The sequence below is a fragment of the Agrobacterium sp. CNPSo 3708 genome (assembly GCF_028674915.1).
GTDB lineage: Bacteria > Pseudomonadota > Alphaproteobacteria > Rhizobiales > Rhizobiaceae > Agrobacterium > Agrobacterium cavarae.
The window spans coordinates 57,363-288,048 of record NZ_JAQZSF010000005.1 but is presented as its reverse complement, the minus strand read 5'-3'; the positions used below and the strand labels follow the sequence as shown (position 1 = coordinate 288,048).

199 protein-coding genes and 2 pseudogenes (2 of these 201 only partly in view) are annotated in these 230,686 nt (G+C 57.7%); 98 read left to right on the top strand and 103 right to left on the bottom strand.

All coding sequences use genetic code 11. The features are described from left to right. Nucleotides 1–893: the 3' portion of a type VI secretion system-associated protein TagF gene (gene tagF, locus PVA19_RS13195; RefSeq protein ID WP_274102841.1), read on the top strand. The gene continues 529 nt to the left of window position 1, outside the view; 893 of the gene's 1,422 nt are visible here — the last part of the coding sequence; the start codon falls outside the window, past its left edge; its stop codon occupies nt 891–893. Beyond that, complete coding sequence (locus PVA19_RS13190; protein ID WP_274102840.1) at nt 868–1,776, top strand: protein kinase domain-containing protein; 909 nt, start codon at nt 868–870, stop codon at nt 1,774–1,776. The genes tagF and PVA19_RS13190 overlap by 26 nt, the downstream gene beginning before the upstream one ends. A gap of 41 nt (nt 1,777–1,817) precedes the next feature. Here the strand turns inward: PVA19_RS13190 and PVA19_RS13185 are convergent, their stop codons facing one another. Next, nucleotides 1,818–2,954 carry a polysaccharide biosynthesis/export family protein gene (locus tag PVA19_RS13185; RefSeq protein WP_113273353.1) on the bottom strand — a complete coding sequence of 379 codons (1,137 nt, stop codon included), beginning with the start codon at nt 2,952–2,954 and terminating at the stop codon, nt 1,818–1,820. Between the two features lie 418 nt (nt 2,955–3,372). Between PVA19_RS13185 and PVA19_RS22360 the strand changes: the two are divergent. Both PVA19_RS22360 and PVA19_RS13180 read left to right on the top strand, forming a co-directional pair. Beyond that, nucleotides 3,373–3,645, top strand: a pseudogene (locus PVA19_RS22360) (AAA family ATPase); the annotation flags it as partial. A gap of 87 nt (nt 3,646–3,732) precedes the next feature. Then, nucleotides 3,733–4,656, top strand: coding sequence for an AAA family ATPase (locus tag PVA19_RS13180; RefSeq protein WP_337993154.1), 924 nt, complete (start codon nt 3,733–3,735; stop codon nt 4,654–4,656). 301 nt (nt 4,657–4,957) lie between these two features. On the opposite strand, the gene PVA19_RS13175 is transcribed toward PVA19_RS13180, so the two are convergent. The 3 genes from PVA19_RS13175 to PVA19_RS13165 all read right to left on the bottom strand — a co-directional run bounded on the left by PVA19_RS13175 (nt 4,958) and on the right by PVA19_RS13165 (nt 8,258). Next, a complete protein-coding gene (locus PVA19_RS13175; protein WP_082447398.1) occupies nt 4,958–5,635 on the bottom strand; it encodes a YciE/YciF ferroxidase family protein in 678 nt (225 codons plus the stop codon). Nucleotides 5,636–5,890: 255 nt separating this feature from the next. Further along, the gene (locus PVA19_RS13170; RefSeq protein WP_062426842.1) at nt 5,891–6,709 is read right to left on the bottom strand and encodes an alpha/beta fold hydrolase; all 819 of its coding nucleotides are present in this window, start codon (nt 6,707–6,709) and stop codon (nt 5,891–5,893) included. A gap of 250 nt (nt 6,710–6,959) precedes the next feature. Beyond that, the gene (locus tag PVA19_RS13165; protein WP_274102839.1) at nt 6,960–8,258 is read right to left on the bottom strand and encodes an MFS transporter; all 1,299 of its coding nucleotides are present in this window, start codon (nt 8,256–8,258) and stop codon (nt 6,960–6,962) included. 266 nt (nt 8,259–8,524) lie between these two features. On the opposite strand from PVA19_RS13165, the gene PVA19_RS13160 reads away from it, so the two are divergent. From PVA19_RS13160 to PVA19_RS13150, 3 genes are all read left to right on the top strand, one after another. Then, on the top strand, nt 8,525–9,190 hold the full coding sequence (locus tag PVA19_RS13160) for a response regulator (protein ID WP_274102837.1): 666 nt from the start codon (nt 8,525–8,527) through the stop codon (nt 9,188–9,190). Beyond that, the gene (locus PVA19_RS13155) at nt 9,191–10,609 is read left to right on the top strand and encodes a sensor histidine kinase (RefSeq protein WP_274102836.1); all 1,419 of its coding nucleotides are present in this window, start codon (nt 9,191–9,193) and stop codon (nt 10,607–10,609) included. It abuts the gene before it with no gap. 216 nt (nt 10,610–10,825) lie between these two features. Next, nucleotides 10,826–11,725, top strand: coding sequence for a helix-turn-helix transcriptional regulator (locus tag PVA19_RS13150; RefSeq protein ID WP_274102835.1), 900 nt, complete (start codon nt 10,826–10,828; stop codon nt 11,723–11,725). Nucleotides 11,726–11,760: 35 nt separating this feature from the next. On the opposite strand, the gene PVA19_RS13145 is transcribed toward PVA19_RS13150, so the two are convergent. Then, entirely contained in the window at nt 11,761–13,887 is a 2,127-nt protein-coding gene (locus tag PVA19_RS13145; RefSeq protein WP_274102834.1) for a TonB-dependent siderophore receptor, read from the bottom strand. A 279-nt stretch (nt 13,888–14,166) separates the two neighbouring features. Here PVA19_RS13145 and PVA19_RS13140 point away from each other — a divergent pair, with 279 nt between their 5' ends. The 13 genes from PVA19_RS13140 (at nt 14,167) to PVA19_RS13080 (ending at nt 29,435) form a co-directional block, all read left to right on the top strand. Continuing rightward, nucleotides 14,167–15,162, top strand: a complete 996-nt coding sequence (locus tag PVA19_RS13140) for an iron-siderophore ABC transporter substrate-binding protein (RefSeq protein WP_113178952.1) — start codon at nt 14,167–14,169, stop codon at nt 15,160–15,162. An 11-nt stretch (nt 15,163–15,173) separates the two neighbouring features. Then, a complete protein-coding gene (locus PVA19_RS13135; RefSeq protein ID WP_274102945.1) occupies nt 15,174–16,202 on the top strand; it encodes a FecCD family ABC transporter permease in 1,029 nt (342 codons plus the stop codon). Further along, complete coding sequence (locus PVA19_RS13130) at nt 16,199–17,248, top strand: FecCD family ABC transporter permease (RefSeq protein ID WP_274102833.1); 1,050 nt, start codon at nt 16,199–16,201, stop codon at nt 17,246–17,248. The genes PVA19_RS13135 and PVA19_RS13130 overlap by 4 nt, the downstream gene beginning before the upstream one ends. Continuing rightward, on the top strand, nt 17,245–18,075 hold the full coding sequence (locus PVA19_RS13125) for an ABC transporter ATP-binding protein (RefSeq protein WP_062426834.1): 831 nt from the start codon (nt 17,245–17,247) through the stop codon (nt 18,073–18,075). The genes PVA19_RS13130 and PVA19_RS13125 overlap by 4 nt, the downstream gene beginning before the upstream one ends. Further along, the gene (locus PVA19_RS13120; RefSeq protein ID WP_062426833.1) at nt 18,072–19,133 is read left to right on the top strand and encodes a DUF2218 domain-containing protein; all 1,062 of its coding nucleotides are present in this window, start codon (nt 18,072–18,074) and stop codon (nt 19,131–19,133) included. Before PVA19_RS13125 ends, PVA19_RS13120 begins: the two co-directional genes overlap by 4 nt. Before the next feature lie 342 nt (nt 19,134–19,475). Continuing rightward, entirely contained in the window at nt 19,476–20,153 is a 678-nt protein-coding gene (locus PVA19_RS13115; RefSeq protein ID WP_274102832.1) for a response regulator transcription factor, read from the top strand. 61 nt (nt 20,154–20,214) lie between these two features. Continuing rightward, nucleotides 20,215–21,531 (top strand): sensor histidine kinase, encoded by a 1,317-nt coding sequence (locus PVA19_RS13110; RefSeq protein ID WP_274102831.1) that lies wholly within the window; start codon nt 20,215–20,217, stop codon nt 21,529–21,531. 287 nt (nt 21,532–21,818) lie between these two features. After that, a complete protein-coding gene (locus PVA19_RS13105) occupies nt 21,819–22,808 on the top strand; it encodes an AAA family ATPase (RefSeq protein ID WP_425532490.1) in 990 nt (329 codons plus the stop codon). 17 nt (nt 22,809–22,825) lie between these two features. Beyond that, nucleotides 22,826–23,746, top strand: coding sequence for a DUF58 domain-containing protein (locus tag PVA19_RS13100; RefSeq protein WP_274102830.1), 921 nt, complete (start codon nt 22,826–22,828; stop codon nt 23,744–23,746). Then, nucleotides 23,743–24,207, top strand: a complete 465-nt coding sequence (locus PVA19_RS13095; protein WP_274102829.1) for a DUF4381 domain-containing protein — start codon at nt 23,743–23,745, stop codon at nt 24,205–24,207. The genes PVA19_RS13100 and PVA19_RS13095 overlap by 4 nt, the downstream gene beginning before the upstream one ends. Continuing rightward, entirely contained in the window at nt 24,204–25,235 is a 1,032-nt protein-coding gene (locus PVA19_RS13090) for a vWA domain-containing protein (RefSeq protein WP_062426828.1), read from the top strand. The genes PVA19_RS13095 and PVA19_RS13090 overlap by 4 nt, the downstream gene beginning before the upstream one ends. 1 nt (nt 25,236) lies before the next feature. Continuing rightward, nucleotides 25,237–27,660 carry a VWA domain-containing protein gene (locus PVA19_RS13085; RefSeq protein WP_274102828.1) on the top strand — a complete coding sequence of 808 codons (2,424 nt, stop codon included), beginning with the start codon at nt 25,237–25,239 and terminating at the stop codon, nt 27,658–27,660. A 14-nt stretch (nt 27,661–27,674) separates the two neighbouring features. After that, on the top strand, nt 27,675–29,435 hold the full coding sequence (locus PVA19_RS13080; RefSeq protein WP_274102827.1) for a BatD family protein: 1,761 nt from the start codon (nt 27,675–27,677) through the stop codon (nt 29,433–29,435). A gap of 193 nt (nt 29,436–29,628) precedes the next feature. Here the strand turns inward: PVA19_RS13080 and PVA19_RS13075 are convergent, their stop codons facing one another. Both PVA19_RS13075 and PVA19_RS13070 read right to left on the bottom strand, forming a co-directional pair. Continuing rightward, on the bottom strand, nt 29,629–30,789 hold the full coding sequence (locus PVA19_RS13075; RefSeq protein ID WP_062426825.1) for a GGDEF domain-containing protein: 1,161 nt from the start codon (nt 30,787–30,789) through the stop codon (nt 29,629–29,631). A 315-nt stretch (nt 30,790–31,104) separates the two neighbouring features. Next, nucleotides 31,105–33,012 carry an AI-2E family transporter gene (locus PVA19_RS13070; RefSeq protein WP_443111642.1) on the bottom strand — a complete coding sequence of 636 codons (1,908 nt, stop codon included), beginning with the start codon at nt 33,010–33,012 and terminating at the stop codon, nt 31,105–31,107. Nucleotides 33,013–33,381: 369 nt separating this feature from the next. Between PVA19_RS13070 and PVA19_RS13065 the strand changes: the two genes are divergently transcribed. Beyond that, entirely contained in the window at nt 33,382–34,701 is a 1,320-nt protein-coding gene (locus tag PVA19_RS13065; protein ID WP_274102825.1) for an LLM class flavin-dependent oxidoreductase, read from the top strand. Between the two features lie 112 nt (nt 34,702–34,813). Here PVA19_RS13065 and PVA19_RS13060 read toward each other — a convergent pair whose 3' ends face one another. Then, nucleotides 34,814–35,206, bottom strand: a complete 393-nt coding sequence (locus tag PVA19_RS13060; RefSeq protein ID WP_082546489.1) for an ArsR/SmtB family transcription factor — start codon at nt 35,204–35,206, stop codon at nt 34,814–34,816. Nucleotides 35,207–35,415: 209 nt separating this feature from the next. On the opposite strand from PVA19_RS13060, the gene PVA19_RS13055 reads away from it, so the two are divergent. Genes PVA19_RS13055 through PVA19_RS13035 form a run of 5 tightly spaced genes read left to right on the top strand, consistent with a single transcriptional unit; the run spans nt 35,416 to nt 39,850 of the window. Next, nucleotides 35,416–36,186: an ABC transporter substrate-binding protein gene (locus PVA19_RS13055; RefSeq protein ID WP_274102823.1), complete on the top strand. Its 771-nt coding sequence runs from the start codon at nt 35,416–35,418 to the stop codon at nt 36,184–36,186. Between the two features lies 1 nt (nt 36,187). Beyond that, nucleotides 36,188–37,321: an LLM class flavin-dependent oxidoreductase gene (locus PVA19_RS13050; RefSeq protein WP_274102822.1), complete on the top strand. Its 1,134-nt coding sequence runs from the start codon at nt 36,188–36,190 to the stop codon at nt 37,319–37,321. Further along, nucleotides 37,314–38,150, top strand: coding sequence for an ABC transporter permease (locus tag PVA19_RS13045; RefSeq protein WP_274102821.1), 837 nt, complete (start codon nt 37,314–37,316; stop codon nt 38,148–38,150). The genes PVA19_RS13050 and PVA19_RS13045 overlap by 8 nt, the downstream gene beginning before the upstream one ends. Beyond that, nucleotides 38,147–38,851 carry an ABC transporter ATP-binding protein gene (locus tag PVA19_RS13040; protein ID WP_274102820.1) on the top strand — a complete coding sequence of 235 codons (705 nt, stop codon included), beginning with the start codon at nt 38,147–38,149 and terminating at the stop codon, nt 38,849–38,851. Before PVA19_RS13045 ends, PVA19_RS13040 begins: the two co-directional genes overlap by 4 nt. Nucleotides 38,852–38,896: 45 nt before the next feature. Continuing rightward, the gene (locus PVA19_RS13035; RefSeq protein WP_274102818.1) at nt 38,897–39,850 is read left to right on the top strand and encodes an aliphatic sulfonate ABC transporter substrate-binding protein; all 954 of its coding nucleotides are present in this window, start codon (nt 38,897–38,899) and stop codon (nt 39,848–39,850) included. An 84-nt stretch (nt 39,851–39,934) separates the two neighbouring features. On the opposite strand, the gene PVA19_RS13030 is transcribed toward PVA19_RS13035, so the two are convergent. The 4 genes from PVA19_RS13030 to PVA19_RS13015 all read right to left on the bottom strand — a co-directional run bounded on the left by PVA19_RS13030 (nt 39,935) and on the right by PVA19_RS13015 (nt 44,868). Continuing rightward, nucleotides 39,935–42,241, bottom strand: coding sequence for a xanthine dehydrogenase family protein molybdopterin-binding subunit (locus PVA19_RS13030; protein ID WP_274102817.1), 2,307 nt, complete (start codon nt 42,239–42,241; stop codon nt 39,935–39,937). Beyond that, complete coding sequence (locus PVA19_RS13025) at nt 42,238–43,227, bottom strand: FAD binding domain-containing protein (protein WP_116494393.1); 990 nt, start codon at nt 43,225–43,227, stop codon at nt 42,238–42,240. Before PVA19_RS13025 ends, PVA19_RS13030 begins: the two co-directional genes overlap by 4 nt. Beyond that, on the bottom strand, nt 43,224–43,772 hold the full coding sequence (locus PVA19_RS13020; RefSeq protein ID WP_236760379.1) for a 2Fe-2S iron-sulfur cluster-binding protein: 549 nt from the start codon (nt 43,770–43,772) through the stop codon (nt 43,224–43,226). Before PVA19_RS13020 ends, PVA19_RS13025 begins: the two co-directional genes overlap by 4 nt. A 106-nt stretch (nt 43,773–43,878) precedes the next feature. Then, a complete protein-coding gene (locus PVA19_RS13015) occupies nt 43,879–44,868 on the bottom strand; it encodes an XdhC family protein (RefSeq protein WP_274102815.1) in 990 nt (329 codons plus the stop codon). Nucleotides 44,869–45,086: 218 nt separating this feature from the next. Here PVA19_RS13015 and PVA19_RS13010 point away from each other — a divergent pair, with 218 nt between their 5' ends. Beyond that, nucleotides 45,087–45,668 carry a TetR/AcrR family transcriptional regulator gene (locus PVA19_RS13010; protein WP_274102814.1) on the top strand — a complete coding sequence of 194 codons (582 nt, stop codon included), beginning with the start codon at nt 45,087–45,089 and terminating at the stop codon, nt 45,666–45,668. A gap of 385 nt (nt 45,669–46,053) precedes the next feature. On the opposite strand, the gene PVA19_RS13005 is transcribed toward PVA19_RS13010, so the two are convergent. The 6 genes from PVA19_RS13005 to PVA19_RS12980 form a co-directional block, all read right to left on the bottom strand. Beyond that, a complete protein-coding gene (locus tag PVA19_RS13005; protein ID WP_274102813.1) occupies nt 46,054–46,602 on the bottom strand; it encodes a VOC family protein in 549 nt (182 codons plus the stop codon). Between the two features lie 52 nt (nt 46,603–46,654). Then, the gene (locus PVA19_RS13000) at nt 46,655–47,500 is read right to left on the bottom strand and encodes an ATP-binding cassette domain-containing protein (protein WP_274102811.1); all 846 of its coding nucleotides are present in this window, start codon (nt 47,498–47,500) and stop codon (nt 46,655–46,657) included. A 1-nt stretch (nt 47,501) separates the two neighbouring features. Then, nucleotides 47,502–48,374 carry an ABC transporter ATP-binding protein gene (locus PVA19_RS12995; RefSeq protein ID WP_274102810.1) on the bottom strand — a complete coding sequence of 291 codons (873 nt, stop codon included), beginning with the start codon at nt 48,372–48,374 and terminating at the stop codon, nt 47,502–47,504. Continuing rightward, nucleotides 48,371–49,216: an ABC transporter permease gene (locus PVA19_RS12990; RefSeq protein ID WP_274102808.1), complete on the bottom strand. Its 846-nt coding sequence runs from the start codon at nt 49,214–49,216 to the stop codon at nt 48,371–48,373. Before PVA19_RS12990 ends, PVA19_RS12995 begins: the two co-directional genes overlap by 4 nt. A 55-nt stretch (nt 49,217–49,271) precedes the next feature. Further along, nucleotides 49,272–50,282 (bottom strand): ABC transporter permease, encoded by a 1,011-nt coding sequence (locus PVA19_RS12985; RefSeq protein ID WP_274102807.1) that lies wholly within the window; start codon nt 50,280–50,282, stop codon nt 49,272–49,274. Nucleotides 50,283–50,390: 108 nt separating this feature from the next. Further along, complete coding sequence (locus PVA19_RS12980) at nt 50,391–51,926, bottom strand: ABC transporter substrate-binding protein (protein WP_274102806.1); 1,536 nt, start codon at nt 51,924–51,926, stop codon at nt 50,391–50,393. Between the two features lie 314 nt (nt 51,927–52,240). On the opposite strand from PVA19_RS12980, the gene PVA19_RS12975 reads away from it, so the two are divergent. Further along, nucleotides 52,241–53,851, top strand: coding sequence for a phytoene desaturase family protein (locus tag PVA19_RS12975; protein ID WP_274102805.1), 1,611 nt, complete (start codon nt 52,241–52,243; stop codon nt 53,849–53,851). Nucleotides 53,852–53,972: 121 nt separating this feature from the next. Here PVA19_RS12975 and PVA19_RS12970 read toward each other — a convergent pair whose 3' ends face one another. From PVA19_RS12970 to PVA19_RS12905, 14 genes are all read right to left on the bottom strand, one after another. Then, nucleotides 53,973–54,698 (bottom strand): nucleotidyltransferase family protein, encoded by a 726-nt coding sequence (locus PVA19_RS12970; RefSeq protein ID WP_274102804.1) that lies wholly within the window; start codon nt 54,696–54,698, stop codon nt 53,973–53,975. Then, a complete protein-coding gene (locus PVA19_RS12965; protein ID WP_274102803.1) occupies nt 54,661–55,587 on the bottom strand; it encodes an XdhC family protein in 927 nt (308 codons plus the stop codon). The genes PVA19_RS12970 and PVA19_RS12965 overlap by 38 nt, the downstream gene beginning before the upstream one ends. Nucleotides 55,588–55,635: 48 nt before the next feature. Then, nucleotides 55,636–57,834, bottom strand: a complete 2,199-nt coding sequence (gene paoC, locus PVA19_RS12960) for an aldehyde oxidoreductase molybdenum-binding subunit PaoC (protein ID WP_274102801.1) — start codon at nt 57,832–57,834, stop codon at nt 55,636–55,638. 3 nt (nt 57,835–57,837) lie between these two features. Next, entirely contained in the window at nt 57,838–58,788 is a 951-nt protein-coding gene (locus PVA19_RS12955) for an FAD binding domain-containing protein (protein WP_274102800.1), read from the bottom strand. After that, nucleotides 58,785–59,318: an aldehyde dehydrogenase iron-sulfur subunit PaoA gene (paoA, locus tag PVA19_RS12950; RefSeq protein WP_274102799.1), complete on the bottom strand. Its 534-nt coding sequence runs from the start codon at nt 59,316–59,318 to the stop codon at nt 58,785–58,787. The genes PVA19_RS12955 and paoA overlap by 4 nt, the downstream gene beginning before the upstream one ends. Before the next feature lie 70 nt (nt 59,319–59,388). Then, the gene (locus PVA19_RS12945; protein ID WP_274102798.1) at nt 59,389–59,619 is read right to left on the bottom strand and encodes a hypothetical protein; all 231 of its coding nucleotides are present in this window, start codon (nt 59,617–59,619) and stop codon (nt 59,389–59,391) included. Beyond that, nucleotides 59,609–60,931: a solute carrier family 23 protein gene (locus PVA19_RS12940; RefSeq protein WP_274102796.1), complete on the bottom strand. Its 1,323-nt coding sequence runs from the start codon at nt 60,929–60,931 to the stop codon at nt 59,609–59,611. The genes PVA19_RS12945 and PVA19_RS12940 overlap by 11 nt, the downstream gene beginning before the upstream one ends. Nucleotides 60,932–61,232: 301 nt before the next feature. Continuing rightward, a complete protein-coding gene (locus PVA19_RS12935) occupies nt 61,233–63,023 on the bottom strand; it encodes a methyl-accepting chemotaxis protein (protein WP_274102794.1) in 1,791 nt (596 codons plus the stop codon). A 217-nt stretch (nt 63,024–63,240) separates the two neighbouring features. After that, the gene (locus PVA19_RS12930; RefSeq protein WP_144622247.1) at nt 63,241–63,621 is read right to left on the bottom strand and encodes a hypothetical protein; all 381 of its coding nucleotides are present in this window, start codon (nt 63,619–63,621) and stop codon (nt 63,241–63,243) included. A 428-nt stretch (nt 63,622–64,049) separates the two neighbouring features. Next, nucleotides 64,050–64,781, bottom strand: coding sequence for a helix-turn-helix transcriptional regulator (locus PVA19_RS12925; RefSeq protein WP_274102793.1), 732 nt, complete (start codon nt 64,779–64,781; stop codon nt 64,050–64,052). Nucleotides 64,782–65,186: 405 nt separating this feature from the next. Continuing rightward, nucleotides 65,187–66,260, bottom strand: coding sequence for an ABC transporter ATP-binding protein (locus tag PVA19_RS12920; RefSeq protein ID WP_274102792.1), 1,074 nt, complete (start codon nt 66,258–66,260; stop codon nt 65,187–65,189). A 12-nt stretch (nt 66,261–66,272) separates the two neighbouring features. Further along, nucleotides 66,273–67,121, bottom strand: coding sequence for a carbohydrate ABC transporter permease (locus tag PVA19_RS12915; protein WP_113225737.1), 849 nt, complete (start codon nt 67,119–67,121; stop codon nt 66,273–66,275). Then, nucleotides 67,114–68,037 carry a carbohydrate ABC transporter permease gene (locus PVA19_RS12910; protein ID WP_274102943.1) on the bottom strand — a complete coding sequence of 308 codons (924 nt, stop codon included), beginning with the start codon at nt 68,035–68,037 and terminating at the stop codon, nt 67,114–67,116. The genes PVA19_RS12915 and PVA19_RS12910 overlap by 8 nt, the downstream gene beginning before the upstream one ends. Before the next feature lie 85 nt (nt 68,038–68,122). Further along, nucleotides 68,123–69,424 (bottom strand): ABC transporter substrate-binding protein, encoded by a 1,302-nt coding sequence (locus PVA19_RS12905; protein ID WP_274102791.1) that lies wholly within the window; start codon nt 69,422–69,424, stop codon nt 68,123–68,125. A gap of 204 nt (nt 69,425–69,628) precedes the next feature. Here PVA19_RS12905 and PVA19_RS12900 point away from each other — a divergent pair, with 204 nt between their 5' ends. From PVA19_RS12900 to PVA19_RS12890, 3 genes are read left to right on the top strand one after another with little or no spacing between them, the layout of a single operon-like run. Next, the gene (locus tag PVA19_RS12900; RefSeq protein WP_062442432.1) at nt 69,629–70,828 is read left to right on the top strand and encodes an ROK family transcriptional regulator; all 1,200 of its coding nucleotides are present in this window, start codon (nt 69,629–69,631) and stop codon (nt 70,826–70,828) included. Nucleotides 70,829–70,865: 37 nt separating this feature from the next. Continuing rightward, nucleotides 70,866–71,966: a Gfo/Idh/MocA family protein gene (locus PVA19_RS12895; protein WP_274102790.1), complete on the top strand. Its 1,101-nt coding sequence runs from the start codon at nt 70,866–70,868 to the stop codon at nt 71,964–71,966. A gap of 17 nt (nt 71,967–71,983) precedes the next feature. Beyond that, on the top strand, nt 71,984–72,625 hold the full coding sequence (locus PVA19_RS12890) for a ThuA domain-containing protein (protein ID WP_062442427.1): 642 nt from the start codon (nt 71,984–71,986) through the stop codon (nt 72,623–72,625). A 77-nt stretch (nt 72,626–72,702) separates the two neighbouring features. On the opposite strand, the gene PVA19_RS12885 is transcribed toward PVA19_RS12890, so the two are convergent. Both PVA19_RS12885 and PVA19_RS22425 read right to left on the bottom strand, forming a co-directional pair. After that, nucleotides 72,703–73,971: a GMC family oxidoreductase gene (locus PVA19_RS12885; RefSeq protein WP_274102789.1), complete on the bottom strand. Its 1,269-nt coding sequence runs from the start codon at nt 73,969–73,971 to the stop codon at nt 72,703–72,705. 231 nt (nt 73,972–74,202) lie between these two features. After that, nucleotides 74,203–74,325: pseudogene (locus PVA19_RS22425) on the bottom strand (FAD-dependent monooxygenase); the annotation flags it as partial. A 315-nt stretch (nt 74,326–74,640) separates the two neighbouring features. Between PVA19_RS22425 and PVA19_RS12880 the strand changes: the two are divergent. Next, a complete protein-coding gene (locus PVA19_RS12880; protein ID WP_274102788.1) occupies nt 74,641–75,540 on the top strand; it encodes a YiiG family protein in 900 nt (299 codons plus the stop codon). A 191-nt stretch (nt 75,541–75,731) separates the two neighbouring features. Here PVA19_RS12880 and PVA19_RS12875 read toward each other — a convergent pair whose 3' ends face one another. The 14 genes from PVA19_RS12875 to PVA19_RS12810 all read right to left on the bottom strand — a co-directional run bounded on the left by PVA19_RS12875 (nt 75,732) and on the right by PVA19_RS12810 (nt 89,846). Then, nucleotides 75,732–76,811: an ABC transporter ATP-binding protein gene (locus tag PVA19_RS12875; protein ID WP_274102787.1), complete on the bottom strand. Its 1,080-nt coding sequence runs from the start codon at nt 76,809–76,811 to the stop codon at nt 75,732–75,734. Between the two features lie 4 nt (nt 76,812–76,815). After that, nucleotides 76,816–77,646 carry a carbohydrate ABC transporter permease gene (locus tag PVA19_RS12870; protein WP_274102786.1) on the bottom strand — a complete coding sequence of 277 codons (831 nt, stop codon included), beginning with the start codon at nt 77,644–77,646 and terminating at the stop codon, nt 76,816–76,818. A 3-nt stretch (nt 77,647–77,649) separates the two neighbouring features. Beyond that, complete coding sequence (locus PVA19_RS12865) at nt 77,650–78,552, bottom strand: carbohydrate ABC transporter permease (protein WP_376752901.1); 903 nt, start codon at nt 78,550–78,552, stop codon at nt 77,650–77,652. 243 nt (nt 78,553–78,795) lie between these two features. Next, nucleotides 78,796–80,055: an ABC transporter substrate-binding protein gene (locus tag PVA19_RS12860; protein WP_274102785.1), complete on the bottom strand. Its 1,260-nt coding sequence runs from the start codon at nt 80,053–80,055 to the stop codon at nt 78,796–78,798. A gap of 33 nt (nt 80,056–80,088) precedes the next feature. Beyond that, nucleotides 80,089–81,264 (bottom strand): PLP-dependent transferase, encoded by a 1,176-nt coding sequence (locus PVA19_RS12855; protein WP_274102784.1) that lies wholly within the window; start codon nt 81,262–81,264, stop codon nt 80,089–80,091. Continuing rightward, nucleotides 81,261–81,953: a FadR/GntR family transcriptional regulator gene (locus tag PVA19_RS12850; RefSeq protein ID WP_274102941.1), complete on the bottom strand. Its 693-nt coding sequence runs from the start codon at nt 81,951–81,953 to the stop codon at nt 81,261–81,263. Before PVA19_RS12850 ends, PVA19_RS12855 begins: the two co-directional genes overlap by 4 nt. A 619-nt stretch (nt 81,954–82,572) precedes the next feature. After that, nucleotides 82,573–82,998, bottom strand: coding sequence for a GlcG/HbpS family heme-binding protein (locus tag PVA19_RS12845; protein WP_111851097.1), 426 nt, complete (start codon nt 82,996–82,998; stop codon nt 82,573–82,575). Between the two features lie 142 nt (nt 82,999–83,140). Beyond that, entirely contained in the window at nt 83,141–84,136 is a 996-nt protein-coding gene (locus PVA19_RS12840; protein ID WP_274102783.1) for a Gfo/Idh/MocA family protein, read from the bottom strand. Beyond that, on the bottom strand, nt 84,133–85,014 hold the full coding sequence (locus PVA19_RS12835; RefSeq protein WP_274102782.1) for a sugar phosphate isomerase/epimerase family protein: 882 nt from the start codon (nt 85,012–85,014) through the stop codon (nt 84,133–84,135). The genes PVA19_RS12840 and PVA19_RS12835 overlap by 4 nt, the downstream gene beginning before the upstream one ends. A 58-nt stretch (nt 85,015–85,072) precedes the next feature. After that, complete coding sequence (locus PVA19_RS12830; protein ID WP_113267229.1) at nt 85,073–85,906, bottom strand: carbohydrate ABC transporter permease; 834 nt, start codon at nt 85,904–85,906, stop codon at nt 85,073–85,075. Beyond that, the gene (locus tag PVA19_RS12825; protein WP_274102780.1) at nt 85,903–86,826 is read right to left on the bottom strand and encodes a carbohydrate ABC transporter permease; all 924 of its coding nucleotides are present in this window, start codon (nt 86,824–86,826) and stop codon (nt 85,903–85,905) included. The genes PVA19_RS12830 and PVA19_RS12825 overlap by 4 nt, the downstream gene beginning before the upstream one ends. Before the next feature lie 66 nt (nt 86,827–86,892). Next, complete coding sequence (locus tag PVA19_RS12820; RefSeq protein WP_274102779.1) at nt 86,893–88,092, bottom strand: ABC transporter substrate-binding protein; 1,200 nt, start codon at nt 88,090–88,092, stop codon at nt 86,893–86,895. 27 nt (nt 88,093–88,119) lie between these two features. Further along, nucleotides 88,120–88,929, bottom strand: a complete 810-nt coding sequence (locus PVA19_RS12815; protein ID WP_274102777.1) for an alpha/beta hydrolase — start codon at nt 88,927–88,929, stop codon at nt 88,120–88,122. A 167-nt stretch (nt 88,930–89,096) separates the two neighbouring features. Beyond that, nucleotides 89,097–89,846: a GntR family transcriptional regulator gene (locus PVA19_RS12810; RefSeq protein WP_274102775.1), complete on the bottom strand. Its 750-nt coding sequence runs from the start codon at nt 89,844–89,846 to the stop codon at nt 89,097–89,099. Between the two features lie 28 nt (nt 89,847–89,874). Here PVA19_RS12810 and PVA19_RS12805 point away from each other — a divergent pair, with 28 nt between their 5' ends. Both PVA19_RS12805 and PVA19_RS12800 read left to right on the top strand, forming a co-directional pair. Further along, nucleotides 89,875–90,948 (top strand): ABC transporter ATP-binding protein, encoded by a 1,074-nt coding sequence (locus PVA19_RS12805; RefSeq protein ID WP_274102939.1) that lies wholly within the window; start codon nt 89,875–89,877, stop codon nt 90,946–90,948. A gap of 443 nt (nt 90,949–91,391) precedes the next feature. After that, nucleotides 91,392–91,832: a hypothetical protein gene (locus PVA19_RS12800; protein ID WP_274102773.1), complete on the top strand. Its 441-nt coding sequence runs from the start codon at nt 91,392–91,394 to the stop codon at nt 91,830–91,832. A gap of 240 nt (nt 91,833–92,072) precedes the next feature. On the opposite strand, the gene PVA19_RS12795 is transcribed toward PVA19_RS12800, so the two are convergent. From PVA19_RS12795 to PVA19_RS12785, 3 genes are all read right to left on the bottom strand, one after another. Next, nucleotides 92,073–92,822 carry an SDR family NAD(P)-dependent oxidoreductase gene (locus tag PVA19_RS12795; RefSeq protein ID WP_274102772.1) on the bottom strand — a complete coding sequence of 250 codons (750 nt, stop codon included), beginning with the start codon at nt 92,820–92,822 and terminating at the stop codon, nt 92,073–92,075. Between the two features lie 161 nt (nt 92,823–92,983). Then, nucleotides 92,984–93,967, bottom strand: a complete 984-nt coding sequence (locus tag PVA19_RS12790) for a phosphotransferase enzyme family protein (protein WP_274102771.1) — start codon at nt 93,965–93,967, stop codon at nt 92,984–92,986. 627 nt (nt 93,968–94,594) lie between these two features. Then, nucleotides 94,595–96,448 carry an ABC transporter ATP-binding protein gene (locus tag PVA19_RS12785; RefSeq protein WP_274102770.1) on the bottom strand — a complete coding sequence of 618 codons (1,854 nt, stop codon included), beginning with the start codon at nt 96,446–96,448 and terminating at the stop codon, nt 94,595–94,597. 191 nt (nt 96,449–96,639) lie between these two features. Here PVA19_RS12785 and PVA19_RS12780 point away from each other — a divergent pair, with 191 nt between their 5' ends. Beyond that, entirely contained in the window at nt 96,640–97,482 is an 843-nt protein-coding gene (locus tag PVA19_RS12780; RefSeq protein ID WP_274102769.1) for an acyl-CoA thioester hydrolase/BAAT C-terminal domain-containing protein, read from the top strand. Between the two features lie 89 nt (nt 97,483–97,571). On the opposite strand, the gene PVA19_RS12775 is transcribed toward PVA19_RS12780, so the two are convergent. The 5 genes from PVA19_RS12775 to PVA19_RS12755 form a co-directional block, all read right to left on the bottom strand. Beyond that, a complete protein-coding gene (locus tag PVA19_RS12775; protein WP_274102768.1) occupies nt 97,572–98,774 on the bottom strand; it encodes an ABC transporter permease in 1,203 nt (400 codons plus the stop codon). Between the two features lie 4 nt (nt 98,775–98,778). Continuing rightward, nucleotides 98,779–99,921, bottom strand: coding sequence for an ABC transporter permease (locus tag PVA19_RS12770; protein WP_274102767.1), 1,143 nt, complete (start codon nt 99,919–99,921; stop codon nt 98,779–98,781). After that, nucleotides 99,921–100,628, bottom strand: a complete 708-nt coding sequence (locus tag PVA19_RS12765; RefSeq protein WP_274102765.1) for an ABC transporter ATP-binding protein — start codon at nt 100,626–100,628, stop codon at nt 99,921–99,923. The genes PVA19_RS12770 and PVA19_RS12765 overlap by 1 nt, the downstream gene beginning before the upstream one ends. Then, nucleotides 100,625–101,743, bottom strand: coding sequence for an efflux RND transporter periplasmic adaptor subunit (locus PVA19_RS12760; RefSeq protein WP_274102763.1), 1,119 nt, complete (start codon nt 101,741–101,743; stop codon nt 100,625–100,627). The genes PVA19_RS12765 and PVA19_RS12760 overlap by 4 nt, the downstream gene beginning before the upstream one ends. A 93-nt stretch (nt 101,744–101,836) precedes the next feature. Beyond that, nucleotides 101,837–102,862 carry a helix-turn-helix domain-containing protein gene (locus PVA19_RS12755; RefSeq protein WP_274102762.1) on the bottom strand — a complete coding sequence of 342 codons (1,026 nt, stop codon included), beginning with the start codon at nt 102,860–102,862 and terminating at the stop codon, nt 101,837–101,839. Between the two features lie 755 nt (nt 102,863–103,617). Here PVA19_RS12755 and PVA19_RS12750 point away from each other — a divergent pair. The 6 genes from PVA19_RS12750 (at nt 103,618) to PVA19_RS12725 (ending at nt 114,887) form a co-directional block, all read left to right on the top strand. Beyond that, nucleotides 103,618–105,432 carry a ShlB/FhaC/HecB family hemolysin secretion/activation protein gene (locus PVA19_RS12750; protein WP_274102761.1) on the top strand — a complete coding sequence of 605 codons (1,815 nt, stop codon included), beginning with the start codon at nt 103,618–103,620 and terminating at the stop codon, nt 105,430–105,432. Between the two features lie 50 nt (nt 105,433–105,482). Further along, nucleotides 105,483–105,902, top strand: a complete 420-nt coding sequence (locus tag PVA19_RS12745; RefSeq protein WP_443111641.1) for a hypothetical protein — start codon at nt 105,483–105,485, stop codon at nt 105,900–105,902. Between the two features lie 33 nt (nt 105,903–105,935). Further along, on the top strand, nt 105,936–113,036 hold the full coding sequence (locus tag PVA19_RS12740) for a hemagglutinin repeat-containing protein (RefSeq protein ID WP_274102758.1): 7,101 nt from the start codon (nt 105,936–105,938) through the stop codon (nt 113,034–113,036). Beyond that, nucleotides 113,033–113,446, top strand: a complete 414-nt coding sequence (locus PVA19_RS12735) for a hypothetical protein (RefSeq protein ID WP_274102757.1) — start codon at nt 113,033–113,035, stop codon at nt 113,444–113,446. The genes PVA19_RS12740 and PVA19_RS12735 overlap by 4 nt, the downstream gene beginning before the upstream one ends. Before the next feature lie 604 nt (nt 113,447–114,050). Next, nucleotides 114,051–114,410 carry a hypothetical protein gene (locus PVA19_RS12730; protein ID WP_274102756.1) on the top strand — a complete coding sequence of 120 codons (360 nt, stop codon included), beginning with the start codon at nt 114,051–114,053 and terminating at the stop codon, nt 114,408–114,410. A gap of 231 nt (nt 114,411–114,641) precedes the next feature. Beyond that, on the top strand, nt 114,642–114,887 hold the full coding sequence (locus PVA19_RS12725; protein WP_274102755.1) for a hypothetical protein: 246 nt from the start codon (nt 114,642–114,644) through the stop codon (nt 114,885–114,887). Nucleotides 114,888–115,855: 968 nt separating this feature from the next. Here the strand turns inward: PVA19_RS12725 and PVA19_RS12720 are convergent. The 5 genes from PVA19_RS12720 to PVA19_RS12700 all read right to left on the bottom strand — a co-directional run bounded on the left by PVA19_RS12720 (nt 115,856) and on the right by PVA19_RS12700 (nt 120,700). Further along, entirely contained in the window at nt 115,856–116,056 is a 201-nt protein-coding gene (locus PVA19_RS12720) for a hypothetical protein (RefSeq protein WP_274102753.1), read from the bottom strand. 191 nt (nt 116,057–116,247) lie between these two features. Further along, nucleotides 116,248–117,021, bottom strand: a complete 774-nt coding sequence (gene xth / locus PVA19_RS12715; RefSeq protein WP_274102752.1) for an exodeoxyribonuclease III — start codon at nt 117,019–117,021, stop codon at nt 116,248–116,250. A gap of 203 nt (nt 117,022–117,224) precedes the next feature. Beyond that, nucleotides 117,225–117,482 (bottom strand): hypothetical protein, encoded by a 258-nt coding sequence (locus PVA19_RS12710; RefSeq protein ID WP_274102751.1) that lies wholly within the window; start codon nt 117,480–117,482, stop codon nt 117,225–117,227. 110 nt (nt 117,483–117,592) lie between these two features. Next, nucleotides 117,593–119,434 carry an ABC transporter ATP-binding protein gene (locus PVA19_RS12705; RefSeq protein ID WP_274102937.1) on the bottom strand — a complete coding sequence of 614 codons (1,842 nt, stop codon included), beginning with the start codon at nt 119,432–119,434 and terminating at the stop codon, nt 117,593–117,595. 69 nt (nt 119,435–119,503) lie between these two features. Beyond that, a complete protein-coding gene (locus tag PVA19_RS12700; RefSeq protein ID WP_274102750.1) occupies nt 119,504–120,700 on the bottom strand; it encodes an aminotransferase class V-fold PLP-dependent enzyme in 1,197 nt (398 codons plus the stop codon). 112 nt (nt 120,701–120,812) lie between these two features. Between PVA19_RS12700 and PVA19_RS12695 the strand changes: the two genes are divergently transcribed. Then, nucleotides 120,813–121,631 (top strand): IclR family transcriptional regulator, encoded by an 819-nt coding sequence (locus tag PVA19_RS12695; RefSeq protein WP_274102749.1) that lies wholly within the window; start codon nt 120,813–120,815, stop codon nt 121,629–121,631. 15 nt (nt 121,632–121,646) lie between these two features. On the opposite strand, the gene PVA19_RS12690 is transcribed toward PVA19_RS12695, so the two are convergent. From PVA19_RS12690 to PVA19_RS12665, 6 genes are all read right to left on the bottom strand, one after another. Continuing rightward, nucleotides 121,647–122,159, bottom strand: a complete 513-nt coding sequence (locus PVA19_RS12690) for a RidA family protein (protein WP_274102747.1) — start codon at nt 122,157–122,159, stop codon at nt 121,647–121,649. A gap of 32 nt (nt 122,160–122,191) precedes the next feature. Continuing rightward, on the bottom strand, nt 122,192–123,394 hold the full coding sequence (locus tag PVA19_RS12685) for an amidohydrolase/deacetylase family metallohydrolase (RefSeq protein WP_274102746.1): 1,203 nt from the start codon (nt 123,392–123,394) through the stop codon (nt 122,192–122,194). Between the two features lies 1 nt (nt 123,395). Next, nucleotides 123,396–124,274 carry an ABC transporter permease gene (locus PVA19_RS12680; protein WP_274102745.1) on the bottom strand — a complete coding sequence of 293 codons (879 nt, stop codon included), beginning with the start codon at nt 124,272–124,274 and terminating at the stop codon, nt 123,396–123,398. 15 nt (nt 124,275–124,289) lie between these two features. Then, a complete protein-coding gene (locus tag PVA19_RS12675) occupies nt 124,290–125,231 on the bottom strand; it encodes an ABC transporter permease (protein ID WP_062442384.1) in 942 nt (313 codons plus the stop codon). Nucleotides 125,232–125,372: 141 nt separating this feature from the next. Then, complete coding sequence (locus PVA19_RS12670; RefSeq protein ID WP_113273475.1) at nt 125,373–126,902, bottom strand: ABC transporter substrate-binding protein; 1,530 nt, start codon at nt 126,900–126,902, stop codon at nt 125,373–125,375. Between the two features lie 431 nt (nt 126,903–127,333). Further along, complete coding sequence (locus tag PVA19_RS12665; RefSeq protein WP_274102743.1) at nt 127,334–128,017, bottom strand: AprI/Inh family metalloprotease inhibitor; 684 nt, start codon at nt 128,015–128,017, stop codon at nt 127,334–127,336. 209 nt (nt 128,018–128,226) lie between these two features. Here PVA19_RS12665 and PVA19_RS12660 point away from each other — a divergent pair, with 209 nt between their 5' ends. Then, nucleotides 128,227–128,844, top strand: a complete 618-nt coding sequence (locus tag PVA19_RS12660) for a hypothetical protein (protein ID WP_274102935.1) — start codon at nt 128,227–128,229, stop codon at nt 128,842–128,844. A 7-nt stretch (nt 128,845–128,851) separates the two neighbouring features. Here PVA19_RS12660 and PVA19_RS12655 read toward each other — a convergent pair whose 3' ends face one another. Both PVA19_RS12655 and recQ read right to left on the bottom strand, forming a co-directional pair. Beyond that, the gene (locus PVA19_RS12655; RefSeq protein ID WP_062426970.1) at nt 128,852–129,574 is read right to left on the bottom strand and encodes a L,D-transpeptidase; all 723 of its coding nucleotides are present in this window, start codon (nt 129,572–129,574) and stop codon (nt 128,852–128,854) included. A 123-nt stretch (nt 129,575–129,697) separates the two neighbouring features. Next, a complete protein-coding gene (recQ, locus tag PVA19_RS12650) occupies nt 129,698–131,557 on the bottom strand; it encodes a DNA helicase RecQ (RefSeq protein WP_274102742.1) in 1,860 nt (619 codons plus the stop codon). Between the two features lie 214 nt (nt 131,558–131,771). On the opposite strand from recQ, the gene PVA19_RS12645 reads away from it, so the two are divergent. Both PVA19_RS12645 and PVA19_RS12640 read left to right on the top strand, forming a co-directional pair. Next, nucleotides 131,772–132,845, top strand: a complete 1,074-nt coding sequence (locus PVA19_RS12645) for a catalase family protein (protein ID WP_274102740.1) — start codon at nt 131,772–131,774, stop codon at nt 132,843–132,845. 71 nt (nt 132,846–132,916) lie between these two features. Next, the gene (locus PVA19_RS12640; RefSeq protein WP_274102739.1) at nt 132,917–135,193 is read left to right on the top strand and encodes an FdhF/YdeP family oxidoreductase; all 2,277 of its coding nucleotides are present in this window, start codon (nt 132,917–132,919) and stop codon (nt 135,191–135,193) included. A 68-nt stretch (nt 135,194–135,261) separates the two neighbouring features. Here PVA19_RS12640 and PVA19_RS12635 read toward each other — a convergent pair whose 3' ends face one another. Further along, entirely contained in the window at nt 135,262–136,203 is a 942-nt protein-coding gene (locus PVA19_RS12635; RefSeq protein ID WP_274102738.1) for a LysR family transcriptional regulator, read from the bottom strand. A gap of 137 nt (nt 136,204–136,340) precedes the next feature. Between PVA19_RS12635 and PVA19_RS12630 the strand changes: the two genes are divergently transcribed. The 10 genes from PVA19_RS12630 to PVA19_RS12585 all read left to right on the top strand — a co-directional run bounded on the left by PVA19_RS12630 (nt 136,341) and on the right by PVA19_RS12585 (nt 146,732). Next, nucleotides 136,341–137,861, top strand: coding sequence for an MFS transporter (locus PVA19_RS12630; RefSeq protein ID WP_274102737.1), 1,521 nt, complete (start codon nt 136,341–136,343; stop codon nt 137,859–137,861). A gap of 123 nt (nt 137,862–137,984) precedes the next feature. Next, a complete protein-coding gene (locus PVA19_RS12625; protein WP_443111636.1) occupies nt 137,985–138,293 on the top strand; it encodes an acylphosphatase in 309 nt (102 codons plus the stop codon). 175 nt (nt 138,294–138,468) lie between these two features. Then, the gene (locus PVA19_RS12620) at nt 138,469–139,122 is read left to right on the top strand and encodes a Rieske (2Fe-2S) protein (RefSeq protein ID WP_274102736.1); all 654 of its coding nucleotides are present in this window, start codon (nt 138,469–138,471) and stop codon (nt 139,120–139,122) included. Then, nucleotides 139,119–139,964, top strand: a complete 846-nt coding sequence (locus PVA19_RS12615) for an aromatic ring-hydroxylating oxygenase subunit alpha (protein ID WP_274102735.1) — start codon at nt 139,119–139,121, stop codon at nt 139,962–139,964. Before PVA19_RS12620 ends, PVA19_RS12615 begins: the two co-directional genes overlap by 4 nt. Beyond that, nucleotides 139,961–140,635, top strand: a complete 675-nt coding sequence (locus tag PVA19_RS12610; protein WP_274102734.1) for a glutathione S-transferase family protein — start codon at nt 139,961–139,963, stop codon at nt 140,633–140,635. Before PVA19_RS12615 ends, PVA19_RS12610 begins: the two co-directional genes overlap by 4 nt. A gap of 5 nt (nt 140,636–140,640) precedes the next feature. Beyond that, the gene (locus tag PVA19_RS12605; protein ID WP_274102732.1) at nt 140,641–142,020 is read left to right on the top strand and encodes an amidohydrolase; all 1,380 of its coding nucleotides are present in this window, start codon (nt 140,641–140,643) and stop codon (nt 142,018–142,020) included. Nucleotides 142,021–142,051: 31 nt separating this feature from the next. Next, complete coding sequence (locus PVA19_RS12600; RefSeq protein ID WP_443111640.1) at nt 142,052–143,149, top strand: BMP family ABC transporter substrate-binding protein; 1,098 nt, start codon at nt 142,052–142,054, stop codon at nt 143,147–143,149. Nucleotides 143,150–143,155: 6 nt separating this feature from the next. Beyond that, entirely contained in the window at nt 143,156–144,742 is a 1,587-nt protein-coding gene (locus PVA19_RS12595; RefSeq protein WP_274102730.1) for an ABC transporter ATP-binding protein, read from the top strand. Further along, a complete protein-coding gene (locus PVA19_RS12590) occupies nt 144,739–145,824 on the top strand; it encodes an ABC transporter permease (RefSeq protein ID WP_274102729.1) in 1,086 nt (361 codons plus the stop codon). Before PVA19_RS12595 ends, PVA19_RS12590 begins: the two co-directional genes overlap by 4 nt. Next, nucleotides 145,821–146,732: an ABC transporter permease gene (locus PVA19_RS12585; RefSeq protein WP_274102728.1), complete on the top strand. Its 912-nt coding sequence runs from the start codon at nt 145,821–145,823 to the stop codon at nt 146,730–146,732. Before PVA19_RS12590 ends, PVA19_RS12585 begins: the two co-directional genes overlap by 4 nt. A gap of 14 nt (nt 146,733–146,746) precedes the next feature. On the opposite strand, the gene PVA19_RS12580 is transcribed toward PVA19_RS12585, so the two are convergent. From PVA19_RS12580 to PVA19_RS12565, 4 genes are all read right to left on the bottom strand, one after another. Then, on the bottom strand, nt 146,747–147,985 hold the full coding sequence (locus PVA19_RS12580) for a M24 family metallopeptidase (protein WP_274102727.1): 1,239 nt from the start codon (nt 147,983–147,985) through the stop codon (nt 146,747–146,749). A 76-nt stretch (nt 147,986–148,061) separates the two neighbouring features. Next, entirely contained in the window at nt 148,062–149,291 is a 1,230-nt protein-coding gene (locus PVA19_RS12575) for an amidohydrolase family protein (protein ID WP_274102932.1), read from the bottom strand. Nucleotides 149,292–149,298: 7 nt separating this feature from the next. Beyond that, complete coding sequence (locus PVA19_RS12570; protein WP_274102726.1) at nt 149,299–150,885, bottom strand: gamma-glutamyltransferase family protein; 1,587 nt, start codon at nt 150,883–150,885, stop codon at nt 149,299–149,301. Nucleotides 150,886–150,897: 12 nt separating this feature from the next. Beyond that, nucleotides 150,898–151,587 carry a GntR family transcriptional regulator gene (locus PVA19_RS12565; protein WP_062426748.1) on the bottom strand — a complete coding sequence of 230 codons (690 nt, stop codon included), beginning with the start codon at nt 151,585–151,587 and terminating at the stop codon, nt 150,898–150,900. Nucleotides 151,588–151,835: 248 nt separating this feature from the next. Between PVA19_RS12565 and PVA19_RS12560 the strand changes: the two genes are divergently transcribed. The 8 genes from PVA19_RS12560 (at nt 151,836) to PVA19_RS12525 (ending at nt 161,356) form a co-directional block, all read left to right on the top strand. Continuing rightward, complete coding sequence (locus PVA19_RS12560) at nt 151,836–153,395, top strand: ABC transporter substrate-binding protein (protein WP_274102725.1); 1,560 nt, start codon at nt 151,836–151,838, stop codon at nt 153,393–153,395. A gap of 73 nt (nt 153,396–153,468) precedes the next feature. Further along, nucleotides 153,469–154,434 (top strand): ABC transporter permease, encoded by a 966-nt coding sequence (locus PVA19_RS12555; RefSeq protein WP_274102724.1) that lies wholly within the window; start codon nt 153,469–153,471, stop codon nt 154,432–154,434. 13 nt (nt 154,435–154,447) lie between these two features. After that, entirely contained in the window at nt 154,448–155,395 is a 948-nt protein-coding gene (locus PVA19_RS12550; protein WP_062442335.1) for an ABC transporter permease, read from the top strand. A gap of 22 nt (nt 155,396–155,417) precedes the next feature. Next, the gene (locus PVA19_RS12545; RefSeq protein ID WP_274102722.1) at nt 155,418–156,611 is read left to right on the top strand and encodes an amidohydrolase family protein; all 1,194 of its coding nucleotides are present in this window, start codon (nt 155,418–155,420) and stop codon (nt 156,609–156,611) included. After that, on the top strand, nt 156,608–158,113 hold the full coding sequence (locus PVA19_RS12540; protein WP_274102720.1) for an amidohydrolase family protein: 1,506 nt from the start codon (nt 156,608–156,610) through the stop codon (nt 158,111–158,113). Before PVA19_RS12545 ends, PVA19_RS12540 begins: the two co-directional genes overlap by 4 nt. Further along, the gene (locus PVA19_RS12535; RefSeq protein WP_144622316.1) at nt 158,110–159,108 is read left to right on the top strand and encodes an ABC transporter ATP-binding protein; all 999 of its coding nucleotides are present in this window, start codon (nt 158,110–158,112) and stop codon (nt 159,106–159,108) included. Before PVA19_RS12540 ends, PVA19_RS12535 begins: the two co-directional genes overlap by 4 nt. After that, entirely contained in the window at nt 159,105–160,082 is a 978-nt protein-coding gene (locus tag PVA19_RS12530; RefSeq protein WP_274102718.1) for an ABC transporter ATP-binding protein, read from the top strand. The genes PVA19_RS12535 and PVA19_RS12530 overlap by 4 nt, the downstream gene beginning before the upstream one ends. A gap of 65 nt (nt 160,083–160,147) precedes the next feature. Further along, nucleotides 160,148–161,356: an amidohydrolase family protein gene (locus PVA19_RS12525; RefSeq protein ID WP_274102716.1), complete on the top strand. Its 1,209-nt coding sequence runs from the start codon at nt 160,148–160,150 to the stop codon at nt 161,354–161,356. Between the two features lie 52 nt (nt 161,357–161,408). Here PVA19_RS12525 and tet(30) read toward each other — a convergent pair whose 3' ends face one another. Continuing rightward, nucleotides 161,409–162,587 (bottom strand): tetracycline efflux MFS transporter Tet(30), encoded by a 1,179-nt coding sequence (tet(30), locus tag PVA19_RS12520; RefSeq protein WP_274102714.1) that lies wholly within the window; start codon nt 162,585–162,587, stop codon nt 161,409–161,411. A gap of 85 nt (nt 162,588–162,672) precedes the next feature. On the opposite strand from tet(30), the gene PVA19_RS12515 reads away from it, so the two are divergent. After that, nucleotides 162,673–163,320, top strand: a complete 648-nt coding sequence (locus PVA19_RS12515) for a TetR/AcrR family transcriptional regulator C-terminal domain-containing protein (RefSeq protein ID WP_274102712.1) — start codon at nt 162,673–162,675, stop codon at nt 163,318–163,320. A 106-nt stretch (nt 163,321–163,426) separates the two neighbouring features. Here the strand turns inward: PVA19_RS12515 and PVA19_RS12510 are convergent, their stop codons facing one another. After that, on the bottom strand, nt 163,427–163,933 hold the full coding sequence (locus PVA19_RS12510; RefSeq protein WP_274102710.1) for a hypothetical protein: 507 nt from the start codon (nt 163,931–163,933) through the stop codon (nt 163,427–163,429). A 135-nt stretch (nt 163,934–164,068) separates the two neighbouring features. Between PVA19_RS12510 and PVA19_RS12505 the strand changes: the two genes are divergently transcribed. From PVA19_RS12505 to PVA19_RS12480, 6 genes are all read left to right on the top strand, one after another. Beyond that, the gene (locus PVA19_RS12505) at nt 164,069–164,731 is read left to right on the top strand and encodes a response regulator transcription factor (RefSeq protein WP_062442305.1); all 663 of its coding nucleotides are present in this window, start codon (nt 164,069–164,071) and stop codon (nt 164,729–164,731) included. After that, on the top strand, nt 164,728–166,098 hold the full coding sequence (locus PVA19_RS12500) for a sensor histidine kinase (RefSeq protein ID WP_274102706.1): 1,371 nt from the start codon (nt 164,728–164,730) through the stop codon (nt 166,096–166,098). Before PVA19_RS12505 ends, PVA19_RS12500 begins: the two co-directional genes overlap by 4 nt. A 332-nt stretch (nt 166,099–166,430) precedes the next feature. After that, nucleotides 166,431–168,860, top strand: a complete 2,430-nt coding sequence (locus PVA19_RS12495; RefSeq protein WP_274102704.1) for a glucan 1,4-alpha-glucosidase — start codon at nt 166,431–166,433, stop codon at nt 168,858–168,860. A 1-nt stretch (nt 168,861) separates the two neighbouring features. Next, complete coding sequence (gene gnd, locus PVA19_RS12490; RefSeq protein ID WP_062597962.1) at nt 168,862–169,866, top strand: phosphogluconate dehydrogenase (NAD(+)-dependent, decarboxylating); 1,005 nt, start codon at nt 168,862–168,864, stop codon at nt 169,864–169,866. Between the two features lie 16 nt (nt 169,867–169,882). Beyond that, entirely contained in the window at nt 169,883–171,253 is a 1,371-nt protein-coding gene (zwf, locus tag PVA19_RS12485) for a glucose-6-phosphate dehydrogenase (RefSeq protein ID WP_274102701.1), read from the top strand. 18 nt (nt 171,254–171,271) lie between these two features. Next, nucleotides 171,272–171,967: an ROK family protein gene (locus PVA19_RS12480; RefSeq protein WP_112520375.1), complete on the top strand. Its 696-nt coding sequence runs from the start codon at nt 171,272–171,274 to the stop codon at nt 171,965–171,967. A gap of 18 nt (nt 171,968–171,985) precedes the next feature. On the opposite strand, the gene PVA19_RS12475 is transcribed toward PVA19_RS12480, so the two are convergent. The 8 genes from PVA19_RS12475 to PVA19_RS12440 form a co-directional block, all read right to left on the bottom strand. Further along, complete coding sequence (locus PVA19_RS12475) at nt 171,986–173,110, bottom strand: ABC transporter ATP-binding protein (RefSeq protein ID WP_062426730.1); 1,125 nt, start codon at nt 173,108–173,110, stop codon at nt 171,986–171,988. Continuing rightward, nucleotides 173,110–175,059 (bottom strand): glycoside hydrolase family 127 protein, encoded by a 1,950-nt coding sequence (locus tag PVA19_RS12470; protein WP_274102698.1) that lies wholly within the window; start codon nt 175,057–175,059, stop codon nt 173,110–173,112. Before PVA19_RS12470 ends, PVA19_RS12475 begins: the two co-directional genes overlap by 1 nt. A 31-nt stretch (nt 175,060–175,090) precedes the next feature. After that, entirely contained in the window at nt 175,091–175,951 is an 861-nt protein-coding gene (locus tag PVA19_RS12465) for a carbohydrate ABC transporter permease (RefSeq protein ID WP_062598052.1), read from the bottom strand. A gap of 14 nt (nt 175,952–175,965) precedes the next feature. Beyond that, nucleotides 175,966–176,898 (bottom strand): carbohydrate ABC transporter permease, encoded by a 933-nt coding sequence (locus tag PVA19_RS12460; RefSeq protein ID WP_274102697.1) that lies wholly within the window; start codon nt 176,896–176,898, stop codon nt 175,966–175,968. A gap of 65 nt (nt 176,899–176,963) precedes the next feature. Next, complete coding sequence (locus PVA19_RS12455) at nt 176,964–178,214, bottom strand: ABC transporter substrate-binding protein (RefSeq protein ID WP_112359797.1); 1,251 nt, start codon at nt 178,212–178,214, stop codon at nt 176,964–176,966. A gap of 45 nt (nt 178,215–178,259) precedes the next feature. Then, the gene (locus PVA19_RS12450; protein WP_111846418.1) at nt 178,260–179,339 is read right to left on the bottom strand and encodes a LacI family DNA-binding transcriptional regulator; all 1,080 of its coding nucleotides are present in this window, start codon (nt 179,337–179,339) and stop codon (nt 178,260–178,262) included. A 566-nt stretch (nt 179,340–179,905) separates the two neighbouring features. Beyond that, complete coding sequence (rhaI, locus tag PVA19_RS12445; RefSeq protein WP_274102696.1) at nt 179,906–181,198, bottom strand: L-rhamnose catabolism isomerase; 1,293 nt, start codon at nt 181,196–181,198, stop codon at nt 179,906–179,908. A gap of 157 nt (nt 181,199–181,355) precedes the next feature. Next, on the bottom strand, nt 181,356–183,449 hold the full coding sequence (locus PVA19_RS12440) for a bifunctional rhamnulose-1-phosphate aldolase/short-chain dehydrogenase (RefSeq protein WP_274102695.1): 2,094 nt from the start codon (nt 183,447–183,449) through the stop codon (nt 181,356–181,358). 199 nt (nt 183,450–183,648) lie between these two features. Between PVA19_RS12440 and PVA19_RS12435 the strand changes: the two genes are divergently transcribed. The 7 genes from PVA19_RS12435 to PVA19_RS12405 all read left to right on the top strand — a co-directional run bounded on the left by PVA19_RS12435 (nt 183,649) and on the right by PVA19_RS12405 (nt 190,984). Next, nucleotides 183,649–184,479, top strand: a complete 831-nt coding sequence (locus PVA19_RS12435; protein ID WP_062426724.1) for a DeoR/GlpR family DNA-binding transcription regulator — start codon at nt 183,649–183,651, stop codon at nt 184,477–184,479. A gap of 39 nt (nt 184,480–184,518) precedes the next feature. Next, entirely contained in the window at nt 184,519–185,529 is a 1,011-nt protein-coding gene (gene rhaS, locus PVA19_RS12430; protein WP_274102694.1) for a rhamnose ABC transporter substrate-binding protein, read from the top strand. A gap of 213 nt (nt 185,530–185,742) precedes the next feature. Continuing rightward, complete coding sequence (locus PVA19_RS12425; RefSeq protein ID WP_274102931.1) at nt 185,743–187,272, top strand: sugar ABC transporter ATP-binding protein; 1,530 nt, start codon at nt 185,743–185,745, stop codon at nt 187,270–187,272. A gap of 12 nt (nt 187,273–187,284) precedes the next feature. Beyond that, nucleotides 187,285–188,286 carry an ABC transporter permease gene (locus PVA19_RS12420; RefSeq protein WP_274102693.1) on the top strand — a complete coding sequence of 334 codons (1,002 nt, stop codon included), beginning with the start codon at nt 187,285–187,287 and terminating at the stop codon, nt 188,284–188,286. Between the two features lie 2 nt (nt 188,287–188,288). Further along, nucleotides 188,289–189,293, top strand: coding sequence for an ABC transporter permease (locus PVA19_RS12415; RefSeq protein ID WP_443111639.1), 1,005 nt, complete (start codon nt 188,289–188,291; stop codon nt 189,291–189,293). 3 nt (nt 189,294–189,296) lie between these two features. Next, entirely contained in the window at nt 189,297–189,620 is a 324-nt protein-coding gene (rhaM, locus tag PVA19_RS12410; RefSeq protein WP_274102692.1) for an L-rhamnose mutarotase, read from the top strand. Further along, nucleotides 189,617–190,984, top strand: coding sequence for an FGGY-family carbohydrate kinase (locus PVA19_RS12405; protein ID WP_274102691.1), 1,368 nt, complete (start codon nt 189,617–189,619; stop codon nt 190,982–190,984). Before rhaM ends, PVA19_RS12405 begins: the two co-directional genes overlap by 4 nt. A 30-nt stretch (nt 190,985–191,014) precedes the next feature. On the opposite strand, the gene PVA19_RS12400 is transcribed toward PVA19_RS12405, so the two are convergent. The 3 genes from PVA19_RS12400 to PVA19_RS12390 are packed head-to-tail and all read right to left on the bottom strand — an operon-like array spanning nt 191,015 to nt 194,186. Continuing rightward, nucleotides 191,015–192,241, bottom strand: coding sequence for a metal-dependent hydrolase family protein (locus tag PVA19_RS12400; RefSeq protein WP_274102690.1), 1,227 nt, complete (start codon nt 192,239–192,241; stop codon nt 191,015–191,017). Nucleotides 192,242–192,285: 44 nt separating this feature from the next. Then, nucleotides 192,286–192,762 carry a GAF domain-containing protein gene (locus PVA19_RS12395; RefSeq protein WP_274102689.1) on the bottom strand — a complete coding sequence of 159 codons (477 nt, stop codon included), beginning with the start codon at nt 192,760–192,762 and terminating at the stop codon, nt 192,286–192,288. 59 nt (nt 192,763–192,821) lie between these two features. Beyond that, nucleotides 192,822–194,186 (bottom strand): MFS transporter, encoded by a 1,365-nt coding sequence (locus PVA19_RS12390; protein ID WP_274102688.1) that lies wholly within the window; start codon nt 194,184–194,186, stop codon nt 192,822–192,824. Between the two features lie 99 nt (nt 194,187–194,285). Between PVA19_RS12390 and PVA19_RS12385 the strand changes: the two genes are divergently transcribed. Then, a complete protein-coding gene (locus PVA19_RS12385; protein WP_274102687.1) occupies nt 194,286–195,209 on the top strand; it encodes a MurR/RpiR family transcriptional regulator in 924 nt (307 codons plus the stop codon). An 83-nt stretch (nt 195,210–195,292) separates the two neighbouring features. Here PVA19_RS12385 and PVA19_RS12380 read toward each other — a convergent pair whose 3' ends face one another. The 4 genes from PVA19_RS12380 to PVA19_RS12365 form a co-directional block, all read right to left on the bottom strand. Further along, the gene (locus PVA19_RS12380; protein WP_274102686.1) at nt 195,293–195,781 is read right to left on the bottom strand and encodes an ureidoglycolate lyase; all 489 of its coding nucleotides are present in this window, start codon (nt 195,779–195,781) and stop codon (nt 195,293–195,295) included. Beyond that, nucleotides 195,778–196,824: an L-idonate 5-dehydrogenase gene (locus PVA19_RS12375; protein ID WP_274102685.1), complete on the bottom strand. Its 1,047-nt coding sequence runs from the start codon at nt 196,822–196,824 to the stop codon at nt 195,778–195,780. Before PVA19_RS12375 ends, PVA19_RS12380 begins: the two co-directional genes overlap by 4 nt. 134 nt (nt 196,825–196,958) lie before the next feature. After that, complete coding sequence (locus tag PVA19_RS12370; protein ID WP_113267293.1) at nt 196,959–197,729, bottom strand: SDR family oxidoreductase; 771 nt, start codon at nt 197,727–197,729, stop codon at nt 196,959–196,961. A 10-nt stretch (nt 197,730–197,739) separates the two neighbouring features. Then, complete coding sequence (locus PVA19_RS12365; protein ID WP_113273517.1) at nt 197,740–198,942, bottom strand: mandelate racemase/muconate lactonizing enzyme family protein; 1,203 nt, start codon at nt 198,940–198,942, stop codon at nt 197,740–197,742. 167 nt (nt 198,943–199,109) lie between these two features. On the opposite strand from PVA19_RS12365, the gene PVA19_RS12360 reads away from it, so the two are divergent. The 10 genes from PVA19_RS12360 to PVA19_RS12315 all read left to right on the top strand — a co-directional run bounded on the left by PVA19_RS12360 (nt 199,110) and on the right by PVA19_RS12315 (nt 208,370). Next, the gene (locus PVA19_RS12360; protein ID WP_274102684.1) at nt 199,110–199,865 is read left to right on the top strand and encodes a GntR family transcriptional regulator; all 756 of its coding nucleotides are present in this window, start codon (nt 199,110–199,112) and stop codon (nt 199,863–199,865) included. Nucleotides 199,866–200,004: 139 nt separating this feature from the next. After that, nucleotides 200,005–201,222 (top strand): ABC transporter substrate-binding protein, encoded by a 1,218-nt coding sequence (locus PVA19_RS12355; RefSeq protein ID WP_144622364.1) that lies wholly within the window; start codon nt 200,005–200,007, stop codon nt 201,220–201,222. 65 nt (nt 201,223–201,287) lie between these two features. Further along, nucleotides 201,288–202,205 (top strand): carbohydrate ABC transporter permease, encoded by a 918-nt coding sequence (locus PVA19_RS12350; RefSeq protein WP_274102682.1) that lies wholly within the window; start codon nt 201,288–201,290, stop codon nt 202,203–202,205. Beyond that, the gene (locus PVA19_RS12345; protein WP_113179055.1) at nt 202,205–203,035 is read left to right on the top strand and encodes a carbohydrate ABC transporter permease; all 831 of its coding nucleotides are present in this window, start codon (nt 202,205–202,207) and stop codon (nt 203,033–203,035) included. The genes PVA19_RS12350 and PVA19_RS12345 overlap by 1 nt, the downstream gene beginning before the upstream one ends. A gap of 12 nt (nt 203,036–203,047) precedes the next feature. Further along, on the top strand, nt 203,048–204,199 hold the full coding sequence (locus PVA19_RS12340) for an ABC transporter ATP-binding protein (protein WP_274102680.1): 1,152 nt from the start codon (nt 203,048–203,050) through the stop codon (nt 204,197–204,199). A 64-nt stretch (nt 204,200–204,263) separates the two neighbouring features. Beyond that, entirely contained in the window at nt 204,264–205,250 is a 987-nt protein-coding gene (locus tag PVA19_RS12335) for a 2-hydroxyacid dehydrogenase (RefSeq protein WP_274102678.1), read from the top strand. 67 nt (nt 205,251–205,317) lie between these two features. After that, complete coding sequence (locus PVA19_RS12330; RefSeq protein ID WP_113261275.1) at nt 205,318–206,121, top strand: transporter substrate-binding domain-containing protein; 804 nt, start codon at nt 205,318–205,320, stop codon at nt 206,119–206,121. Nucleotides 206,122–206,300: 179 nt separating this feature from the next. Further along, nucleotides 206,301–207,005 carry an amino acid ABC transporter permease gene (locus PVA19_RS12325; protein ID WP_274102675.1) on the top strand — a complete coding sequence of 235 codons (705 nt, stop codon included), beginning with the start codon at nt 206,301–206,303 and terminating at the stop codon, nt 207,003–207,005. After that, nucleotides 207,005–207,658: an amino acid ABC transporter permease gene (locus PVA19_RS12320; RefSeq protein ID WP_113179060.1), complete on the top strand. Its 654-nt coding sequence runs from the start codon at nt 207,005–207,007 to the stop codon at nt 207,656–207,658. The genes PVA19_RS12325 and PVA19_RS12320 overlap by 1 nt, the downstream gene beginning before the upstream one ends. Continuing rightward, nucleotides 207,639–208,370 carry an amino acid ABC transporter ATP-binding protein gene (locus tag PVA19_RS12315; RefSeq protein WP_113267302.1) on the top strand — a complete coding sequence of 244 codons (732 nt, stop codon included), beginning with the start codon at nt 207,639–207,641 and terminating at the stop codon, nt 208,368–208,370. The genes PVA19_RS12320 and PVA19_RS12315 overlap by 20 nt, the downstream gene beginning before the upstream one ends. Before the next feature lie 329 nt (nt 208,371–208,699). Here the strand turns inward: PVA19_RS12315 and PVA19_RS12310 are convergent, their stop codons facing one another. From PVA19_RS12310 to PVA19_RS12290, 5 genes are all read right to left on the bottom strand, one after another. Next, entirely contained in the window at nt 208,700–209,782 is a 1,083-nt protein-coding gene (locus PVA19_RS12310; RefSeq protein WP_274102672.1) for an ABC transporter ATP-binding protein, read from the bottom strand. Nucleotides 209,783–209,794: 12 nt separating this feature from the next. Further along, on the bottom strand, nt 209,795–210,640 hold the full coding sequence (locus PVA19_RS12305; RefSeq protein WP_274102671.1) for a carbohydrate ABC transporter permease: 846 nt from the start codon (nt 210,638–210,640) through the stop codon (nt 209,795–209,797). Nucleotides 210,641–210,643: 3 nt separating this feature from the next. Beyond that, nucleotides 210,644–211,561: a carbohydrate ABC transporter permease gene (locus tag PVA19_RS12300; protein ID WP_274102669.1), complete on the bottom strand. Its 918-nt coding sequence runs from the start codon at nt 211,559–211,561 to the stop codon at nt 210,644–210,646. 68 nt (nt 211,562–211,629) lie between these two features. Beyond that, complete coding sequence (locus tag PVA19_RS12295) at nt 211,630–212,868, bottom strand: ABC transporter substrate-binding protein (RefSeq protein ID WP_274102667.1); 1,239 nt, start codon at nt 212,866–212,868, stop codon at nt 211,630–211,632. Between the two features lie 114 nt (nt 212,869–212,982). Then, the gene (locus tag PVA19_RS12290) at nt 212,983–213,672 is read right to left on the bottom strand and encodes a GntR family transcriptional regulator (RefSeq protein ID WP_337993153.1); all 690 of its coding nucleotides are present in this window, start codon (nt 213,670–213,672) and stop codon (nt 212,983–212,985) included. A gap of 71 nt (nt 213,673–213,743) precedes the next feature. Here PVA19_RS12290 and PVA19_RS12285 point away from each other — a divergent pair, with 71 nt between their 5' ends. Both PVA19_RS12285 and PVA19_RS12280 read left to right on the top strand, forming a co-directional pair. Continuing rightward, nucleotides 213,744–214,895 (top strand): mandelate racemase/muconate lactonizing enzyme family protein, encoded by a 1,152-nt coding sequence (locus PVA19_RS12285; RefSeq protein WP_274102665.1) that lies wholly within the window; start codon nt 213,744–213,746, stop codon nt 214,893–214,895. A 194-nt stretch (nt 214,896–215,089) separates the two neighbouring features. After that, entirely contained in the window at nt 215,090–215,284 is a 195-nt protein-coding gene (locus PVA19_RS12280; RefSeq protein WP_274102664.1) for a hypothetical protein, read from the top strand. Nucleotides 215,285–215,296: 12 nt separating this feature from the next. Here the strand turns inward: PVA19_RS12280 and PVA19_RS12275 are convergent, their stop codons facing one another. Genes PVA19_RS12275 through PVA19_RS12265 form a run of 3 tightly spaced genes read right to left on the bottom strand, consistent with a single transcriptional unit; the run spans nt 215,297 to nt 217,871 of the window. Continuing rightward, nucleotides 215,297–215,824 carry a flavin reductase family protein gene (locus tag PVA19_RS12275; RefSeq protein WP_112956847.1) on the bottom strand — a complete coding sequence of 176 codons (528 nt, stop codon included), beginning with the start codon at nt 215,822–215,824 and terminating at the stop codon, nt 215,297–215,299. Next, nucleotides 215,824–216,714, bottom strand: a complete 891-nt coding sequence (locus PVA19_RS12270; protein ID WP_144622386.1) for an aldo/keto reductase — start codon at nt 216,712–216,714, stop codon at nt 215,824–215,826. Before PVA19_RS12270 ends, PVA19_RS12275 begins: the two co-directional genes overlap by 1 nt. Then, on the bottom strand, nt 216,714–217,871 hold the full coding sequence (locus PVA19_RS12265) for an LLM class flavin-dependent oxidoreductase (RefSeq protein ID WP_274102663.1): 1,158 nt from the start codon (nt 217,869–217,871) through the stop codon (nt 216,714–216,716). Before PVA19_RS12265 ends, PVA19_RS12270 begins: the two co-directional genes overlap by 1 nt. Before the next feature lie 103 nt (nt 217,872–217,974). On the opposite strand from PVA19_RS12265, the gene PVA19_RS12260 reads away from it, so the two are divergent. The 7 genes from PVA19_RS12260 (at nt 217,975) to PVA19_RS12230 (ending at nt 225,654) form a co-directional block, all read left to right on the top strand. Further along, complete coding sequence (locus PVA19_RS12260) at nt 217,975–218,679, top strand: GntR family transcriptional regulator (protein WP_274102930.1); 705 nt, start codon at nt 217,975–217,977, stop codon at nt 218,677–218,679. 186 nt (nt 218,680–218,865) lie between these two features. Further along, the gene (locus PVA19_RS12255; protein WP_274102662.1) at nt 218,866–219,942 is read left to right on the top strand and encodes an ABC transporter ATP-binding protein; all 1,077 of its coding nucleotides are present in this window, start codon (nt 218,866–218,868) and stop codon (nt 219,940–219,942) included. Between the two features lie 51 nt (nt 219,943–219,993). After that, nucleotides 219,994–221,220: an ABC transporter substrate-binding protein gene (locus PVA19_RS12250; protein WP_274102661.1), complete on the top strand. Its 1,227-nt coding sequence runs from the start codon at nt 219,994–219,996 to the stop codon at nt 221,218–221,220. A 76-nt stretch (nt 221,221–221,296) separates the two neighbouring features. Then, nucleotides 221,297–222,226, top strand: a complete 930-nt coding sequence (locus PVA19_RS12245) for a carbohydrate ABC transporter permease (protein ID WP_112520398.1) — start codon at nt 221,297–221,299, stop codon at nt 222,224–222,226. A gap of 3 nt (nt 222,227–222,229) precedes the next feature. Beyond that, nucleotides 222,230–223,084, top strand: a complete 855-nt coding sequence (locus PVA19_RS12240) for a carbohydrate ABC transporter permease (RefSeq protein ID WP_062597989.1) — start codon at nt 222,230–222,232, stop codon at nt 223,082–223,084. A gap of 79 nt (nt 223,085–223,163) precedes the next feature. Then, entirely contained in the window at nt 223,164–225,155 is a 1,992-nt protein-coding gene (locus PVA19_RS12235; RefSeq protein WP_274102660.1) for an alpha-glucosidase, read from the top strand. 211 nt (nt 225,156–225,366) lie between these two features. Then, on the top strand, nt 225,367–225,654 hold the full coding sequence (locus PVA19_RS12230) for a DUF2218 domain-containing protein (protein WP_062426696.1): 288 nt from the start codon (nt 225,367–225,369) through the stop codon (nt 225,652–225,654). A 63-nt stretch (nt 225,655–225,717) separates the two neighbouring features. Here PVA19_RS12230 and PVA19_RS12225 read toward each other — a convergent pair whose 3' ends face one another. The 4 genes from PVA19_RS12225 to PVA19_RS12210 form a co-directional block, all read right to left on the bottom strand. Beyond that, on the bottom strand, nt 225,718–226,848 hold the full coding sequence (locus tag PVA19_RS12225) for an NAD(P)/FAD-dependent oxidoreductase (protein ID WP_274102658.1): 1,131 nt from the start codon (nt 226,846–226,848) through the stop codon (nt 225,718–225,720). A gap of 45 nt (nt 226,849–226,893) precedes the next feature. Beyond that, on the bottom strand, nt 226,894–227,901 hold the full coding sequence (locus PVA19_RS12220) for a Gfo/Idh/MocA family protein (RefSeq protein ID WP_274102657.1): 1,008 nt from the start codon (nt 227,899–227,901) through the stop codon (nt 226,894–226,896). Between the two features lie 18 nt (nt 227,902–227,919). Beyond that, entirely contained in the window at nt 227,920–229,428 is a 1,509-nt protein-coding gene (locus PVA19_RS12215; RefSeq protein WP_130977951.1) for an amino acid ABC transporter permease/ATP-binding protein, read from the bottom strand. A 163-nt stretch (nt 229,429–229,591) separates the two neighbouring features. Beyond that, a complete protein-coding gene (locus tag PVA19_RS12210; RefSeq protein WP_274102656.1) occupies nt 229,592–230,419 on the bottom strand; it encodes an ABC transporter substrate-binding protein in 828 nt (275 codons plus the stop codon). A gap of 229 nt (nt 230,420–230,648) precedes the next feature. Between PVA19_RS12210 and PVA19_RS12205 the strand changes: the two genes are divergently transcribed. After that, nucleotides 230,649–230,686 carry the start of a LacI family DNA-binding transcriptional regulator gene (locus PVA19_RS12205; RefSeq protein WP_274102655.1) on the top strand. The gene runs 1,030 nt beyond the window's last position, so 38 of the gene's 1,068 nt are visible here — the first part of the coding sequence; it begins with the start codon at nt 230,649–230,651; the stop codon falls past the right edge of the window.

The window sequence follows — 230,686 nt, the reverse complement described above, 5'->3', positions numbered from 1 at the left end:
TCTGGTGGCAGATCGATGCGGAAACCCGCCGCCCGAAGGGCGTGAAACTGGACGGCAGGCCTGGCACGGCAGATTTCATCAAGCTTTTCCAGGATAACAAGCTTCCGCCAGAGCCTGCCCCTCACTCCGAAAAGCCGCAGCAAGTGGGCGCGGCCAAGTCCCCGACACTTGCGCCCAAAGCGCCGGTCGCTCTCCCGCTTGCAGCGAAACCTGTTACGTCGACCTCGATCATCTACAGCTATGCGACGCATTCCGGAACGAAACTGTCGGCCAACGCGGACTCACTCTTCGTATCCAGTCAACCTCCGCTCTTTGCCATCGCGGACGGCATAGGAGAAGGCCACGCGGCAGCCGAAGCAGCCCGGCTGACCGTAAACCTTCTTGCCGATGTGACAGCAGGCAGCGAGCATAGCGTCGATCCACAGACGATCAGAGGGAAACTCGGTACCGTCAACAGCCTCCTTCTGTCCCGACAGGTCGGCGAAGGCGCTTTGCGTCCGGGAGCAAGCGTAGTTGCGGCATCGATCTTCAATCAGACGATCACCGTCTTGTGGTCGGGCGATGCGCGAGCCTATCTTTTGAGGGATGGAACCATGCATCCGCTGACACGCGACCACGTGATTGTCGGAATGAAAAGAACTTTGGCGCAATATATCGGGCACTCGCAGCAATTCCGGCCCGACATGATTCGGGAAAACTGGGGGTGGAGCGACAGGTTACTGCTGTGCAGTTTTCCGCTCGTCCAGCAACTGAAGGAACGCGTGGTCGCTGAACTTCTCTCCGAAACGAAGATCGAGGACTGCGCCGAAGCGCTCATACAGGAAGCGCTGATCGAGACCGCAAGAGACAATATCAGCGCCATCGTGATTGGGCACGACCGTGTGCCGAGATAGCAGCAATGATCAGGGCCTGGTAGCGCAGCGTTATGCCGATCTCTGGCGCGCCATTCAGCAGGGGAACGAAGGCCTTCGCCCAACCCAGGACGCATTGGAATTGCTCGACCACGTCCGCAACGCGCTTGACCGAAACGCATCCACTCTCTACGCGCAAAACTTCGGCCGGATCGCAAACACCTTCCTTGTCGAGACGGTCACCTTCACGAGCGAACGCACAGAAGTCCTGCATTTGCGCCATATCGATCTCGGCACGTCGCACGCGCTCAAGACGCTGCGACCAACTTGTCGCGACGACATTGTTACTGCACAATCTCTGCGTCGAGAGGCAGAAATGGGACTGCGTTTCAGGCATCCCAACATTCTCGAGACATCAGCCTTGTTACGTCTAGAGGACGGCAGACCGGGATTGGTGATGCCATGGCGTCCGCTCACGCTTGCTTCTCTATCACAAGAGCAACTGCTCAATGAACAAGAAGCCTCGATGATCGTGAGAAGCGTTCTCCTTGCACTCGACACGATACATCGAGAGAGGCTTGTTCACTGCGACGTGACACCGAACAACATTTTCCTGCATGGAGAAGATTTCGAACAGTCGCTGCTTGGAGACTTCGGCATCGCCATTCCGATAGGATCCAGGCATCGAGATATCGGCATAAAGCGCGCGGGATCGCCAGAATTCTCCGCTCCCGAGCAGTTGCAAGGGGAGGAAGCCCATCCGTCTCACGATATCTATGCCATTGGAAAGCTGGCCGAAAAGCTCGCAAGCAAAATAAATGCGCCGAGGTCAATCTGGAGCGAATTGATAAAGCAATGCTGCCAGTTGCGTCCAGAAGACCGACCGCAAAGCGCTCGGGAGATTCTGGACATTATATCAGGCTAAAAGTCGGCGCTGTCGCCTTCCGGCTGGTTAGGCTAACGTGCTCAGTTAGCGCTTCCCGGCTGAGGCGCTGCTGCTGTCGGTACGCTCTTCTGGAACACCGTCAACAGCTTGGCGGCGTCAACAAGCGGCGCGTTGCTGGCATAGAGAACATCACCCTTCTGCATCTGGAACATCTGCATCAGCGCAATGCTGGAAGCGTCACGCATGTTCACACGGTAAATCACAGGGCGTTTCTGCGTTAGAATTTCGGCACGTTCCTTGGACGCGGTCGGACCGACCGAGCGGAGCGGCACCTCTTCAGTGCGGAAGACATAGACATTGCGCGAGTCGGCGCGATCATCAAGAAGACCACCTGCACGACCAACCGCCTGGGCAAGCGTCAACTTGCCGGTTTCAAATTGAAATTCGCCCGCACTCTTGAACGCGCCAAGTGCCGTAAAACTGGATGCGTCGCCGTCAATCATGATTTGATCGTCAGGCGACAAACGAACATTCTGTCGATCTTCACGCATCACCCGATCAAGGGTTGCGCTTGCTCTCTGCTGACCGCGAACGATCGTCACCGTCGCGGCCCCCGGCGCCACTGCCGGGCCACCCGCTTGGCTGATCGCATCGAGAACCCGTTCCTGTCGCGCCGTCAAAGCGATCTTGCCTGGTGTCTTGACCGCCCCGCTGACCATCACAGCACTTGTCGGCTTGTCGACGACTGTCACGACCGCCTGCGGATTAACGGCAGATCCCTTCAATCCTGCAACAACCTGGTTCTGCAGTCCCTCTGGCGTGGAGTCGATCACCCTCTGTCTACCCACGAATGGCAGATTGACGTTGCCACTTTGGTCTACGGTGAATCGACCAAGGTTGAGCGTCTTGCTCTGCGTGGACGAGAAAAGACCATCTTCGCCCGTATCGAGCACGGTGATATCGACGACGTCTCCGCGCCTCAGACGCTGAGCGTTATATCCTGTGTTCCGCAATGCTGCGAGACCGGGGCCAGCAGAGTAAGACATGATACTCGCGTTCGATGTCGAAGCAGGAGCATTCGCAAGATCGATGACCGCAATTTTCTCGTTGGTATTCGGGAGAGTTGCTGACCTAATGTTTCCTGCAGTGGGACCATCAGACGGTCTTGCACAAGCACTCAGCAAGGCCAAAAGAAGCACAGGAACGATCTTCTTCATCCATAATCCCCAACACAGAATCAGCTGCACGCAGGAATAGCATCAACGAATGAACCCGCAATAACTTTAAAGCCAAAAATTGAAAAATGCCGCTCAATCTCCGCTTTTATGTGTCGAACACGCAACCTCCGGGTCGTGCAATAACGGCGCCAGTTCTGCAAGCACTCTGTCCACGGCCCGCCCTTGTTCGTCCAGCCTCGCCAGTCATAATTTCCTTTGTCTTGCCGCTACCTGACCCGTTGCTCGATCGGCTTATCACCTTCGTGCCTTCGGGGACGCTGTTCTCCTGGGGCCGTATTTCCATCGCGCCAGGCCAGTCCGACAGATGACGATGATGCTATCATGAGCATTATGGAGAAGAGCAGCAAAGAAGCCCGTGGCATCGAGCACTCGACCTTCAGGCAGCGCGCTAAGCAAAATGGAGGCGACCAAGCCGATCGTAGGGCTACTTGTGTCCCGAAGCGTCCATGTTGATAGCGAAGTGAACGCCCATGCAACCAAGCCTCTTTTATGCTACAAATCATCCATGGCACTTATTACCCTTGCTGTATCCGGCTATCGTTCACTTCGCAGTCTTGTCCTTCCGCTCGAACGATTGAATGTGGTAACGGGCGCAAACGGAAGCGGAAAGTCGAGCCTATATCGTTCATTACGTCTGCTTGCGGACGTTGCTCAGGGTCAAGCAATTGCTTCCCTCGCCGCGGAGGGTGGTCTGCGATCGACCATGTGGGCAGGAGGATCAGGCTACTCAGTTGCAATGCGCTCAGAGCGGTCACCTATGCAAGGCAACATCGGCGGCGGTCCCGTTTCACTTCGTCTTGGCTTTGCGTCCGAGGACTACGGCTATGCGATCGATCTGGGTCTTCCTATCCCCGGTCCCGGCGCCAGCCGGGAGGAAGTGTCGCTGTTCGGGCACGATCCGGTCGTTAAGGCGGAAGCTGTCTGGGTCGGCGAGAGGCTGTCGAGGCACAATGCCATTGCCCGGAGAAGCAATGCCTCTGTTCTGGTGCAGGACAGAAATGGTCGCCTGCGACCTGTCGTCACTGACCTTGCGCCTTTTGAGAGCATGATGATGCGCGCCGCTGACCCGACGGATGCGGTCGAACTACTTCTTCTTCGCGAACGCATGCGGGCTTGGCGCTTTTACGACCACTTCCGGATTGATCGAGACGCTCCGGCGCGCAGTCCTCGGATCGGAACGCGCACGGTCGCGCTCGCGTCCGATGGTTCGGACCTGGCGCCAGCCATTCAGACCGTGCGGGAGATCGGCAATGGACCGGCGTTCGACGAAGCGATCGACGATGCCTTCGCTGGGTCGTCCGTCGAAATCGGTGCTGCCGACGGTCTGTTTCGTCTGTCTATGCGTCAACGGGGGCTTCTCCGCCCTCTCGATGCCTCAGAACTTTCGGACGGAACCTTGCGTTATATCGCACTGGCAACAGCCCTTCACACGCCGCGCCCTCCAGAACTGATGGTATTGAACGAGCCAGAAGGCAGCCTGCATCCGAGCTTGTTGGAACCACTTGCACGCATGATTGCATCGGCCAGCGAGCGCAGTCAGGTCATCGTCGTCAGCCATGCCAGGTCCCTGGTTGATGCGCTCTCCCACCATGGGGCGCAGATGCTGGCACTGGAGAAGGAAAACGGCGAAACGATCGTTGCGAACGTCGAGCCCCCAGCATGGACCTGGCCGGACCGTTGATCTGCGTGCACTTCTCCCACGGGCGAGAAAAATCAGAAGCAACCTTCACGTAACTTTTCAAAAAATCACTTTAAATTTCTGTCTTCGTTTGAGAAATTTTTGATATCGATTTTGGCGCACATATGCCCCTCCTCCATTCGAATGGCTGCAACCATTTCAATGGCGTCGTCTGGCGGAACAGGTGGCGAACAGAGGGCGAAAGACTGATTAATGCTGGGCCTTCTTGCTCATGTGTTGCAAGATGACGAAGAAGGCTGGTCGCACTGAATGCGGACCAGCCTTCGTTGTTGGAGTGACGAGATTACTCTTCGTCGTAGTCGCTTGCGGCGGCATTCACCGAGTCTTCAGCAAGTTCCGTGAGGCTCGCGTCAGCGGCTTTCTCCTGAGCGAGAATGTCATCAATGTGCTGCTTGGCCTCATCCATGCCAAGCGCGTCTGCGAAGGCGCGCATCGAACCATAACGGGTAATCTCGTAGTGCTCGATCGCCTGACAGCTGAAGATGATTGCTGCGTCTGCGGCAACACTCGAGCCAAAATCCTCCAAGAGGCTTTCACTCTCTTCCAGAATTCCGTCGATAGCGTCGCACTTTTCAGCCTTAGCGCGCTTGCCCAGGAGCTCAAAAATTGCCTCAAGCTTCTCAATCTGACCGGCAGTTTCTTCGCGATGAGACGTCAGTGCTTGCACCAGCTCAGGGTGATCCGCTGCCTTGATCATCTTTGGCAAAGACTTGTAGATCTTTTTCTCAGCGTAATAAATGTCGCCGAGCGCGTGCTCGAAAAGGTCAGAAAGACTTTTGTCGTCCTTCGCAGAAACGCTCGTCGCTTTCTTGGCGGCAGACTTGCTTGCCACAGCCTGTGCACGCTTCTTGCGCGCGTCGGAGCTCGCAGCAGCACTTTTGGTCCCAGAGGCGCGCGCGGTCTTTTTAGCGGCGGTTCTCGAAGACTTATTTTCCTTGCTAGATTTTTCGGCTGTCGCCATCTCGTTCTCTCCCTTTAGAGCCTTATAATAGGCGTGGGAGAACGAAAGCGATTGGGGGATGTTCCAGAGAACGACGAGGTTAATTTCTCACCATACGAAATCAATTTAGGGAGAATTTCACTGGCCGACAAACATGCGGCTCAACGCGTGTCGTCAGACCTCGCATGAGGGTATCAAAGTTTTCGTGTATCTGTCGGAATGAGGTCGGACGATAGATGAGGTGGGCAGATGATACCATCTGCCCACCTTGCGAAATCAGGCAAGAAACTCGATCAGGTCTTGGTTCAAGCGGTCAGGTACTGTCGCAAACAGGCCGTGGGGTTCTCCGTCATACTCGATGAGTTTTGCTCCGGCGATACCATTCGCAGCGGCCCGACCCGTTGGATCGATAGGAACTGTCTTGTCACCCGTACCGTGGATGACGAGCGTGGGGATTGTAAATGCTGCAAAATCGGGACGGAAGTCGGTCTTGGCAAAGGCGTCAACGCAATCGATTGTGGCCTTCGGGCTTGCCATCACTCCGAGAACGAAAGACCAGTCCAGGACTCCCTGGCTGACTGGGCTGGTCACCAGGCCGACACCATAAAAGGTCTTGGCAAAGCTTTGCAGGAAGTCGAACCTGTCTTTGCGAATGTCTTTTTTCATGCCTTCAAACACGCTGGCATCGACACCGTCAGGGTTGCTCTCGTCCTTTAGAAGATAGCCGGCAACGGACGCAACGAGGACGGCTTTCGACACTTTCGACGCGCCATGGCGAGAGAGATAACGGGCTATTTCGCCGCCACCCATGGAAAAGCCTACAAGGCTGACGTTTTGGAGTTCAAGGCCATCGATGACGGCGGCGAGGTCGTCGGCGAAGGTGTCGTATGTGTAGCCGCTCGCGGGATGTCCCGACTGGCCAAAACCACGACGATCATAGGTGATGACGCGAAAGCCCGATTCCAAAAGGGCAACGGTCTGGTACTCGAACATATCGCCGGTTAGCGGCCAACCGTGGATGAGGATTACCGGGCGACCTTGGCCCATATCCTTGACGTGCAGTTTAGTCCCATCTTTTGCTTCGATGAATGCCATTTGGTAACTCCCTTAATGGTGCACCGGTAAAGTCTGGCATGCCAATAGGGTTCCCTTGCTGCACCAGGTGAACACCATCTAACGGACGTTTAGGAATGATCCCCGCGGTTGCGTTTGCAGCCGCGCTGATCTGAAAGGCGAAGACGACGGCTCTCAAGCGTTTCTATCCAGACCCCCTGCTGAAACTTAATTTCAGCGAAAGGGACTGATAAAAACAAAGCGCGGACATGGCCTCTTGCGATTTCGCCCGTCACGCTTTGGCGGTCATGGCGCTGGGTCGTGCGCTGTCCGTCACCTTTCGGTAAACGAGAAGCGTCGCCACCAGACCGCAACCACCTGCGAAGGCCAGCCAATAGCCCGGTGCCGCCTTGTCGCCAGTCTCCTCAATGAGGTAGGTGGCGATGGCTGGCGTAAAGCCCCCAAAGATCGCGGTTGCCAGCGAATAGGCCAGCGAAAAGCCTGCTGTTCGCACGATTGGCGGCACGATTTCGGTCAGCGCAACCACCATAGCGCCGTTGTAGCTGGCATAAAGGAAGCTGAGCCAAAGTTCGGCGATCAGCATGCGTTCGAAGCTCGGTGCAGCAACGAGCCAGGCGATCACTGGATAAGCTGTCACCAGCGCGAGCGCCGAAAAGACCACGAGGACAGGCTTGCGTCCGATCCGATCGGAAACAGAGCCCATGACCGGCAGCCAGAAAAAATTCGACAAGGCGACGCAGAACGTCACGAGAAGACTGTCGGTTTCCGAGAGCTTGAGGACGGTCTTGCCGAAGGTCGGCGTGTAAACGGTAATGGCATAGAAGGACACTGTCGTCATGACGACCATCAGCATACCGAGCAGGACGATACCCCAGTTGGCCGCAAGCGTCTGGTATACCTGCGTCATTGTGGGGCGATGTTGACGGGCTGCAAACTCCTGCGTCTCTTCAAGCGAGCGCCGAACATAAAACAGGAACGGAACGATGCCGCAGCCAATGAAGAAGGGTATCCGCCAACCCCATTCCGACATTGTGCTCTGCGGCATCAAAGAGTTCAACGCGTAGCCCAGCAGGGCCGCGACCATGATGGCAACCTGCTGGCTGCCCGACTGCCAGGATACGTAGAAGCCCTTTTTGCCGGGCGTCGCCATCTCCGACAGATAGACTGAGACGCCTCCGAGTTCCACACCTGCCGAGAAGCCCTGCAACAGGCGGCCAATAAGAACGAGAAGCGGCGCGAAGAGACCGATGGTCTGCACACCGGGCACGAAGGCGATGAGTACCGTGCCCAGCGCCATGATGCACAGCGTGACGATAAGGCCCTGGCGGCGGCCGATCTTGTCGATATAGGCTCCAAGAAAGATCGCACCGAGCGGTCGCATCAGAAAGCCGGCGCCGAAGGTCATGAAGGTCAGCATCAGTGATGCGACTTCATTGTTCGACGGAAAAAAGGTCTTGGCAATATTGCTGGCATAGATGCCGACAAGGAAAAAGTCGAACATCTCAAGAAAATTGCCGCTCGTTACGCGCAATACGGTGCCGACGCGGGATGAGCGTGTACTTGCTGTCATATTCTTCTCCCTATGCATGAGACTCACCCCGTTTGGGGTCCTCCGGTCTTCATGCGAACGGTCGCGCGTCAGTCGTATCAGCCCCCGTCGCTTGGCGACAGCGGGGCCACGACCTGCAGCTCGACCAGACTGATTTCTAACCGCTTACATCGGAATTCCTGTCACCATCCTGTCACGGCGCCTGGGCGGGCAAGAAATTGTCTTGTCGCACACCCGTCCTCCATGCTTGATCTAGGCCGAAGCAGATTGTGACGAGGGAGGAAGGCATGCGGGTCCTCATTGTAGAGGATGACCCGTCATTGGCGCGCGGGATTGTTTCGGCGCTCGTGGCCGCCGGCTACGCGGTTGATCGTGTCGGCAATGGCCGAGACGGGCTCGCTGCCGCCCTTGAGGAAGACTACGCGCTCGTCGTGCTTGACCTCGGTTTGCCGGAAATGGACGGGCTCACGGTGCTGAAGGCACTGCGGCAGGCTGGTTCGTCAACGCCGGTGATGATCCTGACGGCGCGCGACGCTATCCCCGACCGGGTCGCCGGGCTTGATGTCGGAGCAGACGACTATCTCACCAAACCCTTCGCGCTCGAGGAATTTGAGGCGCGTGTGCGCTCGCTCGTCCGACGCGGCCAAAATCAGCCGAGCCCGATCCTCAGCTGCGGAGCGCTTTCTATCGATCGCAATTCCAGCACGGTAACGCTCGCTGGACGCACTCTCTTCCTGCGTCCACGAGAATATTCAGTCCTCGTCCTTCTTCTGAGCCGCGCGGGGCAGGTGGTGCAGAAGGAGCGCCTTGCCTCAGCGATTTCCAACTTCGACGATGCACTCACGCCTAATGCTGTGGAACTGCATCTCGGCCGCCTGCGCAAGAAGCTTGAGCCGCACGGCCCCAACATCCGTACAATCCGCGGGGTCGGCTATATTCTTGAGGTTGAGTGAATGAATGCGAGCGCGACGCCGTCCATTCGTCGGCGCCTTCTGCAAAACATGGTGCTGCCGGTTGCGGTGCTGGCGATCGTCTTTGGCATCGGTGGCGCCTTTTTGATCCACAGCGTTGTCAGCCTGACACAGGATCGGCTGCTCGATGCAGCACTCGTCTCGATCATCGACCGCGCGACCGCGCAGGGTCCTGCGCATCTCGACAACACGCTGGTACAGGGCGCTATCGAGATCTTGCGCGACGATGCGAATGATACATCTGCCTATTGTATTTCAGATGGCGCCAGCTTTCAGCGCGGCGATCGGGATCTTTGCGCACTGGACACGGGAACCGCACCACTCGACCGAATTGTACATGTGCCGGCCGATCTGGATAACAACCAAGTGCGCGTTGCGATGACGCGCCGCATCATTGAGGGCTTTGGGCAACCCCTTACCTTCAGAATGGCAGAGACCCTCAACAGCCGACTCAATATGGAAGCACGGATGCTGGTGGTCCTCGTTCTTTTCGAGGCCGTCCTCCTCAGTGCTGCTGCCATTCTCTCTTACATGGCCATTCTGCGCGGGCTTCTACCGCTCACCGAGATCAGTCAGGAGCTTTTGGGGCGGGCTTCCCCCGGCGCTGTTCCCTTTGCCCGCATCGATACCGCGCGGGTGCCGGAAGAGACTGTGGATCTTGTTTCAGCGATCAATACATTGATGGAGCGCCTGGATGAAACGATTGCCGGCGTGCGCGATTTTACTGCCGATGCCTCCCATCAGTTGCGCTCGCCACTAGGGGGCCTCAAGCTGCATTTGGAACTTCTGCAACGGCAGGCCGCGGGCCAGGACAATCTTCTCGCAACACTGAGCGAAGCACAGAACGGCGTCACCCGCCTGCAACGCATGCTTCAGCAATTGATCGTGCTAGCGCGCGTCGATTCCAAGAGCGACACGGTCGATCTCGATCAGCGCGTCGACCTCAGCCGACTTGCGGCCGACGTCCTGGCAGAGCAAGCGCCTGAAGCTCTCAACCGCAATATCGATATCGTGCTTGAGGCGCCCGACGATCCCGTCAACGTCACGGGAAATCCACTTCTTATCAAGGAAATCATTGCCAACCTTGTCGATAATGCGATTGCCCATAGTGCAGACGGCGATTGCGTCACTGTGCGCGCAAGAGCGGAGGCGGCCACAGGAATTATCGCAGTTGAGGATGAAGGGCCGGGTATTCCCGAGGAAGAGCGTAGTCGTGTCTTCCAACGCTTCTACCAGATTGCCCGTGGCAACGCGAAGCCGGGTTCAGGTCTCGGTCTTGCAATCGCGCGTCGGATCGCCGACCTCCACGGCGGCTTGATCACTCTCAGCGACACCGCTTCAGGCCGCGGCTTGAGCGCCCGGCTCAGCCTGCGGCTCTCTCAAACGAAGTCGCCGGACTGACCACGAGAGCCTATAGTGGCAAGGGATAGCGCATCGGCCATCTCGCCGGATCTAGAATGCCACCTCTGAGTATCCGGGCTGACACAACCTGCGTTCTGTCACCCAAGATATGTTGATAGTTCTCCTCATAATTTGTTGACGGGCCGGATTTTTGTGTCCAGAAGTGACGTCTTATCCAGTTCTTAGAATTTGGCGACAGGCTGAAAGGCGTGTGCGGTGACATATCTTCACGCAATGCAAACCGAAATCCAGGGCATCCATGCCGTTTCACCTCCAAGGTGGCGTTCACTGGATGGCATCGTCGGTGTGCACTGGGAGGCTGAAGGTCACGCGGGCGCAAGTGGATATTACCTTTCGCCAGACCCCCGCATCATGCTGTTCTTCAAGGAAGTCAGCAGCCATATCCGCGTTTCCGATCAATCGTCTCGCTTCGATCGTTTCGAACGGGGATTGGCGTCCGCGGTTTATGTACCTGCCGGCGTGCCGTTATGGACGAAGTTTACGCGGCGTCATCGTTTTTCGCACCTTGATTTACACCTGCACCAGGATCGCCTGATGCGTTACATCGCTCCAATCGTCGGGTCTTCTGCTGCTCGTGCCGTCTCAAAAAGACCGGTTGAGCTCAAAGAGGCCGGACCTTTGATCAGTCTCGCCAATCTGGTTGTCGATGAACTGGACGAGAGCGCCAGACACTCTGCTTTTGCAGAAAATTTGATCGGCAGCATCGTAACAGGCCTCCTTGATCTACATGCGGCTGACGAGGAAAAGACTGCTGCAAGCGGGCGCCTGACCCAAGCTCAACTGAACAGGCTTTCAACCTACTTTGCGAATTGCGGTGGTCGACGTCTAACCGTGCGAGAAATGGCGGACGTCGTCGGCCTGTCCGAAAGTTGGTTCGCCACCGTCTTCAAGCAAACCACTGAGATGACTCCGCTGCAGTGGCAGTTGTCACGGCGTATTGATCTTGCCAGACGCATGCTGAGCGACACCAGCGTGAGCATCGCCGATATCAGCGCGCAGCTTGGCTTCTCAGATCAGGCGCATCTGACCAAGGTCTTTCGCAGCCTCACTGGCGAAACACCGGCCGCGTGGCGACGTAAACACCCTTCAGAGTGAGAAGTCCCGGTGGCTTTCACCGGGACTATGACTGCCTACCAGGTCTGACGGAGCGTCGCGTAGATGGTGCGCCCGGGATTATAGTAGAGTGCACCGCCGTCGTTGTTGGCAATGTGCTTCTCATCGAAGACGTTGTTAACATTCAGCTGGAAGCTGGTATTCTCCCGAATGTTGTAAGAGAACGAAGCGTCGAAGACCACCGCTCCCTTTGATTTGCGCGTGTTGAGGTTGTCGAAGTAGTAGGCGCCGGTGAAACGCGCTCCAGCTCCAAAGGTCATGTCACCGCGCTCGCCACTTCCTTCCAAGGTGTAGGTGCTCCAAAGAGATGCCATATGCTCCGGCACCTGGGCAAACCTCTTGCCGTTATAAGTTGCGCCAGTGTCCACAATCTTCGAGTCGATGTAGGAGTAGGCACCGATCAAGTTGACGTTGGATGTGAGCTCGAGTTTTCCTTCGAGATCGAAGCCCCGGTGGCGGACTTCTTTCACGGTATTCGGCAGGTAAACAGGCGCCTCGTAGGTGGTGATGTTTTCCAGCGTCAGATCATAAATGGAAGCCGTAATGAGGGCCGGCATTGAATCCGGCCGATATTTGATGCCGGCCTCATATTGCTTGCCATAGGTCGGCTCGCTTCCCGCGCTCGGAGGCGCTACCGACTCTGCATAACTGACATATGTCGCAAGCTCATCTGTCAGCTTATAACTCAGGCCGATTCTTTTGCTCAACTCGCTGTACGAGCCACTCTCAGCTGTGCTGTTTGTGGGATCCACATCTTTCAGATCAAGCCAGTCATTGCGTAGCCCGAGGCTTGCAGTAACGCGGTCGCTGAAAATCAGGTCCTGCTGCAGGTAAATCCCGCCATTGACCTGATCCTTATTCGAGCTGCTAAACGGCGCCAGCGGACCGGGTCCGCCCGCAAAAACGGGATTTGCAAAATCAATCTGTGGTGCAGCAGTATAATAGTTGGCGCCTCGAGAATTGAAGTTGCTGTAATCGGCCCCGACCAAGGTGCGGCTTTCAACCTGCTCAAACTCGGTTTCGTAAAGGAGATGGGCATCTGTAATGAAATGCTCAGCCGAACCGTCGCTGCCGAAGTAGTCGCGCTTGACCATGGTATCTGCGGAATCGCCTGCACCCAAGGTGTCATAGATGTAGGTGTAGCCAAAGCCGTTTTTCGACTTGCTGTAGCGCGTGTTCGAGCCAAACGACAGACCATTGCCGAAATCGTGCTCCAACATGACGGAGTAGGTGTTCCGGTTCGTCGTATCGTAGTTGTAGGACGGCTCGCCGAAGAAGCGGTCGCGGTTGAAGTCTGTGGAGAGTGGGTGACCGCCGCTGCTTGGCGTGCCATCACGGTCCAGATGGTCGAACACGAAGGTCAGTGAGGTCGCATCGGTCGGCCGCCATGTCAGGCCACCTTGAACGAAGTTCTCATCATTGTTCGAGAAGTCGAACTCACCGTCCGAGCGCTCGAATTTCCCCGTCAGTCGGTAGGACAGCGTATCGTCTTCGGTCAGGTTGTCACCAAAATCGAAGCCCGCCTCCTTGTGTGCGTAGGAGCCCGTGGTGCCGTATATCTCGCCGAAGCGCTCGCTGCGCGGCTTCTTCGTCACATAATTGATTGCGCCACCCGGATCCGAAACGCCAAAGCCTGTGGAATTGGCACCCTTCAGCACTTCCACCCGCTCAAAGCCATAGGGTTCTTCCTTCACGCCGGTCCAGGTGCGACCCACCATCAGGCCATCGCGATAAGTGAAGGGCGTAAAGCCGCGAATCTTGACGTAGTCGTAGCGCTCGTCCGAGCCATAGTAGTCGGTGGTTACGCCAGCGGTATATTGCACCACCTGTTCGATGCTATCGGCCTTGCGCTGTTCGATTTCCTTGGAGGTGACTACCGACACAGTCGCAGACGTGGTGAAGATTTCGCCCGGCATCTTGCCGACGGCACTTGATCGTTCCGCGACAATTGACTTGGAGTCATTGTCCGACTGGCCACTTCCCTGGATGGTAATTGTCTCCAGCACTGTCGCATCGCCGTTCGTCTCCTGCGCCAATGCGAATGCCGGCAGCAATGCGATGACTGCCGTGCAGCCAAGAAGGGTTGCGGTGCGATACCGCAGGAGGGCTTGTGTCTTGCTGTGGGAGGGAATGGCGCTGATCATGCTTTCATCCAGTCATTGGCGTTCCGATACTCCGCCAATGACCTAGTCATCGTCTGGAGCCGACCGACATCGCGCCACCCGCACATGGGATGCGAAGGAAGGCTGGCGCCGGTCAAACGCCCTTTAACTGGATAAATTAAATCCAGTATTGTATATATCTCTCTTTTGTAAAATCCCCCGGAAAATCAAGCCTGGTGACGCAACTGGAGGCCCAAATTGCTTGACCTTCCGACTTTAAGCTGAGACTGACGGTCAACTTAATGAGAAAGGAACAGGACCATGCGGATCAAACTTCATCAACTCGCGCCGCTTGCAGCCCTGCTCCTCAGCATGAGCGCACTACAGACCGCGGCAGATGACGCGGCTGGCTTTCCGCTCGACATCAAACATGCGCTTGGCACGACGACGATCGCGAAAAAACCAATCCGCATCGCAACGGTTGCCTGGGCCAATCACGAAGTTCCGCTTGCGCTGGGGATTGTCCCCGTCGGCATGGCGGCGGCCAATTTCGGTGACGATGACGGTGACGGTCTGCTGCCATGGGTCTCGGAGCGCCTTAAAGAGCTTAATGGCAATCCGCCGCGCTTGTTCGATGAAGGTGACGGCATCGATTTCGAGGCGGTGGCCGAAACGCAACCAGATGTCATTCTCGCCGCCTATTCCGGCCTGAACAGAAACGACTACGCGACACTGAGCCAGATCGCGCCGGTGGTTGCCTATCCCCAGGCGCCGTGGTCTACCGATTGGCGCGAGACTATCCGTTTCGATAGCGCCGGCCTGGGGATGGCCACAGAAGGCGAGACACTTATCTCGGACATCGAGATGAAGATCGCAGCAGAGGTTGCAAAATATCCGGAGTTGAAGGGCAAGTCTGCGATGTTCGTGACACATCTCGACGCTACCGATCTCAGCATTGTCAACTTCTACACATCACAGGATACACGGGTTCGCTTCTTCAAGGATCTGGGTCTCTCCATGCCCAAAAGCGTGGCTCAGGCATCGTCCAATGGCAGCTTTGCTGGCTCAATCAGTGCAGAGCAGATCGACATGTTTGACGACGTCGATATCGTCGTCACCTACGGCAATCAACAACTTGTCGAGGCAATGAAGGCCAATCCCCTTCTCGCCCGCATGCCGGCTGTCAAACACGATGCCATCGTGACTTTGGGTCGCGATCCGGTCGGCACGGCAGCCAACCCAACGCCTCTTTCCATCACCTGGGTCCTGCCTGCCTATGTGGCCAAGCTGGCGGAAGCGGCGAGAAAAACGGAATGAATGCCCGCCGTATGCTGCATTTGATTCAGCAGCCGACGCTTACTCTACCAAGGCACACCAACCTCGTATGTCTCGTCGCGGTTCTCGTGGTCGCGACCATTGTGGCCATCCTTTCTCTTATGGTAGGGACGCGTGATGTAGCGCCGTTCGAGGTGTTGGCTGCGATTGCGGGGGACACGTCCACTCTGGATCGGGCAGCCGTGGCGACGCGAATACCGCGAACGGTGCTGGCGCTGATTGCGGGTGCCTCACTCGGATTGGCCGGAGCCGTGATGCAGGGCATCACCCGCAACCCCTTGGCCGATCCCGGTATTCTGGGAATCAACACGGGCGCTTCTCTTGCTGTTGTCGTCGGGGTGGCCTGGTTCGGTACAAGCTCCGCTCACAGTTTCATATGGTTGGCAATTTTCGGGGCGGCAGCAACCTCCGTCTTCGTTTATACGATCGGCTCAATGGGACGCGGAGGCGCCACGCCTTTGAAACTGGCTTTGGCGGGCACGGCAACAGCCATCGCCTTTTCTTCGCTCGTCATCGCCATCGTTCTGCCGCGGGCAGATATCGCAGGTGGAATCCGTTCCTGGCAAATCGGCGGCGTTGGCGGGGCGACTTTCGAGCGCATGGAACCGGTCTATGGCTTTCTGATCATTGGCTTCGCGCTTTGCCTGCTCTCCTCCAGAAAGCTGAACGTGCTCGCCCTCGGCGACGAACTCGCTGCCGGTCTCGGTGAAAACGTTGCCGTCGCGCGGATTATCGCGACAGTCGGCGCGGTGATACTATGCGGCGCAGCAACCGCCGTGTGCGGGCCCATAGGTTTTGTCGGTCTGGTGGTTCCACATGTCTGCCGGCTTCTGGTCGGTGTGGATTACCGCTGGCTCCTTCCATTCTCCGCACTTGGCGGCGCGATCCTTCTGACAGTGAGCGATATTGTCGGTCGCCTGGCCGCACGCCCGTCTGAACTGGAAGTGGGTGTTGTGACCGCTTTGGTTGGTGCGCCGTTCTTTATCTTCATCGTCCGTCGACAGAAGGTGAAGCAACTATGATTTACGCGTCCACCCACCCGACTGCTGGTGGATCGATCAGAGAGAGCCGGAACCGCCACCTTCGACGTCGCCACACGCTGCTGGCCATCATGGCGCTGACCGTCCTCGCCGGGTTTTGCTGCTCCCTCACCTTCGGCCAAACATATGTCCCTTTTTCGGATGTCATCCGCATCCTTGCGGGCGAAACCGTGCCGGGCGCGGGCTTCACTGTCGGCCAGCTGCGGCTGCCGCGCTCAGTGCTTGGTCTGGTCGCAGGTATGAGTTTCGGGTTGGGCGGAGCGGCATTTCAAACCCTCTTGCGTAATCCGCTCGCAAGCCCCGACATCATCGGCATCACGTCTGGCGCCAGTGCAGCGGCTGTCTTCTCCATCGTTATTCTCGGCATAGGCGGTCCTGCCGCCTCCGTCTTTGCTGTGGTGGCAGGCCTCGCAGTGGCACTGCTTGTCCATGGCCTTTCCTATCGCAACGGCGTCTCGGGGGCTCGGCTCATTCTTGTTGGCATCGGTGTTTCTGCCATGCTTGAGAGCATGATCGTCTATATCCTCTCACGCGCGCCTGCCTTCAGTCTTCAGGAGGCCATGCGATGGCTTACCGGAAGCCTGAATGGCGCAAAGCTCGAAATGGCAGGTCCCCTGCTTCTCGCCCTTCTCATTTTTGGCAGCGTTCTTCTGGTTAAGGCACGTGATCTTGAGGTGATGCGAACCGGTGAAGACACAGCCACCGCACTTGGCGTCAACGTCTCATCAACCCGCCTTCTGGTGATCGTTTCCGCCGTGGGACTGATTGCAACAGCCACTGCCATAACCGGACCGATCGCCTTTGTTGCCTTTCTGGCAGGTCCGATTGCCGCTGGCATATTTGGACGCCGCCATTCGACCCTCCTTCCCGCCGCACTGTTTGGCGCAGCGCTGGTTCTGGCAGGTGACTTTGTCGGGCAATTTCTTTTGCCCAGCCGATATCCTGTTGGTGTCGTGACTGGCGCACTCGGGGCGCCCTACCTCATCATCCTGATCATTCGAAGCAACCGCCAAGGAGCTGCCTCATGACTGATCCCCGCCTCGAGGCCGCAAACTTGTCCGCCGGCTATGGTGAGAAGCAGATATTGAAGGGTCTGGACCTGGCTATTCCTTCCCGCCAGATAACTGCCGTTGTTGGGGCAAACGCCTGCGGGAAGTCCACGCTGCTCAAGGCCCTTTCGCGCCTCATCGCGCCGCAACAGGGCGAGGTACTTCTCGACGGGCGTGCCATCCACCGGCTGCCAACGAAAGAGCTTGCACAGCGGCTAGGGCTTTTGCCGCAATCACCCATTACACCCGAAGGCATTACGGTCATGGATCTGGTCAGCCGGGGACGGCATCCCCATCATGGTCTTTTCGCGTCCTGGACCAAAGATGACGACCGCGCCGTCGCCGATGCGCTGGTGGCAACGCAAACCCTGGAACTGGCAGACCGACCCGTCGATGAATTGTCTGGCGGCCAAAGGCAGCGAGTCTGGATTGCGATGGCACTCGCGCAGCAGACCGAAGTGCTGCTGCTGGATGAGCCGACCACATTTCTGGATGTGAGCCATCAGATCGATGTCCTCGACCTCTTGACCGACCTGAACCGGACGCGCGGCACGACCATCGTGATGGTCCTTCACGATCTCAACCTCGCTGCGCGTTACGCGGACCACCTTGTCGCCATGCTGGAAGGGCGGCCTTTCGTGGCAGGCCCGCCCCAAACTGTGCTGACGCAGGATCTGGTTCGAAACGTCTTCGGACTGGAGAGCCAGATCCTTCTCGATCCGACATCAGGCCGGCCGATGATGCTCCCGATCGGTCGCCATCATATGCAAGCCCGTCACGTTCCATTTATGCAGGCAAGATCATGAACACACTACACCCCTCAACCCTTTCCGGTGTCGCCTACCCCGCTGACGTCAATGCAATGCTTGCTGAGATCTGCGAGCACTTCGTTGAGCACTCTGACGTTGTTGTATCGGAGCAAGGTGCATCGCTCAGATCTGAGGATTGGGCGATCGATGTAACCACCGCCGATGAGCGGTTGATGATCGAAATTCGAACAGAGAACGACCAAATGCTCGCGGCAACACGCACGATGTTTGCCGAGCACCTGTTCTATTTCGCCGGCGATGAACCGTTCACTCTTGAATGGTCAATACCAGCGCCAAAGGTTCGCCCACCCGGCTTTCACGAGGCAACGGTTGTCGGTTCCCAGATTGTTACGCCGCGCATGCGGAGGGTCATTCTGGCGGTAGACGATGTAACCCCGTTTGTCGGTGGCGACATGCATGTGCGTGTGCTCGTTCCGCCCGTCGGCCGGGTACCGGTTTGGCCAAAGCTGCAGGAAAACGGCCGCATTGGCTGGCCAGAAGGCGAAGACGAACTTCTTGTGCGCGTCTATACGATACGTTCGGTGGATCAAGAGGCCAACCACGTCAGCATCGACTTTCTCCAGCATCCGAAGCCTGGCGTTGCTACCCCCGGCGCCGACTTTGCGCGAGACGTAGAAGCTGGGCAACGGGTGGCGCTGATGGGTCCGGGAGGTGGCAGTTTGCCGGCAGCGAAGTCTATCCTCTTTTCTGGCGATGAAACCGCCTTGCCAGCAATCGCAAGGATGGTGGAGGAAGCACCGGTTGGTACCACGATAAAGGCGATCATCGAAGTCGAGGATGCCGGGGAAGAGCAAGCGATCAGCCACGGTGAACCAGTTTCAGTCGAATGGCTGCATCGGTCTACCTATCCGCAAGAAGGCAGCGGAAGCCTTGTCGAGCGATTGAAAGCGGAAATAGATCAAACCTCGCGGGAGACATTCGTTTGGTTTGCCGGCGAGAAATCGGATGTTCGCACTATCAAGCGCTATCTTGCTGAGAAGGACCGTGACCGGAAGCAGCAATACGTTGCGTGGTACTGGCGCAACGAGGATTGACGGCGATATCGAACGAAAAGATGCTGCGCCCGTCACGCTCACGCGTAAAGCCCGTTTGGGGCAACGCCACGGGCCTAACATCCAGGTCTGCTAAAACGTAAGAAATCCGCCGTGATATGATAGCCGTAATCCAGTGGCGATGTTACAAATGCCCGGAAAAGCATCGGAAATTGGACGCGTTATGCCCTGGCTTCTTCCTGAGGATGGTATCGACCCTTACCGGACGAGAGTGATTGTTTTTGGAGTGGCCAGACGCTTGAAAACCTATCGCTCCGGCACCCATGGCAAAACGCAATTGCTCGTCAGCAACAATGCGGGGTGTTCAAACCGAGAGTCCGGGCGATGAAGATTTTGGTTGCAGAAGACGATGAGACGATGGCGGGATATATCCGCAAAGGTCTCATCGAACAGGGGTTCTCGGTCGATTGGGTGAGCGACGGTCGCGAAGCGCTGACCTATTGCCTCTACAACAGCTGCGATCTTGCAATCGTCGACAGGATGATGCCTGGCCTCGACGGGCTTTCTGTGGTCAAGGCGCTCAGAGCGTCAAAAAGTTCGCTGCCGGTCATTTTTTTGACCGCAGTCTCCGACCTCGAAGACAAGGTAGAGGGGCTGATGGCAGGCGGTGACGACTACATCGTCAAACCGTTTCACTTTTCTGAGCTTCTCGCCCGCATTCATGCCCTGTCCCGGCGTCCGAAAGAGAACAGCCAGAAGACGGAGCTCATTTGCCACGATCTCAAGCTTGACCTTCTCAAACGCGTTGCGGTTCGCCAGGGGCAAGTCATCGATCTGCAGAACAAGGAATTCGCACTGCTCGAACTCCTGATGGAAGCGGAGGGCCGGGTCGTGAGCAAGACGATGGTCCTGGAAAAAATCTGGGATTTTTCCTTCGATCCGGGAACGACGGTCGTGGAGACCCATATCAGTAAGCTGCGCCAGAAGATCGACAAGCCCTTCGATACAGCGTTGATCCAAACCGTCCGCAACATGGGATACCGGATACGTGCGCCTCACTGATCTTATGTCCGGTAGTTCCTTTCGGACCTCAGCCAAGGTCGCGATAGGCGTTCTTGTTCTCATGAGCCTTGGCGGGACGCTCTTCATCGGATCGGTGACCAAGACCCTGCGGGATGCCACCGAGCAGCAGACCCTGGAGGAGGCTGTCCTTCTGAGCGACGTCTACTCCGCGGAGGGACGCGACGGCTTGGTGAAGGCAATCGGTACGCTGAGCAACCTTGTCAGCAGCCAGGACCGCATCTCCGCAGTCTATGATAAAAACGGGGTCAACCTGGCAGGTGCCGATCTCACCATGCCGGACTTCATCGGTGTCCGCGACACCACGCTGCAATCCCTCTCGACCCGAGGGAGCGAAGGCCATTTTGTGGTATCGGTCCAGAAGTTTAACGATGCAACGCTTGTGGTCGGCCGAAATCTCAAGGCCGTGGACGAGATGCGCGTTTACATGATTGCCGGCCTCGTGGTCATGACCTTGCTGTTGACCTTCGGAACATTGGTTCTGGGTCTGTTGGCAAGCAGTAAGAGTTTTTCGAAACTAAGGTTGATCGAAGGCGTTCTGGGGCGTGTTGCAAGCGGCGAATCGGATGCGCGCGTACCGATCGTAGAGAGAAAGGATCAGATCGACCGCATCTCCATTCAGATCAACGCCAACCTTGATGTGCTCTCCCGACTGATGGCGAGCATGCGCGCGACAACGACTGCGATCGCCCACGATCTGAAAACCCCGCTCGCCCGCGTCGGGCTTTTGCTGAACGATGCGCTCGACGCAATCGAGGCCGGCCGCGATCCGCACCCGCAAGTCGAGCGGGCACTCAACGAGACCGGGTCGCTTAACGAGATCATCGACACAATTCTCCGCATCACCCGCATCCGCGCCGGCTCGCCACGCAAGGACATGCAGTTGAACGACCTTCGCGGTCTCGTCGAGAATACGCTCGAATTCTTCGCACCGCTCGCACAGGAGAACGGGCAAACGCTCGAATTCCAGGTCGGGGAAACCGAAGAATACCTGCTTTTGTGCGACAAGAGCATGGTGCAGCAGATGCTCGCCAACATTGTTGGAAATGCCATCGTGCATGGAGGCTCCGGCATTTCGATCCGGGTTCGCCTTCAGGACAGGCCTGAGACGATCGACCTCATCGTTGAGGACACCGGCGGCGGCATCCCCGCCGGTCAACGCAACGAGGTCTTCGACCTGTTCAAACGGCTCGACAGCGCCCGCAGCAAGCCGGGCAGCGGTCTCGGCCTTGCGCTCGTCAAGGCGGTCGCCGATCACCATCAAGCCGTCATCACGCTTTCCGCGACCGATCCCACCTGCGCTGATAAACCGGGCTTGCGCGTCACCGTCTCGTTCCCCAAGCGCCAACTTCAACAATAATTATAGAACGCGGCAAGCTGCCTCAAACTGCGTCGCCTAGTGTCTTAGCTGTTCATCGACTTCGGGAAATGAACCGTGAAAGCAAGAGCCGACTCGGGCCGTCCATGCTGGAAGAACTGCTCCCTCTTCAGCATATCCCGCGGAGATTGCACTGCAAGTCTACGTCGCCAAAGTGGCGAACGGACGCCTTGTAGCTGCCCCTCGCCGGTTTCTTGCTTCCATCGACGTCTTGACCCTGAAACCGCGGCGCCTCGGCAAAAAGCCAGGCCCGATTGCGAGGCACTCTGATGACCATGAATACACTTCGAACCGCAGCCCGCTCGAACAACGCCCTTGTCGATGCGCTCCGCGACCAAATGAACAAACGTATTGTCGGCCAGGAGACGTTTATCGACAGTTTGCTTCTCGGCCTGTTCGGTGATGGACATATTCTGCTGGAAGGCGCACCGGGCCTTGCAAAGACAAAGGCCGTCAACACCTTGGCGGAGCTTATCGAAGGCGAGCCGTGCCGTGTCCAGTTTACCCCGGACCTGCTTCCCAGCGACCTGACGGGAACCGAGATATATCGCCCGGAAAAGGGAACCTTCGAATTCCATCCCGGTCCTCTGTTTCACAACCTGATCCTTGCCGACGAGATCAACCGCGCACCCGCCAAGGTGCAGTCGGCGCTCCTGGAAGCCATGGCCGAACGCCAGGTCACCGTTGCCGGTAAGACCTACCGTCTACCGCAACTCTTTATGGTGATGGCAACCCAGAACCCGATTGAACAGGAAGGCACTTATCCGCTACCGGAAGCTCAGCTCGACCGTTTCATGCTGCATGTCAAGATCGACTTTCCCTCTCCGGAAGCCGAGCGAGAGGTCCTGCGGATCGTACGCGGCGAGGCCATGGCCGAAACTGTGAAGTCTACCTTCCGGGTGTCTCAACGGGAAATCTTCGAGGCCCGGCAGGCGGCTCTGAAAACCCATGTCTCGGATGCGCTGACCGACTACATCATTCAGCTGATCCAGGCGACCCGTCGTCCCCAGATGTACGGCGCCGACCTTGCGCATCAGATTTCCTATGGCGCTTCGCCCCGCTCGACCATCGCTCTCGACCGTTGCGCTCGCGTGCACGCCTGGATGAACGGTCAGGATTTCGCCACTCCGTCCGACGTGCAGGCCGTCCTGCATGACGTACTGCGTCACCGCATCATCTTGAGCTTTGAGGCCGAAGCGGAAGGCAAAACCGCCGACGCCTTCATCGATGCCCTGATCGACAGGGTTCCTGTTGCTTGAACAGTCGGGAGACCGTCATGACAGACCAAGACCTCAAAGGCATTGTCGCGACCCTGCCCGAACTTGTTCGGGTGCGGCCACAGCGCGGCTTGACCGGCTTTGCACCATCCGGTCGCGTCGCGACCCATCAATGGGGTGCCAACCGCTCCGTTTATCGCGGCCGCGGTATGGAATTTGCCGAAAGCCGTCTGTACCAGCCGGGCGACGACGTAAAATCCATCGACTGGCGGGTCACTGCTCGCACGGGCCAAACCCACACAAAGCTCTTCCAGGAGGAGCGGGAGAGGCCAATCGTCATTCTGACCGACATGCGCGCGATGATGCAGTTCGGCACCAGAAACCGATTCAAATCCAATCTGGCAGCCGAAGTGGCTGCCATGATGGCCTGGACCGGACATGACGGCGGCGATCGTGTCGGCGGCCTTGTGATGACGCGCGACGGTCTGCGGGACTTTCCCGCGGCCAGAACGCGGCGCTCGGTGCTTGGACTTCTGGAAGCGTTGTCGGAAGAAACCCGACTCGAGCGGCCTTTGGGCACGGAGGCGACCATGGCGAACGCCCTGCGCCGTCTGCGTCACCGCAATCGGCCAGGAACTCTGGCTTTCGTTATCAGCGACTTCTCCGATTTTGGTGACGAAGCGGAGACCGAGCTCCGGCATCTGGCGGTGAATGCTCATGTGACCAACATCCACGTCAGCGATCCCTTCGATGCCGCTCTACCACCGCGCGGCGGACGCCTGACCGATGGCGAACATGCCTTGGCCGTCTCGGCGCTTGGCGGACGCAAACTCGAACGCTACGCGCATGAATTCGAGGCGCGCAAAGAGCGGCTGGAAACCGTCAGCCGGCACCACGGCATGGTGTGCCATTTCCTGCAGACACCGGATGATCCCTCCTGGATCCTCCATCCGCATCTCAACCGGAGTATGGCAGCATGAGCACGCAACTCACTCCACAAATGCAGGCTGAGCTTGCTCAGCTTCGCGACATTCATCTGCCTCAGCCAATCGGCTGGTGGCCGCTTGCGCCGGGTTGGTGGGCCCTCATCGCCCTTGTCTGCATCCTTAGCGTGGTCGCCCTCGTCTGGAGCCTGATGCGCCGCAAGAGCGCTCGTTTTCTGGCACTTCGCGAGCTTGAGGCGATCAAGCCTGACAAGCCGGACGAATTTCTTACGCAGATCTCTTCCCTGCTGCGACGGGTTGCCCGCCGCCACTCGGCCGGGGCCGATGTTTTGACCGGCGAGGCGTGGAGCGCGTTTTTGATGGAAGGCAAATACGGAATGAGCAGCAACAGTGCGACGCTTCTGGCCACCGGTCCCTACGGTCCGCCGGCCAATGAGAATTTCGAACCGGAGGCGCTGCGCGCCGAGACCGCCACCTGGATCAGGAGGAACGGATGATTACCTTTCTCTGGGCATTTGCCTTTCTACTGCTGCCGCTGCCCTTTGTGCTGCGCTATTTCCTCAAACCCGCTGACAAGGGATTGGGCGGTGCATTGAAAGTGCCGTTCTTTGCCAGCCTGTCGCGGGACCTGGGAGGTCGGGCAGACCGCACCTCGACATCGTGGTGGAAGCTCGCTGCTGCTTCGCTTGTCTGGTTGCTGATGGTGACGGCGCTCGCCCGTCCGGCCTATGTCGGACCGGAAGTGCCGCTACCTGCCGAAGGACGCGACATCATGATGGCTATCGACCTTTCCGGTTCCATGGCCGAGCAGGATTTCGCCGTGGGCGGCAGGCCCACCACCCGCCTCAACGTGGTCAAGGATGCGGCTGATGCTTTCATTAAAAGCCGCAAGGGTGACCGCGTTGGCCTGGTTCTCTTTTCGGATCGCGCCTATCTGCAAGCGCCTCTGACATTTGATCGGGAGGCCGTCCGCAAGCTTCTCGATGAGGCCCAGGTCGGGCTGACCGGTCAGCAGACGGCAATTGGTGACGCCATCGCGGTGTCCTTGAACCGTCTGAAGGACAGACCTGCCGAAGGACGTGTTCTCGTTCTCCTGACGGACGGCGCGAACAACAGAGGCGAAATGGACCCAATCCGGGCAGCCGAGCTCGCCAAGAAACTGGGAATCCGTATCTACACGATCGGCGTTGGCGGAGCTCCGATGGCCGTCGACACCGCGATGGGTCGCCAGATGGTCACATCTTCTGACCTTGACGAAGGCGCCCTGCGCAAGATCGCGGACCTGACCGGCGGCCAATATTTCCGGGCGACAGACGTCAACGGCCTGGCTCAGGTCTACCGGTCCATCGACAAGCTTGAGCCGATCGGCGCCGACCCGGTGCATGTGCGCCCCGAAATCGCCCTCTATTTCTGGCCGGCCGGTCTCGCTCTCCTCATCGCCGCCCTTTCCGTGCTGATCGCTACGGTTCCGGCCTTCATCACAAACCGCCCTTTGTACAAGGGTCCCGTAGACAAGGAAGCCTGACATGGAAACCAATCTGTTCCACTTCATGCGCCCGGAATGGTTCTGGGCATTGATCCCGGCGGGCCTTCTTCTGTGGCTCGTCATGCGGTCCCGCAAGAGCGCCACCGGCGGCAACTGGGGCAAATATGTCGATGCGCACCTGCTCCGTTACTTGGCCATGAGCGGCGCAACAGCCCGCGCATCGCGCTTCCTGCCATCGGTGGCAGCGGCCATGCTGGTTGTCCTGGTCACGGCGCTCGCAGGGCCGACCTGGCAGAAGGCTGAGGTTCCCTCCTTTACCGGTGGAGAGCCCGTGGTTGCGGTTCTCAGCCTGGCGCAATCAATGAATTCAGACGATTTGTCGCCGAGTCGTTTGCGCAGTGCGGTCCACAAGTTGCGCGACGTCCTCGCCCGTACAGAAGGCGATGAGCACGCACTGGTCATCTATTCGGACATCCCCTTCGTCGCCGCACCTCTGACAAGCGACAACAAAGTGATTTCTCAGATGATCCCCGACCTTTCCACCAAACTGATGCCCGTACTGGGCGACAGGCCGGATCTTGCTGTCTCGGAGGCGGTCTCCGTCTTGAAGGGAGCGAATGCAACGCGGGGTAAAATCGTGCTGCTCGCCGATAATGCCGGTGATGCGGCAGCAACTGAAAAGGCAGCAGCCGATGCACGCAAAGCCGGTTATACCGTCTCGGTTCTCGGCGTCGGCACAGAAAAGGGAGCCACGTTACAGACGGCAGGCGGTCAGGCCATTACCGATCGCTCCGGCGAAAAAGTAACGACGTCGCTTGATGCGGAAGCTCTTGGCACAGTCGCCAAGGCAGGTGGTGGTGTCTACTCTAGCGTGTCCGCAAACAGCACCGATTTGGACCGCATCCTGCCGAAGACCGAAAAGGCTGAAGCCGCGGGCAAAGCTCAGGACTTTAAAGCCGACAGCTGGGTCGACATGGGCTACTGGCTCCTGATCCTGCCGGTCCTGCTTCTGCCCTTTGCCTTCCGGCGCGGCCTGGTCTTCGCCATCGGACTGATCGTATGCCTGAATTTCGTGCCCGGCCTTTCGACACGGCAGGCCCATGCAGGGACTTGGCAGGACCTATGGTCGACCTCCGACCAGCAAGGCAAGAAGGCTTTCGCATCAGGAGATTTCAACACGGCATCTGGCAAGTTCGAGACACCCTCCTGGCGTGGCACTGCAGCCTACCGCGCGGGTGACTACGCGGCAGCGGCTCAGGACTTTTCCGAGAGTGCTTACAATCGCGGCAATGCGCTTGCGAAATCCGGCCAGCTGAAGGAGGCGCTTGGCGCATATGACCAGGCGCTGGCTGCCAACCCTCATGATGCGGACACGAAGCACAATCGTGATCTCGTCCAGAAGCTGATCGACGATCAGAAAAAGCAGGAACAGGAGAAAAACAAGCAGCAGCAGCAATCTGGCCAAGGCGACAAAAAGGACCAACAGCAACAGTCTGGTGGCAGTGGTCAAAAGCAGGATCAGCAGCAATCTCAGGGTCAGTCCGGCCAGCAGGATCAAAAAGATCAGCAGTCCGGTTCGCAAGGCCAGCAGCAGCAACAGAGCGCAGGTGGCCAACAGGACCAGAAGCAGGCTTCGGAGAATTCCCAGCAACAAAACGGCGGACAATCCGGCCAGAACAATAAAAAGGACCAACAGCAGCAGGCCCGTGGTTCCGGCAATAAGGACCAGCAACAGCAATCCGCTAGCAACGGTCAAAAGCAGGATCAGCAGCAATCTCAGGGTCAGTCCGGAAAGCAGGACCAGCAGCAGGCCTCTGAAAAGTCGCAGAAACAGAAAGACGGACAATCCGGCCAATCGGGCGATCAACAGCAGTCTGCCGCTCAGCCGGGTCAGGAAAACAGCTCGCAGGAAGGCGCCAACCAGCAAAGCGCGTCGAAAGGTGAACAACCCAAAGACCAGGCATCGGCCGATGCATCAAAACCCTCCGATCAGGCAAAAGCCGGCCAGTCTCCAAAGGCTGAAGCAGAAAAGGCCAAGGATCAAAACGCGGGTGCTGGCCAGCAACAAATGCAGGATGCCTCTGCGACCGAGCCGAAGGGTAAGGACAGTGGCAGCGAGCAGGCAGGCCAGCAGCAAGACAAGACCGGTCCCGAGGGGCTCGCCCAGGCGGATCAGGCCGCACAGGAGGCTGCCAAGGCCCGTCAGCAGGCAAGCGCTTCCGGCAACCAAAGCGGACAAGCCGGCAAGGAAAGTGAAAACCCTCTTTCGAAAATGCTGTCCAGTGTCCTGGAAGGCAATGGCACCGACAAGGGCGGCGAGCGGGTAAAGGCCTCCGTACCCGGGGCTCCGGTCGTCGATCAGGCAGTCGAGCAACAGTTGCGCGAAGTTCCTGACGATCCGTCCGGCCTGCTGCGTGCCCGTATTCGTCAACACTACGCCCAGCTTCGGTCTGGCTCCAACTAAGAGGAAGCAGAACTATGAATTTCAATAGCCTCAAGACCACAGTCAGCGCTGCTGCTCTTTCGATTGCGCTTGCCGTTCCTGCCTTCGCCGCAGGGCTATCCGCCCGCGTGGACAGCGGCACGGTGGCGCAAGGCGACACGTTTCAGCTGACGCTGACGACCAACGGCCAGGCGGATGCAAGCCCGGACCTTACGCCTCTGCAGAAGGATTTTGAAGTCCTGGGCACATCGCAGTCCTCGTCGACGCAAATCATCAACGGAAAGCGGTCCCAAAGCGAAAGCTGGATCGTGTCCCTGTCACCGAAGTCGATGGGCACACCGGAAATTCCCGCAATAACCGCGGGAAGCCTGAGCAGCTCACCGGTCGCTATCAAGGTGGTGGATGCGGGCTCCATGCCCAAAGCCACCGGCACCTCGGCGATCGACCTTTCCGCAAGCCTCAAGGACGGCAACCCCTTCCTGTTTCAGGAAACACCGCTGACCGTGCGGATCGAGACCAGCGCGCCGATAAAGAGCGCCGAACTCGTTGCACCGCAATCAAGCGCATTCGAACTCGTTCAACGCGGAGAAGACAGGGTGAGCCAGGCCACCCGGAATGGGCAGACGGTGAACGTCATCGAGCGCACCTATATGCTCAAGCCCCAGGAAAAGGGTGCAATCGAAATTCCCCCCTTCGTCCTGCGCGGCTCGGTCGCGGACCCTTCAGCGCGGGGCCGCGATCCCTTCGCAGACTTCCAGGGCTTCCCGGGCTTCCCCTCGTCCATGTTCAACGACATGTTCGACAGCGGAAAACCGTTTGCCGTTCGCTCCGAACCGATCAAACTGACGGTACGCGCAGATCCCAACGCCGCCTCCGGGCAGCACCAGTGGTTCCTGCCCGCCAAGAACGTCAAGCTAACCGCCAAATGGTCTCCCGAACACCCGGTCTTCAAGGAAGGAGAAGCGGTAACCCGGCGCGTGAGCCTGCTGGCGCTTGGTGCGAGCACAGTTCAGCTTCCCGACCTGTCCTTCGAAAACACGGATGGCGCGCGCATTTATCTTGATGACACGCAGACGGGCGAGGATCAAACGGCTGACGGCACCGTGGCCAGAAAGGATTTTCTCGTCTCCGTCGTCCCAACCCGTGGTGGTGAGATAACGCTACCGGAGATCAAGGTGAACTGGACCGACAGTGTCTCGGGAGAAGCAAAGACGGCCACTCTGCCAAGCGAGGTTATCAAGGCCGAGGGAACGATACCACCTGCCAACCAAACCGCGGCGGCGCAAAAAGCCGCACCTGCCTCTCCGGTCAAGCCGCAAGGACATCCGGAAAACACCGAGGTCTTGCCCGCCTATATGATTGCCGGTCTGGGGGGCGCCGCGGTTCTGGCCGCACTCGGCGGGGTTGCCCTTTATCTCAGACGAAAGCAGCAAGCCAATGAAAGCCTCCGAAAACCCGTCGCGGCAAATACATCCAAGCAGGAAGAGCGTCCGGACACCTCTTCCGACCGTCGCAAGCAACTGGCTTTGGCGATCAGCAAGGGGAAATCCGGCGATCTGCGCGGATCCTACGGCTGTGTTCTCGCCTGGCGCCGGCTGGCCGGTGGTGACCCTGCCATGACGGATGCAGCCAGAGAGGCAATTGCCGCTTTGGAAAAAGCCGCCTTCGCGCCTGTGGCAGAAGCAGCAGAGGCGAAAACCCACGATTGGCTTAACGTCCTTGCAAGGGAAGACCGCAAGATCGGCAATACGCAGGGCAAGACCTCGTCGAAGCTACCGTCGCTCTATCCGGCCTGAGGCATGACGACCGGGGCCCGCCGGGACCGGCGAGCCCCAGATGGTATGCGATAGCGGAGCATTGCATCCTATAGCATCGGCGCGGAAACCGAACTCGATCTTCGGATAGGCACGATGCGTAGGTTGAAAGAGTTGGAGCGCCGTGCGTCCAAAAGGATGCATGGCGCTCCAAGAGTTTAGAGAACAAGAGGCTTCAACCGAAGCTAGCTTGCTGGAGGGTATTGTGATCAGCATCACACACACGATTTCGTCCCCCGGTTTTAGCCAGGTACAGAGCCCGGTCGGCTTGACGACAAACTTCTGACAGCCCCGCCCGTTGACGAGATGCCCTAGCGATCCCGACGCTGATGGTCACTTTAATTTCCGAGGCAATCGCTGGAAAATGCAAGTCCGCAACCGTCTTTCGAATTCGCTCTGCGTGGAGTTTGGCGTCACCAACCTCTGCTGGAAGGAAAACAACAAACTCTTCGCCGCCCTGGCGTGCCAGCAAAGCTGAAGACGGCGTGGTCGACTGGATCGCTTGGGCCATCATGACGAGAACCTGATCACCGGCAGCATGCCCAAAATGATCGTTCAATTGCTTAAAGTGATCTATGTCGAGAAAGAGGATGGCGTCCCCTTCCTGAAGGCGGGTCGGCACGATCTCGCCAAATGCACGACGATTGTAGAGACCGGTCAGTGGATCGCGATTGGCCAACTGTCTGATCTCGGTCTGCTGACGCTCGCTAATAAAAATCACGATCGAAACTGCTAAGACGAATTTGGAAATGATCATCAGCGAAAATCCGTCGACCACTCCCAGTATTGGGAATGTGTTGAAGCAGAATTCGATGGCCATCGTTAACGAGAGAAGACTGGTAGCCGCAAGCGTCCCTGCAACCAACTTTCGGATAGGAAGCGGTTCACGACGAGCGTCGCGCATGACGACCACTGCTGTCGCAGCAAATGCCAGAAATCCCAAGGACGTAAAGGTTACGGCCCGGTAGGTATTATTCAGATGCAATTGCGTGACGAGACCTGCAAACAGGATCCCAAGCATAGGCACGAAGACAAGCCAGGGATGGAATTTCCGTTTCGGCTTGCTGACGAGAACAAAGGCTGCACTCAGCAGGCAATACCCGAGAACGGCACAGGCTATATTTATGAGGCTGAGAACGCCATAGAGAGCCGGATGAAGCTCAGCATATCCCGCAAGCGTAGAGCCTGCTGCCAGAATTAAAAAGCTTACAGCGAGCAGTCCAACGCCTCGTTCCCCAGAGAAGCTCAGTCGCAAGTATCCTAGGGTCACGGCACCCGCGATATAAGACGTCTTCTGGAGGAAAAGAACAGTCGGAAGATCTAGTTCGGTAGCCATTCAACACCACAATTTTTTCTTGCAGCACTCCTACTCAAGATTGCTTAATCTTTTGCGAAAGCCTTGAAGCGCGGGAATTCGACGCTTTCAGCGCGGCAGTGATGCTTGAAGCAGGTCGCGCAAAAGTGGTCACCGGCTTTGCAAAGAATAAGGCCTGAATCGAGAGGGGCTGATCTGGAAGATCGCGACGCGCATTCGACGAACCGGGAACGCTGTGCCAAGGGTCACCAGCAACACCAAAATATGGTAAGGGTCGGCGGTCCGCCCACGACGACCGTTTCAAGGCGGATCAAAACGAGCCGAGTGCATCGTTGCTCACGCGACGAGCGGATTGACTTTCCTTTCGCGCGCCCGCCCCACGCGTTTCGTGACGCGTATCGCAACAGCATCTCCGTCCGAAAGAGCGCCCCGGACAGCGTGAGTGATGCCGGTCGCAACGAAGTCGGCGTCGATGTCGTCTGCCGCTAGCGGACTTTCTCTGTCACCATCGGTCGCTGGCATGACGATCCCTACCCGCAAAGATGGCTTCTGACGCTTGAGACGGCGTACAGCTTGGCGGGCATGAGCCCTCGACCCTGCGTTCAAAAATGCGATGACGACCGTGTCGATCCCTGAGAGGGGGAGTAGGTTTACGGTCGTACCGCTGACCATGGAATGCTCGGCTTGGGAAACCGTCGCCCCCTGGATAGCAAGAGCTTGCGCAATCATCGAAGCGGCAGCGTCGTCCATCGCGCCCCTGCCGCCAATGCAGAGGACCGATTTCCTCTTGGTTTGCGTCGTTGCGGGATTCTCAGTTGCCTCGACCTGTGCAGCCTCGTCTGGCACTGACACATCGCGTTCGGCCTCTTCCTCGATGGCGATCTCTGCCAGATTGCCGATCAGTGTCTGGGTCGTGGACGCAAATAGGGCAATCTGCGCTTCCGTCATCACACCCCGCTGGCGATCCAACTCACCGAGTTTCAGAGCCGGAAATCCGACTTGCTCGTAGTAATCGAGGAGGTACTCGTCTTCGAGGAAATCTTCGGCGTTATCGGTCGCCTCGTTCGGGTCTCCCGCAAGAAGTCTCTGATAGAGCTTCTCCTGTGGCTGCAGGACGGGCTCGTTCCCCAGAAGAACGTCGAGGAAGCTGAACTGTGGGACATGGCGCCCGAGCACGACGAGGCAGACGGTAAGAGGGGTGGATAGCATCAACCCGACTGGTCCCCAGAGCCATGACCAGAAGATCGCTGAAACGATGATCGCGAGTGGGGAGAGACCAGTATGGCTACCATAAAGCCAAGGCTCGACGACGTTGTTGCTGACGAGTTCCGTTATGATGAAAAGTGCTGCCACCCATGCGACGAGAGACCATCCGGGCGCAATCGCCAGCGCCAGGAAAAGCGGGAGGATCATGCCGATCACCGGGCCGATATAGGGAACGAACCGCAGAACGAGCGTTAGCAGTCCCCAGAGAATAGCGTTCGGAATGCCGAGCACCCACAGTCCGATCGCGATGGGAAGGGCATAAAGCGCGTTTACGACAAGCTGCATCAGGAGGTATTTGCCAACCCGCTTTCCCGCATCCTGCAGCGCTGCCGTTGTCCGGTGCAGATCGCCGAGCCCGACGAGACGGATGAACCGATCGCGTAGCTCCTCACGCTCCAGCAGCATGAAGATGACGAGGACGATGACCAGACCAGCTGTCGCGAACGGGCTGATCAGCGGCAGGATGAAGTTGCCGAGCGTTTGCACCGGATTGGAGCGCGTAATGATTTCAACGGGCATCGGTTCGCGTTTGGACGTTTGTACCGCGGCGCCCTCCTTGCTCTCCTCGGCATTGTCCTGCATTTCCAAGCCGATGCGTTCAACGACCTTGCTGATATGTTCGAGCACGCCGCTGCCGGACCCAGCCTGGCTCAGTGCCTGTACCTTCGCGACGATATTGCGCTGATAGGTCGGAACGTTGTCCGCCAGATTGGCCACCTGTCCCGCGACGATGAAGCCGAAAGCCGCAATCACCAGGAAGGCGCTTGCCACCGCCATGAGGACGGCGGCGATCTTCGGGACGCGACGCTTGCGCAGAAAGCTAACGATCGGAGCAAGCGTGAAGGTCAGCAGCAGGGCAAGCGCGAGGGGAATGAACACATCCTGCCCGACATACAGAATGACCGCGACGCCGATCAGCACAACGATCGTCCGACCAGAAAGGGTTGGCACCTTGAGAGCACCCGATCCACTCGAGATTGCCCCTCCTGCGATTGCGTTTCTCTCGATACCGCTCACAAATCCCCCCACGCGCTGAAAGTATTGCCGTGATTTCCGGCCAGCAGGTAAATGCATCAGCGACGAAACTGATCGGGCGATGGAGAAATAAATTACAGCCAGAGTAAAACCACGTTTCCATATCGTTTCTAGAGCGGAGGTTGCTGGCATTCGCGACACCAGAGTTCACGTTGGTGAAGCCTTCGGGCGAGACGGCAGTCAGCCTGGCAAGTTTGATTTTTCGACTGAACGAACTGCCAGCGAACGCACCCTTGCGCAAAGACGGTCCCGTCTCGATATAAAGTTCGCCCCGCTCTCCGCGTCTCCTCCTCAGTCCACGGGATCGACTTCATGCAAAAATCGCTTCACCTGACCGCCTTCATGCGTCCCGTCAGCCTTCATACCGGCGCCTGGCGCTATCCTGGTGCTTGGGCGGATGCCAACTTCAACTTCAGCCATCTGAAATCCTTCGCGCAGGCATTGGAGCGAGCGAAGTTCGATGCTTTCTTCATGGCGGATCATCTGGCAGTGCTCAACATGCCTGTGGAAGCCTTGAGGCGTAGCCACACGGTAACGTCTTTCGAGCCGTTCACCCTCTTATCGGCATTGGCAGCCGTCACGGACAGGATCGGTCTTGCGGCAACCGCCTCGACGACCTTCGACGAGCCCTACCATGTTGCCCGCCGGTTCGCCTCTCTGGACCATATCAGCGGCGGGCGCGCCGCGTGGAACATCGTCACGACTTCCAACCCCGACGCCGCTCGCAATTTTGGCCTTTCCGATCATGTGGAGCATGGCGAACGATACAAGCGTGCCCGCGAATTTTTCGATGTTGTCACAGGACTGTGGGACAGTTTTGCCGACGACGCGATGATCCGCGATCAGGAAAGCGGCATCTTCTTCGATCCGGACAAGATGCATGTGCTGGATCACGAAGGAGAAGAATTCAGCGTGCGCGGCCCGCTCAACATTGCCCGACCGGTCCAGGGTTGGCCGGTCATCGTCCAGGCGGGCCAGTCGGAACCCGGCAAGCAACTAGCGGCGGAAACGGCCGAAGTCGTCTTCGCAGCACCCCGTGATTTTGAGACCGCCAAGGCGCTCTATGCCGACATCAAGGGCCGCATGCCGACCGTTGGTCGCGACCCCGCGCATTTGAAAATTCTTCCCGCCGCAATGATCGTGATCGGCGACAGCGTGGAAGACGCAAAAGCTAAACGTGCCAGGCTCGATAGCCTTGTGCATTACGAAAGCGCGATCGCCTCCCTCTCCATCGCGCTTGGCCACGATGCTTCCGGCTTCGATCCCGACGCCCCTCTGCCTGAAATCCCTGAAACCAATGCCAGTAAGAGCGGACGTGCGCAGGTGCTGCGGCTTGCCGAGCAGGAAAAACTGACAGTGCGGCAACTGGCACAACGCTACGGCGGCTATGCGGGACTGGCCTTCATCGGCACACCGAAGACGATTGCCGACGAGATGGAAACATGGCTTGCTGAAGAGGCGGCGGACGGTTTTACCTGCGTCTTCCCTTTTCTGCCGCAAGGCCTGCAGGATGTGACGGAGAAGTTGGTGCCGGAATTGCAACGGCGCGGTCTGTTCCGTACCGACTACGAAGGCACGACCTTGCGCGAGCACCTTGGCTTGCCACGACCAGCCAATCGCTTTTTTGCCTGATCTCCGGCCCGCGTTCGGACAGCCTTTTCGTGAGGGCTCCCTCGTGGAACAAGCGGGCAACGAAGACAGTCGGCTCATTCAATGTCGTGCTTGCCAGCGCGATGAAAGCCTGTCAACTCATGGGCGCTACGGTTGATGAGGTGAACTGTGTTCCCTTCCAGATCTTCGATGCATCGGCATCTGGAAAGAGCAGCCGCAGGTGACCGATGATTTGCCCAGCGCGCGGATCTGAAAGACGGTAGAGAACCGCTTTCGCCTGTCTCGCTCCCACGATAATACCAGCGTCCCTCAACTCGCCAATCTGCTGCGACAGGGTCGGTTGATGCACGTCAAGAATCTCTTCCAGTTCACCAACGGTGCGCGCGCCTTCCATCAAGACACATAGGATGGACAGGCGTACCGGGTTGGACATGGCTTTCAAAAAATCGGATGCCGCACCGATCGCGCGGCATTTCACCTTCGGTGGGTGCGGTCTACGTTCATTCCCGTTACCTGACGCTTGCATGCTCACTCTCCTCGCTCCCAATCTTAGAAAAATTTTCCGTTCGCCCCTCTGGGAAGAGGGTTGAATTCCTCGCGCCCTTCACTCTATCATTATATAAATTTGTATAAAGAAGATCAATAAGGGGACGCATTTTGGTTTTCAGGATCGGTCATCATCCGAATAACCTCCATCTCACCTTGGCCTCTCGCTGGCCGGGCGCATTTTCAACCATGAAACCGGAGTTTGTCGCCTATGATGAAGGCCGAGAGACCGGCGCGCGGCTGGCAAGGGGTGAGTTCGACATCAGCGGTACCGGGTCGACGCCGCCGATCCTCGCAAAAGCATCCGGGCTTCCTGTCGTCTATGCGGCTGCATCTGCGCCACGGCCGACGAATGGTGCGATCCTCATCTCGAAAACCAGCGACATCAATGCGGTCGCGGATTTGAAAGGCAAGCCGATCGCCCTCGTCGATGGCTCCTTCTTGAGCTATCTTCTGGCTAAGCAACTCGAAGAGATCGGACTGCGCCTGACGGACACCATTCGCCAGGATATGTCGCCCGGTGAATCTCTTGCGGCGTTGCGCGATAACGCCGTCGCGGCTTGGGTTGCGATGACCCCGCATCTGGAGCAGGTTCTCGTCAGCGGCGAATTTACCGTTCTTGCGCGATGCGGGACACTTATTCCCAATCGCTCAACCTTCTGGACGATCGAAAATCGCGGACTGACCGAGACAACCCTGGAGGACTTCACTGGCGAGTTGAAACGTCTCGGCAGAGAGATCGCCAACGATCCGGAAAAGGCCGCCGAGCTTCTGTCCCCCTCTGGCGAAGAGGCTGAACGGCGCGCATGGACCCGCGTGGTTTCCGAGCGGAACTGGCAGGTGGATGGAGCCGACCAGGCGCTGCTGCGCGAACAGCAGGAAGAGGCCGACACACTCTTTCACCACGGCGACCTTGATACGAAACTGACTATCTATCCGGTAGACAAGGGAGATCTCTGACATGAACGTGCTCTGGTACATGTGCGCGCCCGATGGCGCTTATCCCTGGAAGCCGGAAGGCTCCCGCACTATCGAGTATGGCTATTACAAGCAGCTCGCACAGGCCTATGACCATCTGGGCTTTACCGGTGCTCTATTCGCCACGGGTGCGCATGACGTTTGGCCGCTCGCCAGTGCCCTCCTGCCCTACACAGAGCGAATTAAGTTCCTCGTCGCATTTCATCCCGGCCTGATCGCGCCCACCCTTCTTGCAAAGATGGCTGCGACATTTCAGGAGTTTTCGAACGGCCGGTTGATGCTCAATGTCGTCTCCGGCGATGCCAAGATGCTGGGTGCCTATGGCATGATGCTGCCGCATGACGAGCGCTATGCGATGGCCGATGAGTATCTTGCCATCTGGCACCGGCTGATGGCGGGCGAGAGCGTCACTCACAAAGGCAAGTATTTCCAGACGGAAGGGGCCAAGCTGGCACTGCCAGCAGGCACCTCCATCCAGCCGCCGCCGCTCTGGTTTGGCGGGTCTTCGGACAGCGCCATGGACGTCGCAGCCAAGCACGTCGAAACCTATCTTTCCTGGGGCGAGACACCCGAGCAGATGGGGGAGAAGGTTCAACGGGTCAAGGCAAAGGCTGCCGAGTACGGACGAGAGCTCAACTACGGGATCCGCCTCTACGTCATCGTCCGCAAAACCGATGAAAAGGCCTGGGAGGCCGCGGCCGACCTCTACGATGAGATGGACGACGCGGCGATCGCGGCAAACCAACGTTTCGTCTCCAACACGGACTCGGTCGGCCAGCAGCGTATGAGCGCCATGCATGGCGGCATCAAGCCTGCCAATCTGCGCGATCTGGAGATTGCCCCCAACCTGTGGGCAGGTGTGGGCCTCGTTCGTCCAGGTCCAGGCACGGCCATTGTCGGTTCTCCCGACACAGTGATCCGCACGCTCGAAGCCTACCAAAAAATCGGCGTCGATACCTTCATTCTATCGGGCATGCCCCTGCTTGAAGAGGCCTATCGCTTCGGCGAACTGGTACTACCGCGCCTTCCCGTGGCGCGCGTGACACCGGAACGCAAGCATTTCACATGGTCCACCCTGTTCGACCGGGACCTCAGCGGAAAGCCTGCCAATGTCTGACACAGTGGCATCAGCGCAAGACAAGCGGCAACGGGCCGACCAATCCGCCAGGCCGAGGAATGCAGACGGTCGGCTATGGACGATCGGCGCCCGTATCGCATCTCCGATTGCGCTCATCGTCATATGGCAAGTTGCCAGCACCGTCGGTCTGTTGTCCCCGCGCATACTTGCAGCCCCGAGCGATATCGTCGCGACGGCGGTTCGTCTGATCGAGTCCGGAGAACTTATCACAGGGATTGCTGTTTCTTTTTTGCGCGTCGTGGCCGGGTTTTCGATCGCGGTCTTCGTCGGCATCACGCTTGCGCTTATTTCCGGCCTCTCACGGCTCGGTGAAGCTGTCATCGATCCGCCGATCCAGATGCTGAAAGCCATGCCTTTCCTCGGCCTTCTTCCGCTTTTCATTCTCTGGTTCGGTATCGGCGAAGCGCCCAAGATCGGTCTCGTTGCCTTCGGTGCAATCTTTCCGATCTATCTGACGCTGCATGGCGGCATCCGCGGCATCGACAGGAAGCTCATAGAAGCGGGCCAAACACTCGATCTGGGCACCCCTGGCATTATCCGCCACATCATCATTCCAGGCGCGCTGCCGTCGCTTCTGGTCGGCATCCGCTACGGGCTGAGCGTCGCCTGGCTCAGCCTTGTGGTCGGCGAGCAGATCAATGCCTCGAGCGGCCTCGGCTACATCATCACCTATGCACGCGATTTCCTGCAAACCGACGTCATCGTCGTCTGCCTGCTGGTTTACGCGATGATGGGTCTTTTGACGGATGGACTGGTGCGGATGATCGAAGCTTATGCACTACGCTGGCGCCCGCAGGTGATCGCATGAGCAATCTTGTCGACATCAGACAGCTTCATCGCTCCTTTGGCGGACCGGCCATCCTGGACGGCATCGACCTGACCATCGCGCCGGGTGAATTCGTTGCGCTTCTGGGTCGCAGTGGATCGGGAAAATCGACGCTGCTGCGGGTGCTATCAGGCCTTGACGCCGCTCCTGCAGAAAAACTGGAGATTCCCTTGAGGCGTTCGGTGGTGTTTCAGGAGCCTCGACTTCTTCCGTGGAAAAGCGTCATGGACAATGTCGCGCTCGGCGTGAAGACGCCGGACTCCCGTTCGCGCGCCAGCCAGGCATTGGCGGATGTCGCGCTGTCTCACCGGCAAGATGCATGGCCTCTGACCTTGTCGGGAGGCGAAGCACAGCGGGCAGCGCTGGCGCGTGCCCTGGTGCGCGAGCCCGCTCTTCTTCTTCTCGATGAACCCTTCGCGGCCCTTGATGCGCTGACCAGATTGCGCATGCACGATCTGGTTTTTGAATTGTGGCGCAAGCACAAGCCCGCCGTGTTGCTCGTCACCCATGATGTATGGGAAGCCGTCGCGCTCGCCGATCGCATTCTTGTTCTCGATCAGGGGCGTATCGCGCGCGAAATCCGCATCGATGCTCCCCATCCTCGGCGCCGAAGCGATCCTCAACTGACGCTTGTCGAAACCAAGCTCCTGCAAGAGCTAGGCGTCGAACCGTCCCATGCCTGAAGCCAAACCTCACTCCCTAGCCGAAGCGGCAGACTGGATATTATGATGTTTACCAAGCGAAAGTTGTTATCCGCCCTCGTTGTAGCGGCGTCGGTGACGTGCCTTATCCCTGCGGCTCAGGCAGCAGACCAAACGATCCGCATCGGCTGGCTTCGCGGGCCGAACGATATTACCTTGGCCAAGTCGCGCGGCACCTTGGAAAAAGCGCTCGCCGAAAAGGGCATTAAAGTAGAATGGGCTGGCCCCTTCCCCGCAGCAGCTCCCGCTTTCGAAGCGCTCAACGCTGGCAGCATCGACATCACGGCAGGCAGCTCGACATCGGCGATTGCTGCCTTGTCGGCTAAAATTCCGCTGGTCATTTTCGCCTACCAGAAAATGTCTCCGGGTGCTGAAGGCATCGTGGTGAAAAAGGACTCCGGCATCGCCTCGATCAAGGATCTTGCCGGCAAGAAGGTCGCCGTCAATCGGGGTGGTACCGGTGAATATCTCCTGATGCAGGGTCTGCAGACCAATGGTGTCGACCCGAAAAGCGTCGAGCGTGTGTACTTGAGCCCAAGCGATAGCGGGCCGAGCTTCACCCAGGGTCACGTCGATGCCTGGGCGACATGGGACCCATTCCTGACCATCGCGGAAACCGCCTATGATGGGAAGGTGGTTGCCGATGGGGCGGCGATCAAGTCGGACAATGCCGTCGTTCTGGTTGCCAGCAAGGAGTTTGCCACGTCGAAGGCAGACCAACTCCAACTCGTCTTCGATGTTATCAAGTCCGAGAACGCCTGGGCCGTCGCCAATAAGGAAGAAGCTGGCACGGTGTGGGTCAAGGAGATGAATGTCCCGAGCAATCTCGCGGCAAAAATTGGCGAGAACAACGCCGTGCCCACCACGTCCGTGACCGATGCGGACGTCAAACAGATTGGAGCCGTCGCTGAATGGTATGCCAAAAGCGGCATCATTCCAGCACTTCCGAATGTTAAGGACAGTGTCGTTTCTCTCAAATGACGGCCGGCGGTAAGTGAGCCGCGTCTGTCGCGGCTCTTTCCATGAAATCCCAAATTCCGGGCGACCACCTTTAGGCGTGACGCATCAGTCAGCAATACCAGTCATCAGCTTGTCCAAGGTGATGGGGAGATCGCGAACGCGAATCCCTGTAGCGTTGTAAACCGCATTCGCAACGGCCGCACCGACCCCGGTTATACCAATTTCACCGATACCGCGCGCGCCCATCGGCGCTTGCGGGTCGGGCTTGTTAGTGTAGAGGATTTCGATTGCCGGGACGTCCATCTGCACTGGCACGTGGTAATCCGCTAGCGATGCGTTCACGACGCGCCCGGTCCGCTCATCGAAGTTGGTTTCTTCGGTTAGCGCGAGACCAATGCCCATGATGATGCCACCCTTGAACTGGCTGGTTGCCATTTTGTGATTGAGGATCTGCCCTGCGTCGAACGAACCCAGGAAGCGGGACACGCGGGCCTCGCCTGTCACCTCACTCACACGCACCTCGCAAAACTGCGCGCCATAAGAGTGCATCGAAAAGGCCTGCATTTCTGCAGGCGCGGGTGCTTCCGCCTCGCAAACGACGTCTTCTCTCCCAGCTCTTTCAAGGATCGATCGATAGCTTTCGAACCGGCTGCTGTCACTGATATGCGCCAGCCCACCATCTCTGGTCTCGACATCCGCAAGCGAAAGGCCAGCAAGGGGAGAGTCGTTGCCGGCGAGTTTGATCAACTCTTCGACAAAGACTTCGGTTGCCGCGATGATGGCGCCGCCGATGGATGCAGTCTGCGTCGAGCCCCCGGCGATCACGCCCCTTGGCAGTCGGCTGTCGCCATATTCAAAAGTGACATGATCAAGTGGGAGACCCAAGCGGGCAGCAAGGTGCTGTACCTGAGCGGTGGCCGTTCCCATGCCCATGTCATGGACAGCAGTCGAAACCGTAACATGGCCGTCCGCCGTCAGCCTGATCCGCGCCGCACCACCAGGAAAACGATGGTAAGGATAGGTCGCAGTCGCGCATCCCATGCCGATGAGCCACTCGCCTTCGCGTCTTCGACGCGGCGTCTGGCTTCGCTTACTCCAACCGAACTGCTCCGCGCCCTTCTCATAGGCTCCAATGAGATAGCGGGAAGAGAATGGCTTTCCGGTCGTTGGATCCGTCTCCGGCTCGATCCGCCGACGCAATTCAATGGGATCAAGCCCCAGTTTTTCCGCGAGTTCATCAAGGGCACATTCAAGCGCGAAAGTGCCGACGGACTCTCCCGGCGCGCGCATGAACGTGTTCACCAGCATGTCCAGGTCTGCCACATCCTGTCCGATCCTGAAGTTTCTGGCGCCATAGAGATGGCGAGCAGGAAAAGTAAATTGCTCCGGACAGGAATTATGTGGCGTCATCGCAGCAGTACCGGTGTGGATCAGCGCATCAAGCGTCCCGTCGGTTCGTGCACCCAAGGCCACGCGCTGTTCAGTCACCGTGCGTCCGCCGATGATCCGGAACACACCCTCGCGCGACAGGACGATGCGCACAGGCCGCCCTGCAAGTTTCGCCGCCGCGCAAGCCAGGATCTGATGATCCCACAAGCACTTACCGCCAAAGCCCCCACCAACGTAAGGCGAGGTCACATGAACCTTGCTGATATCGAGGCCGAAAATATCCGCCATTTGTCCCGTGGTCAGGTCAAGCAACTGGCTGGCATCGTGGACGCGGAGTTCGTCATCGTTCCAGACAACCGTCGCCCCATGCAACTCAATGGCGTTGTGGTTATGACGTGGTGTTCGGTAGACGAGATCGACCTTGACGTCTGCATTCGCCAATGCAGCCTCGGCGTCGCCAATTTCAACCAGCGGGGGCTGACCGAGCAGGTTTTCGAGTTGCCTTGGCGATTTTTTTGCTTCTTCGAAGGACAGGACCGCGGGCATCAGTTCATACTTCGCCTCAATAAGCGATGCAGCGTAATCCGCCTGCTCCTGTGTGTCGGCAAGCACCAAAGCAATCGGCTGACCGTTCCAATGGATTTCGTCGTTTTGCATCACAGGAAGATCGCTCGCCCCGGCGGCTGTCGGAGATGACATCATCAGCGAGGGTGCCTTCATCCTCGGTGCATTCTTATAGGTCATGACGAGAATGACGCCGGGTGCGGCTTCTGCCGCACTGACATGCAATTCGATGATGCGACCGCGCGCAACAGTACTGAAAGCAAGGGCTGCATAGCAGATATTATCGTAGGGAAATTCCGCCGCAAAGCGCGTTTTTCCCTGGACCTTCATTGGGCCTTCGATGCGCGATACGGACTGCCCAAGCGATCCATGTTTTCGCAAAAGCGGGTCACTGGTAACCGCGGGTTGCCAGCGACCTTGTCTAGCTGCATCAGGTAGGATCTTGGTGTCGGAGCTCATGCGTTCTCTCCCTTCAATTCTTCAAGAACCGCAACGATGGTGCGCTTTGCCAACTCGATCTTGAAAGCGTTGTCTCGCAAGCCAATCGCGTCAGCGAGTTCCGCTTCGGCGGCGGCACGGAAGGTATCGGCGGTAGCGCTCTGACCTTTCAAAATCGCTTCGGCTTTAAGTGCCCGCCAAGGCTTGTGTGCCACGCCACCAAGAGCCAGCCTGACATCCTGCACTTCGCCAGCTCCATTGATATCGAGGGCAGCGGCAACGGAGACGAGAGCGAAAGCATAGCTCGCGCGATCCCTTACCTTTCGATAGGTGGATCGATAGCCAAAAGACAGCGGAGGAATTTCCACCGCGGTGATGAGTTCATCCGGATGCAACTCTGTTTCGATCTCCGGCGTCTCGCCGGGCAAACGGTGAAGATCCTGCAAACGCAGTTTGCGCGTGCCTTTCGGCCCTTGGAGATGGACCACCGCATCTAGGGCGACAAGTGCGACACACATATCCGAAGGATGCGTCGCGACGCAGCTTTTCGATGCGCCGAGGATCGCATGGTAGCGATTAAACCCTTCCAGGGCATCACAGCCGGAATTCGGTTGGCGCTTGTTACATGTGGCGGCATTGTCATAGAAATACCGGCACCGGGTGCGCTGAAGAATGTTGCCGCCCACCGTTGCGACATTTCGGATTTGCGCGCTTGCACCCGCCAAAATGGCGCGGGAAAGGGCCGGAAATTGCGACCGCACGACCGCGTGCGTGGCAAGCGCCGTGTTCTTTACTCCGGCGCCAACCAGAAGGCTGCCATCTGCCCGCAATTCGATCGTGTTCGAAAGCTGCGTAACATCAATCAGCGCTTCTGGTCTCTCGACCGTCTCACGCATGAGATCGACAAGGTTGGTACCGCCGCCCAAATATTTGGCTTTTGGGCCGACCTCTTTGAGCGCGACGGCCGATACACCGTCCGTTGGCTGGTGATAGGAGAAAATATTCATGCCGGTGCCCTCTCGCTGACTTTGACCGACCTCTGCTCGAGCAGCGTTTCCGAAATGGCTTCAACGATGCCGTTATAGGCGCCGCATCGACAGAGATTGCCGCTCATGCGCTCGCGAATTTCGGTTTCGTCGAGGATGATGTGGTCGCTTGCAAGATCGGCAGTGACGACGCTTGGGATATTTCGTTCAATTTCGCCCACCATGCCAACGGCGGAACAGAGCTGTCCGGGTGTGCAATATCCGCATTGAAACCCGTCATGCTCTATAAAGGCTTTTTGCAATGGATGAAGGCTGCCGTTCGCAGCAAGGCCCTCCACTGTCGTAATGTTTCGGCCTTGATACTGGACGGCCAACGCGAGACAGGAGTTTATCCGCTCACCGTCCACCAACACGGTGCATGCCCCGCACGCCCCCTGATCGCAGCCTTTCTTCGTGCCGGTCAAATGGAGATAGTTGCGCATGAGATCGAGCAGCGAGGTGCGGATGTCCGCCTCGACCTCCATTGCCGTTCCATTGATGTTAAATCGCATTGCAGATCTCCTCATCTTAAGGTCCGCGATGAACGCGTCTCCACGGCCTGTGTGAAACTTCTCATCCTGTTTCGTCGTGGCGTTCCGTCGAAACGATCGATGCGACGGTTTGTGCCTTGCTTTAGTTGTGCGTCGAAAAGGATTGCCGGGTGGCGGCGATGTCGGCGATGACAGAAAGGGCCAGAGACTGAGCGTCTCTTGCTCCAGCGAAAATGCCGATCGGGGCCTTGATCCGCGCGATGACCTCAGCCGAATGGCCACCTTGCAGCAATTGCTCTACTCGTTTCTGATGCGTGCGCGAACTGCCGAGAGCGCCTATGTAAAAGGGCGATGCAGCGAGCGCAGCCTCAAGGACAGGTATTTCTCGATCCAGGTCATGCTGCAGAAGTGCAACCGCACTGTGTGAATCAATCAGCGCGCGGTCGGGCGGAAGGCTGGCCGCATCGTCAAAGAAAATGACGTCGTATCCCGCGGCTTTTGCGACACTGGCCGCTGTTTCGACCTCGAGCGTATGCCCCGATAAAATCACGCGCACTGAAGGCCGGTAACAGGTGACAAAGGCATCCCCATCCCAACCGGTCCGACAGCGCTCTGTGGTGACCGAAAGTTGTTCATGGCGCGGTGCGTAGCGCAGCCATGCGGTTTGACGGCTGTCGACGAGGCTGATGGTGGAACGGAGCGGCTCGATGTCTTTGACAATGTGGATGGCAACCGTAATGCCGCCTCCGCAAGGAAAAACGATATCGAAGACGCGCGACCCCTCACCCAGCATAAAAAAGCGATCATGTCCGCTTCTTATGGTCTCCAGTGCCTCAGCGGCGATGGCAGCTTCCGTGCAGCCCCCTGAAACATAGCCGCAATAACGACCGTCTTCAGCGACCACCATGTGCGCGCCAAGCGCGCGCGAAGAGCCGCCGCGGATGTCCACCAAGGTACATAATGCGACCTGGAGCCCCGCCTCCTTGCTCTCAATGGCGAAAGCGAGGATGTCATAGGCCGCATCGGTTGAGAAAGCCTTCTGCGTCGGCGGCGATGCAGAAATGCCAGTGTTAAGAGGCAACCAACGACCCGCATCATCGTTGCTCCTCACGGTAATAGCCGATTGCGTCATGAGAGCCTCCGGAATCGTGACATGAAATGGATGGATGACAGCGAAGTTCCTATGGAACTCTTTGGGTGATAGTCGCACGCCATCGTCATTCTCGGCATGACATTCGTCTCTTGGTTAGTTTAAAGAAACGAAGGGCGCATCGCTAAACGGAGGCGCCTCCGTTTAAACTAGTGACTTGCGATCATTCGTCAAGCAATTTCTTATGGAAGGGCTTTTGCGTGCCCAAGGAACGAGCGACATCGGTTGAACCGTCGCCACTGCGTGCAGATGCGAAGCGGAACCGCGCAAAGCTGATCGAGACTGCAGCCCTGGCGTTTACGGAACAGGGCGCGGCTGCGTCGCTGGAAGATATAGCGAGGCGTGCGGGCGTCGGGATTGGCACTCTCTATCGACACTTCCCAAGCCGCGAGCATTTGGTGGAAAGCGTCTATCGCCGGGAACTGGAACTACTGGCAACATCCGCTCGCGCGTTGATGCAGGAAGAAGAGCCTGCAAAGGCGGTTGAAGAGTGGATGAACAGATTTGTCAGCTACATGGCGGCAAAAAGGGGCATGGCCAGCAGCCTGAAATTGCTGTTTACATCGAATTCCGCGCTGTTTGCCGACGGCACCAAGCTCTTACATACGGCATTTGGAGAACTGCTGGACAACGCCGTCAAGGCCGATGCCGTCAAGGAAGATATCGAGGCGGCAGACGTGCTCAACGCGCTCTTTGGTATCTACTCTATACCGGAAGGTCCGGATTGGCGTAATCGTGCGCACAGGATCGTCCGGCTGGTCATGGATGGGTTGCGGCGCTAGCTTCACCAAGCGCAACTTGGACCTGCTGTGATAGTTCGATAGTTGCAGTTCTAACGAGTGTCGCGCGGCACGCTCGAGTCGTCGCAATTTGCCAATTGATGTGGCGTTTCACAAAAGTTACTCTGCCCCCCGATATCTCTTGATTTTCTTCGACATCTTCAATCGCCATATTGGTCGCTGCTGGCGCCTTAAGGCGTTTCAGCCCTTCGCACCGGCAAGATCGGTGACCGGCACCGGATTGGCTAATCTGGCGTCCTTCATCGACGTACTCCGGGCATCGCCCACAGCGGCGCGAAGGTCTTAACGTCTGGGAAAAACCGGTGCAACGTGACTGAGCCGGCAGAATGTCTACAGCGGATGTTGGGCTTTGCACTGCTCGTTCAACTCAGGTGGCTGGCTGCTCCGGGTTCCACAACAGGACGGGGCTCGTGCTCTCATACGCCATACCGTTCGGATAACTGATCGCCTCGAACTGCAAGCCCCAGGGTGCCTGAAAATATAGGATTGATTGGCCGGCGATCGGGCCGTCTAGAATAGGGAGGGGCCCCAGCCGGGTTTCAACGCCCAACTCGTCCAGATAGGCCTTAGCAACGGCGATATCGCGCACATAGAAAGCGATATGAAAAGCGCCTATGTCGCTGTTCTTCAGCTTCAAATCCCGCTGGTCGGGTGCGGAGTATTCGAAGAGTTCGAGGTTTGAGCCGTTGCCACAGCGGATCATGGCGGCACGTTCGATACGAGCGCGCGGATGAACGCCGAGCGCCTCGGTCATGAAACTCCCTTCCGGATCGCCGATAGGGCCGAAGGTGAGCACATGGATGCACCCGAGCACCCGGTCAAAGAAGTCGATAGCCTCATCGAGATTCGGCACCGTAAGCCCGGTGTGGTCGTGGCCGACGAGGCCTGGAAGGCCTTTTGGGGTGGAAGCTGTCATGACACGTCTCCGATCAGGCTGCGGTCTTGTTCTGCGAGTTTAGATGCGGCTCTCACGCGGCTGGCTCAAGCACAGGTGGCGGCCGTGTCAGCCAGCCGTCATCGATCTCGGGAAGCGGGATGGCGTCAAGCAGCAGGCGCGTGTAGGGCGTTTTGGGGGCATCGAATACAGGTCCACACCTCCCCTCCTCCACCACTTCGCCGAAGCGCATCACGGTAACGCGGTCGCAGATCGCGCGGATGACCGACAGGTCATGGCTGATGAAGGCCATGGCGAGACCCATCTCCTGCGACAGCTCTTTCAGCAGATTCAACACCTGCGCCTGCGTCGAGACGTCAAGACCGGACACGACCTCATCGGCAAGCACGAAATCCGGTTTCATCAGCACGGCGCGCGCAATACCGACGCGCTGACGCTGACCACCGGACAACTCATGCGGTGCACGATTCAGCGTCACGGCAGGCAGTGACACGCGGTCGAGAATGCCACGCACCTGACGCTCGGCGTCGCGGCGGTCGCTCGCAAGACCATGAAGTAAGAGCGGCTCCGTGAGGATACGACGAATGGTATGACGCGGATTGAGAGATGCCATCGGATCCTGGAAGATCATCTGCATACGCCGGCGCAAAGGCCGCATGGCCTCAGGCGACAAGGGAGTGATGTCCTGCCCATCGAAACGAATGGTTCCGGCCGAGACAGGCACCAGCTTCAGAAGCGCACGGCCAAGCGTCGTCTTGCCCGAGCCAGACTCCCCGACAATTCCCACTGTCTCCCCACGCCTGATCGACACGTCGACGCCGTGCAGGACACGAACGCCGGTGCGGCCACGACCAAAAAGCCCCTTGCTCGCGCCATAAGTGACTTCGATGCCCTTTGCTTCAAAGAGAAGATCGCTCATTTCACACTCTCCTCTCGGCGATGCCGATTTCAGCGCGCAATTGGCGGAACACAGCTTCGGGCACGGGCTCAAGCCCTGCATCTGGTCTATCGTAGCGGGGGCCAGCAGCGATCAATGCGCTGGTGTAGGCATGCTTTGGTGCCATCAGCAGATCACGGGTCTTGCCATCTTCGATCACCTTGCCTGCGTAGAGAAGTGTCACGCTGTCACAGATCTTTGCCACGACGCCGAGGTCATGGGTCACGAAGATCACCGCGGTTCCATGAGCTTCCTGCATACGACGGATGAGGCGGAGAATTTCCTTTTGTACAGTGACGTCAAGCGCGGTTGTCGGCTCGTCGGCGACAACGAGCTTGGGATTCAACGCAAAGGCCGATGCGATCAGAATACGCTGGCGCATGCCCCCGGAGAGTTCATGCGGATAGGCGTTCAGCACCCGCTTTGGATCACGGATCTGTACTTCGTCGAGAAGTTGAAGTGCACGCTGATGGGCATCCGTCTTGCCCATACCAAGCCTCAGCCTTAGCCCGTCGGTCAATTGCGCCTCGATCCGCCGCGCCGGGTTGAGTGCCGTTTGCGGGTCTTGCGGGATCAGCGTGATGTCGCGACCCATGATATCAGCGAGTTCGCGGCGGGGCATGGAAAGGAGGTCACGCCCCTCGAAACGGATGAAGCCGCCGGTAATCTTGACGGTGGACGGCAAAATGCCGAGCAGCGCTTTGGCGATGGTGGATTTCCCAGCGCCCGATTCACCCACGAGACCGCGCACCTCCCCCTTTTCCAGGGTGAGCGAAACGTCGCGAAGGACCGGCGCGCCGGCGTCACGCGTGGAGATGGCACTGAGGCCTTGAATAGCAACAAACGACTGGGTCATCGGCGCATCACCGGGTCGAGCGCCGTGCGCAGACCGTTGCCCAGTTGATTGAAGGCGAGAGCGGTGACGAAGAGCGCGAGGAGAGGAAAGACGAACACCCACCATCCCTGGTGGATCATCTGGCGGCCTTGGGCGATCATACCGCCCCATGTCGGGATGTCCGAAGAAAGCGACAGGCCGACGAAAGAAAGGATCGCTTCGACGATGACGGCAATGCCCATTTCAAGGCTGACAAGAGCAATGAGGACGGGCGCCACGTTCGGCAAAATCTCACGCCATAAAATATGGCTGCGGGAAAAACCGATCGTCTGAGCGGCCATCACATAATCAAGGCGTGCCTGCGCCATCGTCTCGGCCCGCACGACACGACAAAAGCGTGTCCAGTCGATAATGACGATCGCGGCGATGACCGAGTGAAGGCCTGAGCCCATGACCGCCACCAGTAGTACCGAAAGAAGCACCGGCGGGAAGGCCATCCAGATATCGACAAGGCGTGAGATGACCCGATCCGCCCACCCGCCATACCAACCGGCGGCGAGGCCAAGCAGCGTTCCTATGATGGCAGACAGGCTGGCGGCAACGAATGCAACGGTCAGCGCTATCCGTGATCCGTAGAGCACACGGGAAAGAACGTCACGGCCAAGGTCATCGGTGCCCAGATAGTAGCCGGGCTCTGCCCCTGGATAGTTCACGGGTGGCATGTTGCCCAACATCAGATCCTGCTCGAGCGGGTCTTTCGGTGCGATGTAGGGCGCAAAAAGTGCGATGAGCAGCAGGATGAGGAGGAAGCCGCCGGCGATCACCACCCGCGGTTCACGCAAAAGCGGTTTGATGGTCTTCATCGGCAGACTCCGGAAACGGAAAGCTGTGTCCATGTTGGTTGCGGTCTTTGATATCTCACCCATGAGCGGCGCTCCTTGGGTTCAGCCATGCCGCGATGAGATCGACCAGGATATTCACCAGAATGAAGATCGCACCGAAGGTCAGCACGATGCCCTGGATCAGCGGCAGATCGCGGTTGATGACCGCGTCGATCGCCATGTTGCCAAGGCCAGGATAGGAAAAGATGCGCTCCACGATGACCGTGCCGCCAATCATGAAGGTGAACTGAACGCCTGTAAGCGTCAGCGTTGGCCCGACGGCATTGCGCAGTGCCTCCTGAAGCACCAGCCGAAGCGGCGACATCCCCTTCAGCCGCGCCAGCAGCACGTAATCCTGCACCATGGCTTCCGCGAGCGCTTCCTTCAGCGTGCGCACGACGATGGCTGCCAAGGGTAGGCCGAGCGCCAGCATGGGCATCACCATGTGGGCTAAAATGTCAGCGAAAGCCGCGAATTTGAACGTAACCAGGCTCTCGATCAGGTAGAAATCCGTGTGGAAGTCCGTCGTCAGCCCCGGATCGATACGCCCGGACAACGGGAAGACCGGCCAAAACACACCAAGTAAGAGGACAAGCGCCAGCGCCCAGACGAAATCTGGCACGGCTAGAAACAGCCCGTTGATAAAATCCAGCGCAGGATCGAGCTTTGTGCCGCGCGCGAGTGCGCCGAGAACCGCAATCATGCCACCGGTGAGAACCCCGAAAACAAGTGCTGCAAAGGCGAGTTCGAGTGTTGCCGGCAAGCGGCCACCGATCAGTTCCAGGACATCGCGGCGTTGCGAGATCGACGTGCCAAAATCACCCTTCAAGATATCGCCGAACCAGATGGCGAATTGCTGTGGCAGACCGAGATCGAGGCCGTAATGGGCGCGCAGTGCTGCAATGTCGGCGGGCGTCGCACTCGGCGAAATCATCATGGCGACCGGGTCGCCCGGCACGATGCGCAGCAGACAGAAAACGATGACGGCGACGCCCATGAGCGTCAGCACCGCCATTACGAGACGATTGAGAAGATCGGAAGCGGTCATGATCAAACCTTCCTGTTGCCGTCAGCGTCGGCGGCTGCCAGACGCGCGGTTCTGCGAACAGGGGCGAGCAGCGCCACGACGAACGCGACGCAACGCTGCTCTATCTCGTCAGGCCTTGGAGACCAGCGTCGGCTGAAGCGCGCTCGAAACATTCGGCGTCACCTTCAGCGCAGACTTGAAGACGATGGGCTGCACATATTGCAAAAGCGGAATGACGTAACCTTGCTCGGCAATATACGTGTCAGCTGCCTTCCAACCGGCGATACGCTTGGCCTCGTCCTTCTCGCCCCAAAGCGGGCCAATGAGGGCGTCGACATCGTCACTTTTCCAGGCCGAGTGCGGCGACTTGGAGAACATGGCGAAGCCGGTCGATGTCGTGGGGTCGCCGATCGCGTTGCCCCAATTGTAGAAAGCGGCAGGCGCGAGCTTGTGACCGGCGCGCAGCTCAAAGTGCTTCGCCACCTCATAGACTTCGATCTCGGCCTCGATGCCAACCCTGCGCCACATGCCGACGATCGCCTGGATCATTTCGTAATCCTTGGGCTTGAGACCACGTGTCGTCTGGATCTTGAACTTGACCGGTTTGTCCTTGGAATAACCGGAAGCCTTGAGAAGCTCGGCAGCCTTCTGCGGGTCGTAGCCAACCTTGATCGAAGCGTCATAGGCTTGGTATTCCGGAGCTTCCAATGTGTCGATCGGAACGCCGTAGCCACGTAGGAGCTTTTTGACAATACCGGCCTTGTCGATGGCGTGATGAGCCGCCAGTCGAACATTCTTGTCCAGCATGGGTTCGACATTGGTGATGAAGATCATGCCGATATCCGAGATCGGCGATGAGACGCCGGCAAGGCCCTTCTTCGCCTTCAGTCGGTCGAATTCCTCATAAGGAATTTCGAGCGTGACATCGGAGGAGCCGGATTCGATTTCGGCGACACGGCTCGTCGGATCGGTGACGAATTTGAAAATGACGGTTTCGAAGGCGGGCTTGCCGCCCCAGTAGTTTGGGTTGGCCTTGAGGCGCAGGAAGGAGTTGCCCTCATAGGCGTCGAACATGTAGGGGCCTGTGCCGACAGGCTTCTTTTCAAAGCCTTCCGAACCGACCTTTTCGTAATAGGCCTTGGGCAGCACATAGCCAGTCAGGAAGGCCATCCACTTGAAAATCGTCGGATCGAAGTTGAGAACGTCGGCGGTGATCCGCTTGCCTTCGACCTTGTAGTTGCCGATGCTGGCCCAGACGCTCGCGACAGGATTGCCGCTGTCTGGCTTGCCGGCGCGGGTCAGCGACCAGACGATATCTTCTGGGGTGAAGTCCGAGCCGTCGTGCCACTTCACGCCTTCGCGCACATCCATCCAGACCTTGGTCTTATCGTCGTTCCAGCCCCAGTCAGTCAGCAACCCAGGCTCAAAGGAAAGATCCGGCTTCTGGCCGATATATTGATCGTAAATTGAGCGATAGATCGCCTGGATTGCCGGGTTCACGCCTGATAACCCCACCGTCCCGTCGAAGGATGGCAGGTTGGAATTGAAGGCAATCGTCAGAGTATTCGTTTCTGCTGCGTGAACCGAAATTCGTCCGGCAAGAATGCCGGTCAGAACGGTAGCCGCACCTAGTCCCAGTACGCCACGACGCGTCATGTCAGTCATTTTGGACTCCTAAAGTTCCCCTTGAAGGACTTCCGGTGTTTCCCGGATTTGTTATTGTTTTAAACTTAAAATTAAAATCCCGATTTTGACAAGAGCCGGACCACCCATTTTCGAAAATAATATGAAAGAGAATATTTCTCTGAATTGTCCGACGGGTAGCATTCGTCGCGTTTTCGTTGGAATTTCTTGAGTTATCGTTCATCAAGGGCCCGGAAGATAGGATAATCAGCGGCAAAAACATCGATCCGATCAGGAGAGATCGAGACGTTCCAAACCCCGTTTATTTTAAGCTTGATGCATTATCGAGAAAATGTATGCATACAGAAATAAAATCAAAACACTGGTGGAACGAGATGGCTGAATTCGATGCGGTGGTTCTGGGCGCGGGTCACAACGGGCTGGCAGCAGCGGTTCATCTGGCCGCGAAAGGCTGGAAGGTCGCAGTGGTCGAGGCAAAAGCGAGTGCCGGTGGTGCGGTCAAGACCCAGGAATTGATTGAACCCGGCTTCCGTCACGATCTGGCAGCGATGAACCTTTCCATGTTCGCTGGTTCCGCTTTTCATCAAACCTATGCTCAAGAGCTTGCAGCGCACGGCCTGAAATTCGTCCCCGCGTCGAAGTGCTTTGCCAGCGTCTTTCCAGACGGAACCCATCTCGGTATCGGAACCGACCTTTCCATCAACAAGGCAGCGATCGCTGCCCTTTCGGAGAAAGATGCCGAGAGCTTTACCGCCATGTCGGATGATTTTGGTGCCAAGGTTCCCCATCTCTTCGGTCTATTGGGCGCTCCCATGCCATCGTTTCAAAGCGCCAAGACTGTCTGGAAGGCGTGGCGAGCCGGCGGCATTCCCCTCCTCACCGATCTTCTCCGCCTGCTCCTATCGTCTCCACGCGGTTTTCTCGATCGCCATTTTGACAATGAGAAACTGAAGGTAACCATGGCGACCTGGGGCCTGCATCTCGATTTTCCTCCTGACGCTTCCGGCGGCGCGCTCTTTCCCTATCTGGAGACCATGGCTGATCAGGCCTTCGGCATGGTGATTGGTGAAGGTGGCGCGGATACCATCATCAAGGCGATGGTGAGCCTGTTGCAAAGCAAGGGCGGCGAGGTTTTCCTCAATTCTCCCGCCACCTCCGTAGAAGTTTTCAGTGGCACTAAGAAAATCGTAACGCTGGCAGACGGACGCAGACTAACGGCAAAGCGCGCCATTATCTCCAACATTCACCCCAAGCTTCTCTTCGATGGTATCGTGAAGAACAGTCCGCTGCCCCCGAAATTTGTCGGAGGCATCAAGTCCTACCGCTCCGGACCCGGCGCAATGATGATCCATCTGACGCTGGACGGCTTGCCGGATTGGACAGCCTCTCCGGACCTTAAATCCTACGCCTATGTCCACATCGCGCCCACTCTCTCGATGATGACGAAAGTCTATGACGAAGCGATCTCCGGTCTCCTGCCTCAAGAGCCGGCGCTTGTCGTCGGTCAGCCAACAGCGCTTGATCCAACCCGTGCGCCCGATGGCAAGCATGTCCTCTGGGTGCAGGTGCGTGTGCTGCCGGCCGAGATCAAGGGCGATGCTGCAGGCGAGATCGCTGCTAGAGACTGGGCGTCGGTAAAAGACGCCTATGCCGAGCGTGTCATCTCGATCATAGAGAATTACGCACCGGGTTTCCGTTCAAAAATCCGCGGGAAGTCTGTCTGGTCGCCACTCGATCTGCAGGCGGAAAATCCCAATCTCATCGGCGGCGATAGCCTGTCCGGGTCGCATCATCTCGACCAGAACTTCCTGTTTCGCCCCGTTGCAGGCTATTCGCGCTACAAGAGCCCGATCGACGGCCTCTACATGTGTGGGGCCGCGACGTGGCCGGGTGCGGGAACGGGTGCCGGCTCTGGCTTTATGCTGGCGAAGATGCTTGCCGGATAACTGGTGACGCCGGCTGAAGCAGCAGTTCAAGTCCGCAGAACGCTCAACACTGGCGCCAATTTGCTAGACGAATAGCTTTTTTTTAGCGAGCATCTCCGCCGAGGCGGGATGCTGATCCTCGTCAATTCTTGAGGAGGCCACCCGCTGATCGAACGGCGTCTGGTGTGTCGACATCAATGAGCGCGGCATGACCAAGATCGACCAACTGTGTCTCCACTCCCGCATCCTGCAAAATCACCTTTGCCCCCTCATCGCCTTTCAGCTGCTTCAATCTTTCGAAGAGAGTAGCCGGGATCACTACCGGGTGCCCGGCTTTGCCTTTGTTTGCTCCGCGGACGACTTGACGAGCGTCCAACACACGGAAGGTGGCTATGAGCTGATTGATATGCTGCTCCGTCACCATCGGCATATCGGCAAGCATGATGAGGGCGCCCGCGCAGCCGTTCAAACTTTCATGTCTGAAACCGCAGGCAAGCGATGTTCCCATGCCGGATGAGAAACGGTCATTGAACACGACCGACAGAGGAAGGTCGTCAATCACGCGTTCGATTTCGGTCGATCGGTGTCCCGTCACGACAAGGACGGACGACAGCCCCGAGCGAAGCATCGTCTCGGCGGACCTGCGAACCAGCGGCACCCCATCAAACTCCGCCAGAAGCTTGTGATGGCCGCTCGTTATCCTGCTCGACTGACCCGCCGCGAGGAGGACTCCAGCAATCCTCATCACGCGTGAACTCTCCGATCCCATAATACCATCGCGAGGGCACCGGTCCCTGCCCCCCTCGATAAAGATGCATGGTTTCGGCTCTTCATGAAGGAAAAACTTCCAATCTTGCGGCAGCCACATCTGCCAACACAGAGAGTGCCAGCGACGCTGCATCGCGTGTTGGACCAAAAAGACCGATCGGAGCGCGGATACGATCGATGTTTTCTGAGGAGACGCCTGCTACCCTCAACAACTCGGTGCGCCGTCGGTGCGTGCGCGTGCTGCCCAGCGCACCGATGTAGAAGGCAGGAGACGTCAAGGCGCGCTCCAAGACAGCCGCCTCTAGATCAAGATCGTGATGAAGAAGCACCACAGCCGTGAATCTATCGATTTCAATCGCGTTGGGGTCCTTTGAAGAGGACAGCAGCTGCACTTGGTAGCCGGAGGCGTGTGCCAGACGCGAAACTGCATCGGCCTCCGCCGTCTGACCGGAAATCACCACACATGTCTGAGGACGATAGACCGATACAAATGACTCCTCGTACCAGCTGGAACGGGGTGGAACAGTTTTACTCTGTGTCAGCGCCTGTGATTTTGGGTCTTGGCTCAAGGCGACGGTTTGACGGTCTGCCAGCTGATCAAGAACTCTCTCCAGCGGCTCTGCGGCGCGAAGGACATGGATCGCGATCGTCACGCCGCCTCCACAAGGAAGAACAATGTCAAAAAATGGCGAGCCTTCGCCGTACTTTACAACGCGGTCGCGCCCCTCCTCCATGGCTTTCAAGGCTTCGGCCGTAACCGCAGCCTCGATGCAGCCACCAGACAGGTATCCGCAATAATGCCCGTCTGATGAAACGGCGAGATGCGCACCAAGGGAACGTGCCGCTCCGCCTCGGATTTCAACCAGCGTCGCGAGAGCGGCTCCACCGCCAGCGAGGGCGTTCAAAGCAAAGCGAATTATCTCCGCTGGATCGTCGGAGTTGTTCACCCTTACGGGCACTGGCAGTGCAGTGGAAACGGAAGTGCTCACATCATTCCCCCAAAATGGACCGGCGGCCTAGAGGCCACCGGTGTTCGATCACGCAAGTTCAGGCAACTTGTCGATGAGCTTGTCCAAGGTGACCGGGTAATTGCGAACTCGGATCCCTGTCGCGTTATAGATAGCGTTGGCGATAGCCGCGGAGACCCCGCAAAGACCGAGTTCGCCAATACCCTTTGCTTTCATCGGCGATGAATACGGGTCGGTTTCATCCATGAAGATCACCTCCTGATGCGGAATGTCGGCATGGACCGGCACCTCGTAACCGGCGAGATCGTGATTGACGAAGAAACCGTGCCGCGTGTCGACCGCAAGCTCCTCGGAAAGAGCGCCGCCAGCACCCATCGTCATCGCACCTATCACCTGGCTGCGTGCGGTAATGGGGTTCAAGATTCGCCCGGCGGCACAGACCGCCAACATGCGCCGAATCCGCGTCTCCCCAGTTGCAACATCAACGCCGACCTCGACGAAGTGGCCGCCGAATGTAGACTGCTGATGGGTCTTTGTCAGGTCGCCCCACTCCATCGAGTCTTCACCGACAAGCCCACCTTCGCCAGCGGCTTCTGCAAGCGCGACGGTGCGATTACCTGAACGCACCTTCCCGTCCTCAAAGACGACATCGGATGAATTGAAGCCCAGTTTACTCGCGACAGCTTCGCGGAGTTTGACGCAGGCCGCATAAACACCCGACGTTGCGGAATTCGCACCGAACTGTCCACCTGAGCCGGCCGAGATAGGGAAATTCGAATCCCCCAACCGGACGACGACATTGTCTATCGAAACACCCATCATCTCTGCCGCAGTTTGAGCGATGATCGTGTAGCTGCCGGTGCCGATATCGGTCATGTCGGTCTCGACGGTTACCACGCCATCGCTGCCGAGTTTCACCTTTGCACCGGACGGCATGACGAGATTGTTACGGAACGCTGCCGCAACACCCATCCCAACCATCCAGTTGCCTTCCCGGCGTTCTGCGGGACCGGTGCGCTTGTCCCACCCGAACGTCTCCGCGCCACGTTTCAGACACCCGATAAGGTCACGGTAAGAGAAGGGTCGATCAGGATTCTCCGGATCGACCTGGGTGTCGTTCTTGATCCGGAACTCGATCGGATCCATACCCAGCTTCTCTGCCATCTCATCGACCGCGATTTCCAACGCCATCAGGCCGGGGGCTTCGCCCGGTGCCCGCATCGCATTGCCTTCTGGCAAGTCGAGCGTTGCCAGCTTCATTGCGGTCATCCGGTTTGCTCCGCCATAGAGCAACCGCGTTTGCATGACTGCCACTTCCGGCTGGCCATCTGGCAGATCGCCGGACCAGCTTTCATGCGCGATTGCTGTTATCTTGCCGTCTCGTTCAGTGCCGATCCGGATACGCTGAATTGTGGCGGGCCGATGGGTGGTGTTGTTCGGCATCATCGGTCGAGGAAGGGTGACCTTGACCGGACGCCCCACGGACTTTGCCGCGATGGCTGCGAGAACGGCGTCCGCTCTGAGGAAGAGCTTTCCACCAAAACCACCACCAATATAGGGCGAAACGACGCGGACTTTCTCCTTGTCGACGCCAAGCGTCGTCGCAAGGTCGCCACGCCACCAGTCGATCATCTGGCTCGAGGTCCACACCGTGACCTTATCTCCTTCCCACGAGCCGATCGAAGCATGGGGCTCCATCATCGCGTGAGACTGATCAGGCGTTGTGTATTCGGCATCCAGCGTTACAGGCGCTTCTGCGAAAGCAGCGTCGAAGTCACCGGCCGCGCTTTCCGGCTCTGTCTTTGGATCGGGGGTCTCGGCATTACCCATTTCTGCCCGCAGATCGAAGCGGCCCTTCGCCGGCGCGTAATCGACGCGAACGAGCGACGCAGCCGCGCGCGCCTGTTCGAACGTCTCAGCCACAACGATCGCGATCGCCTGGTGATAGTGCTGGATCTCGCTTCCGCCGAAAAGTTTCGCGGTGTTGTACTCGCCTTTCTCGAGGTCACCGACATCGAGCGTGGTGATGACATCCAGAACACCCGGTGCGCTTTTCGCAGATGATGTGTCGATCGAGGTCACATGGCCTTTGGCGATTGCCGAGCCAACCGGATATCCATAGGCATAAGCAACACCAGGTTCATGCCACTCATAGGCATAGGTCGCTTGGCCCGTCGTCTTCAACTGACCATCGATACGGTGGATCGGCTTACCGACGACTTTCAATTGATCGATCGGGTTTGTGGTCGCTGGCTTTTCGAACTTCATCGCTTAAACCCTCGCCTCTTCAAGAACTGCGCCGATTGTTCTTTCGACGAGGTCAATTTTGAATGCATTCTCATTCGTCGGACGTGCGCCCTCCATCAGTGCAGCGGACATGGCCCGCGCACCATTTGGCAGTTCACTTTCAGCCTCTTCGACGCGCCATGGCTTGTGAGCCACACCGCCAACAGCAACTTTTCCAGAGCCATCGGCCTTGATGACAGCCGCGACCGATACGAGCGCGAAAGCGTAGGACGCGCGGTCGCGCACCTTGCGATAGATTTGCTTACCGCCCTCAGGCTTCGGCAAGACAACGCCGGTGATCAGTTCGCCTGGGCGAAGTTCCGTTTCGATGTGCGGGGTGTCGCCGGGCAGTCGATAGAACTCTCCAAGCGGTATCGAGCGCTCAGTTCCATCCGCTGCAACCGTCTCGACCTTTGCGTCCAGAGCGCGCAGCGCAACAGACATGTCGCTCGGATGCGTGGCGATGCAGGCTTCGCTCACTCCGATCACGCCAAGCTGGCGGGTGTATCCTCCGATGGCGGAACAGCCACTGCCCGGCTGTCGCTTGTTGCACGCCTGGTTGGGATCGTAGAAGTAGGGACAGCGCGTGCGCTGCAGAAGATTGCCTGCCGTCGTCGCCTTGTTTCTTAGCTGGCCAGAGGCACCGGCTACAAGTGCGCGTGACAGGAGTGGATAGTCGCGGCGCACCGTTTCATCCGCAGCCAGATCGGTGTTTCTGACGAGAGCACCGATTCTCAAGTCACCCTCGGATGTTGCCTCTACTTGATCGAGGCCGAGCCCATTGACGTCGATAAGGTGGGATGGCCGCTCGATTTCAAGCTTCATCAAGTCCAGGAGATTGGTGCCACCGGCGATAAACTTGGCTTCGTCATGCTGAGCAGCAGCCTCCGCTGCGCTTTTGATCGACGTGGCTCGCTCGTAGGAAAACTCTCTCATGCGCTTACTCCCGCAACATCTTCAATGGCCTCGAGAATGTTGGAGTAGGCGCCGCACCGACAGAGATTTCCGCTCATGCGCTCGCGTACTTCTGAGGGAGAGAGCGTGGCAGGCTTTGTCAGATCACCTGTTACATGGCTAGGAATATTCGCCTTTATTTCTTCCAGAACGGCGACGGCGGAACAGATCTGCCCCGGCGTGCAGTAGCCACACTGGAAACCATCGTGCTTGATGAACGCCGCCTGCATGGGGTGCAGATTGTCCGGCTCACCAAGACCTTCGATGGTGGTAATTTCATCACCTTCATGCATGATCGCAAGCGTCAGACAGGCGTTGATGCGACGACCATTGACCATGACAGTGCATGCACCGCACTGGCCATGGTCGCATCCCTTTTTGGTTCCGGTGAGATGCAGGTGCTCCCGTAGAGCGTCAAGGAGGGTGGTACGGTTATCGAGTGTCAAGCTTTCCGCTTTACCGTTGACCTCGAACGATACTTCAGTTGTGCTGTGCAAGGCTCTATCCTTCATGTCTGCGGCACAACAAAGTTGCGCCTCCCACCGCAATCGGTGCAGCCAAAGGGACAAGCCATTGTCGACGTTAAAGTTCCAATCTCGGCATCGTTTTGCTAAAGTACCTGCTCTTTAGTGACAGCTTACCGAGGTTTTTTTCCGCAAGCCGTTGCATGTCGTTTTCGAGCTTCATCTGCTGGCGGCCGGCGACAGCGTTCAAGATCAACACGATGCGCGAAGGCGCGTTACGTGTTGAATGCTTTTGTCCAAGTAGGTACAGAAGGCGTCTCCCCCAGGAAGCCCAGGCATCACTTGCCATGGCGTGGCCTCCCCCGGCCAAGCAGGTGATAAAAGGCGATCGCTCCGATTGTCGCCGTGCCAATACCGTCCAGCGTAAAGCCTCCGACGTTAAGCTTGAAATTGCCAGCACCCAGAACCAGCGCAACACCAACGGTGATAAGGTTTCGCGGCTCGGAAAAGTCCACTTTATTCTCCACCCAGATCCGACCCGCTGTCGCTGCGATCAGACCGAACACAACGACAGAGAGGCCACCAATCACCGGCCCTGGTATGGTTTGGATGAGCGCGCCAAATTTCGGCGAAAAACCGAGGATGATGGCGACGAATGCCGCGACAACGAAAACGAGCGTCGAAAAGATGCGGGTGATCGCCATCACACCCATGTTTTCGGCATAGGTCGTCATGCCAGTGCCACCAAAAGCGCCGGAGAAGATCGTCGCAATGCCGTCACCGATAAAGGCACGGCCGAGATAGGCGTCGAGATCACGTCCGGTCATCGCGCCGATTGCCTTGATGTGCCCGAGGTTCTCGGCTACCAGAATGACCACGACAGGAGCAATCAGCGCAATGGCTGAAGCGGAGAAGACCGGCGTCGTGAAGCTAGGCATGCCGAACCAGGACGCCGCCGCAAAGCCTGAGAAGTCGATCGGCTTGCCGAGGCCTAAGCCATTTGCGACCACAAGGTAGACGAGATAAGCGATCGCGCCGCCGAGCAGAATGGGCAAGCGCCGCGCCATTCCAGGCGCGTAGACTGCGATCGCACCAACCGATGTAATAGTCAGGATCGCAATCCAACGTGAGATCTGGTCGCCATCGGGATTACCTGGGCCTGTGCCTGAAGCGCTTGCGATCGCGATCGGCGCAAGCACTAGACCGATCGCTGCAACGATTGCGCCGGTCAGCACCGGCGGCATAAGCTTTTCGATCCAGTTGTGGCCAGCGACCATCACGATGACGCCGATGAGCGCGTAGAGCACTCCCGCGGCAATGATGCCGCCGAGCGCCAAGGCGATATTTGGGCTCGCAGCGCCTGCAGCCGCACCTGTGGCCACCAGGACCGGGCCGATAAAGGCAAAAGACGAACCGAGATAGCTCGGCACGCGACCACCGACGGCGATGAAAAAGATCAGCGTCGATATGCCAGAAAACAAGATGGAGACATTGGGATCGAAACCCATGATCAGTGGCGCGAGCACCGTGGAGCCAAACATTGCTACCACATGCTGCAGGCCAAGCACCGCGGTTTGTCCGGCTGGCAGTCGCTCGTCGGGCATGATCCGGCCTTCCGTCTTCACCCGCCAGCGAGGAAAGTAGCTACCTATATTGCTCATCAATGTCCCCCCGACACTCGCGGCTGTCGGTCGGCACGCGCAAGTGCCAAGCATAGCCGCGAAAAACGCGTATTTTGGTGAGTTGCGCCTGTCGAGCGATATCGAATCGTCGACGGTTTATCTCTTTCGGGGTAGCGCGATTAACGTCGCCTGTCATTGATAATGCGTCATTTCCCACCGCTCACTCGAAGGCGAAAGGTCGATCATAAGGTGGGTCGGTGCAAGGACGATACTCGAATGCGTCTTTACCGTCCCTGCTGCAGAATTCTACTCCATCGCGACCCGAGCGCCGATCAGCCACTTAGAACTCGTCCCAGCCCCCTTCCGCTACCGCCTTGCCATGTCCTCCAACAGCGCTCGCCAATTTCGTCACCATATTGCGAGCGGGGGAAGACACTGGTCGATCGGAGGTCGTTGCGAGAGCGACCGTCTTCTGGTTTCTTGCCGCGGGACGATTCCCGAGTTGGAAGCCCTCAACAAGACCACGAAGGCGGGCGGTTTCTTGCGCAAGCGTCGCACCCGCGGCGTTCGTCTCCTCCACCATCGCGGCATTCTGCTGCGTTACCTGATCCATCTGATTGACGGCGGAATTGACTTCAGAAAGTCCGACGGCCTGCTCTTTTGCGGAGCTTGCGATCGCTTCCATATGCTGGTTCACCGACGTGATGTTCTCGTGGATTGTTCGCAAGGACTCTCCCGTCTCGCTGACAAGCTTGACGCCGGTGCTCACCTCTTCGCTGGAATTTCGGATCAGGCCCTTGATCTCCTTGGCAGCTTGAGCGGACCGTTGTGCAAGTTCACGGACTTCCTGTGCAACCACCGCAAATCCCTTGCCAGCTTCACCTGCGCGGGCTGCCTCGACGCCGGCATTGAGTGCGAGGAGGTTCGTCTGGAATGCGATTTCGTCAATCACACCGATGATGTTCGATATCTGGTTGGAGGAGCTTTCGATGCGCGACATGGCAGCCACCGCATCCGCAACCACGTGGCCGGACCGCGTGGCATTGTTACTGGCCGTGATCGCAGCCTGTCTCGCGTCATCTGCACGCCGTGAAGCGTTATTCACATTGACTGTAATTTCGTCCAGTGCCGCAGCCGTCTCCTCGAGTGACGCGGCCTGCTGCTCGGTACGACGGGAGAGGTCTTCCGCGCTTTGGCTGATTTCGCGCGTGCCCATGTCGATCTGGTCTGTTGAATGGGCGACGGCGCTCAATGTATTGCGCATCTGGCTGAGCGCGTCGTTCATCGTGCGCCGCAATTCCTCGAAGTCGGGTGCGAAGGGTTCATCAATGCTGAAGGAAAGGTCGCCTTGTGCCAGTTTTGTCAGCGCTGCACCAATGGTGTTGACGGCGTGCACGCGCTGCGTGACATCGGTAGCGAATTTGACCACCTTGACCACCTTGCCCTTGGCATCAAGAATCGGATTATAGGCGGCATTGATCACGACCAGCTTGCCGTTCTTGCCGTAGCGCGTAAATTCGGCGGATTGAACCTCGCCTCGACGCAGCGCCGCCCAGAATTCCGAATATTCGGGGGACTGAGCATAGGTCGGCTCCACCAACATTTTGTGGTTACGACCCTTGATCTCGTCCAATCGGTAACCGAGTGCGTTCAGAAAGTTCTCATTGGCGGTCACGATTTCGCCGTTGGTGGAAAACTCGATAATCGCCTGGGAGCGACTAACGGCCTCCATTTGCGCCGTGTAGTCCATGTTTTGGAGCCGCTCTTTGGCATTCGCCCATTCGACAGCAAAGCCAGTGATCTTTCCGTTCGCGCGCAATGGCGTCACGATCAGATCGAAGGCACGATGTCCAACCCAGATCGTCGCCCGATGCTGGCCTTGAAGCTGAGCCAGCATGTTGCGCTGGTGGGAGGGATTCTTGTGAAAAATGTCGATATTGCTGCCGATGAGCTTTTCGAAATCAAACCGCGGCAATTCTTTTTTCAGGTCGGTCTCAGCTTCTTTCAGAAGCTCCTGCACGGCCTTGTTCATGTAGCGAATGTTGAGACCGGCATCGGCGATCATGATGTTCGCCGTGATATGATCCAAGGAATTGGTCTGCATATGGGTGGTGTTGGAGTAACCGAACATGCTGTCGTGCCTTCTAGCGGTTGTCAGAGCAAGGCGTGAAGCCTCCTATGCTCTGGTGTTATTACTTGTCTGAAAATTCGGGGTATGCGTGCGCAGATGCTGGCCCGTGGTCTGCCCAAGGCGGCACGCGCTGTCGATGACAGTATAAGACCCTGTCTCTCAAACGTTTTGCGATTGGTTGCTCAGTTTGCTTCCGACTTTATTCGGAGCACGTTCTTCAAGCCGTCAACGTGCCACGTTGAGGAGGCCCGGTTTTACTGGCAGAGGCAGCGCATAGGCGGAAGGTTGCCAATCGGTCTTGCCCCAACGAGAACGTGAGCGGAATGCCCATCAAGAAGAGATGAAGCACCTGACGGATCGACAAGCTCGTAAGGGCATCGTGGAACTGTAACCAGTGGGGTTTCGCTTGATGGCAGTCTGGCCGACGTGCACCATTCGAAAAATCGGCGACCAACAACAATGACGAGCCAAGGGCGAGCACGCCCGCAAGGTTTAGAGCCAGAAATAGCTCATCGATATGGTAGCCGTCATTTGCCCTGATAAGGGTGTCGAGCGCCTCACCGCCGAAGACGACGGCGCATCCAGAAATCGTCAACATGACGATCACCCAGAGAAGAGACATTACATGGCATCGAACATGAACACACCGCATGACACCCCCCGACACGGCTCGGCTTCATGCCGCTGCAGGCCCCTAGATTAGAGCCCCTTGAATGCGACGAAGTAACCGGCCTCGATCCATCGCAGCTCTGTGAAGCGCGATCCGGGCGATGAGCAAAAAGAGCGCGGAGTTGCAGCTAAAGCAGATGGTTACCTCTCGGGGCGGGCGTAACTCCAGCCCCTTCGTACGATTCCAAATTTAGGGGTGAAAGATGAAAAAAATGTTAATTCGAATATTCGCCACAAATCATTTGCTCGCTAATAGAGCAATACACACGCAATTTGAACTATAGTCTAAATTTTCAAGCACTCATTATGCGACATCGGCACGAATTTTACAATTTTAAAGGATGGAAATAGGAGATCTCACTCTATGAGACCACGTCGGATCGCCTCAGCGATCGCATGACTGCGGTTCTTGGCGCTAAGTTTACGGGTTGCCGCCTTGATGTAACTATTCACCGTATCCGTCGTGAAGAGACATACTTCAGCGATCTCTTCACTGGTCTTGCCGCGACTTGCCCATCTTAGGCAATCAAGCTCACCGTCCGTCAGCTTCATCTCCTGAGCCGCAAACCTCTCCATGATCGGCCTTGTGATAATACTATGAAGAGTGCCAACAATTTCCTGTAAAAACTCAATTTCCTCGGTGGTGAATGGGGTCGCGCGGGAGAAGGTGACGGCTCCAAACACCTTCGCGCCGCGCCTGATCGGAAAGAGGGTGCGGTTGAACACGCCAAAGCTTTGCGCAAGATAAAGGACGCGCGGAGGCGGCGGATTTTCCGCATAGATCTCTTCTTCGATGACAACACGCGCCGCCGTTGAAGAAGCCTTGACGAATGGGTCTATGGCCAGCAACCCGTCACCATAATATGCGTCCAAATATGCAGGAGGCACGTCCGTGTCGATGGAATGACCGGTTCCAAATCGATAGCCATCAAGATCCAAACCGGACACTGCAAAGAAATCGAAGGGCACGGCTTGTCGGAGCCGCTCAACAAATGGGTGGTAGGGCAAATGCCTACGCACCGGTAGAGAGCTCAGGTCAACGGCCTCGTCGAACGACAATGTCAGGGCAAGCGTTCGAGAGAAGGGCATAAGGCGCTCCGGCTTTGATCCCAAATTTCGAGACCAAAATCAAATAGACGTAAATCGGTCACCTCACTCTACAGGTGATCAGGCCGACTATGCACAGCAGTGGGTGCCGTCTCAACCGATAAATGACGGCACGATTTCAATACGATACTCATGACGACACCGTTGCGAGCTTTTGCACTGCTTTATATAACCAGTGCGGTGGGAGCCAAGGGCATCTCCCAATCGCAGTGGCGATCGGCGTGCCGCTGACAGGGTGGGTCACAGCGTCATTGCTCCCCTTGAACTTTCTGCAGGCATCGATGCAATCGTGGGAGCACCAGCATTTACATTTTTGCTTAAAATGGTCACGTCGATCCCCTCAAAGCCCTTGCACTCTGAAAGATCGCTACGGTCCTCAGGACTGCTTCAAAGAGCCAACCCACTTGCCCTGTCAAAAACATGAACCCGTTCGTGATTGATATTGGCCGCAAACATCGAATTCGTTCTTACCAGTTGTTCGCCATCGACCACCGCCGTCACCTGATGTCCGGCGAGATCGAAAACCACGTGGGTCTGCGCACCCGTCGGTTCGACCAGCAATGTCTTGCCGGAGACCATGACGTCGCCTTCGCCGCCCATGGCAAAGTGCTCGGGGCGCAGCCCGATCGTCACCGATTGCCCGCGCTTGACGTTACGATCGCTTGCAATGCGAATGGCCGTGCCGTCATCCAGTCGCGCTGCCGGCGCGCCGTCCTCGCCATCGACGATACATTCGATCAGGTTCATGGCAGGGGAGCCAATGAAGGCGGCGACAAAGAGATTGGCGGGCTTCTTGTAAAGCTCGAGCGGCGTTCCCTGCTGCTCGATGCGCCCCTGATTGAGGACGACGACGCGGTCTGCGAGCGTCATGGCTTCGATCTGATCATGCGTCACATAAATCGACGTCGTGCCGACCTTCTGGTGCAGCGTTTTGATTTCGCTGCGCATCTGCACGCGCAGCTTCGCGTCAAGGTTGGACAACGGTTCGTCGAAAAGAAAGACCGCCGGGTTGCGCACGACAGCGCGCCCCATCGCCACGCGCTGGCGCTGACCGCCGGAAAGCTGCGAGGGTTTGCGATCCAGCAAGTTGGCAAGGTCCAGCATTCGCGCGGCCTCGGTGACGCGCTCCTCGATCACCGCTTTTGGCTGACCGGCGATCTTCAGATTGAAACCCATATTTTCGGCGACCGTCATATGCGGATAAAGTGCATAGGACTGAAACACCATGGCGATGTTGCGCTCCCTCGGCGTCATCTCGTTGACGATCTTGCCGCCAATCAGGACGTCGCCATCGGTAATTTCCTCAAGCCCGGCAATCATGCGCAGCAGCGTGGACTTGCCGCATCCGGAAGGACCAACGAGCGCAATGAATTCGCCATCGGAGATCTCCAGTGAAATTCCGTGAATGACGCCAAGCGAGCCGTAGGATTTGCGAATACCTTTCAGTTCTACAGATGCCATTGTCTTCTCCCCTCAGGACTTGACGGCGCCGGCCGTCAGGCCCGCGATGATGTGTTTTTGCGCTAAGAAGAACACGATGATGGTCGGCAGGATCGTCATGGTGATGAAGGCCAGCACCAGCTGCCACTCGGTACCGAACTCACCGCGATAGACCATGATGCCGAGCGGCCACGGGTATTTGGATTCGGAATTGAGCATGATGAGCGGCAGGATGTAGCTGTTCCAGCTGCCGACGAAGGAGACGATCCCGACTGTTGCGATGATCGGCCGCGAAAGCGGCATGGAGATATGCCAGAAAAATTTCAGGTAGCCGCAGCCATCGACGAAGGCTGCCTGAAAAAGTTCGTCCGGCAAATTCTTGAAATAGTTACGGAAGAGCAGGATGCTCATTCCGAGGCCAAAGGCCACCTGCGGCAGTACTACGCCCCAATAGGTATCCAACAGCCCCAGATCGCGGATGCGAATGAAGAGCGGAAGAATTGCAGTCGCAGCCGGAAACATCAGTCCCAACAGGAAATAATTGAGCAGAAAGTTGGACCCGAAAAACTTGACATGCGCGAAGGTGAAGGCCGCCATCGCCGAGACGACGAGCGTCAGGAAAACGGTGAGAACGGCGATGACAAGCGAGTTGAAAATCTGCAGCCAGTAGCGTTTTCCAAAGAGGATATCGCCATAGTTTGCCCACTGCCACTCGGTTGGCAGACCGAAAGGATTGACGCGCAGATCGCCAAGCGTCTTGAAGCCTCCAAGCGCCGTCGTTAGCAGCGGTATCAGTACTATGGCGGCAATCAGGGTCAGCGACACATAGAGGTAGATCCTCGTCTGGACGCTGACGCGAACGGATGTGGATGTGTCAGTCATGGCGCATGAAAATCCTTTTGTAACCGAAGGCAAGCGTGACGCAGATGATGAACAGCACCACCCCGACAGCGCTTCCAAGCCCGACCTGCATGCGCATGACGCCGTATGTGTAAAGGAACGTCACCATGGTCTGGGTGGAATTGGATGGACCACCGCCCGTCAGCGGCATGATCATGTCGAAGAGCTGCAATGAGCCGATCACGGCAAAGAAGATCGAAAGCCGGACCGTCGAGCCGAGCATCGGCAGCGTCACGTAGCGAAACTTCTGCCAGCCGGTAGCCCCATCGATCTCGGCCGCCTCCAGGACGTTCTTGTCCACCGACTGCAGGCCGGCAATGAACAACATCATGTGGAAACCAAAATACTTCCAGACGATGACGGCAAGTACGGCGTAGATCGCAACATCCTTATCCGCCAGCACATAGGGATTGGCGAACCCGAAGAAGTTCGAAATGGCGGCAAAGAGACCGTAGTCGCCGTCATAGACAAAGCGCCAGATAAGGCCGGCTGCGACATCTGCCAGAACATAGGGCAGGAAGAAGACGAGACGAAACGCCACAACGCCTGGAATGCGATGGGCCAACATCGTCGCAAGCCAGATTGCCAGCGGGATCTGTATGCAGATCGAAATGACGATGATCAGCGCATTGTTGATCAGCGCCTGAGAGAACGCAGCATTGCCAAACAGGACCTGAAAATTCTTGAGCCCGATAAACTCGCTCGGCGTGCCGTAGCCGTTCCAACGGTAGAGGCTGTACCAGGCCGCCTCCCCCATCGGCAGGATCACGAAGAGGGTGAACAACAACAGCGCCGGGGGCAGGAAAATCAACAAAGTCAGCGCGCGGTCATGCGCAACGGAGCTTTGCTTCCGCTTCGATTTTACGACCGGGCTTGTCAGCGCGGGCGCAGCGTTCATGGAAATATTGGTCATCTTATCCGCTTTCGTATTCACGCAATGGCGATGGGCGCCGCGCCAGGCGGCACCCATCGTTCAGGCGGGATCAGCGAAGCTCGAAAGCATCCTGGATCTGCTGCGCGCCCTCTTCAGGCGTCATTTGACCCGAGACGATTTCGACGGAGATGTCGTTGACGACACGGCCAACAGCGGCACCGAGCGTCTGGTCGAAGAAGTTCTGATGCCACGTGGACGCGGCAAGTTGCTTGGCAGAATCGGCCATCAGCGGATCTTTCACCGCTTCACTCGCACCGACTGCGACGGGTAAGATCATGCCGGCTGCCGCGAGCTTCTTCTCGTTGTCGGCATTGGTAAGGAAGGTGGCGAAATCGATTGCTTCCTTCGAAGCATTCTTCGTCACCGCCCATCCGTTCAGGCCGCCAAGCGTGTCAGTGGCTTTACCCGCACCGCCCTCGACCATCGGAAAAGCGAAGCGACCGAGATTGTCGGAGGAAAGACCCTTGCCGTCACCTGCATTCTTGCGCTGGTTGGCTTCGGTATTGTCGAAACCAAGGATCATCGCCGCTTTGCCGTCGCCAAAAACACCGAGCGCCTGCGGCCAGGTGGCGCCGAGATAGCCTGGCTGGAACGGTTCGAGTTTACCGAATTCTGCAAGCTGCTCGCCAGCCTTGATGATCGTCGGGTCCATGAAGCCTTCGCCCTCGCCCTTGCTTGCGGCATCGAAGACCGCTTGGCCTCCATTGCGCATGACGAGATAGCTCCAGTAGAAATGGATCGGCCACTTCTCCCCGCCACCACCGGCAATCGGCACAATCCCGGCGTCCTTGATCTTCTTTACCGCGGCGCCAAGATCGTCCCACGTCTTGATGTCTTCCGCCTTGACGCCGGCCTTGGAAAACAGCTGCTTGTTGTAGAAGAAGCTGACGAGGCTGACGCGGTAAGGCACAGCCCACACTTTGCCGTCGAAGGACAAGCCATCAATGGCAGCCGGGTTATAGGCATTTCTGATCTTGCCGCCGTCGGCATCGAAGACTTCGGTCAGGTCCTTCAGAGCACCGGTTTTCGATTGCTCCTCAAGCACGCCGCCGCCCCAGCTGTAAAAGAAATCAGGAACGTCATTCGACTGCAAAAGGGTGGGAAGCTTGGCCTTGAAGGCTTCGTTTTCCAGAAACTGCAGCTGAATGTCGACATCGGGGTGTTTCGTCTCGTAATCCTTGGCAATCTCTTCCCACACTGCGACGGATTTCGGATCGAGTTCGACGTGCATCCACTTGATGACAGTTGCGGCAGAAGCGCTTGCTGCGCCGAGCATGAATGTAATAGCTGTGGTGGAGGCAAGCGTGATCAGCTTGCCGCCCAGGCTTGCGCCCGCGTGCATAAACGTCATGATGATGATCCTCCCGGGGACTTCCTCACATTTATTCCCCAATCCGAATTAATTCATATAAGAATCCACTAACTGTCAAGGCGTAACTACTATTTTCCGCAACGCAGCTTGACATGGCGACGCATATTCGGGCTATTTAATCCGTGATCCGATATTAATCGGACATCCTGAATTGCTCTGCTCAAGCTCGTTGCGACTGGACCCATGAAGACTGCCGACCCCGAACTGATGCGTGCAATCAATCGCTTGAACGTCCTCGACACGATCCGTCGTCACGGCCCCATTTCGCGGGTGGAGATCAGTGAAAGGACGCAGCTTTCGACGACCACAGTCTCCGCGATAACGGCATCGTTACTGGATGACGGCCTCATTCTGTCGCGCCATCTGGGCGATATACGAACGGAGGGCGCTCGCGGCCGTCCCCGCGTCATGCTGGAACTCAATCCGGATGCTGCCAGGGTGGTTGGGGCCAAAATCGCGGCCAACCGTATGGTCTTCGTCGTTACCGATTTCTGCGGTAATGTCCTGTCGTCTCTCTCGCTGCCAATTCGGATCGATCGCCAGCCGATCGGCGTCATTGCAGATCTGATCGAAGACGGTGTGCGCCGATGTGTCGTCGATGCAGGGCTCTCACTCGAAGATGTCGACCGGGTCTGTCTCGGTCTGCCAGGAGTGATTGAACACCGCACCGGCAAGATCCGCTCCAGCCCAGTGCTACGCGAAGTCAACATCGATTTTGCGGGCGAGATGACGGCGCGCTTTGGAACGCCCACAATTATCGAAAGCGATGCGCATGCGGTGACACTTGGCCACCACTGGTTCGGCAAGGCGCGCGATCTTGAGGATATGGTGCTGATCTCGCTGGAGCAGACGCTGGGCTTAGGCGTGCTGCATAGAAACGACCTCTTCCGCGGCGCCGGTGGTCTCAGCCACAATCTTGGTGATCTCGTGCTTGTCGCGAGCCCCGAAGGCACAGTCCGGCTGGCGAGCCAGGCCGGCGAAAATGCAATCCTTGCGTCACGGCCCGCTGACGGACGTTTCGCCGAAGCAATTCGGCTTGGCCGGGGCATTCAACATGCCCAAGCGCTGGTGCTGGCGCAGGACAATGATCTCATCGCCGCTGCCCAACGGGCGGGTGCCGCAATAGGTCTGACGCTCGCCAATATCGTGACCCTGTTTGCTCCGCCGCGCGTCATCTTCGTTGGCTCCAGCCTCGATCTCGGCGCACCGTTCATCGACAGCATCAGGAGCGCCTACGAGATTTCCGTGCCGCCATCCCTACAAGGCGTGGCGGAACTGGTCTTCGACAACTCCAGCGATGAGCTCTGGGCACAGGGTGCTGCGGCTGTCGCGCTCTACGAACTTTACGAATCGCCTTGGAACACCACAGGCCCAGCTCTCTGAGGAGTGAGCGGGCGCAAGCATGATGGGAGAGTAGAATATGCAAAAGGTCGGCATCGGCATCATCGGATGCGGCAATATCTCGGGCGCTTACTTGAAGGCGATGGCATCCTTCCCGATCCTCGACATCAAGGGTGTCGCGGATATGAATGCGGAGATGGCCAAAGCAAAGGCCGAGGAATTTAACGTCGCCGCGCGAAGCGTCGACGATTTGCTGGAGGATCCGGAGATCGAGATCATCGTCAACCTGACGATTCCCAAAGCGCATGTCGAGGTGGGCTTGAGGGCACTGGACGCCGGCAAGCACACCTATTCCGAAAAACCGCTTGGGATTAACTTTGCCGAGGGCAAACGGCTTGCGGAAGCGGCGAAAGCGAAGAAGCTACGCATTGGTGCGGCACCGGACACGTTCCTAGGCGGCGGTCATCAAACCGCGCGGACCCTCATCGATCAAGGCGTTCTTGGGACGCCAGTCGGCGGAACGGCGACATTCATGTGCCCGGGACACGAACGCTGGCACCCTAACCCCGCCTTCTACTACGAAGTCGGCGGCGGACCGATGCTGGACATGGGACCCTATTACATTACCGACCTCGTCAACCTCTTTGGACCCGTCGCCAAAGTGGCAGGCTTTGCCTTTTCGCCACGTAGCGAGCGCCTGATCACCAGCGAGCCTCGCAACGGCGAGAAAATCCCGGTCCATGTGGCGACCCATGTCGCAGGCGCGCTTGCATTTCAGAACGGCGCGATCGTTCAGGTCGGCATGAGTTTTGACGTGGCTGGACACAAGCATGTCCCGCTCGAACTCTACGGCACGGAAGGGACCCTGCTGGTACCCGATCCCAACCACTTTGGTGGCGAGGTCCAGCTTCTGAAAAAAGGGGGCGAGTTCGAAATCCAGGAACTGTCGTCGCCCTACGCGGATGGCAACTACCGATCGATCGGCGTCGCGGACATGGCCCATGCTATCCGCTCTAATCGCCAGCACCGAGCCAATGGCGATCTGGCGCTGCACGTTCTTGAAGTCATGGAAGCGTTTCAAACAGCATCGGACACGGGCACAACCGTTTCCATCACCACCGTCGTCGACCGCCCGGCCCCGCTGGCCGAGTCACTTGTCGACGGCCGGATCGGTCAATAATTCTGAGGAGGAATAAAATGCGTGAAGCACTGATTGTCTGGGGCGGGTGGAGCGGCCACGAGCCAGAGGAATGCTCGGTCATCATCAAGGATCTTCTCGAAGAGGAAGGCTTTAAGGTCTATGTCGAGCATAGCACCGAGGCTTTTGCCGACCCGTCGGTCCATGATCTCAGCCTCGTCGTACCGATCGTCACAATGTCCAAGATTGAAAAGGAAGAGATCAAGAATCTGGCTACCGCCGTCGAGAATGGTGTCGGCATCGCCGGATACCACGGGGGCGCCGGCGACAGCTTTCGCGAATGCGTCGAGTATCAGTTCATGATCGGCGGACAATGGGTTGCCCACCCTGGCAACATCATCGACTACACCGTCAACATCACCAAGCCGGAAGACCCGATCATGGCGGGCATCACCGATTTCCCCTATACGTCCGAGCAGTACTACATGCATGTCGACCCTTCAAACGAGGTTCTCGCGACGACAACCTTTACCGGCGATCACGCCTGGTGGATTGACGGCGTCGTCATGCCGGTCGCCTGGAAGCGCAACTACGGGAAAGGCCGCGTCTTCTATTCATCACTCGGTCACCAGGCTAAGGAATTTGCCGTTCCGCAGATGCGGGAGATTTTCCGCCGCGGCGCCAACTGGGCCGCGCGCTGAAGGCGTCAAAATTCTAACCTGTTGCAAAGCCGCGTGTATCTGCACGCGGCTTTGCACAACGGCGACGGAAATGGAATTCAACTGATAGCGACCGTCTTAACAGCGTCTTTGGCTGTGAGCGTTTCAACCAAATGGTCTGCCAGTCGCATACTGAGTGCGACGGCGGGCATGGTCGGGTTTGCGTGCCCGCCCGTGGGGAAAACACAACTTCCCGCAACGAAAAGATTTCTGACGCCGTGGACCTTGCAGTCACGATCGACAACGCCCTCTTCGGGCGAAGCGCTCATCCGCGTCAAGCCGATCTGGTGAAAGCCGTCATAGGCCTGATCACGGAGTGCTTGCAGGCGGGCGGATGCCGGGTGCAGGTAATCGAGCCTCCCCATCCCTCTTTCTTTCAGCCATCGATCGAGAACAGCATGCGACCTTTCTATCGATATGAGGTCCTCATTCCGCACGCGATAATCGATCGCAACCGCTGCCACTTGATCCTCCTGCGTCGACGGCGATGGCATGACGGTGCTGGACATGTCGGGGGCCTGTTCGGCATGATAGCGCAGCAAATAGCGTCGAGCGGGGTTGACGATCGGCACTCTCCGATCGCGGCGCCGCAGCAATTGGCCGATGGTGCGGCGAATATCCTTCAAGACTGACGCAGAGGGGACGAGATTACGAAGATGATCCCGGTATCGACGACCTCTTCGAAGCCGCGAGCCAGCAGCTTTACCATTGGCAAAAAAACGGTAGAGACCCGTCAGTTGGAGGGCGAGAAACACCGCGGAAAGTCCAGCCGAATGGTGGAGGGCATTCGAGATGGAGATCGTGTCGAGCCAGAAGACGCAATTGAGTAAGCCGAGGCGCTGTTGCGCATCACCTGAAAGCTGGAAACGGCGCCGAAAGATGCCTCCCCCTTTGGTCGCTTGAAATGACAGTGCATCGACGCCAACGTCGTCTTCTAGTTCCACAATGGCAATGTAACCCGTCAGATGTCCTTGGTAATAGCGCCCAAGTGCAGGGGAAAGAACCCCGGGATGCGCCTTGTGCAATTGGTGGAGCAACCGCACGTTCCCGATGCCACCGGCGGCGAGCACCAGCCTTTGAGCGGGAATTCGCAAAGTCCCCGCCTTGCCTTGAAGCTGCAGATGAGTGACGGCGTGGTTAGAATCGAGCTCGATCGCGCTGAGAACCGTGTCTGGGAGAAAATGGATCAGCTTGGATTGATCGATACGGTCGCGGTACTGCAGTCCGAGGTTGGGCTGAGAACTCCACCACTCTATGGCGTCGAGGTGAACCTCATCGGAACCGCGGTTTACTCGCTCATCACCTAAATCGATGTCGGCGACATTCAAAAACTTTAGCGCGTCTCCGTAGTAGCGACTTACCTCCTTATGGGAGATCGGCCATCCGGAGTTCGGAACGCATGGGCGCTGAAGAAAATCGATGTCGTCAAAGGCGACGCATCGCCCTCCCCATAGCGATGATGTACCGCCAAGCCCACTCGCCGTTGCAGACATCAATGGAGCGTGATGTTGATTTGCGACACTGATGTGGCGTCCTGCATCGCCGTTCTCACCCGCTTCAACCAAGAGAACGCAGATACCCTGCTCTTCCAACCTGCACGCAAGAGCAAGGCCAACCGGACCAGCCCCGACAATGCAGACCTGAAACGGGATCGATGTCGCGTTGAGCGCGTCGTGAATCATGGCTTCTCATTTCTGCAAACCATGAACACTAAAAGGCGATCCTGCACTCGTTACAACGACCAGATCTTGTCCTTCACTTTATATCCGGAAACTGCCTAAAAACGGGTGACCGATCCCTCGCCTGAGGTTGATCGAACCCGCAAGCAAACGCCCAAATCCGTCTCAACGCAAAGCCCCTCCTAAACCTGTTAAGCGCGCCGCCTATAAAAAAGTCCTGGTAAAAAAACGCACCTTCCAGCTGCACCGCAAAGGAGTACCAACGCGGCGGGACCTACAGGGAAGCATCTGATAAAGGAGAGAAATTTGACAAAACTGATGAGATTTTTTGTTTGTCTGGCGTTCACCATGGTCCTGGCGCCAGTTGCTTGGGCGCAATCTGGAGAAGAGGAGCACGGTGCTGCCGTCGAGAAAATGAATGCCTTTGTCGGCTTCATGAACCGCGCGATCCGCGCGTCGGACTCGCTTTCCCGATACGAAAGCTGGGTAAACATGAAGAAGGGTCCGACTGGTAAGGAGCGCATCATTTACGGGCTCTACGCACCTTATGACGTTCGCACCGAAATTGCCAAAGCGGAAGAGGCAACAGGTGCCGAGCCAAAGATGCCTGATCTCGACGCAGCCATGACGCGGTTCATCGCCGTCTATAAGGAGCTTGCGCCGGTTCTGGAAAAGGCCAGCAAGTATTACGACCGCTCAGACTACAAGAGCGACAAGATGCAGGGTGGCAAGGAATTTCACACTCAGATCATCAAGTTTGCGGATGAATTTTCAACGGCACGAACCGAGGCCGACACGCTTCTGGCCAAGGAGAAGCGTCAAATCGACTTGCAGGAATTGGCAGCGCTGGAGAAGGCCGAGGGCAAGAAATCACGCTGGCAAGTGCGTAACATCATGATCAAGGCGCAGGCCGTCATGGAGACATTGCCGAGCGGCAATGAGACAAAAGTCGACCTCGGCGCCTATGACGCGTCGCTTAAGGACTATGCCGAGGCGGTGAAGGTGTTCGATGACTACGCGACTGAACATCCCGGCTCGTTCCACGTCTTCGAATCCAGCCCAGGAACGCTTCTCAGCAAGCTGCGGGACTTCCAGGAAAAACTGCAGAAGGCCAAGGGCGATGCTCGCAAAGCCGCCAACGATCTGGAGTGGATTTACAACGACTACAACATGATGGTTTCAACCTCTCAGAGCGCAACGACGTTCTCAAATGATTGATCTATCCTATTGTGCAAATAGGATTTTCGGCGCGGCGGCCTTAGAACGCCGCGCGTAATCTTAGACGCATCAGAACCGTACGACGTCCTTTTTGCCCACACAGCGTACAATTCAAGATCAGTCCAGATGTCGGGTCCGATGAGGCGTGGCTGCCAAGGTCAGAGGAAGCTGCATCCACCGGAGGGCCGAGCCTATTGATCTGTATTCACGCGGTTACCGTTGCTGTCAAAGACGTGGAGCCTGGCTTCCGGCAAGCCAACGCTAATCGAAGCCCCGGGCTGCAACAGTGCACGGTCGGAAGAAAACAGCTTGAAGGGAAGTCCGTGTACCGTGAGGTGCAGGATAATACCGAGGCCTGTCGGCTCGACAAGCTCCACCTTGGCATCGACACCACCCGTCTCTGGTGAGACAACAACATGCTCGGGACGGATACCGAGGGTCATGGCCTCGCCATCTCTAAGCGGAATCGTTCGGCCCAGGGGAAGCTGGCTACCGTCTGGCAACGACATTGCGCTTCCATACGGCTTCTGAACACAACGGCCTTCAAGAAAGTTCATTCCTGGCGAACCGATAAACCCGGCGACGAAGAGATTGGCCGGGCGGTCGTAAAGATCGAGCGGTGCACCGATCTGCTGCACATATCCGGCATTCATGGCGACGATGCGCGAGGCGAGCGTCATCGCCTCGATCTGGTCATGGGTGACGTAGACGGAGGTGGCACGTAGATCGGCATGCATCCGCTTGATTTCCGCACGCATCTGCTCGCGCAGCCGCGCATCGAGGTTGGACAAGGGTTCGTCAAAGAGAAAGGCTTTGGGTTGGCGCACAATGGCACGCCCCATGGCAACGCGTTGACGCTGGCCGCCGGACAGCGCCTTCGGGCGCCTTGCAAGATAGGGATCGAGGCCGAGCTTACTCGATGCTGACGAAACGGCGGCCGCAATCGCCTCCTTGGGGCTGCGACGAAGCCGCAGGCTGTAGCTCATATTGTCGGCGACGCTCATATGCGGGTAGAGCGCATAGGACTGAAACACCATGGCGATGTCACGGTCCTTGGGCTTGAGATTGTTGACGAGTTGCCCATCGATGGAGAGCGTGCCGGAGGTGATTTCCTCCAGACCAGCGATCATACGCAGCAGCGTGGACTTGCCGCAGCCGGAGGGGCCGACGAGAACCACGAACTCGCCATCGGCAATGGAGAGATCGACACCGTGCAGGACAGGATGATCCCCATAGGACTTGGCGACGCGGTTCAGCTCGATGGAAGCCATGGATTTATCCTTTCACTGCACCGGCCGTGAGGCCCTGTACGAGATATCTTTGGATCAGCAGGAAGAAGAGGCATGCGGGAATGAGCGCCAGGACGCCAGCTGCCATCATCTGCCCGAAATCGACGGAGAATTTTGAGACGAATGTCAGGAGGCCGACCGGGAAGGTCGCGCTCTGATTTCCAGAAATCAGCATCAGCGCAAAGAGAAGCTCGCTCCAGGCCGCGGTGAAGACGAAGCCAAGCGTCGCGGCAATTCCCGGAAGCGTCAGAGGCAGGATGATCTGGCGGAAGGCGGTAAAGCGGCTTGCGCCGTCGATCATGGCGGCCTCCTCCAGATCCTTGGGAATGCCGTCGAAGAACGACTGCATGAGGAACGTCGCGAAAGGCACGTTGAACGCGGTGTAGACGATGACGAGGCCGGTCAGGCTGTTGGTCAAGCCGAGCGGCGACAGCATCTTGAAGATCGGTGCCACCAGCATGACCAACGGGAACATCTGGGTGATGAGCATCAGGGCAATGATCCAGTATTTCCCGCGGAACTGGAAGCGTGAAAGCGCATAGCCGGAGAGTGACGACAGCACAGTAACGGCAAAAGCCGTCGATCCCGCCACGATGACGCTGTTCTTGAAGAATGTCGGAAAGGCGCTGTTTTCGATGACGAAGCGATAATGGTCGAAGGTTGCGCGCGACGGCCATAGCCGCACACCCTCGCTATAAAGCAAGTCGTTCGGCGTCACCGAAACCTTGAGCAGCCAGAACAAGGGAAAGAGGGCGAATGCGATGTAGACGAGGATCGCCAGGCGGTGCGAGACTGTGAGAAAAATTCGGCCGGTCACGGATCAATCCTTCTCGATGAGGCGCTGGCGCATGATGACGATCAGCATGGAGTAGGCGAGCAGAAGCACGAGCAGAACCAGCGCGATCGCCGAGGCATAGCCAAAGTCCAGCCGTTTGAAGGCTTGGGTGAAAATATAGCTTGCGACGATTTGCGTGCGGTCGGCCGGGCCACCATTCGTCATGACGATGATGAGATCGGCGAAATTGGCGATCCAGACGGTACGCAGCAGAACGGTGATTGCGATCGTCGGCGCCAGAAAAGGCAGGGTGATCGAGGTAAACCGCTGGAGCGGGCTCGCTCCATCGATAGAAGCCGCCTCGTAAAGGTCGCGCGGAATGGCCTGCAAGGCGGCCAATAGCGTGATGGCGAAGAAGGGTATGCCCCACCAGACATTGGCAATGATCGGTCCCCACATGGCAAGATGCGGATCGGCCAGAATGTTGTTCGGTGCCGAGAGCATGCCGAGCGACGTCATCCAGTATGGCAGCGGCCCGATCACCGGGTTGAACAACCAGGCCCAGTTGAGGCCGGCCAGAAAGGTTGGAACAGCCCATGGAAGAAAGACCAAGGCCTGGGCTATGCCGCGACCGGCAAAGGGCTTGTCGAGCAGCAGCGCAAGGATAAGGCCGAAGAAGAATTGAAGGAACACCGAAGCGCCCGTCCACCACAGCGTGTTCTTGAGAGCGCGGTAGAAGGCGGCATCCTGAGACAGTGTCTTGAAATGCTCTAGGCCGATGAAGCCGCCGGAAAACGGATTGAGCAACTGGACGTCGCGGAATGCGTAGGAGAGCCCGAGCACCAGCGGCACCATCATCACCGTGACGATGAGAACGAGGACTGGCGCGCTATAAAGCCATGGCTCAGCCGAGGTGGCCAGCCTTCGCAACATAGGTTTGCGCGACATCGCAGGTGCGGCGCTTGAAAATGACGACATCAATTGCTCCTCAGCGTAACGAAGTGTGGGCCGGAGGCCACGCGCTGATCTCAACTTCACGGCACGTCGCACAAAGGTGTTCGAGAACTTTGCGGTAACGACATGCGACAAAACAACGGCTTGAAGCGCGCTGATCAACAAGCTCGCGAAGCGCTTCAAAGTTTGTTCCAGCAGGAAGGTGGCGTACCTTGAAAGATACGCCACCGGTTTCCATCACTTGGACTGAAGGAACTTCTGCTGCGCCTTCGTCATGTAGTCCGCCCATTGCTTGGCGAGGTCTTCAGGTGTGATGTCACCCAGAAGAGCTTCCTGAGAGGTCTTGATCACAAGCGAATCCTTGAAGTAGGCAAACTCCTGAAGGTAGGTCGGCATGGTTGTCGGCACGGCATTCTTGTCGGCCAGCTCGTCGAACCATCCCTTGAACTGCTCGCTTGCATAGAAGGGGTCCTTCTCGGCGGAGGTGTGAACTGGAAGAGCACCGGTCTTCTTGTTCCACTCGATGTTGCCTTCAGGTCCTTCCAGCGTTTCGATCAGCTTCCAGGAAAGATCCTTGTCCTTCGAAGACGCCATCATCGACCAGCCGGCAAAACCGATTGTCGGGAAGGTCTTTCCATCCGGACCCTTCGGCATGGTCATGACGCCGAAATCTTCGCTTTTCATGCGCTGGGCGATGGCGATCAAAGCGTCCGGATCCTGATCAAGGAAGGCGCACGTGCCGGAATAGAAGCCAGCGACGATCTCGTTGAAGCCCCAGTTGACGCTATCCTTTGGCGCGTAGCCGTTCTTGTAGAGATCGACGACGTAGGTGAGGCCCTTGACCCAGCCGGGGCTGTCGAATGTCGACTTTCCGTCCTTGGTGAAGAACTCATTGGAGCCGGCCATGGATGCGCCGAACATCACCCAGCCGTTCAGACCTCCGGCGCCGCCGCGAAGGCAATAGCCATACTTGCCGGGAATAGCGGAAATCTTCTTCGACGCGTCGGCAAATTCGTCCAGCGTCTTCGGCAGTTCCTTCACGCCAGCCTGCTCAAGCAGCTTCTTGTTGTAGAACATCGCGCGCAGGTAGAAGCCGTAGGGTAGCATATAAGCGGTGTTCTTCACATCGCGACCAAGCTCCAAGGCTCGTGGTGTCAGATCCGACGTGTACTGCCACTTTGCCAGATAGGGCTCCAGGCTCTCGAGCATGCCGTTATTGGCATAAAGCGACAGCCAGGTGTCAGGCATTTCCATCACGTCCGGAACATCGCCAGCCGATACCATGGTGGCAAACTTCTGGAAGGCCTCGTTCCATGGAAGCGATATGATTTCCACCTTCGTACCGGGATTGGCGGCCTCGAATTTGCCGACGAGGCTTTTTAGCGTCTCAGTACGCTCGGGGCTGGTGATGACCTCCACCAGTTTCAGGGTCGTGTCGGCAAGTGCCGTCCCGGCCATCATGGCGGTAAAGAATGCTGCTGCTACCAGTTTTTTCATGTCGTTCTCCCTTTTTGTTGTCGTCAAGATGCGTCAGGCTGCGGCAGATGCCGCTCTGATGGCTGGTTCGAGGTCGTTCCAGAGGGCCTCTGTGCCCTCAAGCCCCACATGCAGGCGCACGGAGCGCGGGCTGATGCCGAATGTGTGCGCGGAATTCGGTTGCGCCTTCTGCTCAAGCACCACCTCCCCTGGGACGATGAGGCTTTCATGTCCTCCCCAGGAAACGCCCAGTTTGAAAAGCTGAAGCTGGTCGGCGAACGCCCGTACATCCACACCTTCTCGGAAGATGAAGGAGAAAAGACCAGACGTGCCGTTCAGCCCAGGCGGAAGACGGTTTGCAAGTCCCGGATGGCAAACAGCCTCCACCACGTCGAGCGCCTGCAAACGCGATGCGATCGCAAGCGCCGATTCCTGATGCGCCTTCATGCGGATGGGAAGCGTGCGCAGCCCGCGGATCAACAGCCATGCGTCGAAGGGCGACATCTTGCCGCCAAGATAGGGGTAAGCTTCTGCGCGGATACGGTCGATCATCGCCTTGGAACCGGCAACGACGCCCGAAACAACGTCGCTGTGACCACCGAGATATTTCGAAGCCGAATGCACCACCATATCGACGCCAAGCGCCAGGGGCGTCTGGAAAATCGGGCTGGCCCAGGAATTGTCGATGACTGAAATTGCACCGTGTCGCTTGGCAATGGCCGCCAAAGCACCGACATCATGCGCCTCCATCACCCAGCTTGTCGGGCTCTCCATGTAAAACAGCTTGGCGCCGGGCATCGCCTTCTCAACTGCGGCCTCATCGCGACCGTCGACATAGGTCACCTCAATCTTCATCCGCTTCATCAGGGTACCAAACAGACGGAAGGCATCCGGGTAGACGTGGCGCACCGCGACGATACGATCGCCGGGAGAAACGAAGGACAGTACGGTGGACGAAATCGCTGCCATGCCACTGGCAAAACCGAGTGCGTCTTCAGCACCTTCGAGCTTCGCCAGCATCTCTTCAAACATGCGAACGGTCGGGTTTAGCCCGCGTGTGTAAACAGGACGGCTCTTTTCGCCACGATAGGTCGCGACCATTTCGTCATAGCTTGAGAAGGTGAAGAGCGATGTCTGCACCAGCGGTGGGACCACGGCTTCGAAAGCGTGCGTTTCGTCATGCGCGACAATGAGCGATGCTGCATCAAAAAAATCAGAGCCTTGGCTCATTTGGACATGTCCTTAATATCTTCCTCGACGATCGCGAGGATTTTCAATGTTTCCTGCCGCGCCGCCGACGTGTCGCCGGCCACAATCGCGTTGAACAGGGTGCGGTGAAATGGAAAGGAGCGAGAGGCGAAATCGGGCCTGTCGAACGGCTTGGACCAGAAGCGCTCGAAGCCTTCGCGCATCTGCTCGAGCAATTGCTTGAACAGCGAATTGTGAGTGGCGTCGTAAATCGAGAGGTGAAAGGCAAGGTCGGCCTTGCCGGACGTGCCCTCGGCCAGATGAACGCGCTCCATCTCTTCCAGCCGAAGACGCATCGTTTCGATATCGTCCTCGGTGCGACGACGAGCCGCCGCCATCGACGCCTCAACCTCGATCCCACGGCGCACTTCCAGCGTCATCAAAAGCGCGTCTCGCAGGCTCTGCGCCTCAATGGAAATCGGCATATGGACCGTCGCGGTAGAAATCGGCTTCAAAAGATAATTGCCGCTGCCCTTGCGGGAATCGATAATGCCAAGCGCCTGGAACTTGCGGATCACTTCACGGATGGTGGAACGTCCAACGCCAAGCGCTGACATCAACTCGCGCTCTGCAGGCAGTCGGCTCCCCGGTTTCAGATCAGCCCGCTCGACAAACTCGACAAGCGCGCCTTCGACCTGACGCACCCGGTCTATGACCGGTAGCGGAGCCATCACATGCTTTTCGAGTGTCTGGTCCATTTGCCCCCGCAACGCCAGCACTCATAAATTGGTCTGACATCTTACCGATTAACATAATCTTCATTTTTCGGAGGCGTCAAGCCGGACGTGCTGTAGATTTCCTATGAGATTGGATTCTTTTTCGTTGCTTTGACCGCCTCTTACAATTTCGGGAGGGCCATTCTCAAAGCTGCGGCACTATGCGACCGCTATCGTCGTGAACGTCGAAATCGTCTGCAAGAAGCGTCTGCCCAGGCGCGCGATCGCCGCTCATCGAACTCGCAAGCTACGCTGCTTCTCATCAGCTTCGGAGACTTGGAACGTCAAACACGGGAGGTGGGCCGCAACCGTTCGGTACCCGGCGGTACGTCGAGTTTTTAGGGTGTCTGCTCAGCTTTTAATGCTGCAGATATTCATCCCGAGGAAGTAGCTGCCTCCATTCATGAAGAATGAGCGTCACACCCATCGCCGTGAGGAACGAATGGCGGTGTCGAGCACTTTCTCGACAAGCTTGGCGGCGACATCTCATAACTTATTGTCACGATACGCCGGCCTTCCGTTCCGCTTCTGGCAGCAACCACCATCTCACTCAGAAATTTGACCTATCACGAGCTCACTTTCTGGAAGCTTGAAAGTAATCAATTCCGGCTTGAGCACATTCAACATCCTGCGCTGGCGTACCCGAACTCAGGCCAATTCCTCCGACGACCTCGCCATCAACGATCACTGGCAAGCCGCCGCCGACGACCATAAGGCGCCCACCGATCGCAGAGTTGATGCCGTAGGCGGGATTACCTGGCAGGCTTGCTGTGCCGTAACTCTCGGTCGTTCGCTTTGCGCCCGCAGCCGTGTACGCTTTGTCTTGCGCAATGATGGTGCTGGTTATCTTACCCCCATCCATCCGTTCAAACGCGATCAACTGACCGGATTCATCGACTACAGCGATACACATTGGCACGCCAATTTCCGTCGCTTTGGCTCGCGCGCCTGCAATTAAGCTACGCGCATCCTCTATATCCAACCGCTTGATGACCAACACTTGCTGTATCCTCCCTGTTTTTATGAACTCAAGCAAAGCACCACATCCGAAAGGTCGACTGCGGACAAAAGCCTGTTACTTGACGCAAAGAGTACTTTTGAACGAGATCGCCCCGATCTTCGGGGCGACACTCCTTCGGACATCAAAGCGCAAGTTCACGGCGAAGCGTTTCCAGACGCTCCATCGCAATAACTCCCTCGGCGATCGTTGGCGCAGGAGTACTTGCTCCAGCGAGGGCGGGGACCACGTCTGCAAGCAGAGAATGGTACCCTTTGGGATCCTCATTGGCCGCTGCCGTAAAATTCGGTTTCCATGTCAGCGTGTCGCAATCATCGTTCAGTGTTGCGCCGAGATCATCGATCTTGAACGGCGGGTTACGATGCCATTTGATGTCGATGACGTCTTCCACTTCGATCCGCTGGTGATCGCCCATGAGCTCGATGCGCTCAACCGGCGTGCCGCGTGATTGGATTGTGCCCATCGCAACATTCCCGATAGCCCCGCATTCGAATTCGAAGCCGACGTGGAAGAGCACGCGTCCCGGCGTCTTCTCGACTTTACGGGCAGAAATCGAGCGGACCGGGGAAACCAGGAACGACACGAGATCCATATAATGAACGCAATGGTGGAGAAAGAAGCCGGTATAGTCGACGTTACCTACAAAATATCCTGGTGCGGTCATATAGTAACCGGTCAATCCCAGGACATCGCCGAAACGACCGGACTTGACGATATTGGCCGCCATGCGATTACCGATTGAGTAACGTTTCATGAAGCCCAGAAGGAGCGGTTTCTTGGCCTTTTCCGACGCGGCCAGAAGTTCACGAGCACCTGCCGCACTACCCGACGGCGGCTTTTCCATGAAAACAGGCAGGCCCCGCTCAAGAGCCATCTTTCCGAACGCCAAGTGCTGGTCAGGGCCAACCGCCATTCCAACCGCATCGAGGCCCGGCGTCTTCAACAGTTCTTCAACGTCACTGACCAGATTGGTCACTCCGAACTGACGTCCAGCATCTCTCAGTCGCGCGCCATCTATATCGCAAAGCGCGACGAGTTCGACGTCATGGCGAACAAGCTGCGGAAGCAGCATCTGGGTTGCGTGAATGCCGCAACCGATCCAACCGATTTTCATAGTCATCGACGATATTCCGTAAGCAGGAGGTGAGATTTCATGAATGCACTCGATGCCGACAGGCGATCGCTCTCGTCTTCGTGGGGCGCCCGCCACTGGGCGAACGGAACACCGAAACGGTCATCGGTACGACGAAAGGGTTCGAGGGAAATTGGCCCCTCGTAGCCAACCTCATGGAGGGCCCGGCAAACTTCGACCCAGTCCGTCAGGCCAGTGCCGGGGAAGCCGCGATGGTTCTCGTTCGCCTGAAAATGGACAAGGCGATCCCCTGCGAGCCGGATGGCCTCTGATAGCGAACTTTCTTCCATGTGCATATGGAAGGTGTCGAGCATGAGCTTCACAGCCGGATGATCAACGGCATCAAGCAGTTCCATCGCCTGCTGCGTCGTACAAAGCACGTCGCTCTCGAAACGGTTGAGGGGCTCAACCGCCAGAACAATGCCAGCATTCTGCGCGTAGTCTCCCGCTTCCTTCAGCCCTTTGACACACCGGTCTTTTCGAGCAAGGCGCTCAGACTCTTCCACGAGCTGCGGTGGACGACCCGCAAATACGAGGGGGTTTCCCGTCAGGGGCCCCCCGACGACCGTCGCGCCAAGACCGGCGGCGCAATCCACCGTGTATTTCAGGTAATCGATGCCTGCACGATGGGCGTCGGCGTCTGCAGAGGACAAGTTCCTCTGCAGATTCACACGTGCGGCGAGAACGACGCCCAGCCCGGCATCATCGAGAGCTGTTTTGGTGGCCTTGATGTCGAGTTCGCCGAACTCTGGAACAAGAAGTTCAACAAAGTCATAACCATGCTCGCGCATCTTTAAGAATAATGGGAAGTGCTCGGCCGTGAATGGGCGGGCATACTGCATGGAAATCAGCCCGATAGGGTTCATGTTTGCGTCCTTTTTACTGCGTAGATATTGAGTTGCTTGCAAGGGTTTGGGGTCAACATCAGCCCTTCACTGCGCCCTGAGTCAGACCGCCCACCAATCGACGCTGAACGAGCAGGAAGAGGATAGTTGCAGGCATGGCACCGACCACAGCACCTGCAGCAAGCAATCCCCATTCGATCTGGTATTCACCAATCAACGTCTGAATCGCGACAGTCACAGGACGAACATTTCTTCCCCCCAGCGTCAACGCGTAGAGATATTCATTCCAGGCGGTGATGAAGATGTAGATCCCTGTCGAGATAATTCCCGGCATCGTCAGTGGCAGCACGACCTTTCGCAGAGCCGTTAATCGCGAACAGCCATCAGTCATTGCCGCTTCATCCAGACTTTTCGGTATTGCAGCGATGTAGCTTGTCAGCATCCAAACGGCGAACGGAATAGCGACTGTTGCGTTGGCAAGAATGAGCCCGATGTGAGTGTCGAGAATTCCAATCCGGCGCATCAGAATGAAGAGCGGCAGGATCAGCAATACCACCGGGAACATGTTGATCAGCAAGAACTGCATCATCAGGAGTTTCCGTCCGGGGAAGCGGAAACGCGAGAACGCATAGGCAGCAGTAACCGAGACAATCAAGCCGATCACAACCGTGCCGCCAGCAATGATAAGGCTGTCCAGCATGTTTTTCAAAAACGAAGTCTGCTCGATCAATCGGACATAGTTGTCAATCCGCCAACCCATGGGCGAGAGGGAGACGCCAGTGGCGGAGAGGGTGGCAGTTGGCGTGAGTGACGTCAGTATCATCCACACGAACGGTGCCATGGCGAACAGGACGATCGCAAGAACAGGCAAATCTGTCGTGACGATCCGGCGAAGCGTGTTTTTCTGCGTCATCTTTCAACCTCGCGCATGGTACGGGCGAGGTAGAGAACCACGAACGCTCCGAGAAGGATGGTGAATGTGACGGCGATTGAGGTGCCGTATCCGAAGTCGAGGTTTTGGCGCGCTTTTATGAACGCATAAAGCGGCAGCGTATAAGTCGCATAGCCGGGTCCACCTCCCGTCATCACGAAGATGACGTCCATCGAATTGGCAACCCAGATCACGCGCAACAGGCCTGCGGTCGCAAGAACCGGCGCGATCCCAGGCAACGTTATATGCAGGAACTGCCTCCAGGATGACGCTCCGTCGATCGACGCAGCCTCGTACTGGCTCTTCGGAATGCCCTGCAGCCCTGCCAAAATCATCACCGCGAAGAAGGGGAAGCCTTGCCATGTCAACGTCGCTATGATCGCATAGATCGCAACCTTTGGATCGGCGAGCCATGGCACTGCCGCTTGCACGACCGACAGATAGATAAGGATGTCGTTCAGCACACCTGTATTGGGATCATAAATCCAACGCCACATCAGAGCGATCACCACGCTGGGCAGAGCCCAAGGAATAATGATCAGCGCTCGCGCCAGGCCGCGCCAGGGAAACTCCCTGTTCAACAGCAAAGCCGTGAGAAGGCCGAGCCCCATCTGAAGTGGCACCGTCAGACCGATCCATAACAGGGTGTTCCAGAGTGCGGCCCAGAAAACGTGATCGTTAAAGAGCTTCACATAGTTTCCGAAACCGACAAACTTGCTGGCGTTCGGTTTAAAGAGGATCAGATCGTAGAAACTCGTCCAAACCGCCTGCACCATCGGCATGAAGACAATGACCAGCGTCACGACAAATGCAGGCGCAAGCAAGACATATGGAAGAAGCCGTTCCGAGCGCCAGTCGAAAGTCGCGCGGCGCTGTGAGGAAGATGTTGCTGACAGAGACATACTGCGTCCGTTTCAAGCCTTGAGGAAGGCCCCGACGCAGACGTCGGGGCACACAGATGGCAAGTGTTACTGAGCAAACAGCGTTTGAAGCTGCTCCATCATCTGCTGCGAATTGATCTGCCCTGTGAGCGCCTGCTGCATATTCGTCTGCCAAGCGCTGTTGACGAATTCGGAGACAGCCGACGTTTGCGGCAGCACTTTCGCAAAAGGAAGGGATTGGATCGTAGCGTCGACGAAACGGCGTTCATGAAGCTTCCAATTCGCCGAGCCGCTCTTGGTGACCGTCATTTGGCCGGTTGCACCATTGAAAGCGACGTTGTTCTCACCCTCGGCGAGAAACGAAATCCACTTCCATGCAGCGTCCTTAACGGATGAATTCGAGAAGATCGCGAGGGACTCGTCTCCGTAGGATGTCCACTGGCCGTTCCCGCACTTTGGTACCGGCACTGCTGAAACCTTGTCTCCAAGCGCCGCGACCAGATCCTTGGACGAGCCAATGTGATGGATCGTCATCGCGGTTTTCCCGGATTTAAAAGCAGCAATGATTTCCTGGAACCCGTCATTCGGAGCAGATGGTGGTATTACCTTGTCCTTCTGGAACAGGTCGACTACCCACTGATTGGCAGCGATGGCTTCTGGCTTAACAAGACCGTCAGGCTTCAGTTCGGCTCCTTGAGAAAATACAAACGCGCCCCATTGATCCCAGCCACCTTTGCCGCCCCGCAGGCCAAACCCATAGGTGTCGGGTGCCCTTGTCAGTTTGATAGCGGCGTTCCTGAACTCTTCGCAGGTCTTGGGCGGCTGCAGGCCTGCGGCTTGGAAGAGATCCGTGCGATAATACAGATAGAGAACGACATATTGGACCGGCAGGTAATATTGAGTACCATCAGGCCCCTTGTTCAGTTCGAGGACGTTATCGAGTAGATCGGCCTTGCCTTTCCAAGCGTCAATCATAGTGCCGATCGGCTCGAGCGCACCCATTTCAACGAGGCGTGGTTGAGCGAAAAGCTTCACCATCGCGGCGTCCGGTGCATTACCTCCCACGAGTGAGGTGTAGAGGTTGTCGTAATAGCTGTTCCACGGAACGTTCTCGGCTTGAATTGTGATGCCCGGATTGGCCGCCTCGAATTTCTTTACCAGGTCAGCCATCGGATTGGCTGGATTATCGAAGTGGTACCAAAACCGGACCGTTTCCGCTTTTGCCTGGGACAGCGTTGCCGACGCCGCCAGTGCGACGCTGAGCGCCATTGTTTTTAGAAATTTCATGCTTTCCTCCTCCAGATTGATTTGTTTTCAGCGGCCAGCCTGCCGCCTCGCTGCATTCCCCGCCGCTGCCAACGCCTCCCGCGCGGCAGACAGTTCGGATGTATTTTGTAAGAAGCCGTGCATCACGCCTGCGATAATCAACAACTCGTCGCTGCGACCGAGCGCCTTGAGACGTTCACTCAGCAGAAGCGTGTCCGACAGCAGGGGATCGACCTCCGCCGCCATCAAATACAGCGGCGGCATTGCCGCCAGTTGCTGTTCAGTTGCGACAAGTGGACATGCCAAAGGGTCATCTTCGATTTTCCGCCCCCCCGCATAGAAGTCCCAATAACGCTGCATCTTACCGCGCGTCAGCCCAGGCCCTTCGCTGAAGTGGACGTAGGATGGCGTGTCGAAAGACCTTGCATAGTTTCCGTAAAAGAGCAGTCCGCCGTCCGGCAGGGGTCGTCCGGCCGCCTCTTCGTGCAACATGGCTGCCAATGCAAGATTGGCACCGGCCGAGTCGCCAGCCACCAGCAACGGGCCACGCGTGACACCCGAGGCAGATGTTGTGCTAAAGACGTGCCGGAGTGCCGAGACCACGTCCTTCAGACCTGCGGGGAACGGGCATTCGGGCGCCAGCCGATAGTCCGGCAACACGACAGGCATTCCGCTTTCAATCGCAAGGGTTCGCGCACAACGCTCGTGCGTTTCCGGAGAGCAGAACGCAAAGCCTCCGCCATGTATAAACAGGATCGCACCGTGCCCAGCACCTTTCGGAACTAGAATTTTCAAGCGACAGCGGTCAGAACCAAGCTCGAGATCCGCATCGATCCAGACTTCCGACACGCTGCGCATCGGCGGCAGATCGACATTGCAACGCGCGCTCGCAAACGCCGACTGAGCCCTCCCCTGTTCGGGCGCCAACGTTGTTGGATCTGGCAACTGGCCAAGTTCAGCCAGCGTCCTTGCCATCAGAGCAACACTCTCTGCCGACAACGCACCAGAGACTGCGTGAGCGGCGCTCACTGAACGCTCTCCGGAAATACCTCAGGACCGAAATCGACAATCGTAGCAATGTGATGATGCATCGAGGCGGTCGCCCGCCGCGCATCACCGCTTTCAATGGACTCGATGATGCTGCGGTGGCGCAGCGCTGTCGCCCTCAAATCCCGTGACATCGGACTACGCGAAATCTTGAAACGATGATTATGCACCAGGCAGCGATGAAGAATTGGATCAAGGGCCGGCAGATCGGCATCCTCAAAAATGCGACGATGAAAATCCCGGTCGATGGCCGCAAGCTCGAGTTCGTCGGCAGCGTCGGCCGCAGCCAACATTTTGCTCAACAAGTCTTCTAGGTCTTTGATCAGAGTCCGGCTCGGCGCACGCATCATCCGCGCAATACCACTCCCCTCGATCTGCTGCCGTAGCCTAAACATTTCGATCGCTTCGTCCGCGGTGCATTCGGAAACCTGAGTTCCACGACGGCCCTTTCGAAGCACAAGACCCTCTTCCTGCAGCTGCAATAGAGCTTCGCGCACAGTGCCTTGGCTACATTGGAAGTGGGTCGCAAGATCCAGCTCGGTCAGACCCGTTCCCGGTTCAAGCACGCCGAGCATGATGTCGCGCTTTAGCGAAGCAAACGCTGCGCTGGATTTAAGGGATTTCGTGGCGGTTTGCCGGGGTGGAAAATATGTCATCCAAATGTGCCTGAGCTGTTGCGTCTCGATGAACTTATCATTATCGATATTGACATCGATAATGATCGTCAAGCACGAAGTTGCTACCCGGGAGGAAAACGTGGCCGAAATTGCGCTGAGGGGAATCCAGAAGTCTTATGGCAGTCTAAAAGTCATCCACGATATCGATATCGACATCGAGAGCGGCGAATTTCTTGTCTTGGTTGGCCCGTCCGGATGCGGAAAATCCACCCTTCTTCGAATGATCGCCGGACTGGAGGAAATTTCCGGCGGGGAGTTGCAGATTGAAGGACGCACAGTGAATCTGCTCCCGCCTGCAGAACGCAATATTGCAATGGTTTTCCAGGACTACGCGCTTTATCCCCATATGAGCGTGAGAGACAATATGTCTTTCGGCCTGAAGATGCGTGGCAGTAAAGATGAGGAAATCCAGAGCCGCGTTTCCCACGCGGCTGACATCCTCAAGATCACGGATTATCTCGACCGTAGACCAGCTCAGCTTTCCGGTGGCCAACGTCAACGCGTCGCCATGGGTCGAGCAATAGTGCGTGAACCTGCCGCATTTCTCTTCGACGAGCCGTTGTCCAATCTCGACGCTGCACTTCGTGTCGAGATGCGGCTTGAGATTGCTAAGCTCCATCATCGCATGAGGGCAACCACCATTTACGTCACCCACGATCAGGTGGAGGCGATGACACTGGCGGACCGCATCGTTGTGATGAACGCCGGCGTCATCGAACAAATCGGCAGGCCTCTAGATTTGTATCATAGACCAGCAAGCCTATTCGTCGCACGCTTCATCGGTAGCCCAACTATGAACACCCTTCCCGCAAGCCTTACTCATGGCCTACTCACGTTACTCAAAAAGTCGATCCAGCTTGATGAGACGTTTGGTTACGGCGGGCTTGACAGTCAGGTCGTGGTCGGCATTAGGCCGGAAGATCTTATACAGTGTTCTGAGGAAGACGCCTGGGTAACCGGAGAGTTGCTTGTTGCAGAGCGCTTGGGCAGTCAGACGTATGGCTATGTGGAGATCGGTCACTCGAAGATGCTCTGCGCGGAGTTTCCTCGAACGAGCGACTTGAACGTTGGTGAGACGTTACATTTTCGAGCGCGGACCGAAAGCCTCCATCTTTTCGATCCGACGACGGGCCGGAGAATTACGCCGGTGTGAAAGCGCCAGCCGAAGAAACCACATGCCGAGCTTACCGCCGTAGCCAAAGCTTTCCACAATCGCTCGCATTTTAGCGATCCGATTACCGGCATTAAAAGAGCGATGTCGTATGAACGTCCCAAACAGGGACACTCCATTGGCAGACATCGATCCAAAAGCGCAGGCGCTCTCACTGGCGGTCAAGCGGATAACCGACCTGCAGCGGCAGATGACCTGCAGTTTTAGCGATGGCAGTTGAGATAGAGAAGGTCACGGAAATCGTCCCTGCTACAGAAGCGAAAACCTTCCTCAAGGCACGATGCAATCTGCCCGTCACCGAGCTATCGACCTACAGGGATTCTCCAAGACCCTGAAAGGTTCGGAGGACGTGCTTCGCAAGGCGAGGCATCGTTCCCCGTGGTGAAATCTCCGGTCGCCGCAGAGGTCAAGAAATCCTCGAGAGGATGGAGATCGATGCCCGTATCGATATAAAAGACGTCACTCTCATCAAGAAGCGCTTGGCGTCCGCGAAATTGACGCCGGCCGAAGTGTTGACTGCAGCGAACAAGAGAGCCGTCGCAGCGGCTGTACGCCGACAAGCGAATGCGACTGCTGCCTCCTTAGAAGGACAAGTCGCGTTCTTCGAGGAAGAGCTGAGAAGGCATTTTCGAACTGACTGCGAGAAGTTTTCCGACGCGGATGGAGAGCTCCGCCAGCGGACCGGAATCCTTCATGTCGAACGTAACATCCTCTTCGGCGACGACAGGGGTGACTTGGCTTCAATAAAACCAGCGACGCCTGCATTCCGGATCGCGGTGGCCCGAAAAGTGCTTGTAGACTTCGCGTCCGGGTGGCTCGGCGAAATCGGACCGGTAGAGGCAGCAGAGATAACGCAGAGCGCCTGAGCCGCGTTTATGTTTCGGTCAGTCGAACTAGGCAAAGTCAGTTCGCGGCCTCCCGCTGGCTGAAGTAGGGCACGTCAGCCTTTGACACCAACTACACTCTTTTTTTGCTCAACCCGTTGCTGCGAGAACTCGATGGCGTTCCGGAATCTGCCACTGCCGCAGATTGAAGCACTGATAACCCGAACTTCAACAATTCATCTCGGCCGGCGCGAAGCCCGGGACACCTCTGAAGTCTCGGAACTAGGCCATGTAGCCGCCGTCGAGAACAAGGGGGCTCCCAAGCATGAACGAAGCGGCGTCAGAGCAAAGCCATAGGACGCCGTTCGCGACTTCAATCGGAGTCCCAAGTCGGCCGATTGGCTCTTGCCCTACGATCTGAGCACCAACTTGCTCGTTTTTCCTAATGAAATTTTCGACTGGCGGCGTGCCAATCCAACCGGGGCAGATTGCGGTAATTCGAACTCCGTCCTTCGCGTGTTCCAGCGCCGCACTTCGTGTTAAGCCCAAAACCCCGTGCTTAGCAGCCGAATAAGCGGCACCGCCAGGAAGGGGATAACCTCGAAGACCATCCACTGAAGAGTTGTTTACTATGACACCGCGCCCAGCCTCGAGCATTGGCGGCAACTGATAACGCATGCAGAGGAAGACCGAGGTGAGATAGCCATTGATCGTCTTTCCCCACGCATCTTCACTCATGCTCGCAATCGGAGACATTTTACCTCCGCTACCAGCATTGTTGAAAGCGTAGTCAACTTGTCCGTGCTCTTTCAAAGCTGAAGACATAAGCCTTTCGACGTCGCGGCCACTCGTTACGTCACACTCGATCCAACTCACACGACTATCTGGAGAAAACGTAGTCAGCGCCTGCTTAGCTCTCTTCTCGTTGCGGCCAGCAATGATCACAGTCGCACCTTCGCGAGCAAACGCTTGCGCCGTCGCCAGCCCGATTCCGGTGCTGCCGCCAGTTACAAGAGCAATTTTTTCTCTCATCTCAGGATATCGTTTCGGCGGCAATATTTGCACCACAGGCAGTCTCCTGTTTCCTGAGACATCAGTTGGACAGCATGAACTTCGCGCATGAGTAGGCACGAACATCTGTCGAAGGACAACAAGTTTATCTTGCGCAACAAGCGGATAAAGATCATGGGAGCCTAAAACAAACGGCCCATCAAGTACTCGCTCTCCCATGCTCTGACGAAACCCAACCCACGGGAAACCCAGCGGACGTTGTTGCTGCCCCACTCGTCGACCCGGCTTGCATGTTCTCCCATGAGCCAGACGTGGCGGATGACAACAAACCGCAGAGCAGCTTCGAAATCATCTGAAGTGATTGGTCTTATCAACCGATAGCCGTCCAAAAACGATGTCCAAGCTCGTGTTGTTTCCCGACCGAAAGAAACCTGCGCCCATAGAAAGACAGCTAGGTCGTAAGCCAAATACCCTGGACCTCCGTCATCGAAATCAAAGAAAACAGCTTCTCCAGCTTCAGTGATTTTCGAATTGAAGCCGTGACAGTCTCCATGGCAATAGGTCCACGAGAGATTAGCGGAGAGCTTAATCGCAGCGCCGGTCCGTTCGGCGATCTGTTCAAGTTCGTCAAGCACAGAGGGGTCTTCTATGACGCCGCTGCTACGAATTCGCGCAAGCGGTCGATACAACAGATGTTCCAAGTCGAGCTTGTACAGCGGCGCGTTCGGAATGTATGTCTGGGCAGCGTTGTGCAGAAGAGCGAGAGTTCTTCCATTTGCATGAGCATCGCCGACGTCGCCTGCATGAGGTTCCCGCCCATCTACAGCTTGAAAAAGCACGCCTTCTCGTCGCCCCTCTGGAGCATGGACTTTTAGGAAGAGTTCGCACCCGATGGTGGGGATTGGCGTTGCGACCGGCACGCCAAACTTGGAGACGTGGATCAGGAAATCGGTCTCACTCTTCACATCTGCTGGCCCTCGTACGCGGTGGTGGGACAGCCGAAACACATAACGCTCACCGCTAGTCGAGCTGACTAAATACACGTCGTTCAGGCCGCGCTGGAGCAAGCTGCAAGATGCTAAGCCCGCCAAGGCGTAGTTGCTTTCAATCAAGCCCTTAATGGCTTTAGCGCTCACCATCGAATAAATCGGATCAAAGTCAGTCATCTAGGTGGCGCCGTCAGATTGTAAAACCTATTGCTTTCATGACCTGTTCCAATTGCCGAAGTCCGTTGCTCAGCGGCGTCGATAATCAAATCACACGCCGGGTCCTTTGTTGCCCAGTATGCGCCCTTATCTTCGGGATGCCTTGCCGCCATCTCCTCTGATCGGGGCTGGAAATGGATTTTCATTTGGAAAATGCGACCATGCAAGGAGTGCCTCACCCAGCTCCGTCCAACGGGCGAAACGCACGCCAGCATCCTCCACATATCCGTACGCGTATATTGCCTCTAATGCACTCTCCCCAGCGGACATGGCATAATTATCTATCATGCCGTCAGGTCGTTTCTCGAGATATTGATCTACCATACGAGCAAGCGCCGTCAGCGCTACTTTTTCTCTGTTCTCCACGCTCTAGCTTTCCACTCACTCAAATCGGCAAATCAAACACAATCGGTGGTATGATTGGAACTCCTATCAATGAAACGGCCTGTGAGATTCTCACGACTGCAAATTTTACGGTTGGGAGATATGAGGTGCGCCGGTGCAGTCATACGCCTGCGAGCCGGGCCTGATTTGAAGATCGGAACAGTCGATTACACGCGTGTCGTAATCGCACAGACGTTTCCGGGACTATGTGAGTTGCTCGGGAATGAAACCGCCCGTCTGGCGTCTCCATAGGCTAGCAAACAGCCCCTCGCCCTCGATCAACTCCTCTGGCTTGCCTTCTTCCACAATACGCCCCTGGTCGAGCACAACGATCCGGTCCATCCGCGCAATCGTGGAGAGGCGGTGTGCGATGGCAATGACCGTTTTACCCTCCATGGCAAGCTTCAGCTTTTCCTGAATAGCGGCCTCGGATTCACTATCGAGCGCCGATGTCGCTTCGTCCAACACCAAAATCGGCGCATCCTTCAGAAGCACACGGGCAATAGCCACACGCTGGCGCTGGCCACCCGACAGCTTGATGCCGCGATCGCCGACGAAGGCATCGTACCCCTTCCGGCCCTCGCCGTCGGTAAGATCGGCGATGAAGCCATCTGCACTTGCCATCTTCGCCACTCTCTCGATCTCCTCCTGCGTCGCATCCGGCCGGCCATACCGGATGTTGTCGCCAACAGAGCGGTGCAGTAGAGCGACATCCTGGGCTATGACGCCGATCACACCCCGAAGGCTCGTCTGCGTGACGGCGCGGATATCCTGCCCGTCCACAAGGATTGCGCCGTCCCTCACATCGTAGAAGCGCAGGAGAAGGCTTGCGAGTGTCGTCTTGCCCGCCCCCGAAAGTCCAACGAGGCCTACCTTCTCGCCGGGCCTGACCGTAAGTGACAACGAGTTTATCACCGATTTACCGGACTTGTAGGCGAAGCTGACATTCTCGAACCGTATCTCGCCTGCTTCCACCTGGAGATCGGTGGCATCCGACCGATCTGTGATGGTCGGCGGCGTCGTCATGACGGGCATGGCATCCTTGATGGTGCCGATCGCCTGGAAGACCTGCTGGCCCACTTGTAGAAAGGTGAAGATTTGTGCCGACAGGCGCTGGAGAATGTAGACCGCGCCGACGAATTCGCCAACTGTAAGAAAGCCCTTAAGGAGGCCAGAAAAACCGATCGTCAGCATGCTCACCCAGAGCAGCGTGTTGAGAATGACCACCGTCGCTTCCGAGGTGCGGTATATGCGTTGTTCTCTCTGCTGTGTCTTCACAGTCTTCAGAATGGCACGGCGAATCGCGCCAGCCTCGCTATCTTCGGCAGCGAATTGCTTGATCATCTGCATATTGGTGTAGAGGTCGGTAATAGCACCTGCCAGCAGGCTCCGCTGCTTGGCAGTCCGACGAGCGCTTTCGGCAAAGATGGGGACGATCCTCACCGCGTATGCGATATTGAGAGCTATCCAGATGACAACCGGCAGCGCGAGTTGCCATGACAGCGAACTGAGGAGGATCACAGAGCCAACCATCTGCAGCATGAAACGAGGGATGGTCTGGAATGCAGCTATGATCTGCTGCTGGACCGCGGATGCCACCTGCTGCAGTCGTGAAGCGACCTGACCGGCAAAAAGGTCGTGGAAGAACGCGAGATCCTGACGCTCAACCGCCTTGTGGCCCTGCCATTGGATCGCGGCGGGCATGCCGATGCCAAGCGTATGCGACTGGAGCGTGTTGAGCAGGAACGACGCGATAGGCATTGCCGGAAATATCAGGAAAGCAAGAAAGGCGAGAAGTGGCCACTCGCTCTGGAGGAATGCACTTGCACCATGTTGACTAACACCATCAACGACGACCGTAAGTCCCCAGACGATCGACAGATTGATGGCCTCCATGGCCATGGCGGAAAGCGCCAGGCCGATCAATACCCCACGGAACATGGATATGAAATGCAAGAGGACCGCCACTGGTCCGCTGGACGGCAGCGGCCGATAAGGAATCTCCAGTGGCTCAATCAGCTGTTCAAATGGGCGGTAGATTGCATCTGAAATTGACATGGTCGCTCGAACTCTGGTTGGAACGGAGGGCGAGGATTCAACTTCTAGAACAAAACATCTTGAGGCAGGAAGCTCAACCGCTAATCGACCCAAGGAGAACAATTGGGGCTGCTTCGCGCCAAAAGCGGCCGTTGACATGTGGACCGCACAGGCGCTTGATCTACCAGATCGGCCACTGATCTAAGGCAAAAATGTTCGCCCACGATGTTGAGAACTTGAACGGTAAAGTTAGAGGGTCTCTCCTTCCCGGCGCTGCACACAGCAGGACGGGAGTACTCGTTCTAGGCGGCTCCAGTGGGAGAGTTGACATCCCGAGGGCTGGTTTATTTGCACAAGCCGGGGCACATGCGTTGGCGTTGCAATGGTTCGGAGGACCCAGTCAGTCGCCAGGAATTTGCGAAATCCCGCTTGAGACTTTCATTGATGCAACGGACCTCCTAATGTCGAGGGGATGTGACCGTATCATTGTTGTCGGAACATCAAAGGGCGCTGAAGCGGCCCTACTTGCATCAACCATTGATCAGCGCATCAAAGCCGTGGTTGCAATCAGCCCAACGTCGGTGGTTTGGGGTAACATTGGTGAAGGTGTTGACGGTATCGCCTGGCCCGAACGATCATCTTGGTCGTTAAAAGGTACTCCATTAGACTTCATTCCGTCCGACCTGAGTTGGCAGAAAAACTACAGAGATGGCCTGATCTCCTACCGTTCATTTTTCGAGAAATGTCTCGTCAACGACGTCCAAACAAACGAGCGCGCAAGAATTCCAGTCGAACTGTCCGTCGCCGAGTTGATCCTCGTGGCGGGTGGCGACGATGCGCTCTGGCCATCCGACGATTTCGCTCATGAGATCGTTCAATCGCGACAGGCGCACGGAAAGTCGGCGACACTCATCTTCGATCAAGATGCTGGTCACCGGATATTATTCCCCGGTGAATCAACTCAGCGATCCAGCCTACATTCACACGGCGGGACTGACGAAGCCGACGCGGAACTCGGCCAGAGAGCATGGCAGACAATAGAAAAACTGTTGTAAGCTAATCGGCGCAGATGACCACGTCGGTCCAGAAGAGGTCGTTCGCAACGGCATAGATCCGCCACGAACTCTGTGGGCGACACGACTAATTACCTGCGATCGCGCAAGGCGGCCGCCAAGGGCAATCGCGTTGACGAAAAAGCAGGCAAAGCCCCACCGACAACACCGATTGCCATGCCCAGTAGACCTGCTGTCAGCATGACATGGCCATCCATTGTAAGCCGGAACGACAGGGTCGTACTGTTGGCGCTGATGGTACTGGCTTGCCAGCCGTTGAACACCAGCCAGGATGCCATCAGGCCGATGATGACCCCTAGCGCCGCAAGCGCAACAGCCTCAACCCATGTGGCTATGAAAGCAGACAGGCGGCTGAAGCCGAGGGCACGCACAGTTGCGATTTCGACCGTCCGATCAGACACCGAACTCATCATCGTATTGAGCGCCCCCGCCGTTGCACCAAGCGCCATCAATAGAGCAAGCGGCCACCCGAACAGACGAATGAGATTGGCTGTTCCGGCGGATTGCGCCGCGTAGAGATCTGCTTCGGTCACGACATTCATAGGCGTATCGGAGATGGTCCCAAGGGCGGTCTTCAGTTTGCCGATCGCATCCATCGTCTCAAGCCGCAGGCGAAGGCTCTGCACTTCGCCTTGCCGGTCGAAGGCGGCGCGAACAGCGTCGAGGTCTCCCCATATTTCGGATTCGAACGCACTGCCACCGGAGGAGAATTGACCGACCACCGTCCAATTGACGGAGCCCAGCCGCACCGATTGCCCGATCGCAAGTGCAGGAAACGCGGCAGCGACCTGCTTTCCGACGACGATCTCGCGCGCACCCGGTCCCGCAAATCGCCCTGTTGTCAATGTGATCCCATCCCTCAAGGCGGGGCCGGTCGGGTCCATGCCCCGCAGCGCCAGCATCTTTGCCTGGCCAGTCTTGTCGTCGGTCTTTTCGACGGGCACGACGATTTCCCGTGACACGATGAGGTTACCCGCCGAACCCCGTGCAGCGCCTATGTCGCCCCGCATGGCCTCGATGGTGCGGATGACGCCGGCCGACACATCGGAGCCGGTCTCCTGGTTCGTGCCGCCTCCAAGGATCACGGCCACGGTCGGAGAACCGGCGCTTTTCAACGCCGTCTCGAAGCCGGCGGCCATCGAGAGAAAGCCGGCCAGCACGCAGACGACGAGCGCGACGGAAAAGGCCATGGATGCCGCGATCGCTGAGCGACGCGGCAGGCTCAGAAGATTTGCTCTGGTCATGACGAGCACTTGCTTGAATTGCGATGACATCTTCTTATCTCGCTCTGAAGGCAGCCGTGATCGGCGTGCGCATGGCGTTTATGGCGGGTATCAGACCGGTGACGAGCCCAAGTGCGGCGACGAGTAAGGCAGCCTTGGCCAGCACCGTCGTCGAGAAGACAAGGCCGAGCGCCGGTCCGGTCATCACAGTGGCAAGCTTTGCCATGACGAGGCCGAGCGTGCCGCCGAGTGCAAACAGAAACAGTGTCTCGCCGAGGACAAGAATGAGAATGCGCTTGCGTGAGAAGCCCAGGGTTTTAAGGACACCGATTTCGTAAGTGCGTTCGCGCACCGCAAACACCATTGTGTTGATGACGATCATCAGCAGGGTCACGAAGGCCGCGCCAACGACCAGATTGGTGATCAGCCCGACATCGGCATATTGGCGCAGGAAGCCTTCCAGAAACTGCTTTTCCGATTGTGTGCGGGTCGGTGTCGCCGAATTGGCGAAGAGGGAATCGATACGCGCTGCAAGCGCGCTAGCGGAAGTGCCCGGCAGTGGCCGCACGATGAAGGCATCGACGGTATCGGTGCCGCGCGCACGTGCTGTATTGATGTAATCGTAATGCGCCAGCATGAAATAGGTGTCGGTGCTGGCGGTCTCGCCGTCGAAAATCCCGGCGATGTCGAAACGCCAATCGCGGCTTCCGTCTTTGCGCGCGGTCTGGAAAGATGTGACCGTGATGCGCTGGCCAACCGACCATCCCTGTGCTTGCGCGAGCGCACGGCCCACCAGCACCCTGTCGCGCGCAGTTCCGATCGCCGAAAGCAGCACTGGCGTCAGGCCAAGCTCCCCGCCGTTCACCTTGGCGATCAGTGCCGGATTGATGGCGCTCACGGCCACCACGTTTTTCTCGACACTGACGTAGCCGCGCATGCGCGTCATGTAAGCGACCGAGGCGACACCGGGTTCGGAGGCGATGCGCGTCATGGCAGCCATCGGCAAGGCTTGCGTTGGCCCTGCCGCGCTCATGACACCCAAGAGATCGTCACTGGCGCCCGTCGTACCCTGTGTGCCATTCAGGAAGCTTGCGGTCAGTCCGTAGATGAGGAAGGCGACCGTCACGCAAAAGATCAACAGAAGCGTTCGCAATGGCTTGCGCCACGCATTGCGTCTGGCAAGGCAAAAGAAGCTCATCAAGCGGCCTCCCTCTCTTCGACGAACTGTCCCTTGTCGAGACGCAAGGTCATGCGCGCATGACGTGCGGCCTGCGGATCGTGGGTCACCATCACGATAGTCTTTCCCAGTTCCCGATTGAGAAAACGCAGCATCGCAAGAACGTCGTCTGCTGACTTGCGGTCGAGATCACCAGTCGGCTCGTCGCATAGCAGCAGATCGGGATCGGCCGCGATGGCGCGGGCAATGCCGACCCGTTGTTGCTGGCCGCCGGACATCAGGCCTGGATACTGCCGCTCACGCCCCGCAAGGCCCACGAGATCGAGAACCTTGCCGACGCGGATGTGCCGCTCTTTTGCCGAGACAGGCTTGAGCAGGAGCGGCAGTTCGACATTCTCTGCAGCAGTCAACATCGGCAGCAGATTGTAGAACTGAAAGACGATGCCCATCTTGTGCGCGCGCCATGCCGAGCGAGCGCTTTCCCCCATCAGGTCCAGCCTCGCGCCGCCAATGGCGATCTCGCCAGCGTCAGGGCTTTCGACGCCCGCCAGCATGTTGAGCAACGTCGATTTACCCGATCCCGACGGCCCCATGACGGCGACAAAATCACCTTGGGGAATGTCCAGATCGAGATTGTCGAAGATCGGGATTACCTCTCCTCCGATACGGTATCCTTTTCTGACATTGCGAAAACGAATGTAGGTGGCTTCGGCTGGCCGATCGTTCATGGCTGGGCTTCTCCAACGTAAGGTTGAGATTGTGCTTGGGGATCTGGGACAAAGAGACGGATCCGTGCGGCCATGTTGGGCCTGATGCCGGTAGGTGGACTGAGGAGTGAGAACCGGATCCCGATCGTGCCCTTTTCGGCGGACGCGACCGGCGCGATCCGCCGCATCTCTACGGCGAACGGTTGATCGGGAAAGCCGTCCAGGACAGCCTCACCGTGCAAGCCAGGTCGAAGCAGGGAGATATTGCTTTCGGCAACATCGGCGTCGATATTCATGCTGTTCAGATCCGTAAGCGTTAGAAGGCTCTGGCTTTCCCGGACGCTGTCTGCACGCGCAAGGACCGTGTCGCCCACATGGGCGGTCAGTTTCGTCACGGTTCCTGCAAAGGGAGCGCGCACTGTGAGTGAATCCAATTGCTCTTGCGCAATGCGAATTGCCAGTTCGGCCTTGATGATATCCTGGCGAGCCTGATCGACGTTGTTTGCGGCGCTCTTCCAAGCTGCGTCCGCGGCCTCCATATCCTTTCTGGACGTCGCATTCTGCTGAGAAAGCGTCTCAGCGCGACGGAAAGTAGCTTCCATCTGCGCAAGACTGATTTCTCGTGAAGAAAGGACCAGATCGGCAGAGACCTTCGCCGCCTTTGCCTGTTCAAGAGCAAGCGTTGCGCTCGGATCCTTCAGGATTATCAGCGGCTGGCCCAATTGGACCCGGTCCCCAAGGTTGATGACAATGTCGGTGATCTCGCCCTGATATTTAGCGTAAACTGAGGTCGATTGCGGTGCGACGACATAGCCGGACCCGGTAATCTCACGTGCGACCGGCGGCGACGTATTTGCACCAGCAGGCGGTTTACCGCTCTCAATCGCATCTTCTTGGAGCGAGATGGAGTTGACCGTTGTGGCAGGTTCAAGCGCTCCGAAAAGAGCGGCCTTGATGTCGATCGCAGAGTTTAGGAAGATGAGGGCGACAACCGCAGAAACCATTGCGGCAGTCAGGACGCCTAAGATCCCGAGGATCGCTTTACGGCGTGGTTTCGACGGATCGGTCATCGTCTTCAGGGAGAGAGACTTGAGCGTTTCGGAGAGCTTTCGGTCGTGTTCGGTGAGCGCGTTCATGCCGCAAGCAATGCTGGCTCCATGGACGCTCCGCGACCTCGAACACGTTTCAGACCGTCCTGAATCACGATTTCGGACGTGATGAAAGCGAACTCAGCCGATGTTTGCGCGGCGTGATCGCCATTGGACAGGCGTCATGTCGGTGACCCTGCGAAACTCCCGATTGAAATTGGATTTGGTCTGGAAGCCTACATCGAACATGATCTCGGTCACCGATTTTTCTGTTTCGGCCAAAAGCTTGCAAGCCGCCGCGATCCGAAACTCGTTGACATATTGCGAGACGTTCTTGCCGGTTGCCCGATTGATTGCACTCGATATTTGCCGTGCAGGGATAATGGCTTTGCGTGCCAGCCTATCGAGGTTGAGGTCAGGGTCTCGATACGAATGTTTCGTTTCCATAAGCGATTGGATCGCAGCAAGCGTCTCCTTGTCGCTCGGCTCGTCAGCAGCAGGAGCCTCGATTTCAACCTCCGAGGAATCCCGCCCCTGGACCGCGACAGCAGCCGCAATCGACAGAACGACCAGCGCAATGAGGTTGCCAATCGCCACCATGCCGGCCGCATGGCTTCCGTGCGTCCAAGAGAAATCGAGGAGTACCAGCAGGTCGAGCGCCGCCGACATCAGCAAGGCCAGAGCGGCAAAGACGAGAGCCCGATAGACAGGAAGCGCACTTTCGAAGGGCGTCTTCCTCAATGCATCGGGTCCTCGACGCATGAGATTGAGGATCGCTCCTGCATATCCGATAAATGTTACCGGCAGAACCACATCGATGGCATTTCGCCATCCCGTCACGGTCAACAGAGTGACGATGGCAACCGCCGGAAGGGCGTGCATGACAATGGACCAATCAACGGCGCGATCGTCTTTTTGGACAAGCCGCTCGACACCACAATAGACAAGAGGGGGAACGAACGCGGCGCCCACGGGCGCTACATACATCACTTCGACAATATCGTACCCCCACCGTAACCCCGACAGAAATGCCTGGAACGCGCTCAGCAGGATAAGCGCAAGAAACGGGACGTTTCTCGAACCACAGTCGTTGCCGGCCCTGACCACGCCGACAAACAGGATCAAGAGAAGGAAAGCGACGAAAAATGATAGCGGAAGGAAGGGCATGCGAGCCAAACGTTGAACGTGGGAGAGTTGAGATTTTCCTTTGCACTTTGTTGAGCCTTTGGCGACCTAAAACACGTTTTAGGTCGCATTTCTCGCCTGACTCTCAATTGAAATGGCACACTTTTCCCGGACTTTCGCGACGTCGCAGAATAGGCGAATTGGCGGCGACCGCGATGTTCAGGTGATGGCGGATAGCAGAAGTTTGATGTTCTCATAAGCAACGCGGGACACCGCTGTTCGGATAAAGCCGGTGTTTGAAGTGATCGCTGGCGGCGCATTTTGGCTTTCATGCCAGTGCCCCTGAATCGTCATAGCATTGAAGGCCAGCAAGCGTCATAGCCACAATGCCACAGCCACATTGTCGCTTCCGTTTTAGGCTGCCCTTAACCTTGGCGCAGGTCTCCATCTTGCGACACAACCTTGATTACGGTAACTTAAGGTTGTCATTTTTGAGTAAAGACGTCATCATTGGAAGTGAGAGACTGGTTATGTAATTTCGCGGAATGAGAGCAACTTATCTAAGTTAGGGTATAGAACTCATCCTATTTCGCGGTTTCAGATGTATATCTTACTTCTGATGACCTATGATTAAGCGATTCGCGGAATTAATCCGCACCTAAATATACTACTTATACGCTTCTATGATCAGATGAACTGATCTAATTATCCGGTAGGGATCAACAGCAAGGATAGCTGCAAAGTGAAGCATGAGCGGCCAAGCCGCGGTAAACTTCATTCAATGCAGGTTCCTACTCATGCTGTCTATTGCTGTTCCATTTGATTTTAAACGACTACGCATCCGCAGTTTTTCTCAGGTCAAAGTCCATAGTGTCGATGGTTTCACGGCAACCAAACACGTCTTGCGGGTTACCGGCGGAGCCTCAATACTGACGGGCATCCTTTCGGTGCTGCCTGCAACGGCCCAATCACCATCAGAAGATTTTTTTCGTCGCCGGGAGCAGCAACAGCAGTTCCAGCGTATTGAGGAGCTGAAGCAGTCGACACCGAGCGGCAACACCGGACAAAGCCGTGAAGCGGGCGCAGAGCCAAACGCTGGGGGTGCATGCTTCAATATCTCTGCGGTGAAGATCGAAGGAGCGACGAAACTCTCCGCATTTTCGCTTCAACAGATCACGCGTGGCTATGAACACCGGTGCATTGGCGTTGGAGATATCACCGCACTCCTGAAAGCCGTCACTGACCTTTATCTCGACAAGGGGTTCGTCACGTCGCGGGCCTACGTCCCCCCGCAGGACATCGCCGGAACACGGCTGCTCCGCCTCGTCGTCGTCGAAGGCACGATCTCGGACATCTACATCAATGGGAAGAAGCCAGAGAGCAGTATGTCTCTCGCCACGGCCTTTCCGGGTGTAAAGGGAGACGTCGCCAACATTCGCAACGTTGAGCAGGGATTGGAGCAGATCAACCGCCTGCCCTCCAACGACGCCAAGACGTCGATGCTGCCAGGCAATGACGATGGCACATCCATTCTCAACGTCGAAAACAAGCCTGGGAGGCGGTGGAATGTCAGCCTGTCCAACAGCAACCTGGGTCAGGAGACAACTGGCTATTCGCAAACCAACGTCACGCTCGGTTTCGACGACGTTGTGGGCGTCAACGACCTCTGGGGCTTCTCTTACGGACGAACCGGGCCGGACTATCCTTGGGGCGGCGATGGACGCGGACACAGTAGCAGCTATTCCGTCAATGCGAGCGTTCCTTACGGCTACTGGACCTACTCGGCGAACGGTTCCTGGTACACCTACGACAGCTCGATCCCTGGCAACTTCGGGGCAATCAACACCTCCGGAGACTCCGGACAGATTGGCTTCAACATCGATCGTGTGATCCTTCGTGACAAGGATTCGATCACGACGCTGAGGGGCGGCCTCAGCTACAAGCAGACTAACAACTTCCTTTTAGGGAGTCGGATCGAAATCGGAAGTCGCCGATACACGATCGGCACCTTTGGCGTCTCCCGATCACAAAGAGCGCTGGGCGGCGTCATCGCGCTCGATTTTGCCGTAGACCAAGGCCTGGATTTGTTTGGCGCCGTCGATACGGGAGCGCCTGCGGCCGGCACGGCCGATCCCCGCTTCACGCGCTTCACCGCCACCAGCAGCATAAGCAGACCCTTTGAAGCTGCGGGTCACCAGTTCGAGTTCACCACGCTCCTCAACGCCCAGTATTCGCCGGACAACATGTTCGGCGGCGAGCAGATGGGGCTTGGTGGCTCCAGCAATGTCCGGGGCCTACGAGAAGGCGTCATCTTCGGCAACAACGGGTTCTTCAACCGCAATGAACTGGTCTGGCGCACCATGCCCTGGGAAGGCACGAGGGCCGCGCCGATTCTGGGAGAACTGCGCCCCTATGTGGGATTGGATTACGGCCACGTCTTCGCGCAGCAGCGTTTTGATATCTCCGCTGGCGATCTCGCAAGCTGGACCATCGGGGCAAAGCTCGTCGGTGGAACTCTCGGCGCCGACATCGGCTATTCGCAGGTTTTTTCAAGCAGCGTCAGCAATGGGCGCGGACATCTCTTTTTCGCCAGCGTAACAGCACGCTGGTAGCTCCAGAGGCAGATTTCATGATCCGATCCCTTTTTCAGGCCACAAGATTGATGTCGGTTTCCGTGCTCATCGCAGTATCCGTCGTCGTCTCAAGCTGCGGTGGCCGCGCCGCTCATCCTGTCGCTTCGACCAATCCAACCGACAGCGCCTTCGATTGCGCAGGAATTCGGCGCGAGTTCGAAGCCAACGAGCGGCAGATCTTGGCGACGGTGAAAGAACGCGCCGACGCACAGGGCAAGAACGTGATCCTCGGCGCCACCGGCGTTCTTCTTTTCTTCCCGGCCCTGTTCTTCATGGATCCGAAATCGCCAGAGAAGCTGGAGATCGATGCTCTGCGAAACCGCAATCAGGTTCTGGCAGAGATCGCCAAAGCCAAGCGCTGCCCAGTGCCACAGTCTAAGCTGACCGAGGTCTACAAGAAGCTCGACAGCAAGCCATCCCGTTCCGAGACAGGCAGAAACGACCGTTAATCCATCCACCTCCTGAGTAAGAGGCGAATAGTAATGCGACCACAGTTCATGCGTATGGCGCAACAAGTAGCTGAAAGAAATCTCCCCGGTAGCCGAGTGCTCATCAGGAAAGCAGTTGCTACCCTTCTGAGCTCGGTTCTGGTTCTTCAACCTGTTCTCCTGCACGCGCAGAGCATCACGCCGGAAGCTGGTGGGTCACCATCCTATCGTCCTAACATAGGGGCTGCGCCAAACGGCGTTCCGCTCATCGATATCGTTGCCCCGAACAGCCAGGGTCTGTCGCACAACAAATACGGCAACTTCAACGTCGGAACGCCCGGCGTTATCCTCAACAACTTCGACGGCGAGGTCGGAACATCGAAGCTCGGAGGTGCTACTCCCGGCAACCCCAATCTGACGGGCAAGGGTTCGGCGACCGTCATCCTCAACGAAGTGACATCCCAGAATCGCACCGCGTTGAACGGACCGACGGAAGTCTTTGGTGGTCGGGCCGATGTTATCATCGCTAATCCCAACGGGATTACCTGCGATGGCTGCGGTTTCATCAACACCCCTCGCGCGACACTGACGACCGGTGCGCCTGACATTGGAGCCGATGGCAGCCTCAACGGCTTCCGCGTCAGCAATGGAGACGTCACCTTTGGACGCAACGGGGCGAACTTCGCCTCCGGCGATGGCTCTGTCGATCTCTTCGACGTGGTGTCACGGACGATCCAGATCGACGGCACGATCTATGGCCAGGATCTTCGCTTGACCGCTGGCCAGAGCAAATTCGACTACGCCACCGGCCAAGCAACTCCACTCGATCCAAATGCCGGAGGTCCGGAGTTCGCGATCGATGGCTCGGCTTTCGGCGCCATGCAGGCTGGTCGGATCAAGATGGTGGTCACAGACAAGGGCGCTGGTGTGCGCATGCGCGGCGACATGGCTGCGAATACCGGCGAACTTACCTTATCTGCCGACGGAAAGATTTCGATCGGCAAGGCCTCGGGCAAAGGCGTCAGCGTATCGTCCGGCCAAAAGATCTCTGCAGCTCGGGTCGCCTCCCGAAAGGCAGCTTCGCTGAAGGGAAAGAACGGAGTAGCGGTTGAGACGATAGACGCAGACGAAGGCATTCTGATCGATGGTGGCATCAGTTTTGTCGATGCGACTGGCATGTTGTCCTCAGGCGCCGGTATCGACATCCGTGCTGATGGAACGCTCCAGCTTCAACAAGCAACCGCTGCAGGATCAATGAAGTTTCTGTCGCGCGCCGGGTCGATCAGCGTCTCGGACACGGTTACCTCTGGTGCGGAACTTTCACTGACCGCATCATCAGGATCTGTCAGCGGCACCAACCTTCTCTCCAAGGGCGACATCGCCCTCCTTTCCGGCCTTGATCTCGGCTTCTCTGGCCTCGTTCGCTCCGAAGGGAACGTGCAAGCGACGGCTGGCACTAGCATCCAGTATAACGGACTGGAAGCAAACGGAAACGTAGCGCTATCAACGCTCGCAGGTGTCATCAGCCTGGACAAGCGAACCGCTGCTGGCGGCGATCTTCGAATCCAGCAGAAGAACATCGATCTTTCAGCAAACCGAGCCGATCTTGCCGCCTCGGGTACGCTCTTCCTCGGGGCCGACACCATCAACCTCGCCAATAGTACCATGACATTTGGCGGGTTTGATCTGGCATCGACTTACGCAACCGACTTGACCGGCACCCTGCTTAACGCAGTCGTCTCGGGTGGCTCAGGTAATGGAAACGTTTCTGTATCGGCCAACGGCGTCGTGACAAATTCAGCGACCAAACTGCTGGCGGCAAACGATCTGACACTGACCATCCCGGAAATCCAGAACAGCGGGCAACTGGCAGCGGGTGGCGGTATCAGGATCAACGCGAGCGGCAACCTGACGAACAGAGCTACGGGTTTAATTTACGCTGGTGACGATGCGGCACTGTATATTGGCGGTGTTCTCGCGAATGAAGAAGGGGCGATCATCTCGCGAGGCGACCTTACAATCGCTGGCGACAGTAACGGCACTCGCACTTCCAAGGTCATCAACCGCTCCGGCTTGATATTGGCAGAGAATGACTTTGCGATTCTTACTTCAAATCTCATCAATGAGAGGGCCACTGCTCCTACCTATAGCACCGTCAGAATATCGAGTGCGGTGGATTCTGCCTACAACACGTATTCTGTCGGAGCCTACGGAGGATCCGGACCCTTTATACAGCACAACCAAACGAAGTACGGTATCGGCTTCGCGTCGCCACACGTCTATCGCGAGGTCTCGGAGGACCGTCTCACTTCAGCGGGAAGCGCCGAGTCGCTTATAAGAGCTGGAGGTAATCTTGCGATCGATACGATCGATTTGAGCAACTCCTACAGCGGTATTGAGGCAGGCACCGGACTTGAACTGACCGGCCTTGGCACGATGACAAATGCGGGTATGCAGTTACAGCGAACTTCAACAGTCACTTGCAACGACGGTGGAGGATGCGGTCACTATGCCCCGATCTACTACCGCTGGGAAGAAACGCGCCCGCGTGGAGGGGAAAGTAGCGACGTTAGGATCGTCGGTCACAGCTATGCTACAAATCCATTCGGAACTCGTGACCCGTCTAAAAACGTCGGGCCTGGCCGCACAATACAGAGCGTTGAAGTGATCGGCGGCCTTCCTGCCACAATCCGCTCAGGCGGCGCCCTCGATATTCAAGGATTCGCCACTGTCAACAATTCCGCTATGGCGGGCTCCATAGCTGACCATATTGTAGTTGACGCATTCACTCCATCCGCAAACCCAACCGCGGTGCTGAACAATCTGACGGCCGCGGGCGCCCTCTTTACACTCGGCACGATCCCTACGCCCCAGTCGGGCGGATTTGGTGGAACCATACCCGGACAGAGTTTCCTCTATGAAACCCGTGCCGCCTTTGTCGACGTCTCGAAATTCTATGGCTCGAGCTACTTCCTGAACCGCGTTGGCTATCAGCCGGACCGCAAAGTCCCCTTCCTTGGTGATGCCTACTTCGAAAACCAGTACATCGAGCAGCAGCACAGGCTGGCAACAGGCTCTGGCTTCACAGGCAGAGACTCCGTCTCTGAGATCAAACAGCTCCTCGACAATGGAGCTTCTTATCTCAGCAACCGCCCCCGCACCTTCGGCGAACCGTTGACGGCAGAAGAGATCGCCCAGTTGACGCAGTCGATCGTCATCTATGTGCGGCAATCGGTGAACGGCGCGGAGGTTTTGGCTCCCGTCCTTTATCTCGCCTCAAACGCTGACCGCCAGTCTACCGCTGCAGGCGCCGTGATCGCTGGCAATCAGGTCTCGGTTGACGCCGGGTTGTTCGCCAACTCTGGAATGGTCGCTTCCAGCCAGAACCTCGCGGTTGCTGCTTCATCCGTCTCATCTGTCAGTGGCACATTTGCGTCCGGCGGCAACATGTCGATCAGAGGCGAGGACTCCGTCCTGCTTGCCAATGCCAAGGTGAACGCCAGCGGCGACCTTGCCATTACGTCGAATGGCGACATCAACATCTCCGCGGCCGAACGCACAACGACGAGTTCGTTCAGCGGCAAGCGCAGCAGCACAACCGTGGTCAGGACGACAAGCCTCGGGTCAGAAATTTCGGCGGGCGGTTCGGTAAACGCCCAATCGGGAGGCAACCTGAATGTCCTCGGTAGTGACATCGATGCGCGCGGAACAGTCGGGCTGAAGGCGGCGGGTTACATCACCATCGCCGAGGCTCAAAACTTGACGACCATCGATTCCGTATCGAGGAAGAAAGGTGGCCTGTTCGGGGGGAAGGAGAGCAAGAGCCATTCTGAAACCTCCACCACCGTTAGCTCATCTATTATGGGCGACAAGGGTATCTCGATTGAATCCGGCTCTGATACCTCCATTTCCGCATCAAACCTTGTCGCCGGCACAAACGAAGAGAAGGCCGACATCGACATCAAAGCAGGTGGCGACATCATCGTTGCCTCGGGTAAGGACACGGCTTCCTATAACGAGAGCTCTTCGAGCAAGGGCCTCTTCTCGAAGAAGAGTTCCAGCCAGCAGCGTTACGATGAAGACATCGCTGCATCGCAGCTCATTGCCTCCGGCAATATCAATCTAAAGGCGGATGGCAACGCCGTTATCTCTGGATCCGATGTCAGCGCCGGGGAGAAGGTCAGCATCGAGGGCGATAGCCTTGCCCTTCTGGGGGCGCAGGAGCAGCACGCATCCGCAAGCAGTAGCAAGAAGTCCGGCCTGTTTGCAGGCTCGGGTGGCGGGTTCTTCTCGCTCTGGGGCAAGAACGAAAAGGAACAAAGTCAGGCTACTGAGCTCAACAGCGGTACGCGGGTTATGGGAGGCACGGACGTCACTCTGAAGGCGAGGGACACCGACGTCAACATCATCGGTTCGTCGATCATGACGGGTCGAGATCTCACGCTTGAGGCAGCGCGCGACGTCAACGTAACGCCGGGCGCTGAGAGCTCGGCGTCTCTGGAAAAACAAAGACGTTCTGGCTTCGGCTTTTCCTTCTCTTCAGGTGAGGGAAGTGTGTCGATCGGGCTGGGTTACGGCAAGTCCCTCGACCAGACGCAGCAATCGTCGGAAACGAATGCGAAGTCTGTCCTGTTTGCAGGCAGAGATGTGAGCGTTTCGGCCGATCGCGACGCAAATCTTCAGGCTGCCAAAGCCACTGCCGCAGGCAGTGTCGCCATCGACGCCAAGAACAACGTCAATCTTCTTTCAGCGATCGGCACCACGAACTACGAACACATTCATCAAGAGCTTTTCGCGGGTATCAGCTTGAACCTGCAGTCCAAGCTCTTGGGTGTGGGCCAGAGCCTGGTAGCGGCGGGCGAAAGCATGGGCGGAGAGAATGGCGCCTATAGCATAGCCCCGGCAGCACTTGCGGCCTATCGAGCCTACAAGGCGTTGAACAATGGAGGCGCAGCCCCTTCCATTTCTCTGACTATCGGCGGGACCTCGCAAAAGACAACTCAGACCGCGTCCAATTCGACGCCTGTCGTCACCGAGATACAGAGCGGGTCATCAACGTCGATTATGGCGAAGGACGGTTCGATTGCTGGCCACGGCGTCCAAATCGCAGCAGGGGCAGGCCTATCCAACTCTTCATCGGGAAGCGTGCTGCTTTCTGCTGGAAAGGACATCTCACTTAAGGGAGCGAAAGGGTCGCAATCCTTCAACGCCAACTCGACGTCGGCAAGCGTCGGCGTCGGCATCGATCTCACCAACGGTGGCCCGGTTGGCAACGCAGCCTACGGCAAGACCAAAATCGGTAGCGAAACTACATTCGAGGTCAACAGCCATATAAGTGGAACAGGTGCGGTTGCGCTCAACTCGGGCAACGACACCACGCTGAAGGGGGCTGTCGTCTCAGGCAGCACCGTGATTGCTAATGTCGGAGGTGATTTCAAGGTAGAGAGCCCGCAGAACACCTCGACCTATCGCGAGACCGGTGTAAATGCCAGTGCAGGTTTCGGTGCAGGCGGTCTCTCCGGCGGCGTGAGCAAAAGCAACGTGAAAGGCGATTACGCCAATGTCACTGAGCAAAGTGGAATCGTCGCCGGCTCTGACGGATATGACGTCTCGGTCGGCGGGGGCATCGATCTCAAGGGCGGCGTCATCGCATCGACGGCGGAGAAGGAGAAAAACAGCCTTACCGCCGATCATCTGACATACTCCGACGTGGAAAACACCTCGAAGGCGTCTGCCTCCCGTGTCGGCGTTAACCTTGGGCCGACCGGCATTCCTGTTCCAGTGGTGGGACAACCCGTGGAGGAGGAAGATCATGGCGTGGCGCGTGCAACGCTGACGCCTGGCAATCTGTCTCTTGCGAATCAGAACCAGGATTTGGCGTCGCTCAATACCGACTTGTCGAACGCCAATTCGCAGGTGGATCCACTCAATATCGCCCGGCTGAAAGCAAAGCAGCAGAGTGCTGCGGCCCTTTCTGAACTTCTCAACAGCGGGATTGGAGATCTCTCCGAAAAGCTTGGCCTTGAAGAGGGATCTCTTGCCAAAACGTCACTTCATACGTTCGCGGCGGCTTTTGTTGCGGCAACCACAGGAGGCGATATCGGCTCGGCGGCTCTTGCTGGAGCACTTAGTGAGATCGCGAACGGGGCTTTGCAGGATGTGCTTGAGGCAGATCCGAGTCTCTCAAATGCACAGAAGAGCGCCATCACTCAATGGATTGCAGCGGCGGTTGGCGCTGCTGCAGGCGGACAGGCGGGTGCGGCGGTTGCCCTTGATAACGTGAATTACAACTACCTTAATCACCCGGACAATGAGAAGCTAAACAAGGCAAGGGCCTCCTGCGCCAATGGCGACCGGTCAGCGTGTGCGGAGAAAGAGAGACTTGAAGCCAAGGACAACAAGCAACAACAGGACTACATTAATTGCAGAAATGGTGGATATAGCGGAGCAAATTGTGCGGCTGTTCTAGCGGACGCGGTTGCTTCTCTATCCAGTTACGCCGGCACGGTTTCTTATTGGTCCTCGAAGAGTGAACGCCAAGCCAATTTTGATGACCTTGATGCAACTGGCGGACTTGATCAAGTCCGGAAAATTCTCGCACCTAATGGCACGGGTGATCTCACCGCCGCGCAAGCCGAGACCCTTGTCCAGACCATAAATTTTCTTTTGACCGATCCACTGATGATCCTTGGGCTGCCTAACATAATTGAGAAGGCAAACAGCGGGGATCCGGCAGCTATCGCCCAAGTGGTCACGATTGCCGCTAGATTGAAATTGTTGGGAGCCGGGGCCGAAAGCATCGTTAAGCACAAAGACGATGAGAAGACCGGTACTGTTTGGGATGATATCACCAAAACCGCGGGAGACCTGCCCAACACAAAAATACCTGCGACTTTCAAGTTGAAAATCGGAGACATGGAATTTTACGTGAACTCCAACGCGACAAAACACATGGCTGAATACCTTCAGAAATCCTCCAATCCGATAAACGATCAAGTACTCTTGCGGAGCTTCTCAGACGCGGTCAAAGAAATTCAGTCGTCCCAGAGCCTGGAGTTTGGTAAGTTGTATAATGCGAACGGTTGGGAGATCGTTTTCAGTAAAAGGTCAAGCGATCTTGTTCCTGTAATCAAACACGCGTTGTACAAACCATGAGCGACATAAGCTTCGCCGCTGAAGGCGTTTTTCTCGACATGAACTACCTTGGGTGCGATCCAAACGACAGAGGATCGACGCGGTGGAGTGTGAAACTGGTCTTATTGCATTCTGCCGGGCACTACACGTACGAGGCGAACGATATCTGGTTTGAAGCACAAATGTGGGATGATTTCGCTTCCGCACTTTCGTCAGCCAACAAAGTAAGTATGAAGTTTTCCGATATGAGCGATTATTTTATCCTTTCCTTAAAGCGAACCCCCAATTGCGTGGAGGTCTACATTAAAGTTTACGAGCCTGTGAACAGAAAGGACTCTATGAAACTCGACGTTCAACTTGAAACGGAGATCGACGCTGATTTCATTGGCAAACTCGATTCCGCGTTCGAATCGTTTCCTAAGCCTTGGTGACCTGACAATAACGAATCGAAATACTCTATAGAGGAGTCAAGTGGTGTCATAACCATGGGGTGCAATGATGCCTAAATCAAAATCTAAGATGAAACTGATGCCGGACTACCAGTGCTGGTGCGTATGGGACATGGATGATCCAGATAATGTGAACCCCGATACGTTACCTATTTCGGGTGAGCTGAAGCAGCGGCTGCACCTATGGGAGTGCGCTTTCGATGAGACGCTCGATTTGGTAGATCACACGAATATTGGATTTCGCAGCGAACGACAGTATAGTGAATTCTATGACCTAGGTTGGGAATTGTTTTTTCGATTACAGGCTGAACTACCTGAGTTCGAATGGTGGTACCGCGATCGAAGATATGAACACCTTTTAAATCGCAGGCCGTAGCGAAGCGTCTGTAGTGCAACCCTAGGGTGATGTAGTCAAGTAAAGTTGTGGAGCTTCATGCCTCGGCATGCTAGAGCCCGCCTGATCCGGTAACATTCACACAATCTGGCTTACTTTATCTCCAGACTTTCCATCCTCCTTACGACGGTCCCGCGAAGAAACTACCTGTGGCAGGTCAGGGTCATTTACATCGAAAGGCAGGCCCATCGAATGAAATATAGATCGCCGGAACACCGTACAAGAAGGGAGATCACCGAGATCCTCTCTGATAAGAAAGCGACCCCGGACCAAAAGATTTCAGCCGTCCTGTCCGCCGTTTTCTACGGGGACAGTGTTCCATTCGCGGGCGATGTGCTCATTAAGGAGTTTGAAACCGCAAAATACAAAGAGAAGATATGGTTGAAAAACATTTTTGAAACATTTTACGGGATGTGCCGTACGGCATATCGCATCGACGAAAGCATTCAACTCTTGGAAGAATACAAGGACGAGAATCCTCACAGCGAAACGAACATAGAAGAAACAATCGACGCGCTGAATGAGTATAAGGCGATGTTCGAAAGGATGTAGTGACCCGCCCCACCTCCGCGGGCTCGGGCTCGGGCTCGGGCTCAAGCGATGGTGACAGAAGGACGTTAGGCATAGCGGTCGAATTCATCGGCGTCGCTCGACACTCCCAGTGGACAAGCCTTCGTCGACAGACCGCTTTCTAGGCTCGCAGATAACGGCCATGCAGGGACATTTTTCGGCCCGCACTGCAACTTCATCATTGAGCACTGACTCATGGAGGTGAGGTAATAGATGCTTGAAGATTTGGAAACCTTGAAAAGCGATTTCTTTCTCTATGCCCGGAGACGGGGGGCAGATTTCGATGAGTTTCCACTTGGGACCAAGCCGGACAATTTTTTTGGGGGGGGGAGGCATCTTGAGATCAAAGCCAATGGTCGCTTCGCAATTGTCGGTACGGACAGAAAAATCGAAACGGAGAGAAGAGAAACTTATTCAAAATCCGAATTGTTCAATTGGTTGATTGAGCTCTATGCCTGATCAACAGTCCAACATTACAAGGCGCAATGCCAGACCGGGCTGGGGGTAGGTATCGATTTCAGTAGAATGATTGAAGCTAGACACACCTGGGTCAAGTTCCTTAGCTTAACGAGCAGACGAGCTTGATGTGGAGGTGTCAAGCCTTCTGGGTTTGACAATTGTGGGGATCGCAAGTGCGTTCGCCATCACATAAGTTCCCAACGGGAGATAACTTCAGCACACCTGTTTGCGATCCCCCAATCAGACACGGCAAAGCGACCGAATATTTGTGGGAGGCCGGGAGGAGAAGTTTCAGTTGTTTGGCAGCGTAGAAAAAGATCGGGCGGATGTTAAACCCTTGTAATGATATAGATGCAGTTGTTTCGTCGCACGACCTCCATAAAAACGTAGCCGTTGGAGACTACTCCGTTCATCTGTACGTGGGACAATCTGCGGATAGACTTGGATCAGAAGGGTCGTTGAACTTCATCATCCTTGGACCAGAGGGATCGGCGTTCACTTTGCCCCTAGCATCATTGCGCCACGCGTCGGTAAGGGTTTCAAATCAAGATGCTCTACTAGAGCCCAACTCTAGTCCGGTTGTAGGTGTGTGGGTTGAGGGCGGAAAACTGTGCGCTCAGCATTGGGACGGTTATCTATCACGCTTTGACATAACGACTGGACAGCTAGTCTCACAGGAATTTACCAAGTAGGCGATGTCAGATTGTTCGGACTTCGATCTCACCTCAAGGCTTTCTCCGTCCTCGAGGTTCGCTCCGGCGGCTTCGTGCATCCTAGCCAACTAGGAGAAAAACCTTTTCATATCGAGGGTGACGCATGGGTCGGTTGGACGACATTAACAGCTTAACTCGATGGAGTTGCAGATGAGAACCGCTGCGACACTCAGCATCGCCACGAATCGATGACTACCAGAATGCCGACGAAGAAAACGAGTCTACGTTTTCAGATAGGGCTGACTATCGCCGCGCTCACATCGTTTTTAGTTCGCGGCTATCGAATTTGTGGCCGATGGGGTTTCGGTCCAGTGCCTTTTGAAGCGCGATGGACTCCTCGCGGACACGCTCAATGCTCGCCACGCGGTTGAGGACGAGAAGCGCGAGAGGAGGAATGAGCTTCGCCGGGAGGACGTTGCCAACTCCAATTTTAAAGCTTGCCGGCAAGGCGAACATGATGAGTCCGAAAATATACTCATCGACAAGAAAATGCGTAAGCGCGGCCGCTATAGATTTCAGCCACTTCGATTCAACCCCAACGGCATTCTTAGAGTGCATTCGTAGTGCACGTGTTTTTGCGCGTTCAAACCGAAAAACAGCGGGCGTGTAGGTGACGTGGATTGGTGATGAAGATGCGCTTTAACCGCTTACTCTTTCAACTCTATCCATACCGGCGCATGGTCGCTGCTGTGATCCCACGCTCGAACGTGCTTGTCGACATCAGCTGCGATAAGGTCGCAGGCAGCTTCCGGACTGAGAAGGAGGTGGTCGATCCTGAGCCCGGCATTTCGGCCAAAAGCGTTTCTGAAATAGTCCCAGAATGTGTAGATCTGCTCGTCGGGATGAAGATGCCTCAAAGCATCCGTCCACCCCTGCTCAACAAGCGTTTTGAAGGCGTTCCGCGCTTCGATGCGAAAGAGTGCGTCGTCTTTCCACCGCTCAGGTTTGTAAACGTCAAGCTCTGTCGGCATGACATTGTAATCGCCGATAAGGATCGATGATATGTTCAGTTCGAGAAGCTCGGCTGCGTAGGCGCGCAACCGTTTGAGCCATCTGAGTTTGTAGTTGAATTTTGGTCCTGGATAGGGGTTGCCATTCGGGGCATAAAGACAGCCGATCAGTATTCCATCGACAATTGCTTCGATGTAGCGGCTCTGGTCGTCTTTGCTGTCGCCTGGCAGTGCACGTCTGGTGAGATGAGGTTCCTGCCCCTTAGCCAGGATCGCCACACCATTCCAGGATTTCTGCCCAAGCCAGACAGCGCCGTAGCCAGCCGCTTCTATTGCTTTGATCGGAAACTTGTTCTGCGGCGCTTTCAGCTCTTGAAGACACAGAATGTCAGGCGACGCTTCATCGAGCCACCGGATAAGGTTCGGCAGTCGCCCGTTCACGCCGTTGACATTGTAGGTCGCAATTTTCAAGCGTTGACCCCGTGGATGACGCGCGAATACGGAGCGGCGCATCCGATCTAAACTGTTGGCAGGCTGATCTGGTGGCGCTGCGGACTTGAACGAGCCCACGGCGAAAGACCAAGCGTAAGAAGCTCGATCTTGTCATCTCAAATTTAGTGATCCGCGGCCGAACTGAGCGTGCGGTGTGGCGCCGTTTCTAAACGTCCGGCGTCTCAACCGCGATCGGTATCACCGTTCTGGAACGTGCGGCGACCGTCACCTTTTGGCGGATCGAAGTCTTCCACCGGAGACTGTACCGGTTCAACCGGATCATGCGCGACACCGTCCGCAGCGGGCCAGTCATTGGACGGCTCGTGCACCTGCTCTTTATCGATCGTTCCGGTCGATGTCGGCGGAGAGACACCCCCGCCATGATCAGCCGACCATGTTTGCGGTGTCGCCTTTTTGTCGTCATTGGATGTGTTGGTCATGGCTTATCTCCTAAGTTGCTAAAGCTAACACAGTGGGACGGTTGTTGTTCCAGAGCAGGAAAAATGCGCTGCCCGTCACTTTCCGCGGCTGGATGCCATCACAACGGACGTCAACTCTCGGCCACGAGGTGGCCTTTAGACACTTCACGAAAACGAGCAGGCATCACCTTGTACTCGACCGGGCGTATGGGACTTTTCAGTTCCTCGACAACAGCTGCGCTTTTTACGCGTCTGCGTTCCGGGTCTGGCACCGGCACGGCAGACATAAGCCGCTTGGTGTAAGGATGCTGCGGGTTCCCGAAGACGGCAGCGCGAGGGCCAATCTCGACAATCTCGCCCAGATACATGACGGCGACGCGGTGGCTGACACGTTCGACCACGGCCATGTCGTGGGAGATGAACAGGAATGCGAGGCCAAGGCTTTGCTGAAGGTCGAGCATCAGATTGATCACCTGCGCCTTGATCGACACATCCAGTGCCGAGACGCTTTCGTCCGCAACGATGACCTTTGGCTGGAGCGCCAGTGCACGTGCGATACAGACACGCTGTCTCTGCCCGCCGGAAAACTCGTGCGGGTATCGACCCGCCATATCGGGTGTTAGGCCCACTTTCGTCAGCATGTCGGCCACGACATCTTTCGCCTCTTTCGCACTTCCCATTCTGTGCTCGAGAAACGGCTCGGCGATGGCCGCGCCAACTGTCATGCGCGGATTGAGCGAGGCAAATGGATCCTGGAAGATCATCTGCACGGATTTGCGCATCTCGCGCATATCGTGCTTGCTCAGTGCCAGCACATCGCGGCCCTCAACGATAACGGAGCCGCTATCGGGTTCGATAAGCCGCATGATGGCGCGGCCTGTCGTCGACTTGCCACATCCCGACTCGCCGACAAGGGAGAGCGTCTCCCCCGCCTGAAGATCGAAAGACACGTCTTCCACGGCATGCACGCGGCCGGTGAGCGTGCCAAAGAGGCCGGAATGAATATCGAAGCGCTTGGTGAGATTGCGAACTTCCAGCACCGGCCGGCCTTCGACGACCGTGTCCTTCACTTCCACAGGCACATCGGACTGACCTGTCGTGACATCCACCACCGGAAAGCGCAAAGGTCTCTGGTGGTTTTGCATCGAGCCAAGCACTGGCACAGCGGACAAGAGCGCGCGGGTATAGGGATGTTGGCCACGATGGAAGATATCGGCGGTCTGCCCGGTTTCCACCTGCTCGCCCCGATACATGACGACCGTCCGGTCGGCGATCTCGGCGACTACCCCCATGTCGTGGGTGATGAAGAGGACGGACGTTCCTTCCTCTTCCTGCAGCATTTTGATCAGGTCGAGGATCTGTCCCTGAATGGTCACGTCGAGTGCCGTGGTCGGCTCATCGGCGATCAGCAATGAAGGCTTGGTTGCAAGCGCCATCGCAATCATGACGCGTTGGCGCATGCCGCCGGAAAATCGGTGCGGATACTCATCGAAACGAGAGGCGGCGGAAGGAATGCGCACCTTCTCCAGAAGGCGGATGGTCTCGGCACGCGCATCCGCCTTGCTCATCGGCAGATGAGAAAGCAAGGCTTCGGAGATCTGGTCGCCGATGGTCAGCAAGGGGTTCAGGCTCGTCATCGGCTCCTGAAAGATCATCGCGACATCATTTCCGCGCACCTTGCGCATCTCGTGCTCCGGCAGCGCAAGAAGATCACGCCCTCCCAGCATGACCTTGCCTTCGATCTTGCTCATGTCAGGTTGGAGCAAGCGCATGATGGAGAGCGAGGTGACCGATTTGCCGGAGCCGCTTTCGCCGACGATCGCGACCGTCTCGCCAGGCATGACCGTAAAGGAGATATCGCGGACCACCGGCCTCCAGGCACCATCGACAAGGAAGGATGTTCTGAGATTTTCAACGGCAAGAACCGGGCCGGTGGCCGGTGCAGTCGCGGTCTTGTTCAGGGCGTTGGACATCATCATCGTCGATCCTCGTCAATTCGTTGGAGTGGCAGGCTATGCGACCGCTCCGGGCCGCACGCTTGCTCAGTCGGGCCAGCGCAACGCACCATCGAAACGATGGCGGCTCAGATCCTCGAACGGCGTGGCGATGACTTCGTTCGAGGCACGCGCCTTATCCAGTTCTTCCGCCAGCCGTGCCGCGACGATGCGCTCCTGGCCGGGGTGAAGATTGCAGGGATCGAGGTAGAAGTAGTGGTGCTCTACCTCATGGTCGCGCACGATGATCGGTGTCGGGCCGCTGCGAAGGCGTGCGGCAAGATCCCAGGCAGTGATGTGAGCCTCCTGGGGAGAGACAATCACCCGCATACGATCCAATGGGTTGTTCGTCGGGTCTGGCTCGATCAATGCGGTGATGCCGGGCCGATCGGAAAGCGTCTCCTTCCACAGGTTCAGATAACCCGTCTCGCGCTCGCGTATCCCCACATGGTCACGCTTTTCCCAAGCTTCCAAGGCCGCCATCACACCGAAGATGCTCTCCTTGCCCACCTTCATGCCGCGACCAATTCCCATGTTCTGGAGAAAGGCATTGCGCACGAGTTCCTTCTTGCCGGCCACGATGCCGGAGGTAGGGCCGCCCAGAAACTTGTGGCCGGAATAAAGCGCGATATCGGCCCCCTGTTCCAGGAAAAGTCGCAGGTCGTATTCGGATGCAGCATCAACGATAACCGGCACGCCCTTGGCATGCGCGATCTCGACAAATTCCTTGAGATTGAGGAGACCATAATCGACAACGTGGTGGGAAACGACATAGACAGCCGCTGCAGTTCTGTCGGTAATCGCGTTTTCCATGTGATAGCGATGGGTGGAGGTTGCCTGGCCAATCATCACCACCTTGCCGCCCGCAAGCCGGATCGACTGATCGACAGGCGCGCCATAGCTGACCATATGCCCCATTTGCACCAGAACCTCGTTTTTCGGGGTCGAGGTCTCCGGCAGTTTTTCGATCGCCAGAAGGTCGGGGCCAGTGATGGTGGCGGCCACCGCGAGGCTAATACCAGCGGAGCAGGAGGCAGTAACAAAGCCGGCTTCACCGCCCGTCAGCCGAGCAATGACTGCACTTGCCTTGCGCTGCAGATCATTGATCTCCACGAATTGCGGGAGGATCGCCGCCATAGCCTCGATCGCTTCGGGAACCACGATGGACGCGCCAAGGCTCGTCATCGTGCCGGAAACGTTGATGACTGGCCGAAGGCCCATCTTCGTGCGGATATCGTCTGACATTCTCATCTCTCCAGTTTGCCAGCCTGTCTGGCGCATGATTTCTGTTGCCCCGCGCCTGGCTATGCCATAATAACGCAATAGGTTCTTTGATGTGCGGGAGCGTGAATTGGATATGACGTCTTCATCTGGTGATGCCCTCGAGCTTTCGTCTTCCGAGGAAGGCAGCAAGGCGCGGCGCTCGCGCGTCAGCGGCATCGACCGCGCCATTCAGATCATTGATCATCTGTACGAAACGGGGGCTCCGGCCGGTGCATACGCCATTGCCAAGGCGGTGAAGGCACCGCTTTCGACGATTTATGCGATCATTGACGACCTCGTTGAAAAGAACATGCTGGCGCGCAACGACGATGGCAGTATCTGGCTTGGTGCGCGCCTCTATCATTACGGCCTCGCCTATGCTCGCTCGCTGGATTTCATGAGCGTCGCGATGCACGAAATGCATGATCTTTGCCGCGCGGCCGGTGAAACGGTGCAGGTTTGCGGACGCGACGACGAGCATATGCTGGTCCTCGCCATGGCCGATGGCCCCAGCCATTTTCAGGTTGCCTCGCGGGTTGGTACCCGCGTACCCCTGAACTGGACGGCGTCTGGACGCCTTCTTGTGGGCCATATGCCGGAAGAGCAACGCATCGATTTGTTCAAGCGCGGAGCCCGCATCTCGCCGACGGGCCGCGCTACCATCGACGCCAAGAGCCTTTCGGACGCCGCGCGCAAGGCCTTCGAAGAACGTCTGTCGATCCAGGCGGGGGAATCCGACTACTCGGTCGCCTGCATCGCCTCGCCCATTGTCGACAACCGCGGAGACTGCGTTGCGACGATTTCCATCGTCCTTCCCGAGCAGAAAGTTATGGCCGACAAGACCGGCTACGCAGACCGCGTGAAAGCGTCGGCCGCAAGGATCGAAAAGCTGATGGGATGGCGCAACCACTAATCGTCTCCTTGCCGGTTAATCCTGCAACGCAATGATCGCTTCGATTTCGACGGTGATGTTTCCCGGAAGCGAGCCGAACCCGACAGCCGAGCGGGCATGCCTACCAGCCTCGCCGAAGACGGCGTTGAACAGGTCCGAGCAGCCGTTGATAACCTGCGGGTGGTCCTTGAAGTCCGGTGAGGCATTGACCATGCCCAGCAGCTTCACGATCCGCTTGACCCGGGATAGATCGCCGAGCGCCTCATTCATCACCGCCAGAAGATTGACGCCGGTCAGCCGCGCATCTTCATAGGCCTGCTCGACCGAGACATCCACGCCCACCTTGCCGGTATGCATGAAACCATTCGCCTCGCGCGGCCCCTGCCCCGAAAGATACAACATGTTACCTTCGACAACGTGGGTGACGAAATTGGCGATGGGCGGTGGCGCCGGTGGAAGGTCTATGCCGAGTGCGGCAAGCCGATCGCGCGGCGTCTCTGCTTTCGCTTCGATCTTGATCGGGGACTGTGTCACGCAAACTCCTGTCATCTTTTCATTCATTCCAGCGGCGATCCGCCATTCTATCGGTACGAGTAGCCGTGGCTGTGGCGCACAAGCTTGCGAGCGCATGGTATGTAACGGCTCGCGGCAACGGCTTCCCCACCGATGACGGCATAGCGCGGCTCAAAGAGCTGCTTCAGCACCGAGACGTCGCCGTTGGAGTCGGTTGCCTCCAGATCGGAATCGACCAGATCGAAAATGGTGAAATCGGCGCGCGCTCCGACGGACAGCCGGCTCTGCATGTCAAGCTTGATGACTTCTGCCGGCGCATGCGTCACAGCATTCACCACCTTGTCGAAAGGCATTCCGACCGACAGAAGCTTCGACATGGTCGTTGCGAGATCCCAAACCGGGAAGTTCATCGAATGGCCGTGCAGGTCGGTCGAGATGGAATGGGGCAGAAGTCCACGCGCAATCGCCGCCTCTGCCACCTTGAAGGAGAAGGACGCGCCGCCATGGCCGATATCGAGCCGGACCCCTTCGGATGCGCAGCGTTCGGCCAGATTGAACAAGTCCTCGTCTTCCATGATCGACGAACCGGATTTGCCGTTAAAGCAATGGGTCACGACGTCGCCGGGGCCTAGGATTTCCAGCACTTCATCATAAAGTGCCGGTGGCTCGCCGACATGAACCATCATCGGAACTTTGAGGATCTTGGCGATCTTCTTGCCGAGCTTGACCGGTGTTACGCCCCAGGATCCGGTGATGACATGGCTGGCACGAACCTTGATGCCGACAATATGCTCGCTGTTTTCCGCATAGCATTCCAAGATGCGGTCGAGATCGATATCCCTGATGTCGCGCAGTTCCGCAACGCGGTTGCAGGCAACAAGACCGATCGAACCAAGGTTGAGGAATGCCTTGATCCGCTCTCTGGACGGCTCAATGATATATTCGCGGAAGCCATGGAAGTTCGCTTCGCCCGCAGATCCTGCATCGACAAGCGTCGTGACGCCGCGCTCGGCACCGCATTCGGACGGACGGATCGAGATGTCTGTGCCGCCGTGCCAGATATGGACGTGCAGATCCACCCAGCCCGGCGAGATCCAGGCACCTTTACCATCGATCACCGTTGCCTCATCGGACGCAAGCGCTTGTCCGATGGCGGCAATGTTGCCGTCGCTGTTCACCAGAATGTCGGTAACGGCATCTTTTCCGCTTTCGCCGAAAGCCATGGGCTTGACGTTCTTGATGAGCAGTGGCTTTGCCTGTTGGCCGGTCATATTACAAATCCCTTCGCAGTCTTGGATCGAGCATGTCCCGCAACCCGTCGCCGACCATTTGCAGCGAGAGAACGGAAAGAATGATGGCGAAGCCGGGGAAATAGGTCATCCAGTCGGCTTGCCCGATATATTGGCGGCCTGCGGCAATCATCGTGCCCCAGGTCGGAATTTCCGGGCTGACACCAAGCCCGAGAAAAGAGAGGCCTGCTTCCGCCAGCATGGCGCTGGCAAACACGAAGGAGGCCTGCACCAGGATCGGCGACAACAGATTGCGCAGCACATGGCGCGTCATGATGTGGAAGGTCGATATCCCAAGCGCCTGGGCCGCCTCGACATAGGGAAGCTCCCTGATGACAAGGGTCGAGGCGCGCACGATGCGGGCGAGGCGCGGCGAATAGACGATGGAAAGCGCGATGATCACGGTGGTGAGCGATGGCCCAAGGGCTGCAACGAGCGCAATGGCGAGAAGAATATCCGGGAACGCCATCATTGCATCGATGAGGCGTGCAATCGGTGTGTCCAGCCGCTTGAAGAAACCGGCCAGCAGACCAAGCGTCACACCGATGATCGCGGACAAAGAAACAACGGACGCGCCCACAAGCAGCGACAATCGGCCTGCATAAATGGTGCGCGAGAAGACGTCGCGGCCAAATTCATCCGTGCCGAACCAGAAGGTTTCGCTTGGCGGCTTGAGGCGATTGACGATGGACAGCTTGGATGGCGAGTAAGGTGCAATCCAGGGCGCGAGCGCGGCCAGAAGTACGAAGATGATAAGCACGATCAGGCCGAAGGCCACCGTTTTTCGTTTCAGAAACCGTTTGAAAAACTTCATGCCTTCGCTGCTAGAAGGGGTCGGTGTAGTTGTAGCAATATCCGTCATCGGTTCCCGCCCCCTTTAATAGCGCACGCGCGGATCGATCAGCAGGTAGAGCATGTCGATCGCGAAATTGATGAGGACGTAGAGCGCTGCAATGACGAGAAGCGCACCTTGAATGACCGGATAGTCTCGTCGCAGAACCGCGGAAACCACGAGACTGCCAACGCCTGGAAGCCCGAAGACCGTCTCGGTGACGACAGCGCCTGAAATAAGCACAGCAGCCGTCAACCCGAGAACGGTGAGGATGGGAATGAGCGCGTTCTTCAACGCGTGTTTCATCACCACCCGCCGTTCGACCACACCCTTCGCCCGAGCAGTGCGAATATAATCGTCACCAAGCACATCGAGCATTGATGCGCGGGTGAAGCGGAGGATCAATGCCGACGACACCAATCCGAGTGCGAAAGCCGGAAGCGTGAGGTGATACATGCGATCAAGGAAGCTTGAGCCAGGACCACCATAGCCCGAGACCGGGAAAAGATTGAGCCGCACCGCAAAGAACTGCATGAGGATAAGCCCAAGCCAGAAGCTCGGAATGCTGGCCGCAAGCATCGCAACGGTCGTTGCAGCCTGGTCCACGAAAGATCCGCGGCGATAGGCGGCGTAAATGCCAATGGGCAAGGCGATGACACTGGCAATCAGCAACGAAAACAGTGTGAGAAAGAAGGTCGGTTCAGCGCGATCAAGCAGCGCCGTCGTGACGGGCATATTCAGGAAGATCGACTGCCCAAGATCACCTTTCAGCATCTGGCCGATGTAGTAGAAATATTGCACGGCCAGCGACTGATCGAGCCCCAAACGCGTTCTCAAATCAGCAATGTCTTGCGCTGATGCATCCGGGCCGAGCATGACGGCTGCCGGGTCACCAGGGGTAACGCGCACGATGATGAAGACGATCGTGACGACGAGAAACATCACGACGATCATGCCTGCGAGGCGCTGGAGAATATATCGTATCATGGGCTTGGCGTTCCCTTGCCGCAGGGTAAAGGAGTCTGCTTGGGTATGCGTTGCTGGACTGAGTATCAGGGTTGCGCCAACTCTCTCTGCGTCCCGTTGGACATGAGATGAACAATGGCGCGACGACGCTCGCTCGATGGACTACTTCTTGATGGAAGCGTTCCAGAAGTATGGCCAAGGTGCCGCCTGGATACCCTCGATCTTCTTCGACTTGGCAGCGACCGCATTGAAGTCACCGATCTTCATGTAGGGGATCTCCTCATACATGGCCTTTTGAACATCAGCCCAGAGAGCGATACGCTTTTCAGGATCGGATTCGGCCGAGAACGCTTCAACTGTCTGCTTGCGCAGCGGCGTATCCCACCATCCTGGCGATGTCGGCGCGAGAGAGCCGATCAGAGCTGGCTCTGGCAGGAATGGGCTATGGGTAATGTAGATGTCCCATAGCGCCTTGTCTGCGCGGCGTTGGGTAAGCGTTGCCCAGTCCACTACCTGCATGTCCACCTTGAAGCCTGCAAGCTTCAGGTACTCGGCAGCGACCTGCGCCATCTTGTAATGAAACTCATACTGCCGGCTTGTGAGGATGCGGATGGGCTTTTCGCCGTCATAGCCTGCGGCCTTAGCGGCTTTTGCAGCGCCTTCCGGATCGGCAATATTGTAATTGCCCTCGACACCTGCATTCGTGTTCCAGATAAAGTTCTTCGGATAGATATCACCGTCAAGCGCATAAAAATCCGTGCTGCCAAAGGCGGCTGCCAGCATGTCTTCCATGCTAAGCGCCTGGCGGATTGCCTTGCGCATGGCGACATCCTTGGCAAGCCCCTCCGCCGTATTGAAGACGAAGACCGGGTAGCCGAACGGCTTCAGGACAACCGGCTCTGTCGCCGAAGAAGACTTGATCTTGTCGAAGGATTCGACCGGGATCGAGTCGATGTAATCATATTGACCGGAAACCGCCGCCTCGACACGGGTGTTGGCGTCAGGCACGGGCACGAAGCGGATCTCGTCGAGATACTGATGCCGCGCGCCACCATACCCATTGCTGTCGCCTTCGCGGGACTTATATCCGTCGAAGCGGACGAGCTGGATATATTGGTCGGCTTTGCGCTCCTTCAGCATATACGGGCCGGTACCGATAAACTCCTTCATCGGCTCTTCCTGCTTTTCCTTAGGAAGAATGATCGCCGCGGAGTTGTTGAAGGCAAGAAGCGAAACGAGCGGCGCATAAGGCTGCTTCAGCGTGATCGTGACGGTCAACGGGTCGGTGGCTTCGATCTTGTCGATAAAGGACGCGGCCTGCTTGCCGCGCGATGCAACTTTGATCCACCGATCGAGGGAAGCAACCACATCATCCGACGCCATGTCGGAACCGTCGTGGAACTTGATGCCGGCGCGCAGCTTGATCGTGTAGGTTTTTCCGTCTGCGCTGATCTCCGGAAGACTTTCCGCCAAAAGCGGTGTCGTCTTCCACTCCTTGTCGAAGGTATAAAGCGTTTCGAAGATGTGCTGCGTGACGATGCCGACGAGATCCGCGGTTGATGCCATTGGATCGAGCGTTGGCGGCTCACCGATGGTTGCGACATTGATCACGCCACCACGATCCTGCGCAAAGAGAACCGACGGGCTGACGATCAGTGCCGTGGCGAGAAGGAATGCGAGCTTCAGTTTCATATCATACTCCCAGCTTTATTGTTCCGTTATTATGTTATATAAGATTTTATAAGAGAATATCGTAAAGGGAGTTGCTGTCAATCGAGTTCTTAATGGTGAGTTAGGACGCGCTGAAACGCAGGGCGATTCATTGTCACCTTCCACTGGAGGGGAGCGGCACGCTTGGCTGAAATTAGATGAGGCGAGATGACGGGTTATAGAGTTTGACCGGGGTCGGATTTCTCGCTGGTGCGCGAGTGCGATCTTTAATGATCGGCAACCTCGCCAAAGGACAGTGGGATTCCGCCACTGTCGAGATGGTGTCGATCAGAGATTTAAGCAGCGATGTCACATGTGGCGGGCGCTTTTAGACTTTTACCGTCGAGTTCAGCTGGCCTGGAACGCCTGATAAACTCCGGCTAGCCTGGTCGAGGCCTCAACTCGAGAGACGCCTATTTATCGCGCTTCAGTTGATATCGGTCGTCATCTGTGACGAAACCGTCGATCGTTGGAATCAGCGAGTAAGCATAGTCCTCGCCACCGATGAATACGAGCTTGATCTCATCGATCTGCCATCCGTCGATTTTCTTATTTTTGACATTGGCAGCACAGTCGCCTCTGATCTGCAGGCCCTTGGTGTCGTCACCCCTGGTGGAAGCGGTATCCAGCAACGACAGGTGGCAGAGCGCTTTACCCTTCTTGTCGGTTAAAACCCATTTACCGATAGCGTCCTTCTCCGTTGCAGCACGGTCCATCTTTCCAGGCTCAGGAACGAAGTAAATGCGGGGTGACCGCTCGATGTCCGTCACCCATGGACCAACCTCCCGTTCGCCGAAACCGATGATCTCTTTTCTGGTCGCGTCGCGCAGGACAATTCCTGGGCCGGCGAAATCCCAGGCAGCGATCTGATCATGCCAGGGTGCGCCGCACGTCTTTCCTTCCGCCACGGCTCGGCCGCCGATCGTCTTGTCTTTCTTCAGCGTGATGTGACAGCCAAGGCTCCCATCCTCCGACACGATCAGCCAGTCACCTACCGTCGCGTCCACAATGTCCTCACTGACCTCCTGAGCCCGACCGACACCGCTCAATGCCAGCATGATAGCAAGGCTTGTCAGCACGCTCCGAACTACCCGCATCATCCACCCCCCCCCCCCCAGATACGATCTCGTCCCTATTGGGCTCCGCTTCCGGTTTTTTATCAAGACCTATTTGTGGCGTGGCGGTCGGGCTGACATTCGCCCGCAACGACGGCTGGCGGCAATAACGTCCTGATTTGCTTCGTCAAGATGATGAATTGCATGTCCCCATGTTGACCATATCCGCCGTCGCCACCACTTCAGTGTTTATGGTGAAAAAGAAATCCAACACCGTGCCGCTTCTGAAGGAGTCCTGGACGCTGCCGCCCGCGGCAACGCTCGGCTCATCCGTCCGTGCCAAGGGCATCTTGATGGAGTTGCGTGCCAAATTGCCTTTAGCCGTCCGCAGGGATCTGGATATCGCAGGCATGGTTTTGACCCTCGCGGTACCAGAAGACGACGAGGACGACTTCACGGCGGCGCGCGCCAAGGTCTCCAAATTGCTAGAAACCATGGAAAGCCTGCCGGTGCTGCCGCGCGAGATCGAGGATATCCTGACCATCTCCACCACGGAGCGCCGACGCTGGCTTGAAGATGGTCGCCTGCCGAGCGGCGGCATCAGGACGGTAAGACTGCGTGGCCGGGCGAAACGGATCACCTTCCACGTCTTTGAGCCGAAGGTGGTCGAGGAGCTTCTCAACAGTGGCGCCATCGACGAATGGCGAGAACATGATCTCGCCGCGAAGGCAGAGAACAGACGGCGCGCGGCGCATCAAGCCAAGCTGACACGTTCGCTGAAAAAGGCGAAATCGGCGCGTCCGCCTGAGCGCAGTTCGGCCGAACTCTCCGGTTGGGAAGAGTTCGACCGCGATGGCCTTCTTCGATAGCGCAGAGCTACGCTGTGGCGCGGGCGCCGAGCGGGCCTTGGTGGACGACAATCCGAGCGTGGTATGGCACGCGCTGGTAAAGATCGATCACGTCCTGATTGACCAAGCGAACACAGCCCGAAGAGGTTGCCTTGCCGATCGACTGCCACTCCGGCGAGCCGTGGAGACGGTAGAGTGTGTCCTTGCCATCCTTGAAGATATAGAGCGCGCGGGCACCAAGCGGGTTCTTGATCCCCGGATCCATGCCGCCATTCTCGACCGAGAAGCGTGCCAGTTTCGGCTGGCGAGCAACCATCTCAGCCGGAACCTTCCAGCGTGGCCAAGGCTGGCGCCAATGAACGATCCCCTCACCTTCCCAGGCAAAGCCGTCGCGTCCAAGGCCAACGCCGTAACGCATCGCCGTTCCGCCAGGCTCGACCACATAGAGGAAGCGGTTTGGCGTATCGACGACCACGGTGCCGGGCTTCTCGCCTGTCGGGTCTAGCACGCGCTGACGGTAATATTTCGGATCGATCTGCTGGTATGGAATTGCGGGGAGGCTGTGTCCGCCATCCTCCAACGCCGCGTAGCGCTGCTGCAACTCCGCCTCATCCGGCGGCACGATAGGCCGCCGAGCGGCTTGCGGCACCACTGCGGGTGTGGAGTTTGTCTGGCAGCCCGCAAGCGCTGCCGTTGCCGAAAGCGTTCCGAAGATAAAGCTGCGACGAGATACGCGCTGAAGAAGTGTCATGTGGGAAATCCATAGAAATTGCGCCTCCTTCTTGCCCATCGAAAAACGCATGGCAAGCCGGAGAAGATCACATCCATGGCATCGGACTAATATACGCTGGGGGCTGCGCCAAAAGTGTCACGGTCATCGCGAATGCGCGTTGATGACCTCAAGAAAGGCGTCGCCGAAACGCTCCAGCTTTGAAGGCCCGACGCCGGAAATATCCAGCATCTCGTCTTCGTCGGACGGCCGTTCGGTCGCAAGCGCAACCAGCGTCGTGTCGGGAAAAACGACATAGGGTGGCACGCCGAGATCCTTGGATATGTCCATGCGGACAGCGCGTAACGCCTGAAAGAGCTCGAGATCGGCGCCCTCCAATCCAGACTTCGCATTTGCTGAACTTGCCGAGGACGATCGGGACGCCTTGCCCGTCGTCGGCCGATCCTTGCGAAAACGGACCTCTCGTTCCTTTTTGAAGACGGCGCGCGATTCAGGCTCCAGCTTGAGAGCTCCATAAGCGCCATGATCGACGCTAATCAGTCCCGCGGCAAGGAGCTGGCGATAGACCGATTGCCAGGTCTTGGCGGGCAGATCCCTGCCAGCTCCGAAAACCGGCATATCGACGTGGCCGAAGCGGGTGGTCTTGTCAGTCTCGTTGCCGAGCAGAACATCGACGAGGTGTCCGGTACCGAAGCGCTCTCCCGTTCGATAGATCGCCGCCATCGCCTTGATCGCGGCATCCGTCCCATCCCAGGTTTCCACGGGTTTCAGGCAGGTATCGCAGTTGCCGCAATTTCCACCATGGGCTTCGCCGAAGTGCTTGAGGATCGCCTGCCTGCGGCAGCCGGCCGTCTCGCAAATGCCAAGCAGCGCATTGAGCTTGGCGCGCTCGACACGCTTGATTTCCGGGCTTGAATTCCCCTCATCGATCATGCGACCGCGCTGGATGACGTCAGCCATGCCATAGGCCATCCAGACATCGGACGGCAGCCCATCGCGTCCTGCACGCCCGGTTTCCTGATAATAGGCCTCAACCGATCCGGGCAAATCCAGATGGGCGACGTAGCGCACATTCGGCTTGTCGATGCCCATGCCGAAGGCGACCGTCGCCACGAGGCAAAGTTCTTCCTCCTTCAGGAACGCGTCCTGATGGCGGTCGCGCATCTCCCGCTCCATGCCGGCATGATAGCCAAGTGCCCTGATGCCCTGCGTGTTCAGCCACTCCGCCGTTTCATCCACCTTGGCGCGGGAAAGACAATAGACGATGCCGCTCGACCCTTTGTGACGCGACAGGAAGCGGAGCAATTGCTGCTTCGGTTGATCCCGCTCGACGATTTCATAGCCGATATTGGGCCGGTCGAAGGAGGTGGTGAATACACCAGCGGACTGGAGTTGCAGCCGTTCAATGATGTCATCACGGGTATGAGGGTCGGCAGTCGCCGTCAGCGCCATGCGCGGAACGCCGGGATACTCTTCTGCCAGACGGCCAAGTTCGCGATATTCAGGCCTGAAATCATGCCCCCATTGCGAAACACAATGTGCTTCGTCAATCGCAAACAGCGCGATTTTCGCGCGCCCTATGAAATCCTTGAAGCCTGGCGTGACGATGCGCTCAGGTGTCACATAGAGTAGATCGAGCTCACCGCTATGGACCGCGTTGCGCACATCCATGAATTCTTCGCGCGATAGCGACGAGTTGAGCGCCGCTGCGCGAACCCCGAGTTGCTTCAGCGCTTCGACCTGATCGCGCATCAGCGCGATCAACGGCGAGACCACAATTCCAAGCCCATTCCTGCAAAGCGCTGGAACCTGGAAACACAGCGATTTGCCCGCGCCGGTTGGAAACAGCACAACGGCATCGCCACCCGCCATCACATGGTCGACAACCTCTTCCTGTCGGCCTCTAAAGGAGGCGTAGCCATAGACGCGTTTCAACAGCGAAAGCGGCGTTTCGCTTCCGCTCTCGGCAAAAAGACTTTTGGTAGGACTGTGGGACTGCGGCATGGAATCGCTCGTTAGGCTAAAGGCACTCTATGCCATAGAGCGCCGACAAGCGCGAGCTTTGTACGAAATCGGATAGCGAGTTCGCGCAATTGCGGGCAGACCAAGCGATTGTCGATGCAGCCCAGCGCACCCAGACAGCTTCCATGACGGAGTTGTTGTTGAGGAACCTTAGTTCACGGGACGGCGTTTCTCGTTTTTGCTTAGGAGCGCAACTTTGACAGCCCAGCCCATCCGCTATTCCGCCGATCTGGAAACCGTGAGAGACAAGGAGCCGGAAACCATCTCAGGCCTCATCGAACAGTTCGATACCATCCTCGAAACCACGGCCAAGAATTACGGGCACGCGGTTCGCTCCGTCCACGCGAAAGCGCATGGCATCATCGAAGCGGAGATGGTGGTAAAACCCGGTCTGCCGCCGGAACTGGCACAGGGCCTCTTCGCCACGCCCGGCACTCACAAGGCCTTCATGCGCCTCTCCACAAATGCAGGCGATATCCTTCCCGATGCCGTGTCGCTTCCTCGGGGAATGGCGTTGAAGGTGCTGGATGTCCAAGGGCAGCGCTTGCCCGACGCGGAAGGTTCGACGCAGGACTTCGTCATGGTCAACGGTCCAGTCTTCCAGGCACCGAATGCGGAGAAATTTCTCTCCAGCCTCAAGCTGCTTGCCAAGACGACCGACAAGATGGAAGGCACCAAGGTGGTGATGTCGAGCGTGCTTCAGACCGTCAACAAGGGTCTTGAAGCGGTGGGGGTCTCTAGTCCCGCCGTCCAGTCGCTCGGTGGCGCACCCGATGTCGATCCGCTGGGTGAAACCTACTTCAGCGTGACGCCTTTCCGCTATGGCGACTATGTCGCCAAGTTCCGGCTGAAACCCGTTTCGCCCGATCTAACGAAACGCACCGGAACAGAGATCGACGTCAGTGTGCGAGAAGACGCCATTCGCGAATCGGTCCAGGCAGAAATGCAGGAAACCCATGGTGTTTGGGAGTTTCAGGTCCAGCTCTGTCGCGATCTCGAAAAACAGCCAATCGAAGACCCTACGGTCGAGTGGAAAGAAGACGATGCACCATTCGTCACCGTCGCGACCATCACGGCACATCCGCAGGATAGCTGGAGTGATGAAAAGGTGCAGAAGGTGGATGAAGAGATGCGGTTCAGCATCTGGACAGGTCTTACCGATCACCAGCCGCTCGGCAATATCAACCGGGCGCGGAAGGACACCTACCGCCACTCAGCCGAGTTCCGGGCGAAATTCAATGGCTGTCCGTTCCATGAGCCTGCCGCATAAGCGCGCCCAATGATTGCTGAAGGCGCTCCGTTCCCGCGGGGCGCTTGCTCCTTTTTTGAATGGAAGACATCATGACCGACACCATCCCTAACCCTGAATCTGAAGGTCCCTCTGGCGGTTGGGGATCGGTAAAATCGATTGCGCGAATTCTGGGTGACGACAAACCCTCGCCCATGGTGCTCGAGGAATTGGCACGGCAAAACAAGCCCGGCGGCGTGATGTGCGTCTCCTGTGCCTGGCCAAAACCGGCCAATTATCATCCCTTCGAATTCTGCGAGAACGGCGCGAAGGCAACGATCTCCGACCTGACCAGCGCGCGATGCACACCGGATTTCTGGTCCGATCACACTGTCCAATCACTTCGCGGCTGGAAGGACTACGATCTCGAACAGACGGGTCGGCTGACGCATCCACTTCGTTATGACGAAGCCAGCGATCGCTACGTCGAAGTCTCGTGGGATCAGGCCTTCGACGATATCGGCCAAACCCTGAAGTTCCTTCCACGCGAGAGTGTCGTCTTTTATTCCTCCGGACATGCGGGCTTGGAGGCTTCCTATCTCTACGCGCTGCTTGCCAGAACCTACGGCAACAATAACCTGCCCCAAAGCTCGAACATGTGTCACGAGACGACCTCGGTCGGCCTGCAGAAGGTCATCGGCTCGCCTGTTGGCACCGTCGTCTGGGAAGACCTCGAGAAAGCCGATGCTTTCTTCTTCTTCGGCCAAAACCCCGGGTCGAACAGCCCCCGCTTTCTTCATCCTCTGCAGGAGGGGAAAAAGCGCGGTGCTAAGATTGTCACCTTCAATCCCGTGGTCGAGCAAGGGCTCGTCTCCTTCGTCAATCCGCAAAGCCCGGTCGACATGCTGACGGGACGTGAAACGCAGATCTCGGACGAATATCTTCAGGTGAAGGCTGGAGGTGACATCGCCGCCATCCTCGGCCTCTGCAAGGTGGTGATCGAAGCGGACGATGCGGCCGTCAGCGCGGGCGCAGCGAGGGTCCTCGATATTGCATTTATCGAAGAGCATACGGTTGGCCTGGAAAGTTTCATCGATCTCGTGCGCAGCACCGACTGGTCGGTCATCGAGAAAGAAAGCGGCCTGACCGAGACGGCAATCCGCCGCGCGGGCGAAATCTACATCCAGGCGGAACGCGTCATCGGTGTCTATGGCATGGGCCTGACGCAGCATTCGCAAGGGGCACTCAACGTTGCAATGGTGGTGAACCTGCTGCTGCTGCGCGGCAATATCGGTCGCGAGGGAGCAGGATGCTGTCCTGTACGCGGTCACTCCAATGTCCAGGGCCAGCGCACCGTGGGCATTGCTGAAAAGGCAAAGCTGATCCCGATGGACAAGCTGAAGGCCCTCTTCGACTTCGATCCGCCGACAGAGGATGGGGTGACCATTGTCGACGCCGTCAAGGGCATGATGTCGGGCCAGATCAAAGCGACGATCTCGCTTGGCGGCAACCTTGTGCGCGCTGTTCCAGATCAGAAGGCCATGGAAGAGGCATGGGCGAGCCAGGATCTCACAGTCGTCGTTTCCACCAAGCTGAACCGAAGCCATCTCTTTCCGGGAAAAAAAGCTTACATTCTGCCCTGCCTTTCGCGACTGGAACGAGACGAGCAGGCATCCGGTCCGCAATCGGTGACGACAGAAGACAGCTTCTCGCATATCTCGGGCTCCGTCGGCAAACGCACGCCAGCGTCGAAGCATCTGAAAAGCGAATTGGCGATTGTGACGAGCATCGCCAAGGCGGCTGTCGCGCCCAACCCGAAACTAAAATGGGACGAATGGACCGCCGACTACAGCCTCGTCCGAGACCTCATCGAGGCCACGTATCCAGATCAGTTCAGGGCTTACAACGAGCGTATGTTCGAACCGAGCGGCTTTTATCGTGGCAATTCGGCCCATAACCGGATCTGGAAGACGGAGGAAAAGAAAGCGGTCTTCACCACGCCTACCCAGCTCAATGCTCTTTCGTTCGATGATGCTGAAGGCCGCTTCCGCCTGATCACCATGCGCTCCAACGACCAGTTCAACACCACGATCTACGGCTATTCGGACCGCTTCCGCGGCATCGAAGGAACGCGCGACGTGCTGTTGATGTGTCGTGAGGACATCCGCTCAGCTGGTCTTTCGGAAGGCCAGGAGGTTAAACTCGTCAGCGACTTCAACGACGGCGTGCGCCGTGAACTCGCTGGCTTGAAGGTCAGGGAACACAATCTCCCGCGGGGAACGATCGGCGCCTATTACCCGGAAGCCAACGTTCTTATTGCCATCGACCATCACGACGAAATGTCGAAAACGCCAGCTTCGAAGGCCGTACCCGTTCGCATCGAGGCTTGAGACCTCTGAAGTGCACTGGGTCTTAGTAAGCCGCGAAAGCGAAGATTTCGCGTTGGCCGGGCCGGGCTTTATGATGTCCGTCCAGCGAAATGTGGGGTCTTGCCATAGGAGAGGCAAGGCTCTGACATGAACAGGCGTTCGGCAAGAAAATCGACGAGAACGCGCACCTTCGGCGACAAATGCCGACTGGATGGCCAGAGCAGGTTGAACTGACCGGGCGCGTCGAGATGATCGAGAAGCAGGGGAACGAGATCGCCGGAACGGACCGGACCCTCCGCCAGAAAATCCGGCATGCAGCCAATCCCCAAATCGCGCATCACTGCGCCACGCAATGCTTCCATATTGTTGCAGGTCAGCACGTAGCGAAGCCTCGGTTCCGGTTCACCTTCTGGCCGGCGCAGCGGCCACGGCTGTATCTTGCCGCTATTGGGGTAGCGGAAGCCGATGCTGGCATGAGCGGCAAGATCACGCGGACAGCCAGGTGTGCCGTGGCAGGCGAGATAGGCAGGCGTCGCCGCCAGCAACAGGCGGAAAGGCCGGAGTGCGCGCACCATCAACCGGCTGTCCGGCAACTGGCCGCTGCGAATGACGACATCCACCCCTTCCTCGATCAGGTCAACGATGCGGTCATTGAAATCGAGATCGAGCGTGATGTCGGGATAGAGGGCCATGAAGTCGGGGATCACCGGCAACAGCAGATGATAGGCGATGATCGGGCAGGACATACGGATGACGCCGCGCGGCGCTTCGCGGGTGCGCATCAGGCTTTCATGCGCATCGTCGAGGTCGTCGAGAATAAGCCGACATCGTTCGTGAAAGGCCCGTCCCTCCTCCGTCAGCCGAAGACTGCGGGTGGTCCTCTGGAAAAGCCGTACCTGGAGTTGAGCTTCCAGCTTACTCACAGCCTTCCCCACGGCTGAGGGCGACAGGCCCAGTACCCGACCAGCTGCGGCAAAGCTGCCAAGATCGGCAGTTCGAACAAAGGCCGAGAGGCCCGCGAGACGGTCCATCAAACACTCCTATTCAAGACTTTTATTCCTGATTGATCGGATATGATTGGAGCTTATCGCTCATTCGAGCGCAAGTATATTGGTTGGCGACGGTTTCACCCGTGATCAATGACGCCTGTTTTTCAGGAGGATAGTTTATGCAGCCCCGTATCTCTGCGCGTCCTCACACGCATCCCTACCTTGCTTTGCTTGCCGTCTGCCTGGCAGCCGCAGCCATGCCACTCACTTTCACCGGCACGGCAGTCGCGCTTCCATCGATCGCGCAAGCGCTTGATGCCTCGCCCGCGGCGACCGCGTGGGCTACCAACGCCTTCATGCTGACCTTCGGTTCAACCCTTATGGTGGCTGGCGCACTGGCCGATAGTCTCGGCCGCCGCCGCGTCTTCTTGTTGGGTGCGGCAAGTTTCGCGCTCTTCTCGCTGGCGTTGACCGTGGTGCCGGATATCTTACTCTTCGATCTGCTTCGCGGTGGCCAGGGTCTTGCGGCCGCGGCCGCCTATGCCGGCGGCGCCGCAGCACTTGCACAGGAATTCAATGGAGCAAGCCGCATGCGGGCCTTCAGCGTCCTCGGCACAAGTTTCGGCGTCGGTCTTTCCCTTGGTCCGGTGGTTTCGGGTGCGATGATTGAAAGCTTCGGCTGGCGCAGTATCTTCCTCGCTGTGGTGCTCCTCACCTCGCTTTCCTTCCTGATCGGCTACAAGGTCCTGAAAGAGAGCCGTGACCCGGCTGCGGGAAGATTGGACTGGCGGGGTGCGCTTGGCTTCACCACCATGCTCGCCCTGTTTACCTACGGCATGCTGCTGGTTCCCGAACGCGACTGGAGCGACGGCCTGGTCGTCGGCGCATTAATTGGCTCTGCGGTCTGCCTCGTCCTGTTCATCCAGATCGAAAGAACGGTAGCGCGGCCTATGCTTGATCTTTCGCTCTTCCGCTATCGCCGTTTCGTCGGTGTCCAACTGCTCGCGGCAGCGCCTGCCTATGGTTTTGTGGTTCTTTTGGTTCTGCTGCCGCTGCGCTTCGTCGGCATCGAGGGAATGGGAGCCATTGCGGGCGGTGGATTGATGATCGCTCTCTCCGCGCCGCTTCTGATACTGCCGATGGTCGCTGGTTGGCTAACACGCTGGCTGCGTCCCGCCACTTTATGCGGCACCGGACTGATCTTGACAGCCTGCGGCCTGGGCTGGCTTTCCACCTTGCCATCCGGCACCCCGGCGGCTTTGCTCCTATTGCCGATGTTGATGATCGGCACGGGGATCGGCCTGCCATGGGGTTTGATGGACGGTCTTGCCGTTGACGTGGTTCCTAGCGAGCGTGCGGGTATGGCGATGGGCATCTTCTCCACCGTCCGGGTTGCCGGGGAAGGAGTGGCCCTTGCCGTCATCGGCGCCATTCTCTCATTGTTGATCGCCGGACGCCTCAGTGCTGCAGGTCTCCAAGGTTCGGCACAAACGGCAGGCCAAAACCTTGCCATCGGCAATCTCGAAGGCGCGCTTGCCGCACTGCCCGGCTCCACGGTCAGCCAACTCCAGTCGTTTTATAGCCAGGCTTTCTCGTCGGTGCTGATCCTGTTGTCGGCCATCACCACCATCACCGCCATCGTCGTTTTTCTGTCCCTGAACCAGGCGAAAGACGAGGCAGTCGCGGCAAAGGCGTTATAGTCCCTCTACCGGACAACGCCCCACGGCCAATGACGGCGCGCAACTTCACACTTGCGCGCCTTCTTCTATCTTGGGAGAACACCATCGACACCCCGTTAGAGGGCACCACAGGTCGAGTACATCATGGCAATATCCCATCATCAGTTCCCTGCGCCGGAAAATCCCTGGGACAACGGCCCCGCCATTCGTAAGGAACGCATGACCATTCTCGGCAGCCTGGACACGAAAAGCTTTCTGCCCTGGATCGACCGCCATGCCGCCAAGCTCGGACTGGAGCAGCGCATCTCCCATGCCGACCAGGCACGCATCGAACTGATCCTCGCAGGGCCTATAGAGCTGATCGACGCTATGGAAATGGGCTGCTCCTTGGGACCCATTACCGTCTGGGTGGAGGATATTCAGCGCGCTGAAGCTGTAGACGATACCGTCTAAACAGCCGGTGATGGAAAAGCAGAGATAGGCATCAAAAAGAGTGTTTGCGTAAATATCAGCCACAGTTGCAAGTGCGAAAATTTTATGCAAACGTGCCCAACATGTCGCGCGGCTGTGCCAGCCGACGCCTTCTCTGTGCAGGGGCCAAGCCTCTCAAATCACTCGGAACTTTGAAATGCCTCAGAATATTGCCCCCGCCTGGATACCGGTCGCGTTGTCGACGGATTTGCCGGTGGCATCGGTCATTCCCGCTCGTCTTACAACTGCGTCCTTGGCGATTTGGCGCGCTCAAAGCGGCGCTGTCTCTGCGGTCGCCGACCGCTGTCCACATCGCGGCATGCGGCTCTCGCACGGTTTCGTTCGTGGCGAAGCCTTGTCTTGTATCTATCACGGCTGGCGTTACGGAAAATCCGGCAACTGTCTTGCCATTCCGGCCCATCCCAGCCTGACGCCGCCTGAGGCAATCCGCGTCGCGACCTATCGGGCTGGCGAGCTTGACGGCGTGATTTGGGTATCGGAAGAAGAGGTCGCGGCCGACATGCCGTCGAATGAGGGCTTCGTCGGGCTGCGCAGTATCACGCTGTCAGTGACAGCCGAAACGCTTGCTGCCTGTATCGGCGCCGACCTTATAGAGGACGCCATCGATTGGGCGATCAACGGAATGAGGGCACGCCTGCTGACTGCGCCTTCGGGAGAAGATGGCGCGCTGCTTGTTCATCTATTGATCGACAGCAGCGCGACCAAAGCACAGAAAATTGCCGCATCGACCGCATTGGAAACACTGCGTCGTCAGGCCGAGGCCGCTGCCAACCGGGGAGAAGCCGCATGAGCCGCGACGCGATGATCGACCAATGGTATCCTGTCGGCTTGATCAGCCGGCTCTTGTCCGACGGGCAAGAGACGTTGCTGATGGGCGAAACGATCCGTGTCTCCCGCAACGGCGAAGGCAAGGCCGAGGTCGCGACGACCGATGGCCGTGCTCTTCCCGTAACAGAAAGATATGGTCACGTCTGGTCTTCTCTAGGCGTGCCTGAAAAACCACTCTTCGATATTCCGGAAGCCGAACAGCCCGGCCGTCGTCTGGTCGATGTCGGTGTCGTCCGCGTTCGCTGCTCGCCGCTGCGCGCCGTCGAGAACTTTCTCGACATCGCCCATTTTCCCTTCGTCCACACCGACATTCTTGGCTCCGAACCCCATACGGAAGTGGAGAACTACAAGGTCGAAATCCGCGAGGACGCCGACGAGGTTTGGGCAACGCAAGTGAAATTCTATCAGCCGCAGGCAGCAAAGTCGGCCAGCGGCGGCATCACGACGGAATACATGTACCGCGTGCCCGCACCTACTTGTTCGGTTCTCTACAAGACCTGCCCACCGAAGCCCGGCGAATGGGACGTGATCACGCTTTTCGTCCAGCCGCTGACGGAAGAGCTTTGCGATGTATGGCCGTGGATGGCGCTTTACGACGAGGAGACGCCAATGACCGATCTCATCCACTTCCAACAGATGATCTTCCTGCAGGATCGCTCGATCCTCGAAAACCAGATCCCGCGCCGTCTGCCGCTCGATCCCGGCATGGAAATTCCCACCCGCGCGGACCTCACCTCCGTCGCTTACCGCCGCTGGCTGAAGCGCCACGACTTCACCTATGGCGCACAGCTGGTAGCCCAATGATCCTTTACGACTACATCCTCTCGCCAAGCTGTTACAAAGCGCGCCTGATGGCAGCACTCACCGGCCTCAAACTGACGCTGCGCGCCGTCGATTTCCATCCGGGCGCAGAACATCGCGGCCCGGAATTGCTGGCGCTGAACCCGGCAGGCTCTATCCCAATCCTAGTGGACGGCGATCTGGTCCTGACGGAATCCTCTGCGATCCTCGTCTATATTGCGAGCAAGGTGGCACCCGCATGGCTTGGTACCGGCGAGCCTTCCACAGCGGCCCGTATCCAACAATGGCTCTCCTTCTCAGCCCGGCTGACGGCCAGCCTTGGCGGCGCGCGCTTGCATGAGATGCTGCATCGTCCGGGCGATATCGACACCTTGCGCGCCTCGGGCGTGATTGCGCTTCGGGAACTGGAAGCCTCCCTCTTCGAGCAAAGGCTGAAAGGAGAGGCTTTCCTTGTCGGCAACACAGCAACCGTCGCCGACATCGCCTGCTTCCCCTATGTGGCGCTCGCACCCGATGGCGGGGTATCGCTCGATTTTTACCCCTCCATCCGCCTGTGGATGCGTGCCATCAGATCGCTGGAAGGCTTTATCGAAATGCCCGGCATCCACCGTCTGCATGAGCTAAAGCCGGACCCGCATGAGACGCCAGCGCTGACCGAAACGGCAGAGGCGTAAAGCGCATGGCCGGACATCTTTTAAAAAACTGTGCTGCTGTGATCGTCAATGACGGCACCGGCATGTCCGTGCGCCGAAATGTCGATCTCCTGACGGACGGTCCCGCAATCAAGGCCATCGGCGAGGATCTTGCGAGCGGACCAATCCCAGAGGGCACGGAAATCACCGATGCCAGCGGCTGGTTCGTTTATCCGGGGCTCGTCAACACGCACCACCATTTCTTCCAGTGCTTCGTGCGCAACCGCGCCGATCTCGACTGGACGAAGCTTTCGGTGATCGAGTGGCTCGATCGCATCTACCCGATCTTCTCGCGGCTGACGGAGGACTGCTTTTATCATTCCTCCGTCACCGCCATGGCCGAGATGATCAAGCACGGCTGCACCACGGCCTTCGATCATCAGTATAATTTCCCGCGTCATGCCGGTAAAAGGCTGATCGACCGGCAATTCGAGGCCGCCGATTTGTTTGGCATGCGCTTCCACGCCAGTCGCGGTGGGAACTCGCTACCCAAGTCGGAAGGGTCGACCATACCCGACGAGATGCGCGAGACGACGGACGAATTCATCGCCGACTGCGCCCGTCTGATCGAGACCTATCACGACACCTCGCCCTTCAGCGTGCGCCAGGTGGTGGTCGCACCCTGCCAGCCCGTCAACAGCTATCGCGAGACCTTCGTGGAGTCTGTTCGTCTTGCGCGCGACAAGGGCGTACGGCTCCACACCCATGTCGGTGAGGGTGAGAGCGACGTGATCCTTGCCCGCCACGGGCTGCGCACTGTCGATTATCTACACGAGATGGGTTTTGCCGGACCGGACACCTTCTACGCCCATTGCTGGGAACTGACCCACGACGAGTTGCGCACCATGGCGGCTTCAGGAACGGGCGTGGCCCATTGCCCCGAGCCGGTCTATCTGGTCGGCGCGGAAGTGACCGACATCCCGGCCATGAACGCCTTTGGTGTGCCGGTTGGTCTCGGTTGCGATGGCGCTGCCTCCAACGATAATTCCAATCTCATGCACTGCATCCATTCCGCCTATATGCTGCAATGCCTGGCGGCCTCGACACGCGCTCATCCTGTGCCTGCACCAGCAGACTTCCTCAGCTATGCGACCACAGGCGGGGCGCAGCTTCTGGGCCGCACCGACATCGGTCGGCTTGCGCCGGGCATGGCAGCCGATCTTTTTGCCATCGATACCCGCCGCATGGATTATGTCGGCACCCGACATGATCCCTTGAGCCTGATCGCCAAGGTCGGCATCGGCGCGCCGACGGACATGACCATGATCAATGGCCGTGTGGTGTGGGCGAAGGGCGAGTTTACCGGCCTGGATGAAGGAAAACTTTTCGCCGACGCAGAAGCGGCGCTCGCCACCATCGATTTCTGAAACAACACAACCGACAAGGGGAACCAGCATGATCAACGCACTCAATCGCCGCACGCTGCTGAAGGGCGTCGCACTCACCGGTCTTGCCAGCGCCGTTGGCGCGCGTGCCACACTTGCAGCTGATAAGCCGCTCGGCATCGCACTCGTCGTGCCTTCGCCCATTGGCGACGTGGGCTGGGGCCATGCGCTCGCCGCCGGTCTTGAGCCGGTCAAAGCGGCCTATGGCGACAAGGTGAAAATCACCATTCTGGAAAACATTCCGGAAGGTCCCGATGCCGACCGTATCATGACCAAGACCGTTGCCGACGGAAACAAGTTCCTGATTGCCGGCTCCTTCGGCTATCAGAACGGTGCGCTGCAGATCGCTCGTCGCAACAAGGACGTCAGCGTGCTGCACGCGTCCGGCTTTCAGGTCGCGCCGAACTTCTCGCCCTTCGCCGCCAAATATTTCCAAGGCACCTATCTGATGGGCATGGCGGCTGCCGCGCTGACGAAATCTGGCAAGCTCGGCTCGGTCTCGGCCTTCGCCATCCCCGAACTCATCACCTCCATCAATGCGTTTACGCTGGGTGCCCAGGCCGTCAAACCAGATATCGAAGTTTCCGTTGTCTGGGTGAACTCCTGGTTCGATCCAGCAAAGGAACAGGAAGCCGCCAAGGCGCTGATGTCGCAAGGTTGCGATGTGATCTTCTCCAACGCACAGGACACACCATCCGTCATCTCCGCCTGCGAGGAAGCCGGCGTCTATGCCTTTAACCTCAACTCCTCGATGAAGAGCTACGCGCAGAAGACCTATCTCGGCTGCGTTGCGACCGACTGGTCCCCCTACTTTCTGGCGCAGGTTAAGGCGCACATGGACGGCACTTTCAAGGGCGCGAATGCCTTCCTCGGCATGTCGGACGAAGTGGTCAAGGTCGTGGACTGGAACCCCAGCGTTCCGGCCGACACCATGACGAAAATCAACGAGACCGAAGCGAAAATCGCCGATGGCAGCTTCTCGCCCTTTACCGGCCCCATCACCAAGGCGGATGGCTCGGAAGGCGTCGCAGCCGGCAAGACGCTGACGGACAAGGAGATCATGGCCATGGATTGGCACGTCAAGGGCGTCACCACGCCTCTGCCGAAGTGATCCCTCATGGCTGAGACGACCCTGCCCGCATCGGCAGACAGTGAACGGGGAAAGGCACCCCTGCTTTCGCTGCGTGGCCTGTCGAAAAGCTACGGCCAGATCCGCGCCAATCAGGCGATCGATCTGGACGTGGCGGACCATTCGATCCACGCCATTCTCGGCGAAAACGGCGCGGGCAAATCCACGCTGATGAAGCTGATCTATGGTGTGGAAACGCCGGATGAGGGCACTGTAACCTGGCGAGGCGAGCCGATCCGGCTTGCTTCGCCTGCCGAGGCCCGCCGCCAGGGCATCGGCATGGTCTTTCAGCATTTCTCCCTTTTCGAGACGCTGACGGTCGTCGAGAACATCTCGCTCGTCGTACCAGGAAAGAAGAGTGATCTTGTCGAGCGGGTGCGCTCATTGGGACGCGACTTCGGCCTTGAGGTCGATCCGCTTGCCCATGTCCATGCGCTCTCGGTCGGCGAGCGACAGCGGGTCGAGATCATCCGCTGCCTGATGACCGACCCCAAGCTCATCATCCTCGACGAACCGACCTCGGTGCTGCCGCCGCAATCGGTCGAGAAGCTTTTCGAGACGTTGAAGCGCCTACGAGATCGCGGCGTCTCCATCCTCTTCATTTCCCACAAGCTTGAAGAAATCCGGGCGATCTGCGACCGCGCCACCATCTTGCGCGGCGGAAAAGTGACCGGCCACGTGGATCCGCGTGAGCACGATGCCCATGATCTTGCCCGTATGATGATCGGGCGCGACATGCCGGAGATCAAGGCTCCGACGGTTGTGGCGACCGGCGAAAAGCGCCTCGAACTGATCGGCCTCGACTATGAGCCGGACGATCCCTTTGCTGTGCCGCTGAAGCGCGTCACGCTGGAGGTGAAAGCGGGAGAAATTGTCGGGCTTGCCGGCATTTCTGGGAACGGACAAGCGGAACTCTCGTCTATCATTTCGGGCGAAACGCGGCTGGGTCGTGAAGCGAAGGACCGCATCTTCATGATGGGAGAGGATGTCGGTCGCCTCGATGCCGCTGCCCGTCGCAAACTTGACTTTGCCTTCGTGCCGGAAGATCGTCTTGGCCGTGGTGCGGTGCCAGAGCTTTCGCTCACCTTGAACGGTCTCCTGACCGCCCATCCGCTCGGCCTGCTGAAGCACGGTCTGATCGACCACAGCGGTGCCAAGACGTTCGCTGAGGCCTGCATTCGCGATTTCGATGTGCGGACACCTGGACCAGACGCAGAGGCCGGCGCGCTTTCAGGCGGCAATCTGCAGAAATTTATCGTTGGCCGTGAGATCATGCTGGGGCCGAAATTGCTCTTCGTCGCCCAGCCAACGTGGGGCGTGGATATCGGTGCCGCCATGGCGATCCGGCAAAGACTGATCGCATTGCGCAATGCCGGCATGGCGATCCTCGTTATCTCCGAGGAAATCGAAGAGCTCTTCGAAATCTGCGACCGCATTCAGGTGCTGAATGCCGGTACGCTCAGCCCGTCCCTCGTGACGTCCGAAACGCGTGTCGAAGATGTCGGCCGCTTTATGATTGGCGCCGACGCTGCCACTCCTTCCGAAAACCCCGCTGCTGGAAAGCTGTCCGCATGAGCGCCTTCCCTCATTTCGTTCGGCGCGAACGTGCCTCGCTGAAGGCGACCATACTGGCGCCGCTTGCGGCGCTCGGGGTTGCCACGCTCATCAATCTCGCGCTTTACGCCGTCATGGGCAAAAGCCCCGCTGCGGTGTTCTACGCCATGCTGCTGGAGCCGTTCCTCTCCTGGTCAGCCTTCTCCGAAGTGCTTTTGAAAATGGGACCGCTGCTCGTGATCGCGCAGGGACTTGCCATCGGCTTTCGCGCCAAGGTCTTCAATATCGGCGCCGAAGGACAGTTCATTCTCGGCGCGATCTTCGCCTCCGCAATCCCCATCTATTATCCGGAAGCGACCGGCGGCTGGATCTGGCCGGCGATGCTTGTCTGCGGCGCCATCGGCGGCGCGCTCTGGGCCGCGATTACCGCTTTCTGGCGGGTGCGGCTGAACGCCAACGAAATTCTCGTGTCCCTGATGCTGAGCCTGGTTGCCGCACAGGTACTCAACTATCTGCTGCTTGGCCCATGGAAGGATCCAAACGGCTTCAACTTCCCGCAATCGGTGATGTTTCAATATGACGCCATGGTCCCGACCCTGATCGAGGGCACGCGCGTCAACTGGTCCTTTCCGCTCACCATCCTCTTTTCACTGGCCGCTTATGTCTTCATGCAGAAGAGCTTTCTCGGCTACAAGCTGCAGGTCGGCGGCCTTGCCCCGCGCGCGGCAGACTATGCCGGCTTCAGTCAGGGCCGCGCCATCTGGCTCTCGCTGCTGATTGGCGGCTTTGCAGCGGGTCTTGCGGGAGCGGCAGAAGTGGCAGGCCCGATCGGCCAGTTGCAACGCTCGATTTCCACCGGCTACGGCTATGCGGCCATCATCGTCGCCTATCTCGGCGGACTGCATCCGATCGGCATCATCCTGTCGTCGCTCGTCATGGCGGTGATCTATATTGGCGGCGACAATGCCATGGTCTCCGCCGAACTGCCGATTGCCGCGGTGCGCGTCTTCCAGGGGAGCCTGCTCGTCACCTATCTCATCGCGGTCGCCTTCGTCCGCTACCGCCTCGAATGGCCGAAAACTGCAGATCGGAAAGTGGCATGAACGCGGTCGATTTCATCCTCTCCGGCATGCTGGCGGCGGCAACGCCCTTTTTGCTGGCCGCGCTGGGCGAACTCGTTGTCGAACGCGCAGGCGTCCTTAATCTCGGCGTCGAGGGTTTGATGGCACTTGGCGCCGTCATCGCCTTTATCGTCGTCTATCACGGTGGTGGTCACATGCTGGCTTTCATGGCGGCGGGCTTTGCCAGCGTGTTGCTGTCCCTCATCTTCGCACTGGTTGCGCTTGGCTTCCGCGCCAACCAGGTCGCAACCGGCCTTGCCATCGGCATTCTGGGCCAAGGCCTCTCAGCGCTCTTCGGCAAGACTTATGAGAGCCTGACGGTCAGGGGACTGCCGAAACTTGCCATTCCCGGTCTGTCCGATCTTCCCGTCATTGGCGGGCTTTTCGTTCAGGATATCGTCGTCTGGCTGTCGCTTTTCCTGACACTTGCCATCTGGGCGGGATTTGCTTTCAGCAAGACAGGACTCGTGATCCGCGCGGTTGGGGAAAATCCGAAAGCCGCACATGCGATCGGCTATTCGGTCATTGGCGTGCGGGTCGCGGCGATCGCATTCGGCGGTCTTCTGGCCGGCTTTGCCGGCGCCTATGCCTCTGTGGTCTACACGCCGCTTTGGGCGGACGGCATGATTGCCGGACGCGGCTGGATCGCGATCGCGCTCGTTGTCTTCGGCACATGGCTGACGGGACGCATCTTCCTCGGAGCATGCCTGTTCGGCGCAGTGTCGCTGATGAGCCTTGCGGCACAGGCAACCGGTGTGGAACTGCCGTCGCAGTTCCTCTCCAGCCTGCCCTATCTCGTCACCATCATCGTGCTCGGCATCATTTCCGCCAACAAGCGGTTGTTGAAGCTGAACGGTGTTGCCTCGCTTGGGGAGCCTTTCGAGCGATAGTCTGAGCGCCCAGCTCAGACACTGCCTTTGGCAAGATCGCGTAGACCTCTCGGCAGGCTGTTCATGCATTGCGTGCCGTTCGGCGTGACCAAAAACTGATCCTCGATCATCAGCGCTCCAAAATTCTGGCCGTAAAAGGGCGCTTCCAATGCGACGACCATATCCGCCTCGATGATCTCCGGATTGCCTGAGGAAAAGAACGGCCATTCTTCAATACCCAGACCGCCACCGACGGAGTGACCGAAATGTCCGCGATAATATTCGTCGAAGCCATCGCGCCGCATTGAGCGGAGCATGGCGCCATGGACCGCGCCGAAGGTCTTGCCAGGGGTGATCTCATCCAGCCCCGCGTGAAATGCTGTCTCAAACGCCTTAAAGATATCGTCCGCCAATGGCGATGCCGGACCATAGGTTACGGTGCGCGCGCCATCGGACGAATATCCATCAACGAGGGTGCCGACATCGGCCTTGATCAACGCGCCCGGCGTCACCTTCGCAGCGCTATTCGACAGGTCCGGCCCGACAGAGATGTAATCCCAATGTCCACTCAACGAGAAGCCACCTATGGACGCCGCTTCCTGCGCGCCCGCTTTCCACGCAGCCGAGAGGTTTGCGACCGAAGTTCCCAGCGAGACGGCTTCCATCATGCGCGTGAGCCCAGCCTCCGCTGCCATGGCTGCGCGCCGGAGTCGTTCGATTTCACGGGGCGTCTTTATGGCGCGCAGGCGCCTCAACACAAGGGAGCCGTCAACCCACCGAACCGAGGGAATAGACGTTTTCAAAGCCTCGAAATCGGCAGCGGGCATGAATTCGAGATCGACCCCGATCCTCGCATGGCGGAGACCCTTCTCCTCCAACAGATCGGCCAAGAGATGGAAGCACGCAGACCGATCGAAGGTTTCCGGTCTTGGCCCTCCAACGCCTGAACCTCGATACGCGCCATCGATGCCGGAAATGCCGTTGACGCCCGACAGATCGACCCCATCGATCCAGATGCGATGTGTGCGGACGTCAACGTCTGGAGCCCGCTGCAGTACCACGGGTGCCGCATGATCGCTGACGATCGCCGCAAGCGACTGCTGTGCATCACTTGGAACCAGCGCAATCGCAGCCCCCGCCCTGCCCCACATGGTGGCGACACCCGCGGGCGCCCCGATCGCGTATAGAAACGCTTCCGGCTGGAAAAGAACCAATGCATCAAGGCCGGCTTCGCGCGTCAGCCGCTCCGCCCGTATCCTGTCCAAATCGCTCAACGCTGCCTCCACGAACACGCAATTCGGTTTAGCCGAGGCCGGTGGATGCCGCCAGTTGGATTTACGATTGCTCGGCTTATGCCGGGTCGAAAATGATGGGCTTTGGACGAACGAAGGTTCTTCGTCCTGCCTTCCAGCCCGCAATCGCAGGCGCCACAGAGCGGACAGCATGGCGAGGATCGTCAGCGTCCAGAATGACGATATCGGCGGGACCCCCAATCCGTAATTGATGATCCACGCCCATAATAGAAGCTGCCCTAGAGCTGACCATGGCGAAGACCTGATCGATATCGTCATCCCGCGAAAGCTGCATCACATTGGCATAGAGATTGGCCATCCGCACAAGCGAGGCATCGCCGAAAGGCGTGAATGGGTTGAGCACATTATTGGTGGCTACCGCGGTGCGGACGCCATCTGCCGAAAGGAGATGAGCCGGGGTGATACCACGCGGAATATTTGTCGTTTGCCCCCGCCCCATGAGAAAAAGATCCGTCGCCGGCAGGACGACCAGCGCGATGCCGGCCTCGGCAATTTGTCGAGCTATATGTGACCGATCCTCAGGAGCAAGAGCGGAGAGATTAGTGACATGCCCGATCGTGACGCGGCCTCCATAGGCGTTGGCCTTGGTTGCGGCAATCACCGCCGGAAGATCCGTCTTGGCGGGGTTGAGGCTGAAATCCAGATGGAAGTCGACATCGACGTCATGCTTTCTTGCGAGATCGAAGATGCGACGCACATGCTCTTCCGGGCGAGGATCAGTATAGGGACATCCGCCAACGAGATCCGCGCCGGTGCGAAGTGCTTCATCGAGCATGGCTTCCGTCTCGGGCTCCTGCGTCAATCCTTCCTGCGCGAAAGCGCAAATCTGGATATCGATGGCGTAGGCATAGCGTTCGCGTACCCGCTTGATCGCCTCGAATGACCGCATCCCCGCGCGTGGGTCGATCTCGACAAAGGTTCGCATGCGGTTCGTGCCATGCATGATGGCTTGGCGCACGACGGAGCTTGCGCGCTCGAACACATCCTCCTGCGTAAAGTCCGCCTTGGCTTTCGCCGTTTCCCGCACGGCCTCCTCCAAAGTGCCTTCACATATCGTGCAGCGCTCCAGAATGCAGGCCTTGTCCAGATGGACGTGACTATCTGCGAAGCCGGAAAAAGCAAATCGACCGTCGAAATCCTCCTCCTCGACGGCGTCGCAACGAATGCCATGGCGCATGTCGACGATCAGCCCGTCGCGAATCGCGATATCGATGGCCCCGGGCTGGGTGTTCGTCTGAACGTTTCGCAGTAGGAAATCGGTCCGCATGTCGTGGTTATACTCCGACTGCGCAACCGTCGCTGCGAGGATCATGCGCACCATCGATCCACCCATCCTCACCGATCTTGATGACCCCTGCCTGACCCGCAAGCGCGCTGAGTTCTGGAATGGCGACGACACTATGGCCGTAGCTTGAAAGCGTATCGATCACGTCCGAGCCGACGGATTGCTCGATCTTGAGATTGTCCCGGCTGTCGGAAAAGGTGCGCCCAAGAAGAAAGCGCGGCGCCGACAATGCCGAAACCGGATCAAAGCCGTGGTCAATTAATCGGCTGAGGAGCAGTGTCAGCGTCTGCGGCTGACCATCAGCACCTTGCGTGCCGTAGAGGATTGCCGGTTTGCCATCGCGCAACGCGATACCGGGATTGAGCGTGTAAAAGGGCCGCTTGCCCGGTGCGATCACATTGGGGCTCTTGGGGTCTGTGCTGAATGCCGCGCCGCGGTTCTGCCAGAGGATACCGGTATTCTCCAGCAGCACGCCGCTGCCCCAATCGTAATAGGTGCTTTGCAGCACGCTGGCGGACCGGCCTTGCGCATCCGTCGCCGCAAGAAAGACCGTGTCGCCGTTGCGGAAGGGTGCAGGCCAAGGCAGGGCGACATTGCGATCGATCTTCCGGGCCTTGGTCGCGAGGAAATCCTGCCCCAGCCAGGCGGCGCAATCCTGCTCGATAAACGCCGGATCGGCGATACCGCCCCGCTCCAGAAAGGCCTGTTTGATGGCTTCCGCGCAAAGGTGATAGAACTGCGACGTATCCGGAGCGATGTCCTGCATTGCGAAGTTCGACAGGATGCCCATGATCGATAGGGTCGTAACGCCCTGGCTGGGCGGCGGTGGGGCCAGAAGCTCGACATCGCGATAGGCGAGCGACAGGGGCGCGGCCAGTGTCGCGAATGTCTTTTCCAGATCGCGCTTTCTGATCGGGCTTCCGGCGGCCTCAAGCCCGCTTGCAATCCGGTCAGCCACGTCTCCCTCGTAAAATGTCCTGTAGCCATGAAGGGCGATCTCTTCCAGAACAGCGGCCAATTGCCGCTGATGCTGGACACCTTCCTTCACGAAGAACCGGGAAACGCCCGGCCATCCATCGATCTCGTCTTTGCGAAACGCATGCCAATGCGCCTGCGACTGGCTGACGGGAAAGCCGCCCGCCGCAAATTCTATGGCATCTCCAAGCAGGCTGGCAAAGCTTTCGCTGCCACCCCAATGGGTACGAGAATAGTCAAGCGCCTTACCCCAACTGTCGACCAGTGCCGCGGTCGTCAAGGTGGAGAGCGGGCCACGGGTCGGGATAACATCGAGCTTCGGCAGCGCCTCAGCCGCTTGCCCGATCCCCATGATCGCGTCGCGTCGCCCTTGGCTATCGGCCACGATCCAGATGGCATCTCCGCCCAGCCCGCAAAAATGCGGATAGAGAACCGTCAGTGCCGCCCCCGCCGCAATCATGGCCTCAATCGCCGTGCCGCCCCGCCGCAACACCTTGGCACCGGCTTCGCTTGCCGCGCGATGCGGCGTCGTGACCATGCCATGACGCGATCTCGCGGCATGCGTGCTCTGCGGCAAAAGAGTGTTCTCGTTCGTCGCCATTCCGTACAGCCCTTACTCGGAGGCCGAGATGTAACGGCTGAGGATCTCGCTGATATCCGGACCGTCATCCTCGTCATCCGCCTTCGCGCGATCTTCAACCGCATGCAGATGATGATCCATGATGTCGGTCGCAGCTTTCACGTCGAGGTTTTTCAGCGCCTCGATCAGTTGAATGTGCTCGTCGATACCGCATTCGGCCGAGTGCGGCCTGCCGAAACGCGCAAGGATGAGAGAAGACCGGGAGACGACCTGGATGATGAATTCGATCAAGAGCTTCGAGCCGGTGAGTTCCGCCAGCAGAATGTGAAACTCGCCAGCCAATCGGATGGACCGCGGCGAGGATGCCCGCAAGGCTCGCTCTTCTTCACGCACATGGCTGACCAAGGCATCGATGCCATCCTTCGGCATACGCTTGCAGAGCCTGTCGATCACCTCTCGCTCCAGGCACCGTCGAAGCGCAAAGACTTCCACCGCCTCCTCCAGCGTCGGCATGGCGACGGCAGCGCCGCGGTTCGGTTTGATCTCGACAAGCCCATCCGAAGACAGCCGGACAAGGGCGTTGCGCGCGCTCGTGCGGCTGACGCCGAAGGTATCGCCAATCGAATCTTCCGGCAGCTTGGTGCCTGGCTTCAACGCCTGCTCGAGAATGGCGCGACGGAGCGAGGCGTAGATCGCATCGCTTCTGGTCAGATTGGTGGACATCGCTGCGAGATCCTGTTCGTATACATTTTAGAGGCATATTGCACAGAATTTGTATTTTAACCAGTCGATTTTATTGCATACAATTTTTGACTTGATATTGCATACGAAGTTGCCTAGGCTCCCTCAAAAGCCGCCTAGAACGGCCTCTCGACATGCTTGATGTCGCCAAACTCGGCCGCACTTGAGAAAATCGCATGCAATACCAAGCGTAATTTTGCGCGGATTGCATTCAATAAAAGGGGATCATAATGATAAGCAAACGCATACTGTTCGGGACTGGATTGGCGCTTCTTTCGCTCACCATGCCCGCCATGGCCAACACGCTAAAATGGGGCGCTTCGCGAGACATCAGCTCCCTCGACCCATACTCCTATGGAGACAGTTTCGCGCTCGGCGTGCTCAATCACGCCTATGAAGGCTTGATGCGCTACAACCGCGATCTTACGCTGGAACCGGCGCTTGCCACCTCATACGAAATCATCTCGCCCACCACATGGCGTTTCAAACTTCGTGAGGGCGTCAAATTCCACAACGGCGCCGAGTTCACCGCTGACGATGTCCAGGCTTCGCTTTTGCGCGCTACCGACCCGAAGTCGCCACTGCGCGGCAACATTCCGGCCTACAAAGGGTCGCGCGTCATTGATCCACACACAATCGAGATCGATGTCACGGCCAACTACCCGCTGCTCCTGAACGACCTGACAACCATCTACATCTTCAACGCCAAATGGCTGAAGGACAACAAGGCGGAAGCGCCGACGGATGTCGGCTCCGGCACCGAAGGTTACGCGACCTACAATGAAAATGGCACAGGCCCGTTCAAGGTCGAAAGCCGGCAGCCCGACGCCAAGACGGTCTTCGTGAAATATGACGGCTGGTGGGACAAGCCTGAGCACAATATCGACCGGATCGAATTGACGCCGATTGCCTCCAGCGCAACCCGTGTCGCAGCACTGCTCTCCGGCGATATCGATTTTACCGATCAGGCGCCGGTCCAGGACCTGCCACGCTTGGAAGCAGCCGCCTCGCAGGTGAAGCTTCTGGAAGGCACTGATCTTCGCACCGTGATGATCGGCTTCAGCCAGCGCGACACTCTGCTGTCCGGCGCCCCGAACCCGATGAAGGATCTGCGCGTCCGCCAAGCCATGCAGCTTGCAATCGATCTGGACCTCATCCAAAAACGCGTCATGCGCGGCAAGTCGCGCAACGCCGGCACATTGGTCGCGCCGCAGATCCCCGGCTATGACGCGGCACTCGACACGCCGGTCAAGGCTGATCCAGAAAAGGCCAAGGCCCTTCTGAAGGAAGCCGGTGCAGAAGGCTTCGAATTCGATTTCAACTGCTCCGACACGCTGGTGAATGAAGAGCAGGTCTGTCAGGCGGTTGCCTCCATGTGGTCACGCGTCGGTCTCAAGCCAAAGCTCGACCAGGGGCCTCGCGCCGTGCAGACACCGAAGCGCTCGTCCGGCAAGGTCGATGTCTACACGCTCGGTTGGGCAACGCTTCCGATGCTCGATGCCTACAGCCTCACCTCGCAGGTTCTCCACACCAAGGAAGGTTCCTTCGGCATCTTCAACTGGGGTGGATGGTCCGACAAGGAGTTCGACAAGGTGACGGAAGCCTCGGCTGTGGAACTGGACCGGACTAAGCGCCTGGCCCTTTCGGCCGACGCCCTGAAGATTGCCAAGGACCATGCCCTGATGATCCCGTTGCACCAGCAGCCGCTGGCCTGGGCAACCAGCGCGAAAGTCAAGGATTTCCCGCTCTTCTCGGATAACCTTCCACGCCTCTGGCTGGTGAAAATGTAACAGCGCACGGCCCTCGCCGCGCAAAGCCGTCGCGGGGGCCAGCTTTCTTTCTTCCGACAAAGGACAGGGTGTCATGCTCGCCTTCCTCATCAAGCGGATCGGCAATGCCGTTCTCGTGATGCTCACAGTTGCTTTCTTCGCCTTCCTCATCTTCCGTTTCCTTGGCGATCCGGTGGAGATCATGGTCAATGAAAGCGCCACCCGGGTCGAACGCGACGAGCTGCGCGCCAGGCTCGGTCTCAATGACGGATTTCTCGTTCAATATGTCCGCTTCGTCACCAACGCAGCGCAGGGCGAATTCGGCCTGTCCTGGCGCAACCAGCAATCCGTGCTGACGCTGATCGCAGAGCGTTTCCCGGCCACGTTCGAACTGGTGCTCATCGCCACCTTCCTGTCGCTTGCCATCGGCATTCCGCTTGGCGTCTTTACCGCCATCGGTCGCGGGCGCTGGTGGGCCGAGGCCTTGCAGTTCTCATCGATCGTCGGCGTTTCCCTGCCAAGCTTTCTGGTGGGCATCCTGCTGATCCTCACCTTTTCCGTTACCCTCGGCTGGTTGCCGGGTTACGGTCGCGGCGATGTGGTGCGCATCGGCTGGTGGTCCACCGGCCTTCTGACCCCCTCGGGACGCGCGGCCATCGTCTTGCCGGCACTGTCGCTGTCGCTCTTCCAGATCACCCTGGTGATGCGTCTGGTGCGTGCCGAAATGCTGGAAACGCTGCGGACCGATTTCATCAAGTTCGCCCGGGCCCGCGGCGTCAAAAGACGCGCACTCTGGTTTCGCCATGCGTTGAAGAACTGTCTGATGCCCGTGGTCACGCTGACGGCCATGCAGGTCGGCAATCTCATTGCCTTTGCGCTCGTCACCGAAACTGTCTTTCAATGGCCCGGAATGGGCATGCTCTTCATGCAGTCCGTGACCTTCGTCGATATCCCCGTCATGGCGGCCTATCTCTGCATCGTATCCTTCATCTTCGTCACGCTGAACACGTTCGTGGACATCGCCTACGCGGTCATCGATCCACGTCTGCGTGCAGCATGACCGGGAGACCATCATGACCGCCATCGAACAGACCGCCACCGTTTCCCGTCCATCTCGCCTGTCGAGAGCTCTCCAATCCGATCTGTGGTGGAGCTTCAAGCGACATCCTTCTGCGATTGCTGCAGCCATCCTGCTTCTGATCCTCATCTGCACGGCCTTCTTCTCTCCGCTGATCACGGTGCAGAACCCCTATGATCTCGCGTCGCTCGATCTGCTGAATGCAGAGATCCCACCGATCTGGATGCCGGAGGGACAATGGCCCTTCATTCTGGGCACCGACGTGCAGGGCCGTGATGTGCTCTCGGCCATTCTCTATGGCTCGCGTGCCTCGATCATCATCGGCGCAAGCTCGGTTCTCGTGTCGCTCGTCATCGGCACGATGCTTGGCCTCGTCGCCGGCTATCACGGCAAATGGGCCGACGGTCTGCTGATGCGCACGGGCGATGTTCTCCTTTCCATGCCGACGATGCTGATCGCCATCCTCGTCTCCGCGCTCGCCAGACAGGCGCTCCCGCCGTCGCTGCGGGAAGCTGGCGCCTCCGGCGTCATCGTACTTGCGATCTCGCTATCGGCTTGGGTCCAATATGCCCGTACCGTGCGCGCGCAAACCATGGTGGAGCGCAACAAGGAATATGTTCAGGCCGCCCGGCTGATCCGCCTGTCGAAATGGAAGATCATGCTGAAGCATATTCTTCCCAACACCACGACGCCGCTGCTCGTCACGGCAACATTGAACTTCGGCCTCGGCATCCTCATCGAGGCGACGCTCTCCTTCCTCGGTGTCGGCATGCCGCCCGAGCAACCGTCGCTCGGCACGCTGATCCGCATCGGCAACCAGTATCTCTTCTCTGGGCTCTGGTGGATCGTGCTCTTTCCTGGACTGCAGCTCTGTCTGCTCGTTGTTTCGATCAACGTGCTCGGCGACTGGCTGCGCGACGCCCTTAATCCCAAACTGCGCTGAAACCGTGCGGAGACATTTTCACATGAGCGATCTTCTGATTACCAACGCAAGACCGATGGGCGGCGACACCGCCGATATCCTGATCCGCGACGGTCGTATTGCCGAGATCGGGAAGGGTCTTGAAGCAGCGGGCCTGCCTGTCGAGGATGCCGGCGGACGTATCGCCATTCCGGGCCTTGTCGATGCCCATACCCATCTCGACAAATCTCTGCTGGGCTACCCCTGGTACGTCAATGAAGTCGGCCCGCGTCTGATCGACAAGATCGACAATGAGCGCAAGGTCAAGCGCGACTATGGGTTGGACGCGCATGTCCAGTCCATGCGCCAGGCGCTGCAATCGGTCGGCTACGGCACGACGCTGATCCGCAGCCATGTGGATATCGACACGGACCAAGGACTGATCGCCCTGGAAGGCGTAATGGAGACCCGCCGCCAGCTGGCCGGCATTGTCGAAATCGAGATTGTCGCCTTCCCCCAATCGGGACTGATGCGCCGCCCCGGCACAGCGGAATTGATCGATGCCGGCATGGCGATGGGGGCTGATCTCGTCGGCGGTCTCGACCCCTGCGGCATGGATCGCGATCCGAAGGCTCATCTCGATACGATCTTCGCCATTGCCGAGAAACACGCCAAGGGCATCGATATCCATCTGCATGAAAGCGGAGAACTCGGTGCTTTCTCGATGGAACTGATCTTCGAGCGTATCCGTGCGCTCGGCATGCAAGGCAAGGTCGCCGTCAGCCACGCCTTCTGCCTTGGCGATCCGGACTGGAACCTGACGCAGGCGCTGATCGACACCTGCGCCGAACTCGACGTGCCGATCCTGACAACAGCCCCGCCCTCCCGCGAAGTGCCGTCCCTGCGCCGCCTGCGCTCCGCCGGAGTGCGCTTCGGTGCAGGTGTCGATGGCTTTCGCGATACCTGGGGACCCTATGGCAATGGCGACATGCTTGAGCGGTCCATGTTACTCGGCATGAAGAATAACCTGCGCCGCGACGATGAGCTCCTCTGGGCGCTGGATGTCTGTACCACTGGCGGTGCTAGCGCGATGGATCGTGCAGAACATTCGCTGACGATTGGCGGTCGCGGGGATGTCGTGATCGTCGAAGGCGAGACCGTCGGCGAAGCGATCGTCACGCATCAACCTCGCAAGCTTGTGGTTACCGCTGGCAATGTTGTCGCGCGAGATGGCGAGAGCCTGAGGGAGCGTCCATGAACGCGCCGTCATCCTGGTCGATGCTTGCCCTTGGCAAGAGGCCGTCAGGGCGCTGGGCGCTCAAGGCCCGCTTCGTTGTTGCCGATCTGCCGGAAGGACGATGCCTTATTCCGGATGGCGAAATCGTCATCGAGAACGACACAATTCTCTGGGTTGGGCGCGCTTTCGAGGGCGACGTTTCGGCTCGGTATGACATGGGCGACGCTCTGATCGGTCCGGGCTTTGTCGATCTCGACGCCCTTTCCGATCTCGATACGACCGTACTTGCCATGGACAACCAGCCCGGCTGGAAAAAGGGCCGCGTCTGGGCCGCAGATTACGCACCCCGCGCCTATGAGATGTATAGCCAGGCCGAACTTGCCTTCCAGAAGCGCTACGCCTTTGCGCAGCTTCTCTTGAACGGCATTACCTCAGCACTTCCCATCGCCTCACTGTTTTACCGTGCCTGGGGCGAGACCGTCGCAGAGTTCGAAGCAGCAGCAGATGCAGCCGAAGACCTCGGCATCCGCGTGTGGCTCGGTCCCGCCTATCGCAGCGGTGGGGTCATCCTTGATGAGAACGGCGCCATGAAACCTGTCTTCGATGAAGAGCGGGGATTGGTCGAGTTGGCTGAAGCAGCGTCTTTTGCCAAACGCATTCACGGCAGAGCCAACGGCCTTATTTCCGGCATGTTCGCGCCCGACCGCGTGGAAACCTGTACCGAAACGCTGCTCCGCCAGACCTTCGCCCATGCCGATGATATGGAGATGCCTGTTCGCCTGCATATGGCGCAGGGCGAGATGGAATTGCAAACCATGCGCCGCCTGCATGGGGTCACGGCACCTGAATGGCTGGACCGCCTTAGCCTTCTTTCGCCTCGCCTGATCGCGCCGCATGCGACCGTCGCGACGGAGGACGATCTCGCACGCTATGCCGACCATGGCGTGACCGTCGCTCACTGTCCACTCGTTTCGGCTCGCCATGGCTCGACGCTCAAATCCTTCTCCCGCTTGAAGGCGATGGGGATCCGCATCGGCATGGGCACCGATACCGCCCCTCCCGATATGGTTCTCAACATGTCGGTCGGTCTGATGATGAACCGGCTTGCCGAGGGCCACGGGGATGCCGGTTCTGCCGCCGATTTCTACGATGCCGCCACCATTGCCGGCGCCGATGCGATGAAGCGCCGTGATCTCGGCCGCATCTCTTCGGGCGCGAAGGCAGACATCGCCGTCTTCGACATGGCCGACAGCATGATCGCGCCACGGATCGACCCGATCCAGACCCTTGTTTACGGAGCCACCGGTCGTGTCACCCGCGCCACCATCGTCGATGGCCGGATTTCGATGCGCGACGGCGCGGTTGCGGGTATCGATCTCTTCGCCGCACGAGAGCAGGCGCAGCGCCAATTCGATGGGCTTGTCGCCAAATATCCGGAACGAACATTCCGCCATCCGCCGGTCGAAGACATTTTCCCGCCGAGCTATCCGCTCCCGGATCACGCCAGCGAGGTATCGCGATGATCACCCCCAACCAGACATCGGCCGCGATCCCGGCCCTGGAGGTCAAAGGACTGTCCGTCGAATTCCCGACACGCAAGGGCATTCTCACTGCTCTGTCCGATGTTTCGCTCACCGTCGAGCGTGGCGAAATCCTGGGCGTCGTTGGTGAATCCGGCGCTGGCAAGTCAATGACCGGCATGGCGGTGCTGGGCCTGCTCGAACCGCCGGGCCGGATTGCGGCGGGCGAGATTCGTATCGGTGGAACGCGTACCGACACTCTCAGCGAGCTTGAGATGAGTATGGTACGCGGACGTATGGTCGGCGCCATCTTTCAAGACCCTCTCACATCGCTCAACCCGCTCTTCTCTGTTGGGCAGCAATTGACCGAGACGATCCGCCTGCACTCCGATCGCAGCCGCGCAGAAGCACGCGCTCACGCGATCGACCTGTTGAAACAGGTTGGTATTCCGGGCGCAGACGAGCGTATCGACCATTATCCGCATCAGTTTTCCGGCGGCATGCGCCAGCGCGTCGTCATAGCGCTCGCACTGGCTGGCGATCCGCAATTGATTATTGCCGACGAGCCGACAACGGCGCTCGACGTGTCCATTCAGGCACAGATCACCACCTTGCTGCGCAAGCTTTGCCGCGAGAAAGGCGCCGGCGTCATGCTCGTCACCCACGACATGGGCGTGATTGCCGAGACAGCCGACCGCGTGGCCGTCATGTATGCCGGGCGGGTGATCGAGGTTGGCCCGGTGGACGAGGTGCTGCGCAACCCGAAGCACCCTTATACGCGTGGCTTGATGGGCTCCATTCCAGCCCTTGGCGCCCGCGTCGAGCGATTGACACAAATTGACGGTGCCATGCCCCGCCTCAATGCCATTCCGGAAGGCTGCGCCTTCAATCCGCGCTGCCCGGATGTCGGCTCCCGCTGCCGAGAGGTCAAACCGGCGCTGGTACGCAATGATCACGGCAGCGTCGCCTGCCTCATTCACGATGGAGGCGTCGCATGAGAAGCCCTGACAACGCGCTCGAAGTGGATCAATTGACGCGCGTCTTCGACGTTTCCGCGCCATGGCTAAACCGCGTCATCGACCGCAAGCCGAAGCGCTATCTTCGCGCCGTGCAGGATGTGACATTCACGGTGCAGAAGGGAAAATGCCTCGCGCTCGTCGGCGAATCCGGTTGCGGCAAGTCAACAGTCGCAAGGCTGGTGACGGGACTTTACGATCCCAGCGAAGGTGCCATCGTCTTTGCCCCAGCCGAAAAGGGCGCAAACCGCGGCAAGCCGCTCGAAGCCCAGATGATCTTTCAGGATCCGCACGCCAGCCTCAATCCGCGCTGGCGCGTCGGCAGCATCATTGCCGAGCCGATCGAGGTGTTCGGATTGCGAGATGGCAGACAAGCGATCGACGCACGCGTGGCCGAACTGTTGCGTACCGTCGGCCTGTCGCCCGACGACGCCAATCGTTTCCCGCATGAATTTTCCGGCGGACAGAGACAGCGCATATCGATTGCAAGAGCGCTAGCCAGCGAGCCCGAATTTCTCGTCTGCGACGAACCGACCTCGGCACTCGATGTCTCCGTCCAGGCGCAAATTCTCAATCTCATGCGGAGGTTACAGGATGAGCTTGGCCTGACCTATCTCTTCATCAGCCACAATCTCGCAGTCGTCCGCCACATGGCCGACCGCATCGCGGTGATGTATCTCGGCCGTATCGTAGAGGAGGCAGAGACCGAGGCGCTCTTCGCCAATCCGCAACACCCTTATACGAGGCTTCTGCTGCAAACGATCCCGGATGTCGCAGCTCCCAATCGTGATCGTGCGCTGATGGGCGGTGAACCGCCAAGCCCGCTCGATCCGCCGAAGGGCTGTGCCTTCCATCCGCGCTGTCCCATCGCAACAGAGCTCTGCACCAAGGTGGCCCCCGAGGTCCGCAACCGGGATGGCGGCGGCAAGATCGCCTGCCACCTGGCGCCACTATAAACACATGCCGTGATGAGCAAGCGCAGGCTGGCGCCTCACGAGAGTGAATACGAAAAGGAATCCCAATGACCACCACAACAATCTTCACCAATGCCAAGCTGGCCGACGGCTCACTGCGCAACATCACCGTGGAACATGGTCGGATCACAGCCATTGAAACAGCGGCGAGTTCAACGCCTCCCGGCGCGGCATCGCCCCCGTCGATCGACCTTTCCGGCGATCTGCTGCTTCCTGGCTTCGTCGAAGGACATATCCATCTCGATACCAGCTTTTATGGCGGCAAGTGGGTGCCGCATCGCCCATGCACCAATGGCTTTGATGTGCACGAGCGCGTCGCCTTCCAGGCCGAGAACATGGCGAAAGCCGAGCCGATGGCGGAACGCGCGCGCAATCAACTCGATCTTTGCATTTCCAAAGGCACGACCCAGATGCGCAGCCACGTCATGGTCGATGGCTCGGTTGGGCTAAAGTCTTTGGAAACCATCCTCGCTGTGCGCGAGGAATATCAGGACATGATCGACATCCAGCTGGTCGCCTTTCCACAAAGCGGCATCCTGAAAAGCCCGGGCACGCCTGAGCTTCTTGATGAGGCCATCGGCCTTGGCGCAGACCTTGTCGGTGGTCTTGATCCTGCAAGCTTCGACCGCGACGTCAATGGCCATCTCGACGTGGTCTTCGGCGTGGCCGAGAAGCACGGCGTCGATATCGACATCCATCTTCATGATGCAGGTTCGATGGGTGCTTTCACCATCGAGGAAATTTGCGACCGCACCGTCGCACTCGGCATGCAAGGACATGTCGCCGTCAGTCATGCCTACGGTCTCGGCGACCTCGCACCCGACGCGGCGAAGAAGATTGCAGCCCGGATCGCACGAAGCGGCGTCTCGATCATGACCAATGCCCCCGGCAACCACAATTTCCCACCGGTCGCCCTGCTGCGCCGCGAGGGCGTCACCGTTTTCAGCGGCAGCGACAATATCCGCGATTCCTGGTGGCCCTATGGTGATGGCGATATGCTGCACCGGGCCGAGATCATTGGCTACAGATCAGGCTTCTACACCGACGATGAACTGGCAGCCGCATTCGACATTGTGACAGCAGCGGGTGCGAAAGCCTTGCGGCTTGAGGGATATGGCATCGAAGTGGGCGCGAAGGCAGACTTCGTTTCTCTGGCGGCGGACCACGTGCCTGAGGCTGTGATTGCCTTCCCAACGCGTCACAAGGTCTTCAAACAAGGGCGTCTGGTTGCCGAGAACGGTCGCGTGAAGCGCTAATCGTCGATCTCGCATTTCAACGATCATGGCTGGGACGACCTGACAACTCGCCCTAGACACGCTTGGGTGCTCTCACCGTCGTGAAAAGCGGGGACGCCAGCAGATAAAGTCCGGCTCCCACCAGCCATGTGATACCGATCCAGCTCGCCTTGGTCGAGAAGAACAAGGCAGTGGTGAGGACGGGTCCGACGATACCGGCGAGGCTCATCAGGCTCGCCAGTACCCCTTGCAACTGACCCTGTTGCTCATCGCTCACCCGGCTTGTTGCAAGCGACTGGAGCGCTGGCATCGCGACACCGCCGAGTGCGAAGAGCGGCGCTACGGCATAACCCATCCAGCTTTGAGTGGCGAAGGCCATCAGCATATAGGCGAGCATGTCGAAGGCGACGCCGATCATCAACGTGCCAAGATCGCCGAAGCGGCGCGACAACGGCCCAACGAGAAAGGCTTGAGCGAGCGCGCCACTGACACCGAAAACCGACAATGACAGCCCGAGATGAACGGAATCCCAACCGAACCGCTCGGCCCCGTAAAGAACCCATATCGTCCCGGGTATTGCCGCAACCAGGCCGAAGACTACGAAGACTGTGACAAGCGGCAGAAGGTCTTTAAAATTCCACAGCCAGAGCAGAGGTCGCAACGGGTTGAGTTCTTTCAGCTCGAACCTGTCTTGGCTCGTCGACCGGCTTTCCGGCAGTGCGAAAAGCGCAACGAGAAGATTGAGACCATTGAACAGCGCCGCCGCCAGGAAGGGTGCGCGAAGCCACCAGGCACCCATGACACCGCCAATCACCGGGCCGATGATGAAGCCCGTGCTCATCACCGCGCCGATTGTGCCAAACCGCTGCGCACGCTGAGAGGCTGGCGTAATATCGGTTATGTAGGCGCTCGCGACGGCCATATTGGCGCTGGTTATTCCCGCAACCGCTCTTCCCACAACAAGCACCCAGCCGAGCGGCGAAAGGCCCATGACAAGATAATCGATGAGTGTGCCCGCAAGAGAGAGCAGCAAAACGGGACGCCGCCCGAACCGATCGCTGAGTGCGCCGAGAACGGGTGAGAAGACGAATTGCATGATCGCAAACACAGACAGCATGAGCCCGTACAGGAAGCCGAAGTCGTCTCCGCCCGTCACCTCGCGCAACAGACCCGGCAGGATGGGAAAGATCAGACCGGCGCCAATCGCGTCGAGCGCAACGGTGGAGAGAATGACGATGAGAGCCTTGTTCATGAAGAGATATCCTCATAGACTTTATCAACGATAAATTTATCAGTGATAAGCTCCCTTATCGCTGATAAGTCAAGAGGTGTTTTCCATGGCGATAGGACGAGAGCGCATCATCGATGAGGCTTTGCTGCTGTTGAATGAAGTGGGGATAGACAAGCTATCCACCCGGAAGCTTGCAGAACGGCTTGGCGTTCAGCAGCCGGCGCTCTATTGGCATTTTCGCAACAAGTCTCAGCTGCTGGATGCGATCAATTCAGAAATGCTGCTGCGCTATCATGACGTCCGCGTGCCAAAACCTGGACAGGAATGGGTGTCGTTTACGCTTTCCAACGCCCGCAGCGTCCGCAAGGCGCTGCTCAGCGTGCGTGATGGCGCGCGATTGACCGCAGGCACGCGGCCATCGGTCACCGATTTTGCCGATACCGAAAAGGTGTTGCAGCTCTATGTCGATGCGGGCTTTTCAACCAAGGAGGCGTTTGGCATCGCCATCTGCGTGACGCGCTATGTGGTGGGGTATGTTCTTGAAGAACAGGGCGAGCAAGAGCGAGAACGGATCGAGCAAAACGGCGCCAAAGTCGACTTCGATGCAGAACTTGCTCCCCTCCCTCTGTTGACCGAAGCCTTGGAAACCTTTCGGCAGGTTGGAACGGTCAACACGGAAGACGTCTTCGAGAGCGGTCTTGGATATCTCGTTTCGGGCCTGCAAGACGCATTGCGGCGAAAGCAGTCGAATTAGCCGCTGCTCTCATCCACCAGCGCTGCCTCGCTCAAACCATGACGACACGGCCGCCTCGTATCCGAGCGGCCGTGTGTTTTTCCAGCTATGGTGCGAACCTCAAATATCAAGGCTTGTGAGGACCGCCTTCCGGTCCACGGGGACCACCTTCCGGGCCGCGCGGCGGCTTGCCGGCCGGGCCGAGTGGGTTGGTCTTTCCATCTTCATGAACGATGTAGCTACCGTGAAGGAAGCCGTCATCGAAGCGGCCCTGAACGGTAACGACTTCGTCCTTGTTGACGAGGGTACCGCCCCTGCCCTCCCGTCCCGTTTCTACGAGAGCACGGCCACTTTCATCCTGAATGATGAACTTGTTGCCAAAGATCTCGACCACCTTGCCCTTGATGCTGGTCAGGCTGTCATCCGGCATGGCGGAAATGGCGACGGGGACAATCGGCGCAAGCTCTGCTTTGGGCTGCGTCAGCTTCATGGCGCCGGCACCACCGGCAACGCCGACGGCCAGAATGGCAATGGCGCCGACCGCGAAGGCCGCCACAGACCGCTTCTTCGGATGCGGGTGGACGTGGTTGTTGTCGTCGTGGTGCTTGGTTTCGAGTTCAGGTGTAATAGACATGTCTGGTCTCCTTTGTGATTGGAATGACGCCTTTCTATCAAAGCCCCACCACCGCCAGCCTGAACCATCCCGTTCAGCTTGAGTTAAGCGTCCAACACCATAAGAAAGCCCGATCCCACGGAGTAGAATTCCCTCATGCGTGTTCTTCTTGTCGAAGACGATACCGACCTTGCAGGCCGCATTGCCGGCAGTCTCAGAAACGAAAACTTCGTGGTCGATGTCGCACGCAATGGCGAAGACGGTCAGCACGCGGGCCTGACAGAAGCCTTCGATGTCGCGGTTCTCGATCTCGGCCTCCCCAAGATCGATGGCGTTTCGGTGCTTGCCTCCTGGCGAGATGCAGGCAAGACGTTTCCCGTACTCGTACTGACGGCAAGAGACGGCTGGCCAGACAAGGTGGCGAGCTTCAAAGCGGGAGCCGATGACTTTCTCACCAAACCTTTCAAGGTCGAGGAACTGGTGTTGCGACTGCGCGCTTTGGTTCGGCGCGCCAACAACCATGCCAGCGCGACTGTGACCTGTGGATCGATTACCTTCAACGCCCAGCTTGGAACATTCGAGAAGGACGGCGTTCCCTTGAAGCTCACCGCACTGGAGTGGCGTGTGCTCTCCTGCCTGATCTTGCGCAAGGAGATCATCGTGGACCGGAGCGAGTTGATGGAGCGCGTCTATGATGGCGACGCCGAAGTGGATTCCAACTCCATCGAAGTCATCGTCGCAAGACTGCGCCGGAAGATCGGCGCCGAATATATCGAAACCGTGCGTGGCAGGGGTTACATGATGACGGCCGCATCATGAGATGGCCGTGCCTTTCCCGCCCCACCTCGATTGCTGGACGCCTGACGGCGTTCTCCGCCGCCTTTGTGGCGGGTGCTATTCTCCTTGCATCCGTTATTCTCTGGTTCATCGTTGCCGGAGTCGTCCGCGAGCAGATTGATCAGCGACTGGATACCCAGATCGAAGGTGTGCGCAGCAGCTTGACCGTCAGTGAAAACGGCCAGTTGACAATGGCTTCTCAACTGGACGGACCGCCCTTTGATCGACCGAATTCCGGATGGTACTGGCAGGTGAGATCAGAGACATCGACGCTGTCGTCCCGTTCTCTGGAGCGTCGCGCACTCAAACCCGGCGGTCGCCAGGCGGATTGGCGCGATCTTGCGTCGGCACGACCGCGGCCAGGTGAGACGGAAGACGGCAATGGACGCGGGCTTTACACGCGCACCCTGTCGACACGCATTGACGGCCAGCTGGTGCAGATCACGGCGTCTGCGCCTGAGGCTGCGTTGACCGATCCGGCGTTCCGGTCCCTCATGTGGCTCGTGCCGGCTATGGCGCTGCTCGGTATAACTCTCCTCATCGGAACGTATCTACAGGTGCGGTTCGGCCTCAAGCCGCTCAAGCGCCTGACGACCGATATCGCAGAGGTATCAGCCGGCAATCGCTCAACTCTGCCCGAGGGAGAAGTCGAAGAGTTGAAGCCCGTCGCGACAGAGATCAACCGGCTGATCGCGTTGAACGAAAGGCGACTTGAGGAGGCGCGGATCCATTTTGCCAATATGGCGCACGGGCTGAAAACGCCCGTCGCCAGCCTGACGCTTGGATTGAACGACGACAACGACGCGAGTGGCGGCTTGAGAAATCTCGTCCTGCGTATCGATCGTCGAATCCGGCATCATCTTGCCGACGCGCGAAAGTCCACGGCAGGGCAGCCTTCCGATCGGCACGTCTTGCTTCGCCCCCGTCTCGACGACCTCATCCTCGTTCTCTCGAACATTTATCGCGACAAGGCTTTGTCGGTTCGTTGCGAAGTCGAGGACCGCGCGGGCATTCGCTGCGATCCGGAGGACGTGGACGAAATTCTTGGCAACCTGCTGGACAATGCGTTCAAATGGGCTTCTACCGCCGTAACAGTCACTTCCACGCGAACAGGCGGCCTTGTCGCGATCACGATTACCGACGACGGCCCGGGCATTGCCGAAGACAGGATCAACGAGGCTTTCCAGCCGGGTATGCGGCTGGATGAGAGTGTACAGGGCAGCGGCTTCGGTTTGGGGATATCAAAGGAAATTGTCGAACTCTATGGCGGTACTGTTACGCTCCAGAACAGCAAAAACGGTTTTCAGGCCATTGTAACGCTTCCGGTCTCCCGAACTGGATCGTCATAAGAAATTTTCCACCGGTGCAACCGAAAGCTGGTCAATCTCGTTGTTCGCATGGATTTGAAAGGCTTCGACGACAACTGCGCTGGATAAGGCGACAGAAGCATCGAAGTTTGTTTAACAATTACGAAAATGTAAGTTGCCAAGTACCATTGTGGTATCTGAGTATGAACTGAAATATTCCGGTTGGGGTGACAGCCGATCCTCTCTTGTTTTGAACTTAAGCTATTCATTTTGCAGCGCATCAAGGCATTCTTGAAATGACGAGTTCCCTTCCTGAACCTTCCATCCCGACAACGAAAAGCAAGTCAGATACCGGCACACCTCATTTGAGCAAAATGGTGGACGCTGCTCCTGGAGCGCCCGGCATCGACGCGCGCTGGACATCAAGTGCTAAAAACGGCATTGGCACCGCACTCTCCAAACATTCGCGTGTCTGGTTCACCTTGAGCCACGGCGTTCTCAACGAAATTTACTATCCCCGCGTCGACAGCGCCTGCACACGCGATTTCGGTTTCGTCGTCACCGGCAATGACGGTTACTTTTCCGAGGAAAAGCGCGATTGCGAAACCGAAACCAGGACAATCGCCCCTGGGATTCCTGCCTTCTCCATCATCAACACCGCGCGAGATGGGCGCTATAGGATCGAGAAGCAGGTGGTGACAGATCCGTCTCGTGCCTGCGTGCTGCAGCGTGTCCGCTTCACGGCACTCAAGGGCGAGGTGGGTGACTACAGGGTCACCGCCCTGCTCGCTCCCCATCTGGTCAATGCCGGACAACTGAACTCGGCATGGATTAGCGAGTTCGAGGACAAGGCCGTGCTGTTCGCCACCGGCCGCTCACGTTATCTGGCGCTCATCTCCGACACGCCATGGCGCGCTGTCAGCGCAGGTTTTGTCGGCGTTTCGGATGGCTGGCGGCAGTTGAAACAACATGGGCGCATTGCCGATCAATACCAGCGTGCCGATGACGGCAACGTGGCACTGGCAGGTGAGATCGATTTCACCGGTGCGTGCCAGGAAGCGACGATGGCCATCGGTTTCGGTCAAACGGAATTCGAGGCAGCCGCAGCAGCAGCGGGCAGCCTCAAGGACGGGTTTGAAAAGGCACAACAGCACTATGTTGCCAACTGGCAGGCCTGGCAGCAAAAGCTCATCCCGCTGGATCGCCAGGAGCAGGCCGGCGTGAATGCCTACCGCGTATCAACCGCCGTTCTCGCCTCGCACAGGGCAGCGGATCGGGCGGGCGCCGTGGTTGCCAGCCTCTCCATTCCGTGGGGCTTCTCCAAAGGCGATGACGACCTTGGCGGCTACCATCTCGTCTGGCCCCGTGATCTGGTAGAGACGGCTGGCGGATTTCTGGCAGCAGGTGATGCGGAGGAAGCGATCGCAATCCTCGACTATCTGCGCCATGTTCAACAGCCTTCCGGTCGCTGGCCGCAGAATCTATGGCTCGATGGGAAACCCTATTGGCCAGGCATACAGATGGATGAGTGCGCCTTTCCTATCCTGCTCACCGACATGCTGCGACGGCTGGGTCATCTTGATGCCAAGGCACAGAAGCGCTTCATGCCAATGGTGCGAAACGCGGCGAACTACATCCTGACAAACGGTCCCACAACCTGCGAGGATCGGTGGGAAGAGGATGCAGGCTATAGTCCCTTCACTCTTGCCGTCGAAATCGCCGCGCTGCTTGCAGCGGCCGATTTGCTCTCGCTTGACGGCGACGATGTGGCTGCCAATCATCTGCGCGAAACCGCTGACTGCTGGAACGAACAGATCGAACAATGGACCTTTGCCGGCGAGAAAAATTTCTGCGAAGCCCTTGGAATCTCAGGTCATTATGTCCGCATCGCGCCGCTAGGCACGACGGATGAGGCAAGAGCCTCAGGCAACACGGAAATCCGCAATCAGACGCCCGACCGGGCACTGTTGCCGACAGCCGACGTGCTCAGTCCGGATGCCTTGGCTCTCGTCCGTTTCGGCCTGCGCGCGCCCGACGATCCGCATATTCTCGACACCATCCAAGCCATCGATCACAGCCTGCGCGCCGATCTGCCACAGGGATCGCTCTGGTATCGCTACACCGGCGATGGCTATGGCGAGCATGAAGATGGCGCCCCCTTCGATGGTACAGGCAAGGGCCGGCCTTGGCCGCTATTGGCTGGCGAACGCGCGCATTACGAACTTGCTGCAGGCCGGCGTGAAGCCGCCGAAGCGCTTCTGGGAACGCTCGAGAAATCGGCGGGCTATGGCGGGCTTTTCCCTGAGCAGGTCTGGGATGGACCGGATCTGCCCGAGAAGGAGCTCTTTCTCGGTCGCCCGTCGGGGAGCGCCATGCCACTCGTCTGGGCCCACTCCGAGCATATCAAGCTTCTGCGATCGCTGAAGGATGGCACCGTGTTCGATATGCCGCCACAGGGCGTCGAGCGCTACATCAAGAACAAGACAGGGTCGCAGTTACGCATCTGGCGTTTCAACAACCGCCTGTCATCGGTCCCCGTTGGCAAGATGCTTCGACTGGAAACCGAGACGAACGCGTTGGTGCATTGGAGCGCGGACGACTGGGTCAGCACTTCCGATACGCCAATGGTACCATCGGGACTTGGCACCTATTGCGCCGACCTGCCTGTCCAGCATGAAGACGCAGGAAAAACGATTGTCTTTACCTTCTATTGGCCAGACAGCGGAACGTGGGAAAACACCAACTTTACCGTTCACGTCGTGGATGAATCAGGTGATTCAGCCCGCATCGAAAATGGAGAATGAGATGCAAATTGCAATGGTAGGCCTCGGCCGTATGGGCGCCAACATGGTTCGCCGCCTCCTCAAACAGGGTCATGACTGCGTCGTCTTCGACGTTAATGCGGACAATGTCGCGGCGCTCGTCAAAGAAGGCGCGAAGGGCGCTTCCTCGGCTGAGGATCTCATCTCCAAACTCGAAAAGCCGCGCGCCGTGTGGCTGATGCTGCCGGCAGCCATCACCCCGAAGATCGCGCGGGATTTTGCTTCAAAGCTCGAGAACGGAGACGCCATTATCGATGGCGGCAACTCGCTTTATCATGAGGCGATCAATCTCTCCGCGGAGTTCGCACCGTTGGGCATCGACTTCATCGACGTCGGGACATCGGGTGGCGTCTGGGGCCTGGAGCGTGGTTACTCGCTGATGATCGGGGGCCCGAAGGCCGCCGTACAGCGTCTCGATCCGATCTTTGCTTCTCTCGCACCGGGTGCCGGGCAGAACATTGCGGAGGATCCGGAAACCGGCACAGCTCCAAGAGGCTATCTTCATTGCGGTCCGGCCGGCGCCGGCCACTTCGTCAAGATGGTGCATAACGGCATCGAATATGGAGTCATGGCAGCTTATGCCGAAGGCTTGAACATCCTGAAAGCCGCCAACGCCGGGAATAGCGAGCGCGAGGTCGATGCAGAAACGGCGCCGCTCGCCAATCCACAATATTATCGTTTCGATGTCGATCTGCCCGCTGTGACAGAAGTTTGGAGACACGGTTCGGTCATTGGTTCATGGCTGCTGGATCTGACGGCTGAGGCTCTGAAACAGGATCCGCATCTCGAACACTATGACGGCCGCGTATCGGATTCCGGCGAAGGCCGTTGGACGTTGCAGGCCGCCGTAGAAACGGGTGTACCCGCCCCGGTTCTCGCCTCGGCGCTCTTTGAACGCTTTTCCTCGCGCGGTGAGGCACAGTTTGCTGGCAAGGTGCTATCGGCCATGCGCCACGCCTTTGGCGGCCATCTGGAAAAAGCCAAGTAAGGCGGGAAAAAAAGCCATGGCACAGGAACAGTCCGACGTATTGGTGGTGTTCGGTGCCACCGGTGATCTCGCGCACAAGATGATCTTTCCCTCGCTCTATGCGATGGTGAAGCGCGGCGCACTCAACACGCCCATCATCGGCGTGGCCTTTGACGACTGGACGCGCGATCAGCTGATCGCGCGTGCCAAAGACGCTGTGTCGAAACACGTTGACACCATCGATGAGGCTGCTTTCTCAAAGATGGCGGAAAAGTTGTCCTACGTCTCCGGCGATTACCGCAGCCAGTCGACATTTGACAAACTGAAGCAGGCGCTGGCAGGACATCAAAACCCGCTTTATTATCTCGCAATCCCTCCGTCCCTGTTCGAGACAGTCGCCGATGGTCTTGATCAGGCCGGCATCGCCAAGAACGCCCGGCTTATGGTGGAAAAGCCGTTTGGGCGCGACCTTGCTTCGGCCAAGAAGCTGAACGACGTGCTGCACAAGGTGTTCGAGGAAGATGCGATTTTTCGCATCGACCACTTCCTCGGCAAGGAAGCCATTCAGAATCTTCTGTATTTTCGCTTTGCCAACAGCTTCCTTGAGCCCGTCTGGAACCGAGATCATGTGGAGAGCGTGCAGATCACCATGGCCGAGGATTTCGGCATTAAAGGGCGAGGCAAATTTTATGACGAAGTGGGCTGCATCCGCGATGTGATCCAGAACCATCTCGTCAACGTCCTCCTGCTCCTCACCATGGAGCCGCCGGCGTCGGGTGCCTCCGACGATCTCGTGGACGAGAAGGTGCAGGTGCTGAAAGCCATGCCGCCGCTGTCGAAAGAAGACGTGGTGCGCGGCCAGTTCGAAGGCTATACCGACGAGCCCGGCGTGGCCCCGTCATCGCCGACGGAAACCTTCGCTGCCGTTCGCTTCCGGGTTGCGACGTGGCGCTGGAATGGGGTGCCGTTCTTCATACGCGCCGGCAAGAACCTGCCCGCCCACGCCACCGAAGTGGTCGTCCGCTTCAAGCGCCCTCCCGTGGCGCTCTTCGATGACGTTACTGATACACCGGCCAACTACATCCGCTTCCGCCTCGGCCCGGATATCTCCATCGGCGTGGGAGCGCGCCGCAAGGCGGCCGGCGAAAAAATGAAGGGTGAGGCGGTCGAACTCACGGCGCTTGATGACGGCATCGGCGACATGGCCCCATATGAGCGGTTGATCGGCGACGCCATGGCCGGTGATCGGCAACTGTTCACCCGGCAGGATGCCGCGGAATTGGCATGGAAGATTGTCGAGCCGATCCTGGACGACAAGACCATTCCACCGACTTACAAGCCGGGGACATGGGGACCAACCGAGATGGAGAATTTCGCGCCGCCTGGAGGCTGGGTGGACCCCGCCTGACCATTGGAGAAAATATATATGACACAAGATATTTCAGAGACCAAAGATCGCGTTGTCCTGTCCATCGATATCGGCGGCAGCCACGTCAAAATCCTTTCCAGCGCAGGTGGTGAGGAAAAGAAGGCGGAAAGCGGAAAGACCATGACCGCCTCCGACATGGTCGAGGCCGTGAAGGCCATGGCGAAGGGCATGAAATACGACGTCATCTCGATGGGTTATCCCGGCCCCGTTGTTCATAACAAGCCGCTTCGCGACCCTGCAAACCTTGGCGATGGCTGGGTTGGGTTCGACTACGAGGCAGCCTTTGGTCATCCCGTTCGCATCGTCAACGACGCCATGATGCAGGCGATCGGCTCCTATAAAGGTGGCCGTATGCTGTTTCTTGGCCTCGGCACCGGGCTTGGAGCGGCGATGATCGTGGAAAACGTCGCGCAGCCGATGGAGATCGCCCACCTGCCCTATCGCAAGCGCAAGAGCTACGAGCATTACGTCAGCGAAGCCTACCGCGAGAAGAAGGGCCACAAGAAGTGGCAGAAGCGGGTCTTCGACGTGGTCGAAGCTCTGACTGACGCCCTTGAGCCGGACTATGTGGTCATCGGTGGCGGCAATGTGGAGAAACTCGATTCACTGCCGCCCAAGTGTCGTAAAGGCGACAATACCCTTGCCTTCGAAGGCGGTTTTCGCCTTTGGAGGGACAAGAAGCTCATCGCCTGACTCAAAGGCGGTTTCAGATCAAATGTGGCCGCTGCTCGCGCGAATGCGAAGCCCCTGCTTATCGAAGAATCTAGCGTCGTCAGGATCGAATGATACGGAGATCGTTTGACCGATATTTGCCACCGGACCGGTTCCGCCCTGGACGACAAGCGGGAGGCCACGGCCAAGATGTCCATAGAGGTAAGTGGCGCCCCCGAGAAACTCGGTAAAGTCAACCGTCATTTCGAGCGCAGGCTCGCCAGTTCGAGCAGGCCGTATATGTTCAGGTCGGATTCCGAGCTGCAACTCGCCTCGAGCTGGCAAGGCTTGAGGAACCGAAGTTGGCATGCGCTGCTCACCAATGACTAGCGCCCCCTCCTCGAACTTGGCACTGATGATATTCATCTTCGGGCTACCGATGAAGCCAGCAACGAAGAGATTATCCGGATCGTGATAGAGATCGAAGGGAGATCCCACCTGTTCGATACGACCAGATCTCAGGACGACGATCTTGTCCGCAAGTGTCATGGCTTCGGTCTGATCATGCGTGACGTAGATCATCGTGTTGCCGAGCTGCTTGTGGAGCTTGGCAATCTCAATGCGCATGCCGACGCGGAGCTCCGCGTCCAAGTTTGACAAGGGCTCGTCGAACAGAAAGACTTCAGGATTACGGACGATGGCGCGGCCGATAGCCACACGCTGGCGCTGGCCACCGGATAGCTGACCCGGTCGCCGATCGAGCAGAGGCGTAAGATGCAGAACCTCAGCCGCGCCCTGAACCAATCGTTGAACTTCGTCTTTCGGGCGATGCGCCATTTTAAGGCCGAACCCCATGTTCTGCGCCACGGTCATGTGCGGATAAAGCGCATAGGACTGAAACACCATGGCGATGCCGCGGTCTGAGGGATCGGCTTCCGTCACATCCCGCCCGCCAATGAGAATCTCTCCCTGGCTGGTATCCTCGAGGCCTGCGATCAGCCGCAGAAGTGTCGACTTTCCACAACCGGATGGGCCGACAAAGACCACGAATTCGCCTGCGGCAATTTTCAGGTCGATATCATGTATGACATCCACCGCGCCGAAGCTCTTGGAGACCCCCTTCAGTTCGACCCCGCTTGTGCGGACTGAAGCCGCGGCGGCCGGTTGCGTATTGTTCACATTCATCACAAGCCCTCCTTGCGGATCCAGACCAGCATTTCGCCGGGCGCACGGTTGTCCCAAAGATGATAGGGCACTGCGCGGATCTCCACCTCCTGCCGCCGCGGCGCAGCGATGGAATAAAGCTGATCGTCGCCGGTGCTTTCTCGAACCCCGTCGGTCACCAAGGCCGGAACGCCACCAAGCTCTTCCACCGCCTCGCAGTGGAACGCGCTTTCTGGACGCAGCAACACGGAATTTAAATCGTCGCCATTGTCGACACCTTCCAGGCAGTAAACGAGTGGCCCGCGCTGAAGCGCCACCCGTCCCTGGTCGTTACCGACCTTTGGATGGGCTTGTACCTCCTGTACCGGCATTTCCAAGTCCAGTTCAACGACGTCGCCAGCCTGCCAAAGGCGATTGAGCCTTGCATATCCTTTATCTTCGATGGCGGCGATCTCGACCGGTTGACCGTTGACACGGATAGTCGCGTTTGGCGTCCAGCCGGGAACCCGCAAGGCCAACGTGAACTGCATCGCCTCTTCCGGCTTCAATGTCAGCCGAATATTGCCGCCGAGGGGGTAAATCGTTTCCTGCCGGATATTGATTGGTTGCCCTGCCACTTGCAGATCGGCCGCGCTATCGCAGTAAAGATGGACCGCAATTTCGTCATCTGCCTCTCCGTACATGTAGGTGCCAACAGAAGAGACGAGCCTCGCGATGTTGGGAGGGCAGCAAGGGCACCGGTGCCAATTCCAGCGGTGGTGCGCGCCGCGGCTTTCCAAGGGGTTGTCATAGAAGAACTGAGTGCCGTCGAGCGACAGGCCGACGAGGGCGCCATTGTAGAGAGCCCGCTCCATAACATCCGCGTAGGCGCGATCAGGGCCAAGGCCGAGCATGCGATTGGCCCAGAAGACCAGAGCAACTGCGGCACAGGTCTCGGCGTAGGCCGTCTCATTTGGCAGATCATAGTCGAAGGTGAGCCCTTCATTGTGTGCCGAAGGGCCGAAGCCTCCCGTGACATACATGTTCTTGCGGGTGAGATGACCCCATATGGCCTCGAGCGCCGGTTTCAGGCTGTCGTCGCCATATTCCGTGGAAACATCGGCCATGCCGGAATAGAGGTAGGCAGCACGAACCGCATGGCCCACCACGTGACGCTGATTGCGCACCGGCTCATGACTCTGGGAGTATTCATATGTTCCAAAATGATAGTCCGAGGGATCTTTGCCACGCTCTCGCGCTTCACGGTCGTAATAGTGTTCTCCGCCGGGCCGCTGCCCACGTTCGTCTACGAAGAAGCGTGCAAGATCGATATAGCGTTGCTCGCCGGTGGCACGTCCGAGCTTGATCAATGCCAGTTCGATTTCCGGGTGCCCGCAATATCCGGGCTTTTGTCCCTCACCCGGACCGAAGACGTCCCCAATATGATCCGCGTAACGCGCCAGAATATCCAGGAATCTGCGTTTACCGGTAGCATAAAAATAGGCAACGGCACCTTCCATGAGGTGGCCGGCATTGTAGAGTTCATGGCAATCGCGCAGATTGGTCCAGCGCTTGCCCGGCTCGATACGCTGATACCACGAATTAAGATAGCCATTGCTGTCCTGTAGCCTGCCATAGGCCTCCACAATCTCATCAATGCGGGCTTCGAGTGCGGCATCTGGTTTGTACAACAGCGTATAGGCGGCAGCCTCGATACTCTTGCCGAAGTCTGAATCCCAGAACATTTGCGTGCTAACTGTGTCATTCCCCTGTTGGTACGGGATGCGCAGACCGGGATTAGGTCGGTCTGGGTCCACCTGATCCAGCATGCCCGCCTCTATGCATCGATCGAGCAATGTGTGAGCCGTCTTGTCAGCAATCGTCTGGATGCGCGGGCCGAAGAACCCTCCCACGCGAACCCGGTCCACTGCCGGTGGGCGGAAGAGCGAATTGGCGGATGTATTGTCGGCGCGTGAAACTGAAGTGTTCATGTTGGTTTCCTTCGAGGAATTGAGAGGAGGCTCACTTCACCGCGCCGGCCGTCAGGCCGCGGATGTAAAAGCGCTGCAAGGTGACAAAGAGTAGGAGGCAAGGGATCATCATTACGGTGACGCCGGCTTGCACGGCGCCCCAATCGACCGAGCCATAGTGACCTGATCGTACGGCAGTAACGAGAACGGGAAGCGTGTAGCGATCCTGATCCGTGAGAAAGACAAGCGCGGCAAGAAACTCGTTCCAAGCATTGAGAAAGGCAAAGATGCCAACCGAGACGATGCCGGGAAGGACGAGCGGTCCTGACACGTAAATGAGCGAACGTAGGCCCTTGACGCCATCGACGCGTGCCGCCTCCTCGATCTCTTTTGGCACGGCGTCGAAAGCGTTGCGCATCATGAAGACTGAGAAAGGCAGTTGGAGGGTGACATAGATCAGAACGAGGCCGCTCAGCGTATTCTGCAGGCCGAGCTTCGCCAAAATCAAGAAAAGTGGCGTCAAAATCGACTGAAACGGTACCATCATGGTCGAGAGGACCAGCAGGAAAGCAAGTGACTTCAGTGGAAAACGGAACCTGGAAAAGCCGTAACCGGCGAAGACCGAGATCAAAATCGTGAGGATTGCCGTTCCCGCCGCCACGAAAAGGCTGTTGCCCGCATAGTGCAGTATACCCGAACCGAAATCTTCCAGTCTTTGATAACTGCACAGGCAAAGCCCACTTAAGGAAAACAAGCCGCTTCCTGCGGATGGTTGGGCGTGGAAAGACGCAATCAAAACAAGCACGATAGGCGCGAGAAAGAGCAGCGCGATCAGAATGCAGGTCACATGGAATAGGATTTTGTAGAGCCTCGTCTGGCCCGCCCTGCGGCGATAAGCAGGCTTCGTTGTCATTGCGTCTAGCACCGTCATCTTGGTTCGTCCTCACGCAAGAGCCTGAGCTGGATGGCACTCAGCACGAGCAGGATCACCAGCAGCACCATGGAAAGCGCTGCACCGTAACCGAGGCGGAAGGAAACAAATGACTGACTGAAAATCCAGTAGACTGCTGTTACCGTGCTGTTCTGTGGTCCTCCTGCTAGGATGATGTAGAATTGATCGAAAGCCAGCATTGAGCCCGAGACGCATAGGATGAGCGCCAGTGCGAAAGGCCGACGCAAGAGCGGCACGACGATGAAGCGGAACCTCTGAAAGGCATTGGCACCATCAATTCGAGCTGCTTCGATGAAATCGGTGGGGATGGCCTGCAGGCCGCTCATCAAGATGACCATGTAGAAGCCGGCCATTTTCCACAGCACCATCGCGGTGACGGACCAGAAGGCTGGCGTGAATGTGGCGAGCAGGTTGACGCGACCTTGAGTCAATCCCAGCTCTTCGGCCAGAGGCGAAAAAAGGCCGGTATCGACATTGGAAAGCCAGCTCCATAATAGACTTGCCGAGGCAAAACCGATGACCACCGGCATGAAGAAGGCTGTGCGGTAGACGCCTGAGAAGGGCCGGTCCTTTTCTACCAGCAGAGCCAGCGATAGACCGAGAGCCAGAAGTCCGATCGTCGCAGCGATGGTGTAGCGGATGGTGAAGGCAAGCGCGTTCCAGAAGTTTCTATCGTTCCAGAGAGCCTTGTAGTTTCCAAATCCAATCCAACGGGGCAACCCCAGGAGCGGCCAGTTGTGAAGCGACATCCACGCCGTCATGCAAAGCGGCAATAGGAAGAACACCAGCACAAGTGCAAGCGCAGGCGCAACGTAAAGCAGACCCTTCCAGTCGCGGCGACGCTTGCGCCGAGGGCGCAGATGAGCGTTCGGCGCACCTCTAGCAGGCGCCGCTATTTGGTCCGACATGAATGTTTCCTCCAATGGCATTAACGAGGCGGAGGAAACCTCCGCCTCTTGATCGTCCGCTGCGATTAAGGGGCGGTGTCAACGATGGACTGCATGGTGCTTTGGGCCGTCTGGATGGCCGGCTCGATGGAGTCCGGCGTTCCGAAGAATGCCGTGTTCAACATGGTGATCCATGGCCCGTTGGCAGAGTTGAACAGATCGTTGAAAACGGTCGTGTAAGGCGTCTTGCCTTTCGCCATCGCTTCGGCGGCAATGAGGTAGCGGGAATCCAGACCCTCGAGGGCGTCCTTGGCGATGTCACTGCGGATTGGCAGCGAACCATTGCGCGCGAGAAGTTTCTGACCTTCCAGCGAATAGGAGAATTGCAGGAACGCCTTCACCGCTTCCATTTTCTTTGTGCCTTTCGACACCACGAAGTTGTCGCCTCCTGCGAAGGAAGAGGAACCGCCGTCCTTGCCAGGAAGCGGCGTCACGCCATATTCAAGGTCGGGACTTTGTGTTGCAAGAGCGCCGATCGCGAAGGAGCCTGACGGCGTGATGCCGATCTTGCCCGTAGCGAAGGCTGCGAAAAAATTCGAGCCGGTATCGGTCTGCGCACCGGCAGGGACGAGCTTGTCACGCACCATGCCCTGATAGAACGCGATAGCGTCGCGCATTTGCGGCGTATCGAGCGTGACCTGACGGCCATCTGCCGAGAAGATATCTGCGCCGGACGCCCAGATCAGAGGCGTGAAGGTGAAGATGTTGCAGCCGCCGCAATTACCGGAAAAGTAAAAGCCCTTGATGTCGCCTCCCAGCGCATTGACCTTCTCGGCTGCGGAGCGAATTTCCGCCCATGTTTTCGGTCCCTTTTCGGGATCCAAACCCGCCTGTTTGAATAACTTCTTGTTCCAGATGAGAACGGAGCCATCAGCCGAGAACGGCAGACCATAGATATGATCCTGATAGGTTCCGACCGAGATGTGCGCCTTCGACAACGCGTTGAAATAGGGGAGCGATTTTGCGAAATCAGTGAGGTCCTCCAATTGTCCTGCCGCAGCGAAAGCCGGGGTGTAGATCAGGTCGAGGGAGAGGGCATCCGGCGCGGTGCCGCCCGCGGTCGCAACGGCGTATTTCTGGACCAGTTCGTTTACGGGAACGATCTGCAAGTCCGCGTGGTGTTCTTTCTGACTGGCGTTGAATGCATCGACGAGCTTCGGCATGAAGGTCGAGCTGTCGGAGCGGGTCCACAGCGAAAAATTCTCGGCGTTGACTGTTGCGGGCAAGGCAAGTGCGGCAGCCACAAGACCGCTCAACCCAAATATCCAATGTCTCATGTCCATTCTCCTCCCGAAATGCGCCGATCCGGCGCTGTTGAATTCTCAATCAGAACTGCTGATAGACGCTCCGCATGACTCCCGGACCATCAGGCGGCAGGCGAGCCGACGTTGACCGGCCTCCACCGGCTTCCCGTCGATCAAATCAAGCAAAGTTATTCCCGCCTGACGGCCAAGCTCCTTGAGAGCCATATCGACCGTCGTTAGCGGAGGCCGCGTCGCTGCGGCAAAGATCTCCCAATTATCGAAGCCGACGACAGCGATGTCTTGCGGAACGCGAATGCCGGACAGGGTTAGTGCATCGATAAGACCTCGCGCGATCTGGTCATTGCCGCAGAAGACGGCATCTGGTCGATCGGCGCTCGCCATGGTTACGAAGCGCTGCCCGGCTTCATATCCGAATCTTTCGGACCATTCGCCGGACAGCGCTTCCTCGAAGCAGGGGAGCGCTGCCTCGGATAATGCTCGTTCCCAGCCTTGCTCTCTCAGGCCGACGGCACTGAAGCTCCTGGGGCCGGTGATATGTGCGATACGCCGGCGACCCAGCTCGACGAGATGAGAGACAGCTGCGTAAGCACCACCCTCATCGTCCGGAACAAAGCCGATCGCACCGTCGGGACACGCAGCGTTCACATACACAACCGGCATATGCACAGTGGGAAGATCCACTGGTAGAACTCGGTCAACGCGCTTGCCGGATACCACCAAACCATCGACACGCTTATCTTCCATCGCTTCAATATTGGAACGAACACGTTCCGGATCGTCATCAATGGCGCAAAGGAAAACCGACACTCCGCGATCCGCCATCGCGACGGAAAGGCCTGCGGCAATCGGCAAGGTGAAGCGGCCATATGTATCGTTGGTTAGAAGGCCGAGGGTGAAAGATCGCTGCCCGACAAGCGCGCGTGCCATGGCGTTTGGACGAAATCCCATCTTTTGTGCGACGGCCTGAATGCGTTCGCGCGTTTCTCCAGACATTCGGCCGCGCTCATTCAATGCCTTGGATGCCGTAGAAATCGACACGCCAGCTGCCGCAGCAACATCCTTGATGGTGACGCGCAAAGAGGCATCCTGTCCGTCCGCCAATACGTCAGCTACTGCGCCTATTCCACTCTCGATCATCGAAGAGAACCTAATGAGAAAACGTTTTCTCAAAATAGGGAAAACGTTTTCCCTGTCAAGCGAGATTATTTGTGATGCGTCATGCTTTGGCAGGCGTCAGAATAACGGTGAGGTGGGGGATCTGCTTTCGCGAGCTGACGGCAATTATCGATATAGAGCCGAAATGCTGCAGAGTAAGCCACTGCGTAATGCGGCAATACCGCAACGCCGTGCGGGTTTTGCGGGCGGTGCGATGGCAGTGGCTTGTCGTCGATAAGTGGCGTCGTTGCTGTTACAAGCTCAGATAACTTGCTCGCAATCGGCGCTTCATGAAGAAGCGTATCTAGCTCCGAAGCTTAGAACCCCAGTATCGCCGACAGCACCATCTGCTTGATAAGAACGCCAGCAATGTTATTGGGATCTCCTGCGGTTATCTGCAGATCGCTCTTGCAATCTCGCTCGTAAGCGGCACGACGTGCCGCTGACACATCGGCCAGCAACCGTTGTCTAACCGGCTGAACCACGTTTTGTTCACGGGTTGTCCGGCTTGCCTTATCCGAACAAACGACACAGGTTTCTGCTGCTTCTTAGACGATCCCGCCCGAGCCGCCACGCTGTGAAGGGCGCTCAGCCGCGACCTGCTTGCGATAGCCGCTGGCTCGGTAAGTTGCGATTGGATCTATTGCCGCACCAGCCTTTTTGCGGGCTTGCGCAAGAATGGCCTCGACATCCGTGCGATAGGCGCGCTTCAGCGTGTCCGACGCCATCAGTGCGTCGTTTTCCTGCTGGAAATTTTCAAGCGCGGGGCGATCGACAAGCAATGCCTGTGCGTAGGCCCGGCGGATTTCGTTGGCGCTGGAAATCAGGCTTTCGATCGGGTCGGTGACGTTATGCGACTGGTCGATCATATGCGCAGGATGGAACTGCTTCACGCCGCGGTACTCTGCATCCACCAATTCGTTGAAAACGAGGAAAAGGCGATACGGCTCGATGGCGCCGGCATCAAGATCGTCATCGCCATATTTGCTGTCGTTGAAGTGGAAGCCGCCAAGCTTGCCGAACTGGATCAAGCGAGCGACGATCATTTCGATGTTGGTGTTGGGTGCGTGATGACCAAGATCGACGAGGCAGAAAGCCTTCTCACCGAGCGTGTTGGCGATCAGGTAATTGGTGCCCCAGTCCTGTACAACGGTGGAGTAGAAAGCTGGCTCGTACATCTTGTGTTCGGAGAACAGCCGCCAATCATCCGGCAGTGCCTTATAGATATCCGCCATACCGGCGAGGTAGCGCTCGAAGCTTTTGGTAAAGTTGCTCTGCCCAGGGAAATTGGAGCCATCCCCGATCCAGACCGTCAAGGCTTTGGAGCCGAGTGCCTTTCCGATCTCGATGCATTCGATGTTGTGATCGACCGCCTGTTTGCGCGTTGCAGCATCCGTATGGCTCAAGGAGCCGTATTTGTAGGAATGCTGCTGATCTGCAGCATCCGAAAAGGTGTTGGAATTCATAGCGTCGAAGCCAAGGCCGAGCGCGTCGGCGTGTGCCTTCAGCCTTGCAGAATCTTCCTTATCCCACGGAATATGAAGAGAGACAGTGGGCGTGGCAGCCGTTAGCTGGTTGATGACAGCGCAGTCGTCCAGCTTGTCGAAAATACCGCGTGGCTCGCCGAGGCCCGGAAAGCGGGCAAAGCGTGTGCCGCCGGTTCCAACACCCCAGGATGGGACGGCCACATGGAACGCGGCAACCTTGGCCGTGATCGCATCGATATCGATGTTGCGGCGTGACAGATGTTCACCGAGGGCCGCATAGTCTGCTTCATGCGCCTTTGCGCGCTTTTCATTCTCGCAATCGACCAGATCCGCCGCAATTCTCAATTCCGTCATGTCATCCTCCCTCTGCACCACGTCCTCTTCAAGCCGTTCTGTAACCAACTCATCGTGAGCGGAAGAAGGGCTTGATCGTGGCGATCTTTCTCATTTTGCAATCACGAGCACCTGACCTGCAAACCGCCCACGGCTGAACGCACGGGCGGTTTGTGCCTCAGCGTGTGAAGCTCTGCGCGTTGCCGGCGTCGACGTTGATGATATTCCCCGTCGACTTGGCAGATGCGTCTGACGCCAAGAAGAAGATTGCTTCGGCAATATCTTCCGGGAAGACGTTTAGCTTCAGCATGGAACGCTTGCGGTAATGTTCCTCAAGATCGTCCACTTCGATTTTGGAGGATGCCGCGCGCTGTTCGCGCCACTCACCGTTCCATATCTTGGAGCCGCGCAGAACCGCATCGGGATTGACGGTGTTGACGCGAATACCGGCATCGGCACCTTCAAGGGCCAGGCAACGAGCGAGATGGATCTCAGCAGCCTTCGCAGTGCAATAGGCAGATGCATTGGGCGAAGACGCCAGGCCGTTTTTGGATGCGACGAAGACGACATTGCCGCCGAGCTTCTGACGTCGGAACAGGCGGAAGGCTTCCCGCGACACGAGGAAATAGCCCGTCGCCAGAATGTCGATATTCTTGTTCCACATGGCAAGCGTGGTGTCTTCGACCGGTGCAGATGACGCAATGCCCGCATTGGAAACGAGGATATCAATGCCGCCAAACTCGGCGCTCGCCTCGGAAAACGCACGAAGGACGGCGTCTTCCTGGGTGACATCGAGCTTGACGGTGCGGACAGCATCCGCGCTGAACCTCTTTTCGAAATCACCCTTTGTGTTTCCGAGTGCGGCCTCATCAATATCGGCAAGCACGACGCAAGCGCCCTCGCTTGCCAGCCGCTCCGCTGTAGCGCGTCCGATACCTCCTGCACCACCGGTAATGAATGCAACCCGCCCGGCAAGGCTCTTCGGCTTCGGCATGCGCTGAAGCTTCGCTTCCTCCAGCAGCCAATATTCGATGTCGAAGGCCTCCTGTTCCGGCAGACCTTGATACTCCGACACCGCCGATGCACCGCGCATCACATTGATGGCGTTGACGTAGAACTCACCTGCGATACGCGCCGTTGCCTTGTCCTTGGCGAAAGAGAACATGCCGACGCCGGGAATGAGGAAGATGACCGGGTTAGGATCACGCATCTTCGGCGAATTGGCGTGCTTGCAGCTCTCGTAGTATCGGGTGTAGTCGGTGCGGTAGTCTTCAAGCGCCTGATCGAGGCCCGCAAGCAATGCGTCAACATCCGGTTTCGACGTATCCAGATCGAGGATCAGGGGACGGATCTTGGTGCGCAGAAAGTGGTCAGGGCAGGATGTGCCAAGCGCGCCGAGCGGCTTCAATTCCTTCGAGTTGACGAACTCCAATACGGCATCCTGATCGTCGAAATGACCAAGCTTGCGCTCGTCTTTCCCGATGCGTCCGCGAATTTCGGGCATCAGCCGCGCAGCAATTGCCCGGCGATCTTCCCTGGGCAAGGTATTGGCGACGGCACCGCCAAAAATAGTCTTGCCTTCAGTCTTGGCCGCAAACCATTCAATCGCCTTGTTGATGATCGCAAGCGTCAGCTCGTAACAGGCCTTGGCATCGTTATCCCAGGTGAAGAGACCATGGCTTTCCAACACAACGCCCTTGGCATCGGGGTTTGCCTTGACGAAGGCTTCAAGGTCGAGACCGAGCTGGAAGCCCGGGCGGCGCCAAGGCAGCCAGCCAATCTCACTGCCGAACACGTCTTTCGTCAGTTCCCGTGAATTCTTCGAAGCGGCAATGGCAATGATTGCGTCCGGATGCATGTGATCGACATGATCGAAGGGCACGAAACCGTGCAGTGGCGTGTCGATGGAGGCCGCGCGCGGGTTGAGATTGAATGTGCAATGGGGAAGAAAACCGACCATGCGGTCTTCGTCTTCCACACCGCGATAGATGCCCTTGAGCGCTTCAAGCTTTTCCATATAGAGGGTGGCGAAGCCGTCTAGCTTGATGGTACCGACATCGCCGCCAGATCCCTTGACCCACATGACGCGGACCTTGTTGCCGGTGAGCGGGTCGGTTTCCCAGACTTTGGCAGAGGTGTTGCCACCACCGTAATTGGTGATCCGTTTGTCGGCGCCCAGAAGGTTGGAGCGATAGAGCAGCTTCCCCGGCTCGTCCAGCGTTGCTGCGTAAGCGTCGTCCCAGCGATTTTCGAGAAGACGGGATTGTCCCATCGCAGTATCCTCCCACGGCAATTATTGCGAGTCCCAGGTGAACTCGCCTCCCATTGAGAGCAGATATCGCGCATCTAAAAGCACCCTGTCAATCACAAACGATCATAAATTTTCATTGTGCGCCGCAACATTGATATTTTTGATCGAACTTGATTGACAACAATCGAAGTTTACGAAAGATTGCGGTCAGGAGGACCCCATGTACGAGAGCGAACGCCATCGCATCATCTTGAGCGCCATTCAGGAAAAGCCTGTGGTGACGGTGCAGGACATTGCCGAACTGACCGATGCGTCCGAGGCAACGATCAGGCGTGATATCGCATCTCTTCACGTACAGGGGAAACTGCGCCGTGTGCGCGGCGGAGCCGAGGCGGTGCATCCGCCACAGCTCGGCAACCTGGCCGCACGTCCCTTTCGCGTCTCGGAATCGGTCAATATCGATAAGAAACGCGCAATTGCACGCAAGGCCGTCGATTTGTGCGAGGAAGGTGACGCCATCATTATCAATGGCGGTACGACCACCTTCCAGATGGTGCATTTCATGTCGGCCCGGCGTCTGCAGGTAATGACCAACTCTTTCGCCATTGCTGAGCATCTGGTGAAGCACTCGAAATGCAATGTCAGCGTACCCGGTGGCGCGATCTATCGCGACCAGAGCCTCATCCTGTCTCCTTTCGAAAATGACGCGATCCGCAATTTCTATGCGCGGCGCATCTTCATCGGAGCACAGGGAGTGGGCGCGCTTGGCATCATGGAATCCGACGCAATGGTGATCCAGAGCGAACAGAAGCTGATGCGGCAGGCAGAAGAGCTGATCGTCATGGTCGACTCCTCCAAGTTTCGCAAACGCTCCAGCCTTATCCTGACACCCCTGGATACGGTTTCGACGATCATCACCGACGAAGACATTTCAGACGAGGCCGCACGCATGGTGGAGGCCGCGGGAGTGACGCTGGTCATCGCCGGAGCGGCGGCCGCGCAGGCGGAGGACAAACCGCCAACAGAGGAGGATTCCGCTTCGGTTGCTTGAGGAGCGCCGAAGGGAAGGTTTTAACGGGAGGAAAAGGGAATGAAACTTACACGCAGAAAACTCACCCGCGCGCTTGCGCTCGGTGTAGCGCTTAGTGTTGCCGGTATCGGCAGCGTCGCCCAGGCGAAAGACATGAAAATCGCGCTCGTGGTCAAGTCGCTCGGCAATGGCTTCTTCGAGGCTGCCAATAAGGGTGCGCAGGAAGCAGCCAAGGAACTTGGCGGCGTCGAGATCATCTATACCGGTCCGACAACGACAACCGCGGAAGGCCAGATCGAGGTCATCAATTCGCTGATCGCCCAGGGCGTCGATGCGATTGCGATCTCGGCAAACGATCCGGACGCCGTGGTTCCGGCACTGAAGAAGGCCGCACAGCGCGGCATCAAGGTTATCTCCTGGGATTCGGGTGTCGCACCGGCGGGCCGCATTCTGCAGCTCAACCCGTCCTCCAATGCGCTGATCGGCAAAATGTGCCTGCAGCTTGCCGCTGATCATCTCGAAGGCGGCAAGGGCGACTTCGCCATCCTTTCGGCCACAACCACCTCCACGAACCAGAATATCTGGATCGAGGAGATGAAGAAGCAGCTGAAGGACTTCCCCGGCCTCAACCTGGTCAGCACCGTCTACGGCGACGACTTGGCCGACAAGAGCTACCGTGAAGCGCAAGGTCTCCTGACCTCTCAGCCGAACGTCAAGGTGATCGTTGCCCCGACGACCGTTGGCGTCCTGGCGGCGTCTCAGGCTGTGAAGGATGCTGGCAAGATCGGTCAGGTCTATGTCACGGGCCTTGGCCTTCCGTCTGAAATGGCCGGCGCCATCAAGTCCGGTGCGACGAAGGAATTCGCCATCTGGAATCCGATCGACCTGGGCTATTCTGCGACCCAGATCGCCTACCACCTCGTCAAGGGTGATGCCGACGGCAAGCCGGGCTCGGAAATCGAAGCCGGCCGCATGGGCAAGATCAAGGTCGGCGAAAACAGCGAAGCCGCAATGGCCGATCCGTTCGTCTATGACGCGAAGAACATCGATCAGTTCTCCAAGATTTTCTGATCTTCGACTTCATCTCCCGGCGACAACAGCCGCCGGGAGATGTTTCCAACATTCCCTCAGTCGACGTCATCGTCGAGCTTGAACCAAGCATCGATCATGCTTGCCGGATGGTTTCATCGGCAAACGCATCAGGATGCCGTCGAGTGAAGGCTTTCCTTCTTCTGCTCGATAAAGAGCACGCAGGTTCGTAAGAAAAAAATGGCGGTAGAGACAATGACCGAAACGGCGGCGCTTTACGCACGACAAGAGGACCGCTCAAACCCCGTTCTGGAAATGCGCGGCATCAGTCAGATTTTTCCAGGCGTGAAGGCACTGGATAATGTCGACATCCAGCTCTATTCCGGCCAGGTGACGGCACTCATCGGAGAAAATGGCGCGGGTAAATCCACGCTGGTGAAAATCCTGACCGGTATTTATCGCCCCAATGAGGGCGAAATCCTGCTGGACGGCACACCGGTTCATTTTCAAAGCGCGCAGGATGCAATCGATGCAGGCGTCACTGCCATTCATCAGGAAACCGTTCTGTTCGACGAGCTTTCGGTTGGCGAGAACATCTTTCTCGGGCATGCGCCGAAGGGCCGCTTCGGGCTGATCGATTGGAAAACGATCAATGATAAATCCCGCGCCCTCTTGGAGCGGCTGGAAAGCAAGATCGACCCCACAATCCGGCTGAAGGATCTCTCCATTGCACAGCGCCATCTGGTCGCAATTGCCCGTGCACTTTCGGTCGAGGCGCGCATCGTCATTATGGACGAGCCGACGGCAGCTTTATCACGCAAGGAAATCGACGATCTTTTCCGCATCGTCGAGAACCTGAAGCGGCAGGGCAAGGCGATCCTGTTCATCAGCCACAAGTTCGACGAAGTCTATGAAATTGCGGAGAATTATGCCGTCTTTCGCGACGGACGCATGGTCGGCGCGGGCAAGCTGACTGCCACGCCCCAGGACGAGATTGTCCGGTTGATGGTCGGCCGCGATGTAAAGGACGCCTTCCCCAAGCAGGCCGTGAACATTGGCGGCACCGTGCTGTCGGTGGAGGATTACTGCCACGAGACGGAGTTTCGCGGCATCTCCTTCGATTTGCGACAGGGCGAAATTCTCGGGCTCTATGGTCTGATCGGCGCCGGACGGTCAGAGTTCTGCCAGTCCCTTTTTGGCATGACCCGGCCCGCATCCGGAACACTGAAGCTGAACGGCAAGGCGGTAACGATCCACTCACCGGAAGACGCAATTCGGGCCGGGATCGCCTATGTGCCGGAAGAGCGGGGGCGTCATGGTCTGGCACTGGAAATGCCGATCTACCAGAACATGTCCCTGCCCTCTCTCTCCCACACATCGCGCAAGGGTTTCCTGAAAGCTGCAAACGAATTCGCATTGGCGCGCACATATGCAACGCGCCTTGATCTGCGTGCGGCGGCACTTTCCGTGCCCGTAGGAACGTTGTCTGGCGGCAACCAACAGAAGGTCGTGATCGGCAAGTGGCTGGCGACAAAGCCGCGGGTCATCATTCTGGACGAGCCGACAAAGGGTATCGATATCGGCTCGAAAGCTGCGGTCCATGGTTTCATCAGCGAACTGGCGGCGGAAGGTCTGTCCATCATCATGATCTCATCCGAACTGCCGGAAATTCTCGGCATGTCCGACCGCGCGATCGTGATGCGCGAGGGTTTGGTGGCAGGCCGGTTCGAGCGGGCGGAATTCTCGCCGGAAAAGCTGGTGCGCGCCGCCACCGGAAATGCGTGAGAGGAAATGCGCATGAAGACACTTCTGAAGAACCGCGAATGGCTGCTGGCCGGCATCATTATTCTTCTCATCATCGGCTTCTCATTACGGTCGCCGGGCTTTGAGCGCCCTGCCAATCTCGTGAACATCTTCAACGATACGTCGATCCTGATCATTCTGGCGCTGGGGCAGATGACGGTCATCCTCACCAAGTCGATCGATCTGTCGGTGGCAGCCAATCTCGCCTTTACCGGAATGGCAGTGGCGATGACCAATGCCGCATTCCCCGATGTGCCGCTTCCCCTCCTCGTCGCAATGGCTGTTGGAATTGGTGCACTGCTCGGTTCGATCAACGGTATTCTCGTGTGGTGGCTTGGCCTTCCTTCAATCGTGGTGACACTTGGTACCCTCACCATCTATCGCGGCATGGCCTTTGTTCTGTCGGGCGGCGCTTGGGTCAACGCGCACCAGATGTCTCCGACATTTCTCAACGTGCCCCGCACGTCCATCCTCGGCATGCCGGTTCTGTCCTGGGTCGCGATCCTCGTTATCATCGCTGCATGGATCATTCTCAAGCGAACCGCCTTTGGTCGTTCCGCCTATGCTTCCGGCGGAAACCCGAGTGCCGCGATCTATGCCGGCATCGATGTCGGCCACACGCGCTTCCTCGCCTTCGTCCTCTCCGGCGCGCTTGCCGGACTTGCGAGCTATCTATGGGTGTCGCGTTACGCCGTCGCCTATGTGGATATTGCTCAAGGGTTCGAACTGGACAGCGTCGCGGCAAATGTGATCGGCGGCATCTCGATTGCAGGGGGCATCGGCTCGGTGCTTGGCGCCGTGCTTGGCGCGATCTTCCTCGGCGTCATCAAGAACGCGCTTCCGGTGATCGGGATCTCTCCATTCGCGCAGATGGCGATCTCCGGCATCGTCATCGTATTGGCCGTCGTCTTCAATGCGCGCGCAGAAGCGCGCAAAGGGCGCATCATCCTGCGTGACAGAGCCGCTACAGAACAGAGCAAAGGGGCTGCGGCATGAGCATGGATCAATCCCAACCGCAGACGTCACCCCGCATCATTCCTGACAAGCTCGGCACGCCTTTCCGCCGCATCATGGCAAGCTGGGAAGTTCTGCTGCTTGGCGTCGCAATCCTGATCTTCATCGCCAACTCGCTGGCCTCCCCATACTTTCTTGACGCCTGGAACCTCTCTGACGCCACTTTCAACTTCACCGAAAAGGCGATGATCGCCTTTGCCATGGCGCTTCTGATCATCGCCGGTGAAATCGACCTTTCGGTTGCAGCCATCATCGCACTCGCCTCGACCGCAATGGGTTATGCCGTGCAGATGGGTGTGGGAACGCCTGGACTTGTGGCGATCGGTATTAGCGTCGGCCTTGCCTGCGGCGCTTTCAATGGCTTTCTCGTCGCAGGGCTGAAGCTCCCTTCTATCGTCGTCACCATCGGCACGATGAGCCTGTTTCGCGGCATTTCCTATATGGTGCTGGGTGACCAGGCCTATGGCAAATATCCAGCAGACTTCGCCTATTTCGGCCAGGGCTATGTCTTCTGGGTGATCTCCTTCGAATTCGTTCTCTTCGTGATGATGGCGATCGTCTTTGCAATCCTCCTGCATGCGACGAATTTTGGACGACAGGTCTATGTCATCGGCAACAATCCATTTGCCGCCCGTTTTTCCGGCGTGCCCGTGGAGCGCGTCAAGTTCATCCTGTTCCTCCTCACGGGCCTGATGAGCGGCATCGCCGCCGTATGCCTCACCTCGCGGCTCGGCTCCACGCGCCCGTCGATTGCTCAAGGGTGGGAGCTGGAGGTCGTGACCATGGTCGTTCTCGGCGGTGTGTCTATCCTCGGCGGCTCGGGCACGATCGGCGGCGTGGTGATTGCCGCCTTTGTCATGGGGCTCGTCACTTTCGGTCTTGGTCTTCTCAACGTTCCGGGCATCGTCATGTCGATCTTTGTCGGCCTCCTGCTGATCATCACCATTGCCATTCCAATCGTCGTGCGCCGCCTGAAAGCGATGAGGTAAATCATGCCAGAGCTTGAAAAACACGCCTTCAAGATGAAGCTCTTTGCGGAAAAGCAGGCGGAGTACAAGAAGCGCCACGACGAGATTTGGCCGGAGCTCGTCGACCTGCTGCACGAGGCCGGCGTGACCGACTACTCGATCCACCTCGATCCTGAGACCAACACACTCTTCGGCGTCCTCACGCGTCCGAAAGACCACGGCATGGCGGCGCTGCCCGATCATCCCGTGATGAAGAAATGGTGGGCGCATATGGCCGATATCATGGAGAGTAATCCGGATCATTCCCCCGTCGCAACCGATCTCATCACCGTCTTTCATCTCCCATGAGCAAGCCGATCCGGACCGTTGCCGTCATCGATATCGGCAAGACACATGCCAAACTGATCGTTGTCGATGCTGAGAGCGGCAAGGAATTGGCGTCACGCAAGATTGCCAACAGGGTCGTAGGCGGCGCACCCTATCCGCATTATGATACGGATGCGCTGTGGCGGTTCATTCAGGAAGGGCTTGCCGAACTCAACAATGTGCCGGGCTATCAGGCAATCTCGATCACCACACATGGCGCAAGTGCAGCACTCCTGAATGCGTCGGGCGAGTTGGCGATGCCCGTTCTCGATTACGAGTTCACATTCCCGGGTCAGATCGTAGAAGCCTACGAGGCAATCCGCCCGGAGTTTGCAGAGACTTTTTCACCACGCCTGACGGGTGGACTTAATCTCGGTGCGCAACTCCATTATCAGCGTGCGTGCTTTCCCGAGGCGTTCGCCTCCGTCTCGACCATCCTGACCTACCCGCAATATTGGGCGCACCGCTTAACCGGTATCGCTGCGAATGAGGCCACCTCTCTCGGCTGCCACACGGATCTGTGGCGCCCCTTTGAAGGCGACTATTCAAGCCTCGTCGCGTGTCTCGATATTGCCGATCTCATGGCACCCATCCGCTCTGCCTTCGACGTTCTGGGGGAAACGACGCCGACTATCACTCGCCAACTCGGCCTCGCTTCACCCGTTCCTGTCTATTGCGGGATCCATGATTCCAATGCGTCGTTGCTCCCGCACCTCGTCGGCTTTGGCCTTTCTTGCACGGTCGTATCGACCGGCACGTGGGTCGTGTGCTTTGCCGCAGGCGGACAGGCAGACGATCTTGATGAGAACCGCGACACCTTGGTCAATGTCGACGCATTCGGCAAACCCGTGCCTTCCGCCCGTTACATGGGCGGCCGAGAATGGGAGATCATTACCAAGGGTCTGGAGCAGGTTGCACCGGACGCGGAATGGATCGCCGTAGAAGATGTCATAGCCAAAGGCCAGATGCTGCTGCCAAGCGTCGTCAGCGGCACCGGCCCGTTTCCCGGCGCCACGGGCGGCTGGCGCAACGAGCCACAAACGGATGAAGGCCGGCGCGCGGCTGCCAGCCTCTACCAGGCCTTGATGACCATGACCTGCCTCGACCTGATCGGATCACGCGGGCCGATCGTGGTGGAAGGCCCCTTCGCCGCAAACAAAGTCTTCCGGGCAGCGCTCTCCACCCTGTCCGGCCGAGACGTGTATGCCTCCGCCTCTCACACAGGCACATCGCTTGGCGCCAGCTTTCTCACCGGCACGAAATCGAATGTTCCTGTCGAGCTGGTGACCGAGAAGATTACGGACCTGAACACCTACGCCAAAAGGTGGCGGGAAACGGCGGAGTGAAACCCGACACACCCCGCCCCTCTTATAGCTTCAGCTCTGCTTGACGAATTCACCGCCCTTGATGATGTACGGCATGTGCTTGCCCTGCCCCGTCAAGACCGAGAGATCGTCGAGAGGATTGCCGTCTACGACGATCAGATCGGCATAAGCGCCCGGGGCCACGGTTCCCAATTTGCCCTCAAAACCAAATGCCTTGGCCGCATCCAGCGTTGCGGAACGGATCACATCTGCGGCCGGTAGATGCTGCCCGCGAAGAACGAATTCCTCCGACTGGTGCTCATGCATCTCACCCAGCAAATCGGTACCATAGACCATGGTCACGCCCGCCTTGTGGAGCACTTTCAGCGCCTCGAAACCCGCGCTGCGCACATCCTCGATCTTCGCGACAGAGACTGGCGGCAGGCCGAGCGAAGCGCCATCCTTTGCCAGGCGGTCATAGACGATGTTGGTCGGCACGACGAAGGCACCGCGTTCCTTGGCAAGCTCAGCGGTTTCCGGCGTGATCAGGTTGCCATGCTCAATCGACTTGACGCCGCACTCGATCGCGCGGCGGATTGCGGCATCGGTATAAAGATGCGCGGCCACATAGGTCTGCGCATTTTCCGCCTCTTCGACAGCTGCGAGCACCTCTTCTCTCGAAAAGCCGAGATTGGCAATCGGATCGGTCGGCGACGATACACCACCATTGGCCATGAGCTTGATGAATTGCGCGCCGCCCTTGACCTCCTCACGACATGCCTGGCGAACGGCGTCGACGCCATCACAAATTCGACCGAGCGCACCCAGTTGATCGGGATAATGCTCGACGGAACGGCGGTTGAACCGGCCACGGTAATCGGTATGGCCCCCGGTTTGCGACAGCGCCTTGCCACAGATGATCAACCGCGGGCCGATAATCGTCCCTTCCTGAAGCGCTTCGACCAGACCGTGATCGGCACCGCCAAGGTCACGGACCGTGGTGAAGCCGCGCATCAGCATTGCCTTCATGATGTTGGCTGAGCGCAGCGCAACAAGAGAGTTGGGCAGATCGGCATTCGCCCCCAGATCAAGCTTGGTGGCGATGACATGCACATGCCCATCAATCAGTCCTGGCATCAGGATCTTGCCATCCAGATCGACCACCCGGTCGGCAGTCTCCGAGATCGACTTGCCCACTTTGCCGATCAGATCGTCACGGATGAGCACATCCGTTGGAGCGGTCGGTTCGCCCTGCGATCCATCAACGATGCGGGCGTTTTTGAGAAGAATTGAACTCATGGCATTCACTTTCAGTCGATGTTTTTAAAGGCGTACGCCAAGATTCAACTTTGTTTGGCGGCAAGCAGGAAGTAAGGCACCAACCACGGTGCCAAAGCCTCGGCGCGGTCGAGATGGCGTTCGTCATAAACACCGGCGCGATGGGTGAGATTGATCGTCCCTATGCAGACTCCGTCGAAGACGACGGGCACATTGATCTGCGTGCCGCCACCAAGACTTGCGATGAGCTCATGATCGAAGAAGGCCCATTTGATGCCGTCCATATCCTTGGCGAGAAAGCTTTTATGTTGACCAATGACATGGCGGCCCCAGGGCGTGTCGGTCATAGGCTTGCAGCCGGACACCGGATAATGCTCGGGGTCTGAGGAGTAGATGCGAACGACCTCACCCCCATCGACCGCCAACAGGGTAAAGAGGACGTGCCCGATCTCGCGCTGCAACAGCTCATCGAGAGCCTGAAAGAAGGGTGCCGGCTGATCGGGCTGCTTCATGGCTTCGTAAAGGCTGATCTCATTGTGCATGTGTCGATCCTTTTGCTGATAAGGGAGCAGCAGTTGCCGCTCCCTGATGGGCCTGGATGTCAGCGCGCGGCAAACTCCTCCGCCTCGATCTCCTCGAGCGACCGGTTCTTTGTCGGAATGCCGAGGAAGAGAACGGACGTGGCGCCGATGAACAGGATGACGGTCGTCATGCCGAACACACCAGCGAAACCGCCGATCGGATAGACAGCACCCACGAGGATCGGTGCGGCAATCCCGCCGATGCGGCCAATTGCCGAGGCCGTGCCGACGCCGGTCGCACGAATGCGTGTCGGAAACACCTCCGGCGTATAGGCGTATTCTCCGGCTGCAACGCCATTGATGAAGAAGGAGAGCGTCATGGCAAGTGCGATAACCTGCGTGTCACCGGTAGCGAAAGCAAGCGAGAGAGCCGAGACAGCGGCCAGCGCCATATAGAGCACGATGGTATAGGGACGGCCAATCTTCTCGCAGAACCAGGCGGCTGTGAAGTAACCTGGGATTTGCGCCGCATAGATCAGGATCGAGAAAGAGAAGCTTTTCGTCATGGTCATGCCGCGCTCGACAAGCAGGCTCGGGATCCATGTCATGAAGGCGTAAATACTGAAGGTCACCGACACCCAGAGGAGCCAGGTCATGATGGTGATGCGCAGAAAGCGCGGCGACAGCAGCGTTTTAAAATTTGCCATCAGCGAGGTATTCGGCGTTGCAGAGACCTGCGCAGTCGGTTCCGGCGCGGGCAGAACGACGCCGCGGGCCTCGTATTGCTTTTCGATGCCGGTGACGATGTCATTTGCTTCCTGATGGCGGCCCTGGCTCTCCAGCCAACGCGGCGATTCCGTCAGGCCACGGCGCCACCACAAAACTACCACGACCGGCATGGCGGTAATGATCAATGCATAACGCCATCCGTCGTCGGAGGCAGGCACAAGCAGATATCCGAGAACCGCGGAGATGACGAAGCCGAAGGAGAAAAAGGCTGCGAGCGAGGCCGTGAAGCGGCCACGATACTTCGCGCCGACAAATTCCGAAAGGAACGGCGCGATGATCGCTGCTTCGGCCCCCATACCGATACCACCAACGACACGCAGCGCGAAGAACTGGTGCCAGTCATTGACGGCAGCGCCACCGAGACTCGCCAGGCAGAAGAGCACGAGTGCCCAGAGCATGACGTTCTTGCGGCCATAACGGTCGCCGATCGCCCCGGCAATGAGCGCGCCGATGAGGAAGCCGACATAGGTGCTGCTGGCGAGATAGCCGACCTGAAGGCTGGTCAGTTGCCACTGCGCCCGAAGCGCGGGAAGCAGAAACGCGATGATGCCCGCGTCCCAGGCCTCGAACATGTAGCCCAGCCCGCCCATCATCAGCAGCTTGTATTGAAAGCGCCCGACGGGCAGCCTCTCCAGTCTTGCAGCAGTATTATACATTCGCAGTCCCCATCATTATAGTGTGTCACCTCCGCCGCTTTGCGGATGGTGTGCGCGTCGTTTCGTCGCGCAACATTTTTTGCACAGGAAGATTTGTGAATGCAATATGCAAAAAACGCTGCAGGTAATTTTGCAGGCACGCTTGAAGACTGGCTGCGTCATCTCGATGAGAAATTTTCTCTGACGCCAGCCGCGCATGAAGTCGTGCAAGCCGTCATCAACGATCCACGGCACGCCTCTTTTGCATCCGCTGCCGAACTCGCGCAAAAGGCCGACGTCAACGTCGCGACGATCACCAGAACCGCGCAAAGCCTTGGTTTTTCAGGATGGCCTGAGCTGCGGCAGGAAATCCGTACACGCTTCATGAGCAAGCTTTCGGCACCTGAGGTCAGCGTCGTCCATCAGCAGGAGACCGGCAATGAGCGCCCCTTCGACGCGGCCATGAATCGGCAGATGGAGCAACTGACGGCTCTACGCCGGCGTACCGACCGCAACTCCGTCAAGGAGATTGCAAAACTTATTGCAGGGGCAAAACGCCGAATCGTTCTTGGATCGGGCAGTTTCGCATCGATTGCCAACATCCTCGCACACCACGCCACGCTCTGCGGCTATCGCATGGAACTGGCAACCGACGGGGTGATGATCGCCAATGCTCTGGGCGATGTGAAGGAAAACGATGTCGTCATCATCTTCACCTTCTGGCGCCTCTATAACTCCGCGATCAGGGCTGCCGCTCAGGCCAAGGCCAAGGGCGCAACCACCTGCGTGATCACCGACGCAGCCGTAGATGCACTGGCAAAAAATGCCGATTATCTGCTGCTGGCACCGGCAGAGAGCACGTCTTTCTACGCAACCGTCGTTCCAGGCATCGGGCTTGCGGAGGCCATCTCTGCAGAATTGGGTGCGCTCAACCCGGAGATGAGCGCACGTTCCATCGCTGATTTCGAGGAGCAATGGCAACACCAGGATCTGCTCTTCACCAAAACAGCGCCCATGGCTGGAAAGCCTTTTGATCAGCTTTGAGATCAATCCGGTGCAGGACGTGCGCGCAATTTGCTTTTTAGACACCCCTTCATGCGGTGCAGCATCGCACCGGAAGGGCTCGGTTACCGGGCAGCCGCACTGACGTCCAGAGTGATGGCTTCTGGCAGATCATGCAGGACCGTGTCTCCGCCAACGCCCGTGTGGCACATCGTCATCGCAAAGGACGCAGGCGCCTTCAAAGGGATGAGTTTGTGATGCAAAACGTTTCGTCTGTAGGTGACGATCTGGCCCGGCGCTGAAATGAAGGCCTGCAAGGTCGAGACATCCGGTCGACCGTCCGCGCCAGGCTTGCAAACAACGATGAGGGACGTCGCCTGATCCAAAGCGATAAATGTCTGAGAGGAATACGGGTGCGTTTCAAGCTGACGGATCGTCAACTCTGGCGCGATCGTCTCCACCGTAACGATCTGCAAGACCGGCAATTTCGCCTCGCTCGTCGCATCGAACGTGCCAGTCGCAAAGGCTGAGCCTTTCAGCGAGGATATGTCGAAAACGTTGCCGAAGAATTCGAAACTCTCTGCTGTCAGCGGCGTCGCAACAATAGGCTTCATGTGTCTGCTCCTCGAAAGACGAGTTGAACCTTCATGCTCTGTGAGCGATCGCTGGCGCGCTCGAACGCATCCCGTGCCTGCTCAAAGGGGAAGCTGCTGCTGATGAGAGATTTGACGTCGATCAGGCCCCGTCCCATCATATCCACCGCGAGCTGAAATTCTTCGTGGAAGCGGAAGGTGCCTCTAAGCTGCAGTTCCTTGGCAACGATTGTGTTGACCGGAAGCGTCATCTCGCCGCCGAGACCAAGCTGTACGATGACGCCGCCGGGACGCAGCACATCCAGAGACGAGACGAGCGCCGCTTGATTTCCGGACGCTTCAAACAGCACATCGAATGTGCCCTTTTCGATACAGTAAGGCTCGAGTGCCGCCGGACTGCTCGAAACGTTGATCGCTTCGTCAGCACCGAGGCGCCTTGCCAGGTCGAGAGGCGCATCGACGACATCGGTAATGACGATGCGCGCTGCGCCCGATCGTCTCGCCACCAGCACGCTCAGCATGCCGATCGGTCCAGCCCCGGTGATGAGGACCTGCTTGCCGAGCAATGATCCGGCCTGCCGCGCCGCGTGAAGGCATACCGCCAGAGGCTCGGCCATGGCCGCCTCTGCCATCGACAACGCGTCGTCTATCGGTACAAGCTGTGACGCGTGAACCGTGACGCTTTCGCGAAACCCTCCTTGCACATGCGGCATGCGCATGGCGCTTCCCATGAAGCGCATGTCAAGGCACTGGTTCTGCATCCCCTCGGCACAATAGCGGCAATGGCCACAGGGCCGACTGGGATTAACCGCAACGCGCATGCCCGGCACGAGATGGGATACATCCCCGCCGGCCTCTTGCACGACACCGGAGGATTCGTGGCCAAGCGCCATGGGCTCACGCACGCGGACTGTGCCGAAACCGCCATGATGATAGTAATGCAGATCCGACCCGCAAATTCCACCGACAGCGACCCGCACCAGAACCTCATCTGCGCCGAGGAGCGGTACGCCAACATCTTCAACGCGCAAATCTTTCGGTGCGTGGATTACGACTCCTCGCATGGTCTTCTCCTCCCTTGAATACCCGTGCTGCTCCAGCATCGCCCCCCGGAAATCGGACTCCATTTCGGAAAAGACGACGCGTAGATTTAAAGAGATAAAGCGTCCTTGGCGCATCCAAAGGGACGCACCGCGCTCTAGAGAACGGCCAACATTCCGCCGTCGACATAAATGATCTGGCCATTGACGTAATCGGAGGCCGATGAAGACAGGAAGACTGCAGTGCCGATCAGCTCCTCCGGCTTGCCCCAGCGCTTCGATGGCGTGCGACCCTTCACCCAGGCGTCGAATTCGGGATTATCGATCAGCGCCTGATTCATGTCGGTCAGCATGTAGCCGGGACCGATGGCATTGGCCTGAATGCCATGCTGTGCCCATTCCGCTGCCATGGCCCGCGTCAGCATCTTGATGCCACCTTTGGCCACTGTGTAGGGCGCAACAGTCGCGCGTGCGAGCTCGCTGGTCAGCGAGCCGATATTGACGATCTTGCCGTAACCGCGGGGGATCATCCGCTTTGCCGCTTCGCGCCCGATGACGAAGGCGCTTGTGAGGTTGGTATCGATGACTCTCTGCCAGTCCACTGTTTCAAGCTCAACCATAGGCTTGCGATATTGGATACCGGCATTGTTGACGAGAATGTCCACGGCAATTCCTGCCGCGTCGAACCCGTCAAACGCCGCCTTCACCTCATCCTCAGCCGTCACGTTGAAGGCCGCCGCCTCCGCCTCGTGCCCCGCATTGCGAAATTCGGCCACCGCTTCCGTCACGCGGGACGGGTCAGTGCCGTTAATGAGAACACGGGCACCCGCCACGGCAAGGCCTTCCGCCATGGCCCGGCCGAGCCCGCGTGAAGAGCCCGTTATCAGTGCTGTACGACCCGTAAGATCAAAAATGGAATGGTTGCTCATCGTTTCCTCCTCAAAGCGTGCTGCGGCGAACCGTCAGGTCCGAACGTTCGAAAACCTGCGGCAACAATTCGGTGCCGAGGCCTGGTCCTTCCATTGGCAAGACAAATCCGTTCTCGATGACAGGAACATGGGTGACAAGCTCTTTATACCAGCCCGTGTAGAAAGCCCGGACCGATTCCTGAATCATCGTGTTGGTCTGTGAGAAAGATGAATGAACGGCAGCGGCATAGGCGACCGGGCCCGTGCAGTCATGGGGTGCATAGGGCCGGTGGTATGTATCGGCAAGGGAAGCGATCTTTCGGCCCTCCGTCAGGCCACCAGTCCAGACGAGATCGGTCATGACGATGCCGATGGCGCCGGACTCAAGCATGTCCTTATAAGGGAAGCGTGAACCCAGCGTTTCGGAGGCGCAAATCGGTACGCTCGTTGACGCTGCAAGCTCTGATAGAGCCGATACCGAGTTCATTCGAATTGGGTCTTCGTACCAGGTCGGGTCGAATGCTTCCAGTTCACGGGCAATCCTCTTGATGGTGGGCAGGTTCCACAGACTATGAAACTCCACCATGATCCGCATCTTATCACCGACCCGGGCGCGAATCTGCTCAAACGGCTTGATGGCCGCTCGAAGCTGGTCCGCTGTGATGTAACGGCCATCATTCTCGATGGCGGCAGGGTCAAACGGCCATATCTTCATGGCGGAAATACCCTGCTCCAGAAGGTTCTCCGCGAGCGCTCCCGCATCGGTCATGAAGCCCTTGAGGTCTTCATAAGGCCCCTCTGAATTGTCGCGGAAATTCCAGGTATCGACCGGCTTGATCTTGTTCGAGCGGACATAACCGTAACCCGCGCAGGTGTTGTAGACCGGGATTCGATCATGGCAGAGACCACCTAGCATCTGATGCACCGGTTGGTCGCACACTTTCCCGAATATATCCCAGAGAGCAAGATCGATCGCGGATGCCGCACGGTATTCAGCACCAGTGGAGGCCTGCGCCATCGGCAGGTTCACGAGCTCGCGCGCATGTGCCTCGATTCTCAGGGGATCGCGACCGAGCAGGCGTCCTGCAAGCACATCATGGATGTGGGCCTCGACCGAGCCTGCACCATAAAAGGTCTCTCCAAGTCCGATGATTCCCGCATCGGTATGGACGCGAACCCACAGCACGTTTGCGAACTCTTCGGTTCGCAACGTCTCGATAGACGTAATTTTCATTCGTTCCTCCCGTGCCGCGCCGCTGCGCGCCCGATCTCATTCCGACAAGAAGGCGAGCCTCCCAGCCAGCCTCTGAATGGACAATAATATCGCTTGTGAAATTTCACAACATGTTTTATACGACTGATACGCTGACTTTCATGACCGCGACGGGGAGGAGACCGGAGATGGCACGCAAGCAGACCAAACCCGCGCTCGTGACCGAAGGCGCTAAGCCGAAGCGGGCAAACAGAGTCAATTTCTTCGACCTTGCCTATGAGCGCATCGAGGAACTCCTGATCAATTGCGAGTTGAAGCCCGGCAGGCAGTTGACCTTGCAGGAGCTCCAGGATGCCACTGGCCTCGGTCGCACGCCTGTCCACAATGCCGTTAGCCGCCTTGCAGCGGACACCCTTTTGATCGTCCTTCCACGTCACGGACTAAGAGTAGCGCCCATCGATCTCGCACGAGAGCGTCTTCTGCTGCAGTTGCGCAGAGACATGGAACGTTTCGTGGTAAGACTGGCAATCGAGCGCGCAAGCCTGTCTCATCGCAACCAGATGCTACACATAGAACGTGCCTTGCGCGAACGTCGCGACGAGATCACGCTCGGTGAATTCAACGTGCTGGATCGTCGTATCGACCAGATCTTACTGGCCGCAGCAGACGAACCCTTTCTCGAGCACACATTGCGGCCCCTGCACACGATCTACCGCCGCATCGGTTTCATTCATCATACGATCACCCATGGGCAAGCCGATCTGTCGACGACGATCGACTGCCATTTGTCCGTGCTGAATGCGGTGGCGAACCGGCATCTGGATACAGCTCTTTCTGCCACCGATGCCCTGATCGGCTTTGTCGATTCCATGTTCATTGAGATGGAAGCCGGTATCGATCCAAGGCTGCTTGATTGTAGCATTGAGCCGATTTTTAAGATTTGAGCGAGATCTGAAGGAGCGAGTGCGGGGTCGATACTGGCCAGAGGACAGCGTAACTTTACCCAGTCCATTGAAATTTCACAAAATGTTATTGCAAATGCGGTGCTGGGAGGTGCCGCAGATCACTCAGGGAGGAACACAAATGAAAAGAGCAGCAAAGGCACTTCTCGCGGCCAGTATGATGGCAGTCATCGCTCCATGGGCGGCTCCGGCATTCGCGAAGGATAAGATCACCTTCGCCGCCGCCGTCTTTGCCGAAGCAGGACGCGGCGACCGCGTGAAGGCGTGGATACAGTCATTCAACACGAGTCAGGATCAGGTCGAAGTCGAACCCATTGCGATCCCCTTCTCCAGCCTCGCCAACACTGTCTTCACGCAGATGGGCGGAGGCGGCGGCCCGGACCTCATTCGCTTCGATCAGACGGATTTTTTCGCGGCCATCCCGTCGGGGCGACTCATGCCGCTCAACGATATGATCGACGACAAGGCCTATGATTTTCTTGGTCCGGATCGCTTCATGAAGGTCAAGGACGTTCGTTACGGTCTGTTGTTCGATACGACAGGCTACGCCCTGCTCTACAACAAGGACATCCTCCCCGAACCGCCGAAGGATTTCGACAGCTTCCTGGCAGCAGCCAAGGAAAAAACCAAAGACGGGACTTTCGGCTACGCCTATCGCGCCACGATGGCGGAGCGTGCGGGTTTTTGGCAGGACCTCTGCAATTATGTTTTTGGCTTCGGCGGACGCTGGAGCGACAAGGACGGGAAACTGACGCTCAACAGTCGCGACGTCATCAAGGGCGTCACCGCTTACAAGCAGGTTTATGACGCAGGCGTTACCCCGAAGGGCGCCGATGCCGCCACATATCGTCGCATGTTCTGGGAAGGCAAGATTGCCATGAACATCGACAATGGCGGCGTAGCGGCCATCTTCCATCAGAATGCGCCGCAACTGCCCTTTGCCGCCGCTCCTTCGCCCTTTCCGGACAAAGCACAGGGCCTCATCATGACGGCACTCGTCGTCAATGCCAATACGAAGCACAAGGATGCGGCCGGCACTTTCATCAAGTGGGCCTACGCGCCGGAGAACCAGAAGAGCCTTCAGGCCGCGATGGGAACCGGCGTCGGCACGAAGCTTGCCATGTCTGCTGAAGAGCAAGCCAAACAACCATGGCTGAAAGTCTATGAGGAGCAGATGCAAAATGCTCTTCCGCAACTCGTCATGGGCCACGAGGGAAAGACACCGGAAATCCAGCAAATCGTGCTCGAACAGGTTTTGAAGGTCCTTCTTGAAAACGCGGACCCGAAAGAAGCGATGGATCGTGCGCAGTCGCTGGTCGAGCGGCGTGTACTGCGGTGACGTGACATGCAGAGGCTTCCCATCAAGCCTCCGCAAACCCACTCGTTTCCTGATCGAGGTCAATGATGAAACGCGCCCAAATCGTGCGAGCAAGGCTCGACGGCCATCCGTGGACGCCCTACCTCTTTGCTGCACCCGTCGGCATCTATCTGCTGCTTTTCCAGTACTATCCGCTGGTTCAGCAGTTCTATATGAGCTTCACCGCAACCGACCTTTTGACACCGGGCGTCAATCCGTTTGTGGGTTTTGACAACTATCGGTTCCTGATCGAAGACGGTGAACTCTGGAAAGTCCTGTCGGTGACGGCGATCTATACCGTGGCCTGCGTCGTCTTCGCCATCGGCGTCGGACTGGGGTCAGCCCTTCTTCTCGATTCGCCTTTCTTTGGTCGCGGTATTGCGCGCGCGCTGATAACAATTCCCTGGGCAGCGCCGTCGGTTGCCGTAGCCCTCGTCTTCACCTGGATATTCAATTCGCAATACGGCATTTTCAACCGCGTGCTGACGGGCCTCGGTCTGCCCTTCGGCGGCGAAAACTGGTTGGATGATCCAAAGCTCGCGCTCCCCGCGATCCTGCTGACGACAATTTGGCAGATATTTCCGTTCTCTTCGGTTGTCATTCTCGCTGCGTTGCAGGGTGTCCCCCAGGAACTTAAGGAAGCTGCGGTCATTGACGGGGCAGATCGCCTGAACATTTTCAAGACGGCAACCTGGCCAACCATCCAGCCGACTGTGCTGATGCTGACGCTTTTCGTTACCATCTGGTCCTTGCGCCGTTTCGACTTGATCTGGCTGATGACCCAGGGCGGCCCGATCGGCGCGACCAATACGCTCGTCATAGAATTGTATCGGCAGGGCTTCGTCTATCGCGATCTCGGAGCGGCAGCGTCCATCGGCATGATCGGTCTTTCCATCGCCCTGCTCGTGACGGTCATCTATTTCAAGGTCACGCAGATGACCGAACAGGCACAGGGAAAACGCTGATGACGACGCTACGAAACGGTCAGCACCTGCGTATCCTCTCAGTTCTGTTCATGCTGGGTTTCGCGGCCTTTCCGATCTACTGGATGTTCGTCACCTCTACGACGCCCTCGTCGGAGCTGTTCGCATCCTCCTCTCGCCTGCTACCCGACTGGTCGCAACTCGGCACCTATGTCGATGTCTTCAATACGATCCCCGTCGCCACCTGGCTGAAGAATAGCTTTCTTGTTGCAGCAGGCACCACGGTCCTCAGCATTTTGCTCGCCGTCTTGCCGGCCTATGCCTTGTCACGCTTCCGCTTTGCGGGTTTGGCGCTGCTTGGCTTTGCCTTGTTTGCCACACAGATGCTGCCGGAAGCCATGCTGGTCGTGCCACTCTATTCGATCTTTGGAGACCTCGGCATGTTGAACTCGATCACGGGGCTGATCCTTGCCAACACAGCCTTCGTCGTGCCCGTCATCACCTGGATCATCAAGGGCGCGATCGATGGTATTCCCCTCGAGATTGAAGAAGCGGCACGCGTTGATGGATGTTCCAGACTGGATATCGTGCTGGGCATCGTCATTCCATTGATTGCCCCGACCCTTGCTGCAGCTGCCGTGATCTCCTTTTTCCACGGCTGGAACGAGTACGTCTTTGCGCAGACTCTCGTCAGCAGCGAGGCCCTGCGGACGGCATCGGTCGGTCTTGCAAGTTTCGTTGGTGAACTCTCCACACCCATTCACTCGGTCATGGCAGTTGGCGTCATCTACACCCTGCCAGCCATCGTCTTTTACCTCTTCGCCCAACGCTATGTGGTCTCGGGAATGACCGCTGGTAGCGTCAAAGGCTGATGGGAGCACGTCATGTCTGCTATTGAACTCAACAATATTTCGAAAAAATTCGGTGCGAAGGAAGTCATTCGCGACATCAACGTCTCCATCGATGAAGGGGATTTCCTCGTCCTGCTGGGACCGTCCGGTTGCGGCAAGTCGACATTGCTTCGGATGCTGGCTGGACTGGAGAGCATCTCGGGAGGCGAGATTGTCATTGGCGGCAAGAGGGTCGATCAGTTGCCGCCGGGAGACCGTGATATCGCCTTCGTCTTCCAGTCCTACGCGCTTTACCCCCATCTTTCCGTTCGCCGAAACATGTCGTTTCCCCTGCTGATGCAAGAGTTTCGTCTTTGGCATCACTTGCCGGTCATCGGCGGGATGGCGAAACGCCGGATCGAAAACTCTCCTCGCGTCGTCGAAAAGGTGACGAAGATATCCAAGATCCTTGGCCTGACGGAGATGCTGGATCGCTTTCCGCGTACGCTCTCGGGTGGGCAGCGCCAGCGCGTTGCACTTGGGCGCGCCATGGTACGCGAGCCTGAAGTGTTCTTGATGGACGAACCTTTGTCCAACCTCGATGCCAAATTGCGGACATCCATGCGTTCGGAGATCTCGCGGCTTCACAAGGAGATCGGTGGAACCTTCGTTTACGTCACGCATGATCAGGTTGAAGCAATGACGATGGGCACGAAAATCGCTCTGATGCGGGACGGCGTCATCCAGCAATTCGGTACTGCCCGGGAAATATACACCGACCCAGCCAACACTTACGTCGCGCGTTTCATTGGCACACCGCCCATGAACCTGATCGTCACCAACAGACGAGGCAACGAACTTACCGTTGGTTCGACCATTCTGCCACTCACACCGCCTGCGACACAGACCGCATCCGATGTCCTGCTGGGCGTCAGACCCAACGCCGTTACAGTGTCGAGCGCACCTGTCGAAGGCGCCCTGAGTGGCGACGTGGTTATGGTCGAGCACGTTGGCGCGGATTCCATCATAGCCGTTCGTCTGAAGGATGGTCGTACCGCTCATGACGAGGATGGCGACCTTGATGCGGTGATGGTGACCGTTCCAGGTTACTGCGATCTTTCGATCGGGCAGCCGGTATGGGCAACCATCGACCTCGGTCAGGCGATATTTTTTGCAGCAAAAACGGGGGAGCGCATTCGCACATAAGCCAATGCGGTTTGTCGGCGTTGCCGGTTTTTGAATTGAAGACATAGGTGTGGGAGGAGCAGATATGTCGCCACGGATCGTTTTTCACGGTGAGAACGCCGCGTGTTTCAGCAATGATTTTGAAAAGCTGGTGCAGGATGGAGCAGAGATTGTGATCCTGCCGGATGTCCTCACGAGCGAGGCCGAAAAGGAAACCTATCGCCAAGCCGACATGATTGTCGGCGTGAAATACGATGCCTCTTTACCGAAACCGGAGCGATTGAGCCTGTTTCATGTTCCAGGCGCAGGGTATGACGCGGTCAATCTCGATCTGATGCCGAAGGGAGCCGTTGTCTGCAACTGCTTCGGCCACGACCCCGCCATCGCCGAATATATCTTCAGTGCCATCCTCAATCGTCACGTACCTTTGCGTGATGCGGACGAGAAATTGCGTCGCGGTGAATGGGCATATTGGTCCGGCTCCAGCGACCGCCTACACGGCGAGATATGCGGTAAAACGATCGGCCTGCTTGGCTTCGGCCATATTGGCAAAGCTGTTGCCAAGCGCGCCAAAGCCTTCGAAATGCAGGTCAGCGTTGCCAATCGCAGTCCCGTGGATGTGTCGGATCTGGTGGTTCAGTCATTCACGCTGGACCAGTTGGACAATTTTTGGGGGACCGCGGATTTCATCGTCGTCTCGGTCCCGTTGATCGACGCCACACGTGGCATCGTTGGTGCGAGTGCTTTCGCCGCCATGAAGCCCGATGCCGTCATCATCAATGTCGGACGCGGTCCGACTATCGATGAACAGGCACTTTACGACGCCTTGAAGACCCACAAGATCGGCGGCGCCGTCATCGACACCTGGTATGCCTACCCGACGTCTGACCAGCGGACGAAACAGCCTTCAGCGCTTCCCTTTCACGAACTCGATAATGTGGTCATGACGCCGCACATGTCGGGCTGGACCAACGGCACGATCAAACGCCGTCAGCATACTATTGCAGAAAACGTCAATCGCCGGCTGCAAGGCCGCGACTGCGTCAACATCGTAAAGGAGGCCGCCCGCTAAGGGCAAGGACGTCCGGTCGTCGAAAGCCGCCCGGGAATGACAGCTCAATCAAACAAGGGAGAGAGTGATGAGCTTCTTGAAATCTTTTAAAATTGCAGCGGCTGCGATTGCCGTTTGCGCCGGAATGTTCACGAGCTTTTCAGCGAGCGCGCAAAGCGTCGATGAGATCGTCAAGCGCGGCTCGGTGAAGATTGGTGTCCTCGTCGGCGCACCACCCTTCGGCTCGGTGGACGCCCAAGGCAATCCCATCGGATATGACGCCGATGTCGCAACGCTCGTGGGCAAATATCTCGGTGTCTCAGTCACCATGGTTCAGCTCACTCCTCCTGCCCGTATTCCTGCGCTGGAGTCCGGCAAGGTGGATTTTCTGATCGCGACCTTGGCCCCCACGCCTGAACGCGCGAAAGCCGTGATGTTCACCATTCCCTACAGTGCCTTCCAGGTTGGCATCTATTCCAACAAAGATACCAAGATCGAAAAGTGGGACGATCTCAAGGGCATGACGGTCGGCGTAAACCGAGGCTCGAGCGTCGAACGCGAATTCGTCAACCGCGAGAAAGAGCTTGGCCTGACCATCCTCCGCTTCGATGACGATGCCACGACCATGCAGGCGCTGTTCTCCGGGCAGGTTCAGGCAATCGCCGGGCCGGACGCACAGGCCAATGCCGCCATCCGCGCACGTGGCGATACCACAACGGAAGTGAAGTTCTTTTTCGGCATGCAGCCAAACTCCATGACCGTTCGCAAAGATGCCTATGACCTGCATCAGTGGCTCAACAACACCATCTACTACATCAAGCAGAATGGTGAACTGGATGCCATTGCTCGCAAGTGGGTCGGCACTCCTCTGCCAACGCTTCCGACGTTCTAAGCAGCTTCCGGCAACCGTTTGAAGCGGCGACGCGTCCGGACATGCCAGATGGCAATAGTGGAGTGCAGCGAGGTGAAGCGCCATTTCACCTTAAACGCTCCCATCCGGACCGGAAAATCCCCGGCGCGCCTCATTGAAGGGTGCGCGCCGGCAAAGGATGCTCGGGAGGACATCATCTCATGAATTTTACACTTCACTTCGAATCGGTCTTTGCCGAATCCGATCTCATCCTGCGCGGTATCGTCTTGACGATCGGCCTGTCGGCAACGGCAATCGTTCTCGGCACTTTGGTGGCAGTCATCCTCGTAGGGCTTCGAACGCTCGGCAACGGACCAGTCCGCTTCGGCGTCGATTCCTATGTCGAACTGTTGCGCAACACGCCCTTCCTCGTTCAGCTGTTCATGATCTTCTTCGGCCTGCCGCTGATCGGCTTTCGCATGTCCGGCACCCAGGCAGCGCTCTTTGCCATGACGCTCAACCTCTCCGCCTATGCGACCGAGATTATCCGCGCCGGTGTGGATTCGATCCATCGCTCGCAGGTGGAGGCTGGAATGTCGCTGGCTCTCAGCCGCATCCAAGTGTTTCGCTACGTGATGCTGAAACCAGCCTTTGCCAAGATCTGGCCCGCCTTGTCGAGCCAGTTTGTCCTCATGCTGCTGGCCTCCAGCATATGCTCCTTCATCTCGGTGCCGGAACTCTCAGGCGCTGCCTCCATCATTGAACAACGCACCTTCCGCAGCTTCGAAACCTATATCGTGGTCACGGTCATCTATCTCGTCCTTGCACTGACGCTGAAACTAATTCTAGCGTGGCTCGGCCAATGGCTGTTTCGCCGCCGCGTGAAAGTCACCCCGCCAGTGACCGTCAAGGAGGGGATCGCCTGATGTCGACATTTGGTTGGCCTGAATTTCTGTTTCTTCTTCGTGCCGCTGGCTGGACGGTGCTTCTGACAGGCATCGCCTTTGCAATCGGGTCTCTTGCAGGTGGTGTCTTTGCCATCATGCGGCTGGCGCAAAACTGGGTGCTTCGGAGCATCGCTGCGGGTTACATTACCGTCATCCAGTCCATTCCGGTCTTGATGATCCTTTTCATGTCCTATTATGGACTGACCCTTTTCGGCTTTGAACTTCCACCGCTGCTTGCAGCTTCCCTGTCTTTGTCGATCTACGTCTCCGCCTATCTCGCGGAAATCTGGCGCGGCTCCATCCAGGCCGTCCCCCAGCAGCAGTGGGAGGCTTCAGCATCTCTGGCGCTGACGCGTTTCCAGCAGTACCGCTACATCATCCTTCCACAAGCACTGCGCATCTCGCTGCCGCCAACGGTCGGCTTTCTCGTCCAACTCGTTAAAAATACGTCCATCGTTTCCGTCGTCGGCTTCGTGGAGCTTTCTCGTGCTGGACAGCTCGTCAACAACGCGACGTTCAGACCGTTTCAGGTCTTCCTCGTGGTTGCCATCCTCTATTTCGCGATCTGCTTCCCGCTGTCGCGTCTCAGCCGCTATCTTGAAAGGGTCCTTCATGTCGGTCGTAGCAATTGATCAGGTTCACAAGCGATATGGTGCGCTCGAGGTATTGAAGGGCGTTTCACTTACCGTCGACGCCGGACAGGTTGTCGCCGTGATCGGCCGGAGTGGCTCTGGCAAAAGCACCATGCTTCGCTGCATCAATGGGCTTGAACAGTTTCAAGCAGGCAGCATCACAGTCGCTGGCCACAAAGTCGAACAGGATCAGGCAAAGCTCAGAGAGCTTCGCAAAGATGTCGGCATCGTCTTCCAGAGCTACAATCTTTTTCCTCACCTAACGGTCGGTCAGAACATCACGCTCTCACCCAGGATCACGCAGGGCGTCGGACATGAGGAAGCGGAAGCGCTGGCCCGCAAGGTGCTTGCCCAGGTCGGACTTTCCGAGAAATTCGATGCCTATCCCGACATGCTATCTGGAGGGCAGCAGCAACGCGTGGCGATTGCGAGATCTCTGGCGATGCGGCCAAAGGTCATGCTCTTCGATGAGGTGACTTCGGCTCTCGATCCGGAACTGACCGGTGAAGTTTTGCTGGTGATGGAGCAACTCGCGAAGGAGGGGATGACAATGCTGCTTGTGACACACGAAATGAACTTCGCACGGAGTGTGGCAGATGTGACCGTGTTCATGCACCAAGGCAAGATTTGGGAGATGGGACCGTCAAAGGAATTGTTCGAGCAACCGAAGACGCCCGAATTGCAGGCCTTCATCTCGGGCGGGGTCAAGTAATTCACGCCCCATCCGCTCTATCACATGATTTACCGTAACAGGCAAAGGGGACCATTTCGAAGTCCCCTTCTGCCGGTCCGCTTTTTACTTATATCTGCCCCAACGCATCGTCAGCCGGCCCTGGCAATTACACTCGACCGGCCACCCGTATGTTGGTCCGAGACGGCTATGTGCATTTTCTTGATCCTGCCTCATGCAGAACCTCAGCACGACCGGCGCGACCGACATTGCGCTGAGTTGCAGCTTCAATTGCAGCCAGTATTTCTCCAATGCCTTCAACAAGCGCTTCTGTTATTCAACAAGCCGATGGAGGCGACTGTAGAAGGACATCATCGCCAATCCAGTCTCAGCTGTGTTTGCGGATCGAAGAGATTGAGACTCGCGACATCGACAGCAAAGCGGATGCCGTCTCCTCGCTTCCCTGAAAAGCGGGGCTCTACACGCGCAACAACCGTCTGATCACCAATTAGAGCGGTCAGCATCGTATCCGGTCCTGTGGGTTCCACCACATCGATCCTGCCGGAAAATGGTGCCGCCTCATCGCCGCGCGCAATCTTGAACTCTTCGGGTCGCACGCCGAGAATGACGTCTTTCTCAGACCAATCGCTATCGGTGGGACCCAAATCAAGCGCAACGCCTTGCGCCTCGAACCGCCAGCCTGAGCCATGCTTTACCAGGCGACCATTGATGAAGTTCATGGCTGGCGAGCCAATGAACCCAGCAACGAACATATTGGCAGGGCGCTCATAGATCGTCCGCGGATCTGCCAGTTGCTGGATATGTCCACCTTTCATGACCGCCACTTTTGTCGCGAGCGTCATGGCTTCGATCTGGTCGTGGGTCACGTAGACGATGCTCGTTCCCAATCGCTCATGAAGCCGTTTGATTTCGGTTCTCATCTCGACCCTAAGCTTCGCATCGAGGTTGGAGAGCGGCTCGTCGAACAGGAACAAATCCGGATCGCGGACGATGGCGCGGCCCATCGCTACGCGTTGGCGCTGGCCGCCTGAGAGATTCGCGGGCTTGCGGTCCAGGAGGTGGCTGACCTGCAGCATCTCTGCCGCACGTTTCACCGCTTCAAGGCGCTGATCTGCCGGCGTTCCGCGCATCTCCAGACCAAAGCCGATATTCCGCTCCACCGACATGGTCGGATAAAGGGCATAAGACTGAAAGACCATAGCGATGTTACGGTCCTTCGGCGGTAGGTCGGAGACCGACTGCCCGCCTATCGCGATGTCACCGCTGGACGTTTCATCAAGTCCGGCAATGATGTTGAGCAAGGTGGATTTGCCGCAGCCGGACGGGCCAAGAAGCACCAGAAACCCGCCATCCTCCAGCTCAATATCTATGCCATGCAGGACTTCGAGTGCACCGTAGGATTTGCGGACGTTGTTGAGGGAAAGTGTGGCCATGAAACAGTTCCTTTAGCCCTTGATGGCCCCGGCCGTCAGGCCTTGAACCATTGCGCGCTGAACGATTGCAAAGAGGAGCATGACGGGAAGAATGCTGAGAATGCCGCCTGCGGCCAGAACGCCCCAGGGCAATTGGAATTCCCCGACCATCAATTGAAGGCCGACAGGCCAGGTTCGAGACCCCTGCCCCGTGGTCAGCATCAACGCGAAGATGAATTCATTCCACGCAGCGATGGCGATGAAAACCGAGCTTGCGACAAGACCGTTTCGCGCCAGCGGCAGAACGATGCGGACCATGGCGCCAAGACGCGTCGAACCGTCGATACGCGCTGCGCTTTCAAGCTCCTTGGGCGCGGCATCGAAGAAGCCTTTCAGCATCCAGACAAACAGCGGCAGCAGGAAGCTCGTATAGGCCAGCGCCAGGCCAAACCTGCTGTCGACCAACCCCACCGTCCTCATCATGACGTAAAGCGGAATGATCATCATCACTGCGGGAAACATGCGGACCAGCAGATATCCCAGCATAATGTTGTTGCGCCCGCGGAAGGTGAGGCGCGCGAAGGCATAGGCCGCGAGCGTTCCCGCCACCACACAGATCGCGACCGTAATGGTGGTGACGATCAAGCTGTTGGTAATCAGCACTGGAAAATTCGACTGGGTCCAGATCGCCACGTAGTTTTCGAATGTGACGTGCCGAGGAACATACTGCATCTCAGAGGTAACGATATCGGCCTCCGGCTTCAAAGACGTCAGGAACATCCAGACCATCGGCCCAAGACAAAACCCTGCCAGTGTAAACAGAACGACATAGGTCAGAATGTCGCCCGCCACGCGCCGTTGGCGTTTGCTTTTAAACATCGCTCATTCCTTCGTGACGCGCGCCAGGCGGATGTAAATCGTGGCAAAGACCATGAGGATGAAGAACATCACCACGGACAGAGCACCCGCATAGCCAAAATTGAAGTCGCGATACGCTGTCTGGAAAGCGTAGAGCGAAAGGACTTGCGTGGAATTGCCAGGCCCTCCGCCGGTCAGAACCAGCAGAAGATCAGGCGAGTTCACAAGGCTGATGACACGCAGGATCACGGCAGCTGTGATGACCGTCTTCAACATCGGCACAGTGATCAATCTGAACTTGGTAAAAGCGCCTGCGCCGTCCACCGCGGCTGCCTTGTACAAGTCTTCCGGAATACCTTTAAGGCCAGCGAGAAAGAGAAGCGCGAAGAACGGGAAACCGTGCCAGGCCTCGACGAGGATCGTTGCGGCCAATGCGGTATTCGGATCTGCAAACCACGCCTTATAGGTGCTCAAAATACCGAGCCGGACCAGAATATCGTTGATGACACCAAGACGCGGGTCGAGAAGCAGCGCCCACATATGTCCGGCAACAACATTGGGAAGAAAATAGGGGAGAAGAATGAGGATGCCGAAAATCTTCGTTCCCGGCAGGTTGCGGTTCAACGCGAGGGCTGCAACGAAGCCCAGAGCCATTTCGATCGTCACCGCTGCGACCACCCAGATCGCCGTATTCTTCAGCGAAATCCAGAAAACGCGGTCCGACATCATCGCAACATAGTGCTTCATCCCCACCCAGCCGTTAAGGCCTGGTCGTGTCAGACGCATCTCGCGCACACTGATGAAGAAGCCATAAATCGTCGGATAGGCGACGACGAGAAAGAGTAGCAGAAGGCTCGGCAGAAGAAGAAGATACACCCAGTATCGCGTCTCCGAGAGTTCTCCGAGGCCGCTGAGAAACGGGCGTCTGGAATGTGAGGTCATGAACATGCGGCTGGACGCCGTCCCTGCTTGGCGCGCGGTACGCTTGGGCGTACCGCGCCTGAAGGCGATTAGCGGAGGGCGGTTTCAAGCCCTTCTATCATGCGATCGACAGCCTGATCTGGCTGCAGTTGCCCCGTCAGAACCGCCTGGAAGGTGGGATTGACGACGTTCTCAGACCATCCCGCAGCACCCACGAAACCGTTCGGCAGACGGCCGAAATCAAGCGTCTGTGTTGCTGCGCCATAGATCGGATTTCCTGTTATTCGCTCATCCTTCAGCGCGGCTGTGGATGCGGGAAAATAGCCGGTGGCTTCAAGAAGGGCGATTGCCGCGTCGGTCTGACCCCAGAAACTGATCCACTTCCACGCGGCCTCGATATTGTCTTCCTTGAAGATGCCGTTACCCGCATAGGCTACGCGTGCGATGTGCGCCTTCGGCCCCGCTGGCATGGGCGCCGTGCTGAACTGCACGCCGGGCTTGAGGGCGGTCGAAATCTCGATCAGCGAGCCCGTATGATGCCAGATCATCGCCGTCTGACCGGTTCTAAAACCTTCCATGATCTGGCGGTAGCTATCGTTCGGCGCACTTGGCGGCGCAACTTTTTCCTTACGGAACAGATCGGCATAGAAGGTGATTGCCTCCACGGCAGCCGGCTTGTCGATGGCCGCCTGACCGTTCTTGACGATCGGCGAGCCGAAGGCCTCCATCACGTCGATGACGTATTTGAACGCACCCGCACCACCGCGCATACCGAATGCATAGCGGTTCTTGGAAGGGTCCGTCAGCTTGCGGCTAACCGTCAGAAATTCCTCGAAGGTCTTCGGAGGACCGGCAATGCCCGCCTCCTCGAAATAGTCCTTGCGGTAATACATCCAGTCAACAAATGCGTAGGCTGGAACCGCGTAAATCGAGCCTTCATGCGACATGCCCGCCCAGCGGTTGTCCGGGAGATTGGCTTTACCATCCCACGTATTGACGCGATCGGAAATATCGACGAGGGCGTCCATCGCCGTCAAGTCGGCAATACGTTCGGCGATCACCATGCCGGTATCCGGGCGGCCGCCGGCAACAACGGCCGAAGACACTTTCGCCATGTATTCGGAATTGGGGATGTTCTCCTGCGTGACCGACACATCCGGATGTGCTGCTGCAAAGAGTTGAATGATTTTGGCCAGCCCTGCCATCTCTGACTGACTGGCGAAATGATGCCAGTAGCTGATGGATGTGGCGGCGTTGGCGTTACGCAGGCCTGCGGCCAGGGCCAGCGCCGCGCTCGCGGCCAAGAATTCACGTTTGCTAAGTTGCATGAAAACCTCCCAAAAGATCAGACTCCCTTCCTGATCTATCAGTCGAACCTAGCACCCTTCTTTGAGGTAAGCAACACGGGACAGTCTCCACCGCCCTTATTTCGCGATTGCAAATCAGACCAAGCCGAGGTTACGCTGCATGGCTGCCTGGAAATGGGCATAAAGAGCTTTCTCCGCAGCATCTGGATTTCTCGTGCCGCAAGCCTCGAGAATATCGAGATGCTCCTTGAGCGTTCGGGTCATGATAGGTGGCGTGACCTTTCGTTCCAGACGCAGCAATCTGAGATAATTGTGCATGCGTCTATACGCGCTCTCGATCAACGGATTGCGCAACGCCTGGATGATCTGCCCATGCAATTCCATTTCCAGAGCATCCATCTCCTGTATCTGCTCCGGCCCTATCCCGTCGCGCTCGACACGGCGCAAAAGCCTGGAATGCCGGACTTCCAGGGCGTTTGTGACATTCTCATCCCCCTCCTCGGCAAAGACCCGCACGGCGGCGCGCTCTACGATCGATCGGAATTGATAGGTGGAGCGTGTCAATTCAAGTCCAGGCCGGATGAACTGGATGCCAGACCGGGGATGGATTGTCAGAATGCCTTCCGTCTCCAGCACCCGCAGCGCGTCACGCAGCGGGGCGACCGGCACATCCACGATCGCACATAGTTCATTTTGCGAAATGAACGCTCCCACCGGCACCCTTCGTTCGAAGAGGCTTTCGAGGATACGCTCATAAGCGACATCGCTCAGGCGCGGAGCACCCGACGTCGCTCCGTTCGAAGTCGCACTTCTTCGCTCCGGCATGTTTTTCATGATGACAAAATTTTTCCTTCTGATAGATCAGTATACGTTATTAAACGATCAAAGAGCGCATCATGTCTATTTCTCAATTCCGTATAACGCGATTTCAGTTTGCCCGCGACAGAGTAATTGGCGATAGTCAGGTTCGTATCGACGATACCAATGTCGCCGCCCTGGAACTAGTCTCCGAAAGCGGTGAGGTCGGACTGGGGTTCATTCAGTCGCTGTTTTATCCCCTGCCCGATCAGGCAGAGATTGAAACGGTCTTCGAAACCGAAGTTTGGCCGACGATTAAGGGGCAAAAGGCCGTAGGTATCGTGCATCGCGTCAATAGACCTCGTGGCGGAAATCAGCGCGCCTTTTCCTTACCATTCCACGAAGCGCTGCAGGTTGCTCTATGGGACCTTGCAGCAAAAGAAGCGGGCCTACCGCTTCACCAGCTTCTTGGAAGCAGACGAGACCGCGTGCGCGCCTATGCAAGCGGACTTGATTTTCACCTCAGCGACGAAGCCTTTCGCGCTCTATTCTCCTATGCGGCCAGCATTGGATACACAGCCTTCAAGATCAAGGTCGGCCACCCGGACTTTCAGCGGGACCTGAGACGACTGGAGCTTTTGAGGGAATCGGTACCGGCCGGGTCGCTGGTCATGATCGATCCCAACGAAGCCTGGAATTCAAAAGAGGCTCTGGTCAAATTGACAGCCATTCGAGATGCGGGCCACGATCTTCTTTGGGTCGAAGACCCGATTTTGCGTCATGACTTTGAGGGATTGCGGACGCTACGCCACGCCGTCAACTGGACTCAAATCAATAGCGGCGAGTACCTCGACATGCCGGGAAAGCGCATCCTTCTGGAGAACCACGGTACCGACCTTCTGAATGTTCATGGCCAGGTCACGGATGTCATGCGTATCGGCTGGCTCGCCGCCGAAATGGGCATCCCCGTCAGCCTTGGCAATACGTTCCTGGAAGTCGGCATCCATATGGCGGCAGCTCTGCCTGAAGTGGAATGGCTGGAATACTCCTTCCAGAACTACGATCATCTGGTGGAAACGCCGATCGAAATTCGCGATGGCTATGCTTACGCACCCAATCGCCCCGGCCACGGCCTCGTTCTCTCGGAAGACGCGCGGCGGGAATGGGCAAGGCCCGTGCGCCTACCAACGTCGAAGCTCGGACCCGCGCCGAAAAACGACCGTCTTCCCATTCCTCAAGACCTGTTCTAGGCCACAAATAGGCAAGGTGAGTGGCGTCGCAAGCGCCGCTTACCATCCGACAGGCGTATGGTCTTCATGCACCACTTGGTGCATCGACAACAAGGAAGAGGTGCGCCTCAGAGATCTTCGATTTGTCGGTCCATCTTGTGATCCAGACCGAGCCATTGGTAGTATAGTTATGAATACGATGCGAGGGAAACGGCATGTATCGTGATTTGGAAGGCTACTATCGACAGCAACCCGAACCGCCGCCACGGAAACAGGAGTATCGGCAACTTTCCGAGCGCGAGCAGAAGGTTCTGATTTGGGTGCTGGTCTTCAACGCCGTGTTGGCGCTCGTCGCGCCGATTGGCGGCGCGACGGTGATTTCGGCGGTTTTGGCGCTGTTTCACGGCTGAGTGCCGACAGTGTCACGCGTTAACGGTGAAGCGTCCGAAGGCGCCGCGTGCGAAGCACAAGGGGTCGCCTTCACGGTGGGCGGCGCGAAGAACGCGACCGATGATGATCGAATGGTCGCCCGCATCGTGAACTGACGCCTGGGCGCATTCGAAGCGGCTCAACGTCCCCGGAATGATCGGCACGCCTTCTGAATTTCGCTCCCAGTCCAGTTCCTCAAAGCCGCGGCCGCCGCGGGTAAAGCGCGAGCAAAGAGCATCCTGTTCGGCGTCCAGAACGTGGATAGCGAAATTTGTCGCGCCGATGAAGAAGTCGTGGCGGGTTGAGGTCTTTGCTGGAGACCAGAGCACCAGTGGCGGGTCAAGCGAGACAGACGAGAAACTGTTGACCGTCATGCCAAGCGGCCCGTTGGCCGTATCGGCCGTCACCACCGTCACACCCGTTGGAAAGTTTCCAAGCGCATTCCGGAAGCTTCGCGCGGTCGTCGCGTCTGGAACAAAGAGATGCTCGGTCTGCGTGTTCACACTGCTCATCGATGTCATCAGGGCACCTCACGACCATTTGCCAGCGTGTAGAGTTCGAACCATGTCTGGCGGTCCATTTCGACCTTTTCGGCATCCGAAATGGAAGCGATACGGGCCAGATTGTTGGTTCCCATCACCGGCAGGATCTTCGCCGGATGGGCCAGCAGCCAGGCCACAGCAACGGCGGCCGCATCGACATTATTTTCCTTGGCGACCCGCTCTAGTGCATCGGAAAGCGGGCCTTCCTTCCCCATTAGCGACCCGCCACCAAGAGGCGACCAGGCCATGACTGGCAGGGCGCGCTCCTGGAGATAGGCAAGATCGCCGTTGGTGAAAGCCGACGTTTCAGCAAGGCTGATCTCGATCTGGTTGGTGACCAGCTCTTCCGTCATGTTGGATTGCAGCAGCGAAAAATCCCAAGGCCGGAAATTCGATACGCCGACACTTCTCACCTTGCCGGAGGCCACCAGCGCATCGAGCGTCTCACCGGTCTCTTCCGGATCCATCATCGGGTCCGGGCGGTGGATCAGGAGCAGATCGATCCGATCCGTGTTCATGTCGCGCAGCGAGGCTTCGACGGACGCGTTGATGTGCTTCGCACCCGTATCGTAGTGCTTGACGCGGGCAGCCGAATGGCGGCCGGCGGGAGCAACGATGCCGCATTTCGTGACGATTTCGATTCTGTCGCGCAGCGATGGCGCCTCTCTAAGCCCATTGCCCAGAATGGCTTCCGCAGTGTAGCCGCCATAAATATCGGCCTGATCCATGGTGGTGATGCCCTGTTCCAGGCATGCCTCGATCTTCGCCTGCACGTGACGCGGCGAGGTGTCGGTGTCATCGCCGATCCGCCACATGCCGTAAACGATGCGGCTGAAGGAAAGGCCAGTGGTGATATCGATGCGTTGCATTAGTGGCGCTCTCCATTGCCAAGAGGTGTTGCAGGGGTTTCTGCAGGAACCCGGCCGCGCGCATGCGGCAGCGAGCAGGTCTTCATTTGCGGCAGAACCTTACGGCCAAAATGCTCGGCCTCGTCAAGATGCGGATAACCGGAGAAGATGAAGGCGCGAATGCCCATCTTCTGATATTCCTCAAGCTTCGTCAGGACCTGATCGGTGGAACCGACAAGTGCTGCACCACATCCCGAACGTGCGCGTCCGACACCGGTCCAAAGATGCGGCTCGGTGTAGCCGAACTGGTCAGCCTGTTCGCGAGCCTTTGCCTGATGGGCCACTCCAAGCGAGATGCTGTCATGCGCGCGGGCACGGATTTGACGGCCATATTCGTCATCGAGCTTCGAGACGAGATGTTCGGCGTATTCATGCGCTTCGGCTTCCGTGTCGCGAACGATCATATGTACACGCAGACCGTAATCGAGGGTGCGGCCATGGGCTTCGGCACGCGCATGCACGGCGCGCATGCGCTCGGCCAGTTGTTCCTTCACCTCAGGCCACATCAGGTAGACGTCGCATTGGGCACCGCAGAGTTCCAGCGCATCCGGCGAATAGCCCCCGAAATAGAGCAGCGGTCCACCATTCTGCTGATAAGGGCGCGCGGGTTCGGTCGTGACATTCTTGAACTGGTAGACTTCGCCATCGTGATTGATTTCATCACGCGTCCAGGCCTGACGCAGGATTTCCACCACCTCGCGGCTACGCTTGTAGCGATAGGCACTGTCGGCGACTTCGCCTGGAAAATCCGAACTGATGACGTTCAGCGTCAAGCGACCTTTCAACATGTGATCAAGCGTCGCGACGGTGCGCGCCAGCATGATGGGCTGCATTTCACCACAGCGGATTGCGGCGAGGAAGTTGATCTCCTCAGTGATCGGCGCACAACCGGCAACGAAACTCAGCGTATCCTGTCCTACCTGATAAGAAGACGGGCAAAGAATGTTGCGAAAGCCGAGCTCTTCGGCCTTCTTGACGATGGAGGAGCAATGATCCCAACTGGAGCGCAGGCGGCCATCTGGCACACCAAGAAACTCATAGTCATCGGAACAAAGAGCCGAAAACCAGGACACCTCGGCAGCATCGAGGTCAGCTGAGGTTACGGGCACAACGGTCATAAAAATCCTCCCAAAACGTCCAATGCCTATTTGAATATCATCGGCCTTGATGTAAATCAATGATGTATCAATTTTTTATGTCGCAGGAGGAAAGGCGTTGAAAATGAAGAGCTCCAAGGGAAGTCTGCCCATGTATCTCCAGATCGCCGAGACATTGGTGCGTGATATTGCGGCGGGGCGTTTGATCGATGGCGAGAAACTTCCGCCGGAAAGAGACATGGCAAAAGAGCTGGGGATTGCCGTCGGCACCTTGCGCAAAACGCTGGCCGAACTGGAGAGCCGTGGCCTGCTGGAGCGCATTCAAGGCTCAGGCAATTACATCCGCGCAATCAACGATCCGCAGAGTGTCTATGCCCTGTTCCGGCTGGAGTTGATCGAAGGTGGCGGCTTGCCAACCGCCGAGATTCTAAGCGTCAGCCTTGAGACGAAAGATCCAAGCCTTCCTCCCTTCGGCAGGTCATTGCAGGGGCATCGCATTCGCCGCCTGCGAAAGATTGGGGGCAAGGTTGCCGCCATCGAGGAGATTTGGCTCGACGGTTCCTATGTCGATTCGATCGTACCGGAAGATCTGTCCGAATCGCTCTACCTCTATTACCGCACGAGATTGAACCTCTGGATCGCCAAGGCGGAGGACCATATCGATCTTGGCCACGTCCCTGATTGGTCGCCTGCCACCTTCCGCCCTGCAAGCGGCGATCTGTTGCCGCATGTCCTGCGCATCAGCCACTCGCACAATGGAGAAAAGGCCGAGGTGTCTCACACATGGTATGACCATACCGTTGCCCGCTATGTCAGCAGATTGCGGTGAGAACTCCGGTAAAGACCGATATGCCTATGCTGCACCGGCATAGCGAAAATTATCTCGCAAAATCAACGAAAACTGGAACGAAACATCCGCACGGGAATAAAATTGATACACTATTGATTTCTTTTTTTTCGCAGCTATGATTTTTGTCAAGGAACTCGTCGGCAATGGCGAGCTTGGGAGGAATGAATGGCTTCGGTAAGCCTGCGCAAACTGGAAAAGAGCTATGGCTCGCTTCGCATCGTCAAGGGCATCGATCTGGAGATTGCCGATGGCGAATTCGTGGTCTTCGTGGGTCCATCCGGTTGCGGCAAGTCCACGACGCTTCGTATGGTGGCCGGGCTCGAGAGCATCAGCGGCGGTGAAATCCGCATTGGCAACACGGTTGTGAACAATCTGCCGCCGCGCGGACGCGACATCGCCATGGTCTTTCAGGACTATGCGCTTTACCCGCATAAGACCGTGCGCGAGAATATGGGTTTCAGCCTGAAGGTTCGCGGCGTTGCACTGAGTGACGCAGATAAGCGGATCAATGAAGTTGCGGAAATGCTTGGCATCGCACATCTGCTCGACCGGCGCCCCGGCCAGCTTTCCGGCGGCCAGCGCCAGCGCGTGGCCATGGGCCGGGCGATCGTCCGCCGGCCGCAGGTCTTCCTTTTCGATGAGCCTCTATCGAACCTCGATGCCAAACTGCGCGGTCAGGTTCGCACCGAGATCAAGCGTCTGCACCAGCAGATCGGCACGACGATCATCTACGTCACCCACGACCAGGTGGAGGCGATGACCCTCGCCGACCGGATCGTCATTCTGAAGGGTGGGGAGATCGAGCAGGTCGGCACGCCGGATGAGGTTTACAACAAGCCGCAGAGCGCCTTCGTCGGCGGGTTCGTCGGCTCGCCGGCGATGAATTTTGCCCGCGCCCGCATGTCGGGAGGCAAGGTTCTCTTCGGCAACGGCGACAGCCTCTTCAGCAATGGACTTAATCTCGGCAAGGCAGGTGCGCTGGATGGGCAGGAGATACTGGTCGGTATCCGTCCAGAGCACTTTGGCGGCGTCGTCGATGATGCTGCCGTGATGTCGGCGGAAGTCCAGGTGGTAGAACCGCTGGGTTCCGACACGCTCGTCCACTTCAAGATCGGCGACGATATACTGACGGCGCGCATGGCGCCCGACGCACGACCCACAGTGGGCGAGACGATGCGCATCGGCGTCGATCCATCGCGAATTCATCTGTTCGATGCACAAAGCGAGCGGGTCATCAATTAAAAGCAGGACGATAAAAAGGTCCGCGCATTCAAGGTTCAACGGGAGGATGGAATGACAATCAAGATTATCACGGGTGCACTGCTGGCGCTCGGCCTGACGACATCTCTGGCATCTGCCGCAGATCTCAAGGTCTATATTTCAAGCCAGCATCAACCGCAGGTCTGGCGCCAGGTGCTCGACAAATTCGAGGCGGCCAACCCGGGCACGAAGGTCGCGATCGAAACAGGCGGCAACACGTCGGAAGCCCAGGCGCAGTATCTCAACACCATCATGTCAGCCAAGGACCCGTCGCTAGACGTGCTGATCCTCGACGTCATCCGCCCGGCGCAATTCGCTGCCGCAGGCTGGACTGTGCCGTTCGAGGGCAAGGACATGTCGGCCTATCTGCCTGCCTATGCGGAGGCCAATACCGTGAATGGAAAGGTCGTCGCGTTGCCCGCCTTCGCTGACTCCATGTTCCTCTATTATCGCAAGGACCTGCTGGACAAATACGGCATCGCCCCGCCAAAGACATGGGATGAACTGACGGCTGCGGCCAAGAAGATCGCTGAAGGCGAAAAGAATCCGGATCTCCAGGGCCTCTCCTTCCAGGGCAAGGCAATCGAAGGCGCCGTCTGCACCTTCCTTCTGCCCTATTGGAGCCAGGGCAAGAACCTTGTGGAGAACGGCAAGCTGACCTTCGACAAGACGGCAGCGGTCAATTCGCTCAAGCTCTGGAAGAGCTTCGTGGATCAGGGTGTAGCGAAGAAGAATATCGCCGAAGTCGCGACGGACGATACGCGCAAGGAATTCCAGGCCGGTAACGTCGTCTTCGCCGTCAACTGGTCCTACGCCTGGGCCCAGTCTCAGAGCAAGGATTCGGCGGTCGTCGGCAAGGTCGGCGTTGCCCGCCTCCCAGCTGTCGCCGGTGGCGAACAGGCCACCTGCCTTGGCGGCTGGGAATGGGGCGTTTCAGCCTATTCCAACCACAAGGACGAGGCACAGAAGCTAGTCGAGTACCTCTCAAGCCAGGGAACGTCCACCTTCATGGCGGTCAACGGCTCGCTGCTGCCAACATACCCTGCTGCCTATAAGGACGAAGCCGTGCTGAAGGCGGCACCCTGGTTCGCCGATGCGCTGCAGGTGGTCGAGACCGCCAAGCCTCGCCCGGTCACCCCGCGCTACAACGAGGTAAGCGAAGTCATTCGTACGACTGTCAATGCCGTCCTTGCTGGCGTTACCACGCCTGAAGATGGCGCTGCGCAAATCGAAGCGCGCCTGAAGCGTATCATCCGCTAAGGTTTTGGGGAGTGCCGCGCAGTTGCCGGCACTCCCTTAGACATCAATTCACATTCGTTTGGGAGATGCGACGGTGATGACCTCGTCTCTGCACGTCACGCATGGTGCGGAAAAACCCGCTCCTCGCTGGACGAACTGGCTCGATCTTGGCGATCGCGCACTTGCCGTCCTCTTGCTAGCGCCTGCAGGCATCCTGCTTGCGCTCATCATCGTCTATCCGGTGCTGAAACTCGGCTACACGAGTTTGTTCAGCCTTTCCCTGACGTCCGGCCTGCCGGCTGAGTTTGTCGGCCTCGATAACTATCGTCTAATGCTCGAAGATCCGGTCTTCTGGGAAACGACCTGGAACACGGTGCTGATCACCCTGATCACCGTTCCAGGTGCGCTGCTGATGGGACTGGCACTGGCGCTGCTTGCCAATCTGCCCTTCCGCACGCAATGGCCTGTTCGCCTTTCGCTTCTCATCCCTTGGGCGCTGCCACTTTCCTTCGCAGGTCTCATCTTCGCGTGGTTCTTCCATTCCGAGTATGGTGTCGTCAATGATGTGCTCAACCGCCTTGGTTTCGAAGGGATTATCTGGTTCAACTCGCCCAACTGGGCGTTCGCGGCCATTTGCCTGACGATCATCTGGAAGACGTCGTCCTTCATGGCGTTGATCATTCTTGCCGGCCTACAGACGATTCCGCGCTCGCTCTACGAGGCAGCCGACGTGGACGGTGCAGGCAGAATTCGTCAGTTCTTTGAAATCACCCTGCCCCTCTTGAAGCCAGCCATCGTCGTTGCGCTGATCTTCAGAACCATCACGGCCCTCCAGACCTTCGACATTCCATACATGATGACAGGCGGCGGCCCAGGCACGTCGACGGCAACGCTGGCCATGTATATCCACCAGAACACGGTGTCGTTCCTCGATCTCGGTTATGGATCGGCATTGGCTGTCGTGATGTTTGCACTTTCCATGGTGGTGACCGTCATCTATCTGCGCGCCATCAGGACGAAGGACTGAGCCATGAGCACTGTAACATCTCCCGGTCTTTCCTCCTTGCTCGCGGGCCAACCGCTTCGGCTGTTCGCTGCAGCCGCACTTCTCATCAATGGCATGTTCCCGGCGCTATGGATTCTCTTCACCTCACTGAAGAACGAAGCGGAACTGACGGCCAAGCCGATCACGTGGTTGCCGCACGCGCCAACACTTGCAAACTATATGCAGGCGTTTTCCGACCAGCCATTGCACATCTTCCTCTTTAACAGCTTCATGGTCGCGCTGCTCTCCACCTGCCTAACGCTCTTCATCTCGGTGCTGGCGGCCTACGCGCTTGCGCGGCTGAACCTGCGTTATCGCGGCCTGATCCTCTCTGCCATCATTGCTGTCTCCACCTTTCCTCTGGTGACGCTCTTGGTGCCGCTCTTCGAAATCATGCGCACGCTGAATCTGTTGAACACCTGGATTGCGCTTGTTCTTCCCTACACCGTGTTGTCGCTACCCGTTTGCACCCTGATGTTGGTCTCTTTCTTCGAGGGTATCCCGCGTGACCTCGAAAACGCAGCGATGATCGATGGCTGCACCCGCATCGGCGCACTGTTCAAGATTGTCGTTCCGCTCTGCGCGCCGGGGGTTTTCACCGCAGGCATTCTCGCCTTCGTCAATGCGTGGGACGAGTTCCTGTTGGCGCTGTCTTTTAACTCGAATCCGTCGCTTCGAACCCTGCCGGTGGGTATCCAGCTCTATCAAGGCGAGTTCGCATTCCCGTGGCCGGTTATTTCCGCAGCGCTCGTCGTCGGTATCGTTCCCGTTGCGATCCTCATCGTGATTTTCCAGGAACGCGTCGTCTCCGGCCTGACCGCGGGCGGTATCAAGGGCTAGTTGCCGCAATGTCATCCGAGAGAGCGCATGCAAGCGCTCTCTCCAGCGCCGCTAGCGCTCCACATCGAGAGAGTTTGCCATGCATTTCAAAAAGACAGCCGACGGCTTCGAACTGGCCATAAACGGAACCGCCATTCTGCACCATTCGGCCGATGCTCCATGCTTCTTTGTCGGCAAGGGCGAAGAGCGTATGGATATGTATCGCGGCAATTTCGATATCGAAGATTACGTGGTGGAGCGCGTCGCACTGGCTCACGCAGAATTGGAAGGCGACCGCATCACGCTGTCCACTGCGAAAGGCCAGCCGCCGAGGCTTCGCTTAAGCGTAGTAGACAACAGCGTCGAGATCGAAGCACTCGATCCATCCATCAATCGCTTCTGGTTGCGAGTCGCCGCCGAAAAGGACGAATGCGTCTGGGGCGGTGGCGAGCAGATGTCCTACTTCAATATGCGCGGGCGCAAGTTCCCACTCTGGACATCGGAGCCGGGCGTCGGCCGCGACAAGACAACGGAGCTCACCTTCAAAGCGGACGTCACGAGCAAGGCGGGCGGCGACTACTACCACACTAACTATCCGCAACCGACCTATGTCTCCTCGCGTCGCTACGCGCTGCATGTGGAAACAACGGCCTATTCTGTCTTCGACTTTCGCCGTGATGGCTTCCACGAGATCGAGGCCTGGGCCGTACCGGAGCGCCTGGAGTTTTTCGCAGCAGACAGCTTCAAAGCGCTGGTCGGTCAGCTGTCTCTGCGCTTCGGCCGTCAACCGGAGCTTCCCGAGTGGATCTATAATGGCGCGATCATCGGCCTCAAGGATGGCGAGCAGTCTTTTGCGCGGCTCGAGAAAATCCGTGCGGCCGGTGTGAAAGTCTCCGGACTGTGGTGCGAAGACTGGGTTGGCCTGCGCCACACCTCTTTCGGCGCGCGGCTTTTTTGGGACTGGAAGGCCAACGAGGAACGCTATCCAGCACTCCGCCAGAAGATCGCCGAGCTTGCCGATAACGACATCCGTTTCCTCGGCTATGTGAACCCCTATCTTTGCGCCGATGGCTCCTTCTTCCCGGAGGCCGAGGCGAAGGGTTACTTTGCCAAGAACGACGCCGGCGAAACGGCGCTGGTCGATTTCGGCGAGTTCGACTGCGGCGTGGTGGATTTTACCAACCCGGAAGCGATGGACTGGTTTGCCGAAACGATCATCGGCCAGAACATGCTCGATTATGGCCTCTCCGGTTGGATGGCAGATTTCGGCGAGTACCTTCCGATCGACATTCACCTCTCCAACAGAGTAGATGCCAAGCGGATGCACAATGCCTGGCCGACCATCTGGGCCGAGGTGAACGCGAAGGCAGTCGCAAGTCGTGGCAAGACCGGCGAGGCACTGTTTTTCATGCGCGCGGGGTTCACCGGGGTCCAGGCGCATTGCCCGTTGCTATGGGGCGGAGACCAGTCGGTGGATTTCACAAGGCATGATGGCCTCGTTACGGTTATGTCAGGCGCGCTTTCCTCAGGCCTGCTCGGCAATGCCTACCACCACTCGGATATCGGCGGCTATACCAGCCTCTTCGGCAATGTCCGCACAGCAGAACTCCTGATGCGCTGGGCCGAAATGGCCGCCTTCACCCCGGTCATGCGCACCCATGAGGGCAACCGCCCGCGCGACAATCTACAGATCGACCAGGACGAAACTGTGCTCACACACTTTGCCCGCATGACAGCGATCTATGTTCACCTAGCCCCCTACCTGAAGTCTCTCTCCAGACAAGCGGCCGAAACCGGCCTGCCCGTGCAACGTCCGCTTTTCCTACATCACGAGGACGACCGCAGAACATATGACATTCAGGACGCCTATCTCTACGGAGAAGACCTTCTCGTTGCACCGGTCTGGCAGGCGGGGCAAAGCGAGCGCACCGTCTACCTGCCGAGAAACGCTGAGTGGGTGCATGTGTGGACCGGCTCGGCGCATGATGGCGGTCAGGAGGTGACAGTGGAAGCGCCACTCGGCCAACCGCCGGTTTTCTATCGCAAGAACTCGAAGAATGCCGAGCTCTTGGCCGATATTCAAGGGATCTGACAGAGGGAGGTCGAGACGTCGTGTGGTCTGCTCACAGACTTGCTGAGTAGGCTTCGTTGCGCTCCATCGCACACGGCTATCATCCCGCAGGCGTATCCGCCTTGAGCATGGATAATGACTTGACTATTATACTCATCTTTGAGATTTCGAAGGTGCGTTCGTTATTGCTTTCGGCACAGAATGGCGGGACGCTCTTAAGGAGTATGCATTCATGTCTAGCAGTCGAGTCGAAGTCACCACCCAGCACGCGAGCCGCTACCTGCAGCAATTGTCTAAGCACTGGGCGCACAAATTTGAGACCGAGTTCACGCCGGTTTCATCGAAGATCGCTCTGCCGCTCGGTGACGCGCGCCTCAGTGCAAACGATACACAGTTGGTCATCGAGGTCGCTGCGCACAAAAGCGAAGACCTGACGGTTCTCCAGGATGTCGTCCAACGTCATATCGAGCGTTTCGCATTCAAGGAAACGCTCGCGTTTGATTGGCGACCGCTCGCCTGACTTCATCTGCTTCAGCCCGCCACATCGTGGCAGGCTGATTATCTCAACAGCGCCAATCCATGCTCAGACGGGCTTAAAGCGCCCGGGCCGGAAGGTCGCCAGCATTGGATGTTCGGCGCCGCTCGCGACCTCATAGGCCAGCAACTCGCCGACGATGAGACCGAGGGTTGCGCCGCTGTGGCTGAAGGCGACATAGTAGCCTGGTATGTCGTTCATCGCCCCGATTACCGGCTCGCCATCGCCTGGGATCGGCTTTCCGCCGACACCAACGGAAGCGACCTCGAGTTGGGGGTTACCCTCCATCACTTTGGCAGCTTCGGTCAGCAACTCGGCAATCACGCTCTCGTGGATCTGGTAGCTACCGTCTGCGCTAACGCTCACACCTTCATCGGCCGCCCAGTCTGCATCGAGCGAAAATGTGCCGCCAGGCGCTGGACGAACAGCAACACGCGGTGTGTTCAGCACGGCACGCAAGGGATGAGCCAGCGGCTTGGTCTGAACGAGAAGGGCGATAGGTGTGTCGTCGCCGATGGTCTGGCCATTCTCAGCAGCCATTTTCGGCACCGCCGGACCGGTCGCGAGAACAACGGCGTCCGCGCGGTGTAAATCGCCCTTGGCGGTTTGCGCCCCGATTGCGCGCCCACCTTCGATCACCACCTTGGCAGCACCTTGATCCGTGACGACAACGCCGCCGAGTTCGGAAAACTCCTTCAGCAGCAAACCGATCAGCGTCGGCAGGTCGACCCAGCCTTCACCAGGATTGAAGATCGCGCCTTGCGGGGTAATGCCGCTGGTGTCGAGACCGGGCACGACGCGGGAGACGTCCTGCGCCGAAAGCCGCTGTGCGTCATAGCCAATTGAAACCTCGTGGCGATAGGCGGCGTCGATTTCGTTTCGCTCGTCATCGGCATCCCAGGTCATTCCACCGTCAAAGCGCAGCCAGTCTGCGTCCGGGTTCCTTGCGGCGAGCGTGCGATAGCGATCGATACCCGCCACGCGCAACCGGTGATACGGCTCGGAGCGCATGCGCGCTGAATTCAGCCAGGAGAGCGAGCGGCCGGAGGCGCCGTTGGCAGGTGGGCCGTCATTGAGGATCGTCACATTGACGCCGCGGCGCGCCAGCTGGACAGCTGTGGAAACGCCAAAGATACCAGCGCCGATAATAACGGCTGTCGAAATGATATTGTCAGTCATGGGATAGGCTTTCATTCGATTGTGATGATGGGTGGAAGAACCGCCTCACGCGTCTTCCCAACGACCGCTGGTCGCGGATCGGAAGAGCGCATCGATCGCCTTCATGTTTGCGATCGCGTCGTCGAGTCCCGTCTCGAGTGGCGTGCCGGAGAGGACCGCTTCGGCAAAGGCATCGACCTGTTCGCGGTACTGATCGACAGGCTCAATCACGATCTCCTGGCGACCGCCGCCTGCGAGGTCCCGCCCGTCGTCGAAGATCAGCACGGTTTGTTGATCGGCCGGTGCATTGAAGGGGATGGGGATTTCCAGACGACCGCGCGTTCCAAGGACCGTCACCTTCTGCGTAAGCGACAATTGCGTGGAGCAAGTGAAGGCAAGCTGCCTTCCTTCCGGAAATGCCAGTAATCCGCTGGTCAACCGATCCGTGTCGAAAACGGGATCGTTCTCCATCATCGCAATAGCCCGTAGCGGCTCGGCATCAAACAGGAAGCGCGCCGTGTTGATGGCGTAACAACCGACATCGAACAGGCCACCGCCGCCAATATCGGCCTGGTTGCGGACATTCTTCGGGTCGTCGAGATAATAGGCAAAGATCGTCTGGATGGCTCTGACATCGCCAAGGCGTCCTTCCGCAACCATCGCCCTCGCCTTCTTCCATTGGGGATGGTGACGAACCATGAAGGCTTCTGCGACCGGTAGGTTGGCGGCCTTTTGCGCCTCCGCCAGTTCGCTCGCCTGCGCTGCATTGAGCGCGATCGGCTTCTCGCACAGCACCGGCTTGCCATGCTCCAACGCCTTGATGGTCATGGGAACGTGGAGATGATTGGGCAAAGGGTTGTAAATGGCGTCAATGTCCGGATCGGACAGCAGATCCTCATAGCTGCCATAGGATTTCTCGATACCGAAGCGCGTCGCCATTGCGCTTGCCTTTTCGGCATCCCGTGAGGCAATGGCTGCAACGCGCCCTAAACGGCTGGACTGGATGGCGGGAATAACGGCCTTGGCAGCGATCCCTGCGCAGCCCAGCACGCCCCATCTGATCATTTGTGTCATCTCATTTTCTCCTGATACTCAGAGCACTTCCGCGAGGAAGCGCTGAAGGCGCGGGCTCTGTGGGTTGTCGAATATTGCCTCCGGCGTGCCTGCCTCTACCACACGTCCCTCATCCATGAAGACAACCTGATCAGCGACGCGGCGGGCAAACCCCATCTCATGCGTCACGACGACCATGGTCATGCCACGCGTGCCAAGATCTGCCATGAGATTGAGAACGCCCTTGACCAGTTCCGGATCAAGCGCACTCGTCACCTCATCAAAAAGGATAACTTCAGGTTCCATGGCCAGCGCACGCGCAATGGCGACGCGCTGCTGCTGCCCACCGGACAGACCGCCCGGGCGATGATGCTGGCGGCTTGCAAGGCCGACCTCGGCGAGCTTCGCCTTGGCGATACGCTCGGCCTCGGCTGCGGGCAGACCCTTGATCTTCGTCAGAGACAACATGACGTTTTCCAGCGCCGTGTGATCGGGAAAAAGATTGAAGTGCTGGAAGACCATGCCAACCCGACGGCGCAGTCTCTCCGGCTTCATGCCCAGAATGCTTTCTCCGTCGAGGAGAATATCGCCGCTCTTCGGCTCGACAAGCCGGTTGATCCCACGCAACAGGGTGGATTTCCCTGAGCCAGAGGGACCGATGATGCAGGTGACGCTGCCCGGCTTTACCGAAAGATCGACGCCCTTCAGCACATCGAGATCGCCATACGCCATCCCAAGATTGCGCACATCAAGGCCACCGCCCTTGAAGACGGTGCCGGTGGCGCGGGACGCACCATCGAGCTCACTCACTTCCTCAAGGCCACTGGTGATGGTCGAAGGACGCTGCTTGCCAAGCCGCAGCCGATTATCGATCATATTGACGACGTGGGTAAGCGGTACGGTCACGATCAGGTAGAACACACCGGCCAGCAGCAAGGGGGAAAGATTGCCAGTCACCACCGCCTGGTCCTGTCCGACACGAAAAATCTCGCGCTCGGAGGCCAGAAGGCCGAGGAAGTAGACAAGGCTCGAATCCTTGACGTTACCGATGAACTGATTGACCAGTGCCGGCAGCACACGGCGAACACCCTGCGGCACGACGATGATGCGCATGCCCTGGCCATAACTCATCGACAGGGCGCGGCACGCTTCCATCTGGCCACGATCAACGCTCTGAATACCGGAGCGGAAAATCTCGCCGATATAAGCGCCGGCGATCAGGCTGAGCGCCAAGATGCCTAGCGGATAAGGGGATGGACCGAAAAGTTCGCGGCCGATGCGGGCAAAGCCCTGCCCGATCAACAGGATGGTAACGATCGCCGGAAGGCCACGAAAGATGTCGGTGTAGAGCCGGGCGGGAATTCGCAGCCAAGGCGAGCGGGAAATGCCCATGATGGCAAGCATCATGCCAATGACCACCCCAAGCACCGTCGAGGTCGCAGCAAGGATCAGCGTATTTTTCAAACCAACCGTGATCATGGTTGGCAGCACTTCGGCCATGGCGTTCCAGTCAAGGAAGCTGCGGCGCAGGTTTTCAAGCCAATTCATCAGAAATCCCTAGAGCATGTCGCCCAAAAGTGGCCACCGGTTTTGCGGTAACGACATGCGACAGAAGAAGGACCTAAAGCGGAAGGAGCGAATTCAAATGATCGCCACACACTTTAGAAAGAAAAGCCGGTTCGACCGGTAAAGGCCGAACCGGAAGGTGGCATTACTGCTTGGGAAGATATGTCGCAGGCATGGGCGTTCCCGGGAACCACTTTTCGTGGAGCTTCTTCCAGGTTCCGTCCTGCATCGCCTCTTTCAGCGCCTTGTTGATCGCCTCGCGCAGGGCGTCGTTACCCTTGCGGATGACGAAGCCAGCAGGCGCATCGAAGCTTGGAATGTTGACGGCGATCTTCAGTGCCGGATAGCGGGTGGAATAATCCTTTGCCGCCTCGAAATCGAGGAAATGGGCATCGACCGTGCCGTTATTCAGGGCCGAAACGGCGGAGTTGTTGTCCGGGAATTTCACGAGATCGGTGCCGGCGAAGTTCTTCTCGGCATAGATTTCCTGAAGCGTGCCCTGGACGACGCCGAGGCGCTTGCCCTTGAGACCCGCAGCATCCTTGATATCCTCGGAGGTCAGGACACTGAGGAAGCCGGCAAGATAACCGTCAGAGAAATCAACGGTCTCCTTGCGCTTGGCCGTTGTACCGATCGCGGCTGCAGCGACGTCGAAGCGGCCGTTCGCCACTGACGGCATCAATGCCGAGAATTCCTGGCCCGTGAAGATCACCTGGTCTTTTTTGAAGCCCAAGCGCTCGGCAATATTGAGAAACAACTCGATGTCGAAACCAGTAAAATTGCCGTCTGCCGTGGTGAAGGCATAGGGCTTGGCGTCACCCATGGTTCCGACGCTGATGGTATTTTCGTCGATCAGGCCGAGCGGATTATCGGCAAGCGCTGGCGTGGCGGCGGCGATCAAACCGAAGGTGAGCGCGACGGCCGCGGCACGCATCTTGGTCAGTGGAGATGTAAAAGCTTCAGTCAGTCGCATTGGCGTCGTGTCCTCTGGAGTTGTTGTTTGCGATGTCGTCAAGGCGCGTGGGTCCCATCCGGAAGACGGCGCGAAGCCACCAATCCCGGCCCATGCAGTTTCGCATGCTGAAAGTCTTTTTATTGGATTGATACCGGTCTCATTTAAAAAGAGACCGGTCTCTTTCATATTTAGCAATTGTTAGCTTCGCATTTGCCAGTCGTCAAGTTCTCTTGTAAGGCTGTCATTTATGGACAAAAGCCCGCCCAAGAACTCTTCCGTCACCGT

What these genes read in the sequence shown, in the direction of transcription:
- PVA19_RS13185 (WP_113273353.1), bottom strand. Translation starts at nt 2,954, where the DNA reads ATGAAGAAGATCGTTCCTGTGCTTCTTTTGGCCTTGCTGAGTGCTTGT.
- PVA19_RS13180 (WP_337993154.1), top strand. Translation starts at nt 3,733, where the DNA reads ATGCAAGGCAACATCGGCGGCGGTCCCGTTTCACTTCGTCTTGGCTTT.
- PVA19_RS13175 (WP_082447398.1), bottom strand. Translation starts at nt 5,635, where the DNA reads ATGGCGACAGCCGAAAAATCTAGCAAGGAAAATAAGTCTTCGAGAACC.
- PVA19_RS13170 (WP_062426842.1), bottom strand. Translation starts at nt 6,709, where the DNA reads ATGGCATTCATCGAAGCAAAAGATGGGACTAAACTGCACGTCAAGGAT.
- PVA19_RS13165 (WP_274102839.1), bottom strand. Translation starts at nt 8,258, where the DNA reads ATGACAGCAAGTACACGCTCATCCCGCGTCGGCACCGTATTGCGCGTA.
- PVA19_RS13160 (WP_274102837.1), top strand. Translation starts at nt 8,525, where the DNA reads ATGCGGGTCCTCATTGTAGAGGATGACCCGTCATTGGCGCGCGGGATT.
- PVA19_RS13155 (WP_274102836.1), top strand. Translation starts at nt 9,191, where the DNA reads ATGAATGCGAGCGCGACGCCGTCCATTCGTCGGCGCCTTCTGCAAAAC.
- PVA19_RS13145 (WP_274102834.1), bottom strand. Translation starts at nt 13,887, where the DNA reads ATGATCAGCGCCATTCCCTCCCACAGCAAGACACAAGCCCTCCTGCGG.
- PVA19_RS13140 (WP_113178952.1), top strand. Translation starts at nt 14,167, where the DNA reads ATGCGGATCAAACTTCATCAACTCGCGCCGCTTGCAGCCCTGCTCCTC.
- PVA19_RS13135 (WP_274102945.1), top strand. Translation starts at nt 15,174, where the DNA reads ATGCTGCATTTGATTCAGCAGCCGACGCTTACTCTACCAAGGCACACC.
- PVA19_RS13130 (WP_274102833.1), top strand. Translation starts at nt 16,199, where the DNA reads ATGATTTACGCGTCCACCCACCCGACTGCTGGTGGATCGATCAGAGAG.
- PVA19_RS13125 (WP_062426834.1), top strand. Translation starts at nt 17,245, where the DNA reads ATGACTGATCCCCGCCTCGAGGCCGCAAACTTGTCCGCCGGCTATGGT.
- PVA19_RS13120 (WP_062426833.1), top strand. Translation starts at nt 18,072, where the DNA reads ATGAACACACTACACCCCTCAACCCTTTCCGGTGTCGCCTACCCCGCT.
- PVA19_RS13115 (WP_274102832.1), top strand. Translation starts at nt 19,476, where the DNA reads ATGAAGATTTTGGTTGCAGAAGACGATGAGACGATGGCGGGATATATC.
- PVA19_RS13110 (WP_274102831.1), top strand. Translation starts at nt 20,215, where the DNA reads ATGAGCCTTGGCGGGACGCTCTTCATCGGATCGGTGACCAAGACCCTG.
- PVA19_RS13105 (WP_425532490.1), top strand. Translation starts at nt 21,819, where the DNA reads ATGACCATGAATACACTTCGAACCGCAGCCCGCTCGAACAACGCCCTT.
- PVA19_RS13100 (WP_274102830.1), top strand. Translation starts at nt 22,826, where the DNA reads ATGACAGACCAAGACCTCAAAGGCATTGTCGCGACCCTGCCCGAACTT.
- PVA19_RS13095 (WP_274102829.1), top strand. Translation starts at nt 23,743, where the DNA reads ATGAGCACGCAACTCACTCCACAAATGCAGGCTGAGCTTGCTCAGCTT.
- PVA19_RS13090 (WP_062426828.1), top strand. Translation starts at nt 24,204, where the DNA reads ATGATTACCTTTCTCTGGGCATTTGCCTTTCTACTGCTGCCGCTGCCC.
- PVA19_RS13085 (WP_274102828.1), top strand. Translation starts at nt 25,237, where the DNA reads ATGGAAACCAATCTGTTCCACTTCATGCGCCCGGAATGGTTCTGGGCA.
- PVA19_RS13080 (WP_274102827.1), top strand. Translation starts at nt 27,675, where the DNA reads ATGAATTTCAATAGCCTCAAGACCACAGTCAGCGCTGCTGCTCTTTCG.
- PVA19_RS13075 (WP_062426825.1), bottom strand. Translation starts at nt 30,789, where the DNA reads ATGGCTACCGAACTAGATCTTCCGACTGTTCTTTTCCTCCAGAAGACG.
- PVA19_RS13065 (WP_274102825.1), top strand. Translation starts at nt 33,382, where the DNA reads ATGCAAAAATCGCTTCACCTGACCGCCTTCATGCGTCCCGTCAGCCTT.
- PVA19_RS13060 (WP_082546489.1), bottom strand. Translation starts at nt 35,206, where the DNA reads ATGCAAGCGTCAGGTAACGGGAATGAACGTAGACCGCACCCACCGAAG.
- PVA19_RS13055 (WP_274102823.1), top strand. Translation starts at nt 35,416, where the DNA reads ATGAAACCGGAGTTTGTCGCCTATGATGAAGGCCGAGAGACCGGCGCG.
- PVA19_RS13050 (WP_274102822.1), top strand. Translation starts at nt 36,188, where the DNA reads ATGAACGTGCTCTGGTACATGTGCGCGCCCGATGGCGCTTATCCCTGG.
- PVA19_RS13045 (WP_274102821.1), top strand. Translation starts at nt 37,314, where the DNA reads ATGTCTGACACAGTGGCATCAGCGCAAGACAAGCGGCAACGGGCCGAC.
- PVA19_RS13040 (WP_274102820.1), top strand. Translation starts at nt 38,147, where the DNA reads ATGAGCAATCTTGTCGACATCAGACAGCTTCATCGCTCCTTTGGCGGA.
- PVA19_RS13035 (WP_274102818.1), top strand. Translation starts at nt 38,897, where the DNA reads ATGTTTACCAAGCGAAAGTTGTTATCCGCCCTCGTTGTAGCGGCGTCG.
- PVA19_RS13030 (WP_274102817.1), bottom strand. Translation starts at nt 42,241, where the DNA reads ATGAGCTCCGACACCAAGATCCTACCTGATGCAGCTAGACAAGGTCGC.
- PVA19_RS13025 (WP_116494393.1), bottom strand. Translation starts at nt 43,227, where the DNA reads ATGAATATTTTCTCCTATCACCAGCCAACGGACGGTGTATCGGCCGTC.
- PVA19_RS13020 (WP_236760379.1), bottom strand. Translation starts at nt 43,772, where the DNA reads ATGAGGAGATCTGCAATGCGATTTAACATCAATGGAACGGCAATGGAG.
- PVA19_RS13015 (WP_274102815.1), bottom strand. Translation starts at nt 44,868, where the DNA reads ATGACGCAATCGGCTATTACCGTGAGGAGCAACGATGATGCGGGTCGT.
- PVA19_RS13005 (WP_274102813.1), bottom strand. Translation starts at nt 46,602, where the DNA reads ATGACAGCTTCCACCCCAAAAGGCCTTCCAGGCCTCGTCGGCCACGAC.
- PVA19_RS13000 (WP_274102811.1), bottom strand. Translation starts at nt 47,500, where the DNA reads ATGAGCGATCTTCTCTTTGAAGCAAAGGGCATCGAAGTCACTTATGGC.
- PVA19_RS12995 (WP_274102810.1), bottom strand. Translation starts at nt 48,374, where the DNA reads ATGACCCAGTCGTTTGTTGCTATTCAAGGCCTCAGTGCCATCTCCACG.
- PVA19_RS12990 (WP_274102808.1), bottom strand. Translation starts at nt 49,216, where the DNA reads ATGAAGACCATCAAACCGCTTTTGCGTGAACCGCGGGTGGTGATCGCC.
- PVA19_RS12985 (WP_274102807.1), bottom strand. Translation starts at nt 50,282, where the DNA reads ATGACCGCTTCCGATCTTCTCAATCGTCTCGTAATGGCGGTGCTGACG.
- PVA19_RS12980 (WP_274102806.1), bottom strand. Translation starts at nt 51,926, where the DNA reads ATGACTGACATGACGCGTCGTGGCGTACTGGGACTAGGTGCGGCTACC.
- PVA19_RS12975 (WP_274102805.1), top strand. Translation starts at nt 52,241, where the DNA reads ATGCATACAGAAATAAAATCAAAACACTGGTGGAACGAGATGGCTGAA.
- PVA19_RS12970 (WP_274102804.1), bottom strand. Translation starts at nt 54,698, where the DNA reads ATGTGGCTGCCGCAAGATTGGAAGTTTTTCCTTCATGAAGAGCCGAAA.
- paoC (WP_274102801.1), bottom strand. Translation starts at nt 57,834, where the DNA reads ATGAAGTTCGAAAAGCCAGCGACCACAAACCCGATCGATCAATTGAAA.
- PVA19_RS12955 (WP_274102800.1), bottom strand. Translation starts at nt 58,788, where the DNA reads ATGAGAGAGTTTTCCTACGAGCGAGCCACGTCGATCAAAAGCGCAGCG.
- paoA (WP_274102799.1), bottom strand. Translation starts at nt 59,318, where the DNA reads ATGAAGGATAGAGCCTTGCACAGCACAACTGAAGTATCGTTCGAGGTC.
- PVA19_RS12945 (WP_274102798.1), bottom strand. Translation starts at nt 59,619, where the DNA reads ATGGCAAGTGATGCCTGGGCTTCCTGGGGGAGACGCCTTCTGTACCTA.
- PVA19_RS12940 (WP_274102796.1), bottom strand. Translation starts at nt 60,931, where the DNA reads ATGAGCAATATAGGTAGCTACTTTCCTCGCTGGCGGGTGAAGACGGAA.
- PVA19_RS12935 (WP_274102794.1), bottom strand. Translation starts at nt 63,023, where the DNA reads ATGTTCGGTTACTCCAACACCACCCATATGCAGACCAATTCCTTGGAT.
- PVA19_RS12930 (WP_144622247.1), bottom strand. Translation starts at nt 63,621, where the DNA reads ATGTTGACGATTTCTGGATGCGCCGTCGTCTTCGGCGGTGAGGCGCTC.
- PVA19_RS12925 (WP_274102793.1), bottom strand. Translation starts at nt 64,781, where the DNA reads ATGCCCTTCTCTCGAACGCTTGCCCTGACATTGTCGTTCGACGAGGCC.
- PVA19_RS12920 (WP_274102792.1), bottom strand. Translation starts at nt 66,260, where the DNA reads ATGGCATCTGTAGAACTGAAAGGTATTCGCAAATCCTACGGCTCGCTT.
- PVA19_RS12915 (WP_113225737.1), bottom strand. Translation starts at nt 67,121, where the DNA reads ATGACTGACACATCCACATCCGTTCGCGTCAGCGTCCAGACGAGGATC.
- PVA19_RS12910 (WP_274102943.1), bottom strand. Translation starts at nt 68,037, where the DNA reads ATGAACGCTGCGCCCGCGCTGACAAGCCCGGTCGTAAAATCGAAGCGG.
- PVA19_RS12905 (WP_274102791.1), bottom strand. Translation starts at nt 69,424, where the DNA reads ATGACGTTTATGCACGCGGGCGCAAGCCTGGGCGGCAAGCTGATCACG.
- PVA19_RS12900 (WP_062442432.1), top strand. Translation starts at nt 69,629, where the DNA reads ATGAAGACTGCCGACCCCGAACTGATGCGTGCAATCAATCGCTTGAAC.
- PVA19_RS12895 (WP_274102790.1), top strand. Translation starts at nt 70,866, where the DNA reads ATGCAAAAGGTCGGCATCGGCATCATCGGATGCGGCAATATCTCGGGC.
- PVA19_RS12890 (WP_062442427.1), top strand. Translation starts at nt 71,984, where the DNA reads ATGCGTGAAGCACTGATTGTCTGGGGCGGGTGGAGCGGCCACGAGCCA.
- PVA19_RS12880 (WP_274102788.1), top strand. Translation starts at nt 74,641, where the DNA reads ATGAGATTTTTTGTTTGTCTGGCGTTCACCATGGTCCTGGCGCCAGTT.
- PVA19_RS12875 (WP_274102787.1), bottom strand. Translation starts at nt 76,811, where the DNA reads ATGGCTTCCATCGAGCTGAACCGCGTCGCCAAGTCCTATGGGGATCAT.
- PVA19_RS12865 (WP_376752901.1), bottom strand. Translation starts at nt 78,552, where the DNA reads ATGTCGCGCAAACCTATGTTGCGAAGGCTGGCCACCTCGGCTGAGCCA.
- PVA19_RS12860 (WP_274102785.1), bottom strand. Translation starts at nt 80,055, where the DNA reads ATGAAAAAACTGGTAGCAGCAGCATTCTTTACCGCCATGATGGCCGGG.
- PVA19_RS12855 (WP_274102784.1), bottom strand. Translation starts at nt 81,264, where the DNA reads ATGAGCCAAGGCTCTGATTTTTTTGATGCAGCATCGCTCATTGTCGCG.
- PVA19_RS12850 (WP_274102941.1), bottom strand. Translation starts at nt 81,953, where the DNA reads ATGGCTCCGCTACCGGTCATAGACCGGGTGCGTCAGGTCGAAGGCGCG.
- PVA19_RS12840 (WP_274102783.1), bottom strand. Translation starts at nt 84,136, where the DNA reads ATGACTATGAAAATCGGTTGGATCGGTTGCGGCATTCACGCAACCCAG.
- PVA19_RS12835 (WP_274102782.1), bottom strand. Translation starts at nt 85,014, where the DNA reads ATGAACCCTATCGGGCTGATTTCCATGCAGTATGCCCGCCCATTCACG.
- PVA19_RS12830 (WP_113267229.1), bottom strand. Translation starts at nt 85,906, where the DNA reads ATGACGCAGAAAAACACGCTTCGCCGGATCGTCACGACAGATTTGCCT.
- PVA19_RS12825 (WP_274102780.1), bottom strand. Translation starts at nt 86,826, where the DNA reads ATGTCTCTGTCAGCAACATCTTCCTCACAGCGCCGCGCGACTTTCGAC.
- PVA19_RS12820 (WP_274102779.1), bottom strand. Translation starts at nt 88,092, where the DNA reads ATGAAATTTCTAAAAACAATGGCGCTCAGCGTCGCACTGGCGGCGTCG.
- PVA19_RS12815 (WP_274102777.1), bottom strand. Translation starts at nt 88,929, where the DNA reads ATGCGCAGCGTGTCGGAAGTCTGGATCGATGCGGATCTCGAGCTTGGT.
- PVA19_RS12800 (WP_274102773.1), top strand. Translation starts at nt 91,392, where the DNA reads ATGGAGATCGATGCCCGTATCGATATAAAAGACGTCACTCTCATCAAG.
- PVA19_RS12795 (WP_274102772.1), bottom strand. Translation starts at nt 92,822, where the DNA reads ATGAGAGAAAAAATTGCTCTTGTAACTGGCGGCAGCACCGGAATCGGG.
- PVA19_RS12790 (WP_274102771.1), bottom strand. Translation starts at nt 93,967, where the DNA reads ATGACTGACTTTGATCCGATTTATTCGATGGTGAGCGCTAAAGCCATT.
- PVA19_RS12785 (WP_274102770.1), bottom strand. Translation starts at nt 96,448, where the DNA reads ATGTCAATTTCAGATGCAATCTACCGCCCATTTGAACAGCTGATTGAG.
- PVA19_RS12780 (WP_274102769.1), top strand. Translation starts at nt 96,640, where the DNA reads ATGTTCGCCCACGATGTTGAGAACTTGAACGGTAAAGTTAGAGGGTCT.
- PVA19_RS12775 (WP_274102768.1), bottom strand. Translation starts at nt 98,774, where the DNA reads ATGTCATCGCAATTCAAGCAAGTGCTCGTCATGACCAGAGCAAATCTT.
- PVA19_RS12770 (WP_274102767.1), bottom strand. Translation starts at nt 99,921, where the DNA reads ATGAGCTTCTTTTGCCTTGCCAGACGCAATGCGTGGCGCAAGCCATTG.
- PVA19_RS12765 (WP_274102765.1), bottom strand. Translation starts at nt 100,628, where the DNA reads ATGAACGATCGGCCAGCCGAAGCCACCTACATTCGTTTTCGCAATGTC.
- PVA19_RS12760 (WP_274102763.1), bottom strand. Translation starts at nt 101,743, where the DNA reads ATGAACGCGCTCACCGAACACGACCGAAAGCTCTCCGAAACGCTCAAG.
- PVA19_RS12755 (WP_274102762.1), bottom strand. Translation starts at nt 102,862, where the DNA reads ATGCCCTTCCTTCCGCTATCATTTTTCGTCGCTTTCCTTCTCTTGATC.
- PVA19_RS12750 (WP_274102761.1), top strand. Translation starts at nt 103,618, where the DNA reads ATGCTGTCTATTGCTGTTCCATTTGATTTTAAACGACTACGCATCCGC.
- PVA19_RS12745 (WP_443111641.1), top strand. Translation starts at nt 105,483, where the DNA reads ATGTCGGTTTCCGTGCTCATCGCAGTATCCGTCGTCGTCTCAAGCTGC.
- PVA19_RS12740 (WP_274102758.1), top strand. Translation starts at nt 105,936, where the DNA reads ATGCGACCACAGTTCATGCGTATGGCGCAACAAGTAGCTGAAAGAAAT.
- PVA19_RS12735 (WP_274102757.1), top strand. Translation starts at nt 113,033, where the DNA reads ATGAGCGACATAAGCTTCGCCGCTGAAGGCGTTTTTCTCGACATGAAC.
- PVA19_RS12730 (WP_274102756.1), top strand. Translation starts at nt 114,051, where the DNA reads ATGAAATATAGATCGCCGGAACACCGTACAAGAAGGGAGATCACCGAG.
- PVA19_RS12725 (WP_274102755.1), top strand. Translation starts at nt 114,642, where the DNA reads ATGCTTGAAGATTTGGAAACCTTGAAAAGCGATTTCTTTCTCTATGCC.
- PVA19_RS12720 (WP_274102753.1), bottom strand. Translation starts at nt 116,056, where the DNA reads ATGTTCGCCTTGCCGGCAAGCTTTAAAATTGGAGTTGGCAACGTCCTC.
- PVA19_RS12710 (WP_274102751.1), bottom strand. Translation starts at nt 117,482, where the DNA reads ATGACCAACACATCCAATGACGACAAAAAGGCGACACCGCAAACATGG.
- PVA19_RS12705 (WP_274102937.1), bottom strand. Translation starts at nt 119,434, where the DNA reads ATGTCCAACGCCCTGAACAAGACCGCGACTGCACCGGCCACCGGCCCG.
- PVA19_RS12700 (WP_274102750.1), bottom strand. Translation starts at nt 120,700, where the DNA reads ATGTCAGACGATATCCGCACGAAGATGGGCCTTCGGCCAGTCATCAAC.
- PVA19_RS12695 (WP_274102749.1), top strand. Translation starts at nt 120,813, where the DNA reads ATGACGTCTTCATCTGGTGATGCCCTCGAGCTTTCGTCTTCCGAGGAA.
- PVA19_RS12690 (WP_274102747.1), bottom strand. Translation starts at nt 122,159, where the DNA reads ATGACAGGAGTTTGCGTGACACAGTCCCCGATCAAGATCGAAGCGAAA.
- PVA19_RS12685 (WP_274102746.1), bottom strand. Translation starts at nt 123,394, where the DNA reads ATGACCGGCCAACAGGCAAAGCCACTGCTCATCAAGAACGTCAAGCCC.
- PVA19_RS12680 (WP_274102745.1), bottom strand. Translation starts at nt 124,274, where the DNA reads ATGACGGATATTGCTACAACTACACCGACCCCTTCTAGCAGCGAAGGC.
- PVA19_RS12675 (WP_062442384.1), bottom strand. Translation starts at nt 125,231, where the DNA reads ATGATACGATATATTCTCCAGCGCCTCGCAGGCATGATCGTCGTGATG.
- PVA19_RS12670 (WP_113273475.1), bottom strand. Translation starts at nt 126,902, where the DNA reads ATGAAACTGAAGCTCGCATTCCTTCTCGCCACGGCACTGATCGTCAGC.
- PVA19_RS12665 (WP_274102743.1), bottom strand. Translation starts at nt 128,017, where the DNA reads ATGCGGGTAGTTCGGAGCGTGCTGACAAGCCTTGCTATCATGCTGGCA.
- PVA19_RS12660 (WP_274102935.1), top strand. Translation starts at nt 128,227, where the DNA reads ATGGTGAAAAAGAAATCCAACACCGTGCCGCTTCTGAAGGAGTCCTGG.
- PVA19_RS12655 (WP_062426970.1), bottom strand. Translation starts at nt 129,574, where the DNA reads ATGACACTTCTTCAGCGCGTATCTCGTCGCAGCTTTATCTTCGGAACG.
- recQ (WP_274102742.1), bottom strand. Translation starts at nt 131,557, where the DNA reads ATGCCGCAGTCCCACAGTCCTACCAAAAGTCTTTTTGCCGAGAGCGGA.
- PVA19_RS12640 (WP_274102739.1), top strand. Translation starts at nt 132,917, where the DNA reads ATGACCGACACCATCCCTAACCCTGAATCTGAAGGTCCCTCTGGCGGT.
- PVA19_RS12635 (WP_274102738.1), bottom strand. Translation starts at nt 136,203, where the DNA reads ATGGACCGTCTCGCGGGCCTCTCGGCCTTTGTTCGAACTGCCGATCTT.
- PVA19_RS12630 (WP_274102737.1), top strand. Translation starts at nt 136,341, where the DNA reads ATGCAGCCCCGTATCTCTGCGCGTCCTCACACGCATCCCTACCTTGCT.
- PVA19_RS12625 (WP_443111636.1), top strand. Translation starts at nt 137,985, where the DNA reads ATGGCAATATCCCATCATCAGTTCCCTGCGCCGGAAAATCCCTGGGAC.
- PVA19_RS12620 (WP_274102736.1), top strand. Translation starts at nt 138,469, where the DNA reads ATGCCTCAGAATATTGCCCCCGCCTGGATACCGGTCGCGTTGTCGACG.
- PVA19_RS12615 (WP_274102735.1), top strand. Translation starts at nt 139,119, where the DNA reads ATGAGCCGCGACGCGATGATCGACCAATGGTATCCTGTCGGCTTGATC.
- PVA19_RS12610 (WP_274102734.1), top strand. Translation starts at nt 139,961, where the DNA reads ATGATCCTTTACGACTACATCCTCTCGCCAAGCTGTTACAAAGCGCGC.
- PVA19_RS12605 (WP_274102732.1), top strand. Translation starts at nt 140,641, where the DNA reads ATGGCCGGACATCTTTTAAAAAACTGTGCTGCTGTGATCGTCAATGAC.
- PVA19_RS12595 (WP_274102730.1), top strand. Translation starts at nt 143,156, where the DNA reads ATGGCTGAGACGACCCTGCCCGCATCGGCAGACAGTGAACGGGGAAAG.
- PVA19_RS12590 (WP_274102729.1), top strand. Translation starts at nt 144,739, where the DNA reads ATGAGCGCCTTCCCTCATTTCGTTCGGCGCGAACGTGCCTCGCTGAAG.
- PVA19_RS12585 (WP_274102728.1), top strand. Translation starts at nt 145,821, where the DNA reads ATGAACGCGGTCGATTTCATCCTCTCCGGCATGCTGGCGGCGGCAACG.
- PVA19_RS12575 (WP_274102932.1), bottom strand. Translation starts at nt 149,291, where the DNA reads ATGCGGACCGATTTCCTACTGCGAAACGTTCAGACGAACACCCAGCCC.
- PVA19_RS12570 (WP_274102726.1), bottom strand. Translation starts at nt 150,885, where the DNA reads ATGGCGACGAACGAGAACACTCTTTTGCCGCAGAGCACGCATGCCGCG.
- PVA19_RS12565 (WP_062426748.1), bottom strand. Translation starts at nt 151,587, where the DNA reads ATGTCCACCAATCTGACCAGAAGCGATGCGATCTACGCCTCGCTCCGT.
- PVA19_RS12560 (WP_274102725.1), top strand. Translation starts at nt 151,836, where the DNA reads ATGATAAGCAAACGCATACTGTTCGGGACTGGATTGGCGCTTCTTTCG.
- PVA19_RS12555 (WP_274102724.1), top strand. Translation starts at nt 153,469, where the DNA reads ATGCTCGCCTTCCTCATCAAGCGGATCGGCAATGCCGTTCTCGTGATG.
- PVA19_RS12550 (WP_062442335.1), top strand. Translation starts at nt 154,448, where the DNA reads ATGACCGCCATCGAACAGACCGCCACCGTTTCCCGTCCATCTCGCCTG.
- PVA19_RS12545 (WP_274102722.1), top strand. Translation starts at nt 155,418, where the DNA reads ATGAGCGATCTTCTGATTACCAACGCAAGACCGATGGGCGGCGACACC.
- PVA19_RS12540 (WP_274102720.1), top strand. Translation starts at nt 156,608, where the DNA reads ATGAACGCGCCGTCATCCTGGTCGATGCTTGCCCTTGGCAAGAGGCCG.
- PVA19_RS12535 (WP_144622316.1), top strand. Translation starts at nt 158,110, where the DNA reads ATGATCACCCCCAACCAGACATCGGCCGCGATCCCGGCCCTGGAGGTC.
- PVA19_RS12530 (WP_274102718.1), top strand. Translation starts at nt 159,105, where the DNA reads ATGAGAAGCCCTGACAACGCGCTCGAAGTGGATCAATTGACGCGCGTC.
- PVA19_RS12525 (WP_274102716.1), top strand. Translation starts at nt 160,148, where the DNA reads ATGACCACCACAACAATCTTCACCAATGCCAAGCTGGCCGACGGCTCA.
- PVA19_RS12515 (WP_274102712.1), top strand. Translation starts at nt 162,673, where the DNA reads ATGGCGATAGGACGAGAGCGCATCATCGATGAGGCTTTGCTGCTGTTG.
- PVA19_RS12510 (WP_274102710.1), bottom strand. Translation starts at nt 163,933, where the DNA reads ATGTCTATTACACCTGAACTCGAAACCAAGCACCACGACGACAACAAC.
- PVA19_RS12505 (WP_062442305.1), top strand. Translation starts at nt 164,069, where the DNA reads ATGCGTGTTCTTCTTGTCGAAGACGATACCGACCTTGCAGGCCGCATT.
- PVA19_RS12500 (WP_274102706.1), top strand. Translation starts at nt 164,728, where the DNA reads ATGAGATGGCCGTGCCTTTCCCGCCCCACCTCGATTGCTGGACGCCTG.
- PVA19_RS12495 (WP_274102704.1), top strand. Translation starts at nt 166,431, where the DNA reads ATGGTGGACGCTGCTCCTGGAGCGCCCGGCATCGACGCGCGCTGGACA.
- gnd (WP_062597962.1), top strand. Translation starts at nt 168,862, where the DNA reads ATGCAAATTGCAATGGTAGGCCTCGGCCGTATGGGCGCCAACATGGTT.
- zwf (WP_274102701.1), top strand. Translation starts at nt 169,883, where the DNA reads ATGGCACAGGAACAGTCCGACGTATTGGTGGTGTTCGGTGCCACCGGT.
- PVA19_RS12480 (WP_112520375.1), top strand. Translation starts at nt 171,272, where the DNA reads ATGACACAAGATATTTCAGAGACCAAAGATCGCGTTGTCCTGTCCATC.
- PVA19_RS12475 (WP_062426730.1), bottom strand. Translation starts at nt 173,110, where the DNA reads ATGAATGTGAACAATACGCAACCGGCCGCCGCGGCTTCAGTCCGCACA.
- PVA19_RS12470 (WP_274102698.1), bottom strand. Translation starts at nt 175,059, where the DNA reads ATGAACACTTCAGTTTCACGCGCCGACAATACATCCGCCAATTCGCTC.
- PVA19_RS12465 (WP_062598052.1), bottom strand. Translation starts at nt 175,951, where the DNA reads ATGACAACGAAGCCTGCTTATCGCCGCAGGGCGGGCCAGACGAGGCTC.
- PVA19_RS12460 (WP_274102697.1), bottom strand. Translation starts at nt 176,898, where the DNA reads ATGTCGGACCAAATAGCGGCGCCTGCTAGAGGTGCGCCGAACGCTCAT.
- PVA19_RS12455 (WP_112359797.1), bottom strand. Translation starts at nt 178,214, where the DNA reads ATGAGACATTGGATATTTGGGTTGAGCGGTCTTGTGGCTGCCGCACTT.
- PVA19_RS12450 (WP_111846418.1), bottom strand. Translation starts at nt 179,339, where the DNA reads ATGATCGAGAGTGGAATAGGCGCAGTAGCTGACGTATTGGCGGACGGA.
- rhaI (WP_274102696.1), bottom strand. Translation starts at nt 181,198, where the DNA reads ATGACGGAATTGAGAATTGCGGCGGATCTGGTCGATTGCGAGAATGAA.
- PVA19_RS12440 (WP_274102695.1), bottom strand. Translation starts at nt 183,449, where the DNA reads ATGGGACAATCCCGTCTTCTCGAAAATCGCTGGGACGACGCTTACGCA.
- PVA19_RS12435 (WP_062426724.1), top strand. Translation starts at nt 183,649, where the DNA reads ATGTACGAGAGCGAACGCCATCGCATCATCTTGAGCGCCATTCAGGAA.
- rhaS (WP_274102694.1), top strand. Translation starts at nt 184,519, where the DNA reads ATGAAACTTACACGCAGAAAACTCACCCGCGCGCTTGCGCTCGGTGTA.
- PVA19_RS12425 (WP_274102931.1), top strand. Translation starts at nt 185,743, where the DNA reads ATGACCGAAACGGCGGCGCTTTACGCACGACAAGAGGACCGCTCAAAC.
- PVA19_RS12420 (WP_274102693.1), top strand. Translation starts at nt 187,285, where the DNA reads ATGAAGACACTTCTGAAGAACCGCGAATGGCTGCTGGCCGGCATCATT.
- PVA19_RS12415 (WP_443111639.1), top strand. Translation starts at nt 188,289, where the DNA reads ATGGATCAATCCCAACCGCAGACGTCACCCCGCATCATTCCTGACAAG.
- rhaM (WP_274102692.1), top strand. Translation starts at nt 189,297, where the DNA reads ATGCCAGAGCTTGAAAAACACGCCTTCAAGATGAAGCTCTTTGCGGAA.
- PVA19_RS12405 (WP_274102691.1), top strand. Translation starts at nt 189,617, where the DNA reads ATGAGCAAGCCGATCCGGACCGTTGCCGTCATCGATATCGGCAAGACA.
- PVA19_RS12400 (WP_274102690.1), bottom strand. Translation starts at nt 192,241, where the DNA reads ATGAGTTCAATTCTTCTCAAAAACGCCCGCATCGTTGATGGATCGCAG.
- PVA19_RS12395 (WP_274102689.1), bottom strand. Translation starts at nt 192,762, where the DNA reads ATGCACAATGAGATCAGCCTTTACGAAGCCATGAAGCAGCCCGATCAG.
- PVA19_RS12390 (WP_274102688.1), bottom strand. Translation starts at nt 194,186, where the DNA reads ATGTATAATACTGCTGCAAGACTGGAGAGGCTGCCCGTCGGGCGCTTT.
- PVA19_RS12385 (WP_274102687.1), top strand. Translation starts at nt 194,286, where the DNA reads ATGCAATATGCAAAAAACGCTGCAGGTAATTTTGCAGGCACGCTTGAA.
- PVA19_RS12380 (WP_274102686.1), bottom strand. Translation starts at nt 195,781, where the DNA reads ATGAAGCCTATTGTTGCGACGCCGCTGACAGCAGAGAGTTTCGAATTC.
- PVA19_RS12375 (WP_274102685.1), bottom strand. Translation starts at nt 196,824, where the DNA reads ATGCGAGGAGTCGTAATCCACGCACCGAAAGATTTGCGCGTTGAAGAT.
- PVA19_RS12370 (WP_113267293.1), bottom strand. Translation starts at nt 197,729, where the DNA reads ATGAGCAACCATTCCATTTTTGATCTTACGGGTCGTACAGCACTGATA.
- PVA19_RS12365 (WP_113273517.1), bottom strand. Translation starts at nt 198,942, where the DNA reads ATGAAAATTACGTCTATCGAGACGTTGCGAACCGAAGAGTTCGCAAAC.
- PVA19_RS12360 (WP_274102684.1), top strand. Translation starts at nt 199,110, where the DNA reads ATGGCACGCAAGCAGACCAAACCCGCGCTCGTGACCGAAGGCGCTAAG.
- PVA19_RS12355 (WP_144622364.1), top strand. Translation starts at nt 200,005, where the DNA reads ATGAAAAGAGCAGCAAAGGCACTTCTCGCGGCCAGTATGATGGCAGTC.
- PVA19_RS12350 (WP_274102682.1), top strand. Translation starts at nt 201,288, where the DNA reads ATGAAACGCGCCCAAATCGTGCGAGCAAGGCTCGACGGCCATCCGTGG.
- PVA19_RS12345 (WP_113179055.1), top strand. Translation starts at nt 202,205, where the DNA reads ATGACGACGCTACGAAACGGTCAGCACCTGCGTATCCTCTCAGTTCTG.
- PVA19_RS12340 (WP_274102680.1), top strand. Translation starts at nt 203,048, where the DNA reads ATGTCTGCTATTGAACTCAACAATATTTCGAAAAAATTCGGTGCGAAG.
- PVA19_RS12335 (WP_274102678.1), top strand. Translation starts at nt 204,264, where the DNA reads ATGTCGCCACGGATCGTTTTTCACGGTGAGAACGCCGCGTGTTTCAGC.
- PVA19_RS12330 (WP_113261275.1), top strand. Translation starts at nt 205,318, where the DNA reads ATGAGCTTCTTGAAATCTTTTAAAATTGCAGCGGCTGCGATTGCCGTT.
- PVA19_RS12325 (WP_274102675.1), top strand. Translation starts at nt 206,301, where the DNA reads ATGAATTTTACACTTCACTTCGAATCGGTCTTTGCCGAATCCGATCTC.
- PVA19_RS12320 (WP_113179060.1), top strand. Translation starts at nt 207,005, where the DNA reads ATGTCGACATTTGGTTGGCCTGAATTTCTGTTTCTTCTTCGTGCCGCT.
- PVA19_RS12315 (WP_113267302.1), top strand. Translation starts at nt 207,639, where the DNA reads ATGTCGGTCGTAGCAATTGATCAGGTTCACAAGCGATATGGTGCGCTC.
- PVA19_RS12310 (WP_274102672.1), bottom strand. Translation starts at nt 209,782, where the DNA reads ATGGCCACACTTTCCCTCAACAACGTCCGCAAATCCTACGGTGCACTC.
- PVA19_RS12305 (WP_274102671.1), bottom strand. Translation starts at nt 210,640, where the DNA reads ATGTTTAAAAGCAAACGCCAACGGCGCGTGGCGGGCGACATTCTGACC.
- PVA19_RS12300 (WP_274102669.1), bottom strand. Translation starts at nt 211,561, where the DNA reads ATGACCTCACATTCCAGACGCCCGTTTCTCAGCGGCCTCGGAGAACTC.
- PVA19_RS12295 (WP_274102667.1), bottom strand. Translation starts at nt 212,868, where the DNA reads ATGCAACTTAGCAAACGTGAATTCTTGGCCGCGAGCGCGGCGCTGGCC.
- PVA19_RS12290 (WP_337993153.1), bottom strand. Translation starts at nt 213,672, where the DNA reads ATGCCGGAGCGAAGAAGTGCGACTTCGAACGGAGCGACGTCGGGTGCT.
- PVA19_RS12285 (WP_274102665.1), top strand. Translation starts at nt 213,744, where the DNA reads ATGTCTATTTCTCAATTCCGTATAACGCGATTTCAGTTTGCCCGCGAC.
- PVA19_RS12280 (WP_274102664.1), top strand. Translation starts at nt 215,090, where the DNA reads ATGTATCGTGATTTGGAAGGCTACTATCGACAGCAACCCGAACCGCCG.
- PVA19_RS12275 (WP_112956847.1), bottom strand. Translation starts at nt 215,824, where the DNA reads ATGACATCGATGAGCAGTGTGAACACGCAGACCGAGCATCTCTTTGTT.
- PVA19_RS12270 (WP_144622386.1), bottom strand. Translation starts at nt 216,714, where the DNA reads ATGCAACGCATCGATATCACCACTGGCCTTTCCTTCAGCCGCATCGTT.
- PVA19_RS12265 (WP_274102663.1), bottom strand. Translation starts at nt 217,871, where the DNA reads ATGACCGTTGTGCCCGTAACCTCAGCTGACCTCGATGCTGCCGAGGTG.
- PVA19_RS12260 (WP_274102930.1), top strand. Translation starts at nt 217,975, where the DNA reads ATGAAGAGCTCCAAGGGAAGTCTGCCCATGTATCTCCAGATCGCCGAG.
- PVA19_RS12255 (WP_274102662.1), top strand. Translation starts at nt 218,866, where the DNA reads ATGGCTTCGGTAAGCCTGCGCAAACTGGAAAAGAGCTATGGCTCGCTT.
- PVA19_RS12250 (WP_274102661.1), top strand. Translation starts at nt 219,994, where the DNA reads ATGACAATCAAGATTATCACGGGTGCACTGCTGGCGCTCGGCCTGACG.
- PVA19_RS12245 (WP_112520398.1), top strand. Translation starts at nt 221,297, where the DNA reads ATGACCTCGTCTCTGCACGTCACGCATGGTGCGGAAAAACCCGCTCCT.
- PVA19_RS12240 (WP_062597989.1), top strand. Translation starts at nt 222,230, where the DNA reads ATGAGCACTGTAACATCTCCCGGTCTTTCCTCCTTGCTCGCGGGCCAA.
- PVA19_RS12235 (WP_274102660.1), top strand. Translation starts at nt 223,164, where the DNA reads ATGCATTTCAAAAAGACAGCCGACGGCTTCGAACTGGCCATAAACGGA.
- PVA19_RS12230 (WP_062426696.1), top strand. Translation starts at nt 225,367, where the DNA reads ATGTCTAGCAGTCGAGTCGAAGTCACCACCCAGCACGCGAGCCGCTAC.
- PVA19_RS12225 (WP_274102658.1), bottom strand. Translation starts at nt 226,848, where the DNA reads ATGACTGACAATATCATTTCGACAGCCGTTATTATCGGCGCTGGTATC.
- PVA19_RS12220 (WP_274102657.1), bottom strand. Translation starts at nt 227,901, where the DNA reads ATGACACAAATGATCAGATGGGGCGTGCTGGGCTGCGCAGGGATCGCT.
- PVA19_RS12215 (WP_130977951.1), bottom strand. Translation starts at nt 229,428, where the DNA reads ATGAATTGGCTTGAAAACCTGCGCCGCAGCTTCCTTGACTGGAACGCC.
- PVA19_RS12210 (WP_274102656.1), bottom strand. Translation starts at nt 230,419, where the DNA reads ATGCGACTGACTGAAGCTTTTACATCTCCACTGACCAAGATGCGTGCC.